This is a genomic window from Lysobacter silvisoli (assembly GCF_003382365.1).
GTDB classification, from domain to species: Bacteria; Pseudomonadota; Gammaproteobacteria; order Xanthomonadales; family Xanthomonadaceae; genus Lysobacter; species Lysobacter silvisoli.
In genome coordinates this window covers 1-230,127 of sequence record NZ_QTSU01000002.1, presented here as the reverse complement: position 1 = coordinate 230,127, position 230,127 = coordinate 1, and the positions used below count along the sequence as shown (strand labels likewise).

Below are 230,127 nucleotides of genomic sequence, written 5' to 3'. Positions count from 1 at the left end.
CCAAGTCGATGAAAGCCTGGGTCTGGCGCGCTCGCAGCGACTCGGGGTGGTGGATGAGGGCGTTGGCGACGATGGCCGGTTTGCTGCGCCAGGTCTGCACGCGGCCGTAGGTTTGTAGGGCCAGTACCAAGCAGGCGGCGGTGGCGAACCAGGCCAGCGGCGCGAGCCGCAGGCCCGCTGCGCCACGTCGCGGCCACAGCGCCAGTGTCCCGACCAGGGCCAACGCCAGACCGAATGCGGGCAGATAGTTGCGATGTTCGTAGTACATCTCCAGCGGCAGCACGCTGGATTCGACGCTATGAGCGAGCAGGAAGAAGAACCAGCCCGCGAAAAGGCTGGGTGCGCGTCGGCGCAATTCGACCACGAGTGCGCTCAAGGCCAGCAGGCCGGCGATGGCCAGGGCGGTCGTCGCCGGAGCGAATAGGCCCACGGAGATAACGAAATCGTCGCGGAACAGGCTCATATGCTCGCCGCGCGGCCACAACAGCGAGCCGGCATAGTCCATTAGCACGCGCGTCTGGGTCAGCAGGCGTTGGTCCGGCGAGAATCCCCAGTCCGAATAACCCCGCAGCAGCGTCTGCGGCGCCGCCGCGAACGCCAGCAGCGCCACCACGAACGGCAAGGCCAGGAACAGGCCGAAGAACAGGCGTATCGCAAGGGGGCGCTTGCCGGGGAAGTAGGCCAGCTCGAATGCCAGGCACAACAGTGGGGCGACGATCGCGTTCTGCTTGCTGAGTACGCCGGCAACGACCAGCAAAGGAAAGGCGGCGAACAACAGCGCTATGGCGGTCCGGTCCCGCGCTCGCGAAGTCAGTCGGGTCCGGGCGAGGAAGTAGGCCAGCACGGCGCCCAGTGCGAACAGCGCGCTGAGTTGCGCCATGCGCTGCACCGCATATAGCACGGTGCTGACCTGGATGGGGTGCAACAGCCATAGCGCAACGGCGATCGCCGCCAATGCGCGCGCTTGCGGCGCCAGACGTGGGTCCTGAGCGAGCGTCCGGCTCAGCAGGCGGAACCCGAGCGCGGCGCAGGCCGCATGCAGCAACAGGTTGCCGGCCTTGTACGACAGCGGCCCCGGGCCGCCGGCTGCGACGGTCGCCAGGAAGCTCAGCATCGACAGCGGTCGCGCTTCGATCAGGCCGCCTTGGCCCAGCACGACCGTCCGCCAATCGGCCTGGCCGTTGTACCAGGCCCTGAGCACGGCCAGATTCGCCGGATCATCGAACAGGAAAGGCCCCTGCAGCCCGGGCGCGTACAGCACAAAGGCTGCCAGCGTCGCAGCGACCAGCAGCCACCTGGCGAAGTCCCAACGTGAGTCGGGGAGCGGCATCGGGACTCGTGCGGCGGACATGGCGATCGTTCGGCCGCACTCCGTTCAGAGCGCGCTGCGTACCATCGCCAGTTCGCGGCGCTGCTTGGAGTCGTAGGGTTTGATCGTCGCATCCAGCGTTTCGATCATGCGCTGCGCCTGTTCGCGCTTGCCCTGCTTGGCCTGGGACCAAGCCAGCAACAGCCCCACCTGGATGTCATGGCCGCTGGGCTCCCACAGCGACGCCGCCAGGGCTTCGGATTTGGCGAAGTCGCGGTCCATGGCATACAGGTCGGCCGCCATATAGCGTGTGCGCCACTTCGGCATCGCCGAATCGGCCTGGTTCGGCGTGGCGTCGGTCAGCTGCAGCAAGTTCGCGGCCAGGCGGCTGTTACTGATCCGTCCGCAGCCGCGGCTCTGCGTGGTGTCGGCGAGGAATTGCAGCGACGACATTTCGAAGATGGTGATCTGCGGCTGCAATGCAGGAACCAGACGGTCCAGATCGGCCGGGTCGGCATCGGAGTTTTTTAGGCAGCTGCCGGTGATCAGGTTGATCTGCGCGAGCAACCGGTTGCGCGGATCGGGGCTGCGCAGCAGATGTTGCATGATCAACTGGTGGGTGGCGTAGTCCTGGGCCTGCAGGGCCAGCACCGCGCGGTCGAAGTTGGCGCGCAGCGACTGCGGATGGAAACGCAGGCCCTGGGCGACCACGGTTTCGATTTTCTGCCACACCATTACCCTGCCGAAGGTGGCGAAGGCCAAAACGAGGCCGAAAGTGCCGGCGGCCAGTAGTCCCAGTTGCCGGGTCGACAGCACATTGGTCCGCAAGCGGGCGCCGACCTGGGCGAACAGGGCGACCAAAGCGAGCATGACCCCGGCCGAAGGCAGGTAGTTGCGGTGCTCGTAGTACATCTCCAGCGGCAGGAAGCCGGACTCCACGGCGTGGCCGGCCAGGAACAGGAACCAGCCGGCGAACACCGTAGGGGCGCGTTTGCGCACCGCAATGGCCGCCGCGCTGATCGCCAGCAGGGCCAGGATCGCCGCCAGGGTGCTCGGCGGCGCCATCAAGCCGGTCGATACCGCGAAATCGTCGGTGTACAGGCCCATGGCTGGGCTGCGCGGTATCAACAGCATCGCCAGGTAGTCGCATAGCGCGCGCGGTTGGGTCAGCAGGCGCTCGCCCAGGGTAAAGCCCCACTCCGCATAACCGCCCAGCAGCTTGTCCGGCGCGAACGCGAGCAAGCCTGCAGCCAGGACCGCCGGCAGGCCCAGGCTCAGCCCGAAGAAAGGCCAGAGCACGGCGCGCGAGGCAGACTGCCCACGGAAATAAGCCAACTCCAGCACCAGGCACAGCAGCGGCGCGATGGCGGCGTTCTGCTTGCTGAGCAGGCCCGCGACGACGATCAGCGGAAACAGCAGGAACAACAGCATGGCGGTGCGGCGCGTAGCGCCTTGGGCGAGCTGCCGGCGCGCGATCAGGTAGGTCCAGACCGCGGCCAGCACGAACAGCGTGCTCAGCTGCGCCGCGCGCTGTACCGCATACAGCACGGTGCTGACCTGCAGCGGGTGCAGCAGCCAGAACGCAGCGGCGACGATCGCCAGCGCGTTGGCATGCATAGCCAGGCGCGGGTCCTCGGTCAGTGCGCGGCGGGCGACCGCCCACACCAGCACGCCACAGGCCAGGTGCACCGCGAGGTTGCCCAGCTTGAACGAGAACGGATCGACGCCGCCCAGCCAGGTCGTGAGCAGGAAGCTCGCCATCGCAACCGGGCGGGCCAGCAGCAGCGATCCGTTGCCCAGCACCACCTCCTGCCAGGTCGCCTTGCCCTTCGCCCAGGCGAACAACGCAGTGAAGTTCCAGCCATCGTCGAACAGGAACGGGCCGGACAGGCCCTGCCAATAGATCGCCGCAGTCAACAGCAGTAGCAGAATCAGCGGCAATTTTTGGCGCATTCGTATTCCTACGGGCGGTTACTTGGGGTGCAAAAAGCAAAATGCGCATGGCCCCGGCAGGGGCGCATGCGCACTAAGGATGTCTGAAATTACGGGGTCCTGCACTCGGCCGGAAGCTGCGACTCGTTCGCCTGTCCGGTAGCGCTGCAAGTCCACTCGATCCGGCCCGTGTTCGAGCCACTGCTGGGCAGCAGGGTAAACGTAGTCACCGGGCCGCCGGTGCTGCGGGTCACCATACGCACCGAGCCGCCGTTCTGGACCTGGATCGACTGGCAGTAATCGCTGCCGGTGAACGTGAAGCCGGTGTTGGTGGTGGTGATCAGCGACAAGCCTTCGGCCGAATGTGCGGTTTCGCCGACGGCGAGCTTGGCGGCGGCCGCGACGTTGAGGCACTCGGCGTTCTTGGTGCGGATCGAGTAGTCCTGATAGGCCGGCAGGGCAATGGCGATCAGGATGCCGAGGATCGCAATGACGATCATCAGTTCGATCAGGGTAAAACCGTTTTGTCTGTTCATGGTCGGTCCCTCAGCAGGACACAAGAGTCGCGAGCCGAATGGCGTTGCGGACCGACAGGGGGGTGGTCCTGAAACTGTTGCGGGCATTGCAACAGGCCTTTCAGAAGAAACCCCGGCGAACCGGGGTTTCTCGATGTTGCGTTACTACCGTGAAACCAATTACGGGGCGCGGCACTCGCCCGGCAGCTGCGACTGGTTGGCCATACCGGTGGCCGAGCAGGTCCAGTCGATGCGGCCGCTGTTGCTGGCGGTGCTGGGGGCCAGGGTGAAGGTGGTGGCCGGGCCGCCGGTGCTGCGGGTCACGGCGGTGATGGTGCCGCCGTTGGCGATGGCGACCGAGTTGCAGTAGTCGCTGGCGGTGAAGTTGTAGCCGGTGTTGGCCTGGGTCACGACGCCCAGCGAACCACGGTCCTGAGCGGTTTCGGACACGGCCAGCTTGGCGGCCGCGGCGACGTTCAGGCATTCGGAGTTCTTGGTGCGGATCGAGTAGTCCTGGTAGGCCGGCAGAGCGATGGCGATCAGGATGCCGAGGATCGCGATCACGATCATCAGTTCGATCAGGGTGAAGCCTTGCTGGTTGTTCTTCATGGTGTTTCCCCTAGGAGTGGTGAACTTCACGTGCCTTTTGGCCCGGCTTTGCGGTCCGTCGGCTTGCCGTGCGGAACTGCACGTGCGCTAAAAGCATACGCATAAGCCATGCCAATAGCGGCCATCGGGGGGTTGAAATTCCAAACTGGTTCGGCGGTCACGCTAAATAGGGGCAACCCTCAAAAGCGGCCTGACGTTTTTTGTCAGGCGCGCCCGGTTGGGCTGACGTTTTGCGTCACATCGTGTATCCGGGTACCTTCGAATCGTTCCAAGTAGGCCGCCGCGAGCTGGTCCGGCAGGGGTAGGGCTGGGTCGGTCAAGCGCGACGGCGGTCCCAGCTCCGCAGTGGGCGAGGCGCCCAGCGCGGGTCGAGCTTGCATACTAAGGTGTCGCATGTGCGCCGGAGAGTGGGCGCGGTGGCGATGACAGGGCCGTTGTTTTGGGGGCAGGGGTGATCCGCGAAATACTGATGATTCTGTTCGTGAGCTGCTCGACCATCGGCAGCCAGTTGTTGATCAAGCGCGCCTTGCTGCAGCTGGCCGCGCGCAGTCCCGATTTGAAAGGCCTGGACTGGCTGATGTCTGCGATGCTGTCGCCGGGCGTATTGGCTGCGATCGCCGTCCAGGGCATGGGCTTCACCATCTGGGTCGTCGTGGTCAGTCGGGTCAAGCTCGGCATGGCCTTCGCCATTTCCGGCGCCACCATGTACATCCTGATGGCCACCGCGGGTTGGCTGGTCTACGGCGAGCGGCTGACCCCGACGCAGTGGGTCGGCGTGGCCTTGGTGTCGGCCGGGGTGCTGTTGCTGGCGTCGGTAGGGCAGAGTTCCTGAGCGCCGCACCCGTGTCGGAACCGCTGCATTCCTTCGTCGTCCCCGCCTACGGCCGCTCGCCGCACTTGCGCGCTTGCCTGGAGTCGCTGCGCGCGCAGACGCAGGCCTCGCGTTTGCACATCGCCAGTTCCACGCCCTACGACGGCCTGTCCGAACTGGCGCGCGAGTTCGGCGCCGACCTGGCGGTGCACGGCCCCAACGGCGGCATCGGCCGCGACTGGAACCAGGCCCTGGCCCAGGCCGCCACGCCCTGGGTCACCGTCGCCCACCAGGACGATATCTATCTGCCCGATTTCACCCGCCGCACCTTGGCGGCGGCGCAGGCGCGGCCGGATGCTGCGCTGCTGTTCACCGGCTATGCCGAGCTGCTGGGCGACAGCGAGGTCACCCGCGCCGGCACCGCGATGCTGCGGATCAAGCGCCTGCTGCTGGAGCTGGCGTTCCTGGGGCGCGAGGCGATCGCGGCGCCCGGGGCCAAGCTGCGTGCGCTGCGTTTCGGCTGTCCGATCCCTTGCCCGTCAGTGACCCTGGCGCGCGGCGCCGCGGCGCCGCGCTTCCGCGAGGATCTGCGCGTGAACCTGGATTGGGACGCCTGGGTGCGGCGCGCGCGGGAGCCGGGCGCGTTCGTGTACATTCGCGAGCAGCTGATGCTGCACCGTATCCATCCCGGCAGCGAGACCAGCGCAGGCGTGCGCGAGGGCGTGCGCGCGGCGGAGGACCAGATGATGTTCGATTCCCTGTGGCCGCGGCCGATCGCGCGCGTGCTGGCGCGCGCCTACCGCCTGTCCTACGCCGGCGCCGCCTGATGCAGCCCTACGCCGACCCCGTCGCTTCCATCGGCCTCACGCCGCAGGCGCAAGCCGAGCCGCCGCGCATCGCCGTGGTGGTGCCCTGCTATCGCGTGCGCGAGCACATCCTGGGCGTGATCGAGGACGTGCCGGCGATGGTCTGGCGCATCTACGTGGTGGACGACGCCTGCCCGGACCGCTCGGGGCAGTACGTGGAAGAGCACTGCCGCGATCCGCGCGTGCAGGTGATCTACAACGAGGTCAACCGCGGCGTGGGCGGCGCGGTCATGGCCGGCTACGCGCGCGCGGCCGCCGACGGCGCCGACGTGGTGGTGAAGATGGACGGCGACGGCCAGATGGAAGGCGCGGCGCTGCCGCAGCTGGTCGGCCCGATCCTGCGCGGCGACGCCGACTACACCAAGGGCAACCGCTTCTACGACCTGGCCCAGATCGGCCGCATGCCCAAGCTGCGCATCTTCGGCAACGCCATGCTGTCGTTCATGACCAAGATCTCGTCCGGCTACTGGGACCTGTTCGATCCCACCAACGGCTACACCGCGATCCACGCCAAGCTGGTGGCCAAGCTGCCGCTGCGCAAGATCAGCCCGCGCTATTTCTTCGAGACCGACATGCTGTTCCGGCTCAACATCGTGCGCGCGGTGGTGGTGGACGTGCCGATGGACGCGCGCTACGGCGCCGAGACCAGCAACCTGCGCATCTCCAAGATCCTGTTCGATTTCCTGTTCAAGCACCTGCGCAACACCTGCAAGCGCGTGTTCTACAACTACTTCCTGCGCGACCTGTCGCTGGCGTCGATCGAGTTGGCCTTCGGTGCCCTGTTCGTCACCGTCGGTTTCGCGATGGGGTTGGGTTTCTGGATCGAGTCGTTCCGCAGCGGCGTGCCGACCAGCGCCGGCAGCGTCATGCTGGCGGCTTTGCAGATCATCGTCGGTATCCAATTGCTGCTGGGGTTCCTGGCTTACGACATTTCCGCGGTGCCCAAACGGGCCGTACACCCCCTGTTGCGCGACGAATGAATCCGATGACGACGATGGAGCGGCGATGAGGATCGGTCCTGTGCTGCGGGCCTGCATGCCGGCGCGGCTTGAGCGCGCGGCGGCCAATGCCTACCGCGCGATCTTCGTAGACCTGGACCGAGTGGCCGACGCGCTGGCCGGCGCCTTGCCGGCGGACGCGAGCGTGCTGGACATCGGCGGCGGCGACGGCGAACTGCTGAATAGGTTGTTCGCGCGCCGGCCCGACCTGCGCGTGACCATGGTGGACGTGGCGGCCAGCGTGGGTCGGTTTCTACGGCCGGACGCCGCCGAGCGCGTAACCAGGATTCCGGCGACCACGATTCAGGATCATCTGTCGGGCTTGTCGCGCAAGTACGACGCGGCGATCGTGGTCGACGTCATGCATCACGTCGCCTTGGACCAGCGCGAGGATTTCCTGCGTGCGGTCATGGACGCGCTGCGTCCGAGCGCGCCCTTGCTGATCAAGGACGTTGAGCCGGGTCACTACCGCGCCACCCTGGGCTACCTGGCCGACAAGTACATCAGCGGCGATCGCGGCGTGGTGCTGGTGGCGTCGGCGCAGTTGGCCGAACTGCTGCGCCGCGTATCGCCCGATACGGACGCGACCGAAATCGGTTTGCTGGCCCGCGACCGCCCCAACTACCTGATGCGCGTCAGCGTCCCCTGAACCGAGCCCACATGCAGCCACTGAGCTATACCGCGCTGGAACGCGTGAAGGTGCCCAGGCCCCGCGACCGCCTGAGCCAGATCGAAGCGCATGCGCACGGCAAGCGCGTCTTCGATCTGGGCGCGCTGGACGAAACCGCCTACGGCGCCAAGCAGGACAAGGGCCTGTGGCTGCATTCGCGCCTGTGCGCGGTCGCGCGCGAGGTGATCGGCATCGACAACTCGGCCTTGGTGCCGCAAGGGGGTTTGGCCACGCGCCCCAATGGCCGGATCGTCCAGGCCGACATCTTCGCCCTGGGCGACAGCGTGGCGCGCTACGGCCAGCCGGACCTGATCGTGGCGGGCGAGCTGATCGAACACCTGCCCGATACCCTGGGCTTCCTGCGCAGCCTGAAAGCCTGCCCGGAACTGCAAGGGGTGGAGTTCGTGTTCTCGACCCCCAATGCCTGCAGCTGGCACAACATCGCCATCGGCCTGGCCGGGCGCGAGTCCACCCACCCCGACCATCTGCAGATCTATTCCTATAAGACACTGCGGACCTTGTTCGACCGCGCCGGTATCGAGCTGCATTCGCTGTCGCCCTATGGCGCGCGTTTCGACGAAATGATCGAGCGCAGCGGCGCGGCAGGTCGGCTGGCGGTGCGCGGATTCCAGGCGGGCGTCAACCTGCTGGAATGGGCGACGCCGATGCTGAGCGCCGGATGGGTCGGCGTGGCGCGGATTTGATGCGGATCTAAACGATGCGAATCTGAGCGGCCAGGCCGCTCAGTCGATGCCCAGCTTCTTGAGCTTGTAGCGCAGCGCGCGGAAGGTGATGCCCAGCGCGGCCGCGGTGCGGGTCTTGTTGTAGCGGTTTTCCTGCAGCGCCTGCTGGATGGCGGCGCGTTCGATCTCTTCAATGTACGAGGGCAGGGCGCTGGTGGAGGTGTCGCGCGGGTTCATGGTGCGCGGGTCCACGGCGGCCGCGGCGGCCGGCGCGGCCGCCGGCGGCGCGCCCGGAGCGGGCGGCGGGGCCTGGGTGGACAGGCGCGGCAGGCGCAGGTCGGCGGCGTTGAGCACCTCGCCTTCGGCCAGGGCCAGGGCGCGCTCCAGGATGTTCTCCAGCTCGCGCACGTTGCCCGGGAAGGCGTAGGCGCGCAGGGCCTCCAGCGCGTCCTCGCCCAGGCGCGGCACCACCCGGCCCTGGGCGCCGGCCAGGCGTTCGAGCACCTTGCTGGCCAGGCCGGGCAGATCGTCCAGGCGTTCGCGCAGCGGCGGCACGCGCAGTTCGATCACATTGATGCGGTAGTACAGGTCCTGGCGGAAGCGACCGTCGGCGACCAGCGCGGCCAGGTCTTTATGCGTGGCCGAGAGGATGCGCACGTCCACCACCACTTCGGCCTGCGCGCCGACCGGGCGGATCGATTTTTCCTGGATCGCGCGCAGCAGCTTGACCTGCATGGGCAGCGGCAGTTCGGCCACTTCGTCGAGGAACAGGGTGCCGCCGTCGGCGGCCTGGAACAGGCCGGGCTTGTCGGCGTGGGCGCCGGTGAAGCTGCCCTTCTTGTGGCCGAAGAATTCGCTTTCCATCAGCTCGGCCGGGATCGCGCCGCAGTTGACCGGCACGAACGGGCCGCTGGCGCGGCCGCCTTCGGCGTGAATGGTGCGCGCGACCAGTTCCTTGCCCACGCCGGACTCGCCGGCGATGTAGACCGGCGCCTGGCTGCGCGCGACCTTGCCGATGGTCTGGCGCAGCCTGGCCATGGCCGGCGATTCGCCGTACAGGCGCGAGGCGACCGCGTCGGCGGACGTGCGCCGGCCCTCGTTGAGTTCCAGCGCGTGGCGGACCAGGTCGCGCAGCACGGTCAGCTCGACCGGCTTGGCGACGAAATCGAAGGCGCCGGCCTTGAGCGCTTCCACCGCGGCCTCGACGTTGCCGAAGGCGGTGATCATGGCCACCGGCGTGTCGGGGTGCTTCTGGCTGATCTCGGCCACCAGCTCCAGGCCGGAGCCGTCGGGCAGGCGCATGTCGGTGAGGCACAGGTCGTAGCGGTTGCGCGCGAGCTGGCTGCGCGCCTCCGACACGCTCGAAGCGGTGTCGCAGCGCAAGCCCATGCGGCCCAACGTCATGACCAACAACTCGCGAATGTCGCGCTCGTCGTCGATTACCAGTGCACTACGGGTTTCAGCCATTGCGTCCTCCGCCCGACACGATAGCTTATGGGGCCTGTCACGGCCAAGCCGGGAGCGTGCGCCAGGTCACGCTGGCAGCATCGCATTGGCACCGGCGAGCTGGATGCGGAAGCAGCCGCCGCCGCCGGGCATGGGCACGTAGTCCAGCGAGGCCTGGTTGGCGCGGCACAGCTCGCGGGCGATGTACAGGCCCAGGCCGGTGCCGTGGCTGGACGTGGTGAAGAACGGGCGGAACAGCCGCGCGGCCACCGCTTCGGGGATGCCGGGGCCGCGGTCGAGCACGTCGATCACCGGCACGGCGTTGGCGTCGGGATACACGTGCACGGTCACCCGCGCCGGCAGGCCGGGCATGCGGCCGTAGGTCAGGGCGTTGTGCACCAGCACGGTCAGGGCCTGGTGCAGCTGGCGCGGGTCCACCAGCGCGGCCAGCCGCGGCTGGGTGCCGGTGGCGCGCAGGCTGTCCTGCTCGATCGGGTGGCTGGTGTTGTATTCGTCGACGAACTGGCGGGTGAACCCAACCAGGTCCACGTGCTCGGGCTTGGCCGGCTCGCGCCGGGCCATGCCCAGCACGTTCTCGACGATGCCGTTCATGCGCGTGCCCTGCTGGCGCACGATCTCGAGCAGGCGGCGGTCGGCCACGGCGATGTCGCGCGATTCCTCCAGCAGCTGCACCGCGTAGCTGATCGCGGCCAGCGGGTTGCGGATCTCGTGGGCCAGGCTGGCCGAGAAGCGGCCCAGCGCGGCCAGGGTGATGGATTCGGCGCGGCGCGAGACCAGGGAGGTGTCGTCCAGGAAGATCAGGGTCTGGTCGCTGCCGGCCAGCAGGCGGGTGAAGCGCGGCACCACCTCGGGCTGGTCGCCGGCCATCTGCAGCGGGCTTTCGTCGGGCACGCCGTCGGCGCGCCAGCGGCCCAGCCGGCGCGCCAGTTCGGGCGCGGCGATGGACAGGTTGCGGTGGGCCTGGTCGGAGTGCTCGCCGGCCTCGCCCAGCAGCAGCATCGCCGCCTCGTTGGCCAGGCGCAGGCGGCCTTCGCCGTCCACCAGCAGCACGCCGGTGCGCATGCGCCGGATGATGAGCTCGTTGATTTCGGCGTAGTTGGCGGCCTCGGCGCCGCGGCGCTCGGCCAGGGCCGCGCTGGCGCGCATCTCGCGCCCGAGCAGGCTGGTCAGGGTGGCGATGGCCATGAAGCCCAGGGCGAACATCGCCGGTTCGCCCAGCACCCGGTTGCTGCCGCCGGCGAAGAACTCGCTGTAGACGTACTCGCCCAGGATCAGCGCCACCGCCACGCCGGCCATGCCCAGGCCGTAGCGCATGCGCAGCAGCAGCGCGGCGGCGCCGACGTTGAACACCAGCATCAGGGCGATGCCGGTGCCGGCCGCGGGCAGGGCGTGCAGGGCCAGGATGCCGGCGGCCAGGTCGACCACGATGCCGATCAGGGCCTGGGTGTGCAGCTCGCCGCGGCGCCCGGACACGAACAGCAGCATGGCCGCCAGCATATAGCCCAGGACCACGCCGCGGGCCAGCAGCGGCAGGGTCGGGGCGCTGATCAGCACCTGCGCCGGGCCGAACACCAGCAGGGCCAGCAGGGCGGCCTCGAGCAGGCGGTACAGGGTGAAGAAGTACAGCTCGCGTCGCAGCGCGTGGTCGGCGTCGGAGGCGGCGACGGGGGCGAGACCGGAGGGCAAGCGGCAGTCCCTGGGCGGACGGGAGTGGCCGCGAGTATGCGCGAAAGCGCCGCCAGCGCCCATGCGCGGCGGGCTCTGGCCGCGGCCGGACGACCTATCCGGCCGCGCCGGCGGGCTTTGCCGGGTCTGGCCGCGGCCGTTGCGGCGGCGGCCGGGGGACGGGCGGTTTTGCTCGCTCCGCCGCGATGGGCGACAATGCGGCCCCCTCGCGCCCGGCCCGCTTCGGCGGTCCGCTGCTCGCGCGGGACGTCTTTCACTCCCCTCGGTGACGCATGAATTTCCACGAATACCAGGCAAAGCAGCTCTTTGCCGACTACGGCATTGCGGTGCCGGCCGGGCGCGTCGCGCGCACGCCGGAAGAGGCTGTCGACGCAGCCAAGGCCATCGGTGGCGACTTCTGGGTGGTCAAGGCCCAGATTCACGCCGGCGGCCGCGGCAAGGCCGGCGGCGTGAAGCTGTCCAAGACCTTCGACGAGGTCCGCGACTACGCCAAGGGCATGCTCGGCACCAAGATGGCCACCTACCAGACCGCCGGCGTCGAGCTGCCGGTCGACAGCGTGCTGATCACCCAGGCCACCGACATCGCCAAGGAACTGTACCTGTCGGTGCTGGTGGACCGCGGCAGCAAGGCCATCACCTTCATCGCCTCGGCCGAAGGCGGCATGGACATCGAGCAGGTCGCGCACGAGAAGCCCGAAGCGATCAAGACGCTGCACGTGAACTATGTGCAGGGCCTGCAGCCCTACCAGACCCGCGACCTGGGCTTCGCCCTGGGCCTGAACGCCAAGCAGGTCGGCCAGCTGAGCAAGATCATGCTGGGCCTGTACAAGCTGTTCAACGACAAGGACCTGGCCCTGGTCGAACTGAACCCGCTGGCGATCCTCACCGACGGCAACCTGGCCGTGCTCGACGGCAAGATCAACTCCGACGACAACGCCACCTTCCGTCACCCGGAACTGGCCGCGATGCGCGACATCCGCCAGGAAGACGAGACCGAGGTCAAGGCCAGCCAGCACGACCTCAACTACGTGACCATGGACGGCAACATCGGCTGCATGGTCAACGGCGCCGGTCTGGCCATGGCCACCATGGACGTGATCTCGCTCAACGGCGGTTCGCCGGCCAACTTCCTCGACGTCGGCGGCGGCGCCACCAAGGAGCGCGTGACCGAGGCCTTCAAGCTCATCCTCAGCTCGGACAAGGTCAAGGCCATCTTCGTCAACATCTTCGGCGGCATCGTCCGCTGCGACATGATCGCCGAGGGCATCATCGCCGCGGTCAAGGAAGTGGACGTCAAGGTTCCGGTGATCGTGCGTCTCGAGGGCACCAACGTCGAGGCCGGTAAGGAACTGCTGAAGAACTCGGGTCTGGCCATTACCCCGGCCGACGACATCAACGATGGCGCGAAGAAGGCGGTTGCCGCCGTCGCCGGTAAGTAAGGGGCCGATGACATGTCCGTTTTGATCAACAAGAACACCAAGGTCATCGTGCAGGGCTTCACCGGCTCGCAGGGCACCTTCCACGCCGAACAGATGCTCGAGTACGGCACTAAGGTCGTCGGCGGCGTCACCCCGGGCAAGGGCGGCACCCAGCACCTGGGCCTGCCGGTCTTCAACACCGTGGCCGACGCGGTCGCCCAGACCGGCGCCGACGCTTCGGTGATCTACGTGCCGCCGCCGTTCGCGGCCGACGCGATCCTGGAAGCGGCCGACGCCGGCATCAAGGTCATCGTCTGCATCACCGAAGGCATCCCGGTGCTGGACATGCTGCGGGTCAAGAACACGCTCAACGGCTATCCGGACACCGTTCTGGTCGGTCCGAACTGCCCCGGCGTGATTACCCCGGGCGAGTGCAAGATCGGCATCATGCCGGGCCACATCCACATGCCGGGCAAGATCGGCATCGTCTCGCGTTCGGGCACGCTGACCTATGAAGCGGTCAAGCAGACCACCGACGTGGGCCTGGGCCAGTCGACCTGCATCGGCATCGGCGGCGACCCCATCAACGGCACCAACTTCATCGACGCGCTGAAGCTGTTCCAGAACGATCCGCAGACCGAGGGCATCATCATGGTCGGCGAAATCGGCGGTTCGGCTGAGGAAGAAGCGGCCGAGTTCATCGCCCAGCACGTGACCAAGCCCGTGGTCGGCTTCATCGCCGGCGCCTCGGCGCCCAAGGGCAAGCGCATGGGCCACGCCGGCGCGATCGCCTCGGGCGGTTCGGGCACGGCCGAAGGCAAGTTCGCGGCGATGGAAAAGGCCGGCGTCACCACGGTCAAGTCGCCCGGCGACCTGGGCGCGGCGATCGCCAAGCGTCTGGCCAAGTAAGGCCGGCTGGAGTGGTTGTGAGGAAGCCGCCTTCGGGCGGCTTCTTCGTTTTTGTGGATTCGGTGACGGGGCTTTCGCCGTCCGCTGTATTTGCGCGTGCCCTCACCCCAACCCCTCTCCCGCAGGCGGGAGAGGGGCTAGATGCACGGTCGTTGCCGGATGTCGCTGGCTAAGCCTTTCCGAAACTCCTACACGCCAGCGGGGTAAAGCCCCTCTCCCGCTTGCGGGAGAGGGGGTGGGGTGAGGGCCGCTTTCCCGACAGTCGTCCGGATCCCCAAGCGCAAAACTGCCGCTTCTCCCGAAGGAGTGCGCAGGATGCGATCAGGCCAAAAACGCGGCTTCGCCCGCCATCTGCGGCGCGGCATGACCGACGCCGAATCCCGCTTGTGGTTCCACCTGCGCAATCGCGCCCTGGATGGGCGCAAGTTCCGCCGCCAAGTCCCCATCGGCCCCTATGTGGTCGATTTCGTCTGCGTGCAGGCGCGCCTGGCGCTGGAGCTGGACGGCGGCCAGTACGTCGGCTTTACCAAAGACCCGGCCCGGACCGCCTTCTTGCGCAAACAGGGGTACCGCGTGCTGAGATTCTGGAACAATGACGTCCTGCAGCGGACCGACGCCGTGCTGGAACAAGTTCTGACGGCGCTGGCCCCGGACCCCGACCCCACGTTCGACCCGACCTAGCGCCCATGCCCCAGACCCTCCGCATCGCCCTGGCCCAATTCGATTTCCCCGTCGGCGCCGTCGAGCGCAACGCCGAGCGCATCGCGGCGATGATCGTGCAGGCGCGCGACGAACATGGCGCCGACGTGGTGCTGTTCCCGGAACTGGCGATCAGCGGCTATCCGCCCGAGGACCTGTTGCTGCGGCCCAGCTTCCTGGCCGATTGCGAGGCCGCGCTGCTGCGCGTGGCCAGCGCCGCGCACGGCATCGTCGCCGTGGTTGGCTGGCCGCAGGCGGCCGGGGCGGTGGTCTACAACGCCGCCAGCGTGTTGCGCGACGGCCGGGTCGAGGCTACCTACCGCAAGCGCGAGCTGCCCAACTACGCGGTGTTCGACGAGCGCCGCTATTTCGACGTGGACCCCGACGGCGGCGACTGCGTGTTCGACCTAAAGGGCGTGCCCGTGGGCGTGGTGATCTGCGAGGACCTGTGGTTCGCCGAGCCGCTGGCGGCCACCGCCGCGGCCGGTGCCGAGCTGGTGCTGGTGCCCAACGCCTCGCCGTTCCAGCGCGACAAGCACGCCCAGCGCGACGCCCTGATCGCCCAGCGCGTGCGCGAGAGCGGCTGCGCGCTGGCCTACCTCAACGTGGTCGGCGGCCAGGACGCGCTGGTGTTCGACGGCGCCTCGGTGCTGGCCGACGGCGACGGCCGCGTGCACAACGCGGCGCGCGCGTTCGAGGACCATTGGCTGGTGGCCGACTACGAGCCGGCCGCGCGCCGATTCGCGCCGGTGCAGTGGCCGGAGGAAAGCGACGACGGCCGCGATTCGCTGGCCTGGCGCGCGGTGGTGCGCGGCACCCGCGATTACTGCCGCAAGAACGGTTTCGACTCGGTCTGGCTGGGCCTGTCCGGCGGCATCGATTCCTCGCTGGTGCTGGCCATCGCGGTGGACGCGCTGGGCGCCGACAACGTCACCGCCGTGCGCATGCCCTCGCGCTACACCGCCGGCCTGTCCAACGACCTGGCCGCCGAGCAGTGCGCGGCGCAGGGCGTGCGCCTGCTGGCGCTGCCGATCGAGAAACCGTTCCAGGGCTACCTGGACGCGCTGGCCGAGGCCTTCGCCGGCAAGCCGGTGGACGTGACCGAGGAGAACCTGCAGTCGCGCACCCGCGGCGCGCTGCTGATGGCGCTGAGCAACAAGTTCGGCGGCCTGCTGCTGACCACCGGCAACAAGAGCGAGTACGCGGTGGGCTACGCCACCATCTACGGCGACATGTGCGGCGGCTACGCCCCGATCAAGGACCTGTACAAGACCGAGATCTACTCGCTGGCGCGCTGGCGCAACGCGGTGGCCGGCGCGCCGTTGATTCCGCCGGGCGTGATCGACCGCCCGCCCTCGGCCGAACTGCGCGACAACCAGAAGGACCAGGACTCGCTGCCGCCCTACGACGTGCTCGATGCGATCCTGCTGCGCCATGTCGACCAGGAGCAGTCGCGCGACGAGATCGTCGCAGCCGGCTTCGCCGCCGACACGGTGGACCACGTGCTGCGCCTGGTGCGCATCAGCGAATGGAAGCGCCACCAGGCCGCGCCCGGCCCCAAGGTGTCGCAGCGCGCGTTCGGCCGCGAGCGCCGTTACCCGATCAGCAACGGCTACCGCGGCTGAGCCCGCGTTCCCTCACACCTCCACAAGGAAACCGCCGCATGTCCCGAGAGATCATCCAAACCGACAAAGCCCCGGCCGCGATCGGCCCGTACTCGCAGGCCGTGCGCGTGGGCGCCACCGTCTACCTGTCCGGCCAGATCGCCCTGGACCCGGCCAGCGGCCTGGTGGTCGAAGGCGACATCGAGGCGCAGGCGCACCGCGCCTTCAGCAACCTGCAGGCGGTGTGCGAAGCCGCCGGCGGCTCGCTGTCGCAGGTGGTGCGGCTGGGCCTGTACCTGACCGACCTGGGCGCCTTCGGCAAGGTCAACGCGGTGATGGGCGAGTACTTCAACCCACCGTATCCGGCGCGTTCAACCGTGGAAGTGTCGGCGCTGCCGCGCGGCGTGGCCTTCGAGGTCGATGCGGTGATGGTGCTGGATTGAAGTGCGCGGCGCGGCGACGGCCGCGCCCACGCGCAATCGGTGGCGGTGCGACGGTGCGGTTCGCTATAGGCTCACCGCACCCTAGGGTCGTCGCTTTCGTTTACGGCGCCAGCCGCTTGCGCGCCAGTTCGTCCAGCAAGCGCTCGCGTGCCTGGCTGGGCGTGCTGCCGGTCAGGCGCTTGAAGGCGCGGCGGAATTCGCGCGGGTCCTTGTAGCCGATCGCCGCGGCCACGCTGGCGATCGGGCGTTCGCGCTCGCGCAGCAGGGCGTAGGCCTGGTCGATGCGTAAGCGGTCGTGCAGGGCGTTGTAGCGCGTGCCCTCGGCGGTGAGCTGGCGGCGCAGGGTGCGCTCGCTCACGTGCAGCTGCGCGGCGATGTCGGCCAGCTTGGGGTCGCCGGCCAGTTGCGCGCGCAGCAGCCGTTCCACCGCCGCGGTGGTCTCGCCCGGTGCCTGCGTGGCCGGCATCTGCGCGCGCAGCAGCGCCACCACCTGTTGCGCGGCGATCGGGTTGTGGGTGCTCAGCGGGTGGTGCAGCCAGCGCGCGTCCATGACCAGCCGGTCCTGCGGTTGTTCGAACGCGACCGGGCACTGGAACACCTGCGCGTAGAGCTCGGCGTAGTCGGGCGCCGGATAACTGAATTCCAGCCGTAACGGCCGCAGTTCCGAGCCCACCAGCCCGCGCGCCAGCGCCAGGCAGCTGGAGAAGAACTCCTCGCAGACGAAACGGTGGATGGCCGGATTGGGCAGCACCATCTCGCCGGCCAGGGCCAGCTCGCCGGGCGCGGCCGCGCTTTCGACGAAGCGCATCAGGCTGCCGACCACCGGGGTGAAGCGCAGCCCCAGCGCCACCGCCTCGCCGAAGGTCGCGGCGGTGGTCATGGCCAGGCCGAGCAGGCCGAAGTTGCCCACGTTCTGCTGCGCGCCCAGCTCCAGGCCGATCGACGGCGGCAGCACCCGCAGCGCGCGCTCGACCACGATCGCGGTCTGGCGGTCGGGCAGGCGCACGCCGGGGTCGTCGATCTGGGCCCGGGTCAGGCCGGTGCCGGTCAGCCAGCCGGCGCTGGACACGCCCTGTTCCTCGGCGCTGCGGAACAGGCCCCACAGCAGGTTGGGCGACATCAGGGCGATGTCGGTGCGGGGCGCTTCCTGTACGCGTGGTTGGGGCATCGTGCTCGCAACTTGGCCGGTAATCCCCCCTTAGTGTGCCGCAACCGCCCTCTGATGCACGCGGGCCCTGTTCAAGACTTCGGTCACAGGCGGTGCGCGTGGGGACGCAGCCCGCCGCGGCGCGCTGCCGGCGCGCCGTTCCAGCACTTTGAGGAGCGGGAGACTCGATGATCCGATCAGCCCTGGCCTGCGCGCTCGTGTTCGCCCTGGCCGCCTGCGGCCGCGACGCCGGTCCGCAGCACGTGCCCACCGCCCAGGTCGCCGCCGGCGATCCGGCCTTCGCCGACACCCTGCGCACGCGTCTGCTCGACGCCAAGTCCGGCGACGTGATCGAGGTGCCGCCGGGACGCTACAGCTTCGACCGCAGCCTGAGCCTGCGCGTGGACGGGGTGACCATCCGCGGCGCCGGGCCGGACAAGTCGGTGCTCAGCTTCAAGGGCCAGAAGGCCGGCGCCGAGGGCCTGCTGGTCAACGCCAGCGACTTCACCATCGAGAACATCGCCATCGAGGACAGCAAGGGCGACGGGCTCAAGGTCAATGAAGGCGAGCGCATCACCATCCGCAACGTGCGCGTGGAATGGACCGGCGGGCCCAGCACCAAGAACGGCGCCTACGGCCTGTACCCGGTCAAGACCCGCAACGTGCTGATCGAGAACGCGGTGGCCATCGGCGCCTCCGACGCCGGCATCTACGTGGGCCAGTCGCGCGACGTGATCGTGCGCAACAGCCGCGCCGAGTTCAACGTGGCCGGCATCGAGATCGAGAACACCGTCAACGCCGACGTCTACGGCAATACCGCCACCAACAACACCGGCGGCATCCTGGTGTTCAACATGCCGGCGCTGTCGCAGCAGGGCGGCGCGATCCGGGTGTACAAGAACAAGGTCTACAAGAACAACACCGCCAACTTCGGCGCCAAGGGCACGCCGGTGGCCAGCGTGCCGGCCGGCAGCGGCGTGGTGGTGAACTCCAACGACGACGTCGAGATCTTCGATAACGACATCAGCGACAACGCCACCACCAACATCATCATCTCCAGCGTCTATTCCACCGGCTACAAGGACGAGCAGGCGGCGCAGGATTTCGATCCCTATCCCGAGCGCATCTACGTCTACGGCAACCGCTTGTCCGGCGGCGGCGACGCGCCCGACGGCCTGGACCTGAAGGCGCTGAAGGTCGCCAGCTACGGCCTCGGCGGCCGCCTGCCCGACGTGCTCTGGGACGGCTACCGCAACCCCAAGGCGCCGCCGCCGGGCGATCCGCAGCTGTGCCTGCACGACGTGTCCGGCGTGCTCAACGCCGACGGCCCGGGTGGTTACAAGAACCCCAGCAAGGACACCGCCGCCTACGCCTGCACGCTGCCCAAGCTGCCGGCGATCGACCTCAAGCGCGGCTGAACCGATGCCGGGAGTGGGTAAGCGCAGTGCGTCATGGGGTTTGGCATTGCTCGCGCTGATGCTGGCCGCGTGCGAGCGCGCGCCGCCGCCGTCAGCGGGCGGCGCGGCCGCGCCAGCCGCGGTCGCCTGGCCGGCGCAGGTGCGCTTTCACGATCAAGGCCAACCGCCGCTGCTCAGCGACTGGGGCCTGATGCAGGTGGCGGACGGGCGGCTGCGCTTGAACGCCGGCGTGCTGCCCTACGGCCTCAACAGCGCACTGTTCACCGACTACGCGCACAAGCTGCGTACGGTGTGGATGCCCAAGGGCAGCGCCGCGCGGTACGACGCGCAGAACGCGTTCGACTTCCCGGTCGGCACGGTGCTGAGCAAGACCTTCTACTACCCGCGCGCCGTGGGAGCGGACGGCGACGTGGTCGCGCGCAGCGACGACCAAGCCGACTTCGCCGAGGGCGCGCTCGATCTCAAGCGCGTGCGCCTGATCGAAACCCGATTGCTGGTGCGCCGCGCCGAAGGCTGGATCGCGCTGCCCTACGTCTGGAACGCCGAGCAGACCCAGGCGCGGCTGATGCGCGGCGGCGAGCTGATCTCGCTGACCCTGCGCGACGGCCAGGGCCGCGACGAAGCGGCGACCTATCAGGTGCCCGACCAGAACCAGTGCGGCGGTTGCCACGGCACCGACATCAAGAGCAAGGCGCTGCAGCCCATCGGGCCGAAAGCGCGCCACCTCAATCGCGACTACGCGTATGCCGACGGCCGCGCCCACCAGTTCGCGCGCTGGCAGCAGGCCGGCTATCTGCAAGGCGCGCCGGCCGCGGCGGATGCGCCGCACGCGGCCGACTGGCGCGACGCCGCGCGCGCCAGCCTGGACGCGCGCGCGCGCGCCTACCTGGACATCAACTGCGGCCATTGCCACAGCCCCAAGGGACCGGGCAATACCTCCGGCCTGTGGCTGGACGCGGCCACGCAGGAACCGCTGCGCCTGGGCCGCTGCAAGCTGCCGATCGCCGCGGGCAAGGGCACCGGCGACCGCCGGCACGACATCGTGCCCGGCGATCCGGAGGCCTCGATACTGGTGTACCGCATGGACAGCGTGGACCCGTCGGCGATGATGCCGGAGGTGGGCCGCAGCGTCGTGCACAGCGAAGGCGTGGCGCTGATCCGCGAATGGATCGCGGCGCAGCAGGGAGATTGCGGCTGAGCCGGCAACGGCGCGCCGCGTGGGGAGGGCGACGGGCGTTCGGGGGAACGCGTTGCCTGCATCGAAACCGGGCGTTCAAGGAGTACCCGTAATGCTCTTGCGTAAACACAAGCTGGTCACCGCCATCGCCGCGCTCTGCGGCGGCGCCGCGCTCACGCTGGCCCTGCCGGCTCTGGCGCAGACCGCCGAGGCGCCGCGCGCCGAGGCCAAGGACCTGGATGCCATCACCGTCACCGCGCAGAGCCGCGAGCAGGAGCTGCAGGACGTGCCCATCGCCTTGCAGGTGGTGAGCGACCAGCTCATCGACGACGTCGCCGCCAAGGACCTGGGCGACCTCGACAGCTTCGTGCCGGGCCTGGTGGTCAACAGCCAGCAGCCGACCCAGCCCAGCTTCGAGTTGCGCGGCATCAGCACCGACGACTTCGGCATCGGCACCGACCCGGCCGTGGGCATCTACGTCGACGGCGTCTACGCCGGCCGCGGCGGCGGCGTGCTGCTGCCCTTCACCGACGTGGAGCGTATCGAAATCCTCAAGGGCCCGCAGGGCACGCTGTTCGGCCGCAACACCGCCGCCGGCGCGGTGTCGATCATCACCCGCAAGCCCGGCAACGACACCGAGGCCGCCGCGCGCCTGCGCCTGGGCAACGAGGGCCGCGTCTACGCCGATGCCATGGTCAACCTGCCCACCGGCGAGGACGCCGCGCTGCGCATCAACGCGCTGTTCAACCACAGCGACGGCTGGATCCAGGACGCCAACAACGGCCGCGACCTCAACCCGGAGAACAACTGGGCCACGCGCGCCGCGTTCCGGCTCGGTCTGGGCGAGCGCACCACCGCCACCCTGAGCTGGGACCACGAGAACCTGGACCAGCTCGGCCAGGCCACCACCGGCATCGTGCCGCTGCCGCCGCGCCCGGGCCTGCCGACCCTGCCGGTGGACGAGTTGGGCTACCTGGACCCGCGCAAGGTGCCCACCGCCTCCGACGCCGAAGGCAACGAGGAATCGCGCCGCTTCGACGGCGTGACCCTGATCGTCGATCACGCCTTCGACTGGGGCTCGCTGACCGCGACCACTTCCTGGCGCGACTACGACTCGGTCAACCGGGTCGAAGAGGACGGCACCGACCGCAACTACCTCTACGTCGACTCGACCAACACCGAGAGCAACGAGAGCGTCTACCAGGAATTCAAGTTCGCCGGCAGCACCGACCGCATCGACTGGGTCGCCGGCGCCAGCTACTTCAAGGAAGAGGCCGATCAGACCAGCGAGGTCAACGCGCTGACCGATTCGGTGGACACCATCGTGCGCAACCTGGGCATGGCGCCCACGCCCACCGGCTATCTGTTCGGCTACGTCGACCAGCAGCTGGCGGCGTTCGGCATCCCGATCCGCCTGCGCGGCCACCGCTGGAACGAGAAGTTCGTCAACACCCTGGAAACCCAGTCCTACGCGGTGTTCGGCGACGTGATCTGGCACGCCACCGACAAGCTCAACCTGACCTTCGGCCTGCGCTACACCCGCGACGAGAAGGACTTCACCTGGCTCAACAACCCGCGCTCGGCGCCGACCCTGGACGCGGCGCTGGATCAGCTCGAGGCGATGGGCTTCTTCGCCCTGGCCGGCATCCCGCGCGACACCTTCGTCTTCGACGTGGCCTTCATCGATCCGCCGGCCATGCTCAACAAGGGCGTGACCAACCGCGCCAAGCGCTCCTGGAGCGACGTGAGTCCGCGTTTCGTCGCCGACTACCACTTCAACGACAACACCATGGGCTACGCCTCGCTGGCCAAGGGCTACAAGGCCGGCGGTTTCAACTCGCTGCAGATCGGCAGCCGCTTCGACAACGAAGACGTGTGGAACCTGGAGTTCGGCCTCAAGCAGTCCTTCCCCGAGCACCGCCTGCAGTACAACCTGTCGGCCTACTACTACGTCTACGACAACCGCCAGGCGGTGGTGCTGGACATGAGCACCACCATTCCGCGCTTCGTGGTCGATACCTCGGACATGGAAGCCTACGGCGTGGACTTCGACGCGCGCTGGCAGGTCACCGACGGGCTGGGCCTGGACTTCAACGCCGCCTTCATCGACGCCACCTACAAGAACTACCAGTCCACCAACGGCGTGGACCTGAGCGGCAAGCCCACCGGCGTGCCGCACTGGTTCCTGGCCGGCGGCATGAACTACCAGTGGAACCTGCAGGAACACGGCGACCTGCGTTTCTCGCTGCGCCACGCCTACCGCAGCAAGCAGCGCTGCAACGCCGAGTCGCAGGCGCAGAGCACCTGCGGCCCGAGCCCGGCGCTGCAGCTGGGCGAATCGCGCAACCGCACCGACCTGCGTCTGGCCTGGACCGCGCCCAACGGCCACTGGGGCCTGGCGCTGTTCGGCAACAACGTCTTCGACAATCAGTACATCAATTCCTTGGGCACCTACGGCAAGACCGTGCTCGGCACCGTCGGCGCGCGCGTCACCGATCCGCGCACCTACGGCGTGGAGTTCAACGCCAAGTTCTAGGCCGGGCGAAGCCCCGTATCTCGACGGCCAAGGCTGGGGCCCGCTACGGCGGGCCTTCTTTTTTCGTGCCCACACGCACGCCGCGCCGCTGCGGTTCGCCAGTTCGCACGCGCGGCCTTATCCTTGGCGCCATGCCCAAACGCCACGGCGGCGCCTCCGTCGATCTCCAACTGCAGCCGCTGTCGAGCCTGCCCGGGGTCGGCCCGCGCGTGGCCGAAAAGCTGGCCGCGCGCGGCCTGACCACGCTGCAGGACCTGTGGCTGCAGCTGCCGCGCCAATACGAGGACCGCACCAGCCTGACCCCGATCCGCGCGCTGCAGCCGGGCGTGGCGGCGCAGTTCGAGGGCCGGGTCGAAGCGGTGGAGCGCGGTTTCCGCTACCGGCCGGTGCTGCGCGTGGCCATCGGCGACGACAGCCGCAGCACCCTGGTGCTGCGCTTTTTCCATTTCCGCGCGGCCCAGGTCGCCCAGTTCCGGGTCGGCGCGCGCGTGCGCTGCTACGGCACGCCCAAGCCGGGGCAGCTGGGGCTGGAGATCGTGCACCCCAGCTACCGCGTGCTCGACGACGAGGACGCGGCCGCGCTGGGCGACCGCCTGGACCCGGTGTATCCGGCGGTGGAGGGCATCGGCCCGGTGTCGCTGCGGCGATTGATCGGCCTGGCCCTGGACCGCCTGCCCGACGAGGACGCGCTGGAACTGCTGCCGGCCGAACTGCGCCAGCGCCTGAGCCTGCCTTCCTTGCGCGAGGCGCTGCTGACCGTGCACCGCCCGCCGCAGGACGCCGACGTGGCCGCGCTGATCGCCGGCGTGCATCCGGCCCAGCGCCGGCTGGCGCTGGAGGAGCTGCTGGCCCATCACCTGAGCCTGCGCCGCCAGCGCATCGCCCAGCAGGCCCACCGCGCGCCCGCGCTGAAGGGCCTGGCCCTGGCCGAGCGCCTGCGCAAGGCGCTGCCGTTCGCGCTCACCGGCGCGCAGAAGCGCGTGTTCGACGAGATCCGCGCCGACCTGGCCAAGCCCTCGCCGATGCTGCGCCTGGTGCAGGGCGACGTGGGCAGCGGCAAGACCGTGGTCGCGGCGATGGCGGCGATGATCGCGGTGCACGCCGGCAAGCAGGCCGCGCTGATGGCGCCGACCGAGCTGCTGGCCGAGCAGCACTTGAACAACCTGCGCGCCTGGCTGGAACCGCTGGGCGTGCGCGTGGCCTGGCTGGCCGGCAAGGTCACCGGCAAGGCGCGCGCCAGCGTGCTGCAGGACGTGGCCTCGGGACAGGCCCAGGTCGTGGTCGGCACCCATGCGCTAATGCAGGAGGGCGTGGCCTTCCGCGACCTGGCCCTGGCCATCGTCGACGAGCAGCACCGCTTCGGCGTGCACCAGCGCCTGGCCTTGCGCGACAAGGGCGCCGGCGGCGCGGTCGGCGCCGACGCGATCGTGCCGCACCAGCTGGTGATGACCGCCACGCCGATCCCGCGCACCCTGGCCATGGCCGCCTACGCCGACCTGGACGTGTCGGCGATCGACGAGCTGCCGCCCGGGCGCACGCCGGTGCAGACCGTGGCGCTGAGCGACGAGCGCCGGCCCGACCTGGTCCAGCGCATCCGCAACGCCTGCGCCGAGGGCCGGCAGGCCTATTGGGTCTGCACCCTGATCGACGACTCCGACGAGGTCGAGGCGCAGGCCGCGCAAAGCACCTTCGAGGACCTGTCGCGGCAGCTGGCGCCGCTGCGCGTGGGCCTGGTGCACGGGCGCATGAAGGCCAAGGACAAGCAGGCGACCATGCGCGCGTTCAAGGACGGCGAACTGGACCTGCTGGTCGCCACCACCGTCATCGAAGTCGGCGTGGACGTGCCCAACGCCTCGCTGATGATCATCGAGAACGCCGAGCGCCTGGGCCTGGCCCAACTGCACCAGCTGCGCGGCCGGGTCGGCCGTGGCCAGGCTGCGTCCAGCTGCGTGCTGCTGTACCGCCCGCCCTTGTCGACGCTGGCACGACAGCGGCTGGAGACCATGCGCCAGACCCACGACGGTTTCGTGATCGCCGAGAAGGACCTGGAACTGCGCGGCCCCGGCGAGTTGCTGGGCACGCGCCAGACCGGCCTGGCCGGCTTCCGCGTGGCCGACCTGGTCCGCGACGCCGACCTGCTGCCGCAGGTGCAGGCCCTGGGCGAGCGCCTGCTGGCGCAGGCGCCGGACACGGCGCAGCGGATCGTGGCGCGTTGGGTGGGCGGGGCGGCGAGGTATGCGTCGGCTTGAGAGAGAGCCAGAGCAAATCCCCCCTAACCCCCTTTTGCAAAGGGGGGAACCCAAAGCTGGCGCGGCCTTTCGCCGCTCCCCCCTTTGCAAAAGGGGCTAGGGGGATTTGCCGTTGCCGTTGCTTCGCTTAGCTCCCAGTCCCAGAGCAATCCCCCTCCTTCCCCATCCGTACCGGCATGTACGGATCAGGAATTCTCAAAATCGCGAATTTGGCCGCTTTTGATCGATACAAAAGCGCCGCGACTTGATCGATAATCGCCGCGACCCCACCGGAAACCGGCCATGCCCGCCGCCCGTTCCAGCGCCGCCACCCGCCTCGCGCCGGCCGCCATCGACGCCCCAATGCGCCGCCGCGGCCAAGCCGCGCTAGCGGCGCAGCCGTCGGACCTGACATGCTTGTCGGTTATGACGGTAGATCCCGAGTGCGCGCGGCTGCGCGATCTGATCGCCGCCGATGTCGGCGGCACCCATGCACGGGTCGGACATGTGCGCGTCGGCGACGACGGCGCGCTGTCGGTGGTGCGTTTTCGCCAGTACGCCTGCGCCCAGGCGCCTAGTCTGGCGGCGATCCTGCGCGACTTCGCTGCCGAGGCGCAGCTGTCGTCCGAGCATGCGGTGGTCGCCATCGCCGGGCGCCTGGACGGCGACCGCCTGGTCAACAGCAATCTGCCCTGGCCGGTGTCGCTGGAACGCACCCGGGTCGAAGCCGGGCGCGAGCGCCTGGCGCTGATCAACGATTTCGAAGCGGTGGCCTACGCGGTGCCGCGCATCGACGCTTCAGGCATGACCCAGGTCTGCGGCGGCGACGCCGTCACCGACGGACCGGCGCTGGTGCTGGGGCCGGGCACCGGCTTCGGCGCCGCGCTGTACGTGCCCGGCACCCCGGCGCGCGTGCTAGCCAGCGAAGCCGGCCATGCCGCGCTGGCCGCGGGCACGCCGCGCGAGCTGGACCTGCTGCGCCTGCTGCTGCGGCGCTGGCCGCACGTGGACAACGAACGCGTGCTGTCCGGCCCCGGCCTGGTCCACACCTACCAGGCGCTGTGCGAGCTGGACGCGGTGGCGCCGCGCCTGGACACGCCGGCGGCGATCACCGCCGCCGCGCAGCGCGGCGACGATGCGCAGGCGGCGGAAACCGTGGCGATCTTCTGCGCCATGCTCGGCAGCCTGGCCGGCGACCTGGCGGTGACCTTCGGCGCGCAGTCGGTGTACCTGGCCGGCGGCATTCCCGCGCAGATCGTGCCCTTGCTGCTGGCCAGCGATTTCGCCGCGCGATTCGTCAACAAGGGCGTGTTCGCCGAACTGATGGCGCGCACGCCGGTGCGGCTGGTCGAGCACGGCCAGCTCGGCCTGCTCGGCGCGGCGGCCTGCTATCTGGAGCGTTACGCCGCCGCCTGAGCCCGCGCTGCGCGCTCGCCGATGCAATCGCTGTTCGCTTCGTCCCTTTCGCTATCGAGAGACCACGTCATGAGCAGCCGCCGCCACTTCCTCCAGTCCTCGCTGTTGGCCGCCGGCGCGCTGGCCGCGCCGCGCGCGGCGCTGTCCGCCGCCGGCAGCGGCGCCAAAGTGGTCTCGACCTGGGATTTCGGCGTGGGCGCCAACGCCGCGGCCTGGCCGGTGCTCGCGCGCGGCGGTAGCGCCTTGGACGCGGTGGAAGCCGGCGCGCGCTGGGCCGAGGCCGACCTGTGCAATCCCACGGTCGGCCGCTGCGGCAACCCCGACCGCGACGGCGTGCTGACCCTGGACGCCAGCATCATGGACGGCGACGGCCGCTGCGGCGCGGTGGCGGCATTGGAGGACATCCTGCACCCGGTCTCGGTGGCGCGCGCGGTGATGGAAAAGACCCCGCACGTGATGCTGGTGGGCGAGGGCGCGCAGCGCTTCGCCGCGGCCCAGGGCTTCCCCAAGCAGCCGCTGCTCACCGATGAGGCGCGCAAGGCCTGGCGCGAATGGCTCAAGACCAGCGAGTACCAACCGCAGATCAACGCCGAGCGCCGCCAGCGCCCGGGCGACGCCAGCAACCACGACACCCTGGGCATTCTGGCGATCGGCGCCGACGGCAAGCTCGCCGGCGCCTGCACCACCAGCGGCATGGCCTGGAAGCTGCACGGCCGGGTCGGCGACAGCCCCATCGTCGGCGCCGGCCTGTACGTGGACAACGAGGCCGGCGCGGCCACCGCCTCGGGCGTCGGCGAGGAGATGGTGCGCAACGCCGCCAGCTTCCTGGTGGTGGAACTGATGCGCCAGGGCCGCTCGCCGGGCCAGGCCTGCCGCGAGGCGATCGAGCGCGTGGTGCGCAAGCGCCCCGAAGCGAGCAAGCAGCTGCAGGTGTGCTTTCTGGCCTTGAACAAGCACGGCGAAGTCGGCGCCTACGCGCTCCATCAGGGCTTCGTCTATGCGGTGCACGACGGCGGCGCCGGCCCGCACGAACGCCTGCACGAGTCGGCCTCGGTCTACGCCACGGAACACAAATGAGCGGCCTGCTGCTGGAGGTCGCGGCCAATTCGCTGGCCTCGGCGCTGGCCGCGCAGGACGGCGGCGCCGACCGCATCGAGCTGTGCGAGAACCTGGGCGAGGGCGGCTGCACGCCGTCCTACGCCAGCATCGCGCTGGCGCGCGAACGCCTGCGCATTCCGTTGTACGTGCTGATCCGCGCGCGCGCCGGCGATTTTCTCTACGACGCGCTGGAGCGCGAGTTGATGCGGCGCGATATCGAGAACTGCGCGCGGCTGGGCTGCGACGGCGTGGTAATCGGCGCGCTGGACGCGGACGGCGAGGTCGACCGCGCCGCCTGCGCGGAGTGGATCGCGGCCGCCGGCGGCATGGGCCTTACCTTCCACCGCGCCCTCGACGCCGCGCGCGATCCGGCGCGCGCGCTGGAGGATGCCATCGCCCTGGGCTGCGAACGCGTGCTGACCTCCGGCGCCGCGGCCGGCGCTCCCGCGGGTGCACCGGCCATCGCAGCGCTCGTGCGTCAGGGGGGCGGGCGCATCGCGGTGATGGCGGGGGCGGGCATCGAGCCCGGCAACGTGGCGGCCTTGGTCGCGGCAACCGGCGTGCGCGAAGTCCACGCCTCGGCCAAAGCCCTGCAGCGCTCGCGCATGCGGTACCGCAACCCGGCCCTGGCCGGCTTGGAACCGGATTGGATCGCCAGCGATCGCGAGCGGGTGGTCGAGTTGCGCCGTGCTTTGGATGCCTGCGGCGCCTGAGCGCGGTGGCCGCCGCGCACCGACGCGAAAACCGTCCCAATTCCGCTGTCCGCACGCTGCAGCGCTAAGTCCGCACCGGCCAAGGAATTGCACCTGCGAAGTTAAGGATTTGTTGCAGCGCAGAATGCAATTCGGCAAAGCCTGTGATGAATTTAGATCGATCCAGCTTCGGGGGAAAAGGACGGTCGCCCCCCACCGTCCTTTTTTACGGTCGATTTTTTAGATCGTGACAAAAAGTTGGAGATCGCTGTCCGCGTGTCCCGCTGCAGTTCACTTTTCGAGATCGCCGTGATGACCCACTCCACGCTACACCGCAACGCGTTGGCCAGCGCCCTCGCGCTCGCTCTGTTCGCCCCGCTGGCCGCGCTGGCCCAGGACGCGCCGCAGGGGGCGGCGCAGGATCAGGTAACCGAAGTCGAAAAGATCACCGTCACCGGTTCGCGTATCAAGCGCACCGACATCGAAGGTCCGGCGCCGGTCACGGTGATGACCGCCGAACAGATCAAGGCCGAAGGCTTCGTCACCGTGCACGACGCCCTGAGCACGCTCAACGAGGCCATCGGCACCGTCGAAGCCGACGTGCAGTGGGGCTCGCACACGCCCAACGCCAGCCCGCTGAACCTGCGCAACATGGGACCCAACCGCAGCCTGCTGCTGGTCAACGGCCGCCGCGTCGCCGACTACCCGCTGCCGTATGGCGGCCAGAGCAACTTCGCCAACTACTCCAATATTCCCGCCGCCGCGGTCGAGCGCATCGAAGTGCTGACCGGCGGCGCCTCGGCGATCTACGGTTCCGACGCCATCGCCGGTGTCATCAACGTGATCCTGAAGAAGAACTACAGCGGCGACGAAGTGCGCATCCGCGGCGGCACCTCCACCGAGGGCGGCCGCGACACCTGGGACCTGTCCTGGGCCGGCGGCAAGACCGGCGAGCGCTGGAGCGTGAGCTACGCGCTGCAGTGGACCAAGCGCGATCCGCTGTTCGGCCGCGACCGCCCCGAAATGGACGACTCCGACGACGCCGCGCCGAGCTCCTGGAACACCGAGCAGCGCAAGGTCGGCTTCCGTCCGTTCACCGGCCTGGCCCTGCTCGACGCCGGCAACGGCAACCGCCGCCTGGCGCCGCCGGCCGGCGCCTGCGAACAGTTCCGTGGCGAGTACTACCGCGCCGACCGACTGGTCTACAACTACAATACCAACACCGTCAGCAACACCGGCCAGCTGTGCGGCAAGAGCGCCGACTTCGCCGACTGGCTGCTGCGCAGCGGCAGCGAAGACTGGTCGGCCTATGCCCACGGCACCTGGGACTTCGGCGACGGCCTGCAAGGCTGGGTCAACGTCGCCCTGTACGACTCCAAGGCGCAGTGGGGCACCTCGCCGCCGTCGCTGCAGCTCACCGACGGCCTGGATGGCGGCGCCTTCATCGACGCCAACACCGGCCGCCGCCTGATCGGCGTGCGCAGCTTCACCCCGTTCGAGGTCGGCGGCATGGACAACATGCGCAACCTCAACAAGGAACAGTCCTGGGACCTGAGCGCGGGCCTGAGCGGCACCGTGTTCGGCGGCCGCTTCAACTGGGACGCCTCGGTTGGCCGTTCGCGCTACACCGTGCACGAGCGCATCGCCACCGTCGATTGGGACCAGGCCGAGAACTTCTTCCTGGGCCCGCAGATCGGCGTGCAGGACGGCCTGCCGGTGTACAACTTCAACGAAGCGCGCTGGTGGTCGCCGGTGACGCCGGAGCAGTACCGCCAGTTCGGCGTGAACTCGATCAACAACGCCGCGTCCTGGGTCAACCAGGCCCAGGCCTCGCTCAGCGGCGACCTGTTCGAAGGCTGGGCCGGCCCGATCGGCTTCGCCGCGGTGCTGGAAGCGGCCAAGCAGGGCTATCAGCTCGACCCCGATCCGCGCGGCAACCAGGACTACTGGGTGCAGAACATCGATCGCGGCGGCGGCGAGCGCACGCGCTATTCGGCCGGCGTCGAATTCAAGGTGCCGCTACTGGAATCGGTGACCCTGACCGCCGCCGCGCGGCGCGACCATTACGGCAGCTACGAAGCCTTCGACAGCGCCGCGCGCCTGGCGATCGGCTCGCAGGCCGAGACCACCTGGAACGCCGGCATCGAATGGCGTCCGCTGTCCAACCTGCTGCTGCGCGGCAGCTACGCCACCAGCTTCCACGCGCCGGACATGCACTTCCTGCTGGCCCAGCCCAGCACCTCGGACGTGGGCATGAGCGATCCGCTGCGCTGCATCCAGACCGGCGCCTACCTGACCAACGACTGCGGCAGCGGCAACACCGACGTGTTCTACGCCTTCGGCGCCAACCGCCGCGGCACGCCCGACCTCAAGTCCGAACTGGGCGAGTCGTGGACGGTGGGTTTCGTCTGGGACCCGCTGGACAATCTGTCGTTGTCGGCCGACTACTGGTCGATCGACCTGGACGACGAAATCCGCGACCTGCCGCTGAGCACCATCCTCAACGACGAAGCGGGCTGCCGCACCGGCAAGACCGTCGATCCGTCGGTGCCGTGGTCCAATCCCAGCGGTGCGGAGTACTGCTCGACCATCCTGGCGCGCGTGAACCGCGACGCCAACGGCCGCCTGGTGTCGGTGGAGACCGGCCCGATCAACATCGCCCAGCGCAGCGTCGCCGGCGTCGATGCGTCGTTGCGCTACCGCCTGGAGACCGCGCGTTGGGGCAATTTCCAGTTCGGCCTGAACTACACCAACCTGGTGTCGATGAAGGAGCAGGTCTACGCGACCGACCCGAACCCGGAACGCCGCGACCGCGACGTGCGCAGCAAGATCCGCGGCAGCGTGAGCTGGCAGGGCGAGCTGTGGAACTGGACCGTGTACGGCGACCGCATCGGCTCGGTGCCGGGCGTGCGCTACCACTGGGGTACCGACCGTCTGGACAACCCCGGCGGCTGCCGTCCGTTCCCGGACGGTTACGTGCCCAGCGATGCGCTGGACAGCAACTGCACCGTGCCGGCCGGCAGCAGCAACCCCAACGCCGGCAAGAGCACGCAGCGCTACTACGGCCGCGTTGGCCCGGCGATCACCTGGAACTTCAACGTCGGCTACAAGGTGACCGACCGCGCCAAGATCAACTTCTACGTCAACAACGTGTTCAACAGCACCGGCTGGAACCACAAGGACCCGTACAAGCTCGACTACGAGTTCTACAACAGCCGTCTGTTCAGCCCGATCGGCCGCGAAGTTTCGCTGGAATACGTGTTCAACTTCGATTGATTCTCTCCCGCCCCTCCCCCGGGCCCTGGGCCCGGCCGCAAGGCCGGGCTCCTTTTATCCTCGGCGGCGGCATCGGCTTTCCGGTGCCGCCACTCCCCGGCCGCTGCAGCTCCCGCCTATGGCCGTAGGCACGAATCCGGACCGCGTCGGAATGCGCTTTCGCCTCGCCACGCTGCTGTTGCCGCTGCTGCTCGCGCCGGGCTGGGCCCGCGCGCAGGCGCCGGCTGCGCAGCCGGCGGCAGCGACAGCGTCCGCATCGGTGATCCCGCAGCCGCGACGGTGGCAACCCGGCGAAGGCGTGTTCGCTCTGGACAGCGGCGTGTCCGTCCTTGCGCCGCGCGATGCGCGCAGCCGCGAGATCGCCGAATTCCTGCGCCGCTCGCTGGCCGACGATCACGGCCTGTGGCTGACCGCGGGCGATGCGCGCACGGGCCGCGTCATCGAGCTGCGCCTGGACGCCGCCATCGGCGGCGACGAGGCCTACCGCATCGAGATCGCGCCGCAGCGCGTGACCCTATCGGCCGCACAGCCGCGCGGCCTGTTCTGGGCGGTGCAGAGCCTGCGCCAGCTGCTGCCGCCGGGCCGCGCCGCACGCATCGAGCTGGCGGCCGCGCGCATCGACGATGCGCCGCGTTACGGCTACCGCGGGCACATGCTCGACGTGGGCCGCCATTTCATGCCGGTCGACTTCATCAAGAAGCAGCTCGACCTGCTGTCGTATTACAAGATCAACACCTTCCGCTGGCACCTGACCGAAGACCAGGGCTGGCGCATCGAGATCAAGCGCTACCCCAAGCTGACCCAGGTCGGCGCCTGGCGCACCGAGGCCGACGGCCGCCGCTACGGCGGCTACTACTCGCAGACGCAGATCCGCGAAGTGGTGGAGTACGCGCGCCAGCGCAACATCATGGTGATCCCCGAGATCGAGATGCCCGGGCATGCCTCGGCGGCGCTGGCCGCCTACCCGGAGCTGTCCTGCCGCAAGCAGCCGATCGAGGTGCCGACCAGCTGGGGCGTGTTCGAGGACATCTACTGCGCCGGCGACGAATCGACCTTCGAGTTCCTGCAGCACGTGCTCGACGAAGTCGTCGCGCTGTTCCCCGCGCCCTATGTGCACATCGGCGGCGACGAGGCGCCCAAGGCGCGTTGGCAGGAAAGCGCCTCCTCGCAGCAGCGCATGCGCGCCGAGGGCCTCAAGAACGAGGACGAACTGCAGGCCTGGTTCGTGCGCCGCATCCAGCGCTACCTGGCCGGCAAGGGCAAGACCCTGATCGGCTGGGACGAGATCCTGGACGGCGGGTTGGGCCGCGACGCCATCGTCGAAGTGTGGCGCGGCGAAGAACCGGCCGCGCGCGCGCTGCGCAACGGCAACCGCATCGTAGTGGCCAGCCCGTTCTATCTGGACCGCGCCAACAGCGATCTGAGCCTGGAAAAGCTCTACCGCACCGACTTCGCCGCCGGCCCCGGGTTCGCCGAGCATGCCGCGCAGGTGCTGGGCGCCGAGGCGCCGCTGTGGACCGAGCGGGTCACGCCGCGCAATGCCGAAACCTTGCTGTACCCACGCCTGCTCGCCTTCGCGGAGAACACCTGGAGCGGCAGCGGCGACTACGCCGGCTTCCAGCACCGCCTGGGCGAGCACTACCGCCGGCTCGATGCGTGGCAGGTGAGCTACGGGCCGGAGTCGGCGGACGTAGCGAGCTACCGCGTGGAGCGCGATCCGGTCAAACGGCTGTGGCGCGTGCACGCGCAGCGCGGCTTCGACGACCTGCGCATCCATTACACCACCGACGGCAACGAACCCAGCGCGACCTCGCCCTGGTTCGCCGACACCCTGGAATTGATTCCGCCGGGCACGCTCAAGCTCACCGCGTTCCGCCACGGCCGCGCTTATGCGCACAGCCGCGCCTACACCCTGGTCTCGCACCTGGGTCTGGACCGTGCGGTGAGTTACTCGCTGCCCGCGCACCCGCGTTACCGCGGCAATGCCGACACCGCCACGCTCAGCGACGGCGTGCTGGCCGGCGACGACCACGCCGACGGCCGCTGGACCGCCTGGAACGGCGGCGACGCGGACGTGAGCGTAGACCTGGGCGCGCCCACGCGGGTGAGCGCGCTGTCGGCGCGCTTCCTGCAGCAAGCCGGCAGCTGGATTTTGCCTCCGCGCGCCCTGCAGCTGTCCACGTCCGACGACGGCAAGCATTGGACACCGCGCGCCGAGCTGGCGCTGGACGTGGACGCGGCCGACCTGCGTCAGCGCATCCTCACGCCGCGTCTGGCGCTGCCGCAGCCGCTGCGCGCCCGCTACCTGCGCCTGCACATCCAAAGCTACGGCGCTCTGCCCACCGGCCATCCCGGCGCGGGCAGCCCGTCCTTCTACTTCGTCGACGAACTGGTGATCGAATGACACCGCAGCCCCACGCCCGACCCGCTTCTTCGCCGCGCCTGCGCTGGTTCGGCTACGCCCTGGCCCTGGTCGGCGTGGCCGCCCACGCCGCGCCCGCGCGCGAGGACCTGGCCGTCACGGTCAACACCTACATCGGCACCAAGGACGACGGCAACACCTATCCGGGCGCGTCGGCGCCGTTCGGCCTGATCCAGATCTCGCCGATCGGCGATCACTATTCGGGCTGGCGCTACGACGAAACCAAGATCCGCGGCTTCGGCCACTCCTTCCTGTCCGGCGCCGGTTGCTGGGAGCAGGGCGGGCAGCTGTCGGTGCTGCCGGTCACCGGCGCGATCGCGCCGGGCGGCGCCTTCGACACCGCCAAGGCCGAGAGCTTCGACCAGCGCAAGTACGCCGCCGCCTACACCCACGAGGGCGAGATCGGCCAGGCCGGCTACTACAAGGTGCGGCTGACCGATTACGGCGGCATCGACTTCGAAGCCACCGCGCTGACCCGCGCCGCGGCCGAGCGCTACACCTTCGGTGTGGATGCGGACACCGGCCATGTGCTGGTCAACACGGGCCAGGCCAATAACCGCCACACCGTGGTCGGCAGCGCCTTGCGCGTGGTGGACGAGCGCACCGTCGAAGGCCGCATCACCACCAAGAGCTTTTGCGGCGGCCAGAACTACACCACCTGGTTCGTGCTGCGCTTCGACCGCCCGTTCCAGAGCCACGGCACCTGGGACGAGGAGGGCGGCCACCCCGGCGGCCGCAGCGCCATGCAGGGCGATACCCGCCCGGCCGGTGCGTGGTTCAGCTTCGATCTCAAGCGCGGCCGCGCGGTGACCGCGCTCAGCGCGATCTCGCACGTGGACCAGCAGGGCGCCTGGAACAACCTGCGCACAGAGGCCATGAGCGGCGGCAAGGAACTTGGCTTCGACGCCATGCGCACGCGCGCGCAGGACGCCTGGCGCAAGGAGCTGCAGACCGTGCGCGTGCAGGGCGGCAGCGGCGACGACCGCACCGTGTTCTACACCGCGCTCTACCATTCCCTGCTGCAGCCGCTGACCGGCAGCGACGCCGACGGCCGCTACCGCGGTTACGACGACAAGATCCACCAAGCCCAGGGCTGGACCTACTACGAGTATTTCTCGCTGTGGGACACCTACCGCTCGCAGAACCAGCTGCTGGCGATGCTGCGGCCGCAACGCGCGCGCGACATCGCCCAATCGGTGCTGAAGATCCGCGAGCAGGGCGGCTGGCTGCCGCGCTGGGGCTATGCCAGCTTCGAGACCAATGTGATGACCGGCGACCCGGTCACGCCGTTCCTGGTCGACCTGTGGAAGTTCGGCGCGCTCGAAGGCCGTGAGCGCGAGGCCTGGATCGCGCTGCGCGAAAACGCGTTCGGGGTGCCGCCGTTCGGTTCGCGCAGCAGCGGCCGCGCCGGCAATCCGAGTTATCTGCAGCGCGGTTTCGTCCAGTACGACCGTGCGTTCCCGGTCAAGAGCATGGACATCGATCCGCATCATGGCGGTTCGGCCACGCTGGAGTACGCGCTGGCCGACTGCTCGCTGGCCGGCTTCGCCCAGGCCATCGGCGAGGACGCCGACGCGCGCACCTTGCGCGCGCGCGGCGGCAACTGGCGCAACGTGTGGGACGCGCAGGCCAAGGACGCGGAGCTGGGTTTCACCGGTTTCCCGCGCCCGCGCCTGGACGACGGCAGCTGGTACACCGGCCCCGACGGCCGCTACAACCCGCGCTCGCATCACGGCTTCCACGAAGGCACCGCCTGGCAGTACCAGTGGCTGGTGCAGCAGGACGTGCCGGGCCTGGCCGCGGCCATGGGCGGCGAGGCCGAGGCGCTGCGCCGGCTGGACGCGTTCTTCGCCTACGACGCGCTGCTGGCCGACCCGGCCCACGCCGCGCGCAAGCAGTGGGTGGTGGGCCCGTACAGCTATTACAGCCAGTACCGCTACAACCCCAACAACGAACCCGACCTGCACGCGCCCTGGCTGTACGCGCTGCTGGGCCAGCCGTGGAAGACCTCGGCGGTGCTGCGCTCGGCGCAGACCCTGTTCACCAACGCGCCCAACGGCGTCACCGGCAACGACGACCTGGGCACCATGTCGGCCTGGTACCTGTACTCGGCGATCGGCATGTATCCGCTGATGCCCGGCAGCGGCGAGCTGGTGCTGCACGCGCCGCGCTTCGAACGGGTGGAGCTGGACCTGGGCCGCGGCAAGACCCTGCGCATCGAGGCGCCCGGCGCCGACGGTCGCGTACTGCAGTACCCGCAGTCCGTGCGTTTCGATGGCGCGGCCGTTGACCGGGTCTGGCTGGATTGGTCGCGCCTGCGCGACGGCGGCACCCTGCGTTTCGAACTCGGCGCGACCCCGTCGGCCTGGGCCGCCGCCGCCTCGGCGCGTCCGGCCGCGGCCTGCACCGCTCCTGGCGGGGGCGCGCCTTGAGCGCGATCCCGGCCCTGAATAGCCGCCGCCCGGCGGCCGCCGCCGGCCGCGGGTCGGCGCGGGTGCGCGTTGCCGCCCGCACCGGCCAACTTGGATCGATTCACTTGGTGAATAATCGGCCGACACTCCGAGTCCAAGGAAGCCGGATCGATGACGACCCACAAGTCCGGCACCGGCCGGTCCAGCCGCAAGCAAGTCACCGTGACCGACATCGCCCAGGCCTGCGGCGTGTCGCGGGCGACGGTATCGCTGGTGCTGCGCGGCAGCCCGCTGGTGCATGCCGATACGCGCGCCCGGGTGGAAGCCGAGCTCAAGCGCCAGCGCTACGTCTACAACCGCGCCGCGGCGAATCTGCGCCGGCAGACCTCCAGTTCGGTCGCGCTGGTGATCAACGATCTGTCCAACCCCTTCTTCGCCGAATTCGCCGCGGGCGTGGACGAAGCCTTGGGCGAGGAGGGCTTCGTCACCTTGCTCGGCAGCACCGGCGAATCGCCGCAGCGCCAGCTGGCGGTGCTGGGTTCGCTGGTCGAGCACGGCCCGGCCGGCATCATCCTCTCGCCGGCCGAGCACAGCGACGGTGCGGCCTTGCAGCGCCTGCTGGGCGCGCACACGCCGGCGCTGGTGTTCAACCGCGCCTTGCCCGGCGTGGACTGGGACTTCCTGGCCCTGGACAACGAGCACGGCGCGCGCCTGGCCACCGAGCATCTGCTGTCGCTGGGGCACCGCCGCATCGCCTTCTTCGGCGGCCATGCCGATTCCAGCTCCTGCCAGCAGCGCCGGCAGGGCTACACCGACGCCTTGCGCGCGGCGGGCATCGAGCCCTCGCCGGAGTGGCTGGTGGAATGCAGCCCGACCCGCGTGGATGCGGCGGCGCGCACCGGCGAACTGTTCGAGCATGCGCGCGAGGCCGGCGCGGCGGTTTGCTACAACGACACCGTCGCCCTTGGCCTGATGCTGGGCCTGAGCGCGCGCGGCATCCGGCCCGGCGCGGACTTCGCCCTGACCGGTTTCGACGACATCACCGAAGCGGCGCTGTCGACGCCGTCGTTGACCACGCTGGCGGCGCAGCCGCGCGCGTGCGGACGCCAGGCCGCCGAGCTGCTGCTGCAGCGCGTGCGCGATCCCGGTGCGCTGCCGCGGCGGGTGATCGCACCGGTGAAGCTGGTGGTGCGCGGCAGCAGCGGAGCCGCGGCCATGTGAGTTCCTCCCCACAGCGCCGTCCGCACGGCGCCCCCATCGAGCAGTCGACTCCATGAGTACGCAAGTCCGTACCGCGCCGGCGCCTGCCGCGCACGCCGCACGCAACCGCGCGGCCCTGGTCGCGATGACCGCGATCTTCTTCATGTGGGGCTTCATCACCGAGCTCAATGGGGTGCTGATTCCGCACCTGCAATCGGTGTTCCAGCTCACCCACGCCCGCTCGATGCTGCTGGACTCGGCCTTCTTCGGCGCCTACTTCGTGATGGCGATACCGGCCGGGCGGGTGGTGGCCAAGGTTGGTTACAAGCTCGGCATCGTGATCGGCCTGCTGATCGCCGGCGCCGGTGCGTTGCTGGTGCTGCCGGCGGCGCAGGCGGCCTCGTTCGAACTGTTCCTGCCGGCCTTGTTCATCCTGGCCACCGGCATCGTGCTGCTGCAGGTCTCGGCCAATCCCTACGTGAGCCTGCTCGGCGCGCCCGAGCGCGCCGCCAGCCGGCTCAACTTCGCCCAGGCGGTGAACTCGCTGGGCCACACCATCGGGCCCTACGTGGCCGGCCTGCTGATTTTCAGCGCGACCCTGCTCAGCGCCGAACAGCTGGCCAAGCTGCCGGCTGCCGAGCGCGTGCAGACGGTGCAGCCGCTGTACATCGGCGTGGCCGCGGCGCTGATCGTGCTGGCGCTGGCGGTGTACTTCTTCCGCATGCCGGCGCTGACCGAATCCACCGAGCAGGCCGACACGCGCAAGCACGGCTACGCCGAAGTGCTGCGCCTGCCGCACCTGCGCTGGGGCGTGCTGGCGATCTTCTTCTACGTGGGCGTGGAGGTCACTGTCGCCCACTTCATGGTCAAGTACGTCTCGCGCCCGGACATCGGCGCGATGAGCGAGGCCAACGCCGCGCTGTATCTGTCCTACTACCACGGCGCGGCCATGATCGGCCGCTTCCTGGGCGCGGCGCTGCTGATGAGCGCCAACCCGCGGCGCCTGCTGCCGCTGTACGCGGCGATCAATATCGTGCTGCTGCTGGTCACCATGAACACCTTGGGCGGCGTGGCGATGTGGTCGGTGGTGCTGGTGGGCCTGTTCAACTCGATCATGTTCCCGACCATCTTCACCCTGGCGATCGAGCGCCTGGGGCCGATGACCGAAAAGGCCTCCAGCCTGCTGGTCATGGCCATCGTCGGCGGCGCGGTGATTCCGCCGTTGCAGGGCGCCTTCGTCGATCTGTTCCAGGGCGCGCTGGGCGACGAGACCCGCGCGCTGCAATACGCCTTCTTCGTCTCCGCGCTCTGCTACGCCTACATCGTCTGGTACGGCCTGCGCGGCTCGCGTTTGCAAGGCGCTACGCACACCGCACAGGGGCAGGATTGAACCGCATGCGCACTATCGTTTGTTTCGGCGAGGCCCTGATCGATTTCCTCGCCCAGCCCGCGGCGGCGGCGGACGCGCCGCGCGCGTTCCTGCAGTACGCCGGCGGCGCGCCGGCCAACGTGGCCGCGGCCGCCGCGCGCCTGGGCGCGCCGACCCAGTTCGTGGGCATGCTGGGCCGCGACATGTTCGGCGACTTCCTGCTCGACAGCCTGCAGGCCTGCGGCGTGGACACGCGCCATGTGGTGCGCACCGATGCGGCCAAGACCGCGCTGGCCTTCGTCGCCCTGGACGGCCACGGCGAGCGCAGCTTCAGCTTCTACCGCCCGCCGGCGGCGGACCTGCTGTTCCGCACCGGGGATTACGCGGCCGAGTGCTTCGCCCAGGCCGGCGCCTTCCACGTCTGCTCCAACAGCCTGACCGAGGACGAGATCGCCGCCGCCACCCTGCACGGCATGCGCCTGGCGCGCGAGGCCGGCGCCCTGGTCAGCCTGGACCTCAACCTGCGGCCGATGCTGTGGCCCCAAGGCGTGCAGCCGCGGCCGCGGCTGTGGCAGGCGCTGGCCGCGGCCGACGTGGTCAAGCTGGCGCGCAACGAGCTGGACTACCTGGCCGAGCCCTATGGCGGCGGCGAGGCCGGCGAGCGCGCGGTGCGCGAGCGCCTGTTTGCCGGCGCGGCGCGCTGGCTGGTGGTCACCGACGGCGGCGCGCCCATGCGCTGGTACAGCCACGAGGCCGAAGGCGAGCTGCGCGGTTTCCGGGTCAAGGCGGTGGACACCACCGCCGCCGGCGACGCCTTCGTCGGCGGCCTGCTGTTCCGCCTGTGCGAACTGGGCGTGGACGCGGCGCGGCTGCCGGCCCTGCTGTCCGACCGCGCCGCGCTGGAAGACGCGCTGCGTTTCGCCGCCGCGGTCGGCGCGCTGGCGGTGACCCGACACGGCGCCTTCGCGGCAATGCCCACGCACGCACAGGTGCAGCAACTGCTCAAGGAACAGTACGAACATGCAGCCTGACAGCACGCCGCCGGCCGGCACTCACGACCCGTCCGCCCCGGAATTCCGCTCCGAGCATTTCCTGCGCGCGCACATCGCGCGCACCATGGCCTTCTACCACCCGCGCTGCATCGACCCGTCCGGCGGCTTCTTCCATTACTACAAGGACGACGGCGGCGTTTACGACGCTTCGCACCGGCACCTGGTCAGCAGCACCCGCTTCGTCTTCAACTACGCCATGGCCGCGCGCGAGTTCGGCGACGACGAGGCGCTGCGCACCCAGTACCTGCAGGCCGCGCGCCACGGCTTGCGCTACCTGCGCGAACGCCACCGCAATGCCGACACCGGCGGCTACGCCTGGACCCTGCGCGACGGCCAGGTCGAGGACGAGACCTACCATTGCTACGGCGTGGCCTTCGTGCTGCTGGCGTACTCCACCGCGCTCAAGGCCGGCATCGAGGAGGCGCGCGCCTGGATGGACGAGACCTGGCAGTTGCTCGAGCGCCACTACTGGGAACCGCAACACCGCCTGTACCGCGACGAGGCCGATGCGCACTGGCATTTCAGCGGCTACCGCGGCCAGAACGCCAACATGCACATGTGCGAGGCCATGCTGGCCGCGTTCGAGGCCAGCGGCGAGCGCCGCTACCTGCAGCGCGCGCTCGACCTGGCCGAACGCATGACCTGCGACCAGGCCGCGCGCGCCGGCGGCCTGGTCTGGGAGCACTACGACGCCGATTGGAAGGTCGACTGGACCTACCACCTCGACGACCCCAAGCACCTGTTCCGTCCCTGGGGTTTCCAGCCCGGCCACCAGACCGAGTGGGCCAAGCTGCTGCTGATTCTCGACCGTCACGTGGACGAGGACTGGCTGGTGCCGACCGCACGCCACCTGTTCGATGTGTCGCTCGCGAATTCGTGGGATGCGCAGCGCGGCGGCATGTACTACGGTTTTGCCTACGAAGGCTTGCGTCACGCGGGCGAGGGCAGGGCGGCGGTCGAGGGCGACGCCTACATCTGCGACGACGACAAGTATTTTTGGGTGCAGGCGGAGTCGTTGGCGGCGGCGGCCTTGCTTGCCGCACGCACCGGCGAGCGCCGCTATTGGGATTGGTACCAGCGCCTGTGGGCCTATTCCTGGGCGCATATGGTCGATCACCACTACGGCGCCTGGTTCCGCATCCTCGACGCCGACAACCGCAAGTACAGCGACGAGAAGAGCCCGGCCGGCAAGACCGATTACCACACCATGGGCGCCTGCTACGAGGTGCTGAACGTGTTGCGCGGGAGCTGAGGCGCGATGCGGCCGGCGGCATTCCTGCATCGGTGGCGGCGCGGACTCGCGTTCGCGGCGGCGGTTTTGTTCGCCGCCACCGCGCAGGCCGCGGCGCCGGGCGTGCGCGATCTGGGCGGAGCCTGGGAATTCCGGCTGCTGCCGCAGGATCTGCAGGCGCGCGAGCACGCGGACGCGACCCAGTGGCGCGCCGCGCGCGTTCCCGGCCACGTCCACACCGACCTGCTCGCGCAGGGGCTGATACCGGACCCCTACGTGGGCGCGCCGGAAGCGCAGCTGCAATGGATCGGCCTGGGCGCCTGGGAGTACCGCAGCCGCTTCGATCTGGACCCGGCGACCTTGCGCCGCGCCCACGCCGAACTGGTGTTCGAGGGCCTGGACACCTACGCCGACGTGAGCCTCAACGGCGAGCCGCTGCTGGCGGCCGACAACGCGTTCCGCACCTGGCGCCTGCCGGTGACCGGCAAGCTGCGTGCGCGCGGCAACGAACTGCGCGTGCTGCTGCATTCGCCGATCCGGCGACTGCTGCCTCAGGTGCAGGCCATGCCGCACAAGATCGCCGGCAACTATCCCTCGCCCTACGGCGACGAACCCAAGGACGCGATGACCGGCAACTTCGCGCGCAAGCCCGGTTACCACTACGGCTGGGACTGGGGCCCGCGCTACGTGACCGCCGGCATCTGGCGCGCGGTGCGGCTGGAAAGCTGGGACGGCCTGCGCATCGACGAACTGCATCTGCGCCAGCTGCGCGTGGACGCCGACGCGGCCGAACTCAGCGCGCAGCTGCAGGTGCGCGCCGATGCCGCCGGCCCTGCGACCTTGGAAGTAGATTGGCTGGACCCCGACGGCCGGCGCGCGCGTAGCTTGCGCCAGAAGATCACGCTGCGGGCGGGCGAGCAGACGCTGAGCCTGCCCTTGCGCATCGAACGGCCGCGGCGCTGGTACCCGTACGGCTACGGCGAACAGGCGCTGTACACCTTCCGCGCGCGCCTGCGCGGCGAGGGCGGTCAACAGGCCCAGGTGCAGCAGCGCACCGGCCTGCGCCGGGTCGAACTGCGCCGCCCGCGCGATGCGGCGGGGCAGGGCTTCGCCTTCGCGGTCAACGGCATCGAAATCTTCGCCAAGGGCGCCAACGCGATTCCCTTCGACATGTTTCCGGCACGCGTGTCCACGCAGCGCCTGCGCAAGACCCTGGAAGACGCGCGCGCGGCCAACATGAACATGCTGCGCAACTGGGGCGGCGGCTACTACGAGAGCGACGCCTTCTTCGACCTGGCCGACGAGCTGGGCCTGATGGTGTGGCAGGACTTTATGTACGGCGGCGGCATGCAGCCGGGCTACGACGCGGGCTTCCGCGCCAACGCCGTGGCCGAGGCGCGCGATCAGGTGCGGCGCCTGCGCCGCCATCCCAGCATCGTGCTGTGGTGCGGCAACAACGAAGAGGAGACCGCCTGGAAGGACTGGGGCCACCGGCGCACCCTGACCCAGGCCGATCCCGCGTTCGCGCAAGAAGTGTGGGACGGCTACGTGCAGCTGTTCGGCCGCGACCTGCGCGACGTGGTGGCGCGCGAGTCGGGCGAGGTGCCGTACTGGTCCAGCTCGCCCAGCAACGACCTGGACGAGAAGGCCAACGACTCGGCCAAGGGCGACAAGCACTACTGGGACGTGTGGGCCGGCTCCAAGCCGATCGCCGCCTACCTGGGCGAGTCGCCGCGCTTCATGTCCGAGTTCGGCCTGCAGGCCTGGCCGGTGCTGCGCACGGTGGACACGTTCGCGAGCAAGGCCGAGCAGGGCCTAGCCACGCCGGTGGTGCGCGCGCACCAGAAGTTCCTGGCCGGCGCCGGCAACGAGCGCCTGCTGCTGTACATCCGCGCCGGTTACGGCGAGCCGCGCGATTTCGCCGACTTCGTCTACCTCAGCCAGGTCATGCAGGCCGAGGGCATCGAGCTGGCCGCACTGCACCACCGCGCCAGCCGGCCGCACACCATGGGCTCGCTGTACTGGCAGCTCAACGACGTCTGGCCAGGCGCGTCCTGGTCCAGCATCGACTACTACGGCCGCTGGAAGGCGCTGCAGTTCCACGCCCGGCGCTTCTTCGCTCCGGTGGCGGCGTCGGCGCTGCGCAAGGACGGCCGCACCGCGCTGAACCTGCTGTCGGACCGCACCCAGGCAAAGCCCGCGCAATGGACGCTGCGGGTCATCGATTTCGACGGCCGCGAACACTGGCGCGACCAGGGCCAGGTCACGCTGGCGCCGCTGGCGGCCACCGCCGCCGGCGCCTGGAGCGATGCCGAGCTGCTGCGCGGCGCCGACCCGCGCCGCACCGCCGCGGTGTTCGAACTGCAGGTCGCGGGCGAGCCGGTCTCGCGCCGCGTGGTCTATTTCGACGAGGCCAAGTCCCTGGCCCTGGCCGACCCGCAGCTGCGCACGCAGTGGCGCCGCGACGGCGACGCCGCGGTACTGACGCTGCAGGCCGGCGCGCTGACGCGCGCGCTGTGGATCGAGTTCGACGGCCTGGACGCCCAGTTGTCCGACAACGCCCTGACCCTGCTGCCCGGCGAGAGCGTGCAACTGCGCGTGCGCGCCGATGCCGACCTGGAACGCCTGCGCCGCAGCCTGCGCCTGCGCTGGCTCGGCGCGCCCTGATGGCGCTAGCGAACCCCGCAGCGCCCGCCGCTCCCGGCGCGGCGCCCCCACGACCCTTGGTGACCCTGATGAAACTACGCACGCTCGCCTGCCTCATCGCCGCCGCCCTGATCGCCGGTTGCGCCCAGCCCGCCGCCGACAGCGCTGCAACGCCGTCGACGCCCGCGCCCACCGCCACCGTCGCGCCCGCCGCCACCGTCGACGAGGCCGAAGCCGCGCGCCTGGCCGAACAGGTCAAGCAGGAAACCCGGCATGCCTGGCAGGGCTACAAGCGCTACGCCTGGGGCCGCGACGCGCTCAAGCCGCTGAGCAAGAGCGGTCACGACTGGTACGCGCATTCGCTGCTGATGACCCCCGTGGATGCGTTGGACACCCTGGTGCTGATGGGCCTGAAGACCGAGGCGGACGAGGCGCGCGAGCTGATCGCGACCCAGCTCGGTTTCGACCACGACATGTACGTGCAGAACTTCGAAGTCACCATCCGCCTGCTCGGTGGCCTGCTGTCGGCTTACCAGATGACGGGCGATGAGCGCCTGCTGAAGCTCGCCGACGACCTGGGCAGGCGCCTGCTGCCGGTGTTCGATTCGCCCACCGGCCTGCCGTACACCCACGTCAACCTGCGCACCGGCAAGACCCGCGGCAAGGTCAGCAACCCGGCCGAGACCGGCACCTTGCTGATCGAGTTCGGCATGCTGTCCAAGTTCACCGGCAATCCGGTCTACTACGACAAGGCCAAGCGCGCGCTGGTCGAAACCTACAATCGCCGCGATCCCAAGACCGGCCTGGTCGGCTCCTGGATCGATGTGGAAAGCGGCCGCTGGACCGACACCGGCTCGCACATCGGCGGCGGCATCGATTCCTACTACGAGTACTTGTACAAGTGCTGGCGTCTGTTCGGCGACGCCGAGTGCAAGGCCATGTGGGACCAGAGCATCGTCGCCGTCAACCAGCACCTGGCCGACGAAGTGCGCGAGCGCGAGCTGTGGTACGGCCATGCCGACATGACCACCGGCAAGCGCACCGCCACCCGCTACGGCGCGCTGGACGCGTTCATGCCGGCGCTGCTGGCCCTGGGCGGCGACCTGGACCGCGCGCGCCGGCTGCAGGATTCGGGCCTGAAGATGTGGCGCCTGCACGGCATCGAGCCGGAGTCGCTGGACTACGCCAAGATGCAGGTGGCCTCGCCGGGCTATGCGCTGCGGCCGGAGATCGTCGAGTCGGCCTATTACCTGCACGTGCTCACCGGCGAGCCGCAGTACCGGGCCATGGGCCGCGAGTTCTTCGAGGACTTCGTCCGCCACTGCCGCACCGAGGCCGGCTACGCCGCGCTCAAGGACGTGACCAGCAAGCAGCAGGACGACTCGATGGAGAGCTTCCTCTTCGCCGAGACCTTCAAGTACTACTACCTGCTGTTCGCGCCGGCGCAGACGCTGGACTTCAAGACGGTGACCTTCAACACCGAGGCGCATCCGCTGCATCTGCCGGCGGCCAAGCCGCAGTGAGGCTGCGCGCGGCGCTGGCGCTGTGCGCGCTGTGGCTGGCGGCCTGCGCCGCTCCGCAGCGCGACGCGCTGCCGGCGCCGCATCCGCGCGCGATCGTCTTCTACTACAACTGGTACGGCAGCCCCGAACACGACGGCGCGCGCCTGCATTGGGCGCATCCGGTGCTCAAGCTGCGGCCGCAGGACCCGGATTCGCCCGAGATCCCCGGCGGCGGCGACATCGCCGCCGATTTCTATCCGGCACTGGGCGAGTACAGCAGCGCCGATCCGGCCGTGGCCGAGCGGCATATGGCGATGATCGCGCAGGCCGGCATCGGCGTGGTCGCGGTGACCTGGCTGGGTCGTGAGGACCCGAGCTACCGCAGCCTGCGGGCCTTGTTCGACGCCGCGGCGCGGCATGGCTTGCGCATCTGCTTCCAGATCGAACCGGCGTCGCGGCCGACGCTGGCGGCCGCGCGCGCGCAGTTGCTCGCCGCGGTCGACGATTTCGGCCGCCACCCGGCGTTCTACCGCGACCCGGGCACGGGCCGGCCGCTGTTCTTCGTCTACGACTCCTACCAGTTGCCCGCATCGGACTGGGCCAGGTTGTTGCGCGCGGGCGGCGCCGAGTCGATCCGCGGCGGCGCCTACGACGCCGATGTGATCGGCCTGTGGGTGCAGGCCGGCGAGGGCCCGTACTTCCTCGCCTCGGGCTTCGATGGCGTCTACACCTACTTCGCCAGCCGCGGCTTCACGTGGGGTTCCACGCCCGAGCATTGGCCGCAGCTGCAGCGCTGGGCCGACGAGCACGGCCTGCGCTTCATTCCCTCGGTGGGGCCGGGCTACAGCGACCGCCGGGTGCGGCCCTGGAACCGCGCCAACGAGCGCGGTCGGCAGGACGGCGCCTACTACGACGCGATGTTCGCCGCGGCCGCCGACAGCGGCGCGCAGTGGGTCTCGATCACCTCGTTCAACGAATGGCATGAGGGCACGCAGCTGGAGCCTGCGGCGCCCAGAGACGGTGCCGGCCGCTATTCCGACTACGCCCCGCTGCCGCCCGACCACTACCTGCGCCGTACCCGCTACTGGCTCTCGCGTTTCCCAACGGCACCAGCGCCCTGACATCCCACCTTGGGGTAGGAGCGGCGTAAGCCGCGACCGCGTATCCACAACTACGACGAATGCCGCGACTGCCCCTTGTAGGAGCTGCGCAAGCTGCGACCGCGAATCCACACCTACGCCGCAACCTCGTCTCCCCTGCTTCCGCCTTTGCTTGTCGTCCCCCTTTGACAAAGGGGGATTGAGGGGGATTTGCTCTTTAACTCTTGCCTTCAAGCAACAGCAACAGCTTCCGTCCGCAAGCGGCCGGGTCACTTTCTTTTGATAAGCGTCAAAAGAAAGTAACCAAAGAAAAACGCTGCCCCAGAGCTCCCGTGCGAGATCGGAGTGGGCGCGGGGATTTTCCGATCGGGCCTCCTGCCCGAGCGGAGAACGGCGCACGTCCTGTGCGCCGCCCTCTGGGTCTTCTATTTGCGTGGCGAGTTCGGGGCCCGATCAAGAGCATTCGCGCTTTGCGCTCACCCCCTCACCCTAGCCCTCTCCCGCAAGCGGGAGAGGGGACAGAGCCGCCGCTGTTGCTTTAGCCCCTCTCCCGCTTGCGGGAGAGGGGTTGGGGTGAGGGCACGCGCCCCCACACACCACGGCGGCAATCCGGCCAAAGCCCGCCTCCCAGCCCCGCCCGCCACACAAACCGTCAAAACTCTGGCTATAGTGTCCCGCCGCCAGGAGCGCACCCCCCGGATGCCGGGAGCCCCTCACAACGCGGCTACGCAGTGGTTCGGCCCCGCCTACGAGCGGCTGCACCCCTTGCTGCAAGCGCTGCACCGCAGCGGCGGCACCCTGAGCGGCGACGTCGCGATCGCCACCGGTAGCGGCCTGGCCGGGCGCCTGGGCAGGCGCCTGGCGCGCCGCCTGGGCATCCCTGTCGACACGCCGCGGCGCGGGTTCCAGGTCCGCATCGTCCACGACGGCCAGGCCATGCACTGGCGCCGGCGCTTCGACGACGGCAGCGAACTGGTGTCGGTGTTCCGCCCGGTCGGGCGCTACCCGGACGGCTACTGGCGCGAGGACACCGGCCCGGTTCGACTGCACCTGGGCGTGGATCTGGACGGCGGCGGCTGGCGCTGGCGGCTGCGCTCGGTCGCGCTGCGCGGCCTGCCGCTGCCGCGTTTCCTGTTCCCGCGCACCGACGCCTACAAACGTATCGAGGACGGCGAGCGTTACCGCTTCGCCGTCGCCTTCTCGCTGTTTCCCTTCGGCGAACTGCTGCGCTACGAAGGCGCGCTGCACGCCATCCCGGCCGCATCGGCCGTCCCTGTAGAAAGAGTGGTTACATGACCGACCGCATTCCCCTGCTGATCGACACCGACCCGGGCGTGGACGACGCGCTCGCCCTGCTGATGGCCTTCAACGACCCGCGCCACGAGCTGGTCGGCCTGACCATCGCCGCCGGCAACGTCGGCCTGGAACATACCGTGCGCAACGCGCTCAAGCTGTGCGAAGTCTGCGGCGTGGACGCGCCGGTCTACGCCGGCGCCGCCGCGCCGCTGCTGCACCCCTCGCCGGACGCCGGCTACGTGCACGGCCGCGACGGCTTCGGCGACGTGGGTTACGACGCACCCGCGCGCGCAGTCGAGGCCGAGCACGCCGCGCTGGCGATCCTGCGCCTGTCGCACGAGCACGCGGGCAAGCTGCTGCTGGTGGCGCTGGGCCCGCTGACCAACATCGCCCTGGCGCTGAAGCTGGACCCGACCCTGCCCGAGCGCGTGGCCCGGTTCGTGGTCATGGGCGGCGCGGTCACCTGCCGCGGCAATATCACCCCGGCCGCCGAGTTCAACATCTACTTCGATCCCGAGGCCGCGCACATCGTGTTCGAGGCCTTCCCGCACATCGACCTGGCCGACTGGGAGGCGGTGATCGCGCACGGCTTCCTGCACGACGAGGTCGAGCGCTGGCTGCAGGCCGACAGCGCGCGCGCGCGTTTCTACCAACGCATCTCCGAGAAAACCCGGCTGTGGTCGGCCGACCGCCGCGGCGACCACTGGCATGCCGCCGACGCCCTGGCCATGGCCTACGCCCTGGACCCGGACGGCGCGACGGAAGTGCTGGACCGCGCCCTGGCGATCGAGCTGGACGGCCGCCATGGCCGCGGCGCGACCATCGTGGACTGGCGCGGCGAGGGCGGCGAGGCGGCCCGGGTGTCGATCCTGATGCGCTACGACCAGGCCCGTTTCGAGGGGCTGATCCAGGCGGCGCTGGCGGCGATTTGAGGCGAGGGTGGGGTGAGGCGCGACTCAGGACGCTCTCGCCCTGACCCCCTCCGTCATTCCGGCGAAAGCCGGAACCCATTTTGATCTTGGCCTCCCGCCGGGCCGCGCTTCCCCGGAGCCCTTAGCAGCAAATGGGTTCCGGCTTTCGCCGGAATGACGGTAAAGGGGGGATCGCCGGGTCCTGGCAGGGCAGCGCGCCGCTGGGGCCAGGCAGGCCGGACTTGCACCCGGTCCAGGATGGCCGCTATACTGCGCGACTTTCCCGCACACCTTAAGGTTGAGTGCCATGAAGGCAGGCATCCATCCCCAATACCGTGAAGTCGTGTTCCAGGACGTCACCACCGACTTCCAGATCGTTACCCGTTCGACCCTGTCGAGCAAGGAAACGATCACGCTCGACGGCAACGAGTATCCGCTGATCAAGGTCGATATCAGCTCGGCCTCGCACCCGTTCTACACGGGCAAGCACAAGATCATGGACACCAGCGGCCGCGTCGACAAGTTCCGCAAGCGCTACGCGCAGAAGTAATCGCGCGCTGCGGGCATCCGCCCGCGCCGCCAGCCGACGGCCGCCTCCGGGCGGCCGTTCGCGTTCCCGGCCCGCGGCCGCCCCTTACCGGGCGGCCGTTCGCATTTGCGTTCCCCCGTCGCCTCCGAACCGCCCGCCGCGGCCGCAGCACCGGCCGGGCGTCGTCGTGCCCGTGCAACGGCGCGGTCCATCGCCACGACCAAAGTCAGAGCCGGTGCTCCACGCCGGTGTGCGATAATTCACGAACGCGGCACGCCCGCGAATTCCTGTCCCCACCTCGCGCCGCGGCCATCCCTGCGGCGCGCAGACATGAGGAGCTGTTTGTGTCCGATACCGCATCCCAGAAGGGCCCCGATCAGGTGACCCTGACCGCCGGCGACAAGAACGTGACCTTGCCGGTGCAGCACCCGGTGCTCGGCGCTTCCTGCGTCGACATCGCCAAGCTGCCGAAAGAAACCGGGATGTTCACCTACGACCCGGGCTTCACCGCCACCGCCAGCTGCAAGTCGGCGATCACCTACATCGACGGCGACGCCGGCGTGCTGCTGTACCGCGGCTACCCGATCGAGCAGCTGGCCGAGAAGTCGAACTTCCTCGAAGTCGCCTACCTGCTGATGAACGGCGAACTGCCGACCGCCGGCGAGTTCAGCAAGTTCGAGCACGAAGTCACGCATCACACGATGATGCACGAGGCTTTCCGCACCTTCCTGTACGGCTTCCGCCACGACGCCCATCCGATGGCGATGCTGGTGGGCATGCTGGGCTCGATGGCCAGCTTCTATCACAACGAACTGGACCTGGAAGATCCGGAGCAGCGCCGTCTGGCCGCGATCCGCCTGATCGCCAAGGTGCCGACCATCGCCGCGGCGTGCCACCGCTATTCGATCGGCTGGCCGATCCGCTATCCGAAGAACAGCCTGGACTACACCACGCGCTTCCTGCACATGCTGTTCGAAGTGCCGAGCGAGCCGCTGGAGCTCAATCCGGTCGCGGCCAAGGCCATGGACCTGTTGTTCATCCTGCACGCCGACCACGAGCAGAACGCCTCGACCTCGACCGTGCGTCTGGTCGGTTCCACCGGCGCCAACCCCTACGTCAGCGTCGCCTCCGGCGTCGCCGCGCTGTGGGGCCCGGCGCACGGCGGCGCCAACGAAGCCGTGCTCAAGATGCTCAACGAGATCGGCCGGCCGGAGAACGTCAAGTCGGCGGTCGACAAGGCCAAGGACAAGGAATCGGGCTTCCGCCTGATGGGCTTCGGCCACCGCGTCTACAAGAACTACGACCCGCGCGCGGCGCTGGTGCGCAAGATGACCCACGACGTGCTGGGTTCGCTGGGCGTGAACGATCCGCTGCTGGAAGTGGCGATGAAGCTGGAAGAGGCGGCGCTGCAGGACGAGTACTTCGTGCAGCGCAAGCTCTACCCGAACGTCGACTTCTACTCGGGCATCATCTACAAGGCGCTGGGCATTCCGGTGGAGATGTTCACGGTCATGTTCGCGATCGCGCGCACGGCCGGCTGGGTGTCGCATTGGCTGGAGCAGCAGAACGATCCGGAGAACAAGATCGGCCGTCCGCGCCAGATCTACACCGGTCACGGCGTGCGCGACTACGTGGCCAGCGACAAGCGCTGATCGCCAGCGCCGCACCGCACGAAACGCCCCGCCATCCGCGGGGCGTTTTCGTTTTGCGCACTGTGGCTTGGGTAGGAGCGGCATACGCCGCGACCGCGAATCCGCACCTGCGACGAGCGCCACGCTTGACCCCTGTAGTAGCTGCGCAAGCTGCGACCGCGAATCCACAGTTGCGACCAAGCCCTCGGTCGGCGTGGAGTCTGCGCTGGCGCCTTGGGTAGGAGCGGCGTGAGCCGCGATCCGCTCCGAACTCGCGAAGGTGTGTGGTGTGCTGGTTTAAGCGACAGCAACAGCTTCCGTCCGCAAGCGGCCGGGTTACTTTCTTTCGATAAGCGTCAAAAGAAAGTAACCAAAGAAAAGCGCTTCGCCAGAGCTCCCCTGCGAGATCGATGCGCGCGCCGGGATTTTCGATGGCACATCACATCCCTGTGCCAGCGAAAAACGGCGCACCTCCTGTGCGCCGCCCCCCGCCTTCGCGGGGGCAGGCTCTCCGGGCCTGCTGTTGGGACGGAGAGTTCGGCGCCCGAGCGGGGATCAAGAGCATTCGCTGCGCTCACCCCCTCACCCTAGCCCTCTCCCGTAAACGGGAGAGGGGACTGATCCGACGAAAAACGGCGCACCTCCTGTGCGCCGCCCCCCGCCTTCGCGGGGGCAGGCTCTCCGGATCTTCTATTGGTACGGCGAGTTCGGTGCCCGAGCGGGGATCAAGAGCATTCGCTGCGCTCACCCCCTCACCCTAGCCCTCTCCCGTAAACGGGAGAGAGGACTGATCCGACGCTGCTGCTTTAGCCCCTCTCCCGCTTGCGGGGTGAGGGGCAGCGCTTGCGAGCCACTGGCTCGCGCTGCACTGAACGCCCGGCCGCTATGCGGTCGGGCCGGGGTGCGGGTTGGGGTGAGGGCAGCCGCAGCAACAAATCGCGGTGCGAGCTGCGAACCTACTCGCCCACCTCATACCCGGCGATCTCTTCCTCGGCCAGCATCTGCCGCAGCTGCGATGCGGAAGCCCGCTTCATCGGCTTCTCGTCCACGCTGGACAGCGGCGCCTGGCGCAGCACGTCCAGCGGCAGCACGGTGAGGTCGAAGGCCAGGTCTTCGGCGCTGAACACCCAGACCGGGAAGTCGTCGCTGCGTTCGCGGTCCAGGCGCAGGCGGCGGCTGCGGGCTTCGGCGGGGATGCCGTGCTGGTCGAGATGGCGCGCGGCGGCGTCGGGGTCGTCGCTGTACAGGTGCAGGGCCACGGGCGTGCGGGTGTCGGCGGTGCCCTCCAGCACCGGGCCGACCAGGCGCGGCTCGAATTCGGCGAAGAACTCCATCGCCCGCAGCGCGGCCTCGCGGCGCTGGCGCAGGCCGTCGATGCTGTCGCGCTGGAACAGGCGCTGGTACTCGCGCAGCGCGTCCTCGATCTCGCGGTTGCGCGGCAGCGACGCATCGTCGTGGATGCCCAGGCGTTCGGCGGCCTTGAGCTTGGCCTGGTGATAGTCGCGGATGCCGCTTTCGGCCATGAGCCGCGCGGCTTCGTGGGCGAGCCGGCGGCGGCGTTCGCGGGTGCGGGTTTCGGCGTGCTGGTGGGCGTGCTGACGGGCGTGATGCGACATGACGACCTCCGCGGCGGGCCCAGCGACGGCGCCGACGCGCCGCGGCCGGCGCGGGAGCCGGCCAGGCAACGCTAGCACGAGGGCGTGGCGGGGATCATCACGTGGGGCGAATGGCCGCGATGCTGCGGCAGTACGGGCGCCCGGCTCCCCGAGTTCGCGGGGATGACGGTTGCGGCGGCGTGGCCGCCGCAACCGGTCGCATGCGGATCAGAAGATGTCGAAGGACTCTTCCGACGGCGCCGCTTCGTCGGTGCCGTAGTCGATGTAGGACTGCATCTTGTCCAGGTCCTCGGCCTTGACCCATTCGACGATGCCGCCGACGCCGTCGGGGATCAGGCTGCCGTTGGCGCCCACCGAGACCTTGACCATGCCTTCCGGCGGCTCGTTCGGCGCCACCGGCTTGTCCTTCAGCGCCGCGCGCATGAAGTCGATCCAGATCGGCAGCGCGGCCTTGCCGCCGTACTCGCGGTAACCCAGCGACTTGTAGTTGTCGCGGCCGACCCAGACCGTGGTCACGTAGGGGCCGCCGAAGCCGGAGAACCAGGCGTCGCGGTGGTCGTTGGTGGAGCCGGTCTTGCCGCCCACGTCCTCGCGGCCCAGCACCTTGGCCGCGGTGCCGGTGCCGCGCAGGACCACGTCGCGCAGCATGGACACGATCTGGTAGGCGATGCGGTCGTCGATCGCGCGCGGCGCGACCACCAGGTCGGCCGGCGGCGGCGTGGCGGGCTTGACCGCTTCGGCCGGCTTCTTGGGCTCGGGTTTGGCCGGGCCGCCGCTGGGGCCGAAGTTGAAGCCGTCGACCACCGCGCCCGCGCTATGGCCGGCGCCGGACGAGGTGGCGCCGCGGCCCACGCATTCGCGGCAGGCCGTGGCGGGCTTTTCCTTGAACACCACCGCGCCGGCGCGGTCCTTGATCTCGTCGATGAACCAGGGGGTGATGCGGAAGCCGCCGTTGGCGAAGGTGGCGTAGCCGCGCGCGACCGACAGCGGGGTCAGCGAGGCAGTGCCCAGCGACATCGACAGATTGGGCGGCAGCTGTTCGATGTCGAAGCCGAAGTTGGCGATGTACTTGCGTGCGAAGTCCACGCCCATCGCGTCGAGCAGGCGCACCGAGACCAGGTTGCGCGACTGCACCATGGCCTCGCGCACGCGCATGGGGCCGGCGAAGTTGCCGCCGTCGTTCTGCGGGCGCCAGATGTGGCCGCGGCGGTCGCGGAACACCACCGGCGCGTCGAGCACGATCGAGGCCGGGTTGTAGCCGCGCTCGAACGAGGCCGCGTAGACGAAGGGCTTGAAGCTGGAGCCCGGCTGGCGGCGCGCCTGGGTGGCGCGGTTGAACTTGGCGCCGGCGAAGCTGAAACCGCCGGACAGGGCGCGCAGGGCGCCATTGGTGGGCTCCAGCGAGACCAGCGCGGCCTGCGCCTGCGGCAGCTGCTCCAGGCGGTAACCCAGGTCGGCCACCGGGGCCGGCGGCGGCGCCGGCTTGCCCGCTTCGACCTTGGGCGCCGGCGGCTCGATCTTCTCCACCCGCACCAGGTCGCCGCGCTTGAGCAGGCTGGACGGGCTGCGGCCGCCCCAGCCCTGGTTGCCGGCCAGGGCGATCTCGCTGCCGTCGGCCAGAGCCAAGCGCGCGCCGGCGCCGTCGGTGGCGAGCACGATGGCCGGCAGCAGGCCGGCCTGGGCCGGGGTCGAGCGCAGGCGCTGCTTGGCGGTGGCGGCGTCCTCGTTCGGGGCCAGGTCGAAGTGTTCCTCTACGCCGTGCCAGCCGTGGCGGCGGTCGTAGACCTTGAGGCCGTCGCGCACCGCCTTGTCGGCCGCGGCCTGCAGGGTCGGGTCGATGGTGGTGGTCACGTGGTAGCCCTTGGTCAGGGCCTCGGCGCCGTAGCGCTCGACCATCTGCTGGCGGACCATTTCGGCCACGTAGGGCGCATAGACCTCGATCGGGCGCTCGTGCGGGCTGGCGTGCATGGGCACGGCCTTGGCCGCGGCGGCCTCGGCGGCGCCGATGAAGCGCTGCTCGACCATGCGGTCCAGGATGTAGTCGCGACGGATCTTGGCGCGGTCGGGGTTGCTCAGCGGGTTGCCGCTGGAGGGGAACTTGGGGATGCCGGCCAGCGAGGCCATCTCGTCCAGGCTCAACTCGCTCATCTTCTTGCCGTAGTAGAACTCGGCCGCGGCGCCCACGCCGTAGGCGCGATTGCCGAAGAAGCTCTTGTTCAAGTACAGCTCGAAAATCTCGTCCTTGCTCAGCTCGCGCTCCATGCGCATGGCCAGCAGCATCTCGCCGAGCTTGCGCTTGTAGCTGTATTCGGCGCTCAAGAAGTACTGGCGCGCGACCTGCTGGGTGATGGTGGAACCGCCCGGCACGCGCTTGTCGTCGGTGGTGGCCAGCAGCCAGACCGCGCGCGCTATGCCCTTGTAGTCCACGCCGTGGTGCTTGTAGAAGCGCGCGTCCTCGATCGCGATGAAGGCCTGCTTGAGCCGCAGCGGCACGTCCTCGATCGCCACCGGGTAGCGCCGGGTCTCGCCGAACATGGCCATCAGGCGGCCGTCGGCGGCGTAGACGTACATGGGTTCCTGCAGCTCGATCGTGCGCAGGGTCTCCACGTCCGGCAGCTTGGGGGCGATCAGGTAGTACAGGGTGCCGGCGGTCACGACCCCGAGCAGGGCCAGGCCGGCGAACGCGTAGAGCGCCCAGCGCAGGAAACGGCGGAGACGGGGCATCGAAGCGGGTTCCGGTTTGCGGGTAGTAGTGGCCGTGGAGTATAGAGGAGCCGGGGGGAGGGACCGCCCCGGGGGGCTGCGGCCGGTAGGTTCCGCTAAGGCCGTTACGCAAAAAAGGCGGTCTAGGTTGGCATTCCTGAAAGAAATGGTTGCCAGCCTGTGAAAAGTCCGTTATCTAAGGCGGGGCCACACGAAGTGCGCGTAAGCGCTTGTGGCATGGGGAGAAAACAGTGGGCGTCATCACAAAAAGCCAGCCGGCCCTCGTCGGCGTGGATATCAGTTCGACCGCAGTCAAGCTGTTGCAGCTCTCCCGGGCCGGCAACCGCTACCGGGTCGAGCATTACGCTGTAGAGCCGCTGCCGCCGAATGCCGTCGTCGAGAAGAACATCGTCGAGGTCGAGGCGGTGGGCGAGGCGATCAAGCGTGCCGTCGCCCGTTCCGGGACCAAGGCCAAGCATGCCGCTGCCGCGGTGGCCGGGTCGTCGGTGATCACCAAGGTCATCCCGATGCCGGGCGACCTGGACGGCGAGGAACTCGAATCCCAGGTCGAATTGGAGGCGGTCAACTACGTCCCCTATCCGATCGAGGAGGTGAATCACGACTTCGAGGTGCTGGGCCCGATGCCCAACTCCCCGGAGATGATCCAGGTGCTGCTGGCCGCCTCGCGTTCCGAGAACGTGGAAGTGCGGGCCTCGGCCCTGGAGATCGGCGGGCTGACCCCGCGGGTGATGGACGTGGAGGCCTTCGCGGTCGAGAACGCCTTCGCCCTGATCGCCGACCATCTCAATACGCCGCGAGACGGCATCGTCGCCCTGATCGACTCGGGCGCGACCATGACCACCCTCAACGTGCTGCGCAACGGCCGTAGCCTCTACAGCCGCGAGCAGGTCTTCGGCGGCAAGCAGCTCACCGACGAGGTGATGCGCCGCTACGGCCTGAGCTACGAGGAGGCGGGTCTGGCCAAGCGCCAGGGCGGCTTGCCGGAAAGCTACTCGGCCGAAGTGCTGGAACCCTTCAAGGAAGCCATGGTGCAGCAGGTCAGCCGCCTGTTGCAGTTCTTCTACGCAGGCAGCGAATTCAACCGCGTCGACCAGATCGTGCTCGCCGGCGGCTGCGCCTCCATCCCCGGCATCGCCGAGATGGTCGAGGAGCAGTTGGGCGTGAACACCATCATCGCCAATCCGCTGGCGCACATGACGCTCGGTCCGCGCGTGCAGGCGCACGCGCTGGCGCAGGACGCGCCGGCGCTGATGATCGCCTGCGGCCTCGCCCTGAGGAGCTTCGACTGATGGCACGGATCAATCTCCTCCCGTGGCGCGCAGAACGCCGTAAGCAGCGGCAGAAAGAGTTCGCCACCATGCTCGGCCTGTCGGCCCTGGGCGCGGTGGTGCTGTCGTTCCTGATCGTGAGCTTCTACAACGGCCAGATCGATGGCCAGAACACCCGCAACGCCTTCCTCAAGGACCGCATCGCCGAGGTCGAGAAGCAGATCACCGAGATCGAGGAGCTGGACAAGAAGAAGGCCAAGCTCCTGGCGCGCAAGGAAGTGATCGAGCAACTGCAGTCCAACCGTTCGCAGATGGTGCACCTGTTCGATTCGCTGGTGCGCACCATTCCCGACGGCGCGGTGCTGACCACGATCAAGCAGGATTCCGACACCCTGACCCTGGAAGGCCGCGCGCAGTCCAACGCCCGCGTCAGTACCTACATGCGCAACCTCGAGGGCTCGGGCTGGATGACCAATCCGGACCTGTCGATCATCGAGGCCAAGGGCACCGACAAGGGCCTGCCCTACGAGTTCAAGCTCAGCGTGAAGCTGGCCAACCCGAACGCGCCCAAGGACGAGGACGGCGACGGCCAGCCCGACGCTCCGGCCGCGGGCGACGCCGCCACCGCCGAGGCCGCAGCCGCGGCGCCGGCCGGTGCCCCGGCTGCCGCTAGCGCACCGGCCGCCGCCGCTCCGGCTCCGGCCGCGATCGCTCCGGCCGCCGGCACCGCTCCGGCCGCTGCCCCCGCCGTCGCGCCCGCCGCTCCGGCGGCGGCGCCCGCCCCGCAGGGCGGCACCAACGCCAACGGCGTGCCGACCCCGGCGCAGGAGCCGGCTCAGCAGCCGGCTGCCGCAGGCAACAACAAGGGGGCCGAATCGTGAGCCAGAAGAAGATGTCGCTCAAGGACCTCGACTTCAACAACATGGGGTCGTGGCCGCAGCAGGCCAAAATCGGCTTCTGCGTGATCGTCGGCCTGGTCATCGTGGGCCTGGCCTGGTACCTGTTCGTCAGTGACAAGCGGCAGATGCTGGAAGGACTGGAGCGCACGGAAGCCGAGCTGCGCACCGAGTTCGAGACCAAGCAGGGCCGCGCCGCCAACCTGGAACCGCTGAAGCAGCAGCTGGCGCAGATGGAACAGCAACTGCAGCAGATGCTGCGTCAGCTGCCCAGCAAGACCGAGATGCCCGACCTGATCGTCGACATCTCGCAGACCGCGCTGGCCACCGGCATCAGCAACGAGCTGTTCCAGCCCGGTCCGGAGCAGCCCAAGGACTTCTACGCAGAGAAGCCCATCGCCCTGCGCATGGTCGGCACCTACCACCAGTTCGGCGGTTTCGTCAGCGGCGTGGCCTCGCTGCCGCGCGTGGTCATCATGACCATGCACGACATCTCGCTGCGCCCGCGCGGCGCCGCGGCCGGCGACAAGACCGCGGTGATCACGCCCAACAGCCCGCTGGAGCTGGCCGGCACGGTCAAGACCTACCGTTACCTGGACGAAGAAGAAGTGTCGGCGCAGGAAAAGGCAGCCAACGGCGGCGGCGACGCCCAGAACACCGCTCCCGCCGCGCCCGCGGGCGACAAGAAGGAGGGCGGCTGAGATGCGCAAGGCATACCTCAATAGCGCAGGCCGCACGCTGACCGCCGCGGTCCTGCTGCTGGCGATCACCGGCTGCGGACGCAGCATCACCTCCACGCCCGGCGACGCGCCGAACCTGGAGAAGTGGGTGGCGGAAGTGAAGGCGCGTCCGGCGCCGCCGCTGGACCCGCTGCCGGTGATGCAGCAGTTCGAGACCTTCGAGTACGCGGCGCAGGCGCTGCGCGATCCCTTCAGCAACGCGTTCACCGATCAGGGCGGCAGCGGTCCGCGCCCGGATTCGACGCGGCGCAAGCAGACCCTGGAACAGTTCCCGCTCGACAGCCTGGACATGGTCGGCACGCTCGGCCGCGGTCCCGGCGTGGTCGCACTGGTGATGGCGCCCGACAAGGTGACCTACCGGGTGCGGCCGGGCGCGTACATGGGGCAGAACGACGGTCGGGTGACCAGCGTGTCCGAAGACCGGATCGAGTTGGTGGAACTGGTGCCAGATGGCGCGGGTGGTTGGCTGGAACGGCCGGCTACCGTGGCGTTAGAAGACAATTGATTGGGGGATAGCACGATGACCGTTTTCAACGCCAACAGCTCGCGGCCGGCCCGGCGCCCCTTGGCTATCAGCACGCGCAGCGCCGGTCTGATGATCGGCCTGATCGCCGGCTTCAGCGCCGCCCACGCCGCACCGCCCGACGCCGCGCCCGCGGCGATGCCGGCCGCGCCGGTGGTGGCCCCCGCCCATAACCCCGATCCGGCCAAGCAGCTGCCGGGCGCGATCTCGGTGGCCAACATCGACTTCAAGCGCGGCGATGGCGGCTCGGGCAAGCTGATCCTCAAGTTCAGCGGCGACGGCGCCGCGCCGGACCTGCGCAACCAGGGCTCCAGCGTGATCATCAACGTCGGCAACGCGCAGTTGCCGGCGGCGCTGCAGCGCCCGCTGAACGTGACCGACTTCGCCACTCCGGTGCAGCGCATCGACGCGCGCTCCAGCGGCAACGGCACCCAGCTGGTGCTCAACACCAACGGCGGCTACGAGTCGCTGGCCTACCAGACCGGTCGCGAGTACATCGTCGAGATCGTGCCCAAGGCCGCCTCGGCCGCCGGCAACCGCGCGGTCGGCGCCAGCACCATCAGCAGCACCACCGACGCCAGCAAGCGCGGCTACAGCGGCCGCCCGGTCACGTTCAACTTCCAGGACGTGCCGGTGCGCACCGTGCTGCAGCTGATCGCCGAGGAGTCCAACCTCAACGTGGTCGCCGCCGACACGGTTCAGGGCAACGTGACCCTGCGCCTGGTCAACGTGCCCTGGGATCAGGCCCTGGACATCGTGCTGCAGGCCAAGGGCCTGGATAAGCGCCGCCACGGCAACGTGGTGTGGATCGCGCCGCAGGCCGAAGTGGCCAAGTACGAGCAGGACAAGGAAGACGCGCGCATCGCGCTGGACAACCGCGTCGACCTGGTCACCGAGTACATCCAGATCAACTACCACAACGCCGGCGCCATCTTCAAAGCGCTGACCGAAGCCAAGGGAATCGGTGGCCAGGGTGGGCAGGGCGGCGGCAATTCCAACAACAACGACAACGGCTTCCTCTCGCCGCGCGGCCGCCTGGTCGCCGACGAGCGCACCAACACGCTGATGATCAGCGACATCCCGAAGAAGGTTCAGCAGATGCGCGAACTGGTTCGGGTGATCGACCGTCCGGTCGACCAGGTCGTGATCGAAGCGCGCATCGTGATCGCCACCGAGTCGGTGTCGCGCGAGCTGGGCGCCAAGTTCGGCATCAGCGGCAACAAGGACAACTCCTACTTCAGCGGCAACCTCGACGCCAACACCGCGACCCGCAACTCGCAGGTCGCCGCCGACACCGCCTACGCCAATGCACTGCGCGAGTGGGTCAACGGCGGCTCGGTGGGCGCGCCGCCGGTGCGCACCCTGGGTTCGATCACCCGCGGCCTGATGAGCAACCTGGGCGTGGAGAATCCGGCCGGTTCGCTGGCGCTGTCCATCCTCAACGCCGGCTACCTGCTCGACATCGAGCTGTCGGCGATCCAGGAAGAAGGCCGCGGCGAAGTCATCTCCAACCCGCGCGTGGTCACCAGCAACCAGCGCGAAGCGGTGATCAGCCAGGGCCAGGAAGTGGGCTACGTGACCATCTCCCCGCAGCAGGGCGGCAACAACACGCCGATCCCGAACGTGCAGTTCAAGGACGTGCTGCTGGAGCTCAAAGTCACCCCGACCATCACCAACGACGGCCGCGTGTTCCTGAACATGAACGTCAAGAAGGACGAGGTCGACGGCAACCTGAACACCTCCATCGGCCAGGTGCCGATCATCGCCAAGCGCTCGGTCAACACCGCCGTGCTGGTGGAGGACGGCCAGACCGTGGTGGTGGGCGGCGTGTACGAGTTCCGCGACCGCAGCGACGTCACCAAGGTGCCGTTCCTGGGCGACATCCCCTTCCTGGGCAACCTGTTCAAGAAGAAGGGCCGTTCCAAGGAAAAGGCCGAACTGCTGATCTTCGTCACCCCCAAGGTGCTCAAGGTCGCCCAGCGCTGATCGCGCCGGCGCCATGCAGTCCGCGAGAGGGCCTACGGGCCCTCTTCGCGTTTTAGGCGCCGGCGACCGCGCCTGAACGTGCCATCGGTTGGGTGAACCCCGGCAGCCAAGTTCGGTCAAAATCGGTCCATAGCCCCCGCGCCGGACCTCCGATGCAGACCCCCGACAGCCCCGCCGGCGCCATGCCGGATACGCCGCCCGTCCTGGCCGATGCCGAGCACGCGCGCCTGCACGACGCCTTCCGCGAACTGCGCCAGGCGCTGTCGGCCGAAATCGTGGGCCAGTCGGCGCTGATCGAGCGGCTGCTGATCGCGCTGCTGGCCGATGGCCACCTGCTGGTCGAAGGCGCGCCCGGCCTGGCCAAGACCAGCGCGGTGCGCGCGCTGGCGGCGCGGCTGGAAGCGGACTTCGCGCGCGTGCAGTTCACCCCCGACCTGCTGCCGGCCGACCTCACCGGCACCGAGGTTTGGCGCCCGCAGGACGGCCGCTTCGAATTCCAGGCCGGCCCGATCTTCCATCCCATCCTGCTGGCCGACGAGATCAACCGCGCGCCGGCCAAGGTGCAGTCGGCGCTGCTGGAGGCCATGGGCGAACGCCAGGTCACCGTGGGCCGCGCGACCTATGCGCTGCCGCCGCTGTTCCTGGTGATGGCCACGCAGAACCCGATCGAGCAGGAAGGCACCTTCCCGCTGCCCGAGGCGCAGCTGGACCGTTTCCTGATGCACGTGCGCATCGGCTACCCCGAAGCCGCGGCCGAGGCCGAGATCCTGCGCCTGGCGCGCGAACGCGCGCGCGACAGCCTGCGCGCGGCCGCGCCGGCGGCGCAGCGCTTGCCGCTGGCCGACGTGTTCGCCGCGCGCTCGGCGGTGCTGGGCCTGCACGTGGCGCCGGCGGTGGAGCGCTATCTGATCGAACTGGTGCTGGCCTCGCGCGACGCTGCGCGTTACGACGCCGCGCTCGCGCGCCGCATCGCCTGGGGCGCCAGCCCGCGCGGCTCGATCGCGCTGGAGCGCTGCGCACGCGCGCACGCCTGGCTGGCCGGCCGCGATTTCGTCACCCCCGACGACGTGCGCGCGATCGCCCACGACGTGCTGCGCCATCGCATCCTGCCCAGCTACGAAGCCACGGCCGAAGGCTGGGACGGCGAGCGCCTGGTCGGCGAACTGCTGCAGCGGGTGCCGCTGCCTTGAGCGCGGCGCGGCGCCGGTACCGGTGCAGGGCCGCGAGGCGAGGGCGCGCATGAGCGACGGCATCGTCCCCAGCCTGGCCGAACTGGTCGCGCTGCGCGCGGCCGCCGGCGGCCGCCGCAACGCGCGCCAGGGCCGCCACGGCGTCAGCGGCCATGCGCTGTCGCCGCTGCGCGGGCGCGGCATGGAATACGCCGAGTCGCGCGAATACAGCAACGGCGACGATGCCCGCCACATCGACTGGCGCCTGACCGCGCGCACCGGCCGCGCCCATACCAAACTGTTCCAGGCCGAGCGCGAACGGCTGAGCCTGATCGTGGCCGACACCTCGCCGGCGCTGTACTTCGGCACCCGCGTGCGCTTCAAGTCGGTGCAGGCCGCGCGCGCCGGCGCGGTCGCGGCCTGGGCCGCGGCGCGCGACGGCGACCGCATCGCCGCCTTGCGCGGCAGCCTGCGCGAGGCGCCGGTGCCGCCGGCGTCCAGCGCGCGCGGCGCCCTGCGCGTGCTCGACGCGCTGGTGCGCTGGTACGCGCGGCCGCCGGCCGACGACGCCGGCCTGGCCGTGGCCCTGGACCACGCCACCCGCCTGCTGCGCCCCGGCTCGCGCCTGGTGGTGCTGGCCGATCCGCGCAGCCTGGACGCGGTGCCCGAGCGCCGTTGGCCGGCGCTGGCCCAGCACCACGAAGTGATCGTGCTGCTGCTCACCGACGCGCTGGAAAGCGCGCCGCCGTCGTCTGCGCTGGCCTTCCGCAGCGGCGAACGGCGGATCGAACTGGACCTGGGCGCGGACGCGCAACGGCAGCGCTGGCGGCAGGAATTCAGCGACCCGGTCGCGGCGGCGCTGGAGCGCCTGCCCTCGCGCGGCGTGCGCGTGCAGGCGCTGGCCGGCGACGCGCCCAGCGAATCCTGGCTGCCGCTGCTGGGCCGCGCGCGGCCGCTGGTGGCGTGATGGCCGATCCCACCTTGCTGCTGCGCGACGTGCATCAAACGGCCGCGCCCTCGTGGTGGCCGCCGGCGCCCGGCTGGTGGATGGTCGCCGCCGCGGTGCTGCTGATCGGCGGCGCCCTGTGGTGGTGGCGCTCGCGCCGCCTGCGCCGCAAGCGCGCGATCGAGTGCCTGTTCGACGACGCCCTCGAGGCCGCGGCCACGCCGGCCGCGCAAGTGGCTGCGATGTCGGAGCTGCTGCGCCGCGCCGCGCGCGAACGCGAGGCGCGCGCCGACCGCTTGCAGGGCGAGGACTGGCTGGCCTTTCTCGACCGCGGCGCCAAGTCGCCGCAATTCGCCGGAGCCGCCGGTCGCCTGCTGCTGGAAGGCGGCTACCGCCGCGACGTCGACGTGTTGCAGGTGGAAGCGCTGCGCGTACCCGTGCGCGCGCGCTTCCTGCAACTGATGAAAGCGCGATGAGCGAAACCCTGGCCCAGGCGCTGCAATACGCGCGCGAACTGTTCGCCTGGCCGTGGTGGCTGCTGGCGCTGCCTTTGCCGTGGCTGGTGCGCTGGTGGCTGCCGCCGTTGCGCAGCGGCAGCGCGGCGCTGAAGGTGCCTTACGGCGAGCGCCTGGACGCGGTGGCCGCGGCCGGCGGCCGCAGCCTGCGCGGCGGCGGTGCCGGCGTGCTGGCCTGGGCCGCGTGGGCGCTGCTGTGCGTGGCCGCGGCGCGGCCGCAGCAGCTGGGCGAGGCGATGCAGCCGCCGCAGGTCGGTCGCGACTTGATGCTGGCGCTGGACCTGTCGGGCAGCATGCGCGAGCCGGACATGGAACTCGGCGGCCAGCCCGTGGACCGCCTGACCGCGGCCAAGGCGGTGCTGTCGGACTTCCTCGAGCGCCGCGTCGGCGACCGCGTCGGCCTGCTGGTGTTCGGCCGCCGCGCCTATGCGCTGGCGCCGCTGACGTTGGACCGCGCGACCGTGCGCGACCAACTGGCCGACAGCGTGGTCGGCCTGGCCGGGCAGGAGACCGCGATCGGCGACGCCATCGCCCTGGCGGTGAAGCGCCTGCGCGCGCAGCCGGCCGAGCAGCGCGTGCTGATCCTGCTCACCGACGGCGTCAACACCGCCGGCGCGATCGAACCCAAGAAGGCCGCCGAACTGGCCCAGGCCGAACAAGTGCGCGTGCATACCGTGGCCTTCGGCGGCGACGGTTCGCTGTCGCTGTTCGGCATCAAGCTGCCCGGCTCCGGCGGCGGCGGCGACGACATCGACGAGACCACCCTGCGCGCGGTCGCACAGGCCACCGGCGGGCGCTTCTTCCGCGCCCGCGACACCGCGCAGCTGGCCGGCATCTATGCCGAGATCGACCGCCTGGAGCCGATCCAGCGCCCGGGTCAGGCGGTGCGCCCGCGCATCGAGCGTTATGCCTGGCCGCTGGCCGGCGCGCTCGCGCTGGCGCTGCTGGCCTTCGCCTGGCAGGGGAGGCGGCGCGCATGAGCGAGCTGAGCGCTGCGCTGTCGCAACTGCATCTGCTGCGCCCGCACTGGTTGTGGGCGCTGGCGCTGCTGCCGTTGCTCTGGCTGTGGTGGCGCTTGCGCCACCGCCGCGCCAGCGCCTGGCGCCAGTTGGTCGATCCGCATCTGCTGCCGCACCTGATCGACGGCGGCCAGGACCGGCGTTCGCGCCTGGGTCTGGTCGCCGCGTCCTTGGTGTACGCACTGGCGGTGCTGTCTCTGGCGGGGCCGAGCTGGCGCCAGAGCGAGCAGCCGCTGTGGCAGAGCCGCGCGCCGCTGGTGATCGCGCTGGATCTGTCCAGCGCCACGCTCGCGGCCGATCTGCCGCCCAGCCGGCTGGCGCAGGCGCGGGCCAAGATCGGCCAGCTGTTGCGCCAGCGCATGGGCGGGCAGGTCGGCCTGGTCGCCTACGCCGGCGACGCGTTCACCGTGGCGCCGCTGAGCGACGACGGCGCCAACGTGGCCGTGTTCCTGGATGCGCTGAGTCCCGACGTGATGCCGCTGGACGGCCAGCGCGCGGATCGCGCCATCAACTGGTCGGCGCGGCTGCTGCGCCGCGCCGGTTTCGAGCGCGGCGACATCCTGCTGCTCACCGATCATGGCGACGCGCGCAGCAATGCGGCGGCGCTGCAGGCGCTGGCGCGCGGGTACCGCGTGTCGGTGCTGGGCCTGGGCAGCGTCACCGGCGCCGCCACCCGCCGCCCGGACGGCAGCATCGTCGGCGTGCGTCTGGACGAAAGTTCGTTGCGCGCCTTGGCCGCGGCCGGCGGCGGCCGCTATGCCGCGCTGGGCGAGGGCGATGCCGATCTGCGCGCGCTGCGCGTGCTCGACGCCGGCACCGGCGGCGCCAGCGCCGCGCAGGGCGTGAAGGGCAAGATCTGGCAGGACGAAGGCTATTGGCTGCTGCCGCCGCTGCTGTTGCTGGGCTTGCTGGCGTTCCGCCGCCGCGGCGCCGCGCTGGCCGGCCTGGCGTTATGCCTGTGGCTGCCGCTGCAACCGGCACGCGCGCAAGCGCAGGCGACGCCGCCCGCGCAGACGCAGACGCAAAACCAGGCCACGCGCGATTGGTGGCAGCGCCCGGACCAGCGCGCGCACCGGACCATGCAGCAGGGCACCCAGGCCTATCGCAGCGGCGACTACCGCCGCGCCGCCGATCTGTACCGACAGGGCCAGGGCGCCGACGCGCATTACAACCGCGGCAACGCGCTGGCCAAGGCCGGCCAGTATCCGCAGGCGATCGCCGAATATGACCGCGCGCTGCAGTTGCAGCCCGGCATGGCCGACGCCATCGCCAACAAGCGCGCGGTGGAAGCGGCGATGAAGCGCAAGCCGCCGCCGGGACAGAAGTCGCAGCAGCACAATCCATCGCAGCAGGGCGGTCAGGGCCAGCAGCAACAGCCGCCGCAGCAGAGCAAGGGGCAAGCGGGCCAGCAACCGCCCAAATCGCCGCAACCCCAGCCCAACGAGCGCGACGAGTCCGGCGCGCAGCGCGAGCAGGACCCGGCCGCGCAGGCGCGCGCGCAGCAACAGGCCGACCAGGCCCAGCGCGAGCGCATGCAGCGCGCGCTGCAGCAGCGCCCCGGCGAACAGACCCCGGCGCAGGCGCGCAAGCGGGCCAAGGAAACGCCGGAGCAGCGCGAGCGCCGCATCGCCAACGAGGCCTGGCTCAAGCGCGTGCCCGACGATCCGGGCGGGCTGCTGCGCGAGAAATTCCGCATCGAGTACGAACGCCGCCAGGTGCTGGGCGAGGACGACGAATGAGCACGACTCCGCAGGTTTCTTCCCGCTTCCTGGCGCGCTGCGCGCTGGCCCTGTTGCTGGCGCTGGCCGCGTTCGCCGTCGGCGCGCAGCCGCGCGCCTGGCTGGACCGCGACACCATCGGCGTGGGCGAAACCGTCACCCTGAACATCGAAACCACCGCGGTGGCCGGCGGCGGTCCGGACTACGCGCCGCTGCGCACCGACTTCGAGGTCAGCAACAACACCAGCCGGCGCTCGTTCGAGCGCGTCAACGGCCGCTACGTCACCCGCTCGCTGTTCGGCGTGGCGTTGCGCCCGCGTCGCGACGGGCGCCTGAGCATTCCCTCCATCGTCGTCGGCAACGAGCGCACCGCGCCGCTGACCCTGGTGGTGACACCGGCCAGCGCGCAGGTGCCGGCGCGCGCGGGCGACGACGTGTTTATCGAAAGCCAGGCCGACGCCGCCGACCCCTATGTGCAGCAGGCGGTGGGCTGGGTGGTGCGGCTGTACGCGGCGGTGCCGATCGTGGCCGGCCAGCTCGACCAGCCGGCACCGGAGGGCGCGTCGTTCCAGCGCGTGGGCGACGACGCCCAGTATTCGCGCGAGATCGGCGGGCGCCGTTACAACGTGGTCGAGCGCCGTTACCTGTTGGTGCCGGAGCGCAGCGGCCCGCTGACCGTGCCCGGCGCGCGCTTCGAGGGCCGCGGCGCCCCGAGCTTCCTGGAAGACATGTTCGGCGGCAACGGCGACAACCTGCGCACCGCGGCGGCGCCGCGGCGCCTGCAGGTGAAGGCGATGCCCGCCAATGCGCCGCAGCCCTGGCTGCCCTTGCGCGACCTGCAACTGCGCTACCAGTCCACCCCGCCGCAGCTGCGCGCCGGCAGCGCCGCCACGCTGACCGTGGAGCTCAGCGCCGACGGCGCCACCGCGGCGCAGCTGCCCGAGCTGCAGCTGCCGCCGATCGATGGCGTGCAGGTGTTCGCCGATCCGGCGCAGTCGGACGAGAGCTTCGTCGGCGGCCGGCCGCGGGTGAAGCTGACCCGCAAGTTCTCGCTGGTGCCCACGCGCACCGGCGCCACCCGTTTGGACGGCCTGCGCCTGGGCTGGTGGGACGTGGGCGCGGGCGCACCGCGCAACGCCGAGCTGCCGCCGCTGCAATGGACGGTGGCCGCCGCCGATGGCTCCGCGCCGGCGTCACCGGCGGTGCCCGCGGCCAGCGGCGAGAGTGGCGGCAAGGCCTCGCCGATCGCGGCGATCGCCCAGGACCCGTCCGCGCGCTGGTGGGCGCTCGCGGCGCTGGTGTTCGCCGCGCTGTGGTTGGCGACCCTGGTCTGGGCCTTGCACCTGCGCGCGCATCCGCGCGTGGCGCCGCGCCTGGCGCGGCCCGCTACCTCCGGTGCGGTTGCGGCGGCTGCCGCCACGGGCGCTGAAGACACCACGTTGTCGCCGCCCTCGGGCGGCCGCCGCGGTTCGCTCAAGCAACTGCTGGACACGGGCGACTTCGGCGAGATCGAAGCCGCGCTGTGCGCGCTGGCCCGGCCGCCGGCCGCGGATCTGGACGCCGTGCTCGCGCGCCTGGCCGACCCGGCCCAGCGCGAGGCCCTGCAGGCCATGCAGCGCGCGCGCTGGGGCGGCGGCGATGCCGTGGCCGCGCGCGCGCAGCTGCGCAGCGCGTTCGCGCCGGGCCCGCGCTGGCGCGACGCCGGCGCCGCGCCCGCCTCGCCGCTGCCGCCGCTGTATCCGCCAGGCTGAGCGAACCGCGCCGCGTCTTCGGCTTTGGGGTAGGAGCGGCGTAAGCCGCGACCTCTCTCCCATCCTTCGCGGCAAATCGCGGCTTACGACGCTCCCACAGGGGCGGCGCGCCAGCGCTGTGGAAGCGACGTGAGTCGCGATTACGCAGCTGCGGTCGCCGACGTGGTCGCGGCTTACGCCGCTCCTACCCCAGAGCTCGCAGGCCCGGCGGGCCTATCTCGGGCCCTCCAGCCCGGTTTGCTAAGCTCCGCAGGTTCTTTTTGGGAGTGGGACGATGACCGTAGCGAGCACCGGGGCCGGTGGCGACACGCCGATCCGCGGCAATGGCAAGCTGCCCTTGCACTGGAAGATGGCGATCGGTTTCCTGGCCGGCCTGGCCCTGGGCCTGATCGTCCACTACGCCGTTCCCGCCGACGCGGCCTGGGTCAAGACCCTCACCACCTACGTCACCCAGCCGGTGGCCACGGTGTTCCTGCGCCTGATCTTCATGCTGGTGATCCCGCTGCTGTTCTCGGCGCTGGTGATCGGCGTGTCGGAGATGGGCGACGTGCGCGCCTTCGGCCGCATCGGCTGGCGCACCCTGGCCTTCACCGTGCTGATGTCCGCCATCGCCGTGGCCCTGGGCCTGGTGCTGGTGAACTGGATCAAGCCCGGCGCCGGCGTCGACCCGGCGCTGGCGCAGCAACTGCTGGCCGAGAACGCCGAGCGCGCCAAGGCCATCGTCAGCGACGTGGGCAGCCAGCCCAAGGGCATGGACATGCTGCTGTCCATCGTGCCCGACAACGTGGTCAAGGCCGCGGCCGAGAACACCATCCTGGCGGTGATGTTCTTCGCCCTGATGATGGGCATCGGCATGGTGCTGACCCAGTCGCCGGCGGTGGACACGCTCAAGCGCGGCATCCAGGGCCTGTTCGACGTGTCGATGACCCTGATCGGCCTGGTGATCCGGCTGGCGCCCTACGCGGTGTTCTGCCTGATGTTCAACATGACCGTGGTGTTCGGCGCCGACCTGCTGGCCAAGCTGGCCAGCTACGTGATGGTGGTGGTGATCGCGCTGGCGCTGCACCTGTTCGTGACCTATTCGCTGGCGCTGCGCTTCCTCGGCGGCTGGTCGCCGCTGAAGTTCTTCCGCGGCGCGCAGGAGCTGATGCTGCTGGCCTTCTCCACCGCCTCCAGCAACGCCAGCCTGCCCACAGCGCTGCGCGTGGCCGACGAGATCGGCCTGCCGCGGCGGGTGTCGCGTTTCGTGCTGACCGTGGGCGCCACCGCCAACCAGAACGGCACCGCGCTGTTCGAGGGCGTGACGGTCATCTTCCTGGCCCAGTTCTTCGGCGTGGAGCTGAGCCTGGCCCAGCAGGTCACGGTGATGTTCGTCTGCATCCTCGGCGGCATCGGCACCGCCGGCGTGCCTTCGGGTTCGCTGCCGGTGATCGCGCTGATCTGCGGCATGGTCGGGGTACCGCCGGAAGGCATCGGCCTGATCCTGGGCGTGAACCACTTCCTGGACATGTGCCGCACCACCCTGAACGTGACCGGCGACCTGGCCGTGGCCGCGGTGGTCTCGCGCGGCGAAACCGACCCGCCGGCCGAGCGCCTGGCCGACTGAGCCCCGCCGCCGCCGGCCCTGGACCCGCGAAAGCCCGCTACGGCGGGCTTTCGCGTTTCCGGACCCGGCGCAGGGCGACAGCGCGGCGCGCGGATGGGACAATGGTCCGCCGCCCGGCTGGCCCAGCCGCTCGCGCGGCCGCCCTCCGCTGCACCTCCCGCCGCTTCCTACGCAGACCTCCGCTCCCGACGCCATGACGACGCCCAGCCGCCGCGACCTCGCCAACGCCATCCGATTCCTCGCCATCGACGCGGTGCAGGCCGCCAACTCCGGTCATCCGGGCATGCCCATGGGCATGGCCGACATCGCCGAGGTGCTGTGGAACGACTACTACAACCACAACCCGAACAATCCGAAGTGGTTCAACCGCGACCGCTTCGTGCTGTCCAACGGCCACGGCTCGATGCTGCAGTACGCGCTGCTGCACCTGTCCGGTTACGACCTGTCGCTGGACGAGCTCAAGCGCTTCCGCCAGCTGGACTCCAAGACCCCGGGCCACCCCGAGAACTTCATGACCCCGGGCGTGGAAACCACCACCGGTCCGCTCGGCCAGGGCCTGGCCAACGCGGTCGGCATGGCGCTGGCGGAGAAGCTGCTGGCGCAGCGCTACAACCGCCCCGAGCTGGCCATCGTCGACCACCGCACCTGGGTGTTCATGGGCGACGGCTGCCTGATGGAAGGCATCTCGCACGAAGCCGCCTCGCTGGCCGGCACCTGGGGCCTGGGCAAGCTGGTCGCGTTCTGGGACGACAACAAGATCTCCATCGACGGCAATACCGACGGCTGGTTCACCGACGACACCCCGGCCCGCTTCGAGGCCTACGGCTGGCGCGTGATCCGCAACGTCAACGGCCACGATCCGGTCGAGATCAAGACCGCCATCGACACCGCGATGGCCAAGGACGACAAGCCCACCCTGATCTGCTGCCGCACCACCATCGGCTACGGCTCGCCGGGCAAGGCCGGCAAGGAATCCTCGCACGGCGCGCCGCTGGGCAAGGACGAAGTGACCGCCACGCGCGAAGCCTTGAACTGGCCGCACGCGCCGTTCGAGATTCCCGAAGCGATCTACGACGGCTGGCGCTCGCGCAGCACCGGCCTGGTGCGCGAAGACCAGTGGAACCGCCTGTTCGACGCCTATGCCGCGCAGTACCCGGCCGAGGCCGCCGAGCTGACCCGCCGTTCGCACGCGCAGCTGCCGGACGATTTCGCCGCCGCCGCGCAGGCCTACATCGCCAAGCTGCAGGCCGACGGCCCGACCATCGCCTCGCGCAAGGCCTCGCAGATGGCGATCGAGACCTTCGCTCCGCTGCTGCCGGAACTGGTCGGCGGCTCGGCCGACCTGGCCCATTCCAACCTGACCCTGTGGAAGGCCAGCAAGTCGGTGGCCAGCGCCGATCCGGACGCCAACTACGTCTATTACGGCGTGCGCGAATTCGCGATGACCGCGATCAGCAACGGCCTGGCCGTGCACGGCGGCTTCATTCCCTTCGACGCCACCTTCCTGGTGTTCAGCGACTACGCGCGCAACGCCGTGCGCATGAGCGCGCTGATGGGCGCGCACGCGATCCACGTCTACACCCACGACTCCATCGGCCTGGGCGAGGACGGCCCCACCCATCAGCCGATCGAGCACCTGGCCAGCCTGCGCTACATCCCGCACAACGACGTCTGGCGCCCCTGCGACGCGGTCGAGTCCGCGGTGGCCTGGCGCGCGGCGATCGAGCGCAAGGACGGCCCCAGCTGCCTGGTGTTCTCGCGCCAGAACCTGCCGCACCAGCCGCGCAGCGACGAGCAGCTGCAGCAGGTCGCGCGCGGCGGCTACGTGCTGCGCGACAGCGACGGCACGCCGGAGCTGATCCTGATCGCCACCGGTTCGGAAGTGGGCCTGGCCACCCAGGCCGCCGACGCGCTGATGGCCGAAGGCCGCAAGGTGCGCGTGGTGTCGATGCCGTCCACCGATGTGTTCGACCGCCAGGACGCGGCCTACCGCGAGTCCGTGCTGCCCGGCGCGGTGCGTAAGCGCGTGGCCATCGAGGCCGGCGTCAGCGACTTCTGGCGCAAGTACGTGGGCCTGGACGGCGCGGTGATCGGCATCGACGAGTTCGGCGCCTCGGCGCCGGCCGAAGCGCTGTTCCCGCACTTCGGCTTCACCGTCGGCCACGTGGTCGACGCGGCCAAGGCCCTGGGCTGAGCCCGGCGCAGCCGCTAGGATTCGGTCTTCGGCGGTTGCCGTAGACGCCGCGCGCGCGGTTGCCCGCACGCGCGGCGCCCGCCCCGATGCCGTGCCGATCGGGGCTCCAGCAGGTTCGTGTTGCCCAAGGACAGGTCCATGGCCGACAACCCGCTCGTGAACTCGCCGATCGCCGATGCCGTCGCGGCGGCCCAGGTTTCGGTAACGGCAGAGGCGCCGGCGCAGGCCGTCGCCTCGCTGTATCAACTCGCCAGTCATGTCACCGGCTTGTCGCTGCAGAACGCGGTGCACGGGCAGCAGACGTTGAACCCGCTGTCCACCGCGGTGGTGTCCAAGGCCGTGCAGCTGATCATGGCGATCGGTGGCTAGCCGCGGCGACGGCGCCCGTGGTCGTCACGTCGGGCCGCAAGGCGCGATCGCCGGCCGCGCACCGACGGCCCGGGCCTGGCACCGTCTCGCCCTGGCGCTGGCGGCGGCGCTGTTCCCGCTCGCATCCGCGGCTGCCCCGCCATCGCGTTGCGACACCCTGCCTGGGCCGTTGCCGGATCCCGCCGTCTGCGCACAGCGCGTCGGCCTGCCGCACGGCGCCGACCTGTCGACGCCCGCGCGCGCCGGGGCCACCCTGCTGGCCCACGCCCGCGAGGACATCGGCGGCGGCCGCTTCGACCGCGCCGAGCAGGTGCTGGATTGCGCCGAGGCCAGCGCCGGCGCCGCCGCCGATGCGCAACTGCGCTACGAGTTGGTGCGCCAGCGCGGGGTGCTCGCCTATCGGCGCGAGCTGATCCCCGAAGCGCTGCAGCGCTTCGAATGCGCGCTGCAGATGTCGGCCGCGCAAGCGGACCGCAGCGCCACCGCGCGCGACCTCAAGAACGTCGGCAGCGCGCTGCGCCGGCTCGGCGATTTCCGTGGCGCTCTGCGCGCGCTGACCACCAGCCTGCAGATGCAGCGCGCCCAGGGCGAGGTCGGCGGCGCGGTGCTCAACAACATCGCCGACGTGTATCGCGAGCTCGACGAGCCCGACGAAGCGATCGGCCATTACCGCCAGGCGCTGCAGGCGTTCCGTGGCCAGGACAACCGGGTCGAGGCCGGGCACGTGCTGGAAAGCCTGAGCGAGCTCAGCCTGGATCGCGGCGACGCCGCGCAGGCCCAGGTCTGGCTGCTCGAAGCGCTGCAGACCTATCGCCAGGCCGGCAACCGTGCCTACGAACTGCGCGTGTACGCCGGCCTGATGCGCGCGGCGCTGGCGCGTGGCGATATCGCCCGCGCGCGGCAGTGGCGCGAGGCCGCGTTCGCGATCGCCGACGAACATCGTCTGGCCCTGCCGGCGTCGCTGCAGTTGCAGATCGCGCGCAGCGAGCGCCTGGAAGGGCGTCCCGGCGCTGCCGTGGCGCGCCTGCGCGAGGCGGCCGCGGCGCTGCCGCAAGGCGGCGTCGAGCGCATCGCCCTGCTGCAGGAGCTGTCGCTGGCGCAGGAGGCGGCGGGCGACCGTGCCGCCGCCATCGCCACCTTGCGCGACAGCCACGAGCAGGAGCGCAAGCTCAGTCGCGCCCAGCAGGACCGGCAGCTGGGGTGGCTGCGCACGCGCTTCGAGACCGCCGAGCGCGATCGCACCATCGCCGCCCTGGAAAGCGAAAATCGACTGCGCCGTGCCGAACTGCACCAGCGCACGCTGTGGCTGTGGTCGACCTTGGCCTCGGTCCTGGTCGCCGCCCTGGCCCTGGGCCTGTGGCTGTTGCGCCGTCGCCAGCACGCGCGTCTGCTGCAGGTGCGCCACGAGGAAGCGCTGCAGCGTTACCGCCGCGAGACCGATGCGCTGGCCGAGGACCGCAGCCTGTTGCAGGCGCTGCTCGACAGCCGTCAGGACGCGGTCTGCCTGGTCGACGCCGAAGGCCAGTTGCTGGCCGCCAACCGCAGCGCGCGCGAACTGCTGGGTTTGGACCCGGCCGCGCCGCTGGCCCAGGCGCTGGGCGACTGCCTGGCCGACGCCGATCGCGCCGCGCTCGCGGCCACGCTGGAGCGCATGGAAGACGCCGCGGCGCTGCGCCTGGACTTCGCCCGCAGCGACGGCACCGCGCTGCAGGCGCAACTGGCGCCCTGGGAGCGCGGCGACGGCCTGATCGTGCTCAGCCTGAGCGCAGGTTCCGCCGTGGCGCCGGCGGTGGAGGACGACGCCGAACCCCATGCGAGCGATGCCGAGGCGCGCGGCGATTTCCGCCGCGCCCTGGTCGAGCTGATGCTGGCGGTGGTGGAAACCTGGGAACGCAGCACCGGCAGCGGCCGCCTGGAACTGGCCGAGAAGAGCCGGATCTGGCGCGTGACCATCGACGACGGCCGCCTGCGCGCGCGTGCGATGGAGCGCTACCTGTCCTTGTCGAAGCTGCCGCGCCAGCCGCGCTGGCGCGACGTGCTGCGCTCGGCCTACTACGTGCTGGGCCAGTGCGCGATGGATCCGGCCGAACGCGAAGCGCTGCAGCGCCGCGTCGATGCGGCCCTGGTCTATACCCGCCGCCGCGCCCTGGTCTGAGCGCGCCGGCCCCGGCGGCCGCCTCGTTTAGCGGTCCGGCGCCAGCGGTTGCGGCGCCACCCGGTTGTCCACGCAGACCACGCACACGCCCTTCAGGTTGCCGTCCTTGAAGCGGTACAGCTCGTGGTGGGCGCCGTTATCGGGATCGAAGTCGTCAGGGCCCTGCACGAAGGGCATGGGCTGCTGACCCGGGTCGATCGACTTCACCCCCAGCGCCGAACACTGGTCGTGCGCGGCCTGGTTGGCCCAGTACCACTCGTCGACGATGCCGCAGGTCTTCTCCGGCAGGCAGTACTCCTCGGCCTCCTGACCCAGCAGCGGCAGGTGCTCGCTGCGGTACTGCGACAGCGCCGCCGGCGTGATGCTGAAGGTGCTGACGATCTTGGGCGAGGTGTTCGGATCCAGGCACCAGCCTTCGCCGCTCTTGGCCAGGGGGTCGTGGGCGTGGGCGCAGGTGGCGAACAGCAGACTCAGGCCGAACAGGCGGAGCAGGGCAGGACGCGTCATGGCTGGGCCGCGATGAGGACGATGCCAGCAGTGTAGGCGCTGCGCGCTGCGCGGCTCCAATGGTTTCGGGGGCATAAAGCGGGCACGAATGCGCGCTAAGCGATTGATCCTTCGACGCATCCGCGCGAATCGTACCCGCCGCGGTCCGGTTTCGTCCCTGTCGCGTCCTGGCCCGGCCGTGTCCGGCGGCCTAGCGTGAGCGCCGGCTTCCACAGCCACCGCCGCTCCCCATCCGATGCCAGAGACGATCCCATGACTCCATCACGCACCCATCGCCCGCGTTTCGTTTTCGCCGCGCTTGCGGTCGCCCTGCTGGCCGCCGCGACGGGCCCGGCCGCGGCGATCAACCACGACCGACCGATGGAGCCGCTGCCGCCAGGCGTGTGGCGGGCGAAGGTCGAGTGGTCCTACCTCAGCCCGAAGACCGGGGCTTGGCAACTGGGCAGTGCCGACGTGGTCGGCGCGTCGCTGGCGCTGTGCCAGGCCTCCGTCGACGGCTATGTGGCCCAGACCGGCGGCACCGTCGCCGTGCCCTGTCACCACGTCCCCTATTACGACGCCTGAGCGCCGAGCACCCCGAAGGAGAGCCTGCCGATGAATCACCGCATTCGCGCGTGCAGCGCGCTGGCCCTGGCGATCGCCCTGGCGCCGGCGGCGGCGCCTGCGCAGGGACCGGAATGGTTCGCGCTGGCGGCCGAAGCCGATGCGCGCCAGCCTTTGCGCACCGTGGCCGTGGTCGCCGAATCCGAGGCGGCCTGCAACGCGACCCTGGACGCGCTGCGTGCGTCCGGCCTGATCGCGATCGAAGACTGCGCGCCGGCCGACCCCATCGCCATCGTCGATCCCAACAGCGACCCCGACGCCAGTTCCGGACGCAAGCAGCCCTCACGCCCGCGCAAGTGACGCCTACCGCACCGCCGTCGCCATGACGGCGCACAACCCTGGAGAGAGCACCATGAAGCACCTCAACGCCATCCTCGCGACCGCCGTCGTGCTGGCCGCCAGCGTGATGACCACCCCGGCCGACGCCGCCAACGGCGTGCCCGGCCGCGTCATCGCCCAGCCCGGCGACCCGGTCACCCCGCGCACCGGCAACTGGCGCGGCACCTACTACAAGGACCAGACCGTGTGGGGCGACGGCATCGAGCACATCGGCGAAGTCGGCACCACCTTCCGCACCGTGTACTACGTGTGGGGCAGCTCGTACCAGGACTGCCACAACGCCCTGATCGCGGAAATGAACGCCAACTGGGCCACCGGCTGGACCGACTGCTCGCAGCAGTAAGCCGCAACGCCAGGCCATGAGCCTGGTGCGGACCGCCCTGCATGGGCGGTCCGCGCTGCGCTCAGCCGCGCTCGGCGCGCGCGCCGGCCGCGGCCTGCGCCGGCACCGCGTCGTCGGTCTTGAGCCGGCCCGGGTAGCGGTCGTATTCGGACATGGGGCTGTCCTGCGCGCAGCGCGCATCGGGGAAGCCGTAGCGCGGACGCAGCGCCAGGCCGCATTCGGCCATGGACTGGAAGCTCTTGCCGGTCTCCATGCACTGCTTGTCGAAGTCGCGGCGGAACGCATCCCGGCGGCGCACGAAGTCTTCGCCGCATTTGCGGCCCAGGCGGATGCGGTCCAGGTCGTCCTGGGCCGCGTTGGGGCCGGTCAGGCCGTATTCCTTGAGCTCGTCGGCGCTGAGGATGCGCAGGTCGCGGTTGGCCACCGTCATCATCTGGTCGGCCACCGCGGTGGCCACGCCGTTGCGCTCCAGGTAGTCGCGCACCTGGCCGTTGATCGCCCTGAGTTCGGCGCTGAGCTCGGCGCGCGAGGTCGCGCTGGAGCGGTCGCGCATCAGTCGGTGGATGCCGACCTTGCCGGTGATCGAACGCATGTCGCCGGCGGCCAGCACCAGCACGCAGGCGCTGTGGCAAACCGAGTCGTCGCGGATCCAGATGGTCCAATGCGATTCGGCGATGGCGTCGCCGGCGCGGATCGCCTCTTCGACGTGGCCGCCGGGCGAGTCCAGGTCCAGGATGCGGGTCGGGATCTCCATGCGGTCGGCCATCGCCGCCACCCGCTGCACCAAGGCGGTGAAGCCGGCGCCGGTCTTGCCGCGGTAGCGCAGGCGCACCACGCCCTCGGGCTGGCACACGCGCAGGGCGTCGACCAGGCTGAAGAACTCCAGCGATTCCAGCGGCTCGCCGTCGCCATTGTTGGCGTAGTCCTGGCTGCAGCTGATCGTGGCCACGCCGCCGTCGAGCTTGGCCGGCGGCCAATAGGTGCCCTTGATCGGATCGTCGGGATCGACGGGCGCGCCGCGGCCGGGGCCGCTGCGCAGCGGCGCACGCGACTGGTCGCCCAGGGTCACCGCCTCGGGCGCGGCCGGCGCGGCGGGCGGATCGGCCGCGCGCTGGCAAGCCAGCGGCAGCAGACACAGCGCGAGCAGCAACCACCTGTTGGACATGCGTAACCTGTTGCTCATTGCGGCGACGCGGCGGCGTCGCTCCAGCCTTGGACCGGGGGGCGGCACGCGGGTTCCCCGCGGCCTGCGGCCATCATCGCCCGGCCTGCGTGAACGCAGGCGGGACGACGGGATCAGGCAAGCTCAGGCGCCGGGCCGCGGCGTCTCGTAACGCTTGAAGTAGCGGTGATGGCGCATGTGGTCGTGCTGCTGGCCGATCGCGAAATAGGCCTTGCCGCCGCGGCGCCCGTTCTGCAGGCAGGGCAGCTCGTACTGCGCCTCGGGGTTGTTGGTGTAGTAGTGCGGAACCTTGTCGATGAAGCGGCCCAGCATCTGCGGCCCGCATTCCACGCCGTCGTAGCTGTCGTAGCCGAAGCGCGGGTTGCCGATGTTGAAGTCGTCCACGCAGACCACGCCGTTCTCGATCAGCGACAGCTCGCGCTCCAGCGGCCAGGCGTCGTACCAATGCGCATCCAGGTAGTACAGCGGGCAGCGGAACTGGTCGCGGAACTTGGCGATCAGCTCGGGCGAGTCCAGCTTCTCCACGTGCGTGTGCGGCATGAAGCCGACCCGGCGCTTGACCAGGTCGACGTAGCGATCGACCACGTCGCAGGTGACGATGTTGAGGTGCGGGTAGGCGCGCGCCAGGTAATCGGTGGTGTCGCCGGCATTGCTGCCGGTCTCGATGATCGCGTCGCACTGGTAGCGTTCGATCAGGAAATCGAATTCCAGCGCGGTGGTGATGTCGAAGCCGAACGGACCGCCGCCGTCGCTGAGCTCTTCCGCGCCCAGGCGCAGGGTGCGGTAGAAATACTTGTAGACGTTCTCGGCGGACATCCGCGCGGGGCTCCGTAGGGCAGGGTTGCTTCGAAGTATAAGCGGCCGCCCGGTCGGGACGCCCCTGCTGAGGCGGGGCCGTGCATTCCAGCGACCACGTAAGGATCAAGAGCATTCGCGCTACGCGCTCACCCCCTCACCCTAGCCCTCTCCCGCAAGCGGGAGAGGGGACCCGAGCCGAAAGCGGGAGAGGGAACCCGAGCCGATTGCAGCCTCAGCCCCTCTCCCGAAAGCGGGAGAGGGAACCCGAGCCGATTGCAGCCTTAGCCCCTCTCCCGCTCGCGGGAGAAGGGTTGGGGTGAGGGCAGGCGCGTCTCGCGCAAAGCCAGTGCCAGCAGCCGCGCCTCCAACCGCGCGCCCCAGCCCGCAGGCGCCGCCAAGTCCATCCGCTGCAACGCCTCCTGATCCTCGCTGCGCCCCTGCACCAAGGCCCGCGCCACCGTCTTGAGCTTGCCGCCGCGGCCGGCCGTGGCCGCCTTCAACCACCCCAGCGCGCGTACCAGCCGCTGCTCCACCGGCGTGAAGTCGCTGCCCAGCGGATAGTCGGGCAACAGCCCTTCGCCGCGCAGCGGAGCGAACGCGTTCTGCAGCCGCCGCGGCGTATTCGCCGCGGCGGCCGCCGGCAGCGCGGCGTCGGCGCGGATCTTGCGCTCGCGCCTGGCCGTATCCAGCAACTCGCCCTGGAAGCGCGCATCGGCGATACCGGCCATCGCCAGCACGCAGTCCTCGTCGGTGCGGCCGCGCACGTCGGCGATGCCGTACTCGCTGATGTAGATATCGCGCAGGTGGCGCGCGATCGTGGTGTGGCCGTAGTTCCAGACCAGGTTGGAACCGGTGCGGCCGCCGGCGTCGCGGCTGGCGCGCAGCATCAGCACCGAGCGCGCATCGGGCAGCGCGTGGGCCATGGCCACGAAGTTGTATTGCCCGCCCACGCCCGAGACCACGCGGCCGTCGGCCAGGCCGTCGGACACCGCCGCGCCCAGCGCGGTGGCCATCATGCAGGTGTTGAAGAAGCGCGCGTCGCGGCGCTGCAGCCGTTCCAGGGTTTCGTTGCCGCCGTAGAGTTCGTTGACCTCGCTGATCCGGCGCATGCCGATGCCGCGGCGCTGGTCCTCCGGCAGCCGCCGCAGCCAGTCGTAGAACTCGGGCGAGCCCAGGTAGAAACCGCCGTGCAAATACTCGCCCTCGCGTTCCAGCCGTGCGCGGTCGGCGTCGTCGGCGCGGCCCTCGGCCAGGCGCCGCATCAGCGCCTCGTCGTCCAGCACCTTGCGCTTGATCACCCCGACCTCGACCAGGCGGCGGAAGCCCTCGTTGATCATTTCGCTGCAGCCGTACAGGCCCTGCGCGAACGGCGCCAGGTCTTCGCGCGCGGCCAGCGCCGGGTCCAGCGCGGCGAGCACGCGGCGGTAGCCGGCGTTGTCGGCGTGACGCAGCGCCAGCGCGTGGCAGAGCGCGTCGGCCAGCGCGCCGATGCCGATCTGCAAGGTGCCGCCGTCGCGCACCAGGGTGCTGGCGTAGAAGCCGATGGCGTAGTCGGCGTCGGTGACCGGCTGGCGCGGCAGGCCGAACAGCTGCGGGTGCGGGCCCGGCGGCGCGACGACGGCATCGAAGTAGTCTTCGGCCACGGTGGCGCTGCCGCCCAGCCAGGGCAGCTGCGGGTCCACTTCGGCGATCAGCAGCGGACGCGGCAGGCCGCGCGCGACGATGGCGTCGACCGCGTCCTGGGTCAGGTCGGTGTTGCACGACAGCGACAGCCGCGCATCGCCCTCACGGCGCGCGACCTTTTGCACGATGGCGTTGACGCCGCGGTCGGCCAGGGCGCGGGCGACGTGGGTGTAGTTGAGGCTGGCGTAGCGCTGCTGCGCCGGCGGCGAATTCAGCAGCGCGCCCGATTGCAGGTAGAACTCTTCGATCTCGATGTGCGCGGGCAGGGCGTCGCGTTTGAGCGCGGTCACGTAGGCCAGGCGCGGGAAGTCCTCGCCGAAATGGCGGCGCGCGAACGGGCCGACGAAGCGCCCCTCCAGGCCGCGGCCGCCGCCGGGCGGGTCCAGCGACAGCGCGGTGTACAGGTGCAAGCGGCGCGCCGGTTCGGCGCTGGCGCGCGCATAGATCGCATTCAACAGCCGGTGCGGCTTGCCCAGGCCCAGCGGCGCGCCCAGGTGCAGGTCGCCGCGGGTGCGGGCGTAGAGGAATTCGACGGCGTCGTCGAGGTTTTCGAAGCGGGCGGGGACGGTCATGGCCCGGAGTATCGCACCGGTGCGGACAGGCGCTTGACAATATCGATTACAGGCGTAATCTGGAGAAAAATTACGGATGTAAACGATGCAGATCAGCGAAGCCGAATCGGTGGTGATGGACGTGCTCTGGCGCGCGCATCCGCTGGCCGCGGAGGACGTGGTCGCGGCCCTTTCCGACCGCCAGGACTGGCAGGAGGCGACCATCAAGACCCTGCTCAACCGGCTGTTGAACAAGGGCGCGGTGCGTGCGGAAAAGCAGGGCCGGCGCTATCTGTACGCGCCGGTGCTCAAGCGCGAGGACTGGGTGCTGGACGAGAGCCAGGGCCTGCTGAAGCGCCTGTTCGACGGCCGCGTCGCACCGCTGGTCGCTCACTTCAGCGAACACCGCAAGCTCAGCCGCAAGGACATCGCCGAACTGCGCAAGCTGCTGGAGGAGATCGACGATGAGCAGCGCTGAGGGGCTGGGCCTGTTGCTGGAAACCACCCTGGCCGGCAGCGCCGCGATCGCGCTGGCGTTGCTGCTGCGGCGGCCGCTGCGCGCGCGCTTCGGTGCGGTTGTGGCCTACGCGTTGTGGGCGATGGTGCCGGCGGCGATGCTGGCGGTACTGCTGCCGGCCGCGAGCGTGACGGTGCCGGTGCCGGCGCGCGCGGCCGCGGTGTTGCTGCAGGCGCCCGTTGCCGTCGCGCCGCAGGCCGCGCCGCTGCCGTGGGCGGCGCTCGCATTGAGCCTGTGGCTGGCCGGCGCGCTGACCACCGCCTTCGCCCTGCTGGGGCAGCAACGCCGCTTCGTGCGCGCGCTGGGCCGCACGCACCTGCGCGCCGACGGCGCGCGCCAGGCGGAGGCGGTGGCCGGCCTGCCGGCCGCGATCGGCCTGCTGCGCCCGGCGGTGGTGCTGCCGCAGGACTTCGACACCCGCTACAGCGAAGCCGAACGCGCCTTGATGCGCGAGCACGAGCGCCAGCACATCGTGCGCGGCGATCTGCAACTCAACGCCGCCGTCGCCCTGCTGCGCTGCCTGTACTGGTTCAACCCGCTGTTCCATTACGCCGCGCGCCACTACCGCCACGATCAGGAACTGGCCTGCGACGCGCGCGTGATCCGCCGCCACCCGCAGGCGCGGCGCGCCTATGGCGAGGCCATGCTCAAGACCCTGCTGGCGTCGCGCCCCGCGCCGTTGGGCTGTCACTGGGGCTACAGCCATCCGCTCAAGGAGAGAATCGAAATGCTCAAGCAGGCACCGGTATCGAAAACGCGCTGGCTCGCCGGCGCGGCTCTGGTGGGTTTGCTGGCCGCCGCCAGCGGCGCGCTGGCCTGGACCGCGCAGCCCAAGCGCGCGGTGGCCGCGGCGCCCACGGGCCATGCCTGGCTGGAGTTCGAAGTCCGTATCGACGGCAGCGACCCCAGCCGCTTCCGCGTGCTCGAACGCTACGGCCAGGACTTCGGCATCAGCGGCAACGACGGCGGTTCGCCCTGGTCGATGCAGGGCAAGGTCACGCCCAGCGGCGAAGGTCTGATGCTGCTGCAAGCCACGCTGCAGCGTGGCGGCGCTGTGGTGGGCAAGCCGATGCTGAAGGTGCGCGACGGCGTGCCGGCGCGCATCAGCATCGGCAGCGTGCAGGGCTCGCGCGATGCGCAGATGCTGGACGGCATCGACGTGAAAGTGACGGTCACCAGCGATAAGGCGCGCGCCGCCGCACCGGCGCCCCAGCCATCCGCCGCGCCGCAGGCCGCGGCAGCGCCCAAACCTGCGATCGCGCCGCAGCCGGCGACGTCATCGCGGCCCGCCACCGCGCCCCGGCCTGCCGCGCAGGCGATGCCCGCGGTGCAGGCCACGCCCGCCGCGCCGCCGTCCGACCGCCCGGTCGCCGCCTATCGCGCGCTGACGCCGCCGCCGTATCCGAAGGGCCGCAAAGTGGAGGCGCTGGTGCTGCTGGATCTCAAGGTCGGCGCCGACGGCCGGGTCGAGGAGGTCAAGCTGGCGCGCAGCTCCGGCGATGCCGAACTCGATGCCAGCACCGTGACCGCCGCGCGCCAGTGGCGCTTCGAACCGGCGGTGCAGGGCGGCCAGGCCACGGCCTCGTGGGTGCGGGTGCCGGTGCAGTTCGCGCCGCAGCGGCCGGCCGATGCGGTGGAGCTGAGCCTGAGCGCGGTCGAGTCCGGCACCACCTCCGGTCCCACGTCGGGCCCCACTTCGGGCCCCACCACCTTGGACCTGATCCAGGTCGGGCGCTGAGCCGGCCGCTCAATCGCCGACGGTATGCACTTCGTCGGCGATGCGTTTGACTTCGTCCGGGTAGTGGCTGACGTAGATCATCGGCAGCGCGATCTCGTCGCGCACGCGCTGCAGGTAGGGCAGCAGTTCGTCGCGCCGGTCCATGTCCAGCATCGACAGCGGCTCGTCCAGCAGCAGGATGCGCGGCTGCGACAGCAGCGCCCGGCCCAGCGCCACGCGCTGGGTCTCGCCGCCGGACAGGCCGGCGGTGGAGCGCGCGAGCAGGGCGCCGATGCCCAGCAGGTCCACCACCGCCTCGAACTCGAAGCGCGGCGACTGCCGCGCTTCCCCGCGCAATCCGTAGAGCAGATTGCGGCGTACGTCCAGGTGCGGGAACAGGCGTGCGTCCTGGAACACGTAGCCGATGCGGCGCCGGTGCGCGGGCAGGTCGATGCCGGCCTGGCCGTCGTACAGGCAGCGGCCGTCGATCTCGATGCGTCCGCGCTGCGGCCGCAGCAGCCCGGCGATGGCGTGCAGCAGCGAGGTCTTGCCCGCGCCCGAGGCGCCGACCAGGGCGATCACCCGGTGCGGGCTGAGGATGCGCACGCTGCGCTCGAACGCGCCGCGGCGCAGCGAAAAATCCAGCACATGGATGGGCGCGCCGCTCATGCCGCGCGCTCGCGGCGCTGGCGCTGCACCAGCCATTCCGACAGCAGCACCGCGGCGAACGACAGCGCGATGGCCACCACGGTCAGCCGCCACAAGCCGGACTCGGCGCCGGGCACCTGCAACATGCCGTAGATCGCCGACGACAGGGTCTGGGTTTCGCCGGGAATGTTGGAAACGAAGGTGATGGTGGCGCCGAACTCGCCCAGGGCCTTGGCGAAGGCCAGCACCGCGCCGGCGATCACGCCGGGCAGGGCCAGCGGCAGGGTCAGGCCGAAGAACACCCGCCAGCGGTTCGCGCCCAGGGTGGCCGCTGCCTGTTCCAGGCGTGGGTCCACGGCTTCGATCGACAAGCGGATCGCGCGCACCATCAGCGGAAAGCCCATGATCGCGCAGGCCAGCGCGGCGCCGGTCCAGCGGAAGGCGAAACTCAGGCCCAGGTGCTCGGATAGGAAGCGCCCGACCGGCCCCTGATTGCCGAACAGGATCAGCAGCACGTAGCCGGTGACCACCGGCGGCAACACCAGCGGCAGATGCAGCAGCGCGTCCAGCAGCAGCTTGCCGGGGAACCGTGTGCGCGCCAGCAACCAGCCCATGGCGATGCCCAGCGGCAGGCTGGCCAGCACCGCCACGCAGGCCACCTTCAGGCTCAGCGCGATCGCGGTCAGTTCGGCTGGGCTGAAGTCGAACATACCGTCGTAGAGCAGGCAGTGGCGCGGCTTAATCCAGCACGCGGAAACCGTGGCGGCGGAACAGCGTGGCCGCCGGCGCGGTCTGCAGCCAGCGCACGAACGCGGCCGCCTGCGGATGGCGGCTGGCGGCCACGCGCGCCACCGGATAGACGATCGGCGGATGGGTCTTGGCCGGGAAGGTCGACAGCACCTTGACCTTGGGTTCGGCGCGCGCGTCGCTGCCGTAGACCACGCCCAGCGGCGCTTCGCCGCGCGCCACCAGCATCAGCGCGGCGCGCACGTTCTCGGCTTCGGCCACGCGCGGCTGCAATTGCTCCCACATGCCCAGCGAAGCGAACGCGGCGCGCGCGTACTTGCCGGCGGGCACGCTGGCGGTCAGCGCCAGCGCCAGCCGGCCTTCGCCCAGCAGCGGACGCAGGTCGGTGCCGCGCTGCAGCGACAGCGGCTTGGCGGCGCTGTCGCGCGGCGCCACCAGCACCAGCGTGTTGCCCAGCAGGTTGCGGCGGCTGGCGGTGTCGATGAGCTGGCGCTGCTGCAGGTAGTCCATCCAATCCAGGTCGGCCGATACGAACACGTCCGCCGGTGCGCCTTGTTCGATCTGCCGCGCCAGCGCCGAACTGGCGGCGTAGGACAGGCGCAGGGTCTGCCCGGTCTGGGCCTGGTAGGCCACCGCGGCTTCGTCCAGCGCTTCCTTGAGGCTGGCGGCGGCGAACACAGTGATAGGGGCGGCGGTGATCGGTTCGGCCGGGGGCGCCGCCGGCGGCGGTGCGGCCTGCACGCCCAGCGACAAGGTCAGCGCGAACAGTGCGGCGATCCAGCGGCGGCGCGACAGCGGCATAGGGGCAGGGAGGTAGCGGGCAGGAGTTAGGAGATAGTAAGAGCCGCGAGGCCCCTCCGCTATCTCCTAACTCCTGCCCGCTGCCTCCTGCTTCAAGGCGCATCGATCACGCGCAGCGACTCCACCTGCCGGACCCAGCGCGCGGGGCGCGATTCGGCGGGAATCAGCAGGCGCCAAGGGCCGTCGTCGGCGTCCAGGGCGGCGCCGTCGCAGCGGTCGACCAGGATCACCTCGCGCGCGCCCAGGCTGGGGTCCAGTTCGGCCAGCGCGAACGCGGCGCGGTAGCCGTCGCGCGCGGTCACCACCAGCACCCGGCCCAGTTGCGCGCCGCGCAGCGGCTCGGCGGGCATGGCGCCCGCCGCGCGCAGCAGCGCCGCCAGCGACACGCCCTGGCAGTGCAGGGTCTTGCCGTGGGCGGTGCCGACCGCGTCCAGGCGCGGCAGCGCCGCGATCCGGTCCACGTCCAGGGCCACATCGACCGGCGCGAAACGCTGCGGCGGATCGGAGGCGTGGGCATGCGGGCTTTTGTCCGCTGCCGTCTTCTCCGCCGGCGCGGGCGTTTGCTGGGCCTGCGCCGCGAACGCGGCGCTCAGCGCGAATGCCAGGGCGATGCGGCGACGGAGCATGGCGGCCTCAGAGTTGGTCCAGCGGGATCTTCAGGTAGCGTACGCCGTTGTCCTCGGCCTCGGGCAGGGCACCGGCGCGCAGGTTGACCTGCAGCGCCGGCAGGATCAGTTCGGGCACGGCCAGGGTCGCGTCGCGCGCCTCGCGCATGCGCACGAACTCGGTCTCGGCGGTGTCGCCGCGCACGTGGATGTTGGCGCGCTTCTGCTCGCCGATGCTGGTTTCGCAGCGCGGCTCGCGGCCGTCGGGGCCGTAGTCGTGGCAGACGTACACGCGGGTGGCGTCGGGCAGCTCGTACAGGTGCCGGATCGAGGCGTAGAGCATGGCCGCGTCGCCGCCGGGGAAATCGCAGCGCGCGGTGCCGCTGTCGGGCATGAACAGCGAGTCGCCGGTGAACAGCGCGTCGCCGATCAGGTAGGCCAGGCTGTCCAGGGTATGTCCGGGCACGGCGATGGTGCGCGCGCGCAGCTGGCCGATCGCGAATTCTTCCTCGTCCTCGAACAGGTGGTCGAACTGGCTGCCGTCGGGCGCGACCTTGCCGTCCAGGCCCAGCACCGGCACGAAGGTGCGCTGCACCTCGCGGATGCGCCGGCCGATGGCCACACGCGCCTGCGGCAGGCGCTGCTTGAGCCAGTGCGCGGCGCTGAGGTGGTCGGCGTGGGCGTGGGTTTCCAGCAGCCAGACCACCTGCGCGCCGCAGGCGGCCGCGGCGTCGAGCAGGCGCTGCGCGCTGGCGCCGCCGGTGCGGCCGGAGCGCGCGTCGTAGTCCAGCACCGGATCGACGATCGCCGCCTGCGCCGTCGCCGGGTCCACCACCAGGTAGCTCCAGGTCCCGGTGTCGGCATGATGGAAGCACTGCACCTGCGGCTGTGGCTGCGGGGACATCGGGTTCCTTAGAATTTTCGGCGTCCCTGCGTTTCCGTGCGCGCGCCGTTCATGGCGCGCGTTGCGCTCAGCGTGCGAGCGCGGCGTTGAGCACGGCGGCCAGATGGCTACCGCCGCGGCGCAACTGTGCTTCGGCCTGCGGACGCCAAGTTTGCACGTATTCGTCGCCGATGACCGCCTGGGGCGGATAGAAACCCGGCTCGCGCACGATCCGGCACGAAGCCTCGGCCCAGGCGGCCGCGTCCGGCGGCAGCGCCGGCCGGCTCAGCGTGACCGCCAGCGGCAGGGCGCGCAGGCGGTCCAGCCAGGCGGCCTCGTCCAGGCGCTCGCGGTTGAGCATGCCGCTGTCCCACAGCGCGTGCAGGTTGCTGCCGCGGCCGTCCAGGTTGATCTGCAGGTCGTTGCCGCCCTTGTCGTGGCCGTAGCCGGCGTGCAGCGGCTGGTGCACGTCGCCGACGAAATGGACCACGAACTTCAGCGCCTGCAGGCGCTGCTCGCGCGGGCGACTGCGGTCGGCCAGGATCGCGGTCTGGGCGCGGATCGCCTCGACCACGCAGTCGCCGTTGCGGCAGTGGCGCGCGGCGTCGTAGACGCAGCCGTCCTGCGCGATGTTGACGTAATGCCACTTGGCGCTGGCCTTGCCCAGTTCCGGATCGTTGGCGCGCAACTCGTCGGCCCAGTTGGCCACGCCGGCCAGGGTCGGGTCGGCTTCGCCGGCCAACAGCGCCTGGATGTCGGCGCGCACCTGCGGGGTCAGCTCGTCCCAGGCCAGCAGGGCGACCAGGCGGTGGCCCAGCGGGCCCCAGGCCAGGGCGTTGAGCGGCAGGGTCAGCAGCAGGGCGAGGAGGAGGGCGCGGATCATGCGCGCACTGTACCGGAGACGGCGCCGCCCCCGGCCGTGTACCGGGCCGGGGGACGGTGCCGATGTTGTCCGTTTGCGTCCGCTCGGTTCGCGGCCGTCAGAACTGCATCACGTAGGCCACGCCGTATACCAGCGGGTCGATCTCGGCGGTGCCGATCTTGACGCCGTTGAGCTGGACCTCGCTGTCGATGTCCATCCAGCGCACGTCCACGCGCACCGCGCCGTGGTCGCCGATGGGAATGTCGATGCCGGCGTGCGCCGCCGGGCCCCAGGAGTCCTTGAGCTTGAGCGAGGTGCCGGCCAGCGCGCCGCGGGTCTCTTCCTCGAAGAAGGCGGTGTAGTTCAGGCCCACGCCGATGAAGGGCGAGACCACGCCGTGGCTGTTGAAGTGGTACTGCACCGACACCGTCGGCGGCAGCTGCTTGGTGCTGGCCACCCGGCCGGCGCCGACCACGTCGATGTCGTGCTTGAACGGCAGCGCCGCCAGCACCTCGATGCCGATGTCGCCGTGGACGAAGTATTCGAAGGTGATCGTGGGCTGGGCGGCCTTGTCGATTTCCAGATCGGCGGTGCCGCTCAGCACGGTGCCGTTGTCCGACTTGGGCGAGACCTGATGGGCGCCGATGCCCAGGGTCCAGGTGCCGGCCTGCTGGGCGTAGGCGGGAGAGGCCAGACAGGCCAGGACGAGGGCGGCGATGGCGCCGCGCTGCATGCGCTTGATGTTCATTCCTTTGGTCCCCTGAGTGGTCCGGAGCGAGCGTCCGGGTGCATCCGGGGGCACTTTAGTAGCTCATTTGGCTACCGATCCTTGACTTTGGTAGCAATATCGCCGCCACGGACGCCCCCCGGCCGGGGCGGTGCCCCGCTTGCTAGAATAAGCGTTTCCCATCCCCACCGCTGGCGCGGGCGCAGGAGTTTGCAGAAATGGCGATCAAGGTAGGCATCAACGGCTTCGGCCGCATCGGACGCAACGTGCTGCGCGCGGCGGTGCAGAACTTCGGCAGCGAGATCGAGATCGTGGCGATCAACGACCTGCTCGAGCCGGACTACCTGGCCTACATGCTGCAGTACGACTCGGTCCACGGCCGCTTCAAGGGCGAGGTCGCGGTCGAGGGCAATACCCTGGTGGTCAACGGCAAGAAGATCCGCCTGACCCAGGAACGCGACCCGGCGAACCTCAAGTGGGACGAGGTCGGCGCCGAAGTGGTCATCGAATCCACGGGCCTGTTCCTGGACAAGGCCACCGCGCAGAAGCACCTGGACGCCGGCGCCAAGAAGGTGGTGCTGTCGGCCCCGTCCAAGGACGACACGCCGATGTTCGTCTACGGCGTCAACGACAAGACCTATAAGGGCGAGGCCATCGTCTCGAACGCGTCCTGCACCACCAACTGCCTGGCGCCGCTGGCCAAGGTGCTCAACGACAAGTGGGGCATCAAGCGCGGCCTGATGACCACCGTGCACGCCGCCACCGCCACCCAGAAGACCGTCGACGGCCCGTCCAACAAGGACTGGCGCGGCGGCCGCGGCATCCTGGAAAACATCATCCCGTCCAGCACCGGCGCGGCCAAGGCCGTGGGCGTGGTGATCCCCGAGCTCAACAAGAAGCTCACCGGCATGTCCTTCCGCGTGCCGACCTCGGACGTGTCGGTGGTGGACCTGACCGTGGAACTGGTCAAGGACGCGACCTACGCCGAGATCTGCGCCGAAATGAAGGCCCAGTCCGAAGGCGCGCTCAAGGGCGTGCTGGGTTACACCGAGGACAAGGTGGTGGCCACCGACTTCCGCGGCGACGCGCGCACCTCGATCTTCGACGCCGAGGCCGGCATCGCCCTGGACGGCACCTTCGTCAAGCTGGTGAGCTGGTACGACAACGAGTGGGGCTACTCGAACAAGTGCCTGGAAATGGTCAAGGTGGTCGCGGGCAAGTAAGCCGCGGCGGTCTTGGCGTTACTGAAAAGCCCCGCGTTTGCGGGGCTTTTTCTTTGCCGGGCAATTCGCCCCCCCTTTTGAAAAAGGGGGCTGGCGCCGAAGGTGCTCGATGGGCGTTGTAGTGGCTGCGCCGGGGGTAAATGCAAGAGCTAGGGCAGTGCGGGCACGGGCGTCGGCCGGCCGCCCGCGTCCAGCGCGATCATGGTGAAGCGGCCGCGCGTGGCCAGTTCGCTGGCGCCGGTGAGCAGGTCTTCCTTGCGCATTTCCACCTCCACCTGCATGGACGTGCGGCCGACCTCGACCACGCGCGCGACCAGTTCCACCAGCGCGCCCTTGGGCACGGCGGTGTGGAAGTCGATCTGCTCCGAACGTGCGGTGACCACGGTGCGTCGGGCATAGCGCGAGGCGGCCACGAAGGCGGCCTTGTCCATCCACGCCAGCGCCTGGCCGCCGAACAGCGTGCCCAGGTGGTTGGTGTGGTCGGGGAAGACGATCTCGGTCATGCGTGCTTCGGTCATGGCGGGGCCGCTCAAAACGCTTCGTCGAAGGCGACCTCGCCCTGCACGCCGACCTGATAGGCCGAAACGCGGCGCTCGAAGAAGTTGGTCACTTCCTGCACGTCCTGCAGATCCATGAAGGCGAAGGGGTTGCTGGCGCCGAAGTGGCGGGTCATGCCCAGCTGGACCAGACGCTGGTCGGCGCAGTACTCCAGGTACTGGCGCATGTCCTTCAGCGACAGGCCGACCACGCCGCCGGACAGCACGTCCTGGGCGAACTGGTACTCGCAGTCCACTGCCTCCTCGAACATGCGCAGCACCTGCGCGCGCAGGTCGTTGTCGAACAGATCCGGTTCCTCCTCGCGCGCGGTGCGGATCACCTCGAAGGCGAAGCCCATGTGCCCGCTCTCGTCGCGGAACACCCAGTTGGTGCCCGAGGCCAGGCCGTTGAGCAGGCCGCGCGAGCGCAGGTAGTAGACGTAGGCGAAGGCGGCGAAGAAGAACAGGCCCTCGATGCAGCCGGCGAAGCAGATCAGGTTGAGCAGGAACTGGCGCCGCTGCTCGCGCGTCTCCACCCGCTTGAGCCCCTGGATCGAGTCGATCCAGCGAAAGCAGAACTCGGCCTTGGCCCGGATCGAGGGGATGTTCTCGATCGCGGCGAAGGCCTTGGCGCGCTCGTTCGGGTCGGGCAGGTAGGTGTCGAGCAGGGTCAGGTAGAACTGCACGTGCAGCGCTTCTTCGTACAACTGCCGCGACAGGTACATGCGCGCCTCGGGCGCGTTGATGTGCTGGTACAGGTTCAGCACCAGGTTGTTGGCCACGATGCTGTCGCCGGTGGCGAAGAACGCGACCAGGCGCTCGACCAGGTGGCGCTCGGCCGGGCCGAACTTATGCTTGAGGTCGTTGACGTCCTGGGAGAAATCCACTTCCTCCACGGTCCAGGTGTTGCGGATGGCGTCGCGGTACATCTCGTAGAACTGCGCGTAGCGCATGGGGCGCAGGGTGAGATCGAAGCCGGGATCGAGGAGGCGGGAGGTGGCGATGGACATGGGGTTCCTTGGATGCTGATGCTTCCCTTCTCCCGCTCGCGGGAGAAGGTGCCCGAAGGGCGGATGAGGGCGCGCGAAACGCAGGTGTCGGCGCGAGTGGGTTTGCCCGCGCGCCCTCACCCCAACCCCTCTCCCGCAAGCGGGAGAGGGGCTAAGGCGATGCGTTTACTGGCAGGCTTCGCAGGACTCGGGGTTCTCCAGCGAACACGCGATCGCCTCGTCCGCCGTGTACACCGGCTGGGCCGCCGCGGCCGGCGCGCTGACCGTGCTCTTGGCGATCTTGGTGGCCGGGCGCGAGCGCAGGTAGTAGGTGGTCTTCAGGCCCTTTTTCCAGGCGTACATGTACATGGAGCTGAGCTGGCCGATGTTGGGGCTCTCGATGAACAGGTTCAGCGACTGGCTCTGGTCGATGTAGGCGCCGCGGTCGGCGGCCATGTCGATCAGCGAACGCATCGGCAGTTCCCAGGCGGTGCGGTAGATCTGCCGCAGCGACTCGGGGATTTCCTGCACCGACTGGATCGAACCCTCGGCCATCTTGATCCGGTCGCGCATCTCCGCCGTCCACAGGCCCAGCTTCTTCAGCTCCTCGACCAGGTAGCGGTTGACCACCAGGAAGTCGCCGGACAGGGTCTCGCGCTTGAACAGGTTGGACACCTGCGGCTCGATGCACTCGTAGCAGCCGGAGATCGAGGCGATGGTGGCGGTGGGCGCGATCGCGATCAGCAGCGAGTTGCGCAGGCCGTGCTCGGCGATGCGCGCGCGCAGCGCGTCCCAACGCTCGGGCTGCGACGGGGTGACGCCCCAGGCCTGGAACTGCAGCTCGCCCAGGCTGGCGCGGGTGTCCTCGAAGCCGGGGTGGCGGCCGTGCTCCAGCGCCAGTTCGTTGGACGCGCACAGCGCATGGAAGTAGATCGCCTCGGCGATTTCCTGCGACAGCTTGCGCGCCGCGTCCGAGTCGAAGGGCAGGCGCAGCTTGAAGAACACGTCCTGCAGGCCCATGGTGCCCAGGCCCACCGGCCGCCACTTCAGATTGGCGCGGCGCGCGGTCTCGATCGGGTAGAAGTTGAGGTCGATGACGCGGTCGAGCTGGCGCACGGCCAGGCGCACGGTTTCGGCGAGCTTGTCGAAATCGAACGCGCCCTGGCCGTCCTCGAACAGCTCGACGTGGTGCGAGAGGTTGATCGAGCCCAGGTTGCACACCGCGGTCTCCTCCTGCGAGGTGACCTCCAGGATCTCGGTGCACAGGTTGGACAGGTGCACCACGTTGCCTTCGCGCAGGGTCTGGTTGCAGGCGCGGTTGGACTTGTCCTTGAAGTTCATCCAGCCGTTGCCGGTCTGCGCCAGGGTGCGCATCATTCGGCCGTAGAGCTCGCGCGCCTTGACCTGCTTGACCGCCAGGCCGGCGGCTTCGGCGGCGTGGTAGGCCTGCTCGAACGCCGGGCCCCACAGGTCGGTCAGCTGCGGCACCTTGTGCGGATCGAACAGCGACCACTCGCCGTCGGCCTCGACCCGGCGCATGAATTCGTCGGGGATCCAGTTGGCCAGGTTGAGGTTGTGGGTGCGGCGCGCCTCGTCGCCGGTGTTGTCGCGCAGTTCCAGGAACTCCTCGACGTCGGCGTGCCAGGGCTCCAGGTAGACGCAGGCCGCGCCCTTGCGCTTGCCGCCCTGGTTGACCGCGGCCACCGAGGCGTCGAGCGTCTTCAGCCAGGGCACGATGCCGTTGGACAGGCCGTTGGTGGAGCGGATCAGCGAGCCGCGCGAGCGGATGCGGGTGTAGCTCAGGCCGATGCCACCGCTGAACTTGCTGAGCTTGGCCACGTCCATGTAGCGCTTGTAGATCGACTCCAGCGAATCTTCGGGCGAGTCGAGCAGGAAGCAACTGGACAGCTGCTCGTGGGTGGTGCCGGCGTTGAACAGGGTGGGCGAGGAGGGCACGTAGTCCAGCTGGGCCATGCGCCGGTACAGCGCCAGCGCGTCGCCCACGTCTTCGCTCAGCGCGCAGGCGATGCGCAGGAAGAACTGCTGCGGGGTTTCGATCACGGTGCGCGCGGTGGGGTGGCGCAGCAGGTAACGGTCGTACAGGGTGCGCAGGCCGAAGTAGTCGAAGCGCGCGTCCAGGCTGCGGTCGATGGCGTCGTTGAGCTTGCGTGCGTTGGCCTGCACGAAGGCGAGCAGGCGTTCGTTGATCAGGCCCAGCTCATGGCCGCGCACCACCGATTGCGAAAAGGCGTGGATTTCCAGCCCGGCCACTTCCTTCTCGATCACGCCGCTGAGCAGGCGCGCGGCCAGGCGGCCGTACTCGGGTTCCTCGGCGGTGAGCAGGGCGGCGGTGCGGATCGACAGTTCGTCCAGCTCGCGCGTGGTCGCGCCGTCGTACAGGCCGGAGATGGTGCGCGTGGCCACGCGCATCGGGTCCACCGAGTACAGGCCTTCGGCGCTGCGCGTCACCGCGCGCACGATCTTGTTGAGGTCGACCGGTTCGCGGCGCCCGCTGCGCTTGGTCACGCTCATGGTCAGGTTGGCGGCCGGCGGGGTCAGGGCGAAGCCGGGCGCGGCTTCGGCGGCGCGCTCGGGCGCGCGCGCGACGGGGACGGGGGCCGCGTCGGGTGTGGAGACGAGGGCGGCGGCCGCGTCGGGTGCGGGGGTCAGGGTGCTCATGGTGGACTCCGTAGGCAGGGACGCACGGGTCGCCGGCCTTCCCCTCGAAGGCCGACGCGCGGGCACGCTCGCAAGGCCGGGGGCTCCGGCGTTGCGGCTGCGCCCCCGCGGGCGCGGAGTCGGTAAGGATGGAGACGGGGTGTCGCGCAGGCCGAGACGGACCGCGAACCGCCGCGGCGGACCGCGACGGCATCGACACCGGCCGTCTTCCCCCGAAGACTCCCTAGCCGGTACCGCGCGATGTGCGACGCGCGGCTGTCGGCAGGTCTTCGGGCTCGGGACCATCGCCCGGAGCGAGTGGAGAGCGGTGGGAGGCCCATGGCCGCCTCACCGCTCTGCGCTCGCCCCGGATTCGCCTACTGGTGGCCGCTTCCCAGGCGCCGGGCGCCCAGTGCATAGACCACGTTCGTTTCCCATACCGCTGCGGGGCAGCGCCGGCCTTGGAGACCCTCTCTAGAGGCGGCTCCGCACCGGCTTCCCTTTTAAGCCGATCTCGCGATCGGCACCGACGGACACAACATATTAGGGGTGCCCTGATCCGTCAACACGATATGTGGTGAGTCGCCGCAGAATCGCAAATCCATCGCAGCGGTCTTCACGGCGCCGCGCTTGGTGTTAACGTGCCTGCGACTAAGGACAGGGGTGGGGAGCGATGGAGGGACTGGTGGCCTTGCTGGTGCTGGTGCTGCTGGCGGTGCCGGTGCTGCTGATCGCGGCGCTGGTGATGATCGCGGGGCTGAAGTCGCGGGTGTCGACGCTGGAGGACCAGGTCGCGTCGCTGCACCGCCGCGAGCGCGAGGCGCCTGCCGCTGCCGCTGCGACCGCCGCGCCAGCGCCGGCCGACGATGCGCCGACGCTGGAGCAGATCCTGCGCGCTGAGCCGCCCCCCGCGCCTACGCCCGTCCGGCCGGTGGCGACGCCGCCGGTCGCGCCGGTCGCGCCCGCGCCCGCCGCCACCGATGCCGGCGCACCGCCGTCGCCGCCGCCGTTGCCGCCGCGTCCGATCTTCGACGCGCAGCCGCCGCGCCCGCTGCCCGAGCGCGCGCCGGCCGCGGCCGCGCGCCGCCCGGCGGCGCCGGACCCGGCCACGCTGGCGCTGCGCGCGGTGCGGCGCTGGTTCACCGAGGGCAACGTGCCGGTCAAGGTCGGCATGCTGGTGCTGTTCGCCGGCGTGGCCGCGCTGCTCAAGTACGCCACCGACCAGGGCTGGATGCGCTTCCCGATCGAGTTCCGCCTGGCCGGCGTGGCCCTGGGCGCGCTGGCCGGCCTGGTGTTCGGCTGGCGCCAGCGCGAGCGCCGGCGCAGTTTCGCCCTGAGCCTGCAGGGCGGCGCGATCGGCGTGCTGCTGCTGGTGGTGTTCGCCGCGTTCAAACGCTACGGCCTGATCGAAGCCGGGCCGGCCTTCGCCTTGAGCGTGGCGCTGGTGGCCGGCGCCGGCGTGCTGGCGGTGCGGCAGAACGCGATCGCCTTGGCCTTGCTGGGCATCCTGGCCGGCTTCCTGGCGCCGATCTGGCTGTCGACGGGGCAGGGCAACCACGTCGCGCTGTTCGGCTATTACGCGGTGTTGAACGCGGCGATCTTCGCCATCGCCTGGTGGCGCCCGTGGCGCGCGCTGAACCTGCTCGGTTTCGTCTTCACCTTCGGCATCGGCACCGCCTGGGGCGTACTGAGCTACAAGCCCGAGCACTACGCGACCACCGAGCCGTTCCTGCTGCTGTTCTTCGGTTTCTATCTGCTGATTCCGATCCTGTACGCCTGGCGCCGCGCGGCCGGGCGCCGCGACCTGATCGACGGCTGCCTGGTGTTCGGCACGCCGCTGATCGCGTTCTCGCTGCAGGCCGGTTTGCTGCAGGGCGAGCGCATGCCGCTGGCGTACTGCGCGCTGGGCGTGGCGGTGCTGTACGCGGCGCTGGCCTGGTGGCTGCGCCGGCGCGAGCATTTCGTCGCCTTGTCCACGCCGTACGCCTTGCTGGCGGTGGGCTTCGCCACGCTGGCGGTGCCGCTGGCGCTGTCGGCGCACAGCACAGCCTGCGTGTTCGCGGTGGAAGGCGCGGCGCTGGCCTGGCTGGGCCTGCGCCAGCAGCGCCTGCTGCCGCAGCTGGCCGGCGTGGCCTTGCAGCTGATGGCCGCGGCCGGCTTCGCCATCGGCGTGGCCGACGGCGGCGAGCCGCTGAGCGCGCTGCTCAACGCGCGCTTCATGGGCGCGCTGCTGATCGCCCTGGCCGGTTTCGCCAGCGCCTGGAGCTACCGCCGCGCCGAGCAGCGCGGGCCGGCGCTGCTGTACTACCTGTGGGGCCTGGCCTGGTGGTGCGGCAATGCGCTGGGCGAGATCGACCGCTTCGTGCTGGCCGACGTGCGCATCGACGCGGTGCTGGCCTTCGTCGCGATCAGCGCCTGGCTGGCCTCCGAGGCGCATCGTCGCCTGCCGGCCAGCGCCTTGGCCTGGACTTCGGCCCTGGGCCTGGTCGCGGCGATTCCCCTGGCCTTCGCCCAAGAAAGCGCGCATCTGCATCCCTTCGCCGGCTACGGCGCCTTGGCTTGGTTGGTGTACGCGCTGGCCGGGCTGCGCACCCTGCAAGGTCTGCGCGAACAGCCGGGCTTGCAGCCGGCGCTGGCACACGGCGGCTGGCTGTGGGCGTGGCCGCTGGCGGCGTCCTTGTCGCTGCACGAATGGACCGGCCGGGTCACCCTGGGCGACGGCTGGACCTGGGCCGCGCTGGCGCTGCCGTTCCTGGCCGTGGCCGCGATGCTGCAATGGCGCCCGCGCTGGCTGGCGCCGCCGATGGGCGAGCGCTTCGGCCAATGGCGCGGCGCGGTGCAGGGCACGTTCGTGTTCGCGCTGGCGGTGGGCGCGTTCGCCGCGCTGTTCCAGCCCGGCGCGAGCGCGCCGCTGCCCTGGCTGCCGCTGCTCAATCCGCTGGACCTGGCGCAGTTGGCCGCGTTGGCGCTGTTCGCGTTCTGGATGGCTTCGCCCTCGTCGCCCGACGACCTGCGCGCGCGGCGGGTGCCGGTGCTGGCCGCGGCCGGCTTCGCCCTGATCACCGCGATCACCCTGCGCGGTACCCACCATTGGGGCGGCGTGGGCTGGGGCGAGGGCATGTTCGGCAGCGGTGTGGTGCAGACCGCGCTGACCGTGGTCTGGAGCCTGCTGGGCGTGCTGGGCTGGGTGGTGGGTTCGCGCCGCGGCCAGCGCGGCCTGTGGCTGGCCGGCGCGGTATTGATGGCGGTGGTGCTGGCCAAGCTGGTGCTGGTGGACCGCACCCATCTGGGCAACCTGCTGGGCATCGCGTCCTTCATCGCTTACGGTCTGCTCTGCACCCTGGTGGGTTACCTCGCGCCGGCGCCTCCGGCGCGCGACGAGGCCGGCCCAGAACGACGTCCGGAGATGACGGCATGACCCTGTTGCGCACGATCGCCGCGCTCGCCTTGGCGGGCCTGCCCGCGCTGGCCGCGTCCACCTCAGCCGTGTCCGCGCCGCGCGACGACTACGCCCAGCAATGGCCGCTGCAACTGGTCCGCGCCGATGCCGGCGCCTACCGCGTGGACTTGAGCGATGCGGTGTACCAGCAGGCGCGGCAGAGCGGCCTGCGCGACGTGGACGTGCTCGACGGCACCGGCTACCCGGTGCCGGCCGCTTTGTACCGGCCCGATGCCGGCGCCGCCGCGCGCACCGCGACCCGGGTGAGCCTGCCCTGGTTCGCGTTGCCCGCGCGCGCCGCGGGCACCGCGCCGGATTGGGAACTGGTCAGCGAAGTCGAAGCCGACGGCCGTTTGCGCCGGGTGGAAGCGCGCGGCATCGGCCGCGCCACCGCCACCGGCCCGCAAACCGCCTTGCTGGTGGACGCCAGCGCGCTGCGTTCGCCGATCCTGGCGCTGGAACTGGATTGGACCCCGGGCACCGCCTTGGACGCGGCTTACCGGGTCGAGGCCAGCGACAACCTGGAGCGTTGGCGCGACGTCGCCGCCAGCGGCCGCCTGGTCGACCTGCAGCAGGGCGGGCGCCGCCTAGTGCAGCGGCGCATCGCCTTCGAAGCCGGCGGCCTGCGCGCGCGCTACCTGCGCCTGACCCCGCAGAACCCCAACGCGGTGGCGCCGATCCGCGCGGTCAGCGCCGAATTCGGCACCGCCCCAGACCTGTCGCCGCTGCGCTGGCGCGAGCTCAACGGCCGCCGCGTCGAAGGCGACGGCGAGGCGGTGCGTTTCGAATTCCAATTGGACGGGCGCTACCCGATCCAGCGCGTGGACGTGTCGCTGCCGGGCAACTACGCGGTCAACTGGACCCTGGAAAGCCGCGACAGCCAGGACTCGCCGTGGCAGCCGCGACTGTCGCCGTGGACCGCGTTCCGCGTCGCCGCCGGCGGGCATTCGGCCTCGCGGCCGCTGTCGGTGCGCGTGGACGACCGCTACTGGCGGCTCAGCGCCGGCGGCGCGGTCGCCGCCCAGCCGGTGCTGCGCCTGGCCTACCAACCCGAAACCCTGGTGTTCATCGCCCAGGGCGCGCCGCCCTACACCCTGGTCGCCGGCAGCGCGCGCGCCGAGCGCGCCGATCTGCCCTTGCCGCAGACCATTCTGGCGCTGCAGGCCGAGCGCGGCCCCAACTGGCAGCCGGCCGAAGCCAGCCTGGGCGCGATGAGCGTGCTCGCCGGCACCGCCGCGCTGCAGCCGCCGGAGCCGGAACGCAACTGGCGCACCTGGATCCTGTGGGCGGTGCTGGTGGCCGGTGCGCTGATCGTGGCCGGCTTCGCTTTCAGCCTGCTCAAGAACCAGACGCCCAAGCCGCAGGGGCCGGATTCGCCGGCCACTTGATCTATTCGCGCGGCGGATCGCCGCGCCCGGCCCGGTACAATAGGCGGCTCGCGGCCGCCCGCCTGCGCGCGCCGCCTTTTCCCCTTTCGCGCCCAGGAGGCCTCCGTGTCCATCGTCCGCATGTCCGATCTCGATCTGTCCGGTAAGCGCGTGCTGATCCGCGAAGATCTGAACGTGCCCATCGACGACGGCCGCATCACCTCCGAGCAGCGCATCCTGGCCGCGCTGCCGACCCTGAAGCTGGCCTTGGACAAGGGCGCGGCGGTGATGGTGACCTCGCACCTGGGCCGGCCCAAGGAAGGCGTGTGGAGCCACGCCGACTCGCTGGCGCCGGTGGCCGCGCGCTTGTCCGAGCTGCTGGGCATCGAGGTGCCGCTGGTCAGGGACTGGGTCGACGGCGTCGACGTGCAGCCGGGCCAGCTGGTGCTGCTGGAGAACTGCCGCATGAACGTGGGCGAGGGCAAGGACGACGACGCGCTGTCGGCCAAGTACGCGGCGCTGTGCGACGTGTTCGTGATGGACGCCTTCGGCACCGCGCACCGCGCCCAGGCCTCCACCCACGGCGCGATCCGCCACGCCAAGGTCGCCGCCGGCGGCCCGCTGCTGATGGCCGAACTGGACGCGCTGGCCAAGGCGCTGGACAACCCGGCGCGGCCGCTACTGGCCATCGTCGCCGGCTCCAAGGTCTCGACCAAGCTGGAACTGCTGTCCTCGCTGGTGGGCAAGGTCGACCAGCTCATCGTCGGCGGCGGCATCGCCAACACCTTCATCGCCGCGATGGGCCACAACGTGGGCAAGTCGCTGGTCGAGAACGATCTGATCGGCACGGCCAAGCAGATCATGGCCGACGCCCAGGCGCGCGGTGCCGACATTCCGGTGCCGACCGATGTGGTCGTCGCGCCGGCCTTCGCCGCCGACGCGCCGGCCACGGTCAAGGCGGTGGACGCGGTGGGCGCCGACGACATGATCCTGGACATCGGCCCCGACACCGCCGCGCGCTACGCCGAACTGATCAAGCAGGCCGGCACCGTGGTCTGGAACGGTCCGGTGGGCGTGTTCGAGTTCGACGCCTTCGGCAAGGGCACCGAAGCGATGGCGCGCGCGATCGCTGCGTCCAAGGCCTTCTCCATCGCCGGCGGCGGCGACACCCTGGCGGCGGTGGACAAGTACGGCATCGCCGACGACGTCAGCTACATCTCCACCGGCGGCGGCGCCTTCCTGGAATTCCTGGAGGGCAAGGAACTGCCGGCGGTGACCGCGCTCAAGCAGCGGGCGGCCTGAGCGTGGCCGCGGCCGCGCCCACCCTGTTCTTCGATCTCGACGGCACCCTGATCGATTCCTCGCTGGGCATCCACCGCTCCATCGCCTATGCGTTCGAGCGGCTGCAGCACCCGGTGCCCGACGAACAGGCCTTGCGCGCCTGGATCGGTCCGGCGCTGCGCACCAGTTTCCAGCCGCTGCTGCGCGACGACGACAAGGTCGAACAAGCGGTGGCGTTCTACCTGGAACGCTACAGCCGCGAAGGCTGGACCGAGCATACCGTCTACGACGGCATCGCCGAGACCCTGGAAGGGCTGCGCGCGGCCGGCTACCGCATGGCCGTGGTCACCGCCAAGAACGAGGACAACGCGCGCCGCATCCTCGCGCACCTGCCGTTCGGCGCCTACTTCGAAGACGTGATCGGCTCCACCCGCGACGGCCGCCTGACCCATAAGGTGGATCTGATCGCCGAGGCGCTGCAGCGCCTGGGGCTGCAGGCCGCGCAGTGCCTGATGATCGGCGACCGGCGCATGGACATCGAAGGCGCGGCTCAGCACGGCATGACCGGCGTGGGCGTGCTGTGGGGCTTCGGCAGCGAGGACGAGTTGCGTCAGGCCGGCGCGCAGCGGCTGGCCGCGGCGCCGGCGCAGCTGCCGGGCTTGCTGGCGGCCTGAGCCCGACTCCGCATCGGCATCGGGATGTGCGCCCGCGCGCAATTCGCGGGCGCGGCGCCGCCGGCTGTGAAGCGGGTCATGGTTTGCGGCGGGGTCCGGGCGTAGCGTCCGGCTGCGGTCGCCCGACCGCTAGCCCACGGAGCCCGCCATGCAACGCAACGCAAGTGTGCTGAAGAACGCGTCGATCGCCGCCGCCCTGCTGGGGCTGCTGCTCGCCGGCGCCGCCGTCGCCGGCCGCGCCGGCGAAGCCTATTCGGTGATCTATTTCGACGACGCCGGCAACGAAGTCGGCGGCGCCACCGCCAACTGCGGCGGCCAGTACGTGTCCTGGGGCGAACGCACCGACAATTACGTGCGCCGGACCTGGATTTGCGACTGAGTTCGTGATGCGCGATGCGGTGCGCGTGACGGCCTGCCGCATCGCCCACGCCGGTCTTCGCAGCCCGCATAGATGGGCTGCGCCCTGCGGCCTACCGCATCCTAGGGTTTGCGCGTGCGCCAGTCGGAGGCCAGCAGGCCCAGCAGTTCGCTGTCGGTGACCTTGTCGCCGACGAAGAAACTCTCGCGCAGCCGGCCCTCGCTGACGAAGCCCAGCCGGTGCAGCAGCGTGCGCGAGGCGTCGTTGTCCGGGTCGATGCTCGCGTCCACGCGGTGCAGGCCCAGCGCAGCGAAGGCCCACTCCAGCGCCAGCGAGGTCGCCTCGCGCGCGACCCCGCGCCCCCATTGCGAGGGGTGCAAGGCATAACCCAGTTCGGCGCGGCGGTGGTTGGCGTCGAAGCGGAACAGCGTGCAGCTGCCCACGACCTGGTCCGCGCCGTCGGCGATCACCCAGTTGAACGCGCTGCGCTGCTGCTGGTTCTGGCGGATGCTGTCGATCATGGCCTGCGCCTCCGTGCGCTCGCGCATGGCCGGGCGGCTCCAGTAGCGCATCACCTGCGGATCGGAGAACAACGCGTACAGGCCCTCGGCGTCCTCGTCGCGCGGCCCGCGCAAGCTCACGCGCTCGCCGCGCAGCCGCGGGAATTCGCTCTGGGCCTGCAATGCGGCGGCGATGGCCGCACTCTTTTCCGACAGCGACATGTCATGGCTCCGTCATGGTGCGCGTGGCGATCGGCAAGCTGTGCTAGCGTGGCCCGCAGTCCAGAGAGTCTGCCATGTCCAACAGCCCGCGCCGTACCAAGATCCTCGCCACCCTGGGCCCGGCCACCGATCCGCCGGGCGTGCTCGACGCCTTGTTCGCCGCCGGCGTCGACGTGGTTCGCCTGAATTTCTCGCACGGCGATCCTTCCTCGCAGGTCGCGCGCGCCGCTGCGGTGCGCGAGGCCGCGCAGCGGGTAGGCGTGGAAGTCGGCATCCTGGCCGACCTGCCCGGCCCCAAGATCCGCATCGAACGCTTCGCCGAAGGCCGGGTGCTGCTCAAGGCCGGCGACCGCTTCGACCTGGTCGCCAGCGCCGACGCGCCGCCGGGCAACCTGCGCGAGGTCGGGGTGAGCTACCTGGGCCTGCCCGACGACGTGCGCACCGACGACGTGCTGCTGCTCGACGATGGCCTGCTGCAGCTGCGGGTGACCGCGGTCGAGGGCCAGCGCATCGTCACCACCGTGCTCAACGACGGCGCGCTGTCGGACCGCAAGGGCCTGAACAAGCAGGGCGGCGGCCTGTCGCTGGGCGCGCTGACCGAGCGCGACAAGGAACTGATCGGCGTGGCCGCCGAGATTGGCGTGGACTTCATCGCCGTCTCGTTCTGCCGCAATGCCGAGGACATGAACGAGGCGCGCCGCATCGCCCGCGCCGCCGGCAGCGACGCGGCCCTGGTGTCGAAGATCGAGCGCGCCGAGGCGATCGAGAACCTGGCCGAGATCGTGGAGGCCAGCGACGTGGTCATGGTCGCGCGCGGCGACCTGGGCGTGGAGATCGGCGACGCCGAACTTCCCGGCCTGCAGAAGAAGATCATCCGCGAGTCGCTGGCGCGCAACCGCGTGGTCATCACCGCCACGCAGATGCTGCAGTCGATGGTCGACAGCCCCATCCCCACCCGCGCCGAGGTGCTGGACGTGGCCAACGCGGTCATCGACGGCACCGACGCGGTGATGCTGTCGCAGGAATCCGCCGCCGGCCGCTATCCGATCAAGGCGGTGGAGGCGATGGCGCGCATCTGCCTGGGCGCCGAGCGCCAGTTCGACCACGACACCGATTTCGAGGCCGCGCCGCGCAACCTGGAGCGCGCCGACCAGGCCATCGCCATGGCGGCCATGTTCCTGTCCGAGCACATCGGCGTGCGCGCCATCGTCGCCATGACCGAGTCCGGCGGCACCGCGCGCTTCCTGTCGCGGTTCCGTTCCAACGCGCCGATCTACGCCTTCTCGCGCCACGACGGCGCGCGCCGGCGCATGGCGTTGATGCGCGACGTGTACCCGATCGAGTTCGACAGCCGTGGCCTGGCCTCGCGCGACGCCGCACGCAGCGCGGTCAAGCAGTTGTTCGACGCCGGCAAGCTGGCGATCGAGGAGCGGGTGATCTTCACCAGCGGCGACACCATGGAACAGCACGGCGCCACCAACACCCTGCGTTTGCTGCAGGTGGGCGAGGGCGGTTGCGCGCAGGGGCTGGGCGAGCTTTGAGGCGCTGTCCCGGCATGGCGCCTTCCGGCGATTTCCCTGACAACTGCGACCGGTAGGATCTCGCATGACCCGCACCAACGCTTTCAGCCTGCTCTCGGTGGCAATCCGCGCGGTCGCGCTGTGGAGCCTGATCTCCTTGCTGGTCGTGGGCGTGAGCCGGATTTTCGGGTTGCGTCAGATGGTCGACGACGGCGGCTGGCTGCTGATGGCCGGCGCGGCCTTCATGCTGGCGCTGGGGGCGGTGGCCTTGCTGTGGCTGTTCGCCGACAAGATTGCCCGGCTGACCCTGGCGCGGCCGCAGGACCAGAGTTTCGACAGCGATCTGGAGCCGGCGGTATGGCTGGGGCTGGCGATCTCGATCATCGGCGCCTTTGGCACCTGTTCGACGCCTTGGTCGACGGCGTCTACTGGGCGATGCGCTGGATGGCGATGCGGGTCATCGCCCGCGATCATCCCGGTATGGACCCGTCGATGCAGCCCGAGCTGATCGCCGATGTCGCGTCCACCGCGCTGCAGGGCGTGCTGGGCCTGATCTGCCTGCTGCGCGGCAAAGGCTTGGCCGGCTGGGTGCACCGAATGCGCTACGGCGCTTATACCGAGGCCAAGCCCGAGGCCTGAGTCCGGTTCGACGGGGCGCCGACGGGGGCCGGGGGCGGCGGTGGGCTGAAAACGATTACCTGTCCGGTGGCTCGCAAGTGCCTGATTCCATTCGCGGCGCGACGGGCAGGCTTCATCGGCAGCGGCTATAATTTGCGGCTTCCCACCGCTGCCGCAGGATCTCCATGAGCATCGAACAGCTTGCCGAAACCGCCCAGGCCATGGTCGCCGCGGGCAAGGGCATCATCGCCATCGATGAGTCCACCGCCACCATCGCCAAGCGTTTCGCCGGTGTCGGCATCGAGAACACCGAAGAGAACCGCCGCGGCTACCGCGAGCTGCTGCTGAGCACGCCCAAGCTGGGCGACTACATCTCCGGCGCGATCCTGTACGACGAAACCCTGCGCCAGTCGACCAAGGCCGGCGTGCCGTTCACCAAGCTGATGATGGACAACGGCATCATCCCGGGCATCAAGGTCGACAAGGGCCCGCAGCCGCTGGCCGGCTTCCCCGGTGAAGTGGTCACCGAGGGCCTGGACGGCCTGCGCGGCCGCCTGGAGGAGTACTACAAGCTCGGCGCCCGTTTCGCCAAGTGGCGCGCGGTCATCAACATCGGCGACGACATCCCGTCGGGCACCTGCATCGAGGCCAACAGCCACGCGCTGGCGCGCTACGCCGCGCTGTGCCAGGAGCAGGGCCTGGTGCCGATGGTCGAGCCGGAAGTCATCATGGACGGCAGCCACGATATCGACACCTGCTTCGAGGTCACCGAAGTGGTGCTGCGTTCGCTGTTCGGCGCGCTGTACGAGCAGAGCGTGATGCTGGAAGGCACCATCCTCAAGGCCTCGATGGTCCTGCCGGGCACCACCTGCGACGAGCAGGCCTCGGTCGAGGAAGTCGCCGCCGCCACCCTGCAGTGCCTGAAGTCGACCGTGCCGGCGACCCTGCCGGGCATCGTGTTCCTGTCCGGCGGCCAGTCCGACGAGGACGCCACCGCGCACCTGGACATGATGAACCGCATGGGCCCGAACCCCTGGCCGCTGTCGTTCTCCTACGGCCGCGCCATGCAGTCGGCCGCGCTGAAGCTGTGGTCGCAGGACCTGGTTGGCAACATCGCCGCCGCGCAGCAGACCGTGTTCGCGCGTGCGCGCGACAACGGCCTGGCCGCGCTGGGCCAGTGGGAAAAGGCGGCCTGAGGTAGAGCGCTCCTGCGGTAGCGAAGACGCCGGCCTAGGGCCGGCGTTTTTGTTTGTGGGCTGAGGGTTCTTGGTGAGTGCGCGGCGGAAAGCAAATCCCTATCGGTCCTCCGGCCAGCAAGCACAGCTTGCTGGCGTTCGATCGTGCGCGAACCTGCGGTTCGCAAGCGCACGTTCTCACCCTTTTTCAAAGGGGGAAGACAAGCAGGGGAAGCCACGCATGTCACCCCCTTGGTTGTGGTTCCCCCTTTGAAAAGGGGGGCTAGGGGGGATTTGCTTTTGCTGCAGCTCTCCGCGCCTAAGCGTGATCCAGCAGATGCTGCAACACCGCCTCGCCATAGCGATCCAGCTTGCTCGCACCTATGCCGGGGATCTGCGCCAGCTCGTCCAGGTCGTCCGGGGCGGATTCGGCGATGGCGCGCAGGGTGGCGTCGTGGAAGATCACGTAGGCCGGCACGTTCTGCTCGCGCGCGGTGACCGAGCGCCATTCGCGCAAGGCGTTGAAGCGCTGCAGCGCGGCCGGCTCCAGGTCCAGCGCGGCCGGCGCGGCGGTGCCGCGCGACTTGCCGCGGGTGCGCGCGGCCTTGGGCGCTTCGACCCGGAAGCGCAGTTCGCGCTCGCCGCGCAGCACCGGGCCGCTGTCGGCGGTCAGGCGCAGCGCGCCGTGACGCTCGATGTCGGCCTCCAGCAGGCCCGCGGCCACCAGTTGGCGGAACACGCTGCTCCACTGGCGCAGGTCCAGGTCGGCGCCGATGCCCCAGGTGCTCAGGCGCTCGTGGCCGAACTTGTCGACCTTTTCGGTGCGCACGCCGCGCAGCACGTCGATCACGTGGCCGGCGCCGAAACGCTGGCCGGTGCGGTAGACGCAGGACAGCGCCTTGCGCGCGGCCTCGGTGCCGTCCCAGCTCTGCGGCGGCTCCAGGCAGTTGTCGCAGTTGCCGCAGGCGCCCGGATGCGGTTCGCCGAACCAGCCCAGCAGCGCCTGGCGCCGGCATTGGGTGGATTCGCAGTAACCCAGCAGCGCATCGAGCTTGCGCAGTTCCAGGCGCTTGCGCTCCTCGCCGGCCTCGCCCTGCTGGATCAGCTGGCGCAGGTTGACCACGTCGCCCAGGCCGTAGCAGAGCCAGGCCTCGGCGGGTTCGCCGTCGCGGCCGGCACGGCCGGTCTCCTGGTAGTAGCCCTCGATCGACTTGGGCAGGTCGACGTGGGCGACGAAGCGCACGTCGGGTTTGTCGATGCCCATGCCGAAGGCGATGGTGGCGACCATGACCACGCCGTCCTCTTGCAGGAAGCGGCGCTGGTTGGCCGCGCGCACGGCCGCGTCCATGCCGGCGTGGTAGGGCAGGGCGCGCAGGCCGGCCTCGACCAGCTGTTCGGCCACGGCTTCGACCCGGCGCCGCGAAAAGGCGTAGACGATGCCGCTTTCGCCGCGGTGGGCGGCCAGGAAGTCCAGCAGCTGGCGGGTGCCGTTGTCCTTGTGCACCACGCGGTAGCGCAGGTTGGGGCGGTCGAAGGAGCTGACGAAGCGGCGCGCGTCCTCCAGGTTCAGCCGTTCGGCGATCTCGCGCTGTGTCGGCGCGTCGGCGGTGGCGGTCAGGGCGATGCGCGGGATGTCCGGCCAGCGCTCGTGCAGGATGGTGAGTTCGCGGTACTCCGGGCGGAAGTCGTGGCCCCATTGTGAGACGCAGTGCGCCTCGTCGATGGCGAACAGGGCGATGCGCGCGCGGTCGATCAGGTTCAGGCAGCGCGGGCTGAGCAGGCGCTCGGGCGCCACGTACAGCAGTTCGAGTTCGCCGGCCAGCAGCTGGCGTTCGACCTCGGCCGCGTCGTCGGCGCTGAGGGTGGAATTGAGATAGGCCGCGCGCACGCCCAGCTGGCGCAGCGCCTCGACCTGGTCCTGCATCAGCGCGATCAGCGGCGAGACCACCAGGCCGCAACCCTCGCGCAGCAGCGAAGGCAGCTGGTAGCACAGCGACTTGCCGCCGCCGGTGGGCATCAGCACCAGGGCGTCGCCGCCGTCGGCCACGTGCTGGACGATCTGCGCCTGCTCGCCGCGGAAGTCGGAATGGCCGAAAATCCGGCGCAGCAGCTCGAGTGCGGAATCTGACATGGCGCCTAGTGTAACGAGCGCCGTCGTTACGGCCGCTAAGCGCGCGGCGCGGATGGAGGTAGGAATTTGCCGCGGTTCGGCGTAGGGCGGCGGTCGGGCCGGCCCCCGGCATGTCGCTCCCACACAGGGCAAAAGGCCGCTCCCCGCGCAGGGAGCGGCCGGCGCCGCCTTACTGCAGCAGCGAGCGCAGCATCCAGGCGTACTTCTCGTGGGTCTGCAGGCGCTGGGTCAGCAGGTCCTCGGTGGGCGCGTCGTCGACGTCGTCGGCCTGGTCGAGTACCTTGCGCGCGGTGCGGCACACCGCTTCGTTGCCCACCACCAGCTGGCGGACCATCTCGCGCCAGTCGGCGGCGTCGGTCAGGCCCGGTTCCTCGGGGATCGAGCTCAGGCGCACGAACTCGGCGTAGGAGCCGGGGGCGTTGAAGCCCAGGGCGCGGATGCGCTCGGCGATCTCGTCCAGCGCGGTCCACTGCTCGGTGTACTGGGTCTCGAACATCACGTGCAGGGCATTGAACATCGGGCCCGTCACGTTCCAATGGAAGTTGTGGGTCTTCAGGTACAGGGTGTAGCTGTCGGCCAGGAAGCGCGACAGGCCCTCGGCGATCTTCTTGCGATCGGCCGGCGAGATCCCGATATCGATGGACGGCGCGGCGCTGCCGGCGGCGGGGGAGGCGGCCGGACTCAGCGGCTTGGCGGCCTTGGTCTTGCCGGATTTGGGCTTGTCGGTCTTGTTCGGCTTGGCCATGGGAGGCTCCTGCTTGCAGGTGGGGGAACGGGTGGGTGAAGACGGCGGATAGGGTTTTTCCGGACTAGCGGCGACAATAGGCGCAGTCGCCGCCGAAGTGAAATGGTTTGTTTCTAGTGCTGCGATGCAGACGATCTATCGATGAAGAACGAATCCTCCAAACCAGCGCCGGGCGCCGATGCTAACGGTGCCGCCGCGAGCGCGGCGTTAAAACAGGCGCGACGCGCGATCGACGGCGCGCTCAGCCGCGACCGCGGCCGTCTGCACGGGCTGTGGTCGCGCTGGAGCGGCAAGCCGGCCGATGCCGGCGCGCGCGAGGCCTTCGCCCAGGCGCTGGCGGCGTCGGTGGCGCAGCGCGAGGCGCGCGCCGCCGCGCTGCCGCGCGCGGCGGTGGACCCGGGCCTGCCGATCGCCGGCGAGGCCGAGCGCATCGTCGAATTGATCCGCAAGCACCCGGTGGTGGTGATCGCCGGCGAGACCGGTTCGGGCAAGACCACCCAGCTGCCCAAGCTGTGCCTGGCCGCGGGCCGCGGCGCCGCCGGCATGATCGGCTGCACCCAGCCGCGCCGCATCGCCGCGCGCGCGGTGGCCCGGCGCGTGGCCGAGGAGCTGAACACCGAGTTGGGCGGCGCGGTCGGCTACCAGGTGCGCTTCAACGAACAGGTCGGCGAGCGCACCGCGGTCAAGTTCATGACCGACGGCATCCTGCTGGCCGAGATCCAGTCCGACCGCTGGCTGTCGGCCTACGACACCCTGCTGATCGACGAGGCCCACGAGCGCAGCCTCAACATCGACTTCCTGCTGGGTTATCTGAAGCAGCTGCTGAAGAAGCGCCCGGACCTGAAGGTCATCGTGACCTCGGCCACCATCGACACCGAGCGTTTCGCCGCGCATTTCGACGGCGCGCCGGTGGTCAGCGTGGAGGGCCGCGGCTATCCGGTGTCGGTGCGCTACCGGCCGCTGGAAGGCGAGGGCGAAGGCGCCGACGAGCAGGGCCGCGCGCGCCAGGCGCGCGAGGGCGAGCGCACGGTCAACGAGGGCATCGTCGCGGCCTGCGACGAAATCACCGGCGAGGATCCGCGTGGCGACGTGCTCATCTTCCTGCCCGGCGAACGCGAGATCCGCGACGCCCACCAGGCACTGGAGCGGCGCAAGTACCGCGAGACCGAAGTGCTGCCGCTGTACGCGCGGCTGTCGGCGCGCGACCAGGACCGGGTGTTCAACCCCGGCCCCAAGCGCCGCATCGTGCTGACCACCAACGTGGCCGAGACCTCGCTGACGGTGCCGCGCATCCGCTACGTGGTCGATCCGGGCCTGGCCCGGGTCAAGCGCTACAGCCCGCGCGGCAAGCTCGACCGCCTGCACATCGAGCCGGTGAGCCAGGCCAGCGCCGACCAGCGCAAGGGCCGCTGCGGCCGCATCAGCGAGGGCACCTGCTACCGCCTGTACAGCCAGGCCGATTTCGAGTCGCGTCCGCGCTACACCGACCCGGAAATCCGCCGCGCCGCGCTGGCCGGCGTGATCCTGCGCATGCTGTCGCTGGGCCTGGGCAATATCGAGGAATTCCCGTTCCTGGAGCCGCCCGACGGCCGCGCCATCGCCGACGGCTGGCAGCAGCTGGGCGAGCTGGGCGCGGTGGACGAGCAGCGCAGGCTCACCGCCACCGGTCGGACCATGGCGCGGCTGCCGGTGGACGTGAAGCTGGCGCGCATGCTGGTGGCCGCGCATCAGCACGGCTGCCTGCGCGAGATGATCGCCATCGCCGCCTTCCTGGGCATCCAGGACCCGCGCGAACGCCCGTCCGACCAGCGTGCCGCGGCCGACAACGCGCACGCGCTGTTCGCCGACCCGCGCTCGGAGTTCGTCGGCATCCTCAAGCTGTGGCAGGCCTATCAGCAGGCGCACGAGGAACTGACCCAGTCCAAGCTGCGCGCCTGGTGCGAAAAGCACTTCCTGGGCTTCCTGCGCATGCGCGAGTGGCGCGAGCTGCATCGGCAGTTGAAGCTGCTGTGCGAAGAACTGGGCTGGGCGAGCCACCGCGCCGGCGAGCCACCGGCTCGCGCGGTGGCGAGCGCCCGGCCAGCGATGGCCGGGCAGGACGATCCGCAAGCGCTGAAGCCGCGCCAAGGACGGCCGCCGCGCAACGATCCGCAAGCCGTGCCGGCATCGCTGGAACCGCTGGACGCCAACGCCTACGCCACCCTGCATCGCGCGCTGATCGCCGGCCTGCCGACCCAGATCGGCTTGCGCGGCGACAAGGGCCTGTACGACGGCCCGCGCGGGCGCAAGTTCAGCCTGTTCCCCGGTTCGCCGCTGGCCAAGAAGCCGCCGCCGTGGGTGCTGTCGGCGACCCTGCTGGACACCGAGCGGGTGTGGTCGATGACCAATGCCGGGATCGAGCCGGACTGGGCGATCCAGGAGCTGCCGCACCTGCTGGCGCGGCGCCACCACGATCCGCGCTGGTCGCGTTCGCAGGGGCGCGTGGTCGGCAGCGAGCAGATCAGTCTGTTCGGCCTGGTGCTCGCGCCGAAGCGGCCTATCCACTACGGCGCGCTCTACCCCGAGGAAAGCCGCGCGATCTTCGCCCGCGACGCCCTGGTGACCGGCGAGATCAACACCCGCGCCGCGTTCCTGGCGCGCAACCTGGCCGCGCTGGCCAAGGCGCGCGAGGAAGAAGCCAAGCAGCGCCGCGCCGGGCTGGTGGTGGACGAGGAATGGATGGCGCAGTGGTACCTGGACCGGCTGCCGCCGCAGGTGCATAACGCGCAGGCGCTGGACGCGTGGTTCGCCAAGCTGCCGGCCGAGCAGAAGGCTCAGCTGGAATGGTCGCAGGCCGAGCTGATGGTCGGCGGCGAGAGCGAGGCGGCGCGGTTCCCGCCCTACCTGCAACTGGGCGCGGTGCGGCTGGCGGTGCAGTACCGCTTCGAGCCGGGCGCGCCCGACGACGGCATGACCCTGACCGTGCCGCTGCATCTGCTGGGCGCGCTGGACCCGGCGCAGCTGTCGTGGCTGGCGCCGGGCTTCGTCCTGGACAAGGCCGCGGCGCTGATCAAGACCCTGCCCAAGCCGCTGCGCCGCAACTTCGTGCCGGCGCCGGATTTCGCCAAGGCCTTCGCCGAGGCGCATGCGCAAGCGGAGGCCGACGATGTGGTCGGCGCGCTCGCGCGCTTCCTGCGCAAGCTCACCGGCGTGGAGGTGGCGGCGACGGACTTCGAACCGGCCACGATCGAGCCGCACCTGCGCATGAACCTGCGCCTGCTCGATGCGGACGCGCGCCACGGCGGCCGCAGCGCCTCGCCGCCGGTGCTGGCCGAGTCGCGCGACCTGGACGAGCTGCGCGCGCGCTTCGGCGAGCGCGCGGCGCGCGCGTTCGCCGCGCAGGCGGCCGAAGGGCTGGGTCGGCAGGGCCTGACCACGTTCCCCGACACGCCGATTCCGGATTCGGTGCCCGGTGCGGCCGGCGTGCCCGCGTTCCCGGCCCTGCACGACGACGGCGACACCGTGTCGCTGCGCGTGCACGCCGAGCGCGAGGTCGCGCAACGCGCGCACCCGGGCGGCGTGCGCCGGCTGCTGGCCATCGCCCTGGCCGACAAGCTCAAGCAGGCGCGCAAGCAGTTGCCGGTGTCGCCCAAGACCGGCCTGCTGTATGCGGCGATCGAATCGGCCGCACCGCGCGCGGGCGCTCCGCGCGACAGCGACCGCCTGCGCGACGACCTGGCCGGCGGCGCGCTGCGCTGGCTGCTGGGCGACGACGAATCCCTGCTGAAGGTGCGCGACGCCGCCGCGTTCGAAGCGCTGCGCGAGGACGCCGCGCGCAAGCTGTTCCCCGAGGCGATCGAACGCCTGCGTCAGGCCGAGACCATCCTGGCCGCGGTGGCCGAGGCGCGCGCCAAGCTGGAATCGCCGCTGATGGGCTGGGCCAGCGGCAACCTGGACGACATGCGCGCGCAGCTGGCGGCGCTGACCCCACCGGGCTTCCTGCGCGAGGTGCCGGCGCAGGCCTTGCGCGAGTACCCGCGTTATCTGAAGGCGCTGGCCCTGCGCGGCGAGCGCGCGCTGCGCGACCCGGTGCGCGATCAGGCGCGCATGCTGGAACTCAAGCCCTTCGCCGATGCGCTGGCGGCCGCGACGGCGGCCGGGCAGGCGGATGCGCCGGGGTGGCAGGCGTTGCGTTGGGAGTTGGAGGAACTGCGGGTGTCGCTGTTCGCGCAGGAGCTGGGGGTGCGCGGCGGGGTGTCGCCTAAGAAGTTGGCGCAGCGGTTGGGGCAGTTGCGGGGGTAGGGGATGGGCGTCCGCGATCTTTCGCTTAGTCATTCCCGCGAAAGGCTTGGCTACTTCCGCGGATTTGAGTCGTTAGTAGGCGGGACTGCACCGCTGCTTAGATAAACATACGCGGCGGCGTGCAGCCCGGCCCGAGCGCATAGCGCTCGGGCGTTCGCGAATGCGCGAGCCAGTGGCTCGCAAGCGCAGTCGCTCACCCCCGCGTGCGCGGGGATGACGCAGCGGCAAAGCCGCGCGCGTTGCGCGCGGGCCGCTGCGTCACTTGATCCGCTGCACCCTAGCCTTCGGCAAATCCTCATCGACCTGCAGGAACCAGCGCCCGCTGAAGCCCGGGATCACCGCGATGGCCGGGGCGTTCATCGGCTTGCGCAGGGTCAGCTCGCCCTTGAGCACGCGCCACTGCTGGCCGTTCTCCAGCGCGAACACGGTGCCGGGCGCCCAGCCCTCCACGGTGCCGACCAGACGGCTGTGGATCGTGGCGTCGCTGGCGCCCTCCAGGAAGCCGGCCTGTTCCGGGCCCGGTGCGGCGGCGACCGCGGCGGCCGGAGCGGGCTGGGCCCGCTGGGTGGCGGCGTCGCGCTGCGCGTCCTCGCGCAGCAGGCGGTTGAGCAGGGCCAGCTGCGCCGGGGTCAGCTGGTTCAGGCCGGTGTCGCGCAGTTGCTCGGCGGTCAGCCGCTGCTGCAGGTCGCGGTAGGCCGACTGGGCGCAGGCCAGGGCGGGCAGCAGGGCCAGGGCGAGGGGGAGGGCGAGGCGGATAAGTCGGCGCATGGGGCGAAGGACCGGTCTGGAATGCGTCCCGGCGGCCCCGGGCGTCGCTGCGGCCCACGTTATGACGGGTTGGTTACCGTTTTTTGACGGGCTTGTCCCGGCAGGTGCGGCACCGCTTGTCTTCCCCCCATTGGAAAAGGGTGAGAGCGTGCGCTTGCGAACCGCGGGTTCGCGCACGATCGGACGCCAGCAAGCTGTGCTTGCTGGCCGGAGGATTGAGGGGGATTTGCTTTGGGCGCGGAGGACACACGAATCCGCAGCAGACCGGTTACCCCAAAAACGCGAACGCCCCGAGCACTGTCAGATACCCGGGGCGTGTGATCCCGTTGCCTCGGGTTGTTAGGACGCGAGGCGTTCTCGCTTGGGTCCCTGGATCCCCGCTTTCGCGGGGATGACGCAGCGGCAAAGCCGCGCGCTTTGCGCGCGGGCCGCTGCGTCACTTCGTCCGCTGCACCTTGGCGCGCGAGTTGTACCCCTTCACCGACATGTACCAGACATTGCCGATCAGACCCGGATTGATCTTCACCTCCGGATCGGTCAGGCGCACGCCGGCCAGGCTCGCGTCGTCGGACTGCTGCCAGACTTGGCCGTTCTCCAGCTCGTAGGTGCGGCCGCGGCCGAAGCCGCGGAACTCGCCCTTGATGCGCGAGGCGATGGGGTCGGTGGAGCCGCCGAAGTTGAAGAAGCCGCGGTGCTCGGTCTCGATCTTTTCCTTGGTGCTCTTGGCGACCTTGGCGCTCTCGTCGACGATCTTGCGGTCCAGCCATTGGTTGAGCGCGGCCAGCTCCTGTGCGCTGAGCTTGTCCAGGCCGGCGGCCTTGAACTCTTCCTGCGACATCTGCTGCTGGATCGGCGGCAGCGATTGCGCGGCCACGGCCAGCGGCGCGAGCGCGAGCAGGGCGGCGACGATCAGCGGACGGGTGCGGAGCATGTGCTGTTCCTCGGGTCGGTTGCCGGCTAGTGTAGACGCTCCCCCTTTCGGCTTCGATCCTGCCGCCGCAATCCGCGATGAACGCGTCGCCCGCCGCTCCCGATCCCATCCAAGCCGCGCTGTCGCACGCCTCGTCGGCGGCCGTCGCGGCGCCGTTGCGCAAGCAACTGGAGGCCGCCGCGCAGGCGCCGCTGGCCACACGCGACGCCCTGGACGCGCCGCCGGTGGTGGCCGCCACCCTGGACGCGCTGGGCCTGCTCGGCGCCGACAGCGACACCGTGGCGGCCGCGCTGCTGCACGCCTACCCCGGCCTGGCCGCGGCCATGGGCCCGGCGCTGGACAAGCAGTTCGCCGCGGTGGCCGCGCTGCTGGACGGCCAGCGCGCGGCCGAACAGGTCTGGGCGCTGCACGCCGAGCACGGCGCGCGCTCCGGCCCCGAGGGCCTGCGCCGGCTGCTGCTGGCGATCGTGCGCGACCTGCGGGTGGTGCCGATCCTGCTCGCGCGCCAGCTCGCGCGCATGCGCCACGCCGAGGCGCTGCCGCCGCCGGCGCGGCGCGAACTGGCCGCGCTGACCCGCGACATCCAAGCGCCGCTGGCCAACCGCCTGGGCATCTGGCAGCTCAAGTGGGAGCTGGAAGACCTGGCCTTCCGCCACCTGGAGCCGCAGACCTACCAGAAGATCGCGCGCCTGCTGGACGAAAAGCGCGGCGACCGCGAACGCTACATCGAACAGGTCAAGCGCACCCTGCGCACGGCGCTGGACGCCGCCGGCCTGCAGGGCGCCGAAGTCGCCGGCCGGCCCAAGCACATCTACAGCATCTGGAAAAAGATGCAGCGCAAGGACGTGCCCATCGGCGAGCTCTACGACCTGCGCGCGGTGCGGGTGATGGTGGCCGATCTGGCCGCCTGCTACGCCGCGCTGGGCGTGGTGCACGCGCAGTGGACGCCGATCCCCAGCGAGTTCGACGACTACATCGCCCGGCCCAAGCGCAACGACTACCGCTCGCTGCACACCGCCGTGGTCGGCCCCGAGGGCAAGACCCTGGAGGTGCAGATCCGCACCCACGAGATGCACCGCCAGGCCGAGCTGGGCGTGGCCGCACACTGGAAATACAAGGAGGCCGGCAGCCAGGCCGCCGACGCCTCCTTCGACCGCAAGATCGCCTGGATGCGCAAGCTGCTGGACGCGCACAACGAAGGCCGCGACGGCGGCGATGCGACCCTGGCCGGCGAGCTCGATACCGAGCTGGTCGAGGACCGCGTCTACGTGCTCACGCCCAAGGGCGAGGTCATCGATCTGCCCGCCGGCGCCACGCCGCTGGATTTCGCCTACCACGTGCACACCGAGGTCGGGCACCGCTGCCGCGGCGCCAAGGTCGACGGCCGCATCGTGCCGCTGGACCACAAGCTGCGCAGCGGCGACCGCGTCGAGATCCTCACCGCCAAGACCGGCGAGCCGCGCCGAGACTGGCTGGTGGCGGCCAACGGCTTCCTCGCCAGCGGCCGTTCGCGCGACAAGGTGCGGGCCTGGTTCCACAAGCTCGATCGCGCCCGCAACGAGCAGGCCGGGCGCGAACTGCTGGACAAGGAGCTGCGCCGGCTGGGGCTGCTCGGCGCCGAGTTGGCGCCGGCGCGCGAACGCTTCAACCTGGCCAACGACGGCGACCTGTACGTGCAGGTGGCGCTGGGCGACCTGGGCCCGCACCAGGTCGGCCGCGCCTTGCTCGAGCACGAGCGCGCGGCTGCGGCGCCGCCGCCGGCCGCCAGCACCACCACGCTCGCGCCGGTGCCGCGCAAGCGCCCGACCAAGAGCACCGACTTCACCGTCGAGGGCGTGGGCAACCTGCTGGTGCAGCTGGCGCGCTGCTGCCAGCCGCTGCCCGGCGAGCCCATCGTCGGCTACCTCACCCGCGGCCGCGGCGTCAGCGTGCACCGCCCGGGCTGCGCCTCGTTCGAGCGCCTGGCCGCGGCGCAGCCGCAGCGCGTGCTGCCGGTGGAGTGGGGACGCAAGGGTTCGGGCTACGAGACCGACATAGAAGTGCTGGCGCTGGATCGCAAGTGGCTGCTGAAGGAAGTCACCAACCTGATCGCGCAGAACAACGCCCACGTGGTCAGCATCCGCAGCGATATCGAGCGCAACGGCGCGCGCGTGCGTTTGCGCCTGCGCCTGCGCGTGGCCGACTACGGCCAGTTGTCGACCTTGCTGGGCAAGCTGGCCTCGCTGCCCGGCGTGGAGCGGGCGCAGCGCAGCTGAAGCCGTCACGGAGCCGCCGCGCAAGGGCGCTATGCTGCTCCGGTGACGTCCGAACTTCCGCCCGACCCGCGCCCCGAGCCGACCCCCGGCCGTGCCGCGCCGCTGCGGGTGGAGCCGGAATTCGGCCGCTGGCGAGGGCTAAGTTTCGACGAGGGCGGCCGACCGCGCCGGCCGCCGCCGCCACGGCCCTGGTTCGGCTGGGGCGCGGCCGCGCTGGTGATGCTGGTGCTGATCGCGCTGATCCTGCTGCGCCAGCCGCTGTCGGACCGGCTGTGGCCGGAAACCCGTTTGCAGCAGTTGCGCAACGATGCCGCGCAAGCGCTGCGCGAAGGCCGCCTGAGCTCGCCCGACGGTCGCGGCGCGCGCGAACTCTACGAGGCCGCGCTGGCCCTGGATCCCGACCGCGGCGAGGCCCGCGCGGGTTTGTCGCGGGTGGGCCAGGCCGCGCTGGCGCAGGCCGAGCGGGCGATGGCGCAGCGCCGCTACGCCGATGCCCACAGCGCCTTGAACCTGGCCCGCGAACTGGCGGTGCCGCGCGCGCAAACCGACGCGCTGGAGCAGCGCCTGCGCACGCGCGAAGCCGCTGCCGCCGGCCTCGACCGCTTGCTGGAACAGGCCGCCGCGGCCCGCGCCGCCGGTCACCTGGACGACGGCGAGCAGGCGGCGCTGCCGCTGTACCAGCGCGTGCTGGCATTGCAGCCCGAACGCGTGGAGGCGCTGGAAGGGCGCGAGGACACCCTGGCCGATCTGCTGCAGCAGGCGCGGCAGGCGCTGGCGCACGGCGATCTGGAACCGGGCGCCGCGCGCATCCGCCGCGTGCAGGCGGCCGATGCCGGCCATGTCGACCTGCCCGACGCCTTGGCCGAGCTCGCGCGTCGCGTCGACGGCCGGCGCAGCGCGGCCGACGCCGCCTTGCGCCGCGGCCAACTGCCTGTGGCCGTGGAGGCGTATCGCGATGTGCTGACCGCGATCGCGGACGATGCGGCTGCGCAGCGCGGGCTGGAGGCGGTCGCGCTGGCCTATGCGCAGCGCGGCGAACGCCTGGCCGCGGATTTCCGCTTCGACGAGGCCGCCGCCGCCCTGGCCGCGGCCGCCGAACTCGCGCCCGCGCTGCCGGCCGTGACCGAGGCGGGCCGGCACCTGGAGCGCGCCAGGCAGTCGCGCAAACGCTTGGACACCGGCGTACCGGCCGCGCAGCGTCCGCAGCGCCTGCGCCGCTTGCTGGACGAGGCCGCCGCCGCCGAGGCGCGCGGCCACTTGCTCACGCCGCCCGGCGACAGCGCCTACGACAAGCTGCGCGCGGCGCAGGCGCTGGCGCCGCAAGACCCGAAGGTGCGCGCGGCCGCCGCGCGCCTGCTGCCGGCGGTGCGGCGCTGTTTCGAGGACGAGTTGCGCAGCAACCGCCTGGCGCGCGCGCGCGAATGCCTGGACGCGCGCGGCGCGCTGGAGGGCGAGGGCGCACCGCTGGCCGAGCCGCGTCGGCGGTTGGCGCTGCGTTGGCTGGCGGTGGGCGACGAACGCCTGGGCGCAGGCGAGGTGCGCGCGGCGCAGGCCGCGCTCAAGGCGGCGCGTGAGTTGGACCCGACGGCGACCGGCATCGACGACCTGACCGACCGCGTGCGCGCCGCCGACCCCGGCCGCGACTGACCGACCAGGCGCTCTGGGGTAGGAGCGGCGTGAGCCGCGACCGCGACCCCGCAACCACGACGAAAGTTACGCACGCCCCCTGTAGGAGCTGCGCCAGCTGCGACCGCGAATCCACCGTTGCGACCAAGCCCTCGGTCGGCGGAGGGCTGCTCTGCGGCCTTGGGGTAGGAGCGGCGTGAGCCGCGACCAGCTCCGAACTCGCGCAGGTATTTGGGTGTGCTGCTTTGAAGCAACAGCAACAGCTTCCGTCCGCAAGCGGCCGGGTCACTTTCTTTTGATAAGCGTCAAAAGAAAGTAACCAAAGAAAAACGCTTGGCCAGAGCTCCCCTGCGAGATCGGAGTTTGCGCCGGGATTTTTCGATGGCACATCCCTGTGCCAGCGAAAAACGGCGCTCCTGTGCGCCGCCCCCCGCCTTCGCGGGGGCAGGCTCTCCGGGTCTTCTATTGGTACGGCGAGTTCGGTGCCCGAGCGAGGAGCAAGAGCATTCGCTTCGCTCACCCCCTCACCCTAACCCTCTCCCGCAAGCGGGAGAGGGGATGCATCCGACGCCGCTTCTGCTTTAGCCCCTCTCCCGTTCACGGGGTGAGGGGCAGCGCTTGCGAGCCATTGGCTCGCGCTGCACCGAACGCCCGACCGCACTGCGGGCGGGCCGGGGTGCGGGTTGGGGTGAGGGCGCGCGGGATAGCAACCGCTGGCGCCAGCTGCACTATCCCCCGTGCAACAACACCCTTCGCACCACCTCGCGCGCCGCGTCCAGCGAGAAATGCGTCTGCACGTTGTGCAGTCCGTTCTCGGACAGCCGTTGCCACAGCGCCGGATCGCGATACAGCCGCACCACGGCGGCGGCGAAGTCGGCCGGCGTGTCGGCGACCAGCGCGTCTTCGCCGTCGCGCAGATGCATGCCCTCGACCGCGCAGCCGGTGGCGACCACCGGCTGGCCGTGGGCCATGCTCAGGTTGACCTTGCCCTTGACCCCGGCGCCGTAGCGCAGCGGCGCCACCGCGATGCGCGCGCCGTCCATGTACGGGTCCAGGTCCGGCACATGGCCGTGGATCTCGATGCCCGGCGCCGACGCCAGGGCGGCGATTTCCGGCGGGGTGTCGGCGCCGATGCAGTGGAAGCGCAGTTCCGGCAATTCGGCGCGGATCAGCGGGAACACCTCCAGCGCGAACCAGCGCACCGCGTCCACGTTCGGCGGATGGCGGAAGCCGCCGACGAAGACCAGGTCGTGGCGTTGCGCGTACGGCTGCCCGGCACCGGCGATGCGGTGCAGGTTGGAGAGAATGTCGACCTGGGCCTGCGGCGCGTCCTGCGTGAGCAGCGTGCGCTCGACCTCGCTGACCACCAGGGTGGCGTCGCTGCGCGCGATCACGTCCAGTTCGAGCTTGCGCGTGGCTTCGGCCACGCGCGCAAGGGCGGCGTCGCCGGCGACTTCGGCGCCGCGGCGTTCGCGCAGGTAATGCAGGTCGACGGTGTCGAACACCACGCGCGCCTGCGGCGCATGCTTGCGCAGCAGCGGCAGCAGTTCGCTGAGCACGTAATGACGGCAGGCCACCACGGTGTCGAAGCGCGGGCCGTGCTCGCGCAGCCAGGCCGGCAGACGGCCCAGGTCCGGTGCCGTCCACACCTCCACGCCCATGCGCCGCATCGCGTCCACCGACGCGTCGCGGTGGGCCAGATAAGCCGGCACGAACACCACATGCGCGCCTTCCTCCAGCAGCAGGCGCATCAGGTTGACCAGCCGCAGCGAGCCCGAGTCGCGGTCGGGCTGCGGCACCAGGGCGTCCACGATCAGCACGCTGCGGCGCCCACGCGGGAAGGCCGCGCGTTCGGCCGGCGTGGCCGCCGGCCATTGCCGCGACAGCGCATCGCGCCACTTGTCGGCGAACACGCCGCGGTTGCGCACCTGGTAGGCCTTGACCCCGGAACCGGTGTCGGTGCCGGCGGTGATGCCTTCGCAATGCACCACCCGCGACTGCGGCTGGTAGACCACGCGCCGCCCGGCCGCGCGCACGGCGAAGGCCAGGTCGGTGTCCTCGTAGTAGGCCGGCGCGTAGCGCGCGTCGAAACGGCCCAGCTCGCGGAACAGCGCGGTCGGCAGCGCGATCGCCGCGCCCGAGCAGTAGTCGGCGTCGCGCAGGAAGGCGTAGCGCGGGTGGTCGGGCGCGTCGAAGCGACCGTAGTTCCAGCCGCTGGCGTCGTCGAAGACGATGCCGCCGGCTTCCTGCAGGCGCCCGTCGGGGTAGACCAGCTGGGCGCCGACCAGGCCGGTGCCCGGCTGCTCGTCGAAGGTCGCCAGCAGGGTATCCAGCCAGCCCGGCTGCGGGATGGTGTCGTTGTTGAGGAACACCACGAACTCGCCGCGGGCCAGGTCGGCGCCGTCGTTGCAGGCGGCGATGAAGCCGCCATTGGCGGCGCGGCGGTGGTAGCGCAGGCCCTGCACCTGCAGCAGCGAGGCCTGGGTGGCGTCGCTGCTGCCGTCGTCGACCACGATCACCTCGAACGCGGCCTGCGGCGGCCGCGCGGCCAGGGCGCGCAGGCAGGCCAGGGTGTGGGCGAACTGGTTGTAGACCGGGATCACCACGCTGGCACGCGGGGTCTGCGAGGTGGGCAGGACGAAGGGCGCGAACGGCTCGGCCGCGGGCAGCCACAGCGCCGCGCGCTGGGCCTCGGGCACCCGGTGGAACTGGCGCAGCATCCGCTGCCAGGTGGGGCCCAGGCCGCGGGTGCGCAGGCTGATCAATCCGCGCCGCGCCAGACCCGTCCCCCGTTGCAACAAGAACCGAAGATCGGTCCAGCTCATCGCCATCGATCGGATGCCATGCTGAAGGAATTCCAAAGTACGCGGCGCGGCGCCGGGCCCGCCCTGCGGCGGCGCCGGCCGGCTGCGTTAGACTCGAAGGCTACTAGGGCGCCGCCCTGTCATTGTCCCATGCCGTGGCCCGAATCGATTACGACGAAGACGACAGTTCCGACGACCTTGCGTCCGACGGCGGCGGCACTCCCAGCTGGCGCCGCCGGCTCGTCACCTGGACCCTGGCGGCGATCGGCCTGGGCCTGGGATTCCTGATCCCGTATACGCTCTACCTCAATCACGAGGTCGGCCAGCGCTTCGGCCAGCTGCGCTGGCAGATCCCGACGCGGGTGTACGCGCGGCCGCTGGAACTGACTCCCGGCTTAACCCTGGACGCGACCACGCTCAAGACCGAGCTCGACGCCGCCGCCTACCGCGACGACGGCGCCGGCGCGCGCACCGGCACCTACGCCCGCGAAGGCGGGCGCTGGACCATCTCCAGCCGCGGCTACAACGACGTCGACGGCGCCGTGCCCGGACGCCGCGTCGAACTGGTGCTGTCCGGCGGCCGCGTGGCCAGCCTGCGCGACGTGGCCAGCAAGAAACCGCTGAAGGTCGCGCGCCTGGATCCGGCGCGCATCGCCACCCTGTACGGCCAGAAGCAGGAAGAGCGCCGGCTGGTGCGGATCGAGGACGTGCCCGAACTGCTGGTCACCGGCCTGCAGGCGGTCGAGGACCGCGACTTCAACAGCCACTTCGGCATCGACATCAGTGGCATGGTGCGCGCGCTGTTCAAGACCGCCACCGGCACCCGCCAGGGCGCCAGCACTCTGACCCAGCAGCTCGCGCGCAGCGGCCTGCTCGGCATCGGCCAGGAGCAGACCCCGACCCGCAAGGCCAAGGAAATCCTGTACGCGCTGCTGATCGAGGCGCGCTACGACAAGCGCACCATCCTGGAGGCCTACTTCAACCAGGTCTATCTGGGTCAGCGCGGTTCGCAGGCGATCCACGGCGTGGCCGCGGGCGCCGAGTTCTGGTTCGGCCGCGACCTGCGCGACCTCAGCACCGAGCAGATCGCGCTGTTGATCGGCATCGTCAAGGGCCCGTCCTACTACGATCCGCGGCGCAATCCCGAGCGCGCGCTGGACCGGCGCAACTTCGTGCTCGGCGAGATGCACGAAACCCAGCTCATCGACGACGCCGAATACCAGCGCGCGCTGAAGACGCCGCTGGGCGTCACCAAGACCCCCGGCAGCACCGCCGCCAACCGGTTCCCGGCCTACGTCGACCTGATCCGCCGCCAGCTCGCGCGCGACTATCCGGCCGACGCGCTGGCCGGCGCCGGCCTGAGCGTGATGAGCGGCATGGCGCCGTCGGCGCAGGCGCAGGCCGAAGGCGCGGTCACGCGCACGCTCAAGAGCCTGGACAACAAGCGCCGCCCGCCGCTCAACACCGGCCTGGTGGTGACCGACGTGCACAACGGCGAAGTGGTGGCCGTGGTCGGCAGCCGCGATTTCACCCAGCACGGCTTCAACCGTGCGGTCGAGGCGCAGCGCCCGGTGGGCTCGCTGCTCAAGCCCTTCGTCTACCTGCTGGCGCTGGCGCAGCCGGGCAAGTATTCGCTGGCCAGCTACGTCGACGACTCCCCGGTCACCGTGACCCTGGGCAAGGGCAAGCGCTGGACCCCGGGCAACTCCGACGGCCGCAGCCACGGTACCGTGCGCCTGATCGACGCGTTGGCGCAGTCCTACAACCAGGCCACCGTGCGCGTGGGCATGCAGGTCGCGCCCGAACGTCTGGGCGGTCTGATCAAGACCCTGGCCGGGATCGAGGCCACGCCCAATCCTTCGCTGATCCTGGGTTCGGTCGATCAGAGCCCGTACGCGATGGCGCAGCTGTACCAGTTCCTGGCCTCCGGCGGCGAGATCCAGCCGCTGCATGCGGTGCGCGGCGTGCTCGACGCCAACGGCCGCGCGGTCAACCGCTACGACAAGGAACCCGCGCCGGCGCAGGAGGGCGATGCGATCGCCGCGCGCCTGATCACCATCGCGCTGCAGCACGCGGTGACCAGCGGCACCGGTCGCCAGCTGGTCGGCGACGGCCTGGGCCGTTTGTCGCCGGCCGGCAAGACCGGCACCAGCAACGACGGCCGCGACAGCTGGTTCGCCGGCTGGACCGGCGACCACCTGGCGGTGATCTGGGTCGGCAACGACCAGAACAAGGAAACCGGCCTGTACGGCGGCACCGGTGCGATGCGGGTGTGGTCGGCGATCTTCTCGCGCCTGCCCAGCGCGCCGCTGCAGGTCGGCGACAAGGGCATCGACTGGCAGTTCGTGGTCAACCAGAACACCACCGATCCCGGTTGCGCCAGCGCGCGCCGCTTCGCCTTCGTGGCCGGCTTCGCGCCGGACTACGCGCCGTGCCCGATGCCGCAGGCCGAGCCGGAAGAGGAAAGCGGCGGCTGGCGCGACTGGTTCGGTATCGGCAAGCGCGACGACGAGCCCGAGCCCGCCGAAAGCGCCCCGCAGCAGGAGCAGTGATCGTGTCGATGAAGTTTCGTTGGGCGTTACCGCTGAGCTTGGCCGTGGTGTGCGCGGCCTGCGTGTCCGCCCCGCCGGCGCCCGAGCCGGCCTACGACGCCGAGACCGCGGTCAAGGCGATCCGCCAATCCGCCGCCGCCACGCGCGAACTCGACGTGCAGCCGCTGCGCGACAACCGGGTCGAGGATCTGCGCCAGAGCGCGAGCGCGCTGGAAAAGCAGGGCAAATACGCCGAAGCCGCCGCCACCCTGGATCAGGCGCTGGCGATCAACGCCGGCGATCCGGCGCTGCTGCAGGAACGCGCCGAAACCGCGTTGCTGCTGCGCAAGCTCGACGATGCCGAACGTTACGCCAAGCAGGCCTTCGACGGCGGCTCCAAGGTTGGCCCCTTGTGCCGCCGGCACTGGTCGACGATCGCGGCCGTGCGCCAGCACCGGCTGGACGTGCTCAAGACCACGCCCGTGTACAAGGAAGAGCTGCCCGCGGCCAGCGCCAACATCAGCCGCATCGGCAAGGACGTGGCTGCCGCGCGCGCCCAGGTCGAGGCCTGCACCGTTTCGGCGCCGCCGCGGTACTGATCCGATGAGGCCGTGGTAATGGAGACTGGCCGCCTGGGCGTCGCCAGCCGCACCGCGTTGAGCGAGGGCGGCGACCTGGCGCGCGCGCTGCCGGCGTTCGCGCCGCGGCCGGCGCAGCAGGATCTGTCGGCGGCCATCGCCGACGTGTTCGAAGCGCGCGGCACCCTGATCGCCGAGGCCGGCACCGGGACCGGCAAGACCTTCGCCTATCTGGTGCCGGCGCTGCTGTCGGGTTTGAAGACCATCGTTTCCACCGGCACCCGCGCGCTGCAGGACCAGCTCTACCACCGCGATCTGCCGCGCGTGCGCGACGCCTTGGGCGTGGGCCTGAAGACCGCGTTGCTGAAGGGGCGCGCGAACTACCTGTGCCATTACCGGATGAAGCAGGCCCAGGGCGAGCCGCGCTTCGCCAGCCGCGAACTGGCCGCGCAGTTCCAGCGCATCGTGTCCTGGGCCGGGCGCACGCGCATGGGCGACCTGGCCGAACTGGAGGCGCTGCCGGAAGATTCGCCGCTGCTGCCGATGGTGACCTCCACCGCCGAGAACTGCCTGGGCAGCGAATGCCCGTTCTTCGGCGACTGCTTCGTGGTGCAGGCGCGCCAGCGCGCGCAGGCCGCCGACGTGGTGGTGGTGAACCACCACCTGCTGCTGGCCGATCTGGCTCTGAAACAGGAAGGCTTCGGCGAGATCCTGCCCGGCGCGCAGGCCTTCGTGGTCGACGAAGCGCACCAGCTGCCGGACCTGGCCGGTCAGTTCTTCGGCGAGGCGCTGAGCGCGCGGCCGCTGGTGGAACTGGCGCGCGACGCGCTGGCCGAATGCAAGCAATCGCCTGGCTCGCTGGCCACGCTGCAGGCGCCGGCGCGCGAACTGGAACAGGCGGTGCGCGCGCTGCGCGCGGCCATGGACGAACTGCCGGTGCGCGCGACCCGACGCCGCGCCGCCGAACAGGCGGAAGTGGAAGCGGCCCTGGACGCGCTCGACGCGGCGCTGGCGCAACTCCAGGACACCCTGGCGCCACTGCGTTCGGCCTCGCCGGGTTTCGACGGCTGCCATGCGCGCGCGCAGGACTTCCGCAGCAAGCTCAAGCGCTGGCGCGGCGATGTGCCGCGGCCGGCCGAAGAGGACGGCGACACGGCGGAAGACAGCGACCGTTCCGGGTCATCGGACGACGCCAGCGTGCTCTGGTACGAACTCACCGCGCGCGGCTTCCGCCTCAGCCGCACGCCGCTGGACGTGGCCGGCCCGCTGGCCGAGCACCGCGAACGCTCGCGCGCGGCCTGGGTGTTCACCTCGGCCACGCTGGCCGTGGGCGGGCGCTTCGATCATTACGCGCACAAGCTGGGCCTGGTCGAGCCGCGCACCCTGCTCGCGCCCAGCCCCTTCGACTGGCCGCAGCAGGCGCTGTGCTACCTGCCGCGCGGCCTGCCCGACCCGATGGTGCGCAACTACAACGAAAGCCTGGTGGAGAAGCTGCGGCCGGTGCTGAAAGCGTCCGGCGGCCGCGCCTTCGTACTGTTCGCCTCGCACCGCGCGCTGCGCGAGGCCGCGCAATTGCTGCGCGACGGCCCCTGGCCGCTGTTCGTGCAGGGCGAGGCGCCGCGGCCCGTGCTGCTGGAACGCTTCCGCGCCTCCGGCAACGGCGTGCTGCTGGGCGCGGCCAGCTTCCGCGAAGGCGTGGACGTGGCCGGCGACGCGTTGAGCGTGGTGGTCATCGACAAGCTGCCTTTCGCCGCGCCCGACGACCCGGTGTTCGAGGCGCGCCTGGACGCGATCCGCCGCAGCGGCGGCAACCCCTTCCGCGACGAACAGCTGCCGCAGGCGGTGATCGCGCTCAAGCAGGGCGCCGGCCGGCTGATCCGCACCGAGACCGACCGCGGCGTGCTGATGCTGTGCGACCCGCGCCTGCTGTCCAAGAGCTACGGCCGCACCTTCTTCGACTCGCTGCCGCCGCTGCCGCGCAGCCGCCGCGTCGAGGACGTGGCCGATTTCTTCGCCGGCCGCCCCATGGCCCTAGAATCGCAGGCGTCCGCGCCCGAGGGCGAGGACTACTACTACCGCTGAAGCGCGGTCACCGTGGAGCAGGAGCCAGGCCATGAGCGAACAGGATGCGGGAGCGCGCAAGCCGCGCGTGCACGGATTGGGCGGGGTGTTCTTCAAGGCGCGCGACCCGGCCGCGCTGGGCGCCTGGTACAAGCGCCATCTGGACCTGGACGTGCAGGACTGGGGCGGCGCGCTGTTCCACTGGAAGCGCGCGGACAACGACGGCAACGCCTGCACGGTGTTCGCGCCGTTCGGCCAGGACAGCCAGTACTTTCAGCCCAGCGACAAGCCCTACATGTTCAACCTGCGCGTGGACGACCTGCAGGGCACCTTGCAGGCGCTGCGCGAGGAGGGCTGCACCGTGCTGGACCGCTACGAGGAATCCGAGCAGGGCAAGTTCGGCTACGCGCTGGATCCGGAAGGCGGCCTGCTGGAGCTGTGGCAGCCGGCGCCCGGGTATTGAGATGGCGATCGGCCGCCGTATCCGCGCGATAATCGCCGCATGAAGCTCCTGGCATTGGAAACCGCCACCGAAGCCTGCTCGGTCGCCTTGTGGATCGACGGCGAACTGCGCCAGCGCTACGAACTGGCGCCGCGCCGCCACGCCGAGCTCGCGTTGCCTTGGGCCGAGGCGCTGTGCGCCGAGGCCGGCATCGCCAAGGCCCAGCTCGACGCCATCGCCCTGGGCCGCGGCCCGGGCGCGTTCACCGGCGTGCGCCTGGCCATCGCGATCGGGCAGGGCATCGCCCTGGCGCTGGACCGTCCGATCGTCGCGGTATCCACCCTGGCCGCGCTGGCGTTGCGCGCCACCGCGCTGCCCGGCGGCGACGCCGACGGTGCGCGCGTGCTGGCCGCGATCGACGCACGCATGGGTGAGGTCTACACCGGCGCCTTCGCACTGCGCGGCGGCGACGCCCGCGCCCTGGATGCCGAGGCCGTGCTCGCCCCGGCCGCGGCCGCACTGCCCGACGGCGCCGACGGCTGGCTGGGCGTGGGCACCGGTTTCGCGGCTGCCGACGGCGCCTTGCCCCAGCACCTGGCCGGCCGCTTCGCCGCCCTGGGCGCGGCCGCGCTGCCGCAGGCCGCCGACGTGGCCCGCCTGGCCGTGGCCGCCTACGCCCGCGGCGAAGCGCTGGCGCCCGAGCGGGTGGAGCCGGCCTACCTGCGCAACAACGTCGCTTTGACCATCGCCGAGCAGCAGGCGTTGCGCGCGGGGCGTTGATCTACGGGACTCTCTGGATAGGCCGCCGCGCGCTCGCTACGGCGGCTTCGTGCCGTTCCAAAGCGGTGACGTCCGCGTTCGTCGCTGCAAAGCCCGTCGTTCCCAAATCCAGGGTTCCGAACCCCGTCATTCCGGCGAAAGCCGGAACCATTTTGCTTTTGGGTTTTCCCTGCGTATACCTGAGCTGTAAGAAGCGAAGGTCAAAGTGGGTTCCGGCTTTCGCCGGAATGACGGTGAGGGGTGAGGGGCTGGGAACTTAGCGGTCCTGCCCCCGGTCACCTGCTTCGCCCCCAGGAGAACCCCATGGCGAAGCAAGCACGACAACCCGGCCTGCGCGGCTGGCTGCGCAGCGAAGGCAAGTCCCTGCTGGTGATGCTGGTGCTGCTGACGGTCGCGCGCACCTCCTTCGCCAACCACTACGTCGTGCCCTCCGGCTCGATGGAGCACACCCTGATGCCCGGCGACCGCGTCGTGGTCGACATGTCGGCCTACGGCTTGCGCCTGCCCTACACCGATACGGTACTGATCGAACGCAGCCAGCCGCAGCGCGGCGAGGTGGTGGTGTTCAAGTCGCCCGCCGACGGCACGCGCCTGATCAAGCGCGTGGTCGCGGTCGGCGGCGACCGGGTCAGCGTGATCGGCGGGCACCTGTCGATCGACGGCGTGCCGCTGGCGTCGGCGGGCGAGGCACAGGTCGAATGGTTCGGTGAGCACCGCGCCGAGCTCAACCTGGACGCCGGCGGCGGCCCCGACGTGCTCGACGCCGTCATCCCCGCCGGCCAGGTGCTGGTGATGGGCGACCACCGCGGCAACAGCCAGGACGGCCGCTATTTCGGCCTGGTCCCGGCCCGTTCCCTGTATGCGCGTGCGCTGGGCGTGTACTGGCGCAGCGGGGTGGGCCCGGTCTGGCGGCGGCTGTAGCGGCCGCCGCCGGGCTTACTCGTCGACCAGGGCGCCGTCGGGCAGGAACTGCCAGGTGCGGGTGACGTGGAGGATGTCCGGGTTCTCGTCGGTGCGCGGCAGCGGCGGATAGGGCTCGGCCAGGCGGGCGATGCGCAGGGCCGAGTCGTCGAGCAGGCGGATGCCGCTGGACTGGACGATGTCGGCGCGCTCGACCGTGCCGTTGCGGCGGATCGCCACGCTGATCACCACCTGGCCCTGCAGCCGGCGCCGGCGCGCCTCGTCGGGGTAGTTGAGGTTGCCGACCCGCTCGACCCGGTCGACCCAGCCGCGCAGGTAGCCAGCCCAGGCGTATTCCTGGGTACTGGCGGAAACGAACTTGCGCTTGGGCCGCTTGGCGTAGCGCTCCGAGCGCAGGTGGATCTCGGCGGCCAGCCGGGCCATGCGGATGTCGCGATCGATCTTTTCCCGGCCCAAGGGCAGCGGCCGCTCGCTGGGCGGGGTGGTGGCCTGGGCGCGCGCGGTCAGGTCCTCGCCGCGGCTGCTGCTGATGACCCGCGCCTGCGGCGGCGGCGCCGGGGCCGGCGACTGCGCCTGCAGGGCGCGCGCGGCCACGCCGGGCTCGGCCTGCGGGGCCGGGCCGGACTGGTTGTCGCGCGGGCGCCGGCTCTTGTCGTGCTCGCCGCCGCCCTGGTTGTTCGCCTGGGCCATGAAATCGGCCTGCTTGGGCGTGAGCGCGGTCGAGGTCTGGGTCAGGATCACGTCCAGGGTCGGCATGACCGGGGCGGCTTTTTCCAGGGCGTAGCCCACGCCCAGCACGAACACGCCGTGGACCAGCAGCGACAGCACCATGGTCGCGCTGAAGCGGCCCTCGCCGTCGTCGCGGCGGGGCGGCGTGCCGGCCGGGGCCGCGGCCGCGCTCATGCGGCCGGCGCCATCCGGGCTTCGATCGCGTCGAACAGCTGGCCGGCGATGTTCAGGCCGAACTGGGCGTCCAGCTCGCGGATGCAGGTGGGACTGGTGACGTTGACCTCGGTCAGGTAGTCGCCGATCACGTCCAGGCCCACGAACAGCATGCCGCGGCGGCGCATCTCCGGGCCCACCTGGGCGGCGATCCAGCGGTCGCGCTCGCTCAGCGGACGGCCCTCGCCGCGGCCGCCGGCGGCCAGGTTGCCGCGGAACTCGTCGCCCTGCGGGATCCGCGCCAGGCAGTAGTCCACGGGCTCGCCGTCGACCAGCAGGATGCGCTTGTCGCCGTCGCGGATCTCCGGCAGGTAACGCTGGGCCAGGGCCAGGCCATGGCCGCCGGTCAGTGTTTCCAGGATCACGTTGAGGTTGGGATCGCCGGCCGCGGCGCGGAAGATCGAGCGCCCGCCCATGCCGTCCAGCGGCTTGAGCACGGCCTGGCCGTGGGCGTGGACGAAGGCCTTGAGCTCGGCCGGGTCGCGGCTGACCAGGGTCGGCGGACAGCACGACGGGAACAGCAGGGCGGCCAGCTTCTCGTTGTAGTCGCGCAGGCCCTGAGGGTCGTTCACGATCAGGGCGCCGGCGTTCTGGGCCACGGTCAGGATCTGGGTGTCGTGCAGGTAGTTGTCGTCCACCGGCGGGTCCTTGCGCATCAGGACCACGTCGCCCGGGCCCAGCACGCGTTGTGACCAGGCGCCCAGTTCGTACCAGCCCTTGGGGTCCTCGCGCACGCTCAGCGGGGCCACGGCGGCCTCGGCGCGGCCGTCGCGCAGGCTCAGCCCGCCCGGGCGCACGTAGTGCAGGCGGTGGCCGCGGCGCTGGGCCTCCAGCAGCATCGCGAAGGTGGAGTCTTTGGCGATCTTGATCGACCCGATCGGGTCCATCACCACCACGATGTCGAGCGGCATAGACGAAGTCGTTGCAGGAAATGTGCGCGATGGTAGCAGGCGGGTCGCCGATATCTGCCATCATGTAGCGTCAGGAATGGTCCACAGCGGGCCGTTTCTGACTCGTCGGGTCGGGCCTTCGCCGGATTCCGGCGGGATCGACCCAATGCCGTGCGTACGCTACGGATGCGACGGACCGCGACACCCGCCCAAAGGCCGCCGGCCGGGCGGCGCCGCGCTCCACGCGTTCAGCTTTAGCGCTGGAATTGCGTGCTTGACAGCATGCGCGCGGCTTGGAATAAAGGCATCTTCGCGACGCGCCGGGGGATTGCGCGGCGTTTCGCTCCGGGGGATACAAAGAATGCTCGATGAGGCTCGTAACGGCAGCCTCGACGGTTTGAAGGTCATGGTGATCGATGACTCCAAGACCATCCGTCGAACCGCCGAGACGCTGTTGAAACGCGAAGGTTGTGAGGTGGTCACGGCCACGGACGGATTCGAAGCACTGGCGAAGATCGCCGACCAGCATCCACAAATCATCTTCGTGGATATCATGATGCCGCGACTCGACGGCTATCAGACCTGCGCGTTGATCAAGAACAACCAGTTGTTCAAGAGCACGCCGGTGATCATGCTGTCTTCCAAGGACGGCTTGTTCGACAAGGCCCGCGGCCGCATCGTCGGCTCCGAGCAGTATCTGACCAAGCCGTTCACGCGCGAGGAACTCCTCGACGCGATCCGTAAGCACGTACACGCCTGACCGGGGGGTAGGGCACTCAATGGCACGCATTCTTCTGATCGAGGACTCGCCGACCGACACGGCGGTCCTGACCCAGCTCCTGCAGCGCAACGGGCACGAGGTGTTCGCGTCCGGCAGCGCCGAGGACGGCATCGAAGCGTGCAAGCGCGAGAAGCCCGATCTGGTCCTGATGGACGTCGTGCTGCCGGGGATGAACGGTTTCCAGGCCACCCGCGCGCTCTCGCGCGACGCCGACACCAGCGCCATCCCGGTGCTGATCGTCAGCACCAAGGGCATGGACACCGACCGCGCCTGGGGCATGCGCCAGGGCGCCAAGGATTACATCGTCAAGCCGCCGCGCGAGGACGAACTCATCGCGCGCATCAACGCGTTGCTCGGTGGCTGACGCCGCCAGGTGGGACCTATGAACACGCAGTCGCCGTTCGATGTGCTGGCCGATTACGAGCGCCGCAGCCTGGCGCACGTCGTCGGCTTGCCCGAACAGTTGGACGCGCCGGGCCTGTGGCGCGGCGTGGGCTACCGCATCGGCGATCGCCGCCTGGCTTCGGCCTTCGACGAAGTGCTGGAAATCCTGCCGCTGCCGCAGGTCACCCCGGTGCCCGGCGCGCAGCCGTGGATGCTGGGCCTGGCCAACGTGCGCGGCAATCTGCTGCCGGTGGTCGACCTCAAGCAGTTCCTCGAAGGCAGCCGCACCGTGCTGCACGAAAGCCAGCGCGTGCTGCTGGTGCGCCAGCCCGGCGGCGACGTCGCCGTGCTGATCGACGAGCTCTACGGCCAGCGCAGCTTCAACGAGCAGCAGCTGGTGGCCGCCGACGAAATCGCCCTGGAGCGCCTGTCCGAAGGCCGCTACGCGCATTTCGTCGACCGCGCCTACCGTCTGGCCGACCATCCGTGGGGGATCTTCAGCCTGGAACGGCTGGCCCGCACGCCCGAGTTCCGCCAGGCGGCCGCCTGACCGGTTTGCCCCGCCGGTTTAAGCAATACGTCGCAAAAAACGCCGCACCCAGTCCGTTCCCCCGCCCAACCGCCGAAACCGAATAAGCAACACTTCCTGAGGTCGAACATGAGCACTGTGATGGACAACGTGGCCGGCAAGGGCCGCAACCTGGGCGTCAATACCTGGCTGATCATCCTGGGCATCTCGGTGACAGTGTTCGGTTTGAACACCGGTTACGCGACCTACAAGGCGGCGCAGCTGGGCGGCGCGAGCTCCTCGGCCTCGAGCCTGCAGGTGAACTCGCAGAAGCTGGCGGTGCAGGGGCGCGAGGCGGTCGGCGGCGCCAAGGAGGCCTTCGCCCAGTTCAAGGCCACCAAGGCCCAGATCGACAGCGACGTCAAGAACCTCAACGCCAACTACGGCACCACCACCGGCGTATCCGGCCCGATCGGCACGGTGACCGACTCGTGGGAGGTGATGGGCAAGAACGCCGACCAGGTGATCGCCTCGGAAGCCGCTGTGCTGGCCCTGGCCGGCAACGCCGACAGCTTCGCCGCCCGCGTGCCGCAGCTGCAGGCGCGCCTGGACGAACTGGTGCGCGCGATGTCGGCCTCCGGCTCGCCCTCCTCGCAGGTCTACATCGCCCTGCGCCAGGTGGTGCTGTCGGGCAAGATGAACGAGCGCCTGACCCAGATCCGCGCCGGCGGCAGCGGCGCCGCCCTGGCCGGCGAGGCCCTGGGCCGCGACGCCACCGTGTTCGGCAACGTGCTCACCGGCCTGCGCAAGGGCGACGCCTCCTTCGGCGTGACCCCGCTGGGGAACGGCGGCGCGCTGGCCGCGCTGGGCCAGGCCGAGTCGCTGTGGACCGAAATGAAGAAGGACCTGGACGCGATCAACGCCAGTTCGCAGAAGCTGTTCACCGCGCAGTCCGCGGCCGAGCAGATCACCAGCGGTTCGGAAAAGCTGCTGGGCGACAGCGAAAACCTGTTCAACGCCTTCACCTCGTTCGGCTCGGTGCGCAGCACCAACCCGATCGGCCACATCCTGGTGTCGATCATCTCCGGCCTGGTCGCCCTGTTCGCCATCGTCGGCTTGCTGTTCTCGCTGAACCGCGCGCAGCAGAAGCGCTACCAGACCACCAAGGAACTGAACGACCGCAACCAGGAGGCGATCATGCGCCTGCTGGACGAAATGGGCTCGCTCGCAGAAGGCGACCTGACCGTGAAGGCGACCGTGACCGAGGACATGACCGGCGCGATCGCGGACTCGATCAACTTCGCCGTCGAACAGCTGCGCAGCCTGGTGCAGACGATCACCGACACCTCGGTGCAGGTGGCCTCCAGCGCCCAGGAAACCCAGGCCACCGCCATGCACCTGGCCGAGGCCGCCGAACACCAGGCCCAGGAAATCAACTCGGCTTCGGACCGCATCAGCGAAATCGCGGCCTCGATCGACCAGGTCTCGCGCAACTCGGCCGAATCGGCGGACGTGGCGCAGCGCTCGGTGCAGATCGCGACCAAGGGCGCCGGCGTGGTGCGGCAGACGATTCAGGGCATGGACTCGATCCGCGATCAGATCCAGGAAACCTCCAAGCGAATCAAGCGCCTGGGCGAAAGCTCGCAGGAAATCGGCTCCATCGTCGAACTGATCAACGACATCTCGGAACAGACCAACATCCTGGCGCTGAACGCCGCCATCCAGGCCGCCTCGGCCGGTGAAGCGGGCCGCGGGTTCGCGGTGGTGGCCGACGAAGTGCAGCGACTGGCCGAACGCGCGTCCAACGCGACCAAGCGAATCGAGACGCTGGTCCAGACAATTCAGTCCGACACCAACGAAGCTGTGAGCTCCATGGAGCAGACGACCTCGGAAGTGGTCGCCGGCGCCCGACTGGCCGAGGACGCAGGTACCGCGCTGGGCGAGATCGAAAAGGTGTCGTCCGACTTGTCCAACCTCATTCAAGGCATTTCCAGCGCGGCGCAGCAGCAGTCCAGCGCGGCCTCGAACATCACCCAGACGATGAACACGATTCAGCAGATCACCTCGCAAACCTCGCAAGGCGCCAACCAGACCGCCGAGTCGATCGGAAACCTGGCGCAGCTGGCGGCCGACCTGCGCCGCTCGGTCGCCGACTTCAAGCTGCCGGCCTGAGCCTAGGGACGACGAGGTCGCATCGAGGATGAACATCCCAGCCGCAAGGCTTCCCCAGGACCGGCGAACGCGCCGCCGCCTAACACAGGCAGGTGCGGCATGACGGCGCTGCGGGAAGCGATCGACACCACCACGCTGGGCTGGATCAAGCCGGAGCTGGACGAAACCCTGCGCCAGGCGCGGCAGGAGATCGAGGCCTATGCCGAAGATCCCGCCGACGCCAGCCGCATGCGGCTGTGCGCCGGCCACCTGCACCAGGTGCACGGCACCCTGCGCATGGTCGAGCTGTACGCGCCGGCGATGGTGGCCGAGGAAATGGAGCGCCTGGCGCTGGCCCTGCAACAGGGGCAGGTCGGCGACCGCGACGAAGCCTGCGCGGCGCTGATGCGCGGCGCGGTGCTGCTGCCCGACTATCTGGAACGCCTGCAGGGCGGCCATCGCGACATTCCGATCGTGCTGCTGCCGCTGCTCAACGAACTGCGCGCCTCGCGCGGCGAGCCCGGCCTGAGCGAGAGCGTGCTGTTCGCGCCCGACCTGGACCGTCCGCTGCCGGCGCACCTGCCGCCGCCGCCCGCGGCCAGCAATGCCGCCTCCGCGCGCAGCGCCACCCATCATCATCTGTCCGCGCTGCGCGACGCCCTGGCGGCGTGGCCCGAGGACGGCCTGCCGGCCGACGCCGGCAAGCTGGCCCAGGCCGTCGACGGCCTGCTCGCCGACGTGGTCCTGGAACCGGTGCGGCGCATGCTCTGGGTCGCCTCCTCGGTGGCCGGCGCGCTGCGCGACGGCGCCCTGCCGCCGACCCGAGCGCTGCGCCAGGCCTTCGGCGGCGTCGAGCGCGAAGCCCGGCAGATGCTGGCCGACGACGGTTTCTCCGCCCCGCGCGGCGAGCCCGCGGCCGAGCCGACCCGGCAGCTGCTCTACCACGTCGCCCATAGCGACGGCCGCCACCCGGCGCTGGACGACCTGCGCCAGACCTTCGAACTGGCCGCGCACCTGCCCAGCGAATCCGAGCTGGAACACGCGCGCGGCAGCCTCAGCGGCCGCAACCGCGCCTTGCTCGACACCGTGTCGGCGGCGATCAAGGAAGACCTGCTGCGGGTCAAGGACGCGCTGGACCTGCATCTGCGCACCAACCAGACCGACGCCAGTCAGCTGGGTCCGCAAGTGGAAGCGCTGGCGCGCGTGAGCGACACCCTGGGCATGATGGGCCTGGGCGTGGCCCGCACCGTCGTGCTGCAGCAGCGCGATGCCATGGCCGAAATCGTCGACGGCAAGCGCCCGGCCGACGAAGGCGCGCTGCTCGACGTGGCCGGCGCGCTGCTCTATGTGGACGCCTCGCTGGACGACCAGGTCTCGCGCCTGGGCCTGCCCGAGGACAAGGCCGACGAGGACCTGCTCGCCGGCGAATCGCGCAAGGTGCTGGACGTGGTGGTGCGCGAAGCCATCGCCAATTTCGGCGATGCGCGCCAATCCTTCGTCGCCTTCGTCGAGACCAATTGGGATCACGCCGAGCTGGACGAAGTGCCGCGCGTGCTCGACGAGGTCGCCGGCGCGCTGCGCATGCTGGAACTGCCGCTGCCCGCCGACTACCTGACCGGCGTCAAGCGCTACACCGAAGTCGAGCTGATCGGCCGCCGCCGCGTGCCCAACGGCCAGCAGCTCGACACCCTGGCCGATGCCCTGGCCAGCCTGGAGTACTACCTGGAGGCGCTGCGCGAGCAGCGTCCCAACCGCGACGACATCCTCGACATCGCCCGCCAGAGCCTGGAAGCGCTGCGCTACTGGCCGCTGCCGGAAATCGTGCGCGAACCGGCCGTCGGCACCGCACCGCAGGCCGAAGCCCCGGCCGCCGGCCGCATCGACCTGCCGGAAGCGGCGGAAATCGACGCCATGGTGCAGGGCCGCGCGCACCTGGACTTCGTCGAACCCGAGCCGCAGGCGCAGATTCCGGCGGCCGCCGTCGCGGCTGCTGCCGCGGTTGAGCCGCCCGTCGCCGAAGTCCCGCGCCAATCCGCCGCCGCCGGCGGTTTCGAACACAGCGACGACATCGACGACGAGATCCGCGACATCTTCCTGGAAGAGTTCAAGGAAGAGATCGGCAACCTCGACGAGCTGCTGCCGGCCTGGCGCGAAGCGCCCGAGGACGTGGAGAAGCTCTACCCGATCCGTCGCGTCTTCCACACCCTCAAGGGCAGCGGCCGCCTGGTCGGCGCCAAGACCCTGGGCGAGTTCAGCTGGAAGATCGAAAGCCTGCTCAACCGCGTGCGCGATCACGGCCGCACGGTCAGCCCCGAACTGATCGATCTGGTCGGCCACGCCCACCGCGCGCTGCCGCAGCTGTACTCGGCGCTGCGCAACGAAGGTCCGATCACCGCCGATCTGGCCGGCATCGAGGCGCATGCCGAACTGCTGGCCACCGGCGAGGAAGCCTTCTACCGGCCGATGCACTTGGTGCCGCCGGTGGCGCCGCCGCCCGTGGTCGAAGCCGAGCCGGTGCCCGAAGCGGTGGCCGAACCGGTCGTCGAAGACATCGCAGAAGTCGAAGCGATCGAAGCGGTCGAGGCCGTGGAGCTGGCCGAGCCGGAGGCGCCGCAAGCCGCGCCCGCCGACGACAGCGTGCCGGCCTCGGTCGACGCGGTGCTGCTGGAGATCCTGGACACCGAGGTCACCGGTCACCTGGTCACCATCCAGCGCTGGCTCGCCGCCGCGCAGGCGGCGCCGCAGCCGGCCGACGACGGCCTGCAGCGCGCCATCCACACCCTCAACGGCGCGTTCGCGATGACCGAAGTCCCGGTCATCACCGACGTGGTCGCGCCCACCGAGGTCTACGTCAAGCGCCTGCTGGCCAGCGGCCAGCCGGCCAGCGCCGAAGGCGTGTCGGCGATCGCCGCGGTCGCGGTCGCGATCGAGCGGACCCTGGCCAGCCTGAAGTCCGAGCCGCAGAGCGTGCCGGTGTTCCCGGGCCTGGCCGAGCGCATGGTCGCCCTGCGCGACAGCCTGCCCGACGCCCGCGCCGCGCATCCGCCCATCGACCTGCCGGTGGACGCGTCCGCCGACCTGCCGGTCGAGGTCGCGGACCTGCCCGACGACAGCGAACTCACCACTGCGCTGGATCTCAGCGAATTCGGCCAGTTCGACGACGCCCAGATCGAAGCGCCGGCCGGCCTGGTGCGCGGCAGCAGCGCCGCCGAACTGGATGCGCCGGAACGCGACGAAAGCGCCCTGGCCGCCCTGATCGGCATCGGTGCCGGCTTGACGACCTCCGCCTTCGCCAGCGATGGCGAAGTCGAGCGTCTGCAGGCCGAGCGCGTCGAAGCCGAGCGCGTGGAGGCCGAGCGCGTGGAGGCCGAGCGCGTCGCCGCCGAGCAGGCCGAGGCCGAGCGTCTCGAAGCCGAGCGCGTCGCCGCCGAACAGGCCGAAATCGAACGTCTGGAAGCCGAGCGCGTCGCCGCCGAGCAGGCCGAGGCCGAACGTCTCGAAGCCGAGCGCGTTGCCGCCGAACGGGCCGAGACCGAACGTCTCGAAGCCGAACGCGTCGCCGCTGAGCAGGCCGAAGCCGAGCGTCTGGAAGCCGAGCGCGTCGCGGCCGAACAGGCCGAAGCCGAGCGTTTGGAAGCCGAACGCGTTGCTGCCGAGCAGACCGAAGCCGAACGCGTTGCCGCCGAACAGGCGGAAGCCGAGCGCCTTGCCGCCGCGCAGGCCGAGACCGAACGTCTGGAAGCCGAACGCATCGCCGCCGAGCAGGCCGAAGCCGAACGCCTCGAAGCCGAACGCATCGCCGCCGAGCAGGCCGAGACCGAACGCCTGGAAGCCGAGCGCGTCGCCGCCGAACAGGCCGAAGCCGAACGCCTGGAAGCCGAACGCCTCGCCGCGGAGCAGGCCGAAGCCGAACGCCTGGAAGCCGAGCGCATCGCCGCCGAACAAGCCGAAGCCGAGCGCGTGGCCGAAGAGGAGCGCGAGTACGCGCGCCTGGAAGCCGAATACGCCGAAGCCGAACGCGTCGCGCGCGAGCAGCAGGCCGCTGCCGAAGCCGCGATCGCGGCCGCGCTGGCGCCGTCCGCCGACGGCCTGGCGCCGCAGCCGGCCGCCAACGACGAAGACCAGGCCGATACCGAAGCCCAAACGGCCTACGTCGAACCCGTCGCTGCCGCCGAAACGGCGGAGATCGAAGAAGAACAACCGCTGCCGGAAACCCTGGCCCGCATCGTCGATGCCAACCCGGACCCGGACGAGGCGCTGGACCTCAGCGAACTCGACCCGGAACTGGTCGACATCTTCGTCGAGGAAGCCGGCGACCTGCTCGACGCCGCCGACGGCCAGCTCGCGCAGCTGCGCGAGACCCCGAGCGAACGCCAGCCGCTGATCGGCCTGCAGCGCGAGCTGCACACCCTCAAGGGCAGCGCGCGCATGGCCGGCATCATGGCCGTGGGCGAACTGGGCCATGCGATGGAGTCGCTGCTGGAGGCCGTGGTCGACCAGCGCAGCGAACTCGGCCGCGACGGCGTGCCGCTGCTGGAACGCGGCTTCGACCGCCTGCATGCCATGGTCACCCGCGTCGGCGGCCGCCGCGCGATCGCCATGCCCGAGGCGCTGATCGCCGAGTTCGATGCCCGCGCCCGCGGCGAGATCTACACCGCGCCCACGGTCACCGACGACGGCACCATCGTCCCCGCCACCGCGCCGAAGGTCGAACTCAAGCCGCTGTCGGCGCCGGTGTTCGACCTGGCCGCCGGCGACGACGACGACATCGGCGTGCGCGCCCCGCAGGAACAGGTGCGCATCCGCGCCGACCTGCTGGACCGCCTGGTCAACTACGCCGGCGAAGTCGCGATCTACCGCGCCCGCCTGGAGCAGCAGCTGGGTGCGTTCCGCGGCGCGATCGCGGAAATGGCGCAGACCAACACGCGTATGCGCGACCAGCTGCGCCGCCTGGAAATCGAAACCGAAGCGCAGATCATCGCGCGCTACCAGCGCGAGGGCGACGCCAGCGACCAGTCCTTCGATCCGCTGGAACTGGACCGCTTCTCCAACCTGCAGCAGCTCTCGCGCGCGCTCGCCGAATCGGCGGCCGACCAGGGCAGCCTGCAGACCACGCTGGACGATCTGACCCGCCAGTACGAAACCCTGCTGCTGCAACAGTCGCGCGTGAGCTCGGAGCTGCAGGAAGGCCTCATGCGCACGCGCATGGTGCCGTTCGATGCGCTGCTGCCGCGCCTGCGCCGCGTGGTGCGTCAGGCCGCGGGCGAACTGGGCAAGCAGGTCCAGCTCAAGCTGGAAGGCACCCAGGGCGAACTCGACCGCAACGTGCTCGAGCGCATGACCGCGCCGCTGGAACACATGCTGCGCAACGCCGTCGCGCACGGTCTGGAAGGGCCGGCGCAGCGCCGCAAGGCGGGCAAGGCCGAAGAGGGCACGGTACGCATCGCGGTGCGCCGCGAAGGTTCCGAAGTCGTGCTGGAAGTGGCCGACGACGGTGCCGGCCTGGACCGCGCCGCGATCCGCCGCCGCGGCGAAGAACGCGGCCTGGTGCGCAGCGACGCGGTGCTGAGCGACAGCGATCTGGACGCGTTGATCCTGGAGCCCGGCTTCTCCACCGCCGACGAGGTCAGCCGCCTGGCCGGCCGCGGCGTGGGCATGGACGTGGTCGCCAGCGAAGTGCGCCAGCTCGGCGGCACCCTCGACATCCATTCGCGCCCCGGTCAGGGCGTGACCTTCACCCTGCGCCTGCCGCAGACGCTCGCGGTCACCCAGGCGGTGTTCGTGCGCATCGGCGACACCACCTTCGCCGTGCCGATCGCCTCGGTGCGCGGCGTGGGCCGCATCTCCCGCGACGGCCTGGACGAGGAAGGCGCGAGCTACCGCTACGGCGGCGAAGACTACGCCGTGCACGACCTGGGCATGCTGCTCGGCCACGCGCCGGCCAAGGCCGAAGGCCACCTGCAGATGCCGCTGCTGCTGATCCGCTCCGGCGATCTGCGCGCCGCGGTCACCGTCGACCAGGTCGTGGGCAACCGCGAAATCGTGGTCAAGCCGGTCGGTCCGCAGGTCGCCTCCGTGCCGGGCATCTTCGGCGGCACCATCATGGGCGACGGCCGCGTGGTGGTGATCCTGGACGTGGCGCCGCTGGTGCGCCGCCATGCCCTGCTGCCGCGCGACCACGTGCCGGTGCCGGTGGCGCCGGTGGAAACCCGCCGCGTGCCGCTGGTGATGGTGGTGGACGACTCGATCACCATGCGCAAGGTCACCGGCCGCGTGCTGGAGCGCCACAACTTCGAGGTGCTCACCGCGAAGGACGGCCTGGACGCGCTGGAACGCATGACCGACGTGGTCCCCGACCTGATGCTGCTGGACATCGAAATGCCGCGCATGGACGGCTACGAGCTGGCCACGGCGATGAAGAACGACGCGCGCCTGCGCGGCGTGCCCATCGTGATGATCACCTCGCGTACCGGCGACAAGCACCGTCAGCGCGCGTTCGAGATCGGCGTGGAACGCTACCTGGGCAAGCCGTACCAGGAGCCGGAACTGATGCGCAACGTGTTCGAACTGCTGGGAATCGCGCGACACCATGAGTGAGTCGAGCAGACGAGTGGTGCTGCTGGCGCGCGAAGGCGCGGCCCGCGATCGCCTGCGCGCCGCGCTCAACGACGCCGGTGCGCAGCTGGTGCTGGAAGCCGACCCGACCCGGTTGGCCCCGGCCGACCTGAGCGCGGCCGCGCCGCAGGTGGTGGTGGTGGCGCTGGACCCGGTCACCGAGGATGCGCTGGAACGCTTCGAAGACGTATTGATCGATCCCTCGATCGAAGTGCTGTTCGAGGAAGCCGAGCTCGCCGCCGTGCGCGAGGGCTGGGACGCCGCGCGCTGGATTCGCCACATCAGCGCCAAGCTGCACGGCCATTCCGACGTGCTGCCGCCGGGTCGCGAGCCCGAGCCGGAGCAGGAGTTGTTCGCCCCCGACGCCGACCGGCCCTACGTGCCGCCGGTGCGCGAAGAGGCCTATACCGGTTTCGATCCGGTCGCCGCCGAGATTCCCAGCGGCGGCCTGTCGTTCGTCGCCAACGACCATGTCGCCGAGCTGCCGCCGGCGCCGGCCGCCATCGAGTTGGAGAACGACTACGACGGCCCGGCCGCCGAGCTGACGCCGTTCGAATCCACCTTCGACGTCGATGCGCCCGCGCAGGCCCATGCCGAGGAAGCGCCGATCGAGCTGGCGCCGTTCGAGTCCAGCTTCGACGACGAGTTCGAGCCGGCCGCCGCAGCCGAACCGCGCGTGTTCGAAGCGCCCGCGTTCGAGGCCGAGTTCGACGCGCCCGAATTCGAAACCACGGCCCCCGTCGAGCCGGCCGCCGTCGCGCCCAAGGCCGACCCGGCGCCGGTGATGATGTACGAAACCAAGTTCGAGTTCGTGTCCGAACGCGCGCCGCCGCCGTTGCCGCCGGAACCCGCGGCCGACAAGGCGCCGCCGGCCGCACCGGATTGGGGCTTCGCCGACGACGCGCCCGCGGCCAGCGCCGCGCGCGCCGACGGCAACGGCCTGCGCCACGATCTGGACGCGATCGAACAGCGCATCTCCGGCCTGGAGTTGGTCCAGGACCGCCCGGCCCACGCCGCCGGCGGCGCCGTGCTGGTGCTGGCCGGCATCGGCGGCCCCGACGCGGTGCGCCAGCTGCTGGGCGCGATGCCCGAAGATTTCCCGCGTCCGGTGCTGGTGCAACAGCGCCTGGACGGCGGCCGCTACGACAAGCTGGTCGCGCAGATGCAGCGCGCGACCTCGATCCTGGTCAAGCTGGCCGAGCCCGGTTCGCGCGCCATCGCCGGGGTGATCTACATCCTGCCCGCCGGCGTCGGCGTCACCGTCGGCGACTCGGGCATCCAGTTCAACGGCGACGGCAACGACGTGCTCGCGGCGCTGCCGCCGGGCGACAGCGCGGTGCTGATGCTCAGCGGCAGCGACCCGGCTTTGGTCGACGCCGCCATGAACCACTCCTGGGCCGGCGCGCTGGTCGCCGGTCAGGCGCCCGACGGCTGCTTCGACGCGGCCGCGCCCAACGCGCTGATCGCGCGCGGCGGCGAGTCGGGCCAACCGGCCGATCTGGCCGCGCGCCTGGCCGCGCGCTGGTCCTGAGGAACGCAACGCCATGTCCGAACAGAACACCACGAGCGACGCAGCCGACAACGCTGCCCCTAAGAGCGATATCCGCGGGGTGCTGGTACAGGTCTCCGGCGCGCGCCTGCTGCTGCCCAACGCCACCATCGCCGAGGTGCTGTCCTACGCGCCGCCGGAACCGGTGGAGAACGCGCCGCACTGGCTGCTCGGCCGTCTGCGCTGGCGCGGCTGGCAGCTGCCGCTGATCGCGTTCTCGGAAATGGCCGAAATCGCGCTGGAAAACGCCGCCCTGGGTTCCAAGGTGGTGGTGCTCAAGGCGCTCGGCGGCGATCCGCGCGCGCCGTACTTCGCCATGCTGACCCAGGGCTTCCCGCGCCTGGTCACGGTGTCGGACGACGGCCTGCTGCTGGACGCGAACCAGGAAGGCATCCCGCAGGGCGTGCACGCGCGCGTGGTGCTCAACCAAGACGTGGCCTACGTGCCCGATCTGGAAGCCATCGAGGCCCTGATCGGCGGCGCGCTCGCGCAAGCGGCCTGAGTCCGCCGCGCAGCGCGTGGGCGCCGCACCGCGCTACCCTTCCGTAGACGCGCTGCGCGGGATCACCGTCGCGGCGATGCTGCTGGTCAACAATCCCGGCGACTGGGGCCATGTCTACGCGCCGCTGCTGCATGCGCAGTGGCACGGCTGCACGCCCACCGACCTGATCTTTCCGCTGTTCCTGTTCGTGGCCGGCGTGTCGCTGGCCTTGGCCTTGGGGCCGCGCATCGAGCGTGGCGATCCGCCGCCGCTGCTGGCGCGCAGCGTACTCACGCGCGCCGCCCGCATCTTCGGTTTGGGGCTGCTGCTGCACCTGTGCGCGTGGTGGGCCTTCGATCTGGCGCACTATCGGATCATGGGCGTGCTGCAGCGCATCGGCCTGTGCTTCGCGCTGGCCGGCCTGTGCGCCGTGTACTTGCCGGCGCGCGCGCAATGGGGCCTGCTGCTGGCGCTGTTGCTGGGCTACGGCCTGCTGCTCGCCGCCGGCGGCAGCTACGCGCCTTACGCCAACCTGGCCAGCCGCTTCGACACCCAGCTGCTGGGCCTGCACGTCTACCAGCTCGAACCCGGCAGCGGCCGCGGCCACGACCCCGAAGGCCTGCTCAGCACTCTGGGCGCGCTGGCGACCACCTTGCTGGGCCTGCGCGCGGGCCAGTGGCTGCGCGCAGGCAACTCGCGCGCGTTATGGATCGCGGCGCTGGCCTGCATGGCCGTCGGTTACGCGGCGTCCTATTTGCAGCCTTTCAACAAGAACCTGTGGACGCCGAGCTACGTGCTGTGGACCGGCGGCATCGCCTGCGCGGTGCTAGCCGCCGGCCACTGGGCGGTGGACCGCCGCGGCTGGCCGGCGCTGGGCCGCGCCTTCGGCGTCAACGCCATCGCCGCCTACGCCGGCTCGGCTTTCCTGCTCTACGCCCTGGCCGCCGCCGGTTGGCTGGAGCCGCTGTACCGGCACGCCTACGCCGATTGGATGACGCCGCGCTACGGCCCCTACCTGCCGTCGCTGGCGTACGCGCTGGCCTTCGTCGCGCTGTGGTGGGCGGTGGTGCGCCTACTGGATGCGCGGCGCATCCATATCAAGATCTAGAAAATAGCGGATAGGAGTTGGCGAGTAGTGCGTAGCAGGCGGTGAGCGTTAGCGAACCGCATCAACCGGCGCTCACGCCAAATCGCCGAACTTCGCCTGCAGCGCCGCGATCGCCGCCAGGCCCGCGGTTTCGGTGCGCAGGATGCGCGGGCCCAGGCGCAGGCCGGCGAAACCGGCGGCGCGCAGTTGTTCGCGGTCCAGCGGCGACCAGCCGCCTTCGGGGCCGATCGCCAGGTAAATCGCCGCGTCGGGCTGCGGGCTCAGGGTGGCGTAGGCGAGTTCGCCTTCCGGGTCCAGGATCAAGCGCAGGCCGCCGGCGGGCAGCGCGGCCAGGGCCGCGGCCAGCGCCAGCGGCGCGGCCACTTCGGGCACGCGCGCACGGCCGCTCTGCTCGCAGGCCGACGCGACCACGCTGCGCCAATGCGCCAGACGCTTCCCGGCGCGCGCCTCGTCCAGCTTGACCTCGCTGCGCTGCGACCACAGCGGGTACACCGCCGCCACGCCCAGCTCGGTGGCCTTCTGCAGAATCAGGTCCATCTTCTCGCCGCGCGCCACGCCTTGCAGCAGCACCAGCCGCAGCGGCGACTCGCGCTCCACCGCCGAGGCCTCGCCGACGGCCACGCGCAGTTCGCGCTTGCCGGCCGCGGCGATGCGCGCGACGTAGTCGTGGCCGTCGCCGTTGAACAGCACGCAGGCATCGCCCACGCCCAGGCGCAGCACCCGCGACAGATGCGCGGCCGCGCTCTCCGGCAGCACCACCTCGGCGCCGGCGCGCAGCGCCTGGTCCACGTACACCCGGGTCAGTCTCATGCGCCGGCCTCCGCCACCGCGTGGTCGATGGCCTCGCGCGTGGTCCGCGCCAGCAGCGCCAGCGCCTCGTCGTCGATGCAGTAGGGCGGCATCCAGTACAGCACGTCGCCCAGCGGCCGCAGCAGCACGCCGCGCTGCAGCGCGGCGCGGTAGGCGCGCAGGCCGATGCGCGCGGCCGGGTCGAAGGGCGTGCGCTTGTCGCCGCCCTGGGTCAGTTCGAAGGCCACGATCATGCCGGCCTGGCGCGCGTCGGCCACGTGCGCGTGTTCGGCCAGCGGCGCGGCGTGCTGCGCCATGCGCGCGGCGGTGGCGCGATTGCGCGCGACCGCGTCGTCGCTGGCGAAGATGCCCAGCGTGGCCAGCGCCGCGGCGCAGGCCAGCGGGTTGCCGGTGTAGCTGTGCGAATGCAGGAAGGCGCGCTCGCGCGAATCGTCCAGGAAGCCGTCGTAGATGGTCTGGGTGGCCAGAACCGCCGCCAGCGGCAGCGCGCCGCCGGTCAGGCCCTTGGACAGGCACATCAGGTCCGGCGCCACGCCGGCCTGCTCGAACGCGAACATCGTGCCGGTGCGGCCGAAGCCGACCGCGATCTCGTCGGCGATCAGGAACACGCCGAACTCGTCGCACAGCGCGCGCGCGCGACGCAGGTAGGACGCATCGTGCATGCGCATGCCGCCGGCGCACTGCACCCGCGGCTCCAGGATCAGCGCGCAGACCTCGCCGGCGTGGCGTTCCAGCACCGCGCGCAGGCCGTCGGCGGCGCACTGGGCGCGTTGCTCCGCGCTTTCGCCGGGCTCGCACAGGTAGGCATCGGGCGAAGGCGCGAACAGCGCCTCGGCCAGCAGCGGCGCATACACCCGGCGGTACAGCGGGATGTCGCCGACCGCCAGCGCGCCCAGGGTTTCGCCGTGGTAGCCGTTGTCCAGGGCCACGAACTTGGTGCGCTGGAGTTCGCCGCGGTTGCGGAACCAATGGAAGGCCATCTTCAGCGCGACCTCCACCCCAGCCGAACCGTTGTCGGCATAGAAGACCTTGGCCAGGGGCGCCCGCCCGGGCTCGCGCGGCGCCAGCGCCAGCAGGCGCTCGGCCAGCTCCACCGCCGGCGCGTGCGAGCAGCCGGCCAGGATCACGTGCTCCAGGGTCTGGGCCTGGGCGGCGATGGCCGCGGCGATGCGCGGCTCGGCATGGCCGAACAGGTTCGTCCACCAGCTGGAAATGGCGTCCAGGTAGCGGTGGCCGTCGCGGCCGAGCAGCCACGGCCCCTGGCCGCTGGCGATCGGCAGCAGCGGCAGGGTGTCGGGATGCTCGCGCATCTGCGTGCACGGGTGCCACAGCACCGCCAGGTCGCGTGCGCGCCAGGCGTCGGCCTCGGAGACGCCGCCCTCTGCTAGCATCGCGGCATGCTGATTCGTCTCTTGCATGCGGGCATTATCCCGCCTTTTGCGTCCCGTACGCGCACCGGAGCGTTGCGGTGAGCCGGCGCCTGCCCACCATCCACTCGGTCACCGAGCACGACGCCGGCCCCTACAAGCTGGAGCGGCTGGACCTGGAGTTCTCCAACGGCGAACGCCGGCGCTACGAGCGCCTGCTCGGCCGCGGTCACGGCGCGGTGGTGGTGGTGCCGATGATCGACGAGGACACCGTGCTGCTGGTGCGCGAATACGCCGCCGGCGTGCACCGCTACGAGCTGGGCCTGGTCAAGGGCCGCATCGACGCCGGCGAGACCGCGCTGCAGGCCGCCGACCGCGAACTCAAGGAAGAGGCCGGCTACGGCGCGCGCTCGCTGCTGCAGCTGCGCGCGCTGACCCTGGCGCCGACCTACATGAGCCACCAGACCCAACTCGTGCTGGCGCGCGATCTCTACCCCGAGCGCCTGCCCGGCGACGAGCCGGAGGAGCTGGACGTGGTGCCGTGGAAGCTCGACCGCCTGGACGAGCTGATCCTGCGCGAAGATTTTTCCGAGGGCCGCAGCATCGCCGCCCTGTTCATCGCCCGCGAATGGTTGCGCAGCCAATGACCGAACCGAACGATAGCGCGCTGCGCGTCGATGAACGCCTGGTGGAAGGCGCGATCGCGATCGCGCGCGAGGCCGCCGCCGCGATCCTGGCCATCTACGAACAGGACTTCGACGTCGAGCACAAGGCCGACGCCTCGCCGCTGACCGCCGCCGACCTGGCCGCGCACCACTGCATCGTCGCCGGCCTGGCCGCGCTGACGCCGGACGTGCCGGTGCTGTCGGAAGAGTCCGCGCACGAGGTTTCCTTCGAACAACGCCGCGGCTGGCGCCGGCTGTGGCTGGTCGACCCGCTCGACGGCACCCGCGAGTTCGTCAAGCGCAACGGCGAATTCACCGTCAACCTGGCCCTGATCGAAGACGGCGTGCCGGTGTTCGGCGTGGTCCAGGCGCCGGTGACCGGCGCGCTGTGGTACGGCGTGCGCGGCGGCCGCGCCTTCCGCCGCGACGGCGACCAGGAGCGCGAGTTGCAGGTGCGCATTCCGGCCGTGGCGCCGCTGCGCGTGGCCGCCAGCCGCTCGCACCGCGACGCGCGCACCGAAGCCTTCATGCAGCGCCTGGCGCAGCAGGTCGGCGGCCAGGCCGAACCCATCGGCCTGGGTTCCTCGCTCAAGTTCTGCTGCATCGCCGAGGGCGGCATGGACATCTACCCGCGCTTCGGCCCGACCAGCGAATGGGACACCGCCGCCGGCCAGTGCGTGCTGGAAGCCGCCGGCGGCCAGGTGCTGGACCCGCGCGGACGGCCGTTCCGCTACAACCAGCGGCCCGGCGTGCTCAACGGCGACTTCATCGCCCTGGGCGACCCCGCGCTGCCGTGGCGGGAGAGCCTGGATGGCTGACGGTCCCGCCTTGCCGCCGGGCATGGCCGGCCTGCTGGCGATCATGGCGCGCCTGCGCGACCCGGTCGGCGGCTGCCCCTGGGACCTGGAGCAGACCTTCGCCACCATCGCTCCTTACACGGTGGAAGAGGCTTACGAAGTCGCCGACGCGATCGACCGCAACGACCTGCCCGCGCTGAAGGACGAACTCGGCGACCTGCTGCTGCAGGTGGTGTTCCACGCGCGCATGGCGCAGGAGCAGGGCGCGTTCGCGTTCGACGACGTGGTCGATGCGATCAGCGACAAGATGGTGCGCCGGCATCCGCACGTCTTCGCCGGCGCCAGCGTCGAGGATGCCGAAGCCCAGACTGTGGCCTGGGAAGAACAGAAGCGCCGCGAGCGCGAGGCCGCCGGCGAAGCCGACACCTCGGCCCTGGCCGGCGTGGCGCGCGGCCTGCCCGAGTGGCAGCGTGCGGTGAAGCTGCAAAAGCGCGCCGCGAGCGTCGGCTTCGACTGGCCCAGCGTGACCCCGGTGATCGCCAAGCTGCACGAGGAGATCGACGAGGTCCGCGCCGAGTTCGACGCCGTGGCTGCCGCGCCCGACGACGCGGCCGCGCGCGACCGCCTGGAAGACGAGATCGGCGACCTGCTGTTCGTCGCCGCCAACCTGGCCCGCCACGGCCAGGTCGACGTCGGCGCCGCGCTGCGTCGCGCCAACCTCAAGTTCGAACGGCGGTTCCGGGCGATGGAACGGTTGGCGACGCAGGACGGCACGCCGTTGAAAACCTTGTCCTTGGATGAGCAGGATGCGTACTGGGGTCGCGCCAAGCGCGAGGAACGCGATGGCTAGCGCCGCCGCCGCTTGCGCCGGGGTCGTCATCGGCCTGCTGGCCTTGCTGGGCCCGGCGCGCGCGGCCGCTGCGAGCGTCGACGCCCCGCCGCCCCTGAAGACGACGGACGAAGGCGCCGATCTGCTGGTGTTCGTGGGCGAGAAGCTGTCGGTGCAGGACGTCACCGAGCAAATCCGAAGCGCGCGGCAGCAGGAGTCCGGCAAGATCTTCGTGCTGATGGATGGGATCTATCGCGCCCGCTACCGCGTGAAGCAAGTGGTTTATGGCCGTTACGACAGCGATACGATCGAGTTCAACGCGGCCGATCACTACGGCGTGCCGCCGTTCTCCTTGCACGACACGGTGTTGTTGTTCGTATCCAAGGACGAGGGCGGTTACTACCAACAGAAATACCAGTATTACCCCGTGTTCCGGACGGTGTCGGGCGGATGGGCGGGTTGCGGAGCCATCGGCCCGGGCGATGCCGAGGAGCGGGCGACCATCCCGCCGCCGCACGTCATGGATTTCGGCCCCGACGCCTACTTCGATCTGCGCAAGCTGGACTGGCGCATCAGACGGCAGGACTTCGACCGCCAGGCCTACGTTTTCGAACGCGGCCGCGCCCGCTGCCGCCTGGGCCACAGCCTGGAAGAGCTGTTCCAAGCCAAGCAACGTACAGTACTGAAGGCGCGGGGACTGTTCGCCGAGCCAGCGGCGCCCTGACCGCAGGGCTGGCGCCGATCCGCGACCGCAAGGAGGGCACACGCATGAGCAAGCGTTTCGCCAACTTCACCGAGTTCTACCCGTTCTACCTCAGCGAACACAGCAACCGCACCAGCCGGCGCCTGCACTTCCTCGGCAGCTGCGGCGTGCTGATCCTGCTGGCCCTGGCCGTCGTCCAGGCCCGCCCCTGGCTGCTGCTGGCGGCGCTGGTCTGCGGCTACGGCTTCGCCTGGGTCGGCCACTTCTTCTTCGAGAAGAACCGCCCGGCCACCTTCAAGCACCCGCTCTACTCCTTCGTCGGCGACTGGGTGATGTTCAAGGACATCCTGACCGGCAAAATCCGGTTCTGAAGCACGCTTGGACGGGGTGCGCCGACACTCGCGGTGTGTGTCGGCGTCAACCCAAGCGAGGCCCCGGCGAAGCCGGGCCGTCGGGCTGCAGGCTCTGGCTCGCGGGCGACGGCTGCGGCGCCTGACGGCGGTTGAGTTCGGCGACTTGTTCGCTGCTTTCCGCCATCGTTCGCTGTAAGGCCCGACCGACGTCGCCCACCGCCTTTCTCGCCCAAGGAGCGGAAGGGTCCCGGTCATCGGCCATATAGACCCGGCTGCCGTCTGCGCTGAACTGGGCGAACTCGATTTCCTCCAGTCCGCGCGCGCGCATCCACGGTCAGTCCGCCGGAAAGCTGCGCGCTGAGTTGATCCGGCGTTCGGCCCAGTGCAACGTCGCGTTCGCTCACGGTAGCCAGCAACTTGGCGTACATGCCATGGTTGGGGTGGAGTGGGTCGTCCAGTTGCAGCATGGAGCGGGTGGGTGCCTGATGGGCTTCGCCCTGGTCGCGAACCGGTGTCGTTGCTGGTTCGTTCTGTTGCCGTTGTCGCTCCACGGCGCGATCGATCGCCTGCAGGGTCGACGGATCGGCACGTCCGGTGACCGCCAGATCGTTCTGCTCCTGGAAGCGGCGTACCGCCTGCTCTGTGGATGCGTCGAAACGGTCGCTGTCCGTTACCCTGCGATTGGAGTCGTCGCGAACGTCTAGCTCGCGCAGCTTGCCTTGCAGTTCTCCGACTTCCGGTCCGCGCTCCAGGCGGCGCAGGGCACCGTCCTCCATCGCAGGTCTTCCTGCGGCCGGCTGTACCCCAGCACCGGCCTGGACCCGGCCTGCGTCGAGTTCGGTTATGAACTCCGGAGTGAGTAGGGCGTGCCAGGCATCGTAGCGATCGAGGCGGTCGGCCAGGCCATTGGTACCGCCGTTGATGGCCTCGGTAGCCGCGGATACGTCATCGCGCTGCGCCTGCGGTACGCGCTGTTCCCAATACCACAGCGCGATGCGCTGAGCAGTGTCGCGCTCGGCCGCCTGCTCCGGGTTGCTGACCAGGTCCAGGCCCAACGCCCGGCCAGCATCGCGATAATTGCCCTCGCCGGTGAGCTGGGTATAGCCGCGACCGCGATAAAGGTAGCCGTCGCCGGCATCGTCGTTGCCCATACGGCCGCCGTACATAAGCCGCGCAAGCTCTTCCGGCTGACCGCCCAAGGCTCGGCGTCGTGCAGTTTCCAGAGCTGCGTCCCCCTCACGGTGGGCATAGTCGACCGGAATCTGCTGTAGGCCCTGGGTGTAGCGAAAACCCTCCTCCATCTGCGCGAAGCCGCCGGACTCGTGTCCGAGCTGGGCCATAAAGTTGGCCATTTCCTCGCGCGTAGTGATGCCCGCCACCCGCGCCGCCCGCAGCATCTCGATTTCGTTCTCGGTGGGCATGGCTTACGTCCTTGTATGGAGGCTGTCGCTTATGGAAGCGCGTCGGCGGGGAATCGCTTGGGGTCGAATTCGCCCAAGGCCACGTCGCCGAATTCGATCGGTCCCTGTTTGCGCTCCGCGCTCTTGCCGTCGCTACGGTCGAAGCCGCGTGAGACGGCTTCGGTCAGATGCCAGTCGTCGTCCTGGGAGCGATACGCGAACCGGTACTCGCTGGACCAGAGCTCACGTGAGCCGCCTTCGAAGCGAAGCGTGAACTCGCCTTTTTTGACATCGATGCCTTGCAGCGGGTCGCCGCTCATTCCGCCGCAGCTGCGGCAGAGGACGGCCTTGGGGCTGCTCACCGCCAGACGCAGGGCGCCGCCGGCATCACGTCTCAACAGGAGCAGCGTGCGCGGCGCGAACGCGGCGTCGCCACCGGCGACGGGGTTGAGCACCAGCAAGGCGTCCTGGTCGCCATCGCCGTCGAGATCGCCGCGGGCGCTGGTCCGCAAGCTCGTGCCCGACGGAACGAAAGCGGCCAAGTCGTCGCTATCGACGTCCTTGCGGGCGGAGGTACGGTCGCTCGCAGCGCTTTGCGATGCGCAAGCCACGCTCAGCCACAGCGCGCCGGCGATCGCGGCGCAGCCGAAGTAGCGGGTCGGTTTGCGCGAGTGGAGCGAAGAGCGATGAGTCATAGCGATCCTTGCGATGCCTGGGCGGTTCGTTCGTCGGGCCGGCGCGGTGGCCGCAGCGGAGCCGCGAAACCTGTTCCAGGCTCACTCTACCGAACCGTTGCCCGCACTTTTCTTCACGAAGCTGAGGCTTGCATTCGCGGTGTGCGCATTGGCATCGTGTAGACGCTTTTGGCGTGCCCTATCTACTTGCCAGTGGGCGGCCGATCGTCCAAATTTCCGTGTGTTCGCTCCATGGCGGCACGCGCGGTGGCCTCAATCCAAAAAGATCAACCAGGCCGCCACCACGATCAGTCCGAAGCCGGCCCAGTGGTTCCATTTCAAGGGCTGCTCGAGGTACCAGGCGCTGAAGCCGGCGAACACCAGCAGGGTGATGACCTCCTGCATGCCCTTGAGCTGGGGCGCCGAGTAGATCGCGCTGCCCAGGCGGTTGGCCGGCACCATCAGGCAGTACTCGAAGAAGGCGATGCCCCAGCTGACCAGGATCACGGCGGTCAGCGGCGCCGACTTGTACTTCAGGTGGCCGTACCAGGCGAAGGTCATGAACAGGTTGGAGCCGAGCAGCAGCAGGATGGGGTAGAGGCGGTCCAGGGACATGGCGAGGGGTTCCGGGGCGGAAGCGGACGGGAAAACGGCAGCCTAACCCGCCGCCTTCACGGCGCGTCCACCCGGCAATCGGCAGCCTTCACAAAACTGAAGGAATGGAGACGCTGCATGCAGGGCACTAGAGACGGGGGCTTGGTCCTTATTGTCGAGGACAACCGCAACATCTCCGAGATGGTGGGCGAATACCTGGAAGGCCGCGGCTTCGAAGTCGACTACGCCGCCGACGGCCTGGACGGTTACCGGCTGGCCGCCGAGAACAGCTACGACGTGGTCGTGCTGGACCTGATGCTGCCGCGCCTGGACGGCATCGAGGTGTGCAAGCGGCTGCGCGAGGAAGCGCGCAAGTCCACGCCGGTGCTCATGCTCACCGCCCGCGACACCCTGGACGAAAAGCTCACCGGCCTCAGCGCCGGCGCCGACGACTACCTGACCAAGCCCTTCGCGATACAGGAACTGGAAGCGCGCCTGCGCGCCCTGATCCGGCGCGAGCGCCGCCAGGTCGGCGGCGAGGTGCTCAAGGTCGCCGACCTGGTGCTGGACCCGGCCAGCCTGCGGGTGACCCGCGGCGGCAGCGAGCTGCAGCTCTCGCCGATCGGCCTGCGCCTGCTGACCATCCTGATGCGCGAATCGCCGCGCGTGGTCAGCCGCCAGGAGATCGAGCGCGAGATCTGGGGCAACGGTCTGCCCGACTCCGACACCCTGCGCAGCCATCTGTACAACCTGCGCAAGACCATCGACAAGCCGTTCGGCAAGCAGCTGCTGCACACCGTGCAAAGCGCCGGCTACCGGGTCGCGGACATTTCCCAGCCGCCGGACTGAGCCCAGTCCGCCATGCCCCAGGGGTTGCCGCGCAAGATCAAGCTTGCCTTCATCGCGCAGGCGTTGATCGGCAGCATCGCCATCACGCTGGGCATCACCCTGGCGGGGCTGATCGTGCGCCAGGTGGTGATCGAGCAACGCATGCAGCGCGAGGCCGATGCCTATTGGCAGGGCCGTGCGGCCAACCCGGCGCATCCGTTGCCGATCACCTCCACCACGGCCGGCTATTTCGTGCCGGCCGGGACCAACCCGGCCGACGCGCACCTGCCCGAGGTGGTGCACGGCACGGTCGGCCCGGGCCTGAGCAGCCTGCGCGGCGACCCGCGCCTGCTGCTGGTGAACCGACGGCCGGAGGGTACGTTCTATCTGCTGTTCGACCCCCAGCTCATCGACGAGGCGATCGTGTTCACCGGCCTGGCCGCGCTGCTGCTGTCGCTGACCACGATGTACCTGATTTCCTGGCTGACCTACCGCAACACCAAGCGCCTGGTGACGCCGGTCAACCGGCTCGCCGCGGCCGTCGCGCATTGGGACCCGCGCGATCCGCGCGCGGCCTCGGTGGCGTTGGAGCATTTGCCCGGCGAGATCGGCAGCGAGGTGCGCCAGCTGTCGGCGGCGTTGCGCGGCCTGGCCGAACGCGTGGGCGAATTCGTCCAGCGCGAGCGCGACTTCACCCGCGACGCCAGCCACGAGCTGCGCACCCCGCTGACGGTGATCCGCGTGGCCACCGACCTGATGCTGGCCGACCCGGAAACGCCGGTACGCGCGCAGCGCTCGCTGGCGCGGGTGCAGCGCGCCGGCCGCGACATGGAGGCGGTGATCGATGCCTTCCTGATCCTGGCGCGCGAGGCCGAGATCGCGCCGCAGAGCGAGGAATTCCCGGTGCGCGAGATCGTCGATCACGAGGTCGAGCGGGTGCGCCCGCTGCTGACCGGCAAGGAGATCGAGCTCAGCGTGACCGACGACGGCGCGCCGCGCCTGCTGGCGCCGCCGCACGTGCTCAGCGTGATGGTGGGCAACCTGCTCAGCAACGCGGTGCGCTTCACCGATGTCGGCCGCATCGACGTGCGCCTGGCGCGCGACCGCATCGAAATCCGCGACACCGGCATCGGCATGTCGGCCGAAACCCTGACCCGCGCGTTCGACCCGTTCTACCGCGCCGACTTCTCCGGCGAGGACGGCAAGGGCATGGGCCTGTCGATCGTGCGGCGCCTGGGCGACCGCTTCGGCTGGCCGGTGCAGCTGAGCAGCGTGCCGGGCAAGGGCACCCTGGCGGTGATCCGCTTCAGCCACTGAGCGGGCAGGGTGGCTCGCCCGGCGACACGCCAGTTTGAGCATTGAGCGCAGCCATTTGTGCGCAAGATCGCGACCTCACCTCACCTGATCGCAGCCTCAACCCAGCTGATTGCAGCCTCAACCCTGCGTCATTCCGGCGCAAGCCGGAACCCATTTTGACTTTCGCTTGCAAACTTCAGGCTCCAACGCCGGCTGCGTAGCAAATCAACATGGGTTCCGGCTTGCGCCGGAATGACGGGGAGGGGCCGATGGGTTCCGGATAAGCTCGGCTGCGACCCTAGCCGCCCCTGCCGCATCCTCATTGACGCCCGCCGGCACCGGCCGGCATACCGGTCGCGCCCGGGCTAAGGCTAAGCTGAGCGCGCCATGAAGCCCGCCGTTCCGGGAACGATCGCTCGCCCCGGCCTGTCAACCCAAAGCCGCCGCGCGCGTTGCCGGCTCCATACCTTCCAACTAGAACCTCATGAGCGCAGCCCGCAAGCCGCAGTCGCCCGCCCGCAAATCCTCCCCCTGGACCCGTTACGCGATCGCCGCCGTGGTAGTGGCGGCGCTGGCCGGCGGCGGCTACTGGTACTACCGCCAGAGGGGCGCCGAAGCCGAGGCCAGCGCCTACCGCACGGCCAAGGTCCAGCGCGGCGACATCCGCGTGGCGATCTCGGCCACCGGCGCGTTGGCGGCGATCTCCACGGTGGACGTGGGCAGCCAGATCTCCGGCCAGGTGCTGGAGGTGCTGGTGGACTATAACGACCAGGTCAAGAAGGGCCAGGTCATCGCCAAGATCGACCCCAGCACCTACCAGACCCAGATCGAGCAGGGCTCGGCGCAGATCAACAGCGCGCGCGCCAGCCTGGCCACGGCCGAGGCCACGCTGCGCAACGCCGAGCTGGATTACCAGCGCAAGTCGACGCTGGTGGGGCAGCAACTGGTCGCGCGCAGCGACGCCGACCTGGCCCGCGCCGCGCGCGACCAGGCGCGCGCGCAGGTGGCTTCGGCGCAGGCGCAGATCCACCAGCAGATCGCGTCCACCCAGACCACGCGCCTGAATCTGGAGCGCACCGTGATCCGCTCGCCGGTGGACGGCGTGGTGCTGACCCGTTCGGTCGAGCCGGGCCAGACCGTGGCGGCCAGCCTGCAGTCGCCGGTGCTGTTCCAGATCGCCGAAGACCTGAAGAAGATGGAGATCGTGCTGGCCATCGACGAGGCCGACATCGGCCAGGTCAAGGCCGGGCAGGGCGTGAGCTTCACCGTGGACTCCTTCCCCGACCGCCAGTTCCGCGGCAAGGTCCAGCAGGTGCGCCTGTCGGCGACCAATACCAGCAACGTGATCACCTACCCGGTGGTGGTGTCGGTGGACAACGCCGACCAGATCCTGCTGCCGGGCATGACCGCCAACGCCGAGATCGAAGTCAGCCGCCGCGACGACGTGCTGCGGGTGAGCAACGCCGCGCTGCGCTACAAGCCGGCCGACGACGACCCGGCTGCGGCCCAGGGCCCGGGCGGTCCCGGCGGCCCCGGCGGCATGCGCGGCGGCGGCATGGCCGACGACCTGCCGCGCGTGGTCGAGCCGCTGCGCCTGGATGCGACCCAGCGCGCCGCGTTCGACGCCGCGCTGGTGGAAATGAAGCAGCGCTCGGCCGCGCGCCAGGCCGCCGCGCCCGCCAACGGCGGCGGCAGCCCGTTGTTCGGCGGCGGTCGCGGCCCGGGCGGCGGTGGCGGCGGCGTGGTCATGATGCGCAGCGGCGGCAACGCCAACGCCATGATGGGCGCGATGCGCCAGCGCATGCAGGAGCGTTTCAACCAGCAGTTCGGCGCGTTCCGTGCCAGCCTCAACCCGCAGCAGCAGGCGCGTTGGGACAGCGAGGTTTCGGCCCTGCTCAACGCGCGCCGCGCGCCGCTGTACAAGCTGGTGGCCGGCAAGCCGCAGGTCAGCCTGGTGCGCGTGGGCGCCAGCGACGGCAGCTGGACCGAGGTGTCCGGCGACGTGCGCGAGGGCGACGAGGTGATCGTCGGCAGCGGGCGCAACGGCAAATGAGTTCGCCCGGCAAAGAGGCGGTGATCGAAACGCGCGCGCTGGGCAAGGTCTACTCGCCCGGCACCGAGGCCGAAGTGATCGCGCTGCAGGCGGTGGACCTGCGCATCGGCCGCGGCGAGTTCGTGGCGATCATGGGCCCGTCGGGTTCGGGCAAGTCCACGCTGATGAACCTGATCGGCTGCCTGGACACGCCCAGCAGCGGCCAGTACCTGTGCGACGGCGTGGACGTGGCCACGCTGGACGCCGAGGAGCGCGCGGCGCTGCGGCTGGAGAAAATCGGCTTCGTGTTCCAGGGCTTCAACCTGTTGCCGCGCATGAACGCGCTGGAGAACGTGGCCATGCCCATGGGCTATGCCAACGTGCCGCGCGAGGAGCGGTTGCAGCGCGCGCGCGAAGCTTTGGCCTCGGTCGGCCTGGCCGAGCGCGCCGGGCACCGGCCCAGCGAACTGTCCGGCGGCCAGCAGCAGCGCGTGGCGATCGCGCGCGCGCTGATCAACCGCCCGCCGATCCTGCTCGCCGACGAGCCCACCGGCGCGCTGGACACCAAGACCGGCGAGGAGATCCTGGCGCTGTTCAAGCGCCTGCAGGCCGAGGACCACACGGTGGTGCTGATCACCCACGATCCGGACGTGGCCGCGCACTGCGATCGCGTGTTCGCGATGCGTGACGGGGAGCTCCATGAACAAGAGGTGGCGGCATGAACTTCCTCGAAGTCCTGCGCACCGCCGTCTTCGCCCTGCGCGGCAACTGGCTGCGCAGCGCGCTGACCTCGCTGGGCGTGATCATCGGCATCGCCGCCGTCATCGTCATGGTCTCGGTAGGGCAGGGCACCCAGCAGGAGATCGACAAGCTGGTCTCCGGCCTGGGGTCCAACCGCCTGGACATCAGCTCCGGCGCCGGTCGCGGCACCGGCGGCGCGCGCATGAGCGCGTCGAGCTTCTTCACCCTCAACGAGGGCGACGCCGAAGCGATCCGCGAGGAAATCCCCGAGGTGCAGTACGTGGCCGGCTCGCTGCGCGGCGGCACCCAGGTGGTCTACGCCGAGAACAACTGGTCGACCCAGTGGCAGGGCGTGCAGCCGGATTTCTTCGACATCAACGGCTGGGTCATCGCCTCGGGCAACGGCTTCGAGGCGCGCGACTACAGCGGCGGCGGCAAGACCGTGATCCTGGGCGAAACCGTGCGCCGCGAATTGTTCGGCGACGAGGACGCGGTGGGCCAGACCATCCGCCTGGGCCGGGTGCCGTTCACCGTGGCCGGCACGCTCAAGCCCAAGGGCCAGGGCGGTTTCGGCCAGGACCAGGACGACATCCTGCTGGTGCCATTGGAAACCGGCCGCCGCCGCCTGCTCGGCGCGATGGGTCTGCCCACCGGCGCGGTCATGCAGATCGCGGTGGGCGTGGGCCGCGCCGAGGACGTGACCTACGCGCAAGGCGAGATCGAGGCGCTGCTGCGCCAGCGCCACAAGATCCAGCCGGGCGCCGACGACGACTTCACCGTGCGCAACATCGCCGAGGTGGTGGCCACGCGCACCGCCACCACCAACCTGATGTCCAAGCTGCTGGGCGCGGTGGCGACGATCTGCCTGATCATCGGCGGCATCGGCATCATGAACATCATGCTGGTGTCGGTGACCGAGCGCATCCGCGAGATCGGCCTGCGCATGGCCGTGGGTGCGGGGCCCAGCGACATCCGCCGCCAGTTCCTGGCCGAGGCCATGGTGATCGCGATGATCGGCGGCGTGATCGGCATCGCCATCGGCGTGGTCGGCGCGTTGCTGGTGGGCAAGCTGGGTTCGCTGCCGGTGGCGTTGAACGCGAAGGTCGTGGGCCTGGCGGCGGCGTTCTCGATCGCCACTGGCCTGTTCTTCGGCTACTACCCGGCGCGCAAGGCCTCGCTGCTGGACCCGATCGAGGCGCTGCGGCAGCAGTAACGGGGCCGCCTTACCCTGTGACTGCGGGAGCGGCGTGAGCCGCGATGCGCTTTCCAGCCGGGACGCATCGCCGCGAGTTCGGAGCGAATCGCGGTTTACGTCGCTCCCACCGTGTGTTTGTGGCCCCGCAACACGCCAAGCGCGGTGCATGCGGCTATCCTCGCGCTACCCTGAGGAGACCGCCATGCGCCTGCCGTTGCCGCGTACGATGATCCTGCTGCTGAGCCTAGCCGCCATGTCCAGCACCGCCGCACTCGCCCAGACTCCGCCCGAACGCCCGATCGCGCTGGTGATCCACGGCGGCGCCGGCTTCGTGCCGCGCGACGCGCTCAGCGCGCAGGACCGCAAGGCCGCGCATGCCGACCTCAACCGCGCGCTGGATGCCGGTTATGCGGTACTCCAGGACGGCGGCAGCGCGCTGGACGCGGTCTCGGCCGCGGTGGTGGTGCTGGAGGACTCGCCGATCTTCAACGCCGGCAAGGGCGCGGTGTTCAACGCGCGCGGCGGCCACGAACTCGACGCCTCGATCATGGAGGGCCACACCCGCCGCGCCGGCGCGGTGGCCGGCGTGACCACGGTGAAGAACCCGATCAAGCTCGCGCGCACGGTGATGGAGCACAGCCCGCACGTGATGATGGCCGGCGCCGGCGCCGAGGCCTACGCCGACACGCGCCCGGAGATCGAGCGCGTGCCCAACAGCTGGTTCGACACGCCCAAGCGCCGCCAGCAGTTGGAGAAGGCGCAGCGCGAGGAGGCGGCCAAGAGCAAGCGCGAGGCCAACGCGGCCACCGACGCGCCCAAGTACTTCGGCACCGTGGGCGCGGTGGCGCTGGACCGCGCCGGCCACATCGCCGCGGCCACCAGCACTGGCGGCATGACCAACAAGCGCTACGGCCGGGTCGGCGATGCGCCGGTGATCGGCGCGGGCACCTGGGCCGACGAGCGCTGCGGGGTGTCGGGCACGGGTTGGGGCGAGTACTACATCCGCTACAACGCCGCGCACGACATCTGCGCGCGCGTGGCCTATCGCGGCGACAGCCTGCAGGCGGCGGCGGACGAGGTCATCAACAAGCTCATTCCGGCCGCCGGCGGCGACGGCGGCGCGATCGCGCTGGACCGCGACGGGACCATCGTCATGCCTTTCAACAGCGGCAGCATGTTCCGCGGCTGGATCAAGCCCGACGGCAGCCGCGGCACGGCGATCCACGAGGACGACTGATCGCGCGCGAAGGCGGCGCATGCCTTTAGGATCTACGCAGGCCGCGACTGCGGCTCCACAGTTGCGAGGAAGGCCTCGGCCTGCGCGGGGTCTGCGCTGACGCTGTGGGGTAGGAGCGGCGTAAGCCGCGACCGCGAATCTCACCCACGACGAGAGCTGCGCACGCCCGGTGTAGGAGCTGCGCAAGCTGCGACCCCGAATCCTCGCCTACGGCGAAGGCCTCCGTTTCTGTGAGATACGCGCCCTCTGTAGGAGCGGCGTGAGCCGCGATCCGCTCCGAGCTCGCGAAGGTGTGTGGGTGTGTTGGTTGAAGCAACAGCAACGGCTTCCGTCCGCAAGCGGCCGGGTTACTTTCTTTTGATGAGCGTCAAAAGAAAGTAACCAAAGAAAAACGCTGCCCCAGAGCTCCCGTGCGAGATCGGTGCGTGCGCGGGGATTTTTCGATGGCACATCCTGTGCCAGCGAAAAACGGCGCACGTCCTGTGCGCCGCCCTGCGGGTCTGCTATTGGGGCGACGAGTTCGGGGCCCGAGCGGGGATCAAGAGCATTCGCGCTTTGCGCTCACCCCCTCACCCTAACCCTCTCCCGTAAACGGGAGAGGGAACAAATCCGACGTAGCCGCTTGCTGCTTTAGCCCCTCTCCCGTTCACGGGAGAGGGGTTGGGGTGAGGGCACGCGTAGCCGCAATCTCGCGCCGCCATCTGCATTTCCAGGCAAGAGCCCTCACTGCCGCGACCACTCCTCCATCCGCCGCTGCATCTCGTCCTCCGACACGTCCTCCACATGCGTGGCCAGGGTCCACTTGTGGCCGAAGGGATCGAGAATGGTGCCGGTGCGGTCGCCCCAGAACTGGTTCTCGATGGGTTTGTCGATGCGGCCGCCAGCCTGCACGGCCTGGGCGAAGGCGGCGTCGGAGTCGTCGACGTAGATCATGAAGGCGGCGGTGGCGCCGCCGCGGGTCTTGGGGCTGAGGGCGTTCATGTCCGGCCATTCGTCCGACAGCATGATCACGCTGTCGCCGATGCGGATTTCGGCGTGGCCGATCTTGTCGCCCATGGGCAGGCGGTAGATCTCGCTGGCGTTCAGGGCGCGCACGTAGAAGTCGATCGCGGCGGCGGCGTCGTGGACGATCAGGTAGGGCGTGACGCTGTGGTAGCCGTCGGGGCGGGGCTGTACTGCCATGTCGCGGTCTCCTGGTGGGCGGCCGGGTCCGGATGAACCGGCCGGTTGCTGCGGGCAGGCATGCTGCGTGCGCCGGTTCTCACCGCCTGCGACGCTCGCAGGCACTGTCTGTCGCAGACGTCTCTGCGATTGCAGGCGGCGCAGGGCGATTTCCGGCCCGTCTGGGCCGCGGCGCATACCGGCCGTGCCCATCCGGGCGGCAAGGCCGGCCGCGAGGGCACCGCCGCGGGGCTTATGGCAGAATCCAGCCCCTGTAGCGGCCGCCGGCTGCGCCCGTCCGGCCCGTCCGGAGAGAGCCCGACCCTTCATGCCCACGACCGAGCCCTTCCGCCGCGGCCGCGCCGCGACGTCCGCCCTGCCGCCGGCGCTCCGCGCCCGGCCGGTCCACGCCCGTTGCGGTTGCTGAGGCTGGCGATGGCAGACAACTTCGGCCACCTGCCGCGCGGCCCCGGACGCATCCTCAAGGCGACCAAGTGGTCGTTCCAGGGCCTGCGCGCGGCCTGGCTGCACGAATCTTCGTTCCGGCTCGAGGTCTATCTGTTCGCGGTGCTGGCGCCGCTGGGCTGGTGGCTGGGCCAGACCCCGGTCGAGCGCGTGCTGCTGATCGGCTCGATGCTGCTGGTGCTGAGCATCGAGCTGTTGAACTCCGCGGTCGAAGCGGTGATCGAACGTTACGGCCCCGAGTTCCATGAACTGGCCGGCCGGGCCAAGGACATGGGCTCGGCCGCGGTGTTCGTATTGATGATGAACGTATTGCTGACCTGGGGCGCGATCGTCCTGCCGCGCTTTTTGTAAGCGCGCCGCCCCTACCACCGATTTCAAACACCGATTTCAAAAAGCTAGGAAACCCCGCAAGTGATGGAAATGCTCACCGATCCGCAAGTGTGGATCACCCTGGTCACCCTGAGCGCGATCGAGATCGTGCTGGGCATCGACAACCTCGTGTTCATCTCGATCGCGGTCAGCAAGCTGCCGTACGCGCAGCGCGAGAAGGCGCGCAAGTTCGGCATCGCGGTGGCGTGCATCACCCGTATCGCGCTGCTGCTGACCCTGGCCTGGCTGGCCGGTCTGACCAGCGACCTGTTCTCGATCTTCGGCCAGGGCATCTCGGTGCGCGACCTGGTGCTGATCCTGGGCGGCGCGTTCCTGCTGGTGAAGGGCTCGATGGAAATGCGCGACATGATCGTCGGCGCGGGCGAGTCCGAGGACGTGCACAGCAAGCCGGCGGCGTCGTTCATGGCGGTGATCGCGCAGATCGCGGTGATCGACATCGTGTTCTCGCTGGACTCGGTGATCGCGGCCGTGGGCATGGCCAGCCACACCCCGGTGATGGTGGCGGCGATCCTGCTGGCGGTGGCGGTGATGCTGCTGGCGTCCAAGCCGCTGGGCGAGTTCATCGACCGCAACCCGACCATCAAGATGCTGGCGCTGGCCTTCATCGTGCTGGTGGGCGCCTACCTGGTCGCCGACGGTTTCGAGCTGCACATTCCCAAGGGCTACATCTACGGCGCGATGGGCTTCTCCGCCGCGGTGGAGTGCCTGAACCTGTGGGCCAAGCGCCGCGCCGCGGCGCGGGTTTCGGCCGACTGAAGTCACCGCCGGCGCCGCCCCTCGCGGCGCCGGCAACCGGGCGCCGCGATCACGCGGCGTCCATTGCAAGGCGCGCGCGCCGGTGGTGCAATGCCCCGGTCCCAGGCCAGGAGTCGCGCCATGCGTAAGGTTCTGATGTCGCTCATGCTGCTCGCGGCCGCTACGTTGCTCAGCGGCTGCGGCTACAACACCATCCAGCAGAAGGACGAGGCGGTGAAAGCGGCCTGGTCGCAGGTGCTGAATGTCTACAAGCGACGTGCCGATTTGGTGCCTAACCTGGTCGCCACGGTCAAGGGCTACGCCAATCACGAGCAGCAGGTGCTGACCCAGGTCACCCAGGCGCGCTCCAAGGTCGGCAGCATCAACGTCAACGCCGACGATCCGGCTTCGCTGGCCCAGTTCCAGCAGGCCCAGGGCGAATTGCAGAGCGCGATCGGCCGCCTGCTGGTGGTCAGCGAGAACTACCCGCAGCTCAAGGCCGACCAGAACTTCCTGCAGCTGCAGGCGCAGCTGGAAGGCACCGAGAACCGCATCACCGTCGAGCGCCAGCGCTACATCCAGACGGTGCAGGACTACAACACCTACGTGCGTTCGTTCCCGCAGAACCTGACCGCGATGATGTTCGGCTACAAGACCAAGCCCAACTTCACGGTCGAGAACGAACAGCAGATCCAGAACGCGCCGCAGGTCGACTTCAACCAGCCGGCGCAACCGCAGCAGCAACCGCCCGCGCAGCAGCCGGCGCCGGCGGGCTGAGGACGGGCGCGCGAGCGTGAGCGCACGCATGGCCACGCGCGGCGGTGCCGTCTGGCGCGGCTTGTGGCTGACGGCCGCGTTATGGCTGGCAGCGATCGTCGCGCAGGCACAGGATCTGGCGCCCATTCCCAAGATGGACTCGCCGGTGGTCGACACCACCGGCACCCTGGACGCGGGCGCGCGCCAGCAACTGGAAGCGCAGGCGTTGGCCCTGCAGCAGCGCAAGGGCAGCCAGCTGCAGGTGCTGCTGGTGCCCACGACCCAGCCCGAAGACATCGCCCAGTACGCGGTGCGCGCGTTCGAGCAATGGAAGCTGGGCCGCAAGGGCGTGGACGATGGCGTGCTGCTGGTGGTGGCCAAGCAGGACCGGCGCGTGCGCATCGAGGTCGGCTACGGCCTGGAGGGCGCGATCCCGGACGCCACCGCCAGTCGGGTGATCCAGGAATACCTGGTGCCGCATTTCCGCAACGGCGATTACGCCGGCGGCATCGTCGAGGCCAGCGCGGCGCTGACCAAGCTCATCGACGGCGAACCGCTGCCGGCGCCGATGGCCGACAACCGCGCCGATAGCGGCGGTGGCGGCGGCGGGGAAAGCATCCTGATCTCGTTGTTCGTGGCCTTGGTCGTGGCCCAGGTCGCGCGTGCCGTCTTCAACGGCGCGCCGCGCCCGCTGCGCGCGCTGCTCGGCGCCGGCGCGGCCGGCGGCGCGGCCTGGCTGTTGTCCTCGTTCCTGCTGGTCGGCGGCCTGGGCGCGGTGATCGGCTTCGTCACCGGCCTGCTCAGCGCTAGCCGCAGCGGCCGTTTCGCCCGCGATGCCGGCTATGGCGGTTGGGGCGGCGGCGGTGGCGACTGGGGCGGGGGTGGCGGATTCGGCGGCGGCGGTGGCGGCGGCTGGTCGGGTGGCGGCGGTTCCAGCGGAGGCGGCGGCGCCTCCGGCAGCTGGTGACGGAGGCCGCGCCCATGCGTCTGCTCAAACACCTGTTCGCGCCTTCGGCCCGGCGCCTGTTCCCCGAAGAAAGCCTGCGCCGCATCGCCGCGGCCATCGCCGCCAGCGAACTGCGCCACAGCGGCGAGATCTGCTTCGCGGTCGAAGCCGGCTTGCCGGCCGGCGCGGTCTGGGCCGGGCGCCAGGCGCGCGAGGCGGCCCTGCACGCCTTCGCCCAGCTGCGGGTCTGGGACACCCAGGCCAACAACGGCGTGCTGCTGTACCTGCTGCTGGCCGATCACCGCATCGAGGTGGTCGCCGACCGCGGTTTCGACGGCCGGGTCAGCGCCGAGCAATGGCGCGGCGTCTGCCAGCTGGTCGAGGACCGGCTGCGCGCGGGCGAGGCCGAGGCGGCGGTGCTGGCCGGCGTGGAGGCGCTGTCGGCGCTGCTGGCCCAGCACTACCCGCGCGGCGAGGGCGAGCACGACGTCAACGAACTGCCGGACCTGCCGCATATCCTCTGAGCCGGCCGGGCCGGCCGCCGCATGGCGCAACGGTTCGCAGCGTTCCGGCGCCGGGCAAGGCACGCGCCATCCCCCTCGGGCACAATAACGGCATCCCCAGACCGCCGGGCCGCACCGACGCATGATCTACCTGCACCAGATCGATCCGATCGCCGTCCACCTGGGCCCGCTGCAAGTGCACTGGTACGGGATCATGTACCTGATCGGCTTCGGCCTGGCCTGGTGGCTGGGCCAGCGCCGGGTGCGCGCCGGCCGCCTGCCCGGGGTCAGCGACCAGGCCTACGGCGACCTGCTGTTCTACGCCATGCTCGGCGTGGTGCTGGGCGGGCGCATCGGCTACATCCTGTTCTACGCCTTCGGCGATCTGATCCGCGATCCGGTGATGCTGTTCCGCATCTGGGAAGGCGGCATGAGCTTCCACGGCGGCCTGCTCGGCGTGCTCGCCGCGATCCTGTGGTGGGCGCGCAAGCACCGCCTGCATTTCTTCGACGTCACCGACTTCATCGCGCCGCTGGTGCCGCCGGGCCTGGGCTTCGGCCGGCTCGGCAATTTCATCGGCGGCGAGCTCTGGGGCAAGCCCACCGACGCCGGCTGGGGCGTGATCTTCCCGCGCGCGCCGGAGCTGGCGCACCTGAACCTGCAGCAGATCCATGAGCAGTACGCCGCCGGCGCGCTCAACGCCTTCGCCCGCCATCCCTCGCAGCTGTACCAGGCGGCGCTGGAAGGTCTGACCATGTTCGTGCTGCTGTGGTGGTACTCGAGCAAGCCGCGCCCGCGCTATGCGGTGTCGGGCCTGTTCGCGCTGCTGTACGGCGTGTTCCGCTTCCTGGTCGAGTTCGTGCGCGTGCCCGACGCGCAACCGGGCTACATCGCCTTCGGCTGGCTGACCATGGGCCAACTGCTGAGCGTGCCGCTGATCTTGCTGGGCCTGTACTGGCTGTGGCGTTCGCGCCGCGCGCCGACCTTGCAACCGCTGCCGGCCGCCGACGCGGCCAAGGGCTGAGCATGCGCCCATACCTGGACCTGCTGCGCCACGTGCTCGAGCACGGCAGCGAGAAAGCCGACCGCACCGGCACCGGCACGCGCAGCGTGTTCGGCTGGCAGTTGCGCTTCGACCTCAACCAGGGCTTCCCCCTGGTCACCACCAAGAAGCTGCACCTACGCTCGATCGTGCACGAGCTGCTGTGGTTCCTGCAGGGCGAGACCAACATCGCCTACCTGAAGGACAACAAGGTCAGCATCTGGGACGAATGGGCCGACGCCGACGGCGAGCTGGGCCCGGTCTACGGCAAGCAGTGGCGGCGCTGGGCTGGCGCCGACGGGATCGAGATCGACCAGATCCGCTGGGTGGTGGACGAGATCAAGCGCAACCCCGATTCGCGCCGCCTGATCGTCAGCGCGTGGAACGTGGCCGACCTGCCGCGCATGGCGCTGATGCCCTGCCACACCATGTTCCAGTTCTACGTGGCCGACGGAAAACTCAGCTGCCAGCTCTACCAGCGCAGCGGCGACATCTTCCTGGGCGTGCCGTTCAACATCGCCAGCTACGCCCTGCTCACCCACATGGTGGCGCAGGTCTGCGGGCTGGGCGTGGGCGACTTCGTCCACACCCTGGGCGACGCGCACCTGTATTCGAACCACTACGAGCAGGCGCGCGAGCAGCTGTCGCGGCAGCCGCGCGCGTTGCCGACGCTGAAGCTCAATCCGCAGGTGACCGACCTGTTCGGTTTCCGCTACGAGGACATCGCGATCGAAGGTTACGACCCGTTGCCGGCGATCAAGGCGCCTGTGGCGGTATGAGCTGGCCGGTGCGCCTGAGCTGCATCGCCGCGGCGCTGGCACTGGTGCTGGCCGCCGGCAACGGTGCGCTGGATGCGGCGGGGCCGGCCATGGCCGATGGGGCGGCGGGGCGCTTCGCGCTGCCGATCGGATTCGACGCCGACGCGCCGCAGCTGGAAGTCGCCGGCAACGGCCGTCGCAGCAGTCAGGCCCTGCGCTCGGTGCGCGACGGCCAGCCCGGCGATGCGCTGCTGCTGCAGATGTGCGTGAGCGCGCCGCCGGACCTGCGCACCGAGCAGGGCCTGCAGGCGCTGATGACCGGCGTGGCGCCGGTGCTGACGCAGCGCGACAGTTCGCCCGGCAGCTGGGAAACCTTGGGCGGCCGCCGCGCTTACCGCATGGATTCGGTGCTCGGGCCGGAACTGGCCCGGACCATGTGGATGGTGTTGTCGGGCGAGAAGATGGCGGTGCTGCGTTACGAGCGGCCGGTCGGTTTCGGCTTGGATGCGGCGATGTTCGAAGCGATCAAGCGAATGGAGTTTTCATGCGGCACCGCACCCTGATTCCGGCCGCGCTCGCGGCCTTGCTGGTCGGCCTGCTGGTCGCGCCCGCGCATGCGCAGGACGAACGCGCCTTGGCGCGCGCGGCGTTCGAGCGTGCGCGGCCGATGATGGGCGAAATGGCCAAGAAGGCCTTCGCCGAGGGCATCGCCAATGCCGACACCTCCGATTTCGGCGGCTGCGTGGAGGCCGAGCGGCAAATGCGCACGGATTTGGAGCGCGACGCCACGCCCCTGGTGATGGAGCTGTTCTTCAGCACGGAAATGCGCGACCGGATGGAACAGATCCTGGTCGATGTCTTCGACGCCGATCAGCTCAAGATCGCCGCGGACGGCGGCGACCCGCCGAGTACGCCGGAGCAGACGCGCAAGATGGGCGAGCGCTTCGAGCAGCTCAGCGCCGACTTCCAGCAGCGCCTGGCGCAGGACCCGCGGGTGATGAAGGTGATCGCCGAGTCGGCGCTACGCAGCCAGGCCTTGCTGAAGCAATGCCAGGCCCGCGACGAGGGTTGAAACCGGACTGGTTCAGGGGAGCGGCGGGCCACGATGGCGCGCCGCGCAAGCGGTAGTTCAACACAGGGGAAAGCAGCAATGTCGAACAAGGTTTTTTACGCCGGCGCGCTGGCGCTGGCCATGACGCTGGGCGCGGGCGGCGCGCAGGCGGCGACCTCGCCGCAGTACGAAGCCGTGCTGGATCGCTACTACGACCTCACCTACGGCCATCAGATCGACCAGCTCAACATCGACGAGCTGGCGGAGAAGTTCCGCGAAGGCGCCGCGTCCAAGCCCGAGGCCAAGGCCTGCCCGGCGCTGGGCAAGGCGATCGACGATTTCTCCAAGAACGAGTTCCGCAAGGCGATCAGCGAGTACTTCCACTCGCCCGAGCTGGAAGCGGAAATCAAGGACGCGATGCGCAAGCGCCTGAGCCAGGCCGACCTGGACGCGTTCCTGGCCTTCGTCGCCACGCCGGCCGGCAAGTCCTTCCTGGAACACAGCCAGGCCGCGAACGTGGACGTGGAGCGCGCGATCGACCAGATGACCGACAAGATGGACCAGGCGCCGGCGTTCCAGGCGATGATGACCGACATGGTCACCAAGCTGGTACCGGTCATGCTGACCTGCAAGAAGAAGTAAGCCTGCCCGGCGCCGCTGCCGCATGCGGCGGCGCCTTCCTTAGCGAGGTGGCCGAATGCTGGCGATAGCCAAGTGGCACAACGCGGTCGAGGACGCCTGCGCGCGCCGCGCCGACCTGGGCCTGCTGATCCTGCGTGTGGCGGTGGGCGCGCATCTGATGTTAATGACCCAGGACAACGTGTTCTCGTGGGCGCGGATGCTGGAGTTCCGCGACTTCATGGTCCACCACGGTTTTCCGTTCCCGCTGTTCTGTGCGGTGCTGTCGGTGATCGGTCAGTTCTTCGGCGGCCTGGCCCTGGTGTTGGGCCTGTGCACGCGTTTCGCCGGCCTGGTGGTGGCGATCAATTTCACCGTCGCGGTGTGGATGGTGGATTCCAAGCTGCCGTACCCCGGCGCGTTCCCGGCCTTGATCCTGGTCGCTTCGGGTCTGTGCCTGATGTTCGCAGGCCCGGGCCGCTATTCGCTGGACCGCGTCTGGCGGCGTAGGCCGTGATGCGCGTATCGCTGATCGCGGCGCTGGACCGCGCGCGCGGCATCGGCCGCGGCAACGAACTGCCCTGGCGGCTGCCGAACGATCTCAAGCGCTTCAAGGCGCTGACCCTGGGCAAGCCGGTGCTGATGGGCCGCAAGACCGCGCAGTCGCTGGGCCGTGCGCTGCCGGGCCGGCGCAACCTAGTGCTCACGCGTTCGGGCCAGGTGCCGTTCGAGGGCATGCAGGCGCTGGAGTCGGTGGCGCAGGCGCTGGACCTGGCCCGCGCCGAGGGCGCTACGGAGCTGTGCGTGATCGGCGGCGGCGAGATCTATGCGCTGTGCCTGCCGGTGGCGACGCATCTGCATCTGACTTATGTGGACACGGAAGTCGCAGGGGCGGACGCGTACTTCCCGCGTTTCGACGAGCAGGAATGGCGGGTGCTGGGGCGTCAGGCGCATGCGGCGGACGAGCGCCATGCACATGCGTTCGAGTTCGTGGACTACGCGCGGCTGGGGATGGACGCATAGGCGCACAGCCTTGGCTACCCTGCGGTAGAGCTGAGTCCCACACCCCACAGCGCCGTTCGCTTTGGGGTAGGAGCGGCGTAAGCCGCGACCGCGAGTCCACATCTGCGACAAGCCTTTCGAGCTCCCTGTAGGAGCTGCGCAAGCTGCGACCGCGAATCCGCACCTACGTCGCAACCCTCATTTCCCCTGCTTCCGCCTTTGCTTGTCTTCCCCCTTTGTTGAGGGGGATTGAGGGGGATTTGCTCTTCGCCTTTGCTCAGGAGCAACAGCAACCGCTTCCGTCCGCAAGCGGCCGGGTCACTTTCTTTTGATAAGCGTCAAAAGAAAGTCACCAAAGAAAAACGCTGTCCTTGGACAGAGCTCCCCTGCGAGAGCGATGCGTGCGCGGGGATTTTCCGATCGGGCCTCCTGCCCGAGCGGAAAACGGCGCACTTCCTGTGCGCCGCCCTCCGGGTCTGCTGTTGGGACGGCGAGTTCGGGGCCCGAGCGAGGGTCAAGAGCATTCGCGCCGCGCGCTCACCCCCTCACCCTAACCCTCTCCCGTAAACGGGAGAGGGGATGCATCCGGCGCCGCTTGTGCTTTAGCCCCTCTCCCGTTCACGGGGTGAGGGGCAGCGCTTGCGAGCCATGGGCTCGCGCTGCACTGAACGCCCGACCGCTGTGCGGTCGGGCCGGGGTGCGGGTTGGGGTGAGGGCGCGCGCAGCCGCAGCTCGCGACGCCCGCCTAGTCATGCCGCTACCGAACGCTAGCCACCGTCTCCAACTTCGGTCGGTAATGCCCGGTGATCGGATACACGAACAACAAATCTCCTTCCTCCGTCCCGCGCGACATGTTGTGCAGGATCAGCGGGTCGCCTTCCCAGGATTTGCGGTCGGAGACGATGCCGATGTGGGGGACGCCGTTGCCCAGGTCCCAGGTGACGAAGTCGCCGGGCTGGTAGTCGGCGGCGCGTTCGCTGGCGGGCAGTTGCCAGCGCTGGCGTTCGAACCAGCGGCGCAGGTTGGGCACGCGGCGGTGGTCGATGTTGCGGTCGGTGCCGCGCGCGCCCCAGCTTTGCGGGTAGCGGGCGAAGTTCGCGCGCATGTCTTCGTGCAGCGCCTGCTGCAGGTCCAGGCCCTGGGTGCGCAGCGCGCGGATGACCACGTCGGTGCATACGCCGCGGTCGGCGGCGACGTCGCCGCCGGGGTAGTCCAGGCGCACGTAAGTCGGATCGTAGTAGTTCACCACGCCGACCTGCGCGCGCGCGGCGCGTACCAGCGGATGGGTGGGGACCGCGGGCGCGGGCGGCGCCCGCTTTGCGGCCGTCGGCGCGGTCGCCGGCGCCTGCGCGGTGGGCGCACGCTCGCCGCAGGCGCTGCACGCCGCGGCCAGCGCCAGCACGGCGACTGCGCGTTGCCACGCGGCCGCCGCCCGGCTCATGCGCTGGGCCGGGTCGGCCGCGGTTTGGGCGGGTTGGCCGGCACGTCGCGGCCGGGCACCTGGACGATGCGCAGCTCGTCGGTGTCCAACTGCAGCGCGGTGAGCTTGCCGCCCCAGACCGCGCCGGTGTCGATGGCGTGCACGCCGTGGCCGACGAACAGGCCCAGGGTGGACCAGTGGCCGCAGACGATCTTGAGGTCGCGCTCGACCCGGCCGGGCACTTCGTACCAGGGGTAGAGGCCGGCCGGCTGGGTGCCGGGGCTGCCCTTGTCCTCGAACGCGATGCGGCCGCGCGGGGTGCAATAGCGCAGGCGGGTGAAGATGTTGATGATCGCGCGGTGACGGTCGATCCCGGCCAGCTTGGGGTTCCAGGCCGGGCGGTCGCCGTACATGTTCTTGAGCAGGCGCGGGTACTGGTCGCTGTGCAGGCGCTCCTCGACTTCGCGCGCGTGGCGCTCGGCCAGCTGGGTGGTCCACTTCGGCGCCAGGCCGGCGTGCACCATCATCCAGCCCAGCTTGCGGTCGGTGTGCACCAGCTTCTGCATGCGCAGCCAGCCCAGCAGTTCGTCGCGGTCCTCGGCCAGCACGATGCGCTGCAGGTCGGGATTGACCTTGCGCTGCTCTTCCTCGCGGCGCTCGCCGATGGCCAGCAGCGACAGGTCGTGGTTGCCCAGCACCACTACGCTGTTGGCCCGCAGCGAGTGGACCAGGCGCAGGGTTTCCAGCGACTGGCCGCCGCGGTTGACCAGGTCGCCGCAGAACCACAGGGTGTCGCGGGCGGGATCGAAACCGATCCGCTCCAGCAACCGTTGGGTGGGGTCGTAGCAGCCTTGCAGGTCGCCGATGGCCCAGACGCTCATGTCCTGATCTTCCCTGCCGTCAGTGCAAAGTGCGCGGCACGGTCAGGGTGAAGGCCGGAATGGGCGCCTCGAAGCGGGTGCCGTCGTCGGCGACCATCGCGTAGCTGCCCTCCATGGTGCCCAGGCTGGTTTCCAGCACCGCACCGGAGGTGTATTCGAAGTCCTCGCCCGGGCGCAGCCAGGGCTGCTCGCCGACCACGCCTTCGCCCTCGATCTCCTGCACCTTGCCGTTGGCGTCGGTGATGACCCAGTGGCGCGAGAGCAGGCGCGCGGGCACGCGCCCGGCGTTGCGGATGCTGATGGTGTAGGCGAACACATAGCGGTCGCGGCCCGGCTCGGACTGGTCGTCGAGGTAGCGGGTGGCGACGGCGATGTCGATGGCGTAGTCGTGGCGGTGTTCCATGCCCGGCAGTGTAAGCAATGCGGGCATGAAGCGGGAATGAGCGCAACCGCCACAGGTGCGCGGCGGCGCTCAGGCTTCGGGCGGGAGCTGCTTCAGCGAGTTGGCCAGGCGCACGAAATCCGCCACCTCGATCTGCTCGGCGCGCGCGTCCGGGCGCAGGCCCGCAGCCTCGATCGCGGCCGCGTCGCACAGCTGCGACAGGGCGTTGCGCAGGGTCTTGCGGCGCTGGCCGAAGGCGTCGCGGACCACGCGGGCGAAGCGCGGGTGATCGTCGATGCCGATGGATTCGGGCGCGCGCGGCACCAGCCGGACCACGGCCGAATCCACCTTCGGCGGCGGCCGGAACGCGGCCGGCGGCACATCGAACAGCGCGGTGACCTGGCAATAGGCCTGCAGCATCACCCCGAGCCGGCCGTAGACCTTGCTGCCGGGGCCGGCGGCCATGCGGTCCACCACCTCCTTCTGCAGCATGAAGTGCATGTCCACGATCGCCGGCGCGTGTTCCAGGGCATGGAACAGGATCGGCGAGGACAGGTTGTAGGGCAGGTTGCCGACCAGGCGGATCGGCCCGCCGTTATGCGCCAGGGCGCCGAAATCCACGGTCAGCACGTCGCGGTGGATCACTTCCAGGGTGCCATGGGCGCGCGCGCCCTCGGTCAGCGGGAAGATCAGGTCGCGGTCGAACTCGATCACGGTCAGCTCGCCGTGGCGGTCCAGCAGCGGGAAGGTGATCGCGCCCTGGCCGGGGCCGATCTCGACCAGGCGGTCGCCGGGCTGCGGATCCACCGCCTGCACGATCATGGCGATGATGCCGCGGTCGTGCAGGAAGTGCTGACCGAGGTGCTTCTTGGCCTCGGCGGTGAAACCTTTGGCGTGGGCCTTGGCCGTGCCGGTCATGGCGGTGCTCCCTGCGGGCGGCGGTTGCGGGCGATGCGGGCGCAGGTGTCGGCTGCGGCGATCAGGCTGGACGGGTCGGCGCGGCCGCTGCCGGCCAGGTCCAGGGCGGTGCCGTGGTCCACGGCCACGCGTGGGTAGGGCAGGCCCAGGGTCAGGTTCACCGCGCGCTCGAAACCGCTGTATTTGAGCACGGGCAGGCCCTGGTCGTGGTACATGGCCAGCACCGCGTCGTAGCCGCGCAGCTTGGCCGGCAGGAAGGCGGTGTCGGCGGGCAGCGGGCCGATCAGGTTCAGGCCCTGGGCGCGCAGCGCGGCCAGCACCGGTTCGATGACCTCGATCTCCTCGCGCCCCAGGTGGCCGGACTCGCCGGCGTGCGGGTTCAGGCCGAGCACGGCGATGGCCGGCTCGGCCACGCCGAAGTCGGCGCGCAGGGCCGCGGCGACGATGCCCAGGGTGCGCGCCAGCGGCTCGGGCGCGATCGCGTCGGCGACCGCGCGCAGCGGCAGGTGGGTGGTGGCCAGGGCCACGCGCACGATGTCGTTGGCCAGCATCATCACCACCTCGCAGCCGGCCTGCTGGGCCAGCAGTTCGGTGGTGCCGGTGTAGGGGATGCCGCCGGCGTTGATCGCGGCCTTGTGCACGGGGCCGGTGACCAGGCCTTCCAGTTCGCCGTCCAGGCAGGCTTGGGCGGCCTGGCGCAGGGCGCCGATCACGGCCGCGGCGTTGGCGGGGTCGGGCTGGCCCCAGTCGGGGACGCTGGCCTGGGTCACTTCGACCAGCGACAGCTCGCCCGGCCGCAGCGCCGGCTGGTCCGGCGGCAGCAGCTTCAGCGGCAGGTTCAGGGCCTGGGCCGCGGCCTGCAGGCTGCGCGGGTCGGCGTAGGCGGTCAGGGCGTAATCGCGCGGCCGCTGGATCAGCCGCAGGCACAGCTCCGGCCCGACGCCGGCCGGCTCGCCCGGCACCAGCGCGAGCCGGGGCGGGGTCACCTCAGCCGCCGCTGGGAGCGGGGGTGGCGGGTGCGGCGGGAGCGTCGGCGGCCGCGGCCTTGCCGATGCGCACGTCGACGAAGGCTTCGCCGCGCTGCTCGCGCAGGAAGCGGTTCCACTCTTCCTCGAGCTTGCGCCGGCCGATGGTCTCCTGGACCTGGGCGCGGCGGTTGCGGTCGCCCACGTCGGTCTGGCGGCTGCCGGTGCGCTCGACGATGTGCCAGCCGGCCGGGGTGCGGATCGGCTGCGAGATCTGGTTGTCCTGCAGCGCGGCGACCGCGCCGCCGAATTCGGGGCCGAACTCGTCCTGGGTGAACCAGCCCAGGTCGCCGCCCTTGCCGCGCGAGTTCAGGTCTTCGCTTTCCTTGACCACCTCGGCGAAGTCGGCGCCGCCGGCCAGGCGCGCGCGCAGGGTGTCGGCCTTGGCCTTGGCCTGGGCGTCGGTCACCGTGTCGCTGGTGCGGATCAGGATGTGGCGGGCCTTGTACTGGGTGACCATGCTCGGCGCGGCCTGCGAGGCGTCGCGGGTTTCCACCAGCTTCAGCAGCTGGAAGCCGCTGGGGCCGCGGATCGGCGCGGTCACCTGGCCGGCGCTCATGCCGCGCATGAGGTCGGCGAAGGCGTTGGGGATTTCGTCCAGGCTGCGCCAGCCCAGGTCGCCGCCTTCCAGGGCGTTGGGGCTGTCGGAGTAGCGCACCGCGGCGGCAGCGAAGTCCATCTCGCCCTTGTCGATCAGGGCCTTCACGCCCTCGATCTTCTTCTGCGCGGTGGCGATCTGCTCGGCGGTGGCGCCTTCGGGCAGGCCGACCAGGATGTGGGCCAGGTGGTACTGGGTGCCGGAGTTGGCCTGGGCGGCCAAGGCGGCGTCGATTTCGGCGTCGCTGACCGCGACCCGGGTCTGGGCGAAACGCTGGCGCAGGCGCTGGGTCAGCAGTTCGTCGCGGATCGAGGTGCGGAAGTCGGCGTAGGTGCCGCCGTCGCGGGCCAGCTGCTGGCGCAGCTGCTCGACGCTGATGCGGTTCTGCTGGGCGATGTTGCCGATGGCCTGGTCGATTTCCTGGTCGGTGACCCGGATGCCCGAACCCTGGGCGTAGGCGACCTGGATCTTCAACAGGATCAGGCGCTCCAGCACCTGGCGCTCGAGCACGTCGCGCGGCGGCAGCTGGTTTTCGCGGCCGGCGTACTGGGCCAGGATGTTGGCCACGGCACGGTCCAGCTCGGTCTTCAGGACCACGTTCTCGTCCACCACCGCGGCGATGCGGTCGATCGGCTGAACTTCCTGGGCGGACGCCGCGCCGACAGGCAGCAACAGCCCGCTGGACAGGCCAGCGGCCAGGACACACGCGAATAGTTTCTTCATAGGGTCGGGTCGGGGGTGGGATCGGTCTGGCCGCGGGTCACGGACGAGGGCGGGACCAGATAGAGATCGTCGCGATCGTAGCCGAGGATAGCACGGCGCAAGACCCGCTCCGTGTTCTGTCCGGCGGAGCCTAGGCCCTTGAGCTCGAACTCCACCTGAAGCGAATTATTGAGATCGCCGGTGCGGTCGCGCAGGTAGCGGCGCGCCACCACGCGCACGGCCAGACAGCAGCTTTCCCACTGCACGCCGGCGATCTGTTCCAGCGCCTTCTTGTCCAGCAGCGAGTAGTAGTAGCGGCCGACCACGCTCCAGTTCTCGTTGATCGGGTACAGGAACGACAGGTCGGCCTGCTCCAGCAGGTCCTTCTTGCGGTCCACCGGATTGCGGCGGTAGCGGTAGGCCAGGTTGACGATGCCGGCGTCGCCGAACAGGTAGCGCGCGCGGATGCTGGCCAGGTCCTGGCCGCGGAACTTGGGGTTGTACTGGTAGGTGCCGTTGATGGTCCAGCGGTCGTTGGGCGAAACGCTGACGTCGGCGACCCAGGCCGACTTGCCCTGTTCGATCGGGCTTTCGCCCGGCACGGTCACCCGGCTGTCGTCGAAGTACTGGATCTGGCCGATGCTGGCCGACAGGCGTTCGCGGCCGTCGTCCTCGCTGATCAGGCGCGAGGTCAGGGCCACGGTCAGCTGGTTGGCGTCGGCTTGGCGGTCGGCGCCGGTGTAGCGGTTGTCGCGGAACAGCTGGCCCCAGGAGAAGGTCATGGGGTCGGTGTCGAAGATCGGCAGCGCGCTCTGGTCGCGGTAGGGCGCGCGCAGGTAGAACACGCGCGGCTCCAGGGTGTGCAGGTAGCGGTCGCCGCCGATGGTGGTGTCTCGGTCGAAGTACAGGCCGGCGTCAACCGAGGTGATCGGCAGGCTGCGGTTGGGCGACTTGTCGTAGAACCGCGCGTCCAGGGCCGGGGTGTAGGGGATGCCCTGCTGGGCGGCGTAGGCCTGGGCGTTGACGGTCGCCAGCTCGCGCGCCTTGGAGGTTTCCAGCTCGTAAGCGGTGTAGCGCCAGGCCAGCTTGGGCCGGATGAACCAGCTCGCGCCTTCCAGGGGCAACGAGATGTAGGGCTTTACGTCGAAGCGGCTGCCGCCGGGCATGGCCACGTCGCGCGAGACGCGCTTGCCGTCGGATTGGGCGAAACGCAGGATCTCGTCGGCGTGCTGGAAGCGCACCAGCTCCGAGTCCACGCCGGCCTCGAACCAGTTGCCGAACGGCTGCGCCCAGCGGAAGGTCGCGCGCGGCAGGCGGTCGTAGGGCAGGCTGCGTTCGGTCAGGGTGTAGTCGGCCAGTTGGTAGCGGTCGGCCATCACCGAGGCCTCCCAGTGGCGGCCGCGGCCGTACAGGCCGATGTCGCTGCGGATCGAATAGGCCGACACGCCGTACAGGCTGTTGCTGAAGTCCTGCAGGTAGTACTTGTCGCTGACCCAGGCCAGGTTGGTGGCGGCGTACCAGTTGGCGTCCAGGCTGTGGCTGGCCTTGAGCGAGAACTGGCCGCGGTTCTTGTCGGGCAGTTCTTCCGGGCGCAGCGGCACGTTGGCGTAGTCGAAATAGCGCGAGGGCCGGTCGCCGGGCAGGTTGTCGCTGGGCATGAAGTTGGCGTACAGCTCGCCCTTGCCCTCCGGGTACAGCCAGCGGAACTCGCCGCCGAACGCGCCGCCGCGCTTGGCCATGATGCGCGGGTACAGGGTGGCGTCGTAGTTCGGCGCCAGGTTCAGGTAGATCGGCTGCTTGTAGTCGAAGCCGTTCTTGCCCGACATGGAAATGGCCGGGTACAGCAGGCCGGTGCGGCGGCGGTCGTCGATCGGGAACTTGAACCAGGGCACGTACAGCACCGGCACCTTGCCGATGTGCAGGGTGGCGTTGTGGGCCACGCCCATGCCTTCGTCGGTGTTCAGGTCGATCTGGCGCGCGCGCAGTTCCCAGACGCGCTGCTTGGGCGGGCAGGTGGAATAGGTGGAGCCCACCAGCTTGCCCCGGGCGCCGGCCAGGTCGATGCGTTCGGCGCCGCCGTTGCCGCGACGCTGGGTGAGCTGGTACTGCACGTCCTCGATGCGGTGGGTGTCGGCGTTCTGGTCGCCGGAGGCGCGCTGCGCGGTCATGCGCATGCCGCCGTCCTGGTAGCGCACGTTGCCCTCGGCGGTGTACTTGCCGCTGCCTTCGTTGTAGGAAAGCTTGTCGGTGCCCAGGAACTGGTCGCCGCGGCTCAGGCGCACGTTGTCCTGGACCACGATGTTCTCGTCGGTGCCGGCGCGTTCCAGGGTGCCGCCGTCGATGTCGGTGGGCGCCGCGGTGCGCTGGTCGGCGGTGCCGGTGGGCGTGGGCGCGTCGGTGAAGGCCGGCACCACGTCCTCGATGGGGCACAGGCCCCAGTTCTCGTCGTCCTCGCCGGCGGCCTGGGCGGGCAGCGCGATGGCGATGCACAGCGACAACGGGAGCAGGCGTAGGGGTTTGCGCACGCGGCCATCCGAGGGCAGAAAATCGGCCGTTAGCTTGCCCCATCCCCCGCGGACGGGCAACGCGAAAGCGGTCCGCGGGCCCGCCTTGTTCATCTTGCGCGCTCGCGCCCGCGCGCCCGGAAGGCCTGCGCGGCCCGAAACGACAGCGCCCGGCCGCTGCGGCCGGGCGCTGGGGCATCGCTCGCCTGTGGATCAGGGCTGGGCGCCGCGCGCCTTGCCGTCGCCCTTCAGGTAGGTGTCGAGGAAGTTCAGGATCTTGCCGTAGCCCTCGATCTGGTTCTTCTTCTTGCTGAAGCCGTGGCCCTCGTCGTCGAACACCACGTACTCCACCGGGACACCGTTCTTGCGCACCGCGGCCACGATCTCGTCGGACTCGGGCTTGATCACGCGCGGGTCGTTGGCGCCTTGCAGCACCATCAGCGGCTTGTTGATCTTGTCGGCGTGGAACAGCGGCGAGGTCGCGATCAGGAAATCGCGCTGAGTGGCCGGGTCGCCGATCTCCTTGTACAGCGCCAGGCGGAAGCTCTCCCAATACGGCGGAATGCTTTCCAGCGTGCGCAGCCAGTTGGTCACGCCGAAGATGTCCACGCCGGCCTTGAACTCGTCCGGGTGGAACGCCAGCGCGGCCACGGTCATGTAGCCGCCGTAGCTGCCGCCGATGATGCCGATGCGCTCGGGGTCGACGTAGTCCAGCGATTGCAGGTACCGCTTGGCCGAGATCGTGTCCTGCAGCGGCTCGCGGCCGTGCTTGCCGTCGTCGGCGGCGAAGAAGGTCTTGCCGTAGCCGGAGCTGCCGCGGTTGTTGATGCCCAGCACCACGTAGCCGTGGTTGGCCAGGAACTGGATCACCGCGCTGTGCGCGCGCGTGGTCTGTCCGCCCGGGCCGCCGTGCACCCACACCAGCGCCGGCGCCTTGGCCTGGGCGCTGGCCTGGTGCGGCTTCCACAGGATGTTGGGGATCGACATGCCGTCGAAGCTCTTGAAGCGCACCACTTGCGAATCGACCAGGTCGGCCGCGGCGATGGCCGGGTTGAGCGAGCGGGTCAGCTGCTTGGGCTGCTCGCCGAAACGCAGCGCGTACAGGTCGTTGGGCTGGCGGTCGCCGTTGAGATAGAACGCCATGCGTTTTTCCGAGCGCGAGATGCTGACGTTGCGGATCTCGCCCGCGGGCAGTTTGGGCAGGGCCACCGGCTGGCCGCTGGCATGGTCGTAGACCTGGATCGCGGTGCTGCCGTCCTGGTTGATCGCGACCACGCGGTACTTGCCGTTGTGGGAGAAGTAATTGGCGACGATGTCCCAGTCGGCCTGTTGCACCGGCTCGTGCTTCCACGTGCCCACCTGGACCCGGCGCACCTGCGCGAACTCGCCCTGGTCGTTGGCGGTGTAGTACAGCCACTGGCTGTCGGGGCTGAAGTCCTGGCCGGTGAACTGGGCCTCGCCGGAGTGTTCGGAGACCTTGGTGGCCTGGCCGCTCTTGAGGTCGGCCACGAACAGGTCGGCGTCGTTGGTGGTGGTGGGCTTGGCCAGCGACAGCCAGCGTTCGTCGTTGGAAATCGGGCCGAGCTGGTAGGCGCCCTCGTTGCGGTAGACCAGCTCGCGCCGGTAGTCGGCGCTGCTGTAGCGGTACAGGTCGAAGACCTTGGGGTCGCGCTCGTTGCTGCTGACGTAGAAGTGGCGGCCGTCGTGGCTGAAGCCGGCGAAGGAGGCCTTGAGCTTGTCGCCCGGGGTGAGGTCGCGCTCGGCGCCGTCGCGATCGATCACGTACAGGTGATTGAGTTCGTTGCCGCCCTGGTCGCGGGTGAACAGCACGCGGTCGTCGTCGGGGAAGTAGGCCACCGCATAGGTGCTGTCGGTGGTGGAACGGGTGACCGGGGTCCATTCGCCGCCGTCGGCGGGCATGGAGTAGACGTTCCAGATGCCGCTCTTGTTGGAGGAGAACAGCAGCTTGGATTCGTCGGCCGAGTACGAGGCGCCGGCCACGCCGACGGTGTCGATGAAATCCTCGATGCGGTATTGCTTGGACGGCAGCGCGGCGGCGGTTGCCGGGGGGGCGGGGCTGCGCGCCGCGGCGGGGGCGATCTGGCCCAGCGCGGCCAGCGCCAGGGCCAGGGCGAGCGGGGTGCGCAGCAAACCGGAGCGGTGCATGGGACGGTCCTTGTAGTGGCGACAGAGGCGGGGCGCGACCGCACGATCCCGATTGCCGGGCATTCGCGGCGATGCGGTTGTCGCCGCATCCTACCGCGACGATCGCGTCCTACAGCAGGGCGCCCACGTGCGCGACCGCGCATTCGCGCAGCGCGGCCAGGTCGTAGCCGCCTTCCAGCATCGACACCACCCGCCCCTGGGCGTGCTTGTCGGCGATGGCGACCAGTTCGGCGGTGATCCAGCGGTAGTCGTCGCCGTCCAGTTCCAGCTGCGCCAGCGGGTCGCGGCGGTGGGCGTCGAAGCCGGCCGAGATCAGCACCAGCTGCGGGCGGAAGGAGTCGATGGCCGGCAGCAGGCGCTCGCGCCAGACCTTGCGGAAGGTCTCGCTGCCCGCGCCCGGCGGCAGCGGCGCGTTGACGATGTTGCCCACGCCGCGCTCGTCGGCGTAGCCGGTGTCGGGGTACAGCGGCATCTGGTGCGAGCTGACGTACATCACCCGCGGGTCGGTGTCGAAGATCGCCTGGGTGCCGTTGCCGTGGTGCACGTCGAAATCGATCACCGCCACCCGCGCCAGGCCGTGCTTGTCGCAGGCGTGGGCGGCGGCCACGGCGATGTTGTTGAACAGGCAGAAGCCCATGGCCACCGAGCCGGTGGCGTGGTGGCCGGGCGGGCGCACCGCGCAGAACGCGCGCCGGTCTTCGCCCTTGAGCACCGCGTCCACCGCGGCCACGCCGGCGCCGGCGGCGCGCAGCGCGGCCTCGGCCGAGCCGGGCGCGAGCACGGTGTCGGGGTCCAGGTGCATGGGGCCGTCGACCGCGGTGTCCAGCACCAGGGCAAGCAGGGCGTCGTCGTGGGCGCGCAGCAGCTGGCCGCGGCTGGCGCTGGGCGCCTCGAACCATTCCAGGCCGGTGTAGGCCTCGCGCAGGGCCTCGGTCACCGCCACCAGGCGCAGCGGCCGCTCGGCATGGCCCGGACCCGGGTCGTGGCGCGTGCAGGCCGGATGCGTGTAGACGCGCACGGCTAGCCCTTGCGGCGCTCGTGGTTCCACAGCACCTCGCCGTGTCCGCTGGCGCGGGCGAGCACGCGGGCCAGCACGAACAGCAGGTCGGAGAGGCGGTTGAGATAACGCACGGCTTCGGGCCGCACGGTTTCGATGCGCGACAGCGCCACCGTCTCGCGCTCGGCGCGGCGGACCACGGTGCGGGCGATGTGGCAGCGCGCGGCGGCTTCGCCGCCACCGGGCAGGATGAAATCCTTCAGCGCCGGCAGGTCGTCGTTGTGGCCGTCCAGCCACTGCTCCAGGCGGTCGATGTCGGCGTCGAAGATGGCGGCGTGGCCGGGGATGCACAGCTCGCCGCCCAGGTCGAACATCTGGTGCTGGATCGCGACCAGCTGGTCGCGCACGGCCTGCGGCAATTCGCTGGCCAGGATCAGGCCGATGCAGGAATTGGCTTCGTCCACCGTGCCGTAGGCGTCGACGCGCGCCGAGTCCTTGGCCACGCGGCTGCCGTCGCCCAGGCCGGTGCTGCCGTCGTCGCCGGTGCGGGTGTAGATCTTGGAGAGGCGGTTGCCCATCGCGTCGCGCGGCGTGCGCTTAGCGCTTGGAGACGTCGCGGACGTCGGCGCCGCTCTTGCTCGCGGCCACCGCGATCGCATGCGCGAGCGCGGCCAGGCCGACGTAGGTGGCGGCGGTCTGCAGGTAAGGCAGCAGCCACTGGGCGTAGTTGGCGGCCCAGCCGGCCACGGTCTTGTTGGCGACCGAGTCCGACAGCCAGTAGAAGCTGCCCTGGCTCAGCAGCTGGCAGATCAGCACCGAGGCGAGCAGCGCGACCACCGCGCGGCCCAGGTCGTTCCAGCGGCGGCTGTAGCCGCGCGCGACCCACAGGCCGCCGGCCCACATGGCGAAATAGGCCGGCACCAGGAACCAGTAAGCGGCCGACACGCAGTAGTGCTGCCAGAAGCTCAGGCCCTGGCGGGTAATCACGGCGTAGTCCACGGCCACCGCCAGCGCCATCAGCAGCGGGAAGGCCCAGCGCGTCCAGCCGCGCAGGTAGAAGCCGCCGAGGAAGAACACCGCCCAGGACGCATCCGGGATCGGCGCCCAATGGTTCACGCGCGTGGCCAGCATCAGCGCGGCGAGCAGGGCGAGGATCAGACTGCGTTGGGTGTTGGGCTTCATGGCGGGGCTCCGGACGCCGGGCTGGCGCGTCGATCCGCACATTCTAAGGAACCTGCGGGCAAAACGCCCGATTCGTGGCCCGGGGCTCGATTCCGGCGCCGGATCGGTGGCCTGGAAACGCCCTCGTAGCGCTGGCCGCCGTATCATGAACGCATGAATCACGATGCTTCCGCACCCGCCGGCGACCCCGCGCAGATCCTGCACGACGTGCTGATCGTCGGCGGCGGCCTGGTCGGCGCCAGCCTGGCGATCGCCCTGCAGGGCCAGGGCCTGCAGGTGGGCCTGGTCGAGGCCGCGCCGCCCGGCGCGCTGCCGGCGGTGTTCGACGAGCGCAACCTCAGCTTCGCCGAGGCCACGGTCAACGCGCTCGGCGCCCTGGGCGTGCTGCAGAAGCTGCGCGCGCCGGCCGGGGCGATCCGCCGCATCCACATCAGCCGCCGTGGCGACTTCGGCCGCAGCCTGCTGGACGCGCAGCGCTACGGCCGCGACGAATTCGGCCGGGTGGTGGTGGCGCGCGATTTCGGCGACGCCCTGGAAGCGCGCCTGGCCGAGCTGCCGCAGCTGCTGCGCTACCGGCCGGTGCGTTTCGTCGGCCTGGCCGAGGACGACGACGGCGCGCGTGCGATCCGGGTGGCCGATGCCGGCGGCGAGCGCGTGCTGCGCGCGCGCCTGCTGGTGGCCGCCGACGGTACCCGCAGCGGCGTGCGCGAGGCGCTGGGCATCGCCGCCGACGAACACGATTACGGCCAGACCCTGTTCGTGACCCGGCTGCGCGCCGAGCGCGCACCCGACGGCACCGCCTACGAACGCCTGGACGAAGGCGGCCCGACCGCGCTGCTGCCGCGCGGCGACGGCCATTACGGTCTGGTCCACGGCGTGCTGCGCGAGCGCGCCGACGCCGTCTCTGCGATGGACGAAGCGGCGTTCCTGGCGCATGCGCAGGACGCCTTCGGCTGGCGCGCGGGACGCTTCCTGGCCTGCGGCGCCCGCAGCGCCTATCCGGCCCAGCGCGTGCTCGCGCAGCGCTGCACCGCCGCGCGCGCGGTGCTGGTCGGCAATGCCGCGCAGACCATCCATCCGATCGGCGCGCAGGGTTTCAACCTGGGCCTGCGCGACGCCTTGACCCTGGCCGAACTGATCGCCGCCGCGCGCGCCGACGATGCCGCGGCCGATTGCGGCGGCGCCGGCCTGCTGGCCGATTACCAGCGTCGCCGTGCGCAAGACCGCGAGCGCACCATCGCCTTCTCCGACGGCCTGGCGCGGGTGACTTCGAACGAATCGCCGCTGCTGCGGCCGCTGCGCAGCCTGGGCCTGTTCGCGGCCGACCGCCTGCCCTCGGCGCAGGCCTGGCTGGTGGGCGGCGCCATGGGGTATCGCGGCGACGTGCCGGCGCTCTGCCGCGGAGCGCGCGCATGAGCCGGCGTGGCCCGCTGGACGTGGTGGTGGTCGGCGCCGGCGTGGTCGGCGCCGCGGCCGCGCTCGCGTTCGCGCGCGACGGCCTGGACGTCGCCCTGGTCGAAAGCCGCGAGCCGCCGCGCTGGCGCGAGGACGCGCCGGACTTGCGCGTGTACGCTTTCGCGCCCGACAACGGCGCCCTGCTCGACGACCTGGGCGTGTGGCGCGGCGTGTTGGCCGCGCGCGCCCAGCCTTACCGCGCGATGCGGGTGTGGGATGCGGCCGGCGGCGGCGAGCTGGCGTTCGAGGCCGATGCCTTCGGCCGTCGCGAGCTGGGCTGGATCGTCGAACACGGCCTGCTGGTGGACCGCTTGTGGGCGGCGCTGCCCGCGGCTGGCGTGCGCCTGCATTGCCCGGAACAGGTGACCGGCCTGGAACAGCCCGACGATGGCGACAGTGCCGAGGTGCTGCTGGACAGCGGCAGCCGCCTGCGCGCGCGCCTGGTGCTGGCCGCCGACGGCGCCGATTCGCGCCTGCGCGCGCTGGCCGGCATCCAAGCACCCGCGCACGACTACGGCCAGCGCGGCCTGGTCGCCTACATCGATCACGAACGGCCGCACCAGGCCACGTGCTGGCAACGCTTCCTGCCCAGCGGACCGATCGCGTTCCTGCCGTACGCGGGCGCGCACGACCGGCGCAGTTCCATCGTCTGGACCTTGCCCGAGGCCGAGGCGGAACGTTTGCTGCAGGCCGAAGATGCCGATTTCCTGCGCGAGCTCGGCCACGCCTTCGGCCAGCGCCTGGGCGCGCTGACGGCGGTTTCGCGCCGCGCCGCGTTCCCGTTGCGCCGGCAGCTGGCGCAGACCTACGTGGGCGGCCGCGTGGCCGTGGTCGGCGACGCCGCGCACGTGGTCCATCCGCTGGCGGGGCAGGGCGTCAACCTGGGCCTGCGCGACGTGTCCGCCCTGCGCGGGGTGCTCGCCGCTGCGCGTTTGCGCGGCGCCGACATCGGCGGCGCCGCGCGGCTGCAACGCTGGGAGCGCGAACGCCGCAGCGAGAACGCGCTGGCCGCCTACGGTTTCGACGGCCTCAACCGTCTGTTCTCCAACGACGCGGTCGCCGCGACCTTGCTGCGCGGCCCGCTGCTCGGCCTGGCCGGCCGTTTGCCGCCGGTCACGCATGCGTTTTGGCGCCGCGCGGCGGGAGTGTAACGGCGTCTTGGCCCAGGCCAAGCGCCAGCGCGTCGTGCGCCGTCTTGCTGCGCTCGCTTATCCCTGGCCGACATGGGTCTGGGCGATGCAGCAATGCCCGCCGAATCCCGACGGACCCTCCTGGGGCGCGACCGCGCTGGCCTGGCTGACGCTGTTGGCGTTCGGATTGGGCGGTCTGGCGATACCTGTCGTGAGCTTTCGTGCCAGTGCCGGCAGACAACGGCTAAAGCGTCTGTGGAGGCTGCTGCTGGGATTGCTGGGGATGTTGGCCGTGTGGCTGCTGGGGCTGTGGATCTTCTTCGTTTTCTTCGTGCTGACCTGCGCGACCTTCTAGCGGCATCGCGCGACACGAACCTGCGTGTCGCGGTGACCGACTCAGCCCACGTAGTCGGGCGGCCGCTTCACGATCAGATACAACGCCACCGCCACCCCGATCAGCGCCACCGCCATCACGTAGTAGGCCGGCGCCATGCCGCCCAACCCGCGCATCCACGGCGAGGCCAGCAAGGTCGGCGTGGTCGCGCCGAACACCGCATAGGCCACGTTGTACGAGAACGACAGTCCGGAGAAGCGCACCGGCGGCGGGAACGCGGCCACCATCACCGTGGGGATCACCCCGACCACGCCGACGAAGGTGCCGGCCAGCGCGTACATCAGCAGGAAATGCTCGGCGCCGTGGTTGAGGTCGTAGTACAGCGCATAGCTGCTCAGCAGCACGCCGATCGCGCCGATCAGCAGCGCGCGACCGCGCCCCAGCTTGTCGGCGAGCAGGCCGGCGGCCACCGCGCTCAGGGTCAGGCAGAACGCGGCCAGGCTGTTGCCCAGGAAGGCCTGCGCCGGGGCGATGCCGAAACGCTGCTGCACGATGGTCGGCGTCATCAGGATGATCACCACGATCGCCGCGGTCAGCAGCCAGGTCACCAGCATCGACAGCGCCACCGCGCCGCCGTGGCGGCGCAGCACCTGTTTCAGCGGCAGCTCCTGCGCCAGCTGGCGGCTCTCGCGCATGGCCACGAACACCGGCGTTTCGCTGAGCCAGCGGCGCAGGTATACGGCGAAGAAACCGAACACGCCGCCGATCAGGAACGGCAGGCGCCAGGCCCAGTCCAGCACCTGCTGCGGCGCGAACCAGGTGTTGACCGCGGCCGAGATCAGCGAGCCGATCAGGATGCCGGCGGTGAGCCCCGCCGACAGGCTGGCGCAGGCGAAGCCGACCCGCTGCGGCGGCACGTGCTCGGCGACGAAGGTCCAGGCGCCGGGCACTTCGCCGCCGATGGCGATGCCCTGGACGATGCGCAGCGCCAGCAGCAGCAAGGGCGCTGCGATGCCGATCTGCGCGTACACCGGCAGCAGGCCGATGGCCAGCGTCGGCACCGCCATCAGGAACACGCTCAGGGTGAACATGCGCTTGCGCCCGGAGCGGTCGCCGAAGTGCGCCATCACGATGCCGCCGATCGGCCGCACCAGGTAGCCGGCGGCGAAGATGCCGTAGACCTGCAGCGTGGACAGCCAGCCGGGCATGTCCGGCGGGAAGAACAGCTGGCGCAGGCTCTCGGTGAGGAACACGAAGATCACGAAGTCGTAGAACTCCAGCGCGCCGCCCAGCGCGGCCAGCATCAGCGTGCGCAGGTCCTTGCGGCCCAGGGCGCGGGCGGTGGGCGCGGCGGTCGTCGCGGGAGTGGCGATCATCGTGGGGTCGGTGTGCGGGCGGGACCTGCAATGTAAGGCAAAGGCCGCGCGACGCGTGCGCCGCGCCTGGCGTTTCGGCCTTACAGCTTCATGCCCGGGGTCCAGCCGCTTTCAGCCAGGAAGGCCTTGGCGTCGGTCATGGTCAGTATCCGCTTCAACGCCGCCTGCTTGTCCGGCGCGTTTCGGTAGTACGCCTTGGCGATACGGTAGCCGACCCAGTAACCCAGGTCGCCGGGCTTGTCCGGCGTGGTGTTGTACAGCCAGGCCGACAGATCGGTCTTGTCCATGTCGGCGGCAAAGGCGGTTTCGATCTCTCGCTCGCGCCCGGCCACCGCGCCGGCCAGGTAGGCGTAGGCGACTTCGCCGGCGATGAGTTCGGTGACGAACTCGGCCGAGCCTTCCACCAGCGACGTCTCCAGCACCGTCAGGCCTTCGGCGTCGGTCATGGATGCGGGCTGTTGCACGTGCACGAACTCGTGCGCGATCACGTAGACGAAGCGGTCTTCGATATCCGGGTTGAGCACGCGCGCGGCGCACAGCGCCTCCAGGCCGATCTGCACGCCGCTGTCGGGGCTGCCGATACCCACCGGCTTGGCCCGGCCGACGGCGATGGTGACCGGCGGGAACTGGGCTTGCGGATAGAGCTCACCGAGCTTGTCCATCGCCGCGCGCAGCCGCGCACGCACGCGCGGGAGGGCCTGCGCGCAGGCGCGGGCGTCGGTGTAGACCTGCGGCTGAGTGGCGATGGCCTCGGCGATGCGCGTACCGGTGGTGCGGCGCTTTTCGGCGAACAGGCGCAGGCCGGGCGAGCCGGTGTCGAGGTAGTGCTGCAGCTGATCGGCGCTGGGTTTGCCGCCGTTGGCGTCGTAGAGCGCGTAGAAGCGCTGCACGTCGTCGGTCTCGATGACCGGCTCGTTCGGCGGCGCGGCCTGCGCGGCGGTCAGGGTCAAGGCCAGGGTCAGGGCGGCTACGCCGAGCCGGGCGCGCAAGGGCTGCGCGCGAGGGCGTTCGGCGGCGGAAAGGTGGGCCGGCATGCTGCGCTCTCGAAAGGGGCGAGCGCAGTCTAGCAGTGCGGTGTTGGGTGTTTTGAGCAACAGCAACAGCATTCGCGCGTTGCGCTCATCCCCTCACCCTAGCCCTCTCCCGCAAGCGGGAGAGGGAATCTATCCGGCGTCGCCGCTGCGTTAGCCCCCGCTTGCGGGGTGAGGGGCAGCGCTTGCGAGCCACTGGCTCGCGCTGCACCGAACGCCCGACCGCTAGGCGGTCGGGCCGGGGTGCGGGTTGCAGTGAGTGGTGATGATGTTTGCTCTTAGCCCCTCTCCCGCTTGCGGGAGAGGGGTTGGGGTGAGGGCGCGCGAAGAATCGAACTCGCGCCGACAACTACGCTACAAACGTTTCCAAACCAACGCCCTCAGCGCGTCCACCCCGCCAACTCCTGCCTGCTGAGCCGCCCATCGTTGTTCGCGTCCACCGCGCGGAACTCCGCCGTCAGCGTCGCGTTGCCGCGCGCCTCGCTGCGGCTGATGCTGCCGTCGCGGTTGGCGTCCATCGCGGCGAAGTCGATGCGGTAATCGCCGACCACCGAATTCGACGGACCCGAAGTGAAGGTCACCTGCGGTTGCACGGGCACCACGCTCACCGGCGCCGCCGGCGCCGGAGCGGGAGGCGGCGGAGGCGGCGCGACCGTGGCTTGGCTGGTCGCTTCGGCCGCGGCTTGCGCGCGCAGGCTGGCGTCGGCGGCCGCAGCGCTGGCATCGCGCGCGGCGGCGGCGGCCTGGCCGGCCTCCGCGGCGGCGGCGACCGGATTGGCGCCGGTCTGCGCGGCGGTCTGCGCCGCCTGCGCCTCCTGCGCGGCGCTCACCGCGCGATGCGCGGCGGCTTGCGCGTCGATCGACGACTGCCGCGCTTGGTAGGCGGTGGCCGCCGCGGTCGCCGCGCCGTGTTCGCTGGCCGCGCCGCCGTCGCGTGCGGCCGCGGCCGCCTGCGCCGCGTCCTGCGCGGCGCGCGCATCTTCGCGGGCGCCGCGCGCATCGTTCACGGCGGTGCGCGCTTCGGCGTTGGCGCCGACTTGCGCGCCGACCTTGGATTGGGCCTGGGCATGGGCCTGGGCGCTCAATCCGCAAGCGGCGGCGAGCGCCAGGGTCAGCAGCGCGGCGCGCGCCGCGACGGCGCCGCGGGGCGGCGCGTAGGTCTGGGCATAGCGTTTCATGCGATCACCCTCGTCGGGGGTTAGGGGCGAGGCGACCCTAAACCGGCACCGGTCAATCGCGCGTATACGGGCGGCAACGGCGGCTGAACGCCCAGTGTGCGCCAGCCGGCGTTCAGCGCGGGCGGGCGTAGACGGTGATTTCTTCGCGATCGTGATACAGCTGCCGTGCGCGCACGATCAGCGGGCGATGGGTCTGGTGCTCGAACAGCTCCAGGCACACGCGGGTTTCCTCCCAGCGCTTCTTCATCGGCAGCTTGAGGTTGAAGATGGTCTGCCTGCACCAGCCCTCGCGCAGCCAGGTGGCCATGCGTTCGGCCACGCGGCTGGGCTGTTCGACCATGTCGCAGACCATCCAGTCCAGGGTGCGCCGGGGCTGCCACTGGAAACCGTCGGCGCGCAGGTGATCGACGCGGCCGCTGTCCAGCAAGGCCTGGCGCAGCGGACCGTTGTCGACCGAGGTCACCTTCATGCCGTTGCGCATCAGCACCCAGGTCCAACCGCCGGGCGCGGCGCCCAGGTCGGCGGCCTGCATGTTGTCGCGCACCAGGCGCTCGCGCTCCTCGTCGTCCAGCAGGGTCAGCAGCGCTTCTTCCAGTTTCAGCGCCGAACGGCTGGGCGCATCCGGGTGCATGCGCAGGCGCGCAATGCCCAAGGGCCAGGGCGAGGCGTCGCGGGTATCGGCCACAGCGACCAGGGCGTGGTCGCCTTCGAGGAAGATCACGTGCAGGCGTGGCCGGCCTGGGTCTTCCTGGTGGGTGAGGCGACCGGCCTTGCGCAGCGTGGGGCGCAGCGCGTTGGCGAAACTGCGCGCCAGGCCGGCCAGCGGCTTGCCCGCGTCGGAGTCGGGATGTTCCACCCACAGCTCGCCGTACAGCGCCGGGATGTCGCCAGCGTCGGCGCTGGCATCCAGCGCGGCCAAAATCGGGGTGATGCGGTCGCGCGGGTCCAGCCCGCGCAGGTCGGCGATGCGCAGCAGCTTCTGCCGCGCGAAGATCAGGCGCGAATACGGCAGCGCGCGGTTGAGCGCGGCCGCGTCTTCGCACAGGAACTCGACATAGCCGCTGCCGCGCTCGGTGCGCGCATAGCCGGGGTGTCCGGCCACGGCCGCGCGCTCGCCCAGCTCGGCGGCCAGCTCGGGCTCGAAGCCGGCGCGGCACCAGCAGAACAGGGCGGATGAGGTCATGGGGCTAGGAGTTAGCGGCTAGGAGTTAGGAAATAGAGAAGCAGGAGCGCGCGGCGGGTAGGAGACACGGGGAAGCCCCTCTATTTCCTAACTTCTAACCGCCATCTTCTGCTCAATAGGCCTCGCCGCTCTCGCCATAGCGCCGCAGCACCTCGCGCGCGGCGTCGCGGTGCAGGTCGCGGCGCACGGCGATGCCGCGGCGTTCGAGTTCGCCGACCCAGTCCGCCGGCAGCGGTCCTTCGTCGAACTCGGTCAGCTCCATCACGTCCTGCGAGCGCGCACCGATCAGCAGAGTGTCGATGCCGGCCCAGAAGCTGGCGCCGTAACACATGCAGCACGGCTGCGAGGAGGTCGCCAAGGTCATGGCGCCGGTCTCGTTGAGGCGGTAGCGGCCGGTGGCGGCCTGCGCGGCCATGAAGGCCATCATTTCGGCGTGCGCGACCGAACAGGTCTGCGGCACCACCCGGTTCACGCCGACGCCGACCACGTGGCCGTCGGCGTCGAAGATCGCCGCGCCGAAGGGCCCGCCGCTGCCGGCGTCGATATTGCGCCGCGACAGCTCCACCGCCAGCGCCACCTTGTCCTCGTCGCTGGCGTAGACGCGCTGCAGGTCCACCGCTTCGGCGATCCAGTCGGGCAGCCGCAGTTCGATGCGGTCGGTCAGCGGCGCGCTCACATCGCCGCCTCTTGCTGGCTGGCGATGCCGCGGCACTGGCCCTGCACGCAGGCGCAGCCGGCGATCACCGGCGAGCCGCACATCGACATCTTGCCTTCCTTCGCGCACTGCGCCATCACCGCCGACGGGTCGGCGGGGCTGCCGCGGTTGACGCAGGCGTTGAACTGGCCGCAGCAGTTGCCGACGTTCTTGACCACGCAGTCGTCGTCGCTCTTGCAGCTCAGGTCCATGTCGATGGCCACCGGCTCCAGCGTAGGCGAGGCCTGGCCGGGCACCGGGAAGGCGGCCGCGGGCGCAGGCTCGGCCGGCGCCGCGGGTTGCGCGGCGGTGGCGGCTGCCGGCTCGGACGCGGCGGGCGCGTTGGCCGCCGGCTCGGTGGTGGCCGGCGAGCACGCCGCCAGCAGGCTCAGCAGCAACGGGGCCAGCAACAGGGCGGTGCGGCGCAGGGCGGGTCGCAGATTCATGGGATCAGGCCTTGGTTGCCCAGATGTCGCGCAGGGTCACGCTGCGGTTGAACACCGGGCGATCGCTGCGGTGGTCGTAACGGTCGGCGACGAAGTAGCCCACGCGCTCGAACTGGAACGAGGTCTCCGGCGCGGCCAGCGCGGCCGAGGGCTCGACATAGCCGGTCACGGTGCGGCGCGAGTCGGCGTTGAGATGGTCCTTGTAGGTCTTGCCGTCGCTGTCGTCGTCGGGCAGGGCCACGTCGAACAGGCGGTCGTACAGGCGGATTTCCGCCTCCACCGCGTGGCGCGCGCTGACCCAGTGGATGGTGCCCTTGATCTTGCGGTCGGCGCCGGCCATGCCGGGGCGCGATTCGGGGTCCAAAGTGCCGCGCAGTTCCACGATCTTGCCCGAGCCGTTCTTGATCACTTCGTCGCAGCGCAGGATGCCGGCGCCGCGCAGGCGCACTTCGCCGCCCGGGATCAGGCGCTTGTAGCCCTTGGGCGGCACTTCCTCGAAGTCCTCGCGCTCGATCCACAACTGGTTGGAGAACGGCACGCTGCGCGAGCCGAAGCTCTCGTCCTTGGGGTGGTTGGAGAAGCTCAGCGACTCCTCGTGCGCGTCGGCCAGGTTGGTGATGACCAGCTTGAGCGGGTCGATCACCGCCATGCGCCGCGCCGCGGCCGCGTCCAGGTCCTCGCGCAGGGCGCCTTCCAGCACCGAATAGTCGATCACCGAATTCTGCTTGCTCACGCCCAGGCGCTCGGCCCATAGCCGGATCGCGGCCGGGGTGTAGCCGCGGCGGCGGATGCCCTGCAGGGTCGGCATGCGCGGGTCGTCCCAGCCGTCGACCAGGTTCTCCTGCACCAGCAGCATGAGCTTGCGCTTGCTCATCACGGTGTAGTTGAGGTTGGCGCGCGAGAACTCGATCTGGCGCGGGATCGCGGCCTCGTTCGGGTAGCCCTTGGCCAGCAGCGGCGCCAGCAGCTCGGGCGAGTTCGGCAGGTCCACCTTGGCCACGCACCAGTCGTACAGCGGGCGGTGGTCCTCGAACTCCAGCGTGCACAGCGAATGGGTGATGCCTTCGCAGGAATCGCTGAGCGAATGGGCGAAGTCGTACATGGGGTAGATCGGCCAGGCGTCGCCGGTGTTCTGGTGCGGCACCTTCTTGATCCGGTACAGCGCCGGATCGCGCAGGTTGATGTTGCCCGAGGCCATGTCGATCCTGGCGCGCAGGGTGCGCGCGCCGTCGGCGAACTCGCCCGCGCGCATGCGCGCGAACAAGTCCAGGTTTTCCTCGACGCTGCGGTCGCGGTAGGGCGAGTTGCGGCCCGGCTCGTTGAGGCTGCCGCGGTAGGCGCGCACTTCCTCGGCGCTGAGGTCGCAGACGAAGGCGTCGCCCTGGCGGATCAGCTTCTGCGCGGCCAGGTAGAACACGTCGAAATAGTCCGAGGCGTGGCGCAGCTCGGCCCAGTCGAAGCCCAGCCAGCGCACGTCCTCCTGGATCGCCTCGACGTACTCGGGGTCTTCCTTGGCCGGGTTGGTGTCGTCGAAACGCAGGTTGCAGCGGCCGCCGAACTCGCGCGCCACGCCGAAGTCCAGGCAGATCGCCTTGGCATGGCCGATGTGCAGGTAGCCGTTGGGCTCGGGCGGGAAGCGCGTGCGGATGGCCGCGTGCTTGCCGCTGGCCACGTCGTCGCGGACGATTTGCCGGATGAAGTCGTTCTTCGCCGGCAAGGCGTCGGTGGCGGGATCGGTGGCGGGGGCGGACTCGACGGACATGCGGCGGCTACGGGCTGGGGAGAACGCCAAGTTTAGCCGCTGGCGCAAGTCCCTGCCCGGCGCGCGTGCGCATTCGGGCGAAACGGCCGGCGCGACGCCGCCCGCGCGGCCGCTGGCGTATGCTGGCCGCGGACTCCCAGGGCCCGCCGGGCCGAAGGATCGCGACGATGAAGGTCGTTTACGAAGCCGCCAACCTGATCGACGCCCACCTGGTGCGGCACGCGCTGGAAGCGGCGCAGATCCCGGTGTTCCTCAAGGGCGAGGCCCTGCTGGGCGGCATCGGCGAGCTGCCGGTGTTCGGCATGGTCCAGGTCTGCGTGCCCGAGGCGGCCTGGCCGCAGGCGCGCGCCACCGTCGAACAGCTGTCGCTGGGCGAGCCGCGCGCCGACGCGCTCGAGGACGACGACCCCGACGCGGTGGGCTGGCTGCCGGCCTGAGCCGGCGGCCGGCGTTTCCCTGTTTCACACACGGCCGCGCCGCCTGCGGCGCCGGTCTGCCGTTTCCCTTTCCGCAGGACCCGCATGAGCGCTTTCGAACCCCTGATCCGCGCCGTCGCCGACTTCCCCAAGCCCGGCGTGACCTTCCGCGACGTGACCCCGCTGCTGGCCGACGCCGGCGGCTTCGCCCGCTGCATCGATGCGCTGGCCGAGCCCTGGCAGGGCAGCGCGGTGCAGGCGGTGTGCGGGATCGAGTCGCGCGGCTTCATCTTCGGCGCGGCGCTGGCGCAGAAGCTGCACGCCGGCTTCGTGCCGCTGCGCAAGCCGGGCAAGCTGCCGCCGCCGCTGGTGTCGGTGGACTACGAGTTGGAATACGGCAGCGACCGCCTGCAGGCGCGCAGCGACGCGTTGCGGCCGGGCGAGCGCACGCTGATCGTGGACGACGTGCTGGCCACGGGCGGCACGCTGGAAGCGGCGCGGTCGCTGGTGGCGCAGCTGGGCGCGGAGCTGGTGGGCGCCTCGGTGCTGATCGAGTTGGAGGGCCTGGGCGGCCGCGCTCGCTGGCAGGGTGAGGCGCCGCTGCGTTCGTTGCTGCGCTACTGACCCGCTGGGGTAGGAGCTGCGTAAGCCGCGACGGCGTCCCACAGCTACGACGAACGCCGCGCCCACCCCTGTAGGAGCTGCGCAAGCTGCGACCGCGAATCCCCACCTACGACCAAGCCCCCGGTCGGCGTGGGGTCTGCTCTGACGCCTTGGGGTAGGAGCGGCGTGAGCCGCGATCCGCTCCGAACTCGCGAAGGTGTGTGGGTGTGCTGGTTGAAGCAACAACAACAGCTTCCGACCGCAAGCGGCCGGGTCACTTTCTTTTGATAAGCGTCAAAAGAAAGTAACCAAAGAAAAACGCTACACCAGAGCTCCCGTGCGAGAGCGGAGTTGGCGCGGGGATTTTTCGATGGCACATCCTGTGCCAGCGAAAAACGGCGCACCTCCTGTGCGCCGCCCTCCGGGTCTTCTATTGGAATGGCGAGTTCAGGGCCCGAGCGAGAATCAAGAGCATTCGCGCGTTGCGCTCACCCCCTCACCCTAGCCCTCTCCCGTAAACGGGAGAGAGGACAGATCCGACGTCGCCGCTTTTAGCCCCTCTCCCGCTTGCGGGGTGAGGGGCAGCGTTTGCGGGCCACTGGCTCGCGCTGCACCGAACGCCCGACCGCTTTGCGGGCGGGCCGGGGTGCGGGTTGGGGTGGGGGCACGCAAGCTGGCGGCCTCCCCTCCAAACACCCCAATCCACCTTGAAACCCGCCCCATCACCCGCATCTGATTCCCACGGAATCCCCGTGGCGGAGCAGGAGTCGCAGATGTTGGGTATCGGCGCCTACAAACAGCGTTTGCCGCAGCCGCAAGACGCGCTGCCCGGGCGCGCGCAGGCCATGTCCCTGCACGATGCGCACTACGTGCACGGACGGCCGCTGCGCGGCCGGCCGGAGGCGTTCGCGGGCCTGGCCCAGGTCCAGTTCGGCATGGGGTGCTTCTGGGGCGCGGAACGCAAGTTCTGGTCGTTGCCGGGGGTGTTCACCACCGCGGTGGGCTACTCCGGCGGCTACACGCCCAACCCCACCTATCGCGAAGTCTGCAGCGGCCAGACCGGCCACACCGAAGCGGTGCTGGTGGTCTACGACCCGGCCCAGCTCGCGTTCGACGATCTGCTCAAGGTGTTCTGGGAAAGCCACGATCCCACCCAGGGCATGCGCCAGGGCAACGACACCGGCACCCAGTACCGCTCGGCGATCTATTGCAGCGATGAGGATCAGTACCGCGCCGCGCTCGCCAGCCGCGACGCGTTCCAGGCGCGCCTGCGCGAAGCCGGTTACGGCGAGATCACCACCGAGATCGTGCACCCGGCGCCGATCTTCTACTACGCCGAGGACGACCACCAGCAGTACCTGGCCAAGAACCCGATGGGGTATTGCGGCCTGGGCGGCACCGGGGTGAGCTGCCCGATCGGCGTGGCGACTTGAGCGGGCTGCGGTAGCCAAAGCGTCCGGGCGCTTTGGCCGGGTTCGTCAAAATGGGTTCCGGCTTCCGCCGGAATGACGGTGTGGTGGCGACCGTGCCCAGCGCACCGTTCGCGCCCGCGTACGTACCGATTCCTGGCTACGTCGCGCGCTCAGCCGCGCGCTGCGTTGCGGCGCGCAGGTTTTGGCGGCGCGGGCGGCTGCAGCAGCGCCTGCGGCAGCTTGCGCAATTCGGCGGCCAGTTCGCTCAAAAACCCCGACATGGCCGAGCTGCGCCGCCACAGCATGCCGATGCGGCGGTGCGGCGCATTGCCTTGGAAGCGCAGCAGCTGAATGTCCGGCGAGGCCGGCACCGGCGGCTGCACCGACAGCACCGGCAGCAGGGTGATGCCGACGCCCGCGGCGACCATCTGCCGCAGCGTTTCCAGGCTGGTGGCGCGGAAACCGTCGCGCTCGTCGGCGCCGGCCAGGCGGCACACGTCCAGGGCCTGGTCGCGCAGGCAGTGGCCTTCTTCCAGCAACAGCAGGTGCTGATCGTCCAGGTCGTGCAGTTCCAGCGAATCGCGCATCGCCATCGGGTGCTGCTGCGGCACCGCGAGCAGGAAGGGCTCGTCGAACAGCGGCTCCACGTGCAGCTGGTCGTCGTGCACCGGCAGCGCGAGCAGGCCGGCGTCCAGGCGGCCGTCGCGCAGGCGCGCCAGGATCTGGTCGGTCTTCTCCTCCACCAGCAGCAGCTCCAAACGCGGGAAGCGCTTGCGCAGGCCCGGCACCACGTGCGGCAACAGGTAGGGGCCCAAGGTGGGGAACAGGCCCAGCCGCACCGTGCCGGCTTCCGGATCCTGGCTGCGGCGCGCGATCTCGCTCATCTGCTCGACATCGGCGATGACCTTGCGCGCGCGCTCGGCGATGTCGCGGCCCACCGGCGTGAGCATCACCCGGCGCGGCGCGCGCTCCACCAGCGACACGCCCAGTTCGTCTTCCAGCTTCTTGATCTGGGTCGACAGGGTGGGCTGGCTGACGAAACTGGCGGCCGCGGCGCGGCCGAAGTGCTTGTGATCGGCCAAAGCGACCAGATATTTGAGGTCACGTAGGTTCATGCGGCGCCGGGCAGGGGTTCAGAAGAATGATTCATTGAGGTAGGCTATTGCCATCATAGGAACAATTCATTTCAGTAATCAATTGCTGTCCTGCAACATAAGCGCCATAGGGTGACCCCAGCGCTCGCCCATCCTCTTATTTTCCCTTTCCCATCCATCAGTTAGGAGTCGAAAGCATGCTTTCCATCGGCGAAAAGTTCCCGAAATTCAAGGTCAAGGCCACCGTCGGCATCGAGAGCCTCGACAGCGCCTTCGCCGACATCGACAACGACACCTACAAGGGCAAGTGGCTGCTGGTGTTCTTCTATCCGAAGGATTTCACCTTCGTCTGCCCGACCGAGATCAAGGGCTTCGGCGACCTGAACCAGCAGTTCCTGGACCGCGACTGCCAGGTGCTGGCCGCCTCCACCGACAGCGAGTTCGTGCACCTGGCCTGGCGCAAGGACCACAAGGACCTGCGCGACCTGCCGTTCCCCATGCTGGCGGACATCAAGAAGGACCTGACCTCGGCCCTGGGCATCCTGACCGACGACGGCGTGGCCCAGCGCGCGACCTTCCTGGTCGACCCGGAAGGCATCATCCGCTTCGTCTACGTCACCGACGGTTCGGTCGGCCGCAACCCGCAGGAAGTCCTGCGCGTGCTCGACGCGCTGCAGACCGACGAACTGTGCCCGTGCAACTGGAACCAGGGCGAGAACACGCTGAAGGTCGCCTGATTCGTCAGTCGCTTTGCGCGCCGGCCGCGATTTCCGTGGATCGCGGCCCGGCGCCAGCCTTACGCCACTCACCGGTTTCACCTGCGTCGCCGGTTTCGGCCGGCGGCGCAGACCTTTAGGCAACACCCCCGCACGCGGGCCGGCCCACCCTCCGGCCCAACCCCCTCCCTCCCGTGCGGGATGCCCACAGCCGGGGCCCATGCCCCGGCTGTTTTTATTTGCGGCCACCCGCGCCGTTCCTTTCGGCCGCCAGGCCCGTCGTCCGCCAGCCGCAGGCGCAGCGCGCCGCATGCCAGCCCGCGACGTGAGCCCGCCGGCATTCGCATGAGCATCCAGGAGTTTCCGATGAGCCTCACCGATCTTCGCAACGCGCTGCCCGACTATGCCAAGGACCTCAAGCTCAACCTAGACAGCGTGCTCGGCGAATCCGGCGCGCAGGGCCTGGACGGCAAGCAGATCCGCGCCATCGCCCTGGCCTGCGCGATCGCCTCGCGCCACCCGCCGCTGACCGCCGCGGTGGAAGCCTTCGCCGCCGAGCAACTGTCGGCCGAGCAGATCGCCGGCGCCAAGGCCGCCGCCGCGATCATGGCGATGAACAACATCTACTACCGCGCCACCCACCTGATCCAGAACCAGGAATACGGCCAGATGCGCGCCGGCCTGCGCATGAACGTCATGGCCAATCCGGGCGTGGACAAGATGACCTTCGAACTGGCCTCGCTGGCGGTGTCGGCGATCAACGGCTGCGGCGCCTGCATGGACTCGCACGAGCGCGTGCTGCGCAAGCACGAGGTCAGCGCGGCGGCGGTGCAGAGCGCGCTGAAGATCGCCGCGGTGCTGCACGCCGTGGCGGTGACGCTGGAACAGGCGTGAGCGGCGCCTGAGGCGGTACGGCAACTCCGAATTGCAACAGATCGCCGGCTTTGACGCCGGCGATCGTCGTTGTTGCCGACACCGCGCTGCCGGGGGCGCCCCGACAGCGCGCAAGCAGCAAACTCAGCGCACTTCGAACTCGTAGACGCGCGTGGCCGGGTCGCCGTTCTGAGTCGGCGTGGTCACGTTGAGCCTGATGTAGCGTGCCGATGTCGCGGTGATCGCGTGGGTCGAGGTATTGCCGTTGTTCGCGGTCACCGACACCGGCGTGCTCCAGTTGCTGCCGTTGGTCGAGGTCTGGATGGTGAAGGATTTGCTGTTCCAGCTCGCCGATTCGCCGCCGGCACCCGCGTGCCTAACCGTGAAGCTGCTCACCGTCTGCGCCGAACCCAGGTCGACTTGCAGCCATGCTGGCGAGGACAGCGAACAGAACTTGTCGGTGGTGCCGCCGGACACGCTGCCGTTGACCGCCTTGGCGCCGGTTTCGCTGGCGTTGCAGGTCGCCGAGCTGGTGGTGGGCTTGTTAAGCGCGAGATTGGCGCTGCCCGAGCCCACCGATACGGTCGCGGTCTTGGTGCCGGTCGCGCCGCCGTTGTCGGTGACGGTCAGGCTGACGTTGTAGCTGCCGGCGGCGGCGTAGGTGCGCGTGGGATTGGTCGCGGTCGACGTGGTGCCGTCGCCGAAGTTCCAGCTGCGCGAGGCGATGCTGCCGTCGGTGTCGCTGGACGAATCGCTGAAGGTCGCCGTCATGCCGTTGACCGTGGCGCCGAAGTTGGCGGTAGGGGCCGCGTTGCCGCCGAGCGCGTTGTTGACCGCCGCTGCGTATTGCGCCGCGGTGCCCAGCGACGAACATAGCTGGATGTCGTCGTACAGCCACAGGAAGCCGCCAGTGATGCCGGCGCTGGTCTTCCAGCCGGCCATGCGACTTTGCACGGACGCAGGGCTGTCGCCGGCGCTGCAGCCGGTACCGTGCCGGGTCCACAGGCCCGGCATGACGGTCATGCCCATCGCCGTGTTCCAGTTCGCCGGATTGTTGCTGGCGCCGCCGTCGTAGACCTGCAGGTAGATGCGGTCGACCGAGGCGCCGAGATTGTCCTTCACCGCCCTCCAGAAACTTTGGTTGGTATAGGGAGCGAAAGTGATCTTGTAGCCCTGTCCGACCAGCATTTGGCCGAATGTCGTGGTGTCGGCGACGTTGTAGTAGCTCTCGTCGTCGAAGTTGACCGCGTCGGCGCCGGTAATGGTCTTGAGCGCTTGGAAATTGCGGTAAAGGATGCTGTTGCTGCCGGTGCCGCAGACGATGCTGGTGCCGCAGCCGGCGGCCGTGCCGTTCGCCAGCCTGGCCATGCGCTCGAAGTCGGGCACGCCCCAGGCACCGATCGACACTTCCACGCGCTTGACGGAAGTCGGCGCGGTCTTCAACGAGGCCAGGCGCGCTGGCCAGTTGCCGTCGCCGCCTACGTATGCGCCGTTCCTGACGATGGGAATGTCGTTGTAGACCAGGTCGCCGTTGTCCTCGATATGGATGCTCCACAGGAATACCGTGGTGAAGCCGGACGCTTTAAGGTCGTTGATGACGGCCTGGCCGCCGGAATAGAACGGGCCGCCGCCGAAAATAGCGGATTCGGCGCCGAATGCGGGTGCGGCGAGGGTGGCCAACGACAGCGCCACGGCGCTGAGATATCGCCGGCGGCGACCAGGGGCGGTGCGGTTGGGAGTCGGCTCGAACATGGTGCGGTTCTCCTGGAGGTACGCATCTGCGAGGCGGAGGGATGGGGCGTGCTTGATCGCGTCCATCTGTTGCCGTCGTGGCAACGGCGCCGACACTGCGGGCGGGGATTTTGTGCTGTCAACGAATTTAGATCGATTTATATTCGGTCAAAACGTGCGATCGGACCCGGCCAGCAGTTTTTCCCATGCGATCAATGCGCTATGCGCGCCGTCGTGGAGAGCCAGGGTTGCGGGCGATTGAGACTTGTAGCGTCGCGGCCGCTGCGGCGCAGCACGACGCTGCGCGGAACGCGCCGCGGGCCGCTTCGCATGCGTCGATGGGTCGGTGCGTCATAGTTGTGTATATGTGCTGCACTAACTGTGCAGGGTGGTGCGGGGCATCTCGGCCGACGCGGCGGGATGCTGCTCACCGCCGTGGCGGGGCCGCGTCGGGCGTCCCATGTCTAGCCGAACGGCGGTTCGATCGGCCGCAACGAATGCATTCGAGCGTGGCGGCGTGCGCGGACAGCCCGCGCTCGCGTAGCATGTGCGGCTGATTCGCCGGGCGCGGAGCGCGCTGGCGGAACCGCGCGGAAAGGACACCGACCATGAACCGCATCGACCTGCTGCTGCGCGAGGCCCGAGGCCGACTGGCCGACGGCGCCGAGGCCGAGCTGATGCTGGCCTACGTGCTGGGCCAGCCGCGCTCGTGGCTGTTCGCGTACTCCGATGCGGCCGTGGCCGACGAACTGGCGCAGCGTTACCGCGCCCTGGTCGCGCGCCGCGCCGACGGAGAACCCGTCGCCTATCTGCTCGGCCAGCGCGGTTTCTGGAGTTTCGACCTGCGGGTCACGCCCGCGACCCTGATTCCGCGCGCCGAAACCGAATTGCTGGTGGAACTGGCCTTGGCGCGCGTGCCCGCGGGGCGCGCCGCGCGCATTGCCGACCTGGGCACCGGCAGCGGCGCCATCGCGCTGGCGCTGGCGCGCGAACGCCCGGCCGCGCAGGTGCTGGCCACCGACGTCAGCGCCGCCGCCCTGGCGGTGGCGCAGGACAACGCGCGCGCGCTGGCGCTGGCCAACGTGGCCTTCCGCGAAGGCGATTGGTACGCGCCGCTGCAAGGCGAGCGTTACGAACTCATCGCCAGCAACCCGCCGTATATCGCCGAAGACGATGCGCACCTGGAACAGGGCGACCTGCGACACGAGCCGCGCGGCGCGCTGGCGTCGGGTGCCGACGGCCTGGACGCGATCCGGGTGTTGGCTGCCGGAGCGTCGGCTCACCTGCAACGCGGCGGCTGGCTGCTGATCGAACACGGCTGGAATCAGGGCGACGCCGTGCGCGGCCTGCTCCGCGACGCCGGCCTGGTGGAAGTGGCGACCGAGCGCGACCTGGAAGGCCGCGACCGCGTGACCCTGGGCCGCGCGCCGGCCGGATAGCGCGGTCCGCGATTTCGCTCGCGCGCGTCGCCTTTTAGACTAGGCGTCCCATTCCCCGCTGGGCCACGCTGGGCCACGAGATTCCGCGATGCGCACGCTCTATCCCGAGATCGAACCCTACGACACCGGCACCCTGCAGGTGGACGACCGCCACACGCTCTACTACGAGCAGTGCGGCAACCCCGACGGCAAGCCGGTGGTGCTGCTGCACGGCGGCCCCGGCGCCGGCTGCAGCCCGAAGATGCGCCGCTTCCACGACCCGGCCCAGTACCGCATCGTGCTGTTCGACCAGCGCGGCAGCGGCCGCTCCACGCCGCACGCCGACCTCACCGATAACGGCACCTGGGAGCTGGTGGCCGACATCGAGCGCCTGCGCGAGCGCCTGGGCATCGCGCGCTGGCAGGTGTTCGGCGGCTCCTGGGGCTCGACCCTGGCGCTGGCCTACGCCGAAACCCATCCGCAGCGCGTCACCGAGCTGGTGCTGCGCGGCATCTTCATGCTGCGGCGCTGGGAGCTGGAATGGTTCTACCAGGAAGGCGCCTCGCGCCTGTTCCCCGATGCCTGGCAGCACTACCTCCATGCGATTCCGGCGGTGGAACGCCACGACCTGATCAGCGCCTATCACCGCCGCCTGACCAGCGACGACGAGGCCGTGCGCCTGGCCGCCGCGCGCGCCTGGAGCGTGTGGGAGGGCGCGACCAGCTTCCTGCACGTGGACGAGGACTTCGTCAGCGGCCATGAGGACGCGCGCTTCGCCCTGGCGTTCGCCCGCATCGAAAACCACTACTTCGTCAACGGCGGCTTCTTCGAAGTCGAAGACCAGTTGCTGCGCGACGCCCACCGCCTGGCCGGCATCCCCGGCACCATCGTCCACGGCCGCTACGACGTGGTCTGCCCGGTGCAGAACGCCTGGGATCTCAAGCAGGCCTGGCCCGGCGCCGAACTGAGCATCACCCCGGCCTCCGGCCATTCGGCCTTCGAGGCCGAGAACGTCGACGCCCTGGTGCGCGCGACCGACCGCTACGCGGCGGGCTGAGCGCTGGCGGCCGCCCAGGCCGCACATCGAGAGACGACCGGCACGGCCTGCGGAGCGATCCGCCGGCCGTGCGCGTTAAGGGGCGGCGTGCACGACGACATGGCGGTAGCCGTCGGAATAGGTCGATAGCACATGCGATTCCCGCTTCGGACATATGGAGCGGTGCTCGATGACTGCGCCTGCTCCAGGTGCTCAACGCGAGCTGAAAGCTGCTGTCTGATGCGAGGCGTCAATCTTGCGAGCGGCCTTGGGGGGCGCCGGCTCAGCCCGCGTCCGACCCATCCGGATTGCGCTCGATCATCCACAACCCGGCCCAGAGCTTGAGGTCCAGCTCGTAGCCTTCGGCGTGCTTGCGCATCAGCCAGGCGGGGGCGTCGGCGCGCGCGACTTCGTGCACCACGATGTCCTCGCCGTCCACGCCGCCGCCGTCGCCGACCTTGCGCAGGCGGCTGGCGCGGACGAAGGCGATGCGCTCGCTGCTCATGCCCGAGGACGTGGGGCCGGTCAGCAGCACTTCGACGCGCTCGGCCTGCCAGCCGGTTTCCTCGATCAGCTCGCGGCGCGCGGCGCTTTCCAGGGTGTCGGTGTCGTGGTCGTCGCCGACCAGGCCGGCCGGCATTTCGATGGTGCGGGCGTTGAGCGGCACGCGGTACTGCTCGACGAACAGCACCTTATCCTCGGGCGTGACGGCGACGATGATCACCGCCATGCCGTTGCCGTGGGTGCGCTCGGCGTATTCCCAGCGGCCGCGGCGCATCATGCGCAGCCACTGGCCGTCGTACAGCGTTTCGACCGGATCGTTCATCGTGTCCCCGCGTAGCCTGTGTGCCGATGCTACGACGGAAGCTGTGACGTGGCGAAGTCCAGGCCCGCGGCCTCGTGCAGGCGGCGCCGGGTCATCGGACCGAAACGCAGCGATTCGCACAGCGCCGACAGTTCCGGCGCCAGGCCGGCGCCGCGCGCGAACGGCGACGCGCCCGGTCCCAGCGGCGCGTCCAGGGCGATGGTGGTGAGCCGGCGGTAGAGCAGGGCGAGCTCGCGATGCTCGCGCAGCTTGGCGGCGGCGCTGGCGGCGCCGCGCAGGCGCAGGTAGGGCACTTCCTCCACCCGCGCCAGCAGCGCGTCCAGGCTGCCGAAGTGGCCCAGCAGCGCGGCGGCGGTCTTGGCGCCGATGCCGGGCACGCCGGGGATGTTGTCGACCGCGTCGCCGGTCAGGGCCAGATAGTCGGCGATCTGCCTGGCCTGCACGCCGTGGCGCTCGGGCACGCCGGCCGCGTTCCAGCGCAGGCCGCGCGCGTAGTCCCACTGCTGGTCGGCCTCTTCCAGCAGCTGCGACAGGTCCTTGTCGGCCGAGACGATCACGCCGCGGTAGCCGTGGCCGCGCATCGCGTGCAGCGCGCTGCCGATCAGGTCGTCGGCCTCGTATTCGGTGTGCGCCAGCACTGCCAGGCCGAGTGCCCGGCACAGCGACTTGCAGTGCGCGAACTGGCGTTTGAGCTGCTCCGGGGCCGGGTCGCGGTTGGCCTTGTAGGCCGGGTAGAGCGCGTTGCGGAAACAGGAATCCAGGGCTTCGTCGAAGGCGATGGCGATGTGGCGCGGCCGCTCGCGTTCGATCAGTTCGACCAGGAAGCGGGCGAAACCGTGCACCGCATTGGTCGGCCAGCCCTCGGCGTCCTGGAACTCGTCGGGCATGGAATGCCAGGCCCGGAACACGTACAGGCTGGCATCGACCAGGTACAGCGGCGTGTGCGCGGCGCTCACGCCGCCGGCGTCCAGGCGCTGAGCAGGGCCTCGGGATCGGGGCGGTCGCGTTCCGGCGGGTCCAGCTTGGGCGTACCGATATGGATGAAGCCGGCCACGTGCTCGTGCTCGCCCAGGCCCAGCCAGGACGCGACCTGGCGGTCGTAGGCCGGCCAGCCGGTCAGCCAGCAGCCGCCGTAGCCCAGCGCCTGCGCGGCCTGGAGCAGGGCGAAGCAGACGCAGCCGGCGGTCAGCAGGCGCTCCTGCTCGGGGATCTTCTCGTCCGGGCCGAGTTGAGCCACCACCACCACCACCAGCGGGGCGTAGGCGAAACGGCCCAGGTCCTTGTCGCGCGCGGCTTCGCCGGCGTTGGGGTCCAGCGCTTGGCCGCGCTCGGCGACCCGGCGGCCCAGGGCGTGGCGGGCCTCGCCTTCGATGCTGAGGAAGCGGAACGGCACCCGCTTGCCGTGGTCGGGCACGCGCACCGCCGAGCGCAGCATGCGCCGCAGCTGGGCCGGGTCCGGGCCGGGTTCGGTGAGCTGCTTGGCGGGCACGGAACGGCGAGCGTCCAAAGCCGCTAACGCTTTTTCGGAATCTAGGCGGAGGTCAGGGTCGATTCGGGACATCAGTCACAAAAGCTCAGTTTTGGTGTGCATTCGCTGTCGTATCTTGCCACTATGCTGACGCGAACTGCCTAAAAACGGCACGTTCAGTCCACACAGCAAACGCTTACACGGCAACAGGGGAAATCGCAGTGTCCGGCCACCTGCACGGCGTCGCCAGCGCTACGCGTACCGATCCCTTGCGCATGCTTGAGGAAATCAAGCGGCTGGCGCTGGAAGTGCTGGGCGGCTTGCCCGGCACCCTGTACGGGCCGATCGAGGACGCCATGAAGGTGGACTCGCTCAAGGGCGACGGGCGCCACCACCAGTACGAGGACCAGGCCGCATTGTGGGTCCTGCGGCAGCATCAGGCCAGCCATGTGATGGCCTACCGGCAGCAGATCGCCAAGGGCTTCGACGAGTTCCGCGCCCTGCGCATCCGCAGCGGCGGCGATGTGCCGATGCGGCTGGTGGACGAGAACCAACTGGAATTCGACCTGGCCGGCGAGCGCCTGACCGAGTCCCTGTGCGGCCGCTACGCGCGCCCGCTGGACATGGTGCAAAGCCGTCTGGCCGCGGTCTCCGAGGCCATGAACCTGCCCGCCGGCGCCAATCCGATCGGCCCGCAGCGGCTGGTCACGGCCTTCGTCGAAACCTTCGTCGAAGCGCAACTGCCCGAGGCGCTGCGCGCCCGGCTGTTCCGCCAGTACGAACACGAACTGGCGCGTCTGCTCGGCGACCTGTACGGCCGCGTCAACACCCTGCTGGCCAGCAACGGCTACGGGGTGGCGGCGGGTGCCGGCCTGGGCGCGCCGGTCAAGCCGCCGCGCGAGCGCGAAGCCATGCGTCCGTCCGGTTTCGGCGACGTGCCCCACGAACCCTACGGCGCGGGCTTTGGGGGGCCTGCGCCGGGCGCCGCTTACGGCGCTTACGGCGGCGCGCCCGGTTCTGCGCCGCCCGGCGGATACGCCGGCCAACACGAACCCCCACGCCCGCCGATGTCGCAAGCCGACATCGCGGCCATGGCCAGCGAGCTCGCCGATTTGCGCAGCCAATTGCATGCCTGGCGCGAAGGACTGTCCCGGTCCGGCGCCGTTCCCCCGACGTATGCCCCACAGCGCTCGATGGCGCCCCGCCGCGAACTGCGCGTCGACGAAGTCGTCAGCGTGGCGTCCATGCTGCAGCCCGAACCGCCGGACGCGTTCGCGCGCGCCCTGGCCGTGTCCGGCCGCCTGGGCGAGAGCATCCGCGACCACCTGCACGACGGCGCGCGCCGGATCGGCCTGAATCCCGATCAGACCTGCTTCAGCGCCGAAGAGGACGACGCGATCGACCTGGTCGCGCTGCTGTTCGACTCGCTGTTCCGCAACCACGCGTTGCAGGACCGCGCGCGTCGTTTGTATGCGCGCCTGGTGCTGCCTTACGTCAAGGTCGCGCTCACCGACAACGAAGTCTTCGTCAAGCGCGAGCACCCCGCGCGGCGCCTGCTCGACGCGATCACCGAGGCCTGCGAAGGCAACGACGGCGAGACCCCGCAGGACCGCGAACTGCTGGATCGCGCCACCGAGATCTCGCAGCGCATCGTCGCCGAGTACAACGAAGACGTGGCCGTGTTCGAGATGGCGCATGCCGAGCTCGACGCCCTGCTGGCGCAGCAGCGCCGCCGGGTCGAGCTGCAGGAGCAGCGCGCGGCCAAGTCCACCTACGGCCGCGAGCGCCTGGGCGCCGCGCGCAACCAGGCCGACAGCGCCCTGCGCGAACGCCTGGCCGAGCCGCCGCTGACCCAGGCCGTGGCCGACTTCCTGGCCATGCCCTGGCGCCATCACCTGGTCCAGGTGCTGCTGCGCGAAGGCGGCGAAGCCAAGCGCGACGAAGCCTTGTCGCTGGGCGATGCGCTGATCGAAGCCGATCGCCTGGCCGCCGAACAGCGCGGCCGTGAACTGGCCGACCGCCTGATCGAACTGCAACCGCTGATCGTGCAGTGCCTGGCCAGTTCCGGCCTGGACGACAGCGCCGCCCAGCACGGCATGGCCGGCCTGGTGCGCGCGCTGGCCACGCCGGATTCGGCGCGGCGCACGCGCCCGGCCTCGCCGCTGCCCGCGGCCGAGGACGAAGCGGTGGAGGAATCGCGCCGCTACCTGCCGCCGGGCAAGGATCCGGCCCAGCACGATCCGGTGCTGGCCGAGCGCATGCGCAGCCTGGACCCGGGCGACTGGCTGCGCCTGACCGACCTGCAGGGCGAGCAGATCGCCGCCAAGGTCGCCTGGGTCAGCCCGCTGACCACGCGTTTTTTGCTGGTCAACCGCCGCGGCCTGCGCGTGCTGGCCGCCTCGGCCGAGGAACTGGCGATCCTGGCCGCCGAAGGCCGGCTTACCATCGGCGCCGAGCGCAACGCCTTCGACGAAGCCATGCGCCAAGTGCGCCGGCATTTGGATCGCGCAGCGGGCCATCGCTGACGCGTCTCGCGGCGGGCCCATGCGCCCGCCGCTCTTGCCTGTTCGCTACCGCTCGTTCCCGGCCAGGATTCGGCTAGGATGCGACGAGTCACCCATCACCGGGCACGGAGCGAAGCATGGCGGGCATCACCATCGGCGTAGCGAGCGAAACCGCAGCGGGCGAACGGCGCGTGGCGCTGACGCCGGAGACCTGCAAGAAGCTGATCGCGCGCGGCGCGAAGGTGCGCGTGCAGCGCGGCGCCGGCCGCGGCGCCAGCTTCACCGATCAGGCCTATGTGGACGCCGGTGCCGAGCTCGCCGACGACGCGGCCGCGACGCTGGGCGATGCGGACCTGGTGCTGTGCGTGCAACCGCCGGAACCGGCCGCGCTGAGCCGCTTGCGCGAAGGCGCGACCCTGGTCGGCCTGCTCGCGCCGCAAGCCGACGCCGCGCGCGGCGAGGCCATCGTCGCCCGCGGCCTGCAGGCGTTTCCGCTGGAGCGCCTGCCGCGCACCACCCGCGCCCAGGCCATGGACGTGCTCAGCTCGCAGGCCGGCATGGCCGGCTACAAGGCGGTGCTGATCGCAGCGACCCTGGCGCCGCGCTTCTTCCCCATGCTCACCACCGCCGCCGGCACCATCCGCCCGTCCAAGGTGCTGGTGATCGGCGCCGGCGTGGCCGGCTTGCAGGCCATCGCCACCGCCAAGCGCCTGGGCGCGCAGGTCGAAGGCTTCGACGTGCGCCCGGAGACGCGCGAGCAGATCGAATCGCTGGGCGGCAAGTTCCTGGACCTGGGCGTGAGCGCCGCGGGCGAGGGCGGTTACGCGCGCCAGCTCACCGACGAGGAGCGTGCCGAGCAGCAGCGCCGCCTGGGCGAACACCTCAAGAACGTGGACGTGATCGTCTGCACCGCCGCGGTGCCCGGGCGCCCCGCGCCGAAGATCGTCAGCGCGGCCATGGTCGGCGGCATGAAGCCCGGCAGCGTGATCGTCGATCTGGCGGCTGAAACCGGCGGCAACTGCGAGCGCACCCAGCCGGGCGAGACCGTCGACGCCGACGGCGTGACCGTGGCCGGTCCGCTCAACCTGGCCAGCAGCGGCGCGGTGCACGCCAGCGAGATGTACGCGCGCAACGTGCTCAACTTCGTCAGCCTGTTCGTCGACGGCGGCGAGCTCAAGTTCGACTGGAACGACGAACTGCTGGCCAAGACGGTGTGGCCGGAGCGCGCGGCGGCCTGAACCCGGGCCGCACGTTCACCCCTTCCACGCACGCGCTTAACCGGTCGCTGCGCATCCTGCCGCTCTACGGGCGGCGGAGCGCGCTATGGACGACGATCTGGAAGCGATGACCGCGCAGGCCTTGCGCGAGGAAGTGCGGCGCCTGCGCGCCGGCATACGCGCACATCGCGACAGCAGCCTGCACGAATTGTGCTGGCACCATCCGCAGCTGTGGGACTTGTTGCCCGAGCGCACCGCGCCGGACATAGCCGTGCCCGAGTGGCCGGCGTTCCTGCGCGGCTGCGTGCGTTATCGGCAGTCGCTGGACCGGCAGCGGCCGGATGCGCCGCGGGTGGATGTGGAGGCGGAGTAGGGCTTGGCGTGGGCAAGAGCCCAAGAGTCCAAGAGCAATTCCCCCTCAGCAAAGGGGGGCTCAAAGCAGGGGGCGGCAGTGATGCCGTGGCAGGCAGATCTGCCTGCGGTCCCTCGCCGAATGCGATTCCCCTTCGTCGCGGTTCCCCCGCTGAAAAAAGGAGGGGCTAGGGGGGGTGCCGTTGCTTTCGACTTTACGGCGAGCCGAAGAGTAAATCCCTCAATCAAAGGCGAGGCGCAAAGCAATCGCTACCTCTGCGGCCGCGCCTCATCCTTCGGCCCACGTTCGCGTAGCTTCGGCGCGTTGGCGTCCATCCACTCGCGCCGCTGCTCGGGCGTCATCGCGCGCCAGCGCTCGCGCAGGGCCTCGCGTTCGGGTTCGCTGAGGTTGCGCATGCGGCCGAACAGCGCGCGCGCCTCTTCGCGCTGCTCCGGGCCCATGCCGTCCCAGCGGCGCATGCCGTGGCGCGCGCGCTTGCGTTCCTCGGGCGTCATCTGCTGCCAGCGGCGCGCATGGTCGAGCATGCGCTGGCGCTCGTTGGGCTCGGCGTTCCAGCGCTCGCGCATCGGCGCGATCAGTTGCTCGCGCTGCTGCGGGCTGAGCTGCTCCCAGGCCGGCAGCGGCGCGGCGCCGTTGGGTGCGGGCGGTTTCGGGCCGCCGGCGTAGGCCGGGGCCGCGGCCAGCAGGGCCGCGCCGAGCAGCACGGCCAGAGCGGAGCGGGAGGGAAGGCGGAACATGGCGCTTACTCCGTTGCGGGCAGGTCGTCGGCCGACGCCAGCCACAGGTAGAAATCGGGATTCTCGTCCAGCGAGGCCAGGGCGGTGCTGCTGTCGTAGGCGGCCTCGGGCGCGGGCAGGTGCGCGGCCAGGGGCGCCGTGGCCGGCGGGGCTGCAGCCTGCGGGTCGCGCTGCTGCTGCAGGCCGATCGCCAGCGCGAACACCGCCGCGGTGCCGCTGGCCAGGGCCCAGCCCAGGCCGCGGCGCGGCACGCGCGCGGTGGCCTCGAAGCGGGCGTCGCGCAGGCGCGCGCGCGTGGCCGGGGCGACCCGGTCGACGGCGCGCCGGTGCAGGGCGCGCATTGCGGCGTCGAAGCGCGCGTCGTCGTGGTCGTTGCCGCCGGAGCGGGGGTGTTCGGAATTCATCGCCAGTCCTCCAAGTGCCGCTGCAGCGCTTCGCGCGCGCGCGACAGGTGTGTCTTTACCGCGCCTTCGCTGCAGCCCATCGCCCGCGCGGTCGTGGCGACGTCGAGTTCTTCCAGTACGCGCAGGCTGAAGGCCTCGCGCTGGCGGCGCGGCAGCGCGCCCAGGGCGTCGGCCAGCCGCGCATAGGCCTCGCGGCCGTCGTGGGTGCGGGCCGGGTCGGGTCCATCGTCGGCCCAGTCCAGCGGCGTCTCGTCCTCGCGCGCGGCCGGCAGCAGCCAGCGCAGGCGGAAGGTACGGCGCCGCTGCAGGTCGACGATGCGGCTGCGCAGGATGCTCCAGAACAGCGGCGTCCATTCGGCCGCCGGCCGTTCGCGGTAGCCCAGCATCTTGACCATCGCGTCCTGGACCGCGTCCAGGGCGTCGTCGCGCTGGCGCAGGCCGAGTTCGGCGAAGCGGAACGCACGCGTGCCGATGCCGGCGAGGAATTCCTCCAGCGTGGCGGGCGGCCGCGCGGCCATGCCGTCGGGCGGCGCGGCCAGGGCCAGGTCGTCGGCGTCGATGGACACGGCTTGCAGCATACGCGTCAAGGCTTAATGCCGGCGGTCCCAGCGGCGGTCGTAGCGCTCGCCGCGGCGCTCCCAGCGCGCTTGCGCCAGGTCGCCACGGCGGTCCAGGCGGGCCTCGGTGCGTTCGCCGTGGCGGTCCACGCGCGCGGCCGCGCGCTCGTGGCCGTGAGCGGCCAGCGCCGCGGCACGGCGGTCGCTATGGGCCTCGATGCGGTCGCCGCGGCGGTCCAGGCGCTGGTCGATGCGCTCGCCGTGGCGCTCCATGCGGCGTTCGACCCGGTCGCCGTGGTCGCCGGCGGCGGCGTTGCCGGCCAGGCCCAGGCCCACAGTCAGGCAGGCCAGGGCGGCGGCGTGCAGTGCGTGCTTCATCGGGGATTCCTCGCGGTGGGGCCGCGGCGGGCCCTGCGAGATGGCAAACGCCCGGGCGCGGTCACGGTTGACAACGCTGGCGCCCGGTTCATGGAACGTTATGATGCGCCAGACATCGCATGGGGAAGCTAAAGATGGGCGACGGGTTCGTGGCGCTGTACATCTTCATGCTGGCGGCCATCGCCGGCCACGTGATCATCTCGCGAGTGCCGGTGATCCTGCATACGCCGCTGATGTCGGGGTCCAACTTCATCCACGGCATCGTGCTGATCGGCGCGATGGTGGTGCTGGGCCATGCCGACACGACCCTGGAGAAGGCCATCGGCTTCGTCGCGGTGCTGCTGGGCGCGGGCAACGCGGCCGGCGGCTACGTGGTCACCGAACGCATGCTGGAGATGTTCAAGGCCAGCAAGAAGCCGGCCGGCAAGTCCGGAGGCGCGGCATGAGCGCGCAGGTGCTGCTGGCGTCGGCCAGTTACTTCGTCGCCGCCACCTTGTTCCTGCTGGGCCTGCAGCGCATGGCTTCTCCGGTCACCGCGCGCAGCGGCATCCGCTGGGCCGGCATGGGCATGGTGATCGCCACGGCGGCGACCTTCCTGTTGCCGGACCTGCACAACCTGGGCCTGATCGTGCTGGCGCTGGTGATCGGCACCGCGCTGGCCTGGATCTCGGGCAAGAAGGTCGCCATCACCGATATGCCGCAGATGGTGGCGCTGTACAACGGCATGGGCGGCGGTTCGGCGGCGGCGATCGGCGCGGTCGAGCTGCTGCGCTTCGCCTCGACCCAATCCTCCGACCCGCTGCTGGCGCAGCTGCAGGCCGGCATGGTCGAACTGCACCAGCCCAGCGCCACGGTGGTGCTGGCGGTGATCGGCGCGGCCATCGGCGCGGTGTCGCTGTCGGGCTCGATCATCGCCTGGGCCAAGCTGGACGGGCGCCTGGACAGGCGCGTGGTGTTTCCGGGCCAGCAGCTGTTCAACGCCGCCGTGGCGCTGGCGCTGGTGGCGCTGGGCGTGGTGGTGGTGCTGACCCTCAACGTGCCGGCGATCATCGCCTTCTTCGTGGTCGCGCTGGCGCTGGGCGTGCTGATGACCCTGCCGATCGGCGGCGCCGACATGCCGGTGGTGATCTCGCTGTACAACGCCCTGACCGGTCTGGCGGTGGCGTTCGAAGGGTATGTGCTAGGCAACGAGGCGCTGATCATCGCCGGCACCATGGTCGGCGCGGCCGGCATGCTGCTGACCCGTTTGATGGCCAAGGCCATGAACCGGCCGATCCGCAACGTGCTGTTCTCCAACTTCGGCGGAGGCGGCCAGGCCCAGGAAATCTCCGGCTCGCAGAAGCCGATCGAGGCCGGCGACGTGGCTGCGATGATGGCCTTCGCCGAACGCGTGGTGATCGTGCCGGGCTACGGCCTGGCGGTGGCGCAGGCGCAGCACAAGATCTGGGAGCTGACCCAGAAGCTCACCGAGCGCGGAGTCAAGGTGAAGTTCGCGATCCACCCGGTGGCCGGGCGCATGCCGGGCCACATGAACGTGCTGCTGGCCGAGGCCGGCGTGCCCTACGACATGATCGCGGACATGGACGACATCAACCCGGAGTTCGCCAACACCGACGTGTCGCTGGTGATCGGCGCCAACGACGTGGTCAATCCGGTGGCCAAGACCGATCCGTCCTCGCCGATCTACGGCATGCCGATCCTGGACGTGGTGAACTCCAAGAACACCATCGTGATCAAGCGCGGCAAGGGCACCGGTTTCGCCGGCATCGAGAATGCGCTGTTCTACGCCGACAACACCCGCATGCTGTTCGGCGATGGCGCCGAGATGGCCAGCGCGCTGGTGTCGGAGCTCAAGGCGCTGGACGGCGGCGGGCACTGAGTCCGCGTCTTTGACGGTGCTGCGATATGTGGCCGTTCAAGAAGAGGCAAACGGCGGCTCAGGACAAGTTCGCGGCGTTCGCGCCGCTGGTGCTGGCTTCGGACGAAGTGATGGGCCCGCAGCGCAGGCCGGTGCGTTTCGCCTACCGGTTGGCGCCGAACAACGAGCACGACTCGGGCTGGGTGTTCCTCAGCGGCGAGGAAAGCCAGGACTGGCTGGATGCGCATCCGCCTAAGATCTGCCCCATACGCAGTTTCTTGCAGATGGATCCGAGCCTGGCCGAGGTGCTGGCCGGCCCGATAGGCAGCGCCTGGGAACGCGATACGGGCGACGCACCATGGCGTCGCACCGCCGATTTCGAACCGTGCCCGTAGTCCGCGCCGCGCGCTCTGGGGTAGGGGCGGCCTAAGCCGCGACCGCGAATCCGCACCTACGAGCGCCAAGCTTGCCCCTGTAGGAGCTGCGCAAGCTGCGACCGCGAATCCACAGTTCCAACCAAGCCCTCGGTCGGCGGGGGGGCTGCTCTGCGGCCTTGGGGTAGGAGCGGCGTGAGCCGCGACCAGCTCCGAACTCGCGCAGGTGTTTGGGTGTGCTGGTCGAAGCAACAGCAACAGCTTCCGTCCGCAAGCGGCCGGGTCACTTTCTTTTGATAAGCGTCAAAAGAAAGTAACCAAAGAAAAACGCTACGCCAGAGCTCCCGTGCGAGAGCGGAGTGGGCGCGGGGATTTTTCGATGGCACATCCTGTGCCGGCGAAAAACGGCGCACCTCCTGTGCGCCGCCCTCCGGATTCTCTATTTGGGCTGCGAGTTCGGGGCCCGAGCGAGGAGCAAGAGCATTCGCTGCGCTCACCCCCTCACCCTAGCCCTCTCCCGCAGGCGGGAGAGGGGACATATCCGACGCCGTCTGCCGCTTTAGCCCCTCTCCCGTTTACGGGAGAGGGGTTGGGGTGAGGGCAGCCGTTACTCCAAAAACCGGCAGCCGTCCCTGGCCGCCTTCGGGATCAGTCCTTCCACTCGCTGAACACCTGCCCCTGTGCCTCGCGACTGCGGTGGCAGGCGGCGCAGCCGTTGCGTTGGCGGTCGCTGAGGCGGTCGCGGGTATCGCCGGCGGCGAATTCGGCATAGCCCCAGCCGCCGGTGGCGGCGTAGCGGCGGGCGTCGCGGACCATCACGTCGATGTGGCGGCGCGGGCCCTGGTCGAGGCTGCCGTCGGCGGTGTCGCGGGTGTCGAACAGGTCGTAGACCAACACCGCGCCGTCGGCGTAGCGGCCGTCGCGGTAACCGGCCAGGGCGCGATCGTTGGCGTAGATGTGGTGCAGGCCGCCGAAGCTGGCGTAGGCGGCGTGGCCGGGCGGGATCAGGCCGCTTTTGACGTGGGTCCAATGCCGGTAGCCGGCCGGGATCTCGGCCGGCCCCGGCAGCTTGGACTCCGGCGCGGCGGCCAGCGCCGGCAGCGCGGCGGCCGCGGCCAACACCCAGGCAAACAACCGAGTATCAGCGCGCACCGACGGCCTCCATGCGCACGGGCGTGCCGCCGCCGAAGGCGCGGCGCACGATCAGCGCGATCGGCAGGCCCACCAGCACCGCGTGGGCGACGAGGCTGCAGCCGATCCACAGCGCGTTGCCGCCACCGCCACCGGGCGCGGCCGACAGCGGCACCACCACGTAGGTCATCAGCGCGTACAGCAGCAGGCCGTAGAGCAGGCCGTAACGCACCGGCCGCGCGAGCAGGCCCGGCCAGCGGTAGCGCGCGACCAGGGCGAAAGCCGCGGCCATGCCGAGGGCGATGAGGTAGTGCAGCGCCAGTCCCAGCGCGGCGCTGCCGCCACCGCCGGCAAACGCGTCCTTGCCCTGCACGCCGGCGGCGATGCTCTGCAGGATGCGCGCAGCGGGCACGCCTTTGAACGACCAGAAGCCGATGGCGTAGAGGATGTCCAGACTGCCGGCGACGGCACCGGCGGCGAACACGTAAAGCGGCAGCGAGCGGACGGGTGGTGCGGAGCGGTGCATGCGTGGATCCTCGATGGAACGTGGCGATGGGTGGGTCAGGCGGCCTGGCAGTCCAGCCGTCGCGCCTCGGTGGCGGTCAGGCCGAAGGAATGCTTGAACGCGCGGCAGAACGCGCTCTGGCTTTCGAAGCCCAGCGCCTCGGTGATCTCGCACACCGGCATGCGGGTCTCGCGCACCATGCGCCAGGCGCGATCGGCGCGCAGGCGCGCGGCGTATTCGGTCGGGGTCTCGTCGAACACGTCGCGGTAGATGCGGATCAGGTGGCAGGGCGAGTAGCTGGCGCTGCGCGCCAGCCGCGCCAGGTCCAGGCGCGCGTCGGGGTGGCGGCGGATCAGGTGCTGCACGCGCAGCAGCCGCAGCAGGGTCTGCTGGCGGCGGCGCAGGGTACGGCCGCTGCAGCGGTGCAGGCGCGCGTGCAGGTCGCGCTGCTGATCCAGCAACGCCGCGCTCAGTGCCTCCAGCAGCGGCGCCAGGTCGTGGTCGCGATCGCGCGCGCGCCGGGTCAGGCGCACGGTCAGGCGGCGCAGTTCGCGCGCGGCCGGGCCCTCCCAGGGGAACAGGTCGGCGCTGAGCGGCTCGGTCGCATCGTCGTGGCGCTGGCGCAGGTAAGGCGCCCAGGCCGCCGCCGAGCCGGCCAGCACCAGCCAGCCGCAGGGCTGGCGCGCGCCGATGCGCAGCGGGCCTTCGCGCCAGAGCTGGGCGTGACCGGCGTCCAGCTCCCAACTGCTGTCCAGCGATTCGCAGCGCAGCCGGCCCGACAGCGGCAGGCAGTACGACAGCCACTGCGCGGGCAGCTCCAATTGGGCGCCGCGGGCGGCGGCGCGGACCAGATGCAGGCGGTCGCCGCCGTGCTCGTGCAGGTCCAGGTTCTCGGCGAATCGCAGGGCGTGGTAGCGCAGGCTCATGTCGGGGCTCGTGGGGCGATGGCGCGTCCGGCGCCGTTGCAGCCACCCTAGCCAGCCACGCGCGCGCGCTGGAGAACCAATTTCCGCGGACGCGATGGAGCCAATCGGCGGCCGCGGCGACCGTGGGAAAAAAGGAGCCCGGGCGTGGCCCGGGCATGCCTGCGGACGGAGGGTGCGCTGTCCCGTGTTTTCCTGCGCGCCGGAACTAGCGTCGACCTTGCTGCGAGAGAGAGAGGACGAGCACCGCGGACGCCGCAGAGTCTGGTCTTGCCGCGCTCGCCGCGCTGTGCCCGGGCCGCCGCGCAACATCGCCGTCCCCTGCCGTTCGGCTGTGCGCGAGGCGCGAAAAAAGAAGCGGCCCCTCGCGGGGCCGCCTCGGATGACGCGATCGGGCGATGGCTCAGAACTTCTGCGAGTAGCGCAGGTAGATGAAGCGCCCCGGCACCTCGTACGCGGCGTCGAAGCTGTTGGCGAAGGCCTGCACCGAGCGCGGCGGGTTCTTGTCGAAGACGTTGTTCAGGCCCAGGGTGACCTTGGCGTTCCAGGGCGTGGACCAGTACACGCTGGCGTCGTGGTAGGTGGTGGAGCCGATGTGGTTCTCGGCTTCGGCCACCGACACGATCGCGTCGCCGCCGCTCACGCCGTCCCATACGCCGTTGTTGTTGCGGTCCTCGGGCACGGCGATCACGCGGTCCGGATCGGTGCACAGCTCGGGGAAGCCGCTGTCGACGATGGACTGGCAGCGCTCGTCCTGGTGCGAGAAGTAGCGCACCATCCAGGTTGCGCCGAAATCGCCCTTCTCCCAGCGCGCCATCAGATTGGAGCGGATGCGCCAGGCGTTGCTGCCGGTGATGTATTCGCCCGGCTCGTTGGCCGCCTCGTCGATCGGCCAGTCCTCCACGCGCTGGCCCAGGCCGGGCAGGTCGTTGAGGCGCTCGCCGAACACGCCGTCGTCGTCCAGGTCGCTTTCGGACTTGGCGATGTAGGTGCTGTCCCAGTTCAGGCTGAAGCGGCCGAAGCGGGTTTCCGGCAGCTTGTAGTTCACCGTCAGGTCGAAGCCCTCGGTGCGCAGGCCGCCGATGTTGACCGGCTGCGACAGCAGGTTGGAGATCGCGCCGCCCGGCGCGCGGGCGTAATTGCAGAAGCGCTGCACGTTGCCGACGATGCACTGGTCCAGGATGAACTGGCCGGTGGGCGCGACCAGGGCGTTGTCGATGTCGATCTTCCACCAGTCCAGGGTCACGTCGAAGCCTTCCAGCCAGCTCGGGCTGTAGACGAAGCCCAGGGTGGTGGACTCGCTGCTCTCCGGTTCCAGCAGCGGGTTGCCGCCGACATTGATGCGGATCTGCGGGTTGCCCTGGTCGTAGCCGCCGTTGGGCACGCCCTGGCCGATGCAGCGCGCCCGCGCGGCCGGCGACAGGGTGCCGAAGCGGGTGTCGCTGCAGGGGTCGGTGATGGTGGGGAAGGAGTCGGCGATGCCGGCGAACAGCTCGACGATGGCCGGCGCGCGGAAGCCTTCGGACCAGTTGCCGCGGATCAGCAGGTCGTCGATGGGCTTCCAGCGGAAGCCGAACTTGCTGTTGAGGGTGTCGCCGACGTTGCTGTAGTCCGAATAGCGCGTGGCCACCGAGAAATCCAGCAGCTTGGCGAAAGGCACGTCGGCCAGCACCGGCACCGCCAGTTCCAGGTAGGCCTCGTCCAGGCTGTAGCCGCCGGCGATCGGCGCGGCCGCATTGCCGGTGGTGTTGCCCGAAGCGATCAGCGCGTCGGGTTGGAAGAAGCCGCTTTCGCTGCGGTGTTCCAGGCCGAAGGAGAATGCCAGCGGGCCGCCGGGCAGGTCGAACAGGTCGCCGCCGATGTTGGCGTAGTAGGTCTTTTGCTTGAAGCCGACCTGGTCGTGGGCGACGAAGGACGAGTAGGCCAGCATCTCCGGCGTGATCGAGCCGGCCGCACCGAGCAGGTTCATCGGCACGCAGCCCAGGATGACCGAGGTGGCGTCGCCGGGGCGGCTCACGCAGATCGGCCGGCCGGTGGTGGAGCGGCCGGGCACGGTGTCGATCATCGACGGGCCCAGCGCGTTCTTCAGCGCCATCAGGTTGAACAGGCCGTCGGTGACGGTGTTCTGCTTGTTCTCGCCGTAGAAGTAGCCGGCTTCCCAGTCGAAGGGCTTGTCGGCGAACTCCAGCGTGCCTTCCAGGCCCAGGTTGGCGGCGAAGGTGTCGATGTCCTGGCGGAACGAGCGCCCGCCGGTCTCCACCGCGCGGCGCTGGATGCGCGAGACGGTGGCGCCGAAGGGGTTGTACATGCTGTCGGGGCTGATGGTCACGGTGCGCGATTGCGCGCCCGCGCCCGGGCCGCTGCCCAGCACGATGGGCATGGCCGCCAGCAGCTGTTCGGAGCGGCGGTTGTTGTAGGTCAGCGTGGTCTTGAAGCGCAGGTTCTCGCTGATGTCCAGCGAGCCGGCGGCGAACACCGAGCGCCGTTCCTGCGGCGTGAGCAGGTAGTTGTCGGGGGCGAAGTTGTACAGGTCGTCGCCGGTGCGGTTGCGCCAGCTGGCGCCGCTGAGGCCGTCGTTGTAGGTGAAGTTACCGACCACGCCCGGGGTCTGCGTGCCCGGAGGCGCGCCGTTGGGGTTGGCCACGGTGGGCCGGGTTTCGGCCACCGAGCAGGTACCGAAGATCGGATCGAAGGTGCCGGTGCACAGGGCGAAGCGGCCGTTGGGCGTGGTCGAGCTGCCGAAGGCCACGCCGGTGCCGGCCACCGGCTCCTTGGAGATCGCGCGGTCGCCGGCCAGCACCGGTTCTTCCTTGACGTAGCCGATGCCGAACATCGCGCTCCAGCGCTCGGACGAGGCGCCCACGGTGAAGTCGAAGGATTCGCGGAAGCCGTCGCCGTCCGAATACGTGCCCACGTAGGCGTTGGCTTCGGCGCCTTCGAAGTTCTGGCGCAGGATCACGTTGACCACGCCGGCGATGGCGTCGGAACCGTAGATGGTGGACGCGCCGTCCTTCAGCACCTCGATGCGTTCCACCGCCGCGGTGGGAATGGTGTTGAGGTCGACCACGCCGCCCAGGCCGGCGCCGCCGACCCAGCGGCGGCCGTTGACCAGCACCAGGGTGCGGTTGGCGCCGAGGTTGCGCAGGTCCACCTGAGTCTGGCCGTCGCCGCCGTTGTTGACCGTGCTGTTGAGCGCCGAGCCGTTGGAGGTGAGGTTCTGGATCACGTCGCCGACCGAGGTCAGGCCCTGGGCGCTGATGTCCTCGCGGCTGATCGAGAAGATCGGCTGCGAGGTTTCGATGTCGGCGCGCTTGATCCGCGAACCGGTGACCTCGATGCGATCCAGCGTGGTCGCCTGGGTGTCTTCCGCGGCCTGGGCCTGCGCCACGATCGGCAGCGCGGCGCTGGACACGGCGGCGCTGGCGATCAGCGCTCGTCGGATGGCATGACTGAGGGTGTGCGAGGAGGGCATTGCATAACTCCGCTGAGATAAGGCCTGGCTCGGCCGGCCCAACGAAATTACGAATCCTTAACGTGCGGCGTTGCGCGCGCCGCGACCGAAAAGCTGTGCGCCGCGCATGCGGCGGTTGCGCCGATGTGACGATTTTCCTTGTCACGGCCATTGGTCATGTTGTGCCATCGTCGTCGCGGCCGATAGATTGGTCGCCGGCCGCGCACCGCCCGCGCGCCGCTCGTGTAGCCCAACGGGAACGCCCATGCATCTGGAGCTGGATGGCCGCGGGCCGTTGCAGTCGCAGCTGGTCCGCGCGCTCAAGGAAGCCGTGTTGTCGGGACGCGTCGCCCAGGGCGTGCGCTTTCCGCCCACGCGCGCACTGGCGCAGCAACTGCAGGTCTCGCGCAATACCGTGCTGGCCGCCTACGAGCAGTTGCGCGCCGAAGGCTTCATGCAGGGCCGGGTCGGCTCGGGCAGTTACGTCGCCACGCCGATCGTGCCGGCCGTGCCGGCGCCGGCCGCGCCCGAGCGCCTGGAACCCACCAGCGACTACATACGCCGCCTGCGCGCCTGCCACGATCACACGCGCATGCCCGGCCGGCGCATCGAGGGCACGCGCTACAGTTTCCAGTACGGCGTGCCCTTCACCAATCCGCTGCTGACCTCGGCCTGGGCGCGCGCCTTGTCGCACGCCGCGCTGTACACGCCGCCGACCTATCCCACCGCGCACGGCAACCCGGCGCTGCGCGCGGCGGCCTGCGAGTACGTGGCCCATCGCCGCGGCGTGATCGCCACGCCCGATGACGTGATCATCGTCGCCGGCACCCAGCAGGCGATCAACCTGACCGCGCGCGTGCTGCTGGATCCCGGCGACGCGGCGGTGATCGAGGAACCGCAGTACTTCGCCACGCGCGAGGCGCTGTACACGCACGGCGCGCGGCTGGTGCCGGTGCCGATCGACCGCGAGGGCCTGCGCGCCGACCGCCTGCCGCGCACGCCGCCGCGGCTGATCTGCGTGACCCCTTCGCACCAGTTCCCGACCGGCCGGCTGATGTCGCTGCAGCGGCGCCTGGCGCTGCTGGACTACGCGCGCCGCCACGACTGCTGGATCTTCGAGGACGACTACGACGGCGAATTCCGCTACGACGCCCAGCCGCACGCGGCGCTGCGTTCGCTGGACGAATGCGGCCGGGTGATCTACGTGGGCAGCTTCTCCAAGGTGCTGTTCCCGTCGCTGCGGCTGGGCTACATCGTGGTGCCGCCTGCGCTGCGCGACGATTTCATCTCCGCCAAATGGGTGGACGATTTCGGCTCGCCGGCGATCGAGCAGGCCGCGTTGGCGCAGTTCATGGCCGACGGCAGCTTCGAGCGCCACCTGCGCCGCACCGGCAAGACCCTGAAGCAGCGCCGTACCGCGCTGCTGGAGGGGTTGCGCGAGCACTGCGGTGAATACCTGGAGATCGAGGATTCGCACGCGGGCATGCACCTGCTGGTGTGGTTACGCGGACGCAATGCGGCCCAGGGCGAAGCGCTGATCGCGCACGCGTCGCGGCGCGCCTTGGGTTTGTATTCGATCGCGCCGTACTACCTGCACGCGCCGGACCGCGCCGGCCTGCTCATGGGCTTCGGCGCCATGTCGGTGACCGAGATCGGCGAGGCGGCCAAGCTGTTCGGCGAGTGTCTGCGCGAGACGGCGCCCTAGGATGCGGCGACAACCGCATCGGCGCGACCGATCGGCGCGGCGTGCAACATCTGAGCGGCTCCCGGATTCGTCATCCCCGCGTTCGCGGGGATGACGGTGTGCCGTTGTGACGAACTGCGAAGGTGCTTCAGCGCGAAGCGACCGCCGCCACCACCAGCCCCACGATCAGCCACGCCCAATCCATCGGCCCATTGGCCAACTGGGTCAGCAACCAGGCGTGGTGCACGCCCAGCTTGCCCATCGAATCGATCATGCCCACGCCCAGCGACAGGCCGATCTGGGTCGCGGCGATGCCCCAGCTGTACAGGCCGATCGCGGCGGCGGTGCCGGCCACGCCCAGGCCGGCGCGCAGCGGGCCCGGACGCCAGCCACCCAGGCGCAGCATCCAGGCCAGGTCCAGCGCGGCGATCACCGCCATCCAGCTGTTCTGGCGTGAGCTGTACAGGCTCAGCAGCAGCCATACCGCGGCGAAACCCAGGGTGCCCAGCAGCAGCAGGCTCCACGCCAGCGCCCGCGAGGCCAGCGACCTGGACGGCGGAGTCGCGGCGGCGGGCGGGGCGGGTGCGGTCATCGGCGGCTCGGGCGGGGGAATCAGCCGCACAGCATAGCCGCCCGGGCCGGCGCGGGCAGTGCCTGAAGTCGTTGCGCCGGGTGGGCGGGCCGCGGTGGCGACGCAGCGATCCACCCTTGCGGTCGGTGCGGCCGGGCCCGCCTGCTAGACTGCGCGCCTTGTGCCGGAATGCGGCACCCCCATCTTTCCGGCATGTACTCCCGCAGCAGCGAACCCGTCCGTTTCGAGCGCGATTGCGCCGTCGTCCTCGTCCCGCAGGGCGAGCAGGTGACCCTGCCCGCTGGCAGCGTCGGCTACATCACCCAGGCCCTGGGCGGCAGCTATACGGTGTTCGTCGAAGGCAACCTGTTCCGGATCTCGGGCAAGGACGCCGACGCCATCGGCAAGGAACCGCCCGAGCCGCTGGAGCTGCCCGAGGGCGCCGACGATGAGGCCGTGGAACAGCTGGTCTGGCGCCAGCTGCGCACCTGCTTCGACCCGGAAATCCCGATCAACATCGTCGATCTGGGCCTGGTCTACGAAGCCCAGGTGCAGCGCCGCGACGACGGCCAGCGCACGGTGGAAGTGCGCATGACCCTGACCGCGCCGGCCTGCGGCATGGGCGACATCCTGGTCGACGACGTGCGCAGCAAGCTGGAGCTGATCCCGACCGTGGCCGAGGCCGACGTCGAACTGGTGTTCGACCCGCCGTGGGGCCGGCACATGATGTCCGAGGCCGCGCGCCTGGAAACCGGCATGTTCTGAGCCGCGCCAGCGGCCGCTCCGAACCGGTTCGTACCTAGCCACCCCGGCCCCGGCCGGGGTGTCGCGTTTTGGCGCTTGCCCGGTGCCCGGGCGGCCGCATCACGACACCGTCGATGTGCGTTTGCAGCAATAAATTTCTACGGAAACCATACGATGTCTATTTTTGAAAATGCGATTCAAGTCGCATATTTCATTTGGATGAAGCGTTTCCAGCCGCTACGCCCGCCCATTCCCGCTGCCTAAGGTGTGCCCCACGTCGGGACGGCGCCGCTCCGACCGCCACGCCGCCAAGCGATTCCGCGCAGCACGGACTGCTCGCGCGCTATCGCCGCCGCGGTCCACGCGTTCCACCCCTTGGGAGTCAGACACGATGTCCGCTTCGTCCAAGCACCTCCGCCTCAGCGCCCTCACCCTCGCCGTCGCCTTGACCGCTGCCGCCGCCCCGGCCTTTGCCGGCAAGGCCCACATCGCCGGCCTGCGTTCGGGCGAGACCTACAACGCCTTCATCATCAAGTACAAGAACGGCAGCGCGCCGCGCGCCAGCGCCACGTCCATGGCCGCTGCGCTCGATCGCCTGGGCGCGCAGCCGGCGTTCAAGCTCAACGGCAAGGCCCTGCGCCTGAGCCATAAGCGCAAGACCCTGTTCGGCGCCGACGTGGTCATCGCCGACCGCGGCCTGGACAGCGCGCAGGCCAAGCAGCTGCTGCTGGACATGGCCGCCGACCGCGACGTGGAGTGGGTGCAGCCCGACTACATGGTGCGCGCGCTGGCCACGCCCAACGACACCCGCTTCAACGAGCAGTGGCACTACGCCGACAGCGCGGTGGGCATCAATGCGCCGACCGCGTGGAACACCAGCACCGGCAGCGGCGTGGTGGTGGCGGTGATCGACAGCGGCATCCTGGCCCACACCGACCTGGACGCCAACATCCTGCCGGGCTACGACTTCATCAGCTCGACGGCGCCCTTCAGCGACTTCCAGTGCCTGATCTCCGGCCTGAGCGCCAAGTGCGGCGGCTCCAACGACGGCGACGGCCGCGACGCCAACGCCACCGACTCGTCCAACATCAAGCACGGCACCCACGTGGCCGGCACCATCGGCGCGGTCACCAACAACAGCGCCGGCGTGGCCGGCGTGGCTTACGGCGCCAAGATCGTGCCGGTGCGTGCGCTGGGCAATCAAGGCGTGGGCGTGACCTCGGACATCGCCGACGCCATCGTCTGGGCGTCGGGCGGCACCGTCGCCGGCGTGCCGGCCAACGCCAACCCGGCCGAAGTGATCAACATGTCGCTGGGCGGCGACCAGGCCTGCAGCGCGACGCCGGCCTACCAGACCGCCATCGATACCGCCAACGCCAACGGCTCGATCGTGGTGGTGGCCGCGGGCAACAGCAACATCGACGTCAGCGGCGCCACTCCGGCCAGCTGCAACGGCGTGGTCAGCGTGGCCGCCAGCGACCAGGGCGGCAAGCGCGCGTGGTACTCGACCTACGGCGCCGTGAGCATCACCGCGCCGGGCGGCGAGACCTGCTCGCCGGCCACCGAGTTCCTGGCCCTGGGCGAATCCACCGCCGGCAAGTGCACCCAGAACCATGCGTCCAAGGGCGTGCTGTCGACCTACTCGGGCAACGGCTACGAGTTCAACCAGGGCACCTCGATGGCCACCCCGCATGTGGCCGGCGTGGTCGCGCTGATCCAGGCGGCGGCGGGCACGCCGAAGACGCTGGCGCAAGTGAAGCAGATCCTGAGCGACACCGCGCGTCCGATCTCGGCGGCCAACTGCCCCGGCGGTTGCGGTCCCGGCCTGATCGATGCCGCAGCCGCGGTGGCCGCGGCCGGCGGCGGCACGCCGGGCAACAACGCGCCGGTGGCGAACTTCAGCTCGTCGGCCAGCGGCCTGACGGTCAGCTTCACCGACAGCTCCAGCGACAGCGACGGCAGCATCGTCTCGCGCAGCTGGAACTTCGGCGACGGTTCGCCGGCCAGCACCGCCACCAACCCGAGCAAGACCTATGCCGCGGCCGGCACCTACACCGTCACCCTGACCGTCACCGACGACGACGGCGCCACCCACACCAAGACCGCCTCGGTCACGGTGAGCTCGCCCAGCACGGTGCAGACCTACAGCAACACCGCCGACGTCAACATCCCGGACAACAACGCCACCGGCGTGACCAGCAGCATCGCCGTCTCCGGCCGCTCGGGCAATGCGCCGAGCAACGCCAAGGTGTCGGTCAATATCCAGCACACCTACCAGCAGGACCTGATCGTGGATCTGATCGCGCCGGACGGCACGGTCTACAACCTGTGGAACCGCCAGGGCAACAGCAGCAACAACGTCATCATCACCGACAAGGTCGTCAACCTGAGCAGCGAAACGCTCAACGGCACTTGGAAGCTGCGCGCGGCCGACCGCGCCTCGATCGACACCGGCTACATCAACAGCTGGAGCATCACCTTCTGATCGCGCGCGGCGGCGCCGGCGCGTCCTTTCCCCGGACCCGTCGCCACCGCTGTCGCGACTTGGGCCCCGGCTTCGGCCGGGGCCTTTCTTTTTGTCGCGCATGGGGGCGTTCGCGCCGGCGCTTGGCACAACTTGGCTGTAAGTACTGCAGCGCTCAGCAATGAGTGGCTGTAACGCGTATGCAGATACGCGTTCTCACCACACGCATTGGTATGTGTTGCGGCGTTGTGCGCGGCATTTTTATCTGATTGTGAAAATAAAGATCGGGTTCACGATTTGCGCACCGGGCAATCGCTTTCAGGCGGTGGTGAGCGATGGCGCGGCTGCCTAAGTTAGCCCTCGCGGCTGCAGGGGCGGCCGTAAGCGCCGTTCGGTTCGCGAGCTTACGAAGCATTACGACGCGCAAGCCAGGACGGTATCCGCCGCAAGCAGCGGCAACGCTCCATGCCCTGCGGGGCAGCAACAAACGGTCAGTGCTGTGGAGGCGCCTGCGGCGCCGCGCCTAGGACAGAGCGCGGTCCGCGCGTGCGCGCTGTGGTCGGTCCGAAGACGGTGGCTGCGCGAGCGCGGCGGGCCGTCCACGTGCGGCGGGACGCCGGCGCACGCTCCGTCCGCAATCCGCCGTGCGGCTGCATCCCTTCACACTCAAGGAGAGAAAGCATGAATCGTCGGATTTTATCGGTAGCCATCGGTGCCTCGCTGTTGTCGGTCGCGCTGCCGGGCCTGGGCGCGGAACTGCGCACGGTGGAACGCCCGGTCGAAGGGCGCTACATCGTCGTGCTCAAGAATCAAACCGCGCGCCTGTCGGCCGAAAGCGTGCGTGGCGTGTCGGACGTGCCCACGGTGGCGCGCACCATGTCGAACAAGCACCGCGCCAAGCTGGTGCGCAGCTACCAGCACGTGCTGCGCGGCTTCGTGGTCGAAGCCGACGATGCCTCGCTGGCCCAGCTGTTGCGCGATCCGACCGTGGCCTATGTCGAAGAAGACAGCCAGGGTTCGATCTACGCGACCCAGAACAACGCCACCTGGGGCATCGACCGCACCGATCAGCGCAACCTGCCGCTGAGCACCACCTATACCTACGACACCGACGCCGCCGGCGTGCATGCCTACATCCTCGATACCGGCATACGCGCCGACCACACCGAATTCACCGGCCGCATGGGCAACGGCTTCTCGGCCCGGCCCGGCGACCCCAGCACCGCCGACTGCCACGGCCACGGCACCCACGTGGCCGGCACCGTCGCCGGCACCACCTGGGGCATCGCCAAGAAGGCCATCGTGCATCCGATCCGCACCTTCAACTGCCAGGGCGGCGGCCAGGCCTCGGAAGCCATCGCGGCCATCGACTGGGTCGCGGCCAACCACATCAAGCCGGCCGTGGCCAACATGAGCTTCGGCTTCCCGGGTTCGACCGCCATCGACGATTCGGTCAACAATCTGATCAACTCCGGCGTGGTGGTGGTGGCCGCGGCGGGCAACAGCAACGACGATGCCTGTTCCGGATCGCCGCGCCGCGTGCCGCGCGCGCTGACCATTGGCGCCAGCGACCGCAACGACGCGCGCTCGGTGTGGTCCTCGAGCCAGCAATCCGGCTGGGGCACCTGCGTGGATCTGTTCGCGCCCGGCACCGACATCATCTCGGCCGGCATCAGCAGCGCCACCGCGTCGGCGCCGAACAGCGGCACCTCGATGGCCACTCCGCACGTGGCCGGCGTCGCCGCGCTGTACCTGGCCACGCACCCCTCGGCCACGCCGGACGAAGTGCACGCCGCCATCGTCGATAACGCCACTCCCGGCAAGATCACGGGCAACCTGCGCGGTTCGCCGAACCTGTTGCTGCACAGCCTGTTCTCCGGCGGCCCCGGCCCGGGCAACAACGCGCCGGTGGCCAACTTCACCTCCTCGGCCAGCGGCCTCACGGTGCAGTTCACCGACACTTCCAGCGACAGCGACGGCACCATCGCCTCGCGCAGCTGGAACTTCGGCGACGGTTCGCCGGCCAGCACCGCGGCCAATCCGAGCAAGACCTACGCCGCGGCCGGCACCTACACCGTCAGCCTGACGGTGACCGACGACGACGGCGCCACCCACACCAAGACCGCCTCGGTCACGGTGGGCACGGGCGGGGTGCAGACCTACAGCAACACGGTCGACGTCAACATTCCCGACAACAACGCCACCGGCGTGACCAGCACCATCAACGTCGCCGGCCGCAGCGGCAACGCGCCCAGCAACGCGCAGGTGTCGGTGGACATCCAGCACACCTATCAGCAGGACCTGATCGTGGACCTGGTGGCGCCGGATGGTTCGGTCTACAACCTGTGGAACCGCCAGGGCAACAGCAGCAACAACGTGATCATCGTCAACCGCGTCGTCAATCTCAGCAGCGAGCCGCTCAACGGCGCCTGGAAGCTGCGCGTGGCCGACCGTGCTTCGATCGACACCGGCTACATCAACAGCTGGAGCGTCACCTTCTGATCGCCCCTGCGGCGCGGCGCTCTCCCCGGCGCTCCGCCGCCGTCTTGCGATAGCGAGCCCCGGCTTCGGCCGGGGCTTTTTTGTGGGCCGGCTCGCGGTCGCGGCCCCCTTTGCCGTGGCGTTTGCCGATTCGGCAAATCGGCGGGTGTCCGCCAGGAGCCGGCGGGGCAGTGCGACGGGGTGTCGCATGAGCTTATGCAAATAGATGATTTATAAGCGGTAGGGTGGTCGATTCGCCGCTGCGTTGCGCCACTTTTCCAGCCGATGTGCGCCCCTTACACGGTACTTATGCCTTTGTTGTGTAAGCGAAATTTCAATTATTGAAATTGCGATGCGCGTCGGTTTTTTGCCCCCGCAGTGGCGTTGATTCCCGCGTTCGCTGGCTATGCGAATCCGTAGGTTGGTCCCCCAAGGCCGCTACGGAAGAGCGGCCGACCGTCCGGCCCGCGGCGCGATTCGCCGACGCGGCGCCGGACTTCCGATGCCGCGTTCGCGGCCACCAACGGTGTAACGAGGGGATCCAACACGATGTCCATTTCGAGCAATCCGCTGCGCGTCCGCGCCCTGACCGCCGCCACCGCGCTGGCGCTGGCCGCCGTCGCAGCGCCGGCTTTCGCCGGTCAAGCCGTCGTATCCGGCCTGAAGTCCGGCGAGACCTACAACCGCTTCATCGTCAAGTACAAGAACGGCAGCGCGCCGACCGCCAGCACCGCCTCGGTCGCTTCCTCGCTGAGCAATGCCGGCGCTCGCACGGTGCTGCCGGCCGCGTCCAGGGGCAAGAAGCTGGGTCTGAAGCACCTGCGCCGCATGGCCATGGGCGCCGACGTGGTGACCAACGACAGCGCGCTCAACAGCGACGAGGCGCGCGCGGTGATCCAGCAGCTGGCCGCCGATCCGAACGTGGAGTGGGTGCAGCCCGACTACGTCATGCATGCGCTGGCGGTGCCCAACGACACCCGCTTCGGCGAGCAGTGGCATTACGCCGACAGCGCGGTGGGCATCAACGCGCCGACCGCGTGGAACACCACCACCGGCAACGGCGTCGTGGTGGCGGTGATCGACAGCGGCATCGTGTCGCATACCGACCTAAACGCCAATGTGCTGCCGGGCTACGACTTCGTGACCAGCACCACGGGCTTGGGCGCGGCCTGCGGCAGCGCCACCGGTTGCGGCGCGTCCGAAGACGGCAACGGACGCGACAACGACCCCACCGACAGTTCCGGCGCCACCACCGGCTATCACGGTACGCACGTGGCCGGCACCATCGGCGCGGTCACCAACAACGCCAACGGCGTGGCCGGTGTGGCCTACGGCGCACGGATCGTCCCGGTCCGCGCCCTGGCCAAGTACGGTTCGGGTTCGACCTCCGACATCGCCGACGCCATCGTCTGGGCGTCCGGCGGCGCGGTCAGCGGCGTGCCCGCCAACGCCAACCCGGCCGAAGTGATCAACATGTCGCTGGGCGGCGACCGTCCGTGTTCGGACACGCCGGCTTACCAGACCGCGATCAACACCGCCGTGGCCAACGGCTCGATCGTGGTCGCGGCGGCGGGCAACAGCAACATCAACGTCAGCGGCGCCACCCCGGCCAGCTGCGCCAACGTGGTCAGCGTCGCGGCCAGCGACCAGGGCGGCAGGCGCGCGTTCTACTCGACCTATGGCGCCGTGAGCATCACCGCGCCGGGCGGCGAGACCTGTTCGCCGACCAACGAGTTCCTGCCGTTGGGTCAGTCGCCGCAGGGCACCTGCACGCGCAGTCACAGCTCGCAGGGCATTTTGTCCACGGTCAACGGCAACGGCTACGCGTTCAATCAAGGCACGTCGATGGCCACTCCGCACGTATCCGGCGTGGTCGCCCTGATTCAGGCCGCGTCGGCCACGCCCAAGACCGTGGCCCAGGTCAAGCAGATCCTGGCCGACACCGCGCGTCCGATCTCGGCCGCCAACTGCCCCGGCGGCTGCGGTCCCGGCCTGATCGACGCGGCCGCGGCGGTGGCGGCCGCGGGCGGCGGCGGCAATCCAAACCCGAACCCGGGCGCGCAGACCTACAGCAACGGCACCGACGCCAACATTCCGGACAACAACAGCACCGGCGTGAGCAGCAGCATCGCGGTGGCGGGCCGCAGCGGCAACGCGCCGGCCGACGCCAAGGTCTCGGTCAGCATCGTCCATCCCTACCGCGGCGATCTGAAGGTGGACCTGATCGCGCCGGACGGTTCGGTCTATGCCTTGTTCACCGGCGTCGGCAACGACAGCGGCGACAACGTCACCTTCAGCAACCAGGCGGTCAACCTGAGCAGCGAAGCGCTTAACGGCAGCTGGAAGCTGCGTGCGGTCGACCGTGCCGCGCAGGACGTCGGCCGCATCGACAGCTGGAGCATCACCTTCTGATCGTGCTTCCCCTGTCCGGCATGCCCGCACCCCTGAGTCCCTGGCGGGCATGCCGGGCGCTCGCTGTTGCAAGACCCCGGTCGGTTCGGCCGGGGTCTTGTTGCGTTCAGGCCGGCGCGGGTAGCGTGTCGGCAACCCCGCCGGGCGCCTGTGCGCGTTTCCAATCTCATACCCGATGATGGAGTTCAGACCATGGCCAAGACTCGCCGCCTCTTGCTGGCAACCGCCGCCGCCCTGCTGTCCCTGGCCGTGACCGCCTGCATGGCCTCCGGCCCGGCCAAGGTGGCGCCGCTGTCGGGCGAGGGCCCCTACCAGCAGTTCATCGTCAAGTACAAGGACGGCACCGCGCCCGCGCAGGAATCGGCGGTGCAGGCGCGTCTGGACCGCACCGCGGCCGGCAGCGGATTGAAGAGCGGCGGTGCGCCGCTGAAACTGGAAAAGAAGCTGCGCCTGTCGGTGTCGGCCGACGTGTTCCGTGCCGATCGCGCGTTGAGCAAGGCCGAGGCGGAAAAGCTGATGCGCGCCTTCGGCGCCGATCCCGACGTGGAATACATCGAAATCGACGGGATCATGAAGATCATGCCGGTGGGCGGCAGCGAGATCCGCTGACGCACGGCTTGCGCGGCCACGGCCTTCTGCCGGGCCGCGTGTACACAGCAGGGCAGGGCAGGGGCGGGCTGCGCGAACGCGTGGCGTGCAACGCATTTGCCGCGAAAAAGGCCCTACTGATGCTCATGCACGGATCGAGTGGCAATTTGACGCGCGCTACACGGCAATCAGTGCTGCCGATCCGATAAATTCGTAAGTAAAATCAATAAATTAAATGGTGTGTCCTGAGTTGGCGGCGCAACTTTATGTTGCACTGCGGCACGTCTCTGTGTCGATTTCACGTGAAAGCGGTTACCGTGAGAATTTGTGACGTAAGTCACAAATCTCTTTGCCGTATGAGTGGATTTACCCGTTGCCGCCCCTGGATGGCTCGCATAGCGTCACTTTGCGGACGTTTTTTGTCACCCCGTCCGTACACCACCGTTCGAGTTAGGGCCGCGGCTCAACGCCGGGGTTCGGAGAGAGGCTCTTGCGGTCTTTTGCCGCCTCAGGCGGCTTATTCCAGCTTCGGGGGTTTTAGATGTCTCAGCTGTCTTCGCGTCGCATTCGCGTGCACGCCCTGGCCGCCGCCACGGCCGCGGTCCTGGCCACCACCATGGTCGCCGCTCCGGCATTCGCCGCCGGCCGCGTCAACCTGGCCGGCCTGCAGTCTTCCGAGAAGGTCCAGCGCTTCATCGTCAAGTACAAGGACGGCAGCGCGCCGACCACCAGCGCCACCACCCTGCAGAGCCGCCTGAGCTCGGCCGCCTCGACCTCGGGCGCCGGCAAGGGCCTGGCCGTGCGTTCGCTGCGCCGCACCGCCCTGGGCGCCAACGTGGTCACCAGCGATCGCGCGCTGGACCGCGTCGAGGCCGAGTCGCTGATGCGCCAGATCGCCGCCGACGAAAACGTCGAGTACGTGGAAGTCGACAAGCTCAACAAGCCCTACCTGACCCCGAACGACACCCGCTACAGCGAGCAGTGGGGCTACTCGGGCACCTACGGCATCAAGGCCAACCAGGCTTGGGACGTCACCAATGGCGCCGGTTCGGTGGTCGCGGTGCTCGACACCGGCATCACCAGCCATAGCGACCTCAGCGCCAACATTCTGCCGGGCTACGACTTCATCATCGACACCACCGTGTCGAACGACGGCAACGGCCGCGACAGCGATCCGTCCGATCCGGGCGACTGGGTCAGCGCCAACCAGTGCGGCGGCACCCATGCCGCGCAGAGCTCGAGCTGGCACGGCACCCACGTGGCGGGCACCATCGCCGCGGTGACCAACAACGCCAAGGGCGTGGCCGGCGTCGCTTACGGCGCCAAGATCGTGCCGGTGCGCGTGCTGGGCACCTGCGGCGGCTACGACTCCGACATCGCCGACGCGATCATCTGGGCGTCGGGCGGCACCGTCTCCGGTGTGCCGGCCAACGCCAACCCGGCCGAGGTCATCAACCTGTCGCTGGGCGGCTCGGGCGCGTGCGGCAGCACCACCCAGAGCGCGATCAACAGCGCCGTCAGCCGCGGCACCACCCTGGTCATCGCCGCCGGCAACGACAACACCAACGTCTCCAACGCCTCGCCGGCGAACTGCAACAACGTCATCGCGGTGGCCTCGACCACCAGCACCGGCGCGCGCTCGAGCTTCTCCAACTACGGTTCGCTGATCGACATCGCCGCGCCGGGTTCGAACATCCTGTCGACCCTCAACAGCGGTTCGACCACGCCGGGTTCGGAAACCTACGCCTCCTATAACGGCACCTCGATGGCGACCCCGCACGTCGCCGGCGTGGTGGCGCTGATGCAGGCCGCGGCCACGACCCCGAAGACTCCGGCTGAGATCGAGTCGATCATCAAGGCCAACGTCACCGCGTTCCCGTCGACCCCGTCGCAGACCATCGGCCCGGGCATCCTCAACGCCAAGGCCGCCGTCGATGCCGTCAACGGCACCACCCCGCCGCCGACCGGCACGCTGACCAACGGCACTCCGGTGACCGGCCTGTCCGGCGCGACCGGCGCCGAGCTGCGCTACACCCTGGTGGTCCCGTCCGGTGCCAGCAACCTGAAGTTCGTCACCACCGGCGGCAGCGGCGACGCCGACCTGTTCGTGAAGTTCGGCAGCGCGCCGACCACCGCCAGCTACGACTGCAAGTCCGAAGGCAGCACCAACGCCGAGACCTGCAACATCGCCACGGCCCAGGCCGGCACCTACCACGTGCTGGTGCGCGGTTATTCGGCGTTCTCGGGCCTGAGCCTGACCGGCAGCTTCACCACCGGCGGTGGCGGCGGCACCCAGACCTACAGCAACACCACCGACTACACCATCAGCGACAACGCGACGGTGGAGAGTCCGATCACGGTCTCCGGCCGTAGCGGCAACGCCCCGAGCAACGCGTCGGTGACGGTGGCGATCGTGCACACCTACCA

General features: G+C 70.1%; 192 protein-coding genes, 1 pseudogene and 1 riboswitch (1 of these 194 only partly in view). Of the genes and pseudogenes, 124 read left to right on the top strand and 69 right to left on the bottom strand.

Annotated features, from left to right (window positions below):
- The 4 genes from DX914_RS12220 to DX914_RS20705 all read right to left on the bottom strand — a co-directional run.
- On the bottom strand, nt 1-1,351 hold the 5' portion of the coding sequence (locus tag DX914_RS12220) for a hypothetical protein (protein WP_147300660.1). Its footprint begins 578 nt before the window's first position; 1,351 of the gene's 1,929 nt are visible here — the first part of the coding sequence; its start codon is at nt 1,349-1,351; the stop codon falls past the left edge of the window.
- 24 nt (nt 1,352-1,375) lie between these two features.
- On the bottom strand, nt 1,376-3,262 hold the full coding sequence (locus tag DX914_RS12215) for a hypothetical protein (RefSeq protein WP_115859408.1): 1,887 nt from the start codon (nt 3,260-3,262) through the stop codon (nt 1,376-1,378).
- Nucleotides 3,263-3,351: 89 nt separating this feature from the next.
- Nucleotides 3,352-3,777 carry a pilin gene (locus tag DX914_RS12210; RefSeq protein WP_115859407.1) on the bottom strand — a complete coding sequence of 142 codons (426 nt, stop codon included), beginning with the start codon at nt 3,775-3,777 and terminating at the stop codon, nt 3,352-3,354.
- Between the two features lie 159 nt (nt 3,778-3,936).
- On the bottom strand, nt 3,937-4,365 hold the full coding sequence (locus tag DX914_RS20705) for a pilin (RefSeq protein WP_115859406.1): 429 nt from the start codon (nt 4,363-4,365) through the stop codon (nt 3,937-3,939).
- Between the two features lie 469 nt (nt 4,366-4,834).
- Between DX914_RS20705 and DX914_RS20255 the strand changes: the two genes are divergently transcribed.
- From DX914_RS20255 to DX914_RS12185, 5 genes are read left to right on the top strand one after another with little or no spacing between them, the layout of a single operon-like run.
- Nucleotides 4,835-5,197, top strand: a complete 363-nt coding sequence (locus tag DX914_RS20255) for an EamA family transporter (RefSeq protein WP_158549273.1) — start codon at nt 4,835-4,837, stop codon at nt 5,195-5,197.
- An 11-nt stretch (nt 5,198-5,208) separates the two neighbouring features.
- Nucleotides 5,209-6,003, top strand: coding sequence for a glycosyltransferase family A protein (locus DX914_RS12200; protein WP_158549271.1), 795 nt, complete (start codon nt 5,209-5,211; stop codon nt 6,001-6,003).
- A complete protein-coding gene (locus tag DX914_RS12195; protein WP_115859404.1) occupies nt 6,003-7,022 on the top strand; it encodes a glycosyltransferase family 2 protein in 1,020 nt (339 codons plus the stop codon). Before DX914_RS12200 ends, DX914_RS12195 begins: the two co-directional genes overlap by 1 nt.
- Nucleotides 7,023-7,047: 25 nt before the next feature.
- Nucleotides 7,048-7,689, top strand: a complete 642-nt coding sequence (locus DX914_RS12190) for a class I SAM-dependent methyltransferase (protein WP_115859403.1) — start codon at nt 7,048-7,050, stop codon at nt 7,687-7,689.
- 11 nt (nt 7,690-7,700) lie between these two features.
- Entirely contained in the window at nt 7,701-8,414 is a 714-nt protein-coding gene (locus tag DX914_RS12185; RefSeq protein WP_115859402.1) for a methyltransferase domain-containing protein, read from the top strand.
- A gap of 39 nt (nt 8,415-8,453) precedes the next feature.
- On the opposite strand, the gene DX914_RS12180 is transcribed toward DX914_RS12185, so the two are convergent.
- Together DX914_RS12180 and DX914_RS12175 are read right to left on the bottom strand one after the other, a co-directional pair.
- Nucleotides 8,454-9,860, bottom strand: a complete 1,407-nt coding sequence (locus DX914_RS12180) for a sigma-54-dependent transcriptional regulator (protein WP_115859401.1) — start codon at nt 9,858-9,860, stop codon at nt 8,454-8,456.
- Between the two features lie 66 nt (nt 9,861-9,926).
- Nucleotides 9,927-11,546, bottom strand: a complete 1,620-nt coding sequence (locus DX914_RS12175) for a sensor histidine kinase (RefSeq protein ID WP_231118255.1) — start codon at nt 11,544-11,546, stop codon at nt 9,927-9,929.
- Nucleotides 11,547-11,818: 272 nt separating this feature from the next.
- On the opposite strand from DX914_RS12175, the gene sucC reads away from it, so the two are divergent.
- The 5 genes from sucC to DX914_RS12150 all read left to right on the top strand — a co-directional run bounded on the left by sucC (nt 11,819) and on the right by DX914_RS12150 (nt 16,619).
- Complete coding sequence (gene sucC / locus DX914_RS12170) at nt 11,819-12,985, top strand: ADP-forming succinate--CoA ligase subunit beta (protein WP_115859399.1); 1,167 nt, start codon at nt 11,819-11,821, stop codon at nt 12,983-12,985.
- Nucleotides 12,986-12,997: 12 nt separating this feature from the next.
- Nucleotides 12,998-13,873 carry a succinate--CoA ligase subunit alpha gene (gene sucD / locus DX914_RS12165; RefSeq protein WP_115859398.1) on the top strand — a complete coding sequence of 292 codons (876 nt, stop codon included), beginning with the start codon at nt 12,998-13,000 and terminating at the stop codon, nt 13,871-13,873.
- Nucleotides 13,874-14,188: 315 nt separating this feature from the next.
- A complete protein-coding gene (locus DX914_RS12160) occupies nt 14,189-14,554 on the top strand; it encodes an endonuclease domain-containing protein (RefSeq protein ID WP_115859397.1) in 366 nt (121 codons plus the stop codon).
- A gap of 5 nt (nt 14,555-14,559) precedes the next feature.
- Nucleotides 14,560-16,197, top strand: coding sequence for an NAD+ synthase (locus DX914_RS12155; RefSeq protein ID WP_115859396.1), 1,638 nt, complete (start codon nt 14,560-14,562; stop codon nt 16,195-16,197).
- A gap of 38 nt (nt 16,198-16,235) precedes the next feature.
- Complete coding sequence (locus DX914_RS12150) at nt 16,236-16,619, top strand: RidA family protein (RefSeq protein WP_115859395.1); 384 nt, start codon at nt 16,236-16,238, stop codon at nt 16,617-16,619.
- Nucleotides 16,620-16,719: 100 nt separating this feature from the next.
- Here the strand turns inward: DX914_RS12150 and DX914_RS12145 are convergent, their stop codons facing one another.
- Nucleotides 16,720-17,787, bottom strand: a complete 1,068-nt coding sequence (locus DX914_RS12145) for an AraC family transcriptional regulator (protein ID WP_115859394.1) — start codon at nt 17,785-17,787, stop codon at nt 16,720-16,722.
- 167 nt (nt 17,788-17,954) lie between these two features.
- Here DX914_RS12145 and DX914_RS12140 point away from each other — a divergent pair, with 167 nt between their 5' ends.
- From DX914_RS12140 to DX914_RS12040, 21 genes are all read left to right on the top strand, one after another.
- A complete protein-coding gene (locus DX914_RS12140) occupies nt 17,955-19,184 on the top strand; it encodes a parallel beta-helix domain-containing protein (RefSeq protein ID WP_115859393.1) in 1,230 nt (409 codons plus the stop codon).
- A 40-nt stretch (nt 19,185-19,224) separates the two neighbouring features.
- Nucleotides 19,225-20,382 (top strand): SO2930 family diheme c-type cytochrome, encoded by a 1,158-nt coding sequence (locus tag DX914_RS12135; protein WP_231118254.1) that lies wholly within the window; start codon nt 19,225-19,227, stop codon nt 20,380-20,382.
- Between the two features lie 91 nt (nt 20,383-20,473).
- The gene (locus tag DX914_RS12130) at nt 20,474-22,897 is read left to right on the top strand and encodes a TonB-dependent receptor (protein WP_115859391.1); all 2,424 of its coding nucleotides are present in this window, start codon (nt 20,474-20,476) and stop codon (nt 22,895-22,897) included.
- A gap of 131 nt (nt 22,898-23,028) precedes the next feature.
- Entirely contained in the window at nt 23,029-25,146 is a 2,118-nt protein-coding gene (gene recG / locus DX914_RS12125) for an ATP-dependent DNA helicase RecG (protein ID WP_115859390.1), read from the top strand.
- Nucleotides 25,147-25,533: 387 nt separating this feature from the next.
- Nucleotides 25,534-26,541 carry a glucokinase gene (locus DX914_RS12120; RefSeq protein WP_425480694.1) on the top strand — a complete coding sequence of 336 codons (1,008 nt, stop codon included), beginning with the start codon at nt 25,534-25,536 and terminating at the stop codon, nt 26,539-26,541.
- Between the two features lie 69 nt (nt 26,542-26,610).
- Nucleotides 26,611-27,618 carry a glycosylasparaginase gene (locus tag DX914_RS12115; RefSeq protein ID WP_115859389.1) on the top strand — a complete coding sequence of 336 codons (1,008 nt, stop codon included), beginning with the start codon at nt 26,611-26,613 and terminating at the stop codon, nt 27,616-27,618.
- Nucleotides 27,615-28,352, top strand: a complete 738-nt coding sequence (locus DX914_RS12110; RefSeq protein WP_115859388.1) for a copper homeostasis protein CutC — start codon at nt 27,615-27,617, stop codon at nt 28,350-28,352. The genes DX914_RS12115 and DX914_RS12110 overlap by 4 nt, the downstream gene beginning before the upstream one ends.
- 366 nt (nt 28,353-28,718) lie before the next feature.
- Nucleotides 28,719-31,607 (top strand): TonB-dependent receptor plug domain-containing protein, encoded by a 2,889-nt coding sequence (locus tag DX914_RS12105; RefSeq protein WP_425480693.1) that lies wholly within the window; start codon nt 28,719-28,721, stop codon nt 31,605-31,607.
- 151 nt (nt 31,608-31,758) lie between these two features.
- On the top strand, nt 31,759-34,011 hold the full coding sequence (locus DX914_RS12100; RefSeq protein WP_158549269.1) for a glycoside hydrolase family 20 protein: 2,253 nt from the start codon (nt 31,759-31,761) through the stop codon (nt 34,009-34,011).
- Complete coding sequence (locus tag DX914_RS12095) at nt 34,008-36,461, top strand: GH92 family glycosyl hydrolase (RefSeq protein ID WP_115859385.1); 2,454 nt, start codon at nt 34,008-34,010, stop codon at nt 36,459-36,461. Before DX914_RS12100 ends, DX914_RS12095 begins: the two co-directional genes overlap by 4 nt.
- 150 nt (nt 36,462-36,611) lie before the next feature.
- Nucleotides 36,612-37,661, top strand: a complete 1,050-nt coding sequence (locus tag DX914_RS12090; RefSeq protein WP_115859384.1) for a LacI family DNA-binding transcriptional regulator — start codon at nt 36,612-36,614, stop codon at nt 37,659-37,661.
- A 52-nt stretch (nt 37,662-37,713) separates the two neighbouring features.
- The gene (locus DX914_RS12085; protein WP_115859383.1) at nt 37,714-39,030 is read left to right on the top strand and encodes a sugar MFS transporter; all 1,317 of its coding nucleotides are present in this window, start codon (nt 37,714-37,716) and stop codon (nt 39,028-39,030) included.
- A 5-nt stretch (nt 39,031-39,035) separates the two neighbouring features.
- Nucleotides 39,036-40,040, top strand: a complete 1,005-nt coding sequence (locus DX914_RS12080; RefSeq protein ID WP_115859382.1) for a carbohydrate kinase family protein — start codon at nt 39,036-39,038, stop codon at nt 40,038-40,040.
- Nucleotides 40,030-41,313: an AGE family epimerase/isomerase gene (locus DX914_RS12075; protein ID WP_115859381.1), complete on the top strand. Its 1,284-nt coding sequence runs from the start codon at nt 40,030-40,032 to the stop codon at nt 41,311-41,313. The genes DX914_RS12080 and DX914_RS12075 overlap by 11 nt, the downstream gene beginning before the upstream one ends.
- Before the next feature lie 24 nt (nt 41,314-41,337).
- Entirely contained in the window at nt 41,338-43,959 is a 2,622-nt protein-coding gene (locus DX914_RS12070) for a beta-mannosidase (RefSeq protein WP_425480692.1), read from the top strand.
- Nucleotides 43,960-44,027: 68 nt separating this feature from the next.
- Nucleotides 44,028-45,461 (top strand): glycoside hydrolase family 47 protein, encoded by a 1,434-nt coding sequence (locus DX914_RS12065; RefSeq protein WP_115860146.1) that lies wholly within the window; start codon nt 44,028-44,030, stop codon nt 45,459-45,461.
- Nucleotides 45,458-46,561, top strand: coding sequence for a glycoside hydrolase family 99 protein (locus DX914_RS12060; protein ID WP_115859379.1), 1,104 nt, complete (start codon nt 45,458-45,460; stop codon nt 46,559-46,561). Before DX914_RS12065 ends, DX914_RS12060 begins: the two co-directional genes overlap by 4 nt.
- Nucleotides 46,562-47,239: 678 nt before the next feature.
- A complete protein-coding gene (locus tag DX914_RS12055; protein WP_115859378.1) occupies nt 47,240-47,836 on the top strand; it encodes a DUF4166 domain-containing protein in 597 nt (198 codons plus the stop codon).
- Entirely contained in the window at nt 47,833-48,768 is a 936-nt protein-coding gene (locus DX914_RS12050) for a nucleoside hydrolase (protein WP_115859377.1), read from the top strand. Before DX914_RS12055 ends, DX914_RS12050 begins: the two co-directional genes overlap by 4 nt.
- Nucleotides 48,769-49,054: 286 nt before the next feature.
- A complete protein-coding gene (locus DX914_RS12045) occupies nt 49,055-49,297 on the top strand; it encodes a type B 50S ribosomal protein L31 (protein WP_115859376.1) in 243 nt (80 codons plus the stop codon).
- Between the two features lie 323 nt (nt 49,298-49,620).
- Complete coding sequence (locus DX914_RS12040; RefSeq protein ID WP_115859375.1) at nt 49,621-50,928, top strand: citrate synthase; 1,308 nt, start codon at nt 49,621-49,623, stop codon at nt 50,926-50,928.
- A 935-nt stretch (nt 50,929-51,863) separates the two neighbouring features.
- Here the strand turns inward: DX914_RS12040 and DX914_RS12035 are convergent.
- Complete coding sequence (locus tag DX914_RS12035) at nt 51,864-52,523, bottom strand: hypothetical protein (RefSeq protein WP_115859374.1); 660 nt, start codon at nt 52,521-52,523, stop codon at nt 51,864-51,866.
- A 207-nt stretch (nt 52,524-52,730) separates the two neighbouring features.
- Nucleotides 52,731-55,247 carry a penicillin-binding protein 1A gene (locus DX914_RS12030; protein WP_115859373.1) on the bottom strand — a complete coding sequence of 839 codons (2,517 nt, stop codon included), beginning with the start codon at nt 55,245-55,247 and terminating at the stop codon, nt 52,731-52,733.
- 230 nt (nt 55,248-55,477) lie between these two features.
- Between DX914_RS12030 and DX914_RS12025 the strand changes: the two genes are divergently transcribed.
- The 15 genes from DX914_RS12025 to DX914_RS11955 all read left to right on the top strand — a co-directional run bounded on the left by DX914_RS12025 (nt 55,478) and on the right by DX914_RS11955 (nt 74,102).
- Nucleotides 55,478-56,536, top strand: coding sequence for a pilus assembly protein PilM (locus DX914_RS12025; protein WP_115859372.1), 1,059 nt, complete (start codon nt 55,478-55,480; stop codon nt 56,534-56,536).
- Complete coding sequence (locus DX914_RS12020; RefSeq protein WP_115859371.1) at nt 56,536-57,396, top strand: PilN domain-containing protein; 861 nt, start codon at nt 56,536-56,538, stop codon at nt 57,394-57,396. Before DX914_RS12025 ends, DX914_RS12020 begins: the two co-directional genes overlap by 1 nt.
- Before the next feature lie 11 nt (nt 57,397-57,407).
- On the top strand, nt 57,408-58,112 hold the full coding sequence (locus tag DX914_RS12015) for a type IV pilus inner membrane component PilO (RefSeq protein WP_425480691.1): 705 nt from the start codon (nt 57,408-57,410) through the stop codon (nt 58,110-58,112).
- A gap of 1 nt (nt 58,113) precedes the next feature.
- Nucleotides 58,114-58,656 carry a pilus assembly protein PilP gene (locus DX914_RS12010; protein WP_115859369.1) on the top strand — a complete coding sequence of 181 codons (543 nt, stop codon included), beginning with the start codon at nt 58,114-58,116 and terminating at the stop codon, nt 58,654-58,656.
- A 15-nt stretch (nt 58,657-58,671) separates the two neighbouring features.
- Entirely contained in the window at nt 58,672-60,660 is a 1,989-nt protein-coding gene (locus tag DX914_RS12005; protein WP_115859368.1) for a type IV pilus secretin PilQ, read from the top strand.
- Nucleotides 60,661-60,812: 152 nt separating this feature from the next.
- Nucleotides 60,813-61,850 (top strand): AAA family ATPase, encoded by a 1,038-nt coding sequence (locus DX914_RS12000; protein ID WP_115859367.1) that lies wholly within the window; start codon nt 60,813-60,815, stop codon nt 61,848-61,850.
- 49 nt (nt 61,851-61,899) lie between these two features.
- Nucleotides 61,900-62,796 (top strand): DUF58 domain-containing protein, encoded by an 897-nt coding sequence (locus DX914_RS11995; protein ID WP_115859366.1) that lies wholly within the window; start codon nt 61,900-61,902, stop codon nt 62,794-62,796.
- Complete coding sequence (locus DX914_RS11990) at nt 62,796-63,251, top strand: DUF4381 domain-containing protein (RefSeq protein WP_115859365.1); 456 nt, start codon at nt 62,796-62,798, stop codon at nt 63,249-63,251. The genes DX914_RS11995 and DX914_RS11990 overlap by 1 nt, the downstream gene beginning before the upstream one ends.
- Nucleotides 63,248-64,270 carry a vWA domain-containing protein gene (locus tag DX914_RS11985; protein ID WP_115859364.1) on the top strand — a complete coding sequence of 341 codons (1,023 nt, stop codon included), beginning with the start codon at nt 63,248-63,250 and terminating at the stop codon, nt 64,268-64,270. Before DX914_RS11990 ends, DX914_RS11985 begins: the two co-directional genes overlap by 4 nt.
- Entirely contained in the window at nt 64,267-66,048 is a 1,782-nt protein-coding gene (locus tag DX914_RS11980) for a tetratricopeptide repeat protein (protein WP_115859363.1), read from the top strand. Before DX914_RS11985 ends, DX914_RS11980 begins: the two co-directional genes overlap by 4 nt.
- Entirely contained in the window at nt 66,045-67,778 is a 1,734-nt protein-coding gene (locus DX914_RS11975; protein WP_115859362.1) for a BatD family protein, read from the top strand. Before DX914_RS11980 ends, DX914_RS11975 begins: the two co-directional genes overlap by 4 nt.
- 274 nt (nt 67,779-68,052) lie before the next feature.
- The gene (locus DX914_RS11970; RefSeq protein ID WP_115859361.1) at nt 68,053-69,384 is read left to right on the top strand and encodes a dicarboxylate/amino acid:cation symporter; all 1,332 of its coding nucleotides are present in this window, start codon (nt 68,053-68,055) and stop codon (nt 69,382-69,384) included.
- Between the two features lie 193 nt (nt 69,385-69,577).
- On the top strand, nt 69,578-71,578 hold the full coding sequence (gene tkt / locus DX914_RS11965; protein ID WP_115859360.1) for a transketolase: 2,001 nt from the start codon (nt 69,578-69,580) through the stop codon (nt 71,576-71,578).
- A 138-nt stretch (nt 71,579-71,716) separates the two neighbouring features.
- The gene (locus DX914_RS11960; protein ID WP_115859359.1) at nt 71,717-71,947 is read left to right on the top strand and encodes a RebB family R body protein; all 231 of its coding nucleotides are present in this window, start codon (nt 71,717-71,719) and stop codon (nt 71,945-71,947) included.
- Between the two features lie 169 nt (nt 71,948-72,116).
- Entirely contained in the window at nt 72,117-74,102 is a 1,986-nt protein-coding gene (locus tag DX914_RS11955; RefSeq protein WP_115859358.1) for a tetratricopeptide repeat protein, read from the top strand.
- 27 nt (nt 74,103-74,129) lie between these two features.
- On the opposite strand, the gene DX914_RS11950 is transcribed toward DX914_RS11955, so the two are convergent.
- Nucleotides 74,130-74,609 carry a hypothetical protein gene (locus tag DX914_RS11950; protein WP_115859357.1) on the bottom strand — a complete coding sequence of 160 codons (480 nt, stop codon included), beginning with the start codon at nt 74,607-74,609 and terminating at the stop codon, nt 74,130-74,132.
- Between the two features lie 252 nt (nt 74,610-74,861).
- Here DX914_RS11950 and DX914_RS11945 point away from each other — a divergent pair, with 252 nt between their 5' ends.
- From DX914_RS11945 to DX914_RS11935, 3 genes are read left to right on the top strand one after another with little or no spacing between them, the layout of a single operon-like run.
- Nucleotides 74,862-75,173: a hypothetical protein gene (locus tag DX914_RS11945; protein WP_115859356.1), complete on the top strand. Its 312-nt coding sequence runs from the start codon at nt 74,862-74,864 to the stop codon at nt 75,171-75,173.
- Nucleotides 75,174-75,203: 30 nt separating this feature from the next.
- Nucleotides 75,204-75,512, top strand: a complete 309-nt coding sequence (locus DX914_RS11940) for a hypothetical protein (RefSeq protein ID WP_115859355.1) — start codon at nt 75,204-75,206, stop codon at nt 75,510-75,512.
- Between the two features lie 52 nt (nt 75,513-75,564).
- Nucleotides 75,565-75,894, top strand: coding sequence for a hypothetical protein (locus DX914_RS11935; protein ID WP_115859354.1), 330 nt, complete (start codon nt 75,565-75,567; stop codon nt 75,892-75,894).
- 61 nt (nt 75,895-75,955) lie between these two features.
- Here the strand turns inward: DX914_RS11935 and DX914_RS11930 are convergent, their stop codons facing one another.
- The 3 genes from DX914_RS11930 to DX914_RS11920 all read right to left on the bottom strand — a co-directional run bounded on the left by DX914_RS11930 (nt 75,956) and on the right by DX914_RS11920 (nt 80,130).
- A complete protein-coding gene (locus tag DX914_RS11930; protein ID WP_115859353.1) occupies nt 75,956-77,059 on the bottom strand; it encodes a COG3904 family protein in 1,104 nt (367 codons plus the stop codon).
- A gap of 141 nt (nt 77,060-77,200) precedes the next feature.
- Nucleotides 77,201-77,893, bottom strand: a complete 693-nt coding sequence (locus DX914_RS11925; protein ID WP_115859352.1) for a hypothetical protein — start codon at nt 77,891-77,893, stop codon at nt 77,201-77,203.
- Between the two features lie 263 nt (nt 77,894-78,156).
- Nucleotides 78,157-80,130 carry an acetyl-CoA hydrolase/transferase C-terminal domain-containing protein gene (locus DX914_RS11920; RefSeq protein ID WP_115859351.1) on the bottom strand — a complete coding sequence of 658 codons (1,974 nt, stop codon included), beginning with the start codon at nt 80,128-80,130 and terminating at the stop codon, nt 78,157-78,159.
- An 85-nt stretch (nt 80,131-80,215) separates the two neighbouring features.
- Here DX914_RS11920 and DX914_RS11915 point away from each other — a divergent pair, with 85 nt between their 5' ends.
- Together DX914_RS11915 and DX914_RS11910 are read left to right on the top strand one after the other, a co-directional pair.
- Nucleotides 80,216-80,587: a BlaI/MecI/CopY family transcriptional regulator gene (locus DX914_RS11915; protein ID WP_115859350.1), complete on the top strand. Its 372-nt coding sequence runs from the start codon at nt 80,216-80,218 to the stop codon at nt 80,585-80,587.
- Nucleotides 80,574-82,364, top strand: coding sequence for a TonB family protein (locus DX914_RS11910; protein ID WP_115859349.1), 1,791 nt, complete (start codon nt 80,574-80,576; stop codon nt 82,362-82,364). The genes DX914_RS11915 and DX914_RS11910 overlap by 14 nt, the downstream gene beginning before the upstream one ends.
- Nucleotides 82,365-82,373: 9 nt before the next feature.
- Here the strand turns inward: DX914_RS11910 and modC are convergent, their stop codons facing one another.
- The 7 genes from modC to DX914_RS11875 all read right to left on the bottom strand — a co-directional run bounded on the left by modC (nt 82,374) and on the right by DX914_RS11875 (nt 87,637).
- Nucleotides 82,374-83,012, bottom strand: a complete 639-nt coding sequence (modC, locus tag DX914_RS11905) for a molybdenum ABC transporter ATP-binding protein (RefSeq protein WP_425480682.1) — start codon at nt 83,010-83,012, stop codon at nt 82,374-82,376.
- On the bottom strand, nt 83,009-83,701 hold the full coding sequence (gene modB / locus DX914_RS11900; RefSeq protein ID WP_115859348.1) for a molybdate ABC transporter permease subunit: 693 nt from the start codon (nt 83,699-83,701) through the stop codon (nt 83,009-83,011). The genes modC and modB overlap by 4 nt, the downstream gene beginning before the upstream one ends.
- Before the next feature lie 28 nt (nt 83,702-83,729).
- Nucleotides 83,730-84,539 (bottom strand): molybdate ABC transporter substrate-binding protein, encoded by an 810-nt coding sequence (gene modA, locus DX914_RS11895; RefSeq protein WP_115859347.1) that lies wholly within the window; start codon nt 84,537-84,539, stop codon nt 83,730-83,732.
- A 92-nt stretch (nt 84,540-84,631) separates the two neighbouring features.
- The gene (locus DX914_RS11890) at nt 84,632-85,165 is read right to left on the bottom strand and encodes a hypothetical protein (protein WP_115859346.1); all 534 of its coding nucleotides are present in this window, start codon (nt 85,163-85,165) and stop codon (nt 84,632-84,634) included.
- Between the two features lie 7 nt (nt 85,166-85,172).
- Nucleotides 85,173-86,048, bottom strand: a complete 876-nt coding sequence (locus tag DX914_RS11885; RefSeq protein ID WP_115859345.1) for an MBL fold metallo-hydrolase — start codon at nt 86,046-86,048, stop codon at nt 85,173-85,175.
- A 67-nt stretch (nt 86,049-86,115) separates the two neighbouring features.
- A complete protein-coding gene (locus DX914_RS11880) occupies nt 86,116-86,910 on the bottom strand; it encodes a S1/P1 nuclease (RefSeq protein ID WP_115859344.1) in 795 nt (264 codons plus the stop codon).
- A gap of 97 nt (nt 86,911-87,007) precedes the next feature.
- A complete protein-coding gene (locus DX914_RS11875; protein ID WP_115859343.1) occupies nt 87,008-87,637 on the bottom strand; it encodes an OmpW/AlkL family protein in 630 nt (209 codons plus the stop codon).
- Between the two features lie 197 nt (nt 87,638-87,834).
- Between DX914_RS11875 and gap the strand changes: the two genes are divergently transcribed.
- Nucleotides 87,835-88,839 (top strand): type I glyceraldehyde-3-phosphate dehydrogenase, encoded by a 1,005-nt coding sequence (gene gap / locus DX914_RS11870; protein WP_115859342.1) that lies wholly within the window; start codon nt 87,835-87,837, stop codon nt 88,837-88,839.
- Nucleotides 88,840-88,988: 149 nt separating this feature from the next.
- Here gap and DX914_RS11865 read toward each other — a convergent pair whose 3' ends face one another.
- From DX914_RS11865 to DX914_RS11855, 3 genes are all read right to left on the bottom strand, one after another.
- Entirely contained in the window at nt 88,989-89,342 is a 354-nt protein-coding gene (locus tag DX914_RS11865; protein ID WP_425480681.1) for an acyl-CoA thioesterase, read from the bottom strand.
- Between the two features lie 26 nt (nt 89,343-89,368).
- Nucleotides 89,369-90,385: a ribonucleotide-diphosphate reductase subunit beta gene (locus DX914_RS11860; protein ID WP_115859340.1), complete on the bottom strand. Its 1,017-nt coding sequence runs from the start codon at nt 90,383-90,385 to the stop codon at nt 89,369-89,371.
- Between the two features lie 165 nt (nt 90,386-90,550).
- Nucleotides 90,551-92,896, bottom strand: a complete 2,346-nt coding sequence (locus DX914_RS11855) for a ribonucleoside-diphosphate reductase subunit alpha (protein ID WP_115860142.1) — start codon at nt 92,894-92,896, stop codon at nt 90,551-90,553.
- A gap of 390 nt (nt 92,897-93,286) precedes the next feature.
- Nucleotides 93,287-93,568, bottom strand: a riboswitch (cobalamin riboswitch).
- A gap of 127 nt (nt 93,569-93,695) precedes the next feature.
- Here DX914_RS11855 and DX914_RS11850 point away from each other — a divergent pair.
- From DX914_RS11850 to DX914_RS11830, 5 genes are all read left to right on the top strand, one after another.
- Nucleotides 93,696-96,440 carry a DUF2339 domain-containing protein gene (locus DX914_RS11850; RefSeq protein WP_115859339.1) on the top strand — a complete coding sequence of 915 codons (2,745 nt, stop codon included), beginning with the start codon at nt 93,696-93,698 and terminating at the stop codon, nt 96,438-96,440.
- Nucleotides 96,437-97,849: a DUF3999 domain-containing protein gene (locus DX914_RS11845; protein WP_115859338.1), complete on the top strand. Its 1,413-nt coding sequence runs from the start codon at nt 96,437-96,439 to the stop codon at nt 97,847-97,849. The genes DX914_RS11850 and DX914_RS11845 overlap by 4 nt, the downstream gene beginning before the upstream one ends.
- A 105-nt stretch (nt 97,850-97,954) precedes the next feature.
- A complete protein-coding gene (locus DX914_RS11840) occupies nt 97,955-99,130 on the top strand; it encodes a phosphoglycerate kinase (protein WP_115859337.1) in 1,176 nt (391 codons plus the stop codon).
- On the top strand, nt 99,127-99,783 hold the full coding sequence (locus tag DX914_RS11835; protein ID WP_115860140.1) for an HAD-IA family hydrolase: 657 nt from the start codon (nt 99,127-99,129) through the stop codon (nt 99,781-99,783). Before DX914_RS11840 ends, DX914_RS11835 begins: the two co-directional genes overlap by 4 nt.
- A 148-nt stretch (nt 99,784-99,931) precedes the next feature.
- Nucleotides 99,932-100,162 (top strand): DUF6289 family protein, encoded by a 231-nt coding sequence (locus tag DX914_RS11830; protein WP_147300659.1) that lies wholly within the window; start codon nt 99,932-99,934, stop codon nt 100,160-100,162.
- Nucleotides 100,163-100,263: 101 nt separating this feature from the next.
- On the opposite strand, the gene DX914_RS11825 is transcribed toward DX914_RS11830, so the two are convergent.
- Entirely contained in the window at nt 100,264-100,863 is a 600-nt protein-coding gene (locus DX914_RS11825; protein ID WP_115859335.1) for a GNAT family N-acetyltransferase, read from the bottom strand.
- A 74-nt stretch (nt 100,864-100,937) separates the two neighbouring features.
- Between DX914_RS11825 and pyk the strand changes: the two genes are divergently transcribed.
- The 4 genes from pyk to DX914_RS11810 all read left to right on the top strand — a co-directional run bounded on the left by pyk (nt 100,938) and on the right by DX914_RS11810 (nt 104,197).
- Nucleotides 100,938-102,404: a pyruvate kinase gene (gene pyk, locus DX914_RS11820; RefSeq protein WP_115859334.1), complete on the top strand. Its 1,467-nt coding sequence runs from the start codon at nt 100,938-100,940 to the stop codon at nt 102,402-102,404.
- Between the two features lie 64 nt (nt 102,405-102,468).
- Nucleotides 102,469-102,891: a hypothetical protein gene (locus tag DX914_RS11815; protein ID WP_115859333.1), complete on the top strand. Its 423-nt coding sequence runs from the start codon at nt 102,469-102,471 to the stop codon at nt 102,889-102,891.
- Nucleotides 102,876-103,022, top strand: a complete 147-nt coding sequence (locus DX914_RS20250) for a hypothetical protein (RefSeq protein ID WP_158549266.1) — start codon at nt 102,876-102,878, stop codon at nt 103,020-103,022. Before DX914_RS11815 ends, DX914_RS20250 begins: the two co-directional genes overlap by 16 nt.
- Before the next feature lie 164 nt (nt 103,023-103,186).
- Complete coding sequence (locus DX914_RS11810) at nt 103,187-104,197, top strand: class I fructose-bisphosphate aldolase (protein ID WP_115859332.1); 1,011 nt, start codon at nt 103,187-103,189, stop codon at nt 104,195-104,197.
- Nucleotides 104,198-104,495: 298 nt separating this feature from the next.
- Here the strand turns inward: DX914_RS11810 and recQ are convergent, their stop codons facing one another.
- Both recQ and DX914_RS11800 read right to left on the bottom strand, forming a co-directional pair.
- Nucleotides 104,496-106,307, bottom strand: a complete 1,812-nt coding sequence (gene recQ, locus DX914_RS11805) for a DNA helicase RecQ (protein ID WP_115859331.1) — start codon at nt 106,305-106,307, stop codon at nt 104,496-104,498.
- A gap of 169 nt (nt 106,308-106,476) precedes the next feature.
- The gene (locus tag DX914_RS11800; RefSeq protein ID WP_115859330.1) at nt 106,477-107,052 is read right to left on the bottom strand and encodes a Dps family protein; all 576 of its coding nucleotides are present in this window, start codon (nt 107,050-107,052) and stop codon (nt 106,477-106,479) included.
- A gap of 141 nt (nt 107,053-107,193) precedes the next feature.
- Here DX914_RS11800 and hrpA point away from each other — a divergent pair, with 141 nt between their 5' ends.
- Complete coding sequence (hrpA, locus tag DX914_RS11795; protein ID WP_115859329.1) at nt 107,194-111,333, top strand: ATP-dependent RNA helicase HrpA; 4,140 nt, start codon at nt 107,194-107,196, stop codon at nt 111,331-111,333.
- Between the two features lie 258 nt (nt 111,334-111,591).
- On the opposite strand, the gene DX914_RS11790 is transcribed toward hrpA, so the two are convergent.
- Both DX914_RS11790 and DX914_RS11785 read right to left on the bottom strand, forming a co-directional pair.
- Nucleotides 111,592-112,101 carry a hypothetical protein gene (locus tag DX914_RS11790; RefSeq protein ID WP_115859328.1) on the bottom strand — a complete coding sequence of 170 codons (510 nt, stop codon included), beginning with the start codon at nt 112,099-112,101 and terminating at the stop codon, nt 111,592-111,594.
- A 436-nt stretch (nt 112,102-112,537) separates the two neighbouring features.
- Nucleotides 112,538-113,032, bottom strand: coding sequence for a hypothetical protein (locus DX914_RS11785; RefSeq protein WP_115859327.1), 495 nt, complete (start codon nt 113,030-113,032; stop codon nt 112,538-112,540).
- A gap of 77 nt (nt 113,033-113,109) precedes the next feature.
- Between DX914_RS11785 and DX914_RS11780 the strand changes: the two genes are divergently transcribed.
- Together DX914_RS11780 and DX914_RS11775 are read left to right on the top strand one after the other, a co-directional pair.
- Complete coding sequence (locus DX914_RS11780; RefSeq protein ID WP_115859326.1) at nt 113,110-115,287, top strand: RelA/SpoT family protein; 2,178 nt, start codon at nt 113,110-113,112, stop codon at nt 115,285-115,287.
- A 219-nt stretch (nt 115,288-115,506) separates the two neighbouring features.
- On the top strand, nt 115,507-116,934 hold the full coding sequence (locus DX914_RS11775; protein WP_115859325.1) for a hypothetical protein: 1,428 nt from the start codon (nt 115,507-115,509) through the stop codon (nt 116,932-116,934).
- A gap of 707 nt (nt 116,935-117,641) precedes the next feature.
- On the opposite strand, the gene DX914_RS11770 is transcribed toward DX914_RS11775, so the two are convergent.
- A complete protein-coding gene (locus DX914_RS11770) occupies nt 117,642-119,744 on the bottom strand; it encodes a glycosyltransferase (RefSeq protein WP_115859324.1) in 2,103 nt (700 codons plus the stop codon).
- Nucleotides 119,745-119,872: 128 nt separating this feature from the next.
- Here DX914_RS11770 and mrcB point away from each other — a divergent pair, with 128 nt between their 5' ends.
- From mrcB to lepB, 6 genes are all read left to right on the top strand, one after another.
- A complete protein-coding gene (gene mrcB / locus DX914_RS11765) occupies nt 119,873-122,269 on the top strand; it encodes a penicillin-binding protein 1B (protein WP_425480680.1) in 2,397 nt (798 codons plus the stop codon).
- A gap of 8 nt (nt 122,270-122,277) precedes the next feature.
- Nucleotides 122,278-122,847 carry a tetratricopeptide repeat protein gene (locus DX914_RS11760; protein WP_115859323.1) on the top strand — a complete coding sequence of 190 codons (570 nt, stop codon included), beginning with the start codon at nt 122,278-122,280 and terminating at the stop codon, nt 122,845-122,847.
- An 18-nt stretch (nt 122,848-122,865) separates the two neighbouring features.
- Nucleotides 122,866-124,908: a DNA repair helicase YoaA gene (yoaA, locus tag DX914_RS11755; RefSeq protein ID WP_115859322.1), complete on the top strand. Its 2,043-nt coding sequence runs from the start codon at nt 122,866-122,868 to the stop codon at nt 124,906-124,908.
- 31 nt (nt 124,909-124,939) lie between these two features.
- Complete coding sequence (locus DX914_RS11750; protein ID WP_115859321.1) at nt 124,940-125,350, top strand: VOC family protein; 411 nt, start codon at nt 124,940-124,942, stop codon at nt 125,348-125,350.
- Between the two features lie 39 nt (nt 125,351-125,389).
- Nucleotides 125,390-126,109, top strand: a complete 720-nt coding sequence (tsaB, locus tag DX914_RS11745; protein WP_115859320.1) for a tRNA (adenosine(37)-N6)-threonylcarbamoyltransferase complex dimerization subunit type 1 TsaB — start codon at nt 125,390-125,392, stop codon at nt 126,107-126,109.
- A gap of 303 nt (nt 126,110-126,412) precedes the next feature.
- Nucleotides 126,413-127,030: a signal peptidase I gene (lepB, locus tag DX914_RS11740; protein WP_115859319.1), complete on the top strand. Its 618-nt coding sequence runs from the start codon at nt 126,413-126,415 to the stop codon at nt 127,028-127,030.
- A gap of 15 nt (nt 127,031-127,045) precedes the next feature.
- Here lepB and DX914_RS11735 read toward each other — a convergent pair whose 3' ends face one another.
- The gene (locus tag DX914_RS11735) at nt 127,046-127,933 is read right to left on the bottom strand and encodes an energy transducer TonB (protein ID WP_115859318.1); all 888 of its coding nucleotides are present in this window, start codon (nt 127,931-127,933) and stop codon (nt 127,046-127,048) included.
- Nucleotides 127,930-128,883, bottom strand: coding sequence for a glutathione synthase (gene gshB / locus DX914_RS11730; protein WP_115859317.1), 954 nt, complete (start codon nt 128,881-128,883; stop codon nt 127,930-127,932). The genes DX914_RS11735 and gshB overlap by 4 nt, the downstream gene beginning before the upstream one ends.
- A 340-nt stretch (nt 128,884-129,223) precedes the next feature.
- On the opposite strand from gshB, the gene pilG reads away from it, so the two are divergent.
- The 8 genes from pilG to DX914_RS11690 all read left to right on the top strand — a co-directional run bounded on the left by pilG (nt 129,224) and on the right by DX914_RS11690 (nt 142,439).
- Complete coding sequence (gene pilG / locus DX914_RS11725) at nt 129,224-129,622, top strand: twitching motility response regulator PilG (protein WP_055900524.1); 399 nt, start codon at nt 129,224-129,226, stop codon at nt 129,620-129,622.
- Between the two features lie 19 nt (nt 129,623-129,641).
- Entirely contained in the window at nt 129,642-130,007 is a 366-nt protein-coding gene (locus tag DX914_RS11720; protein WP_115859316.1) for a response regulator, read from the top strand.
- An 18-nt stretch (nt 130,008-130,025) separates the two neighbouring features.
- Complete coding sequence (locus tag DX914_RS11715) at nt 130,026-130,577, top strand: chemotaxis protein CheW (RefSeq protein WP_115859315.1); 552 nt, start codon at nt 130,026-130,028, stop codon at nt 130,575-130,577.
- A gap of 108 nt (nt 130,578-130,685) precedes the next feature.
- On the top strand, nt 130,686-132,707 hold the full coding sequence (locus DX914_RS11710) for a methyl-accepting chemotaxis protein (protein ID WP_115859314.1): 2,022 nt from the start codon (nt 130,686-130,688) through the stop codon (nt 132,705-132,707).
- A 99-nt stretch (nt 132,708-132,806) separates the two neighbouring features.
- Nucleotides 132,807-139,283, top strand: a complete 6,477-nt coding sequence (locus DX914_RS11705; RefSeq protein WP_115859313.1) for an Hpt domain-containing protein — start codon at nt 132,807-132,809, stop codon at nt 139,281-139,283.
- Nucleotides 139,276-140,832: a chemotaxis protein CheB gene (locus tag DX914_RS11700; protein WP_147300658.1), complete on the top strand. Its 1,557-nt coding sequence runs from the start codon at nt 139,276-139,278 to the stop codon at nt 140,830-140,832. The genes DX914_RS11705 and DX914_RS11700 overlap by 8 nt, the downstream gene beginning before the upstream one ends.
- 13 nt (nt 140,833-140,845) lie before the next feature.
- Nucleotides 140,846-141,352 carry a chemotaxis protein CheW gene (locus DX914_RS11695; protein ID WP_115859311.1) on the top strand — a complete coding sequence of 169 codons (507 nt, stop codon included), beginning with the start codon at nt 140,846-140,848 and terminating at the stop codon, nt 141,350-141,352.
- 16 nt (nt 141,353-141,368) lie between these two features.
- Nucleotides 141,369-142,439, top strand: coding sequence for an acyltransferase family protein (locus DX914_RS11690; protein WP_115859310.1), 1,071 nt, complete (start codon nt 141,369-141,371; stop codon nt 142,437-142,439).
- A 72-nt stretch (nt 142,440-142,511) separates the two neighbouring features.
- Here the strand turns inward: DX914_RS11690 and DX914_RS11685 are convergent, their stop codons facing one another.
- Nucleotides 142,512-143,249, bottom strand: a complete 738-nt coding sequence (locus DX914_RS11685; protein ID WP_115859309.1) for a 16S rRNA (uracil(1498)-N(3))-methyltransferase — start codon at nt 143,247-143,249, stop codon at nt 142,512-142,514.
- A complete protein-coding gene (gene bioA, locus DX914_RS11680) occupies nt 143,246-144,640 on the bottom strand; it encodes an adenosylmethionine--8-amino-7-oxononanoate transaminase (RefSeq protein ID WP_115859308.1) in 1,395 nt (464 codons plus the stop codon). The genes DX914_RS11685 and bioA overlap by 4 nt, the downstream gene beginning before the upstream one ends.
- Before the next feature lie 77 nt (nt 144,641-144,717).
- Between bioA and nudE the strand changes: the two genes are divergently transcribed.
- From nudE to DX914_RS11655, 5 genes are read left to right on the top strand one after another with little or no spacing between them, the layout of a single operon-like run.
- Entirely contained in the window at nt 144,718-145,263 is a 546-nt protein-coding gene (gene nudE / locus DX914_RS11675) for an ADP compounds hydrolase NudE (protein ID WP_115859307.1), read from the top strand.
- Nucleotides 145,260-146,099, top strand: coding sequence for a 3'(2'),5'-bisphosphate nucleotidase CysQ (gene cysQ, locus DX914_RS11670; RefSeq protein ID WP_115859306.1), 840 nt, complete (start codon nt 145,260-145,262; stop codon nt 146,097-146,099). The genes nudE and cysQ overlap by 4 nt, the downstream gene beginning before the upstream one ends.
- Nucleotides 146,092-146,928, top strand: a complete 837-nt coding sequence (gene mazG / locus DX914_RS11665; protein ID WP_231118251.1) for a nucleoside triphosphate pyrophosphohydrolase — start codon at nt 146,092-146,094, stop codon at nt 146,926-146,928. Before cysQ ends, mazG begins: the two co-directional genes overlap by 8 nt.
- Nucleotides 146,921-147,631: a hypothetical protein gene (locus tag DX914_RS11660; RefSeq protein ID WP_115859304.1), complete on the top strand. Its 711-nt coding sequence runs from the start codon at nt 146,921-146,923 to the stop codon at nt 147,629-147,631. Before mazG ends, DX914_RS11660 begins: the two co-directional genes overlap by 8 nt.
- A 44-nt stretch (nt 147,632-147,675) precedes the next feature.
- On the top strand, nt 147,676-147,981 hold the full coding sequence (locus DX914_RS11655; protein ID WP_115859303.1) for an Mpo1-like protein: 306 nt from the start codon (nt 147,676-147,678) through the stop codon (nt 147,979-147,981).
- 233 nt (nt 147,982-148,214) lie between these two features.
- Here DX914_RS11655 and DX914_RS11650 read toward each other — a convergent pair whose 3' ends face one another.
- The 3 genes from DX914_RS11650 to DX914_RS11640 all read right to left on the bottom strand — a co-directional run bounded on the left by DX914_RS11650 (nt 148,215) and on the right by DX914_RS11640 (nt 150,652).
- Nucleotides 148,215-149,384: a peptidoglycan-binding protein gene (locus tag DX914_RS11650; protein ID WP_115859302.1), complete on the bottom strand. Its 1,170-nt coding sequence runs from the start codon at nt 149,382-149,384 to the stop codon at nt 148,215-148,217.
- Between the two features lie 29 nt (nt 149,385-149,413).
- A complete protein-coding gene (locus DX914_RS11645; protein ID WP_115859301.1) occupies nt 149,414-150,058 on the bottom strand; it encodes a hypothetical protein in 645 nt (214 codons plus the stop codon).
- 252 nt (nt 150,059-150,310) lie between these two features.
- Complete coding sequence (locus tag DX914_RS11640; RefSeq protein WP_115859300.1) at nt 150,311-150,652, bottom strand: DMT family protein; 342 nt, start codon at nt 150,650-150,652, stop codon at nt 150,311-150,313.
- 117 nt (nt 150,653-150,769) lie between these two features.
- Here DX914_RS11640 and DX914_RS11635 point away from each other — a divergent pair, with 117 nt between their 5' ends.
- The 6 genes from DX914_RS11635 to DX914_RS11610 all read left to right on the top strand — a co-directional run bounded on the left by DX914_RS11635 (nt 150,770) and on the right by DX914_RS11610 (nt 157,960).
- Complete coding sequence (locus DX914_RS11635; protein ID WP_055900565.1) at nt 150,770-151,480, top strand: response regulator transcription factor; 711 nt, start codon at nt 150,770-150,772, stop codon at nt 151,478-151,480.
- Between the two features lie 12 nt (nt 151,481-151,492).
- Nucleotides 151,493-152,776, top strand: coding sequence for a sensor histidine kinase (locus DX914_RS11630; RefSeq protein WP_115859299.1), 1,284 nt, complete (start codon nt 151,493-151,495; stop codon nt 152,774-152,776).
- Between the two features lie 463 nt (nt 152,777-153,239).
- Nucleotides 153,240-154,808 carry an efflux RND transporter periplasmic adaptor subunit gene (locus DX914_RS11625; protein ID WP_115859298.1) on the top strand — a complete coding sequence of 523 codons (1,569 nt, stop codon included), beginning with the start codon at nt 153,240-153,242 and terminating at the stop codon, nt 154,806-154,808.
- Entirely contained in the window at nt 154,805-155,509 is a 705-nt protein-coding gene (locus DX914_RS11620) for an ABC transporter ATP-binding protein (protein WP_115859297.1), read from the top strand. Before DX914_RS11625 ends, DX914_RS11620 begins: the two co-directional genes overlap by 4 nt.
- Nucleotides 155,506-156,741: an ABC transporter permease gene (locus tag DX914_RS11615; protein WP_115859296.1), complete on the top strand. Its 1,236-nt coding sequence runs from the start codon at nt 155,506-155,508 to the stop codon at nt 156,739-156,741. Before DX914_RS11620 ends, DX914_RS11615 begins: the two co-directional genes overlap by 4 nt.
- A gap of 208 nt (nt 156,742-156,949) precedes the next feature.
- Nucleotides 156,950-157,960 (top strand): isoaspartyl peptidase/L-asparaginase family protein, encoded by a 1,011-nt coding sequence (locus tag DX914_RS11610; RefSeq protein WP_115860136.1) that lies wholly within the window; start codon nt 156,950-156,952, stop codon nt 157,958-157,960.
- 723 nt (nt 157,961-158,683) lie between these two features.
- Here DX914_RS11610 and DX914_RS11605 read toward each other — a convergent pair.
- On the bottom strand, nt 158,684-159,142 hold the full coding sequence (locus DX914_RS11605; protein ID WP_115859295.1) for a VOC family protein: 459 nt from the start codon (nt 159,140-159,142) through the stop codon (nt 158,684-158,686).
- A gap of 414 nt (nt 159,143-159,556) precedes the next feature.
- Here DX914_RS11605 and DX914_RS11600 point away from each other — a divergent pair, with 414 nt between their 5' ends.
- The 12 genes from DX914_RS11600 (at nt 159,557) to DX914_RS11545 (ending at nt 167,408) form a co-directional block, all read left to right on the top strand.
- Nucleotides 159,557-159,937 carry a diacylglycerol kinase gene (locus DX914_RS11600; RefSeq protein ID WP_115859294.1) on the top strand — a complete coding sequence of 127 codons (381 nt, stop codon included), beginning with the start codon at nt 159,557-159,559 and terminating at the stop codon, nt 159,935-159,937.
- 63 nt (nt 159,938-160,000) lie between these two features.
- Nucleotides 160,001-160,732 (top strand): TerC family protein, encoded by a 732-nt coding sequence (locus DX914_RS11595; RefSeq protein WP_115859293.1) that lies wholly within the window; start codon nt 160,001-160,003, stop codon nt 160,730-160,732.
- A 120-nt stretch (nt 160,733-160,852) separates the two neighbouring features.
- Entirely contained in the window at nt 160,853-161,488 is a 636-nt protein-coding gene (locus DX914_RS11590; protein ID WP_115859292.1) for a LemA family protein, read from the top strand.
- Between the two features lie 28 nt (nt 161,489-161,516).
- Nucleotides 161,517-162,434 carry a TPM domain-containing protein gene (locus DX914_RS20375; protein WP_115859291.1) on the top strand — a complete coding sequence of 306 codons (918 nt, stop codon included), beginning with the start codon at nt 161,517-161,519 and terminating at the stop codon, nt 162,432-162,434.
- A 14-nt stretch (nt 162,435-162,448) separates the two neighbouring features.
- Nucleotides 162,449-162,937 carry a TPM domain-containing protein gene (locus tag DX914_RS11580; protein ID WP_115859290.1) on the top strand — a complete coding sequence of 163 codons (489 nt, stop codon included), beginning with the start codon at nt 162,449-162,451 and terminating at the stop codon, nt 162,935-162,937.
- Nucleotides 162,938-163,058: 121 nt separating this feature from the next.
- Nucleotides 163,059-163,940: a prolipoprotein diacylglyceryl transferase gene (gene lgt / locus DX914_RS11575; RefSeq protein ID WP_115859289.1), complete on the top strand. Its 882-nt coding sequence runs from the start codon at nt 163,059-163,061 to the stop codon at nt 163,938-163,940.
- Between the two features lie 2 nt (nt 163,941-163,942).
- Nucleotides 163,943-164,737, top strand: coding sequence for a thymidylate synthase (locus tag DX914_RS11570; protein WP_115859288.1), 795 nt, complete (start codon nt 163,943-163,945; stop codon nt 164,735-164,737).
- Nucleotides 164,734-165,279, top strand: a complete 546-nt coding sequence (locus DX914_RS11565; protein ID WP_115859287.1) for a hypothetical protein — start codon at nt 164,734-164,736, stop codon at nt 165,277-165,279. The genes DX914_RS11570 and DX914_RS11565 overlap by 4 nt, the downstream gene beginning before the upstream one ends.
- On the top strand, nt 165,261-165,788 hold the full coding sequence (locus tag DX914_RS11560) for a hypothetical protein (protein ID WP_115859286.1): 528 nt from the start codon (nt 165,261-165,263) through the stop codon (nt 165,786-165,788). Before DX914_RS11565 ends, DX914_RS11560 begins: the two co-directional genes overlap by 19 nt.
- 78 nt (nt 165,789-165,866) lie before the next feature.
- The gene (locus tag DX914_RS11555; protein ID WP_158549262.1) at nt 165,867-166,409 is read left to right on the top strand and encodes a DUF2059 domain-containing protein; all 543 of its coding nucleotides are present in this window, start codon (nt 165,867-165,869) and stop codon (nt 166,407-166,409) included.
- 55 nt (nt 166,410-166,464) lie between these two features.
- Nucleotides 166,465-166,902, top strand: a complete 438-nt coding sequence (locus DX914_RS11550) for a DoxX family protein (RefSeq protein WP_115859284.1) — start codon at nt 166,465-166,467, stop codon at nt 166,900-166,902.
- The gene (locus tag DX914_RS11545; protein WP_115859283.1) at nt 166,902-167,408 is read left to right on the top strand and encodes a dihydrofolate reductase; all 507 of its coding nucleotides are present in this window, start codon (nt 166,902-166,904) and stop codon (nt 167,406-167,408) included. Before DX914_RS11550 ends, DX914_RS11545 begins: the two co-directional genes overlap by 1 nt.
- Before the next feature lie 736 nt (nt 167,409-168,144).
- Here the strand turns inward: DX914_RS11545 and DX914_RS11540 are convergent.
- From DX914_RS11540 to DX914_RS11490, 11 genes are all read right to left on the bottom strand, one after another.
- Nucleotides 168,145-168,828, bottom strand: coding sequence for a DUF1287 domain-containing protein (locus tag DX914_RS11540; protein ID WP_115859282.1), 684 nt, complete (start codon nt 168,826-168,828; stop codon nt 168,145-168,147).
- Nucleotides 168,825-169,688, bottom strand: coding sequence for a symmetrical bis(5'-nucleosyl)-tetraphosphatase (locus DX914_RS11535; RefSeq protein ID WP_115859281.1), 864 nt, complete (start codon nt 169,686-169,688; stop codon nt 168,825-168,827). The genes DX914_RS11540 and DX914_RS11535 overlap by 4 nt, the downstream gene beginning before the upstream one ends.
- A gap of 19 nt (nt 169,689-169,707) precedes the next feature.
- A complete protein-coding gene (gene apaG / locus DX914_RS11530) occupies nt 169,708-170,091 on the bottom strand; it encodes a Co2+/Mg2+ efflux protein ApaG (RefSeq protein ID WP_115859280.1) in 384 nt (127 codons plus the stop codon).
- A 69-nt stretch (nt 170,092-170,160) separates the two neighbouring features.
- Nucleotides 170,161-170,988, bottom strand: a complete 828-nt coding sequence (gene rsmA, locus DX914_RS11525; protein ID WP_115859279.1) for a 16S rRNA (adenine(1518)-N(6)/adenine(1519)-N(6))-dimethyltransferase RsmA — start codon at nt 170,986-170,988, stop codon at nt 170,161-170,163.
- Nucleotides 170,985-171,974, bottom strand: coding sequence for a 4-hydroxythreonine-4-phosphate dehydrogenase PdxA (gene pdxA, locus DX914_RS11520; RefSeq protein WP_115859278.1), 990 nt, complete (start codon nt 171,972-171,974; stop codon nt 170,985-170,987). Before pdxA ends, rsmA begins: the two co-directional genes overlap by 4 nt.
- A gap of 1 nt (nt 171,975) precedes the next feature.
- Complete coding sequence (locus DX914_RS11515) at nt 171,976-173,334, bottom strand: peptidylprolyl isomerase (RefSeq protein WP_115859277.1); 1,359 nt, start codon at nt 173,332-173,334, stop codon at nt 171,976-171,978.
- On the bottom strand, nt 173,331-175,838 hold the full coding sequence (lptD, locus tag DX914_RS11510; RefSeq protein WP_115860134.1) for an LPS assembly protein LptD: 2,508 nt from the start codon (nt 175,836-175,838) through the stop codon (nt 173,331-173,333). The genes DX914_RS11515 and lptD overlap by 4 nt, the downstream gene beginning before the upstream one ends.
- Before the next feature lie 192 nt (nt 175,839-176,030).
- Nucleotides 176,031-177,983: a S9 family peptidase gene (locus tag DX914_RS11505; protein ID WP_115859276.1), complete on the bottom strand. Its 1,953-nt coding sequence runs from the start codon at nt 177,981-177,983 to the stop codon at nt 176,031-176,033.
- A gap of 109 nt (nt 177,984-178,092) precedes the next feature.
- Complete coding sequence (locus DX914_RS11500) at nt 178,093-179,001, bottom strand: histone deacetylase family protein (protein WP_115859275.1); 909 nt, start codon at nt 178,999-179,001, stop codon at nt 178,093-178,095.
- A gap of 2 nt (nt 179,002-179,003) precedes the next feature.
- Complete coding sequence (locus tag DX914_RS11495; RefSeq protein ID WP_115859274.1) at nt 179,004-179,558, bottom strand: cob(I)yrinic acid a,c-diamide adenosyltransferase; 555 nt, start codon at nt 179,556-179,558, stop codon at nt 179,004-179,006.
- 19 nt (nt 179,559-179,577) lie between these two features.
- The gene (locus DX914_RS11490; protein WP_115859273.1) at nt 179,578-180,162 is read right to left on the bottom strand and encodes a hypothetical protein; all 585 of its coding nucleotides are present in this window, start codon (nt 180,160-180,162) and stop codon (nt 179,578-179,580) included.
- Between the two features lie 153 nt (nt 180,163-180,315).
- Between DX914_RS11490 and ubiH the strand changes: the two genes are divergently transcribed.
- The 3 genes from ubiH to DX914_RS11475 are packed head-to-tail and all read left to right on the top strand — an operon-like array spanning nt 180,316 to nt 183,102.
- Nucleotides 180,316-181,578, top strand: a complete 1,263-nt coding sequence (gene ubiH / locus DX914_RS11485) for a 2-octaprenyl-6-methoxyphenyl hydroxylase (RefSeq protein WP_115859272.1) — start codon at nt 180,316-180,318, stop codon at nt 181,576-181,578.
- Nucleotides 181,575-182,768 (top strand): FAD-dependent oxidoreductase, encoded by a 1,194-nt coding sequence (locus DX914_RS11480; RefSeq protein ID WP_115859271.1) that lies wholly within the window; start codon nt 181,575-181,577, stop codon nt 182,766-182,768. Before ubiH ends, DX914_RS11480 begins: the two co-directional genes overlap by 4 nt.
- 7 nt (nt 182,769-182,775) lie before the next feature.
- Nucleotides 182,776-183,102 carry a hypothetical protein gene (locus tag DX914_RS11475; RefSeq protein WP_147300656.1) on the top strand — a complete coding sequence of 109 codons (327 nt, stop codon included), beginning with the start codon at nt 182,776-182,778 and terminating at the stop codon, nt 183,100-183,102.
- Between the two features lie 41 nt (nt 183,103-183,143).
- Here the strand turns inward: DX914_RS11475 and DX914_RS11470 are convergent, their stop codons facing one another.
- The 7 genes from DX914_RS11470 to DX914_RS11440 all read right to left on the bottom strand — a co-directional run bounded on the left by DX914_RS11470 (nt 183,144) and on the right by DX914_RS11440 (nt 190,751).
- A complete protein-coding gene (locus DX914_RS11470) occupies nt 183,144-184,457 on the bottom strand; it encodes an MFS transporter (protein WP_115859269.1) in 1,314 nt (437 codons plus the stop codon).
- An 80-nt stretch (nt 184,458-184,537) separates the two neighbouring features.
- Nucleotides 184,538-185,491, bottom strand: coding sequence for a gliding motility protein GldB-related protein (locus DX914_RS11465; RefSeq protein ID WP_115859268.1), 954 nt, complete (start codon nt 185,489-185,491; stop codon nt 184,538-184,540).
- A 377-nt stretch (nt 185,492-185,868) separates the two neighbouring features.
- Nucleotides 185,869-186,666 carry an EF-hand domain-containing protein gene (locus tag DX914_RS11460; protein WP_115859267.1) on the bottom strand — a complete coding sequence of 266 codons (798 nt, stop codon included), beginning with the start codon at nt 186,664-186,666 and terminating at the stop codon, nt 185,869-185,871.
- 112 nt (nt 186,667-186,778) lie between these two features.
- The gene (gene rlmM, locus DX914_RS11455) at nt 186,779-187,849 is read right to left on the bottom strand and encodes a 23S rRNA (cytidine(2498)-2'-O)-methyltransferase RlmM (RefSeq protein ID WP_115859266.1); all 1,071 of its coding nucleotides are present in this window, start codon (nt 187,847-187,849) and stop codon (nt 186,779-186,781) included.
- A 112-nt stretch (nt 187,850-187,961) separates the two neighbouring features.
- Entirely contained in the window at nt 187,962-188,525 is a 564-nt protein-coding gene (locus DX914_RS11450; RefSeq protein ID WP_231118250.1) for a deaminase, read from the bottom strand.
- Complete coding sequence (locus tag DX914_RS11445) at nt 188,522-188,989, bottom strand: hypothetical protein (RefSeq protein ID WP_115859265.1); 468 nt, start codon at nt 188,987-188,989, stop codon at nt 188,522-188,524. The genes DX914_RS11450 and DX914_RS11445 overlap by 4 nt, the downstream gene beginning before the upstream one ends.
- A 4-nt stretch (nt 188,990-188,993) precedes the next feature.
- Nucleotides 188,994-190,751 carry a glutamine--tRNA ligase/YqeY domain fusion protein gene (locus tag DX914_RS11440; protein WP_115859264.1) on the bottom strand — a complete coding sequence of 586 codons (1,758 nt, stop codon included), beginning with the start codon at nt 190,749-190,751 and terminating at the stop codon, nt 188,994-188,996.
- Between the two features lie 167 nt (nt 190,752-190,918).
- Between DX914_RS11440 and DX914_RS11435 the strand changes: the two genes are divergently transcribed.
- The 3 genes from DX914_RS11435 (at nt 190,919) to msrA (ending at nt 193,203) form a co-directional block, all read left to right on the top strand.
- On the top strand, nt 190,919-191,188 hold the full coding sequence (locus tag DX914_RS11435) for a putative signal transducing protein (RefSeq protein WP_115859263.1): 270 nt from the start codon (nt 190,919-190,921) through the stop codon (nt 191,186-191,188).
- 84 nt (nt 191,189-191,272) lie between these two features.
- Nucleotides 191,273-191,791 (top strand): adenine phosphoribosyltransferase, encoded by a 519-nt coding sequence (locus DX914_RS11430; protein WP_115859262.1) that lies wholly within the window; start codon nt 191,273-191,275, stop codon nt 191,789-191,791.
- Between the two features lie 752 nt (nt 191,792-192,543).
- Nucleotides 192,544-193,203 carry a peptide-methionine (S)-S-oxide reductase MsrA gene (gene msrA / locus DX914_RS11425; RefSeq protein WP_115860130.1) on the top strand — a complete coding sequence of 220 codons (660 nt, stop codon included), beginning with the start codon at nt 192,544-192,546 and terminating at the stop codon, nt 193,201-193,203.
- Nucleotides 193,204-193,352: 149 nt separating this feature from the next.
- Here msrA and DX914_RS11420 read toward each other — a convergent pair whose 3' ends face one another.
- On the bottom strand, nt 193,353-194,297 hold the full coding sequence (locus DX914_RS11420) for a LysR substrate-binding domain-containing protein (protein ID WP_115859261.1): 945 nt from the start codon (nt 194,295-194,297) through the stop codon (nt 193,353-193,355).
- 176 nt (nt 194,298-194,473) lie between these two features.
- On the opposite strand from DX914_RS11420, the gene DX914_RS11415 reads away from it, so the two are divergent.
- On the top strand, nt 194,474-195,013 hold the full coding sequence (locus tag DX914_RS11415) for a peroxiredoxin (RefSeq protein WP_115859260.1): 540 nt from the start codon (nt 194,474-194,476) through the stop codon (nt 195,011-195,013).
- A 345-nt stretch (nt 195,014-195,358) separates the two neighbouring features.
- Nucleotides 195,359-195,886 (top strand): alkylhydroperoxidase, AhpD family, encoded by a 528-nt coding sequence (gene ahpD / locus DX914_RS11410; protein WP_115860128.1) that lies wholly within the window; start codon nt 195,359-195,361, stop codon nt 195,884-195,886.
- A 123-nt stretch (nt 195,887-196,009) separates the two neighbouring features.
- Here the strand turns inward: ahpD and DX914_RS11405 are convergent, their stop codons facing one another.
- A complete protein-coding gene (locus DX914_RS11405; protein ID WP_231118249.1) occupies nt 196,010-197,617 on the bottom strand; it encodes a PKD domain-containing protein in 1,608 nt (535 codons plus the stop codon).
- 587 nt (nt 197,618-198,204) lie between these two features.
- Between DX914_RS11405 and prmC the strand changes: the two genes are divergently transcribed.
- Complete coding sequence (gene prmC, locus DX914_RS11400) at nt 198,205-199,035, top strand: peptide chain release factor N(5)-glutamine methyltransferase (protein WP_115859258.1); 831 nt, start codon at nt 198,205-198,207, stop codon at nt 199,033-199,035.
- Between the two features lie 88 nt (nt 199,036-199,123).
- Nucleotides 199,124-200,071 carry a prolyl aminopeptidase gene (gene pip, locus DX914_RS11395; RefSeq protein WP_115859257.1) on the top strand — a complete coding sequence of 316 codons (948 nt, stop codon included), beginning with the start codon at nt 199,124-199,126 and terminating at the stop codon, nt 200,069-200,071.
- A gap of 262 nt (nt 200,072-200,333) precedes the next feature.
- Here the strand turns inward: pip and DX914_RS11390 are convergent, their stop codons facing one another.
- The 3 genes from DX914_RS11390 to DX914_RS11380 are packed head-to-tail and all read right to left on the bottom strand — an operon-like array spanning nt 200,334 to nt 202,437.
- Complete coding sequence (locus DX914_RS11390; protein ID WP_115859256.1) at nt 200,334-200,876, bottom strand: NUDIX hydrolase; 543 nt, start codon at nt 200,874-200,876, stop codon at nt 200,334-200,336.
- 29 nt (nt 200,877-200,905) lie between these two features.
- Nucleotides 200,906-201,832, bottom strand: coding sequence for a 5'-3' exonuclease (locus tag DX914_RS11385; protein ID WP_115859255.1), 927 nt, complete (start codon nt 201,830-201,832; stop codon nt 200,906-200,908).
- The gene (locus DX914_RS11380) at nt 201,829-202,437 is read right to left on the bottom strand and encodes a nitroreductase family protein (protein WP_115859254.1); all 609 of its coding nucleotides are present in this window, start codon (nt 202,435-202,437) and stop codon (nt 201,829-201,831) included. Before DX914_RS11380 ends, DX914_RS11385 begins: the two co-directional genes overlap by 4 nt.
- Before the next feature lie 128 nt (nt 202,438-202,565).
- Here DX914_RS11380 and DX914_RS11375 point away from each other — a divergent pair, with 128 nt between their 5' ends.
- The 3 genes from DX914_RS11375 (at nt 202,566) to DX914_RS11365 (ending at nt 206,438) form a co-directional block, all read left to right on the top strand.
- Nucleotides 202,566-204,869 (top strand): DUF1631 family protein, encoded by a 2,304-nt coding sequence (locus tag DX914_RS11375; RefSeq protein WP_115859253.1) that lies wholly within the window; start codon nt 202,566-202,568, stop codon nt 204,867-204,869.
- 116 nt (nt 204,870-204,985) lie between these two features.
- Entirely contained in the window at nt 204,986-206,086 is a 1,101-nt protein-coding gene (locus DX914_RS11370) for an NAD(P) transhydrogenase subunit alpha (protein ID WP_115859252.1), read from the top strand.
- Nucleotides 206,087-206,171: 85 nt separating this feature from the next.
- Entirely contained in the window at nt 206,172-206,438 is a 267-nt protein-coding gene (locus DX914_RS11365) for a hypothetical protein (RefSeq protein WP_115859251.1), read from the top strand.
- A 248-nt stretch (nt 206,439-206,686) separates the two neighbouring features.
- Here DX914_RS11365 and DX914_RS11360 read toward each other — a convergent pair whose 3' ends face one another.
- The 4 genes from DX914_RS11360 to DX914_RS11345 all read right to left on the bottom strand — a co-directional run bounded on the left by DX914_RS11360 (nt 206,687) and on the right by DX914_RS11345 (nt 208,514).
- Nucleotides 206,687-207,175 carry a DUF3106 domain-containing protein gene (locus DX914_RS11360; RefSeq protein WP_115859250.1) on the bottom strand — a complete coding sequence of 163 codons (489 nt, stop codon included), beginning with the start codon at nt 207,173-207,175 and terminating at the stop codon, nt 206,687-206,689.
- A 5-nt stretch (nt 207,176-207,180) separates the two neighbouring features.
- Nucleotides 207,181-207,579: a hypothetical protein gene (locus DX914_RS11355; protein ID WP_115859249.1), complete on the bottom strand. Its 399-nt coding sequence runs from the start codon at nt 207,577-207,579 to the stop codon at nt 207,181-207,183.
- Nucleotides 207,576-208,097, bottom strand: a complete 522-nt coding sequence (locus DX914_RS11350; RefSeq protein ID WP_115860126.1) for an RNA polymerase sigma factor — start codon at nt 208,095-208,097, stop codon at nt 207,576-207,578. Before DX914_RS11350 ends, DX914_RS11355 begins: the two co-directional genes overlap by 4 nt.
- Nucleotides 208,098-208,169: 72 nt before the next feature.
- Nucleotides 208,170-208,514: a hypothetical protein gene (locus tag DX914_RS11345; RefSeq protein ID WP_115859248.1), complete on the bottom strand. Its 345-nt coding sequence runs from the start codon at nt 208,512-208,514 to the stop codon at nt 208,170-208,172.
- 134 nt (nt 208,515-208,648) lie between these two features.
- On the opposite strand from DX914_RS11345, the gene DX914_RS11340 reads away from it, so the two are divergent.
- From DX914_RS11340 to DX914_RS11330, 3 genes are read left to right on the top strand one after another with little or no spacing between them, the layout of a single operon-like run.
- The gene (locus tag DX914_RS11340) at nt 208,649-208,960 is read left to right on the top strand and encodes an NAD(P) transhydrogenase subunit alpha part 2 (RefSeq protein WP_055900736.1); all 312 of its coding nucleotides are present in this window, start codon (nt 208,649-208,651) and stop codon (nt 208,958-208,960) included.
- Nucleotides 208,957-210,393, top strand: a complete 1,437-nt coding sequence (locus tag DX914_RS11335; protein WP_115859247.1) for an NAD(P)(+) transhydrogenase (Re/Si-specific) subunit beta — start codon at nt 208,957-208,959, stop codon at nt 210,391-210,393. The genes DX914_RS11340 and DX914_RS11335 overlap by 4 nt, the downstream gene beginning before the upstream one ends.
- A gap of 26 nt (nt 210,394-210,419) precedes the next feature.
- The gene (locus tag DX914_RS11330) at nt 210,420-210,767 is read left to right on the top strand and encodes an immunity protein Imm33 domain-containing protein (RefSeq protein WP_115859246.1); all 348 of its coding nucleotides are present in this window, start codon (nt 210,420-210,422) and stop codon (nt 210,765-210,767) included.
- A 627-nt stretch (nt 210,768-211,394) separates the two neighbouring features.
- Here the strand turns inward: DX914_RS11330 and DX914_RS11325 are convergent.
- The 4 genes from DX914_RS11325 to DX914_RS11310 all read right to left on the bottom strand — a co-directional run bounded on the left by DX914_RS11325 (nt 211,395) and on the right by DX914_RS11310 (nt 216,777).
- Nucleotides 211,395-211,898, bottom strand: coding sequence for a cytochrome P460 family protein (locus DX914_RS11325; protein ID WP_115859245.1), 504 nt, complete (start codon nt 211,896-211,898; stop codon nt 211,395-211,397).
- Nucleotides 211,888-212,403: a hypothetical protein gene (locus DX914_RS11320; RefSeq protein WP_115859244.1), complete on the bottom strand. Its 516-nt coding sequence runs from the start codon at nt 212,401-212,403 to the stop codon at nt 211,888-211,890. Before DX914_RS11320 ends, DX914_RS11325 begins: the two co-directional genes overlap by 11 nt.
- 35 nt (nt 212,404-212,438) lie before the next feature.
- Complete coding sequence (locus DX914_RS11315; RefSeq protein ID WP_158549260.1) at nt 212,439-213,308, bottom strand: AraC family transcriptional regulator; 870 nt, start codon at nt 213,306-213,308, stop codon at nt 212,439-212,441.
- Nucleotides 213,309-213,708: 400 nt separating this feature from the next.
- Nucleotides 213,709-216,777, bottom strand: a complete 3,069-nt coding sequence (locus DX914_RS11310) for a TonB-dependent receptor (RefSeq protein ID WP_115859242.1) — start codon at nt 216,775-216,777, stop codon at nt 213,709-213,711.
- A gap of 244 nt (nt 216,778-217,021) precedes the next feature.
- Between DX914_RS11310 and pdxR the strand changes: the two genes are divergently transcribed.
- Entirely contained in the window at nt 217,022-218,461 is a 1,440-nt protein-coding gene (gene pdxR / locus DX914_RS11305; protein WP_115859241.1) for a MocR-like pyridoxine biosynthesis transcription factor PdxR, read from the top strand.
- A 127-nt stretch (nt 218,462-218,588) separates the two neighbouring features.
- Here pdxR and DX914_RS11300 read toward each other — a convergent pair whose 3' ends face one another.
- Nucleotides 218,589-219,032 (bottom strand): hypothetical protein, encoded by a 444-nt coding sequence (locus DX914_RS11300; RefSeq protein WP_115859240.1) that lies wholly within the window; start codon nt 219,030-219,032, stop codon nt 218,589-218,591.
- Between the two features lie 192 nt (nt 219,033-219,224).
- Between DX914_RS11300 and sufT the strand changes: the two genes are divergently transcribed.
- The 6 genes and pseudogenes from sufT to DX914_RS11270 form a co-directional block, all read left to right on the top strand.
- On the top strand, nt 219,225-219,776 hold the full coding sequence (gene sufT / locus DX914_RS11295; protein WP_115859239.1) for a putative Fe-S cluster assembly protein SufT: 552 nt from the start codon (nt 219,225-219,227) through the stop codon (nt 219,774-219,776).
- 370 nt (nt 219,777-220,146) lie between these two features.
- Nucleotides 220,147-222,240, top strand: a complete 2,094-nt coding sequence (locus DX914_RS11290) for a S8 family serine peptidase (protein WP_115859238.1) — start codon at nt 220,147-220,149, stop codon at nt 222,238-222,240.
- Between the two features lie 660 nt (nt 222,241-222,900).
- Nucleotides 222,901-224,721 (top strand): S8 family serine peptidase, encoded by a 1,821-nt coding sequence (locus DX914_RS11285; RefSeq protein WP_158549258.1) that lies wholly within the window; start codon nt 222,901-222,903, stop codon nt 224,719-224,721.
- Nucleotides 224,722-225,249: 528 nt separating this feature from the next.
- Entirely contained in the window at nt 225,250-227,112 is a 1,863-nt protein-coding gene (locus tag DX914_RS11280; RefSeq protein WP_231118248.1) for a S8 family serine peptidase, read from the top strand.
- Nucleotides 227,113-227,304: 192 nt separating this feature from the next.
- Nucleotides 227,305-227,721: a hypothetical protein gene (locus tag DX914_RS11275; RefSeq protein WP_115859236.1), complete on the top strand. Its 417-nt coding sequence runs from the start codon at nt 227,305-227,307 to the stop codon at nt 227,719-227,721.
- Nucleotides 227,722-228,241: 520 nt separating this feature from the next.
- Nucleotides 228,242-229,969, top strand: a pseudogene (locus DX914_RS11270) (S8 family peptidase); the annotation flags it as partial.
- Nucleotides 229,970-230,127 lie beyond the last annotated feature (158 nt).

Bases quoted from the DNA above. Each gene is read 5' to 3' on its own strand.
- DX914_RS12215 (WP_115859408.1), bottom strand. From the start codon at position 3,262: ATGCGCCAAAAATTGCCGCTGATTCTGCTACTGCTGTTGACTGCGGCG.
- DX914_RS12210 (WP_115859407.1), bottom strand. From the start codon at position 3,777: ATGAACAGACAAAACGGTTTTACCCTGATCGAACTGATGATCGTCATT.
- DX914_RS20705 (WP_115859406.1), bottom strand. From the start codon at position 4,365: ATGAAGAACAACCAGCAAGGCTTCACCCTGATCGAACTGATGATCGTG.
- DX914_RS20255 (WP_158549273.1), top strand. From the start codon at position 4,835: ATGATTCTGTTCGTGAGCTGCTCGACCATCGGCAGCCAGTTGTTGATC.
- DX914_RS12195 (WP_115859404.1), top strand. From the start codon at position 6,003: ATGCAGCCCTACGCCGACCCCGTCGCTTCCATCGGCCTCACGCCGCAG.
- DX914_RS12190 (WP_115859403.1), top strand. From the start codon at position 7,048: ATGAGGATCGGTCCTGTGCTGCGGGCCTGCATGCCGGCGCGGCTTGAG.
- DX914_RS12185 (WP_115859402.1), top strand. From the start codon at position 7,701: ATGCAGCCACTGAGCTATACCGCGCTGGAACGCGTGAAGGTGCCCAGG.
- DX914_RS12180 (WP_115859401.1), bottom strand. From the start codon at position 9,860: ATGGCTGAAACCCGTAGTGCACTGGTAATCGACGACGAGCGCGACATT.
- sucC (WP_115859399.1), top strand. From the start codon at position 11,819: ATGAATTTCCACGAATACCAGGCAAAGCAGCTCTTTGCCGACTACGGC.
- sucD (WP_115859398.1), top strand. From the start codon at position 12,998: ATGTCCGTTTTGATCAACAAGAACACCAAGGTCATCGTGCAGGGCTTC.
- DX914_RS12160 (WP_115859397.1), top strand. From the start codon at position 14,189: ATGCGATCAGGCCAAAAACGCGGCTTCGCCCGCCATCTGCGGCGCGGC.
- DX914_RS12155 (WP_115859396.1), top strand. From the start codon at position 14,560: ATGCCCCAGACCCTCCGCATCGCCCTGGCCCAATTCGATTTCCCCGTC.
- DX914_RS12150 (WP_115859395.1), top strand. From the start codon at position 16,236: ATGTCCCGAGAGATCATCCAAACCGACAAAGCCCCGGCCGCGATCGGC.
- DX914_RS12145 (WP_115859394.1), bottom strand. From the start codon at position 17,787: ATGCCCCAACCACGCGTACAGGAAGCGCCCCGCACCGACATCGCCCTG.
- DX914_RS12140 (WP_115859393.1), top strand. From the start codon at position 17,955: ATGATCCGATCAGCCCTGGCCTGCGCGCTCGTGTTCGCCCTGGCCGCC.
- DX914_RS12130 (WP_115859391.1), top strand. From the start codon at position 20,474: ATGCTCTTGCGTAAACACAAGCTGGTCACCGCCATCGCCGCGCTCTGC.
- recG (WP_115859390.1), top strand. From the start codon at position 23,029: ATGCCCAAACGCCACGGCGGCGCCTCCGTCGATCTCCAACTGCAGCCG.
- DX914_RS12115 (WP_115859389.1), top strand. From the start codon at position 26,611: ATGAGCAGCCGCCGCCACTTCCTCCAGTCCTCGCTGTTGGCCGCCGGC.
- DX914_RS12110 (WP_115859388.1), top strand. From the start codon at position 27,615: ATGAGCGGCCTGCTGCTGGAGGTCGCGGCCAATTCGCTGGCCTCGGCG.
- DX914_RS12100 (WP_158549269.1), top strand. From the start codon at position 31,759: ATGCGCTTTCGCCTCGCCACGCTGCTGTTGCCGCTGCTGCTCGCGCCG.
- DX914_RS12095 (WP_115859385.1), top strand. From the start codon at position 34,008: ATGACACCGCAGCCCCACGCCCGACCCGCTTCTTCGCCGCGCCTGCGC.
- DX914_RS12090 (WP_115859384.1), top strand. From the start codon at position 36,612: ATGACGACCCACAAGTCCGGCACCGGCCGGTCCAGCCGCAAGCAAGTC.
- DX914_RS12085 (WP_115859383.1), top strand. From the start codon at position 37,714: ATGAGTACGCAAGTCCGTACCGCGCCGGCGCCTGCCGCGCACGCCGCA.
- DX914_RS12080 (WP_115859382.1), top strand. From the start codon at position 39,036: ATGCGCACTATCGTTTGTTTCGGCGAGGCCCTGATCGATTTCCTCGCC.
- DX914_RS12075 (WP_115859381.1), top strand. From the start codon at position 40,030: ATGCAGCCTGACAGCACGCCGCCGGCCGGCACTCACGACCCGTCCGCC.
- DX914_RS12065 (WP_115860146.1), top strand. From the start codon at position 44,028: ATGAAACTACGCACGCTCGCCTGCCTCATCGCCGCCGCCCTGATCGCC.
- DX914_RS12055 (WP_115859378.1), top strand. From the start codon at position 47,240: ATGCCGGGAGCCCCTCACAACGCGGCTACGCAGTGGTTCGGCCCCGCC.
- DX914_RS12050 (WP_115859377.1), top strand. From the start codon at position 47,833: ATGACCGACCGCATTCCCCTGCTGATCGACACCGACCCGGGCGTGGAC.
- DX914_RS12045 (WP_115859376.1), top strand. From the start codon at position 49,055: ATGAAGGCAGGCATCCATCCCCAATACCGTGAAGTCGTGTTCCAGGAC.
- DX914_RS12035 (WP_115859374.1), bottom strand. From the start codon at position 52,523: ATGTCGCATCACGCCCGTCAGCACGCCCACCAGCACGCCGAAACCCGC.
- DX914_RS12030 (WP_115859373.1), bottom strand. From the start codon at position 55,247: ATGCCCCGTCTCCGCCGTTTCCTGCGCTGGGCGCTCTACGCGTTCGCC.
- DX914_RS12020 (WP_115859371.1), top strand. From the start codon at position 56,536: ATGGCACGGATCAATCTCCTCCCGTGGCGCGCAGAACGCCGTAAGCAG.
- DX914_RS12015 (WP_425480691.1), top strand. From the start codon at position 57,408: ATGTCGCTCAAGGACCTCGACTTCAACAACATGGGGTCGTGGCCGCAG.
- DX914_RS12010 (WP_115859369.1), top strand. From the start codon at position 58,114: ATGCGCAAGGCATACCTCAATAGCGCAGGCCGCACGCTGACCGCCGCG.
- DX914_RS12005 (WP_115859368.1), top strand. From the start codon at position 58,672: ATGACCGTTTTCAACGCCAACAGCTCGCGGCCGGCCCGGCGCCCCTTG.
- DX914_RS12000 (WP_115859367.1), top strand. From the start codon at position 60,813: ATGCAGACCCCCGACAGCCCCGCCGGCGCCATGCCGGATACGCCGCCC.
- DX914_RS11995 (WP_115859366.1), top strand. From the start codon at position 61,900: ATGAGCGACGGCATCGTCCCCAGCCTGGCCGAACTGGTCGCGCTGCGC.
- DX914_RS11990 (WP_115859365.1), top strand. From the start codon at position 62,796: ATGGCCGATCCCACCTTGCTGCTGCGCGACGTGCATCAAACGGCCGCG.
- DX914_RS11985 (WP_115859364.1), top strand. From the start codon at position 63,248: ATGAGCGAAACCCTGGCCCAGGCGCTGCAATACGCGCGCGAACTGTTC.
- DX914_RS11980 (WP_115859363.1), top strand. From the start codon at position 64,267: ATGAGCGAGCTGAGCGCTGCGCTGTCGCAACTGCATCTGCTGCGCCCG.
- DX914_RS11975 (WP_115859362.1), top strand. From the start codon at position 66,045: ATGAGCACGACTCCGCAGGTTTCTTCCCGCTTCCTGGCGCGCTGCGCG.
- DX914_RS11970 (WP_115859361.1), top strand. From the start codon at position 68,053: ATGACCGTAGCGAGCACCGGGGCCGGTGGCGACACGCCGATCCGCGGC.
- tkt (WP_115859360.1), top strand. From the start codon at position 69,578: ATGACGACGCCCAGCCGCCGCGACCTCGCCAACGCCATCCGATTCCTC.
- DX914_RS11960 (WP_115859359.1), top strand. From the start codon at position 71,717: ATGGCCGACAACCCGCTCGTGAACTCGCCGATCGCCGATGCCGTCGCG.
- DX914_RS11950 (WP_115859357.1), bottom strand. From the start codon at position 74,609: ATGACGCGTCCTGCCCTGCTCCGCCTGTTCGGCCTGAGTCTGCTGTTC.
- DX914_RS11945 (WP_115859356.1), top strand. From the start codon at position 74,862: ATGACTCCATCACGCACCCATCGCCCGCGTTTCGTTTTCGCCGCGCTT.
- DX914_RS11940 (WP_115859355.1), top strand. From the start codon at position 75,204: ATGAATCACCGCATTCGCGCGTGCAGCGCGCTGGCCCTGGCGATCGCC.
- DX914_RS11935 (WP_115859354.1), top strand. From the start codon at position 75,565: ATGAAGCACCTCAACGCCATCCTCGCGACCGCCGTCGTGCTGGCCGCC.
- DX914_RS11930 (WP_115859353.1), bottom strand. From the start codon at position 77,059: ATGTCCAACAGGTGGTTGCTGCTCGCGCTGTGTCTGCTGCCGCTGGCT.
- DX914_RS11925 (WP_115859352.1), bottom strand. From the start codon at position 77,893: ATGTCCGCCGAGAACGTCTACAAGTATTTCTACCGCACCCTGCGCCTG.
- DX914_RS11920 (WP_115859351.1), bottom strand. From the start codon at position 80,130: ATGACCGTCCCCGCCCGCTTCGAAAACCTCGACGACGCCGTCGAATTC.
- DX914_RS11915 (WP_115859350.1), top strand. From the start codon at position 80,216: ATGCAGATCAGCGAAGCCGAATCGGTGGTGATGGACGTGCTCTGGCGC.
- DX914_RS11910 (WP_115859349.1), top strand. From the start codon at position 80,574: ATGAGCAGCGCTGAGGGGCTGGGCCTGTTGCTGGAAACCACCCTGGCC.
- modC (WP_425480682.1), bottom strand. From the start codon at position 83,012: ATGAGCGGCGCGCCCATCCATGTGCTGGATTTTTCGCTGCGCCGCGGC.
- modB (WP_115859348.1), bottom strand. From the start codon at position 83,701: ATGTTCGACTTCAGCCCAGCCGAACTGACCGCGATCGCGCTGAGCCTG.
- modA (WP_115859347.1), bottom strand. From the start codon at position 84,539: ATGCCGCTGTCGCGCCGCCGCTGGATCGCCGCACTGTTCGCGCTGACC.
- DX914_RS11890 (WP_115859346.1), bottom strand. From the start codon at position 85,165: ATGCTCCGTCGCCGCATCGCCCTGGCATTCGCGCTGAGCGCCGCGTTC.
- DX914_RS11885 (WP_115859345.1), bottom strand. From the start codon at position 86,048: ATGTCCCCGCAGCCACAGCCGCAGGTGCAGTGCTTCCATCATGCCGAC.
- DX914_RS11880 (WP_115859344.1), bottom strand. From the start codon at position 86,910: ATGATCCGCGCCCTCCTCCTCGCCCTGCTGCTGACCCTGCCGCTCAAC.
- DX914_RS11875 (WP_115859343.1), bottom strand. From the start codon at position 87,637: ATGAACATCAAGCGCATGCAGCGCGGCGCCATCGCCGCCCTCGTCCTG.
- gap (WP_115859342.1), top strand. From the start codon at position 87,835: ATGGCGATCAAGGTAGGCATCAACGGCTTCGGCCGCATCGGACGCAAC.
- DX914_RS11865 (WP_425480681.1), bottom strand. From the start codon at position 89,342: ATGACCGAGATCGTCTTCCCCGACCACACCAACCACCTGGGCACGCTG.
- DX914_RS11860 (WP_115859340.1), bottom strand. From the start codon at position 90,385: ATGTCCATCGCCACCTCCCGCCTCCTCGATCCCGGCTTCGATCTCACC.
- DX914_RS11855 (WP_115860142.1), bottom strand. From the start codon at position 92,896: ATGAGCGTGACCAAGCGCAGCGGGCGCCGCGAACCGGTCGACCTCAAC.
- DX914_RS11850 (WP_115859339.1), top strand. From the start codon at position 93,696: ATGGAGGGACTGGTGGCCTTGCTGGTGCTGGTGCTGCTGGCGGTGCCG.
- DX914_RS11845 (WP_115859338.1), top strand. From the start codon at position 96,437: ATGACCCTGTTGCGCACGATCGCCGCGCTCGCCTTGGCGGGCCTGCCC.
- DX914_RS11830 (WP_147300659.1), top strand. From the start codon at position 99,932: ATGCAACGCAACGCAAGTGTGCTGAAGAACGCGTCGATCGCCGCCGCC.
- DX914_RS11825 (WP_115859335.1), bottom strand. From the start codon at position 100,863: ATGTCGCTGTCGGAAAAGAGTGCGGCCATCGCCGCCGCATTGCAGGCC.
- pyk (WP_115859334.1), top strand. From the start codon at position 100,938: ATGTCCAACAGCCCGCGCCGTACCAAGATCCTCGCCACCCTGGGCCCG.
- DX914_RS11815 (WP_115859333.1), top strand. From the start codon at position 102,469: ATGACCCGCACCAACGCTTTCAGCCTGCTCTCGGTGGCAATCCGCGCG.
- DX914_RS20250 (WP_158549266.1), top strand. From the start codon at position 102,876: ATGCAGCCCGAGCTGATCGCCGATGTCGCGTCCACCGCGCTGCAGGGC.
- DX914_RS11810 (WP_115859332.1), top strand. From the start codon at position 103,187: ATGAGCATCGAACAGCTTGCCGAAACCGCCCAGGCCATGGTCGCCGCG.
- recQ (WP_115859331.1), bottom strand. From the start codon at position 106,307: ATGTCAGATTCCGCACTCGAGCTGCTGCGCCGGATTTTCGGCCATTCC.
- DX914_RS11800 (WP_115859330.1), bottom strand. From the start codon at position 107,052: ATGGCCAAGCCGAACAAGACCGACAAGCCCAAATCCGGCAAGACCAAG.
- hrpA (WP_115859329.1), top strand. From the start codon at position 107,194: ATGAAGAACGAATCCTCCAAACCAGCGCCGGGCGCCGATGCTAACGGT.
- DX914_RS11790 (WP_115859328.1), bottom strand. From the start codon at position 112,101: ATGCGCCGACTTATCCGCCTCGCCCTCCCCCTCGCCCTGGCCCTGCTG.
- DX914_RS11785 (WP_115859327.1), bottom strand. From the start codon at position 113,032: ATGCTCCGCACCCGTCCGCTGATCGTCGCCGCCCTGCTCGCGCTCGCG.
- DX914_RS11780 (WP_115859326.1), top strand. From the start codon at position 113,110: ATGAACGCGTCGCCCGCCGCTCCCGATCCCATCCAAGCCGCGCTGTCG.
- DX914_RS11775 (WP_115859325.1), top strand. From the start codon at position 115,507: ATGCTGGTGCTGATCGCGCTGATCCTGCTGCGCCAGCCGCTGTCGGAC.
- DX914_RS11770 (WP_115859324.1), bottom strand. From the start codon at position 119,744: ATGGCGATGAGCTGGACCGATCTTCGGTTCTTGTTGCAACGGGGGACG.
- DX914_RS11760 (WP_115859323.1), top strand. From the start codon at position 122,278: ATGAAGTTTCGTTGGGCGTTACCGCTGAGCTTGGCCGTGGTGTGCGCG.
- yoaA (WP_115859322.1), top strand. From the start codon at position 122,866: ATGGAGACTGGCCGCCTGGGCGTCGCCAGCCGCACCGCGTTGAGCGAG.
- DX914_RS11750 (WP_115859321.1), top strand. From the start codon at position 124,940: ATGAGCGAACAGGATGCGGGAGCGCGCAAGCCGCGCGTGCACGGATTG.
- tsaB (WP_115859320.1), top strand. From the start codon at position 125,390: ATGAAGCTCCTGGCATTGGAAACCGCCACCGAAGCCTGCTCGGTCGCC.
- lepB (WP_115859319.1), top strand. From the start codon at position 126,413: ATGGCGAAGCAAGCACGACAACCCGGCCTGCGCGGCTGGCTGCGCAGC.
- DX914_RS11735 (WP_115859318.1), bottom strand. From the start codon at position 127,933: ATGAGCGCGGCCGCGGCCCCGGCCGGCACGCCGCCCCGCCGCGACGAC.
- gshB (WP_115859317.1), bottom strand. From the start codon at position 128,883: ATGCCGCTCGACATCGTGGTGGTGATGGACCCGATCGGGTCGATCAAG.
- pilG (WP_055900524.1), top strand. From the start codon at position 129,224: ATGCTCGATGAGGCTCGTAACGGCAGCCTCGACGGTTTGAAGGTCATG.
- DX914_RS11720 (WP_115859316.1), top strand. From the start codon at position 129,642: ATGGCACGCATTCTTCTGATCGAGGACTCGCCGACCGACACGGCGGTC.
- DX914_RS11715 (WP_115859315.1), top strand. From the start codon at position 130,026: ATGAACACGCAGTCGCCGTTCGATGTGCTGGCCGATTACGAGCGCCGC.
- DX914_RS11710 (WP_115859314.1), top strand. From the start codon at position 130,686: ATGAGCACTGTGATGGACAACGTGGCCGGCAAGGGCCGCAACCTGGGC.
- DX914_RS11705 (WP_115859313.1), top strand. From the start codon at position 132,807: ATGACGGCGCTGCGGGAAGCGATCGACACCACCACGCTGGGCTGGATC.
- DX914_RS11700 (WP_147300658.1), top strand. From the start codon at position 139,276: ATGAGTGAGTCGAGCAGACGAGTGGTGCTGCTGGCGCGCGAAGGCGCG.
- DX914_RS11695 (WP_115859311.1), top strand. From the start codon at position 140,846: ATGTCCGAACAGAACACCACGAGCGACGCAGCCGACAACGCTGCCCCT.
- DX914_RS11685 (WP_115859309.1), bottom strand. From the start codon at position 143,249: ATGAGACTGACCCGGGTGTACGTGGACCAGGCGCTGCGCGCCGGCGCC.
- bioA (WP_115859308.1), bottom strand. From the start codon at position 144,640: ATGCTAGCAGAGGGCGGCGTCTCCGAGGCCGACGCCTGGCGCGCACGC.
- cysQ (WP_115859306.1), top strand. From the start codon at position 145,260: ATGACCGAACCGAACGATAGCGCGCTGCGCGTCGATGAACGCCTGGTG.
- mazG (WP_231118251.1), top strand. From the start codon at position 146,092: ATGGCTGACGGTCCCGCCTTGCCGCCGGGCATGGCCGGCCTGCTGGCG.
- DX914_RS11660 (WP_115859304.1), top strand. From the start codon at position 146,921: ATGGCTAGCGCCGCCGCCGCTTGCGCCGGGGTCGTCATCGGCCTGCTG.
- DX914_RS11655 (WP_115859303.1), top strand. From the start codon at position 147,676: ATGAGCAAGCGTTTCGCCAACTTCACCGAGTTCTACCCGTTCTACCTC.
- DX914_RS11650 (WP_115859302.1), bottom strand. From the start codon at position 149,384: ATGCCCACCGAGAACGAAATCGAGATGCTGCGGGCGGCGCGGGTGGCG.
- DX914_RS11645 (WP_115859301.1), bottom strand. From the start codon at position 150,058: ATGACTCATCGCTCTTCGCTCCACTCGCGCAAACCGACCCGCTACTTC.
- DX914_RS11640 (WP_115859300.1), bottom strand. From the start codon at position 150,652: ATGTCCCTGGACCGCCTCTACCCCATCCTGCTGCTGCTCGGCTCCAAC.
- DX914_RS11635 (WP_055900565.1), top strand. From the start codon at position 150,770: ATGCAGGGCACTAGAGACGGGGGCTTGGTCCTTATTGTCGAGGACAAC.
- DX914_RS11630 (WP_115859299.1), top strand. From the start codon at position 151,493: ATGCCCCAGGGGTTGCCGCGCAAGATCAAGCTTGCCTTCATCGCGCAG.
- DX914_RS11625 (WP_115859298.1), top strand. From the start codon at position 153,240: ATGAGCGCAGCCCGCAAGCCGCAGTCGCCCGCCCGCAAATCCTCCCCC.
- DX914_RS11620 (WP_115859297.1), top strand. From the start codon at position 154,805: ATGAGTTCGCCCGGCAAAGAGGCGGTGATCGAAACGCGCGCGCTGGGC.
- DX914_RS11615 (WP_115859296.1), top strand. From the start codon at position 155,506: ATGAACTTCCTCGAAGTCCTGCGCACCGCCGTCTTCGCCCTGCGCGGC.
- DX914_RS11610 (WP_115860136.1), top strand. From the start codon at position 156,950: ATGATCCTGCTGCTGAGCCTAGCCGCCATGTCCAGCACCGCCGCACTC.
- DX914_RS11605 (WP_115859295.1), bottom strand. From the start codon at position 159,142: ATGGCAGTACAGCCCCGCCCCGACGGCTACCACAGCGTCACGCCCTAC.
- DX914_RS11600 (WP_115859294.1), top strand. From the start codon at position 159,557: ATGGCAGACAACTTCGGCCACCTGCCGCGCGGCCCCGGACGCATCCTC.
- DX914_RS11595 (WP_115859293.1), top strand. From the start codon at position 160,001: ATGGAAATGCTCACCGATCCGCAAGTGTGGATCACCCTGGTCACCCTG.
- DX914_RS11590 (WP_115859292.1), top strand. From the start codon at position 160,853: ATGCGTAAGGTTCTGATGTCGCTCATGCTGCTCGCGGCCGCTACGTTG.
- DX914_RS20375 (WP_115859291.1), top strand. From the start codon at position 161,517: ATGGCCACGCGCGGCGGTGCCGTCTGGCGCGGCTTGTGGCTGACGGCC.
- DX914_RS11580 (WP_115859290.1), top strand. From the start codon at position 162,449: ATGCGTCTGCTCAAACACCTGTTCGCGCCTTCGGCCCGGCGCCTGTTC.
- lgt (WP_115859289.1), top strand. From the start codon at position 163,059: ATGATCTACCTGCACCAGATCGATCCGATCGCCGTCCACCTGGGCCCG.
- DX914_RS11570 (WP_115859288.1), top strand. From the start codon at position 163,943: ATGCGCCCATACCTGGACCTGCTGCGCCACGTGCTCGAGCACGGCAGC.
- DX914_RS11565 (WP_115859287.1), top strand. From the start codon at position 164,734: ATGAGCTGGCCGGTGCGCCTGAGCTGCATCGCCGCGGCGCTGGCACTG.
- DX914_RS11560 (WP_115859286.1), top strand. From the start codon at position 165,261: ATGCGGCACCGCACCCTGATTCCGGCCGCGCTCGCGGCCTTGCTGGTC.
- DX914_RS11555 (WP_158549262.1), top strand. From the start codon at position 165,867: ATGTCGAACAAGGTTTTTTACGCCGGCGCGCTGGCGCTGGCCATGACG.
- DX914_RS11550 (WP_115859284.1), top strand. From the start codon at position 166,465: ATGCTGGCGATAGCCAAGTGGCACAACGCGGTCGAGGACGCCTGCGCG.
- DX914_RS11545 (WP_115859283.1), top strand. From the start codon at position 166,902: ATGCGCGTATCGCTGATCGCGGCGCTGGACCGCGCGCGCGGCATCGGC.
- DX914_RS11540 (WP_115859282.1), bottom strand. From the start codon at position 168,828: ATGAGCCGGGCGGCGGCCGCGTGGCAACGCGCAGTCGCCGTGCTGGCG.
- DX914_RS11535 (WP_115859281.1), bottom strand. From the start codon at position 169,688: ATGAGCGTCTGGGCCATCGGCGACCTGCAAGGCTGCTACGACCCCACC.
- apaG (WP_115859280.1), bottom strand. From the start codon at position 170,091: ATGGAACACCGCCACGACTACGCCATCGACATCGCCGTCGCCACCCGC.
- rsmA (WP_115859279.1), bottom strand. From the start codon at position 170,988: ATGACCGGCACGGCCAAGGCCCACGCCAAAGGTTTCACCGCCGAGGCC.
- DX914_RS11515 (WP_115859277.1), bottom strand. From the start codon at position 173,334: ATGAAGAAACTATTCGCGTGTGTCCTGGCCGCTGGCCTGTCCAGCGGG.
- DX914_RS11505 (WP_115859276.1), bottom strand. From the start codon at position 177,983: ATGCACCGCTCCGGTTTGCTGCGCACCCCGCTCGCCCTGGCCCTGGCG.
- DX914_RS11495 (WP_115859274.1), bottom strand. From the start codon at position 179,558: ATGGGCAACCGCCTCTCCAAGATCTACACCCGCACCGGCGACGACGGC.
- DX914_RS11490 (WP_115859273.1), bottom strand. From the start codon at position 180,162: ATGAAGCCCAACACCCAACGCAGTCTGATCCTCGCCCTGCTCGCCGCG.
- ubiH (WP_115859272.1), top strand. From the start codon at position 180,316: ATGAATCACGATGCTTCCGCACCCGCCGGCGACCCCGCGCAGATCCTG.
- DX914_RS11480 (WP_115859271.1), top strand. From the start codon at position 181,575: ATGAGCCGGCGTGGCCCGCTGGACGTGGTGGTGGTCGGCGCCGGCGTG.
- DX914_RS11470 (WP_115859269.1), bottom strand. From the start codon at position 184,457: ATGATCGCCACTCCCGCGACGACCGCCGCGCCCACCGCCCGCGCCCTG.
- DX914_RS11465 (WP_115859268.1), bottom strand. From the start codon at position 185,491: ATGCCGGCCCACCTTTCCGCCGCCGAACGCCCTCGCGCGCAGCCCTTG.
- DX914_RS11460 (WP_115859267.1), bottom strand. From the start codon at position 186,666: ATGAAACGCTATGCCCAGACCTACGCGCCGCCCCGCGGCGCCGTCGCG.
- rlmM (WP_115859266.1), bottom strand. From the start codon at position 187,849: ATGACCTCATCCGCCCTGTTCTGCTGGTGCCGCGCCGGCTTCGAGCCC.
- DX914_RS11445 (WP_115859265.1), bottom strand. From the start codon at position 188,989: ATGAATCTGCGACCCGCCCTGCGCCGCACCGCCCTGTTGCTGGCCCCG.
- DX914_RS11440 (WP_115859264.1), bottom strand. From the start codon at position 190,751: ATGTCCGTCGAGTCCGCCCCCGCCACCGATCCCGCCACCGACGCCTTG.
- DX914_RS11435 (WP_115859263.1), top strand. From the start codon at position 190,919: ATGAAGGTCGTTTACGAAGCCGCCAACCTGATCGACGCCCACCTGGTG.
- DX914_RS11430 (WP_115859262.1), top strand. From the start codon at position 191,273: ATGAGCGCTTTCGAACCCCTGATCCGCGCCGTCGCCGACTTCCCCAAG.
- msrA (WP_115860130.1), top strand. From the start codon at position 192,544: ATGTTGGGTATCGGCGCCTACAAACAGCGTTTGCCGCAGCCGCAAGAC.
- DX914_RS11420 (WP_115859261.1), bottom strand. From the start codon at position 194,297: ATGAACCTACGTGACCTCAAATATCTGGTCGCTTTGGCCGATCACAAG.
- DX914_RS11415 (WP_115859260.1), top strand. From the start codon at position 194,474: ATGCTTTCCATCGGCGAAAAGTTCCCGAAATTCAAGGTCAAGGCCACC.
- ahpD (WP_115860128.1), top strand. From the start codon at position 195,359: ATGAGCCTCACCGATCTTCGCAACGCGCTGCCCGACTATGCCAAGGAC.
- DX914_RS11405 (WP_231118249.1), bottom strand. From the start codon at position 197,617: ATGTTCGAGCCGACTCCCAACCGCACCGCCCCTGGTCGCCGCCGGCGA.
- prmC (WP_115859258.1), top strand. From the start codon at position 198,205: ATGAACCGCATCGACCTGCTGCTGCGCGAGGCCCGAGGCCGACTGGCC.
- pip (WP_115859257.1), top strand. From the start codon at position 199,124: ATGCGCACGCTCTATCCCGAGATCGAACCCTACGACACCGGCACCCTG.
- DX914_RS11390 (WP_115859256.1), bottom strand. From the start codon at position 200,876: ATGAACGATCCGGTCGAAACGCTGTACGACGGCCAGTGGCTGCGCATG.
- DX914_RS11380 (WP_115859254.1), bottom strand. From the start codon at position 202,437: ATGTCCCGAATCGACCCTGACCTCCGCCTAGATTCCGAAAAAGCGTTA.
- DX914_RS11370 (WP_115859252.1), top strand. From the start codon at position 204,986: ATGGCGGGCATCACCATCGGCGTAGCGAGCGAAACCGCAGCGGGCGAA.
- DX914_RS11365 (WP_115859251.1), top strand. From the start codon at position 206,172: ATGGACGACGATCTGGAAGCGATGACCGCGCAGGCCTTGCGCGAGGAA.
- DX914_RS11360 (WP_115859250.1), bottom strand. From the start codon at position 207,175: ATGTTCCGCCTTCCCTCCCGCTCCGCTCTGGCCGTGCTGCTCGGCGCG.
- DX914_RS11355 (WP_115859249.1), bottom strand. From the start codon at position 207,579: ATGAATTCCGAACACCCCCGCTCCGGCGGCAACGACCACGACGACGCG.
- DX914_RS11350 (WP_115860126.1), bottom strand. From the start codon at position 208,097: ATGGCCGCGCGGCCGCCCGCCACGCTGGAGGAATTCCTCGCCGGCATC.
- DX914_RS11345 (WP_115859248.1), bottom strand. From the start codon at position 208,514: ATGAAGCACGCACTGCACGCCGCCGCCCTGGCCTGCCTGACTGTGGGC.
- DX914_RS11340 (WP_055900736.1), top strand. From the start codon at position 208,649: ATGGGCGACGGGTTCGTGGCGCTGTACATCTTCATGCTGGCGGCCATC.
- DX914_RS11335 (WP_115859247.1), top strand. From the start codon at position 208,957: ATGAGCGCGCAGGTGCTGCTGGCGTCGGCCAGTTACTTCGTCGCCGCC.
- DX914_RS11330 (WP_115859246.1), top strand. From the start codon at position 210,420: ATGTGGCCGTTCAAGAAGAGGCAAACGGCGGCTCAGGACAAGTTCGCG.
- DX914_RS11320 (WP_115859244.1), bottom strand. From the start codon at position 212,403: ATGCACCGCTCCGCACCACCCGTCCGCTCGCTGCCGCTTTACGTGTTC.
- DX914_RS11315 (WP_158549260.1), bottom strand. From the start codon at position 213,308: ATGAGCCTGCGCTACCACGCCCTGCGATTCGCCGAGAACCTGGACCTG.
- DX914_RS11310 (WP_115859242.1), bottom strand. From the start codon at position 216,777: ATGCCCTCCTCGCACACCCTCAGTCATGCCATCCGACGAGCGCTGATC.
- pdxR (WP_115859241.1), top strand. From the start codon at position 217,022: ATGCATCTGGAGCTGGATGGCCGCGGGCCGTTGCAGTCGCAGCTGGTC.
- DX914_RS11300 (WP_115859240.1), bottom strand. From the start codon at position 219,032: ATGACCGCACCCGCCCCGCCCGCCGCCGCGACTCCGCCGTCCAGGTCG.
- sufT (WP_115859239.1), top strand. From the start codon at position 219,225: ATGTACTCCCGCAGCAGCGAACCCGTCCGTTTCGAGCGCGATTGCGCC.
- DX914_RS11290 (WP_115859238.1), top strand. From the start codon at position 220,147: ATGTCCGCTTCGTCCAAGCACCTCCGCCTCAGCGCCCTCACCCTCGCC.
- DX914_RS11285 (WP_158549258.1), top strand. From the start codon at position 222,901: ATGAATCGTCGGATTTTATCGGTAGCCATCGGTGCCTCGCTGTTGTCG.
- DX914_RS11280 (WP_231118248.1), top strand. From the start codon at position 225,250: ATGTCCATTTCGAGCAATCCGCTGCGCGTCCGCGCCCTGACCGCCGCC.
- DX914_RS11275 (WP_115859236.1), top strand. From the start codon at position 227,305: ATGGCCAAGACTCGCCGCCTCTTGCTGGCAACCGCCGCCGCCCTGCTG.